Origin of the sequence: Methylobacterium sp. WCS2018Hpa-22, assembly GCF_031843785.1 — a bacterium.
In the GTDB taxonomy this organism is placed as follows: Bacteria; Pseudomonadota; Alphaproteobacteria; order Rhizobiales; family Beijerinckiaceae; genus Methylobacterium.
In genome coordinates this window covers 1-227,546 of sequence record NZ_JAVTJA010000004.1, presented here as the reverse complement: position 1 = coordinate 227,546, position 227,546 = coordinate 1, and the positions used below count along the sequence as shown (strand labels likewise).

The window sequence follows — 227,546 nt, the reverse complement described above, 5'->3', positions numbered from 1 at the left end:
GTATGTCCGATCCGGGGGCGGGGAGGCCTGCGCGCCGCGGCCTTCCTACGGAAGCATCTCGGCCTCGATGTCATCCTCACGGATCCCGAGGCACATGACCGGGCAGCCGCCTCGGTTCAGGGCCTGACGCATCTCATCGCCAAGGTCTTCGTCGAGATGGAGCCGCTCCCGACCCGGATGACGACGAAGAGCTTCGACCTGCTGATGCAGGCGGTGGGCATGGTCAGGAACGATGCCCCGGAAGTCTTCGACGCGATCGAGCGCGCGAACCCCTACGCGGCGGATGTGCGCCGCCGGTTCTTCGCGCATGCATCACGGCTGGAGCGTGAACTCTCGGAGCCTCGCTCCAACGCCATGGGGTGAACCGGCAATCGCGGCTTCGGCCATCCGCATACCGGGGGGAGGGAGGCGAGACGCAGACTTCCCCCGGTTGAGTGAACGTCTACTGCTCGCTAACGTCGTCGCCCTGACGGATACCGTAGCGGGTCTCCAGTCCGGGATTGGCGCGGGCGACCGGCCGCTCGGCCACGTCGCGCGTCATGTCCCGTGGAGCCTCCCGCGGCACGTCCCGAGGATTGCGGGCCAGGCCCTCACCCTGGGTCCGGACGCCGCGCTCGCCCGGATCGCGACCGACGCGGGGAATGAGGTGGACGAGGTCGACGAACTCGTCGGCCTGTCGGCGAAGGTCGTCGGCGATCATGGCCGGCTGTGTCTGGATCGTCGAGACGACGGTGACCCGGACCCCGCGGCGCTGCATCGCCTCCACCAGGGAGCGAAAATCGCCATCGCCCGAGAACAGGACCATATGATCGATGCGGGGCGCGAGTTCGAGGGCATCGATGGCGAGTTCGATGTCCATATTGCCTTTGATCTTGCGACGACCGGCGGAATCGGTGAATTCCTTAGCCGGTTTGGTCACAACCCGATAACCGTTATAATCGAGCCAATCGATCAGCGGGCGGATCGATGAATATTCCTGGTCTTCGACCATGGCTGTGTAGTAAAAAGCCCGGATCAAATTGTCGCGAGCTTGAAATTCCTTAAGCAGACGGCGATAATCGATATCGAAGCCAAGCGCCTTCGTTGCCGCGTAAAGATTCGCTCCGTCGATAAACAGAGCACTGCGCTGTTGTGCGCTCATTGAAAGATCCATTTTCTCATCAGAATTTTCAGACGTAAGATGTTGCAGTCCTAATAATTCGTCACATTTGACTGATCATTCGCCGCCCGATGCCTTGACAACCCAAGGTTGATAACGGACAGAACGTTAGAATTAATAATAAATTCTAAGAACCGGTCGAATGCCACAGGCAACGGCCAAGCCTCTCCTTTGTTATTGTCGGATTGACATACCTGTCAACCACGATTGGTATACAATCACCTGAAATTGAGGATAAAACCAGGTTCTGCCGAGAATATTTGACGGTCTACAACTGTTGCGCCCAATTGCGCATCAGTTCATCGACCACATTCAGTTTTAGCCTTGCTTAAGATTAGGCGGGAGGCATCACCCGGCTACCCGGCTTGACGGCAGGCAGCGCGGCAAGTTCCGGCGGCAAGGCATCGGCAGCATAAGCCGGAATGTCGAGAGTGACCAGGGTAACGAGCGGCAGGCCGATTTCGCCGCGCCCGCCCGAACGGTCGATGAGGCAGGCCGCGCCGATGACCTCCCCGGGCTCGCCTTGGAGCGATGCGAGGCATTCGCGGGCGGAAAGCCCCGTCGTCACGATATCCTCGACGATCACGGCGCGTTGGCCGGCCGGAATGCTGAAGCCGCGACGAAGGCTGAAGGGCCCGCCGGGATCACGTTCGACGAAGATGGCGCGTGCTCCGAGATGACGCGCCGTCTCGTATCCCGGAACGATCCCGCCGATCGCCGGGGACACGACGATGTCGATCGGGCCGAAGCGGGCGACGATGACCTCCGCCAGGGCCTTGCACAGGCGCTCGGTCCGGACCGGATCGGAGAAGATCGCCATCTTCTGCAGGAAGACGCCGGAATGGAGCCCGGAACTGAGCACGAAATGTCCTTCGAGCAGAGCCCCTGCATCGCGGAATTCCGCGAGCACCGCGTCTGGCGTCATGAGAAACGTGTTCCTTGGATAGCGAGTGAGGGCCGCGTTTGTGGCAGCGCGGGCCACCTGGCGCAAGGCGCGCGCCGACGACGCGCCCAGAGGGGTACGGACGCTCAGCCGTTGACGCGGTCGACCCTGCTCACGGTGCGCTTACCGCGCAGCTCGGCGACGATGGCGTTGAGGTGCTTCAGGTCCCAGACCGAAAGATCGATCACGATCTCGGTGAAGTCCTGGGTGCGTCGCTTCATCGAGACGTTGTCGATATTGCCGTCGTGGTCGGCGATGACCTGCGCGATCTGGGCCAGAACGCCGGGCTCGTTGATCGATTGCAGGGCGAGGCGCGCGGGAAAACGTTCGCTCCCCCCCGCCTCGACATCCCAGCGCACATCGAGCCAGCGTGCCGGTTCGTTGTCGAAATCCGCGAGCGCCGCCGACTGGATCGGATAGATCGTGACCCCGACACCGGGGGTGAGGATACCGACGATGCGGTCCCCCGGCACCGCGCCCCCGTTCGGCGCGAAGCTCACCGGCAGGTCGTTGTCGAGGCCGCGGATCGGGATGGCATCCGGCCGGCCCATATCGGCGGTGCCCTCGGGGAAGGTGAGGCGCATGGCCTGCCCCTTGGCGAGGCTGAGGCGACCGGCGCCCCCGTCCATTGGCTGCTGCAGGGCTGCCGGCGCCGTCCGGCGCTCGTCCTTGTGGTCGGGATAGACCGCGCGGACCACGTCGCCCGAGAACATCTCGCCCCGGCCCACCGCCGCGAACACGTCTTCGGTGCTCTGCCGGGCGAGGCGAGGAAGCGCCCCGCGCAGCTTGTCCTCGGAGAAGTTCTTGGCCGCCCGCTCGAAGGCACGATCGAGGATCTGGCGGCCGAGGCCGGCATATTGGCGGCGCACGGCCGAGCGGGTCGCGCGCCGGATCGCGGCGCGGGCCTTGCCGGTGACCACGAGGGATTCCCAGGCGGCCGGAGGCGATTGTCCATCGGCCCGGGCGATCTCGACCTCGTCGCCGTTGACGAGCTCGATCAGCAGCGGCGCCATGCGGCCGTTGATCTTGGCCCCCACCGCCGTGTTGCCCACGTCGGTATGGACCGCATAGGCGAAATCGATCGGCGTCGCGCCGCGTGGCAAGGCGATGAGGCGCCCCTTCGGCGTGAAGCAGAACACCTGGTCCTGGAACAGTTCGAGCTTGGTGTGTTCGAGGAATTCCTCCGGGCTGTCGCCCTCGGCCAGGAGTTCGATGGTCCGCCGCAGCCATTGATAGGCGCCGCTTTCCGTGGCGAGGCGCGGATGGACGCCGCCGATCTCGTCCTTTCCGCCGGATTCCTTGTAATGGGCATGCGCGGCGATGCCGTATTCGGCGATCTCGTCCATGGCCGCAGTGCGGATCTGCAGCTCGACGCGCTGGCTCTTCGGCCCGATCACGGTGGTGTGGATCGAGCGGTAATCGTTCTGTTTCGGGGTGGAGATGTAGTCCTTGTAGCGACCCGGCACCATCGGCCAGGTGGTGTGCACGACACCCAGCGCCCCGTAACATTCGGACAGGGATTCCACGATGATGCGGAATCCGAAGATGTCCGAGAGTTGCTCGAAGGCGACGGATTTACGCTCCATCTTGGCGGAAATGGAAAAGGGCCGCTTTTGCCGCCCGGTGACGACGGCGTTGATGCCCTGGGCCGCGAGCTTGGCGGTCAGGTCCCGTTCGATGCTCTCGACCAGCCGTTCGGATTTCACGGCGAGGTCGGCGAGCCGCTGGGTGATCGTCGCGTAGATCTCGGGCTTGAGGTTGCGCAGCGCGAGGTCTTCGAGCTCTTCGCGCAGTTCCTGCATACCCATGCGGCCGGCCAGCGGCGCATAGATATCCAGCGTCTCCTGGGCGATCCGCTCGCGCTTCTCCGGCTTCATGTGATGAAGCGTGCGCATGTTGTGCAGGCGGTCGGCGAGCTTGACCAGCAGCACGCGCACGTCCGCCGCGACGGCCAATAGCAGCTTGCGGAAGTTCTCGCCCTGCGCCGCACGTTTCGAGACGAGGTCCAGGCGCTTGAGCTTGGTCAGCCCGTCCACCAAGGCGCCGATCTCGGGGCTGAAGATCTCGCTGATCTCGTCGAGGGTGGCTGCCGTGTCCTCGACCGTATCGTGCAGCACGGCGGCGACGATGGTGGCGTCGTCGAGCCGGAGATCGGTGAGGATCGCGGCGACTTCCAGCGGATGGGCGAAGAACGGATCGCCCGAGGCCCGCTTCTGCGTCCCATGAGCCCGCATGGCATAGACATAGGCGCGGTTGAGAAGGGCCTCGTTGGTGGCGGGGTTGTAACGCCTCACCCGCTCGACGAGCTCGTACTGGCGCATCATCCGCCGCAACACCCTTCACTCATCGTCACTGCCCACCTCTGTCTCATGTTGTCCCGCATCGCGGCCGGGCACGCCAGACCCATGGCGCCGCATGACACCGGTTTCTCGCCCCGAAAAACGAAAAACCCGGCGCTGGGCCGGGTCTTCGCGGGATCGTCAGTAATAAACGTGTCGTCCGATCACTCGGCCTCTTCGTCCGTCTCGGTCGGAGGAGCGAGGTTCTCGAGACCGCGCAGAAGATCTTCTTCGCTCATCCGGTCGAACTGGACGGCGCCGTCATCGCTGGACGATTGCGGCGCGACGGCGGCGGCAGCCGGCGAGCTCGACAGCAGCGGCACCGTCTCGGCCTCGGGCTCATCCACCTCGACGTATTTCTGCATCGAATGGATCAGCTGTTCCTTAAGGTCGTCGGCGGTGATGGTCTCGTCGCCGATTTCGCGCAGGGCGCAGACGGGGTTCTTGTCGCGGTCGCGGTCGATCGTCAGCGGCGCCCCGGCGGCCAACAGGCGGGCACGGTGGCTCGCGAGCAGGACGAGCTCGAAGCGGTTCTCGACCTTGTCGATGCAGTCTTCAACGGTGACGCGAGCCATGCGCAGAGGCTCCTTCCATAGGACCGGGAATAGTATGATTGAACGCGCCTCTTACACCGCCTCGCGTGGCGCAACAAGCGCGACCGGCATATTGCCCCCGACGCCTCCACGGGCAGCACGTTCGGGACCGGCGTTCCATTCCCGCCCGAGGCCGCTGCTTATCGCCCGGGCGACAGCGCCCTGCCCCCCGGTTATGCGTGGCACGGTTAAGCTCGTGCGAGCCTTCGCATGGGAATTGAAGAGGGCCCAAACCTCATGACGAAGACGCTCAGCCGCCGCGGCCTGTTCAGCTGTGCCTGCCATCTCGGCGCAGCGGCCTTCGCCGCCACCGCCATGCCGAATCTCGGTCTGGCGGCCAGCCCGTCCACCAAGAAGACGGACCTGACGGCCGATCAGGCGCTGGAGCTAATGAAAGAGGGCAACCGGCTCTACAAGACCGACAGCCCCGTCCGCGCGGTGCAAGGGCGTGAGCGCCGGATCGAGATCGCCCTCGGGCAGACCCCGTTCTGCGTGCTGGTGAGCTGTTCCGATTCCCGCGTCTCCCCGGAGATCCTGTTCGGGCGGGGTCTCGGCGAACTCTTCATCGTCCGCAATGCCGGCAACACCGCCGACACCGCCGCCCTCGGATCGGTGGAATACGCCGTCTCCCAGCTCGGCGTGCCGCTCATCCTGGTCATGGGGCATAGCCGCTGCGGCGCTGTGCAGGCCGCGGCGGATGTGGTCGAGAACAACACCGTCTATCCGGGCTCCATCGGCCGGATGATTGAACCGATCGTTCCGGCGGTGCTCTCGGTGCGCGGCAAGCCCGGCGATTTCCTGGAGAATTGCGTACGCGCCAATGTCGACCGCGTGGTGAACCGCATGCGCACCGCCTCGGAGCCGGCGCTGCTCGACCCGTTGAAGGCGGGCAAGCTGCGCATCGTCGGGGCATCCTACAGCCTCGACACCGGCACGGTGGATTTCTTCAACGAGGCCTGAGACGGATTTATCGGAAACCGGCACGCGCCCATCATCGGACGCCCGCATTTCGGTGATGGGCGTCCGGCGATGGCGGCGCGAGAGAAAAAGCGCGGCTTTATTACCGACATCGCGGTCTCAACCCCGGTCGAGACCGGTATTCGTCCATCGCTTCGTCTCCGCTCGTGTTGACACCTGCTGCACACGGTGCGACTGCGCCGCCCTTTCCCGTGCGACGACGTGGCAAAGGATTTCGACGAACATGGCGCGCGCATTCCTCTTTCCCGGCCAGGGCAGCCAGGCCGTCGGCATGGGCCGGGCCCTGGCCGAATCCTTCCCCCAGGCGAAAGCCGTCTTCGATGAGGTGGACGAGGCCTTGGGCCAGTCCCTCTCGACGCTGATGTTCGAGGGACCGACGGAAGAACTGACCCTCACCGCCAACGCGCAGCCCGCCCTGATGGCGGCCAGCCTCGCGGTCGTGCGCGTGCTTCAGGCCGAGCGCGGGCTCGATCTCGTTCGCGACGTGGCGGCGGTGGCCGGCCACTCGCTCGGCGAATACACGGCGCTCGCCGCCGCCGGGACGTTCACGATCTCCGATACCGCCCGGCTCCTGCGCATTCGCGGCGAGGCCATGCAGGGCGCGGTCGCACCGGGGGCCGGGGCCATGGCCGCCCTGATCGGCGCCGATGCCGAGCTGGCCCTGTCCATCGCCTCGGAAGCCGCCGAAGGAGATGTCTGCGACGTCGCCAACGACAACGGCGCCGGGCAGGTGGTGCTCTCGGGCGGGAAGGCCGCGGTGGAGCGCGCGGTGGCGATTGCCCAGGCGCGCGGCATCAAGCGTGCGGTGATGCTCAACGTCTCCGCCCCGTTCCATTGCTCGATGATGTCGCCGGCCGCCGAGGCCATGCAGGATGCCTTGACCCGCGTGGCCATGAAGGCCCCCCTGGTCCCGGTCTATTCCAACGTGCTGGCCTCGCCGGTCGTCGAGCCCGCCGCCATCCGGCAGGCCCTCGTCGCGCAGGTGACCGGCACCGTGCGCTGGCGCGAATGCGTCGAGGCCATGGCGGCCGCCGGCATCGACCAGTTCTACGAAATCGGCAGCGGCAAGGTGCTCACCGGCCTCGTCAAGCGGATCGCTTCCGGCTCCACCGCGGCTCCCGTCGGCACGCCCGACGACGTCGCCGCCTTCCCGACGCTCAGCTGACAACAGGATTGCCCATGTTCGACCTGACCGGCCGCAAGGCTCTCGTCACCGGCGCGACCGGCGGCCTCGGCGGCGCCATCGCCAAGGCGCTCCACGCGCAGGGTGCCATCGTCGCCATTTCCGGCACCCGCCCCGAGGCGCTGGAAGCCCTGTCCGCCGAACTCGGCGGCGAGCGCGTCCACCTCGTGCCCGGCAACCTGTCGGACAAGGATGCCGTCGAGGCCCTGGTGCCGGCGGCCGAGGCCGCGATGGGCGGCCTCGACATCCTCGTCAACAATGCCGGCATCACCCGCGACAACCTCATGCTGCGGATGAAGGACGACGAGTGGGATGCGGTGATCGCCGTGAACCTCACCGCGGCGTTCCGGCTCTCTCGGGCGGCGGTGAAAGGCATGATGAAGCGGCGGAACGGCCGTATCATCAATGTGGGGTCCGTCGTGGGCGCCACCGGCAATCCCGGCCAGGTGAACTATGCCGCCGCCAAGGCCGGCCTCGTCGGCATGACCAAGGCCCTGGCCGCCGAGGTCGCCACCCGCAACCTCACCGTCAACTGCATCGCGCCGGGCTTCATCACCTCGCCGATGACGGATGTGCTCAACGAGAAGCAACGTGAGGGAATTCTCACCCGCGTGCCCATGAACCGCCTGGGCACCGGGGACGAGATCGGCGCGGCAGCCGTCTATCTCGCCTCCGCCGAGGCCGGCTACGTCACCGGCCAGACCTTGCACGTGAATGGCGGCATGGCGATGTATTGAGGCGTCTTTTATTGCCTTGACGCAGAGCGCTTTGCTGCACTGCACACGAAAAATAAGTGTTCCTTCGCTCGAAAAAGCCACAGCGATGAACGGTTTGTGAACCGCCCCTCGCCAGCACGAAAACCCTGTGCTACCACCCCGGCTGCCGTGCGAGGGGGGTTGACGGTTCTGCGTGTTGCGGGTTCTCAAGGCCACGCGCGATCGGACACCGGCCGCCTTCAAAATCCTCACAAGCGGGATGGCGGCCACGGCGCCTTCACCATCACGATCGAATAGCTAAGGACCAAGAACGATGAGCGATATCGCTGAGCGCGTGAAGAAGATCGTTGTCGAGCACCTCGGCGTTGAGCCGGAAAAGGTAGTCGAGGGCGCAAACTTCATCGATGATCTCGGCGCCGACAGCCTCGACACCGTCGAGCTCGTGATGGCGTTCGAGGAAGAGTTCAACGTCGAGATCCCCGACGATGCCGCCGAGACCATTCAGACGGTCGGCGACGCCGTGAAGTTCCTCGAGAAGAACTCCGCCTAAGCGCGAGGGGCAAAAGGCGCATCGACAAGCGGGGCTCGATCGCCCCGCGCGCCGTTTGGAATGATGATGACGGGACCGGTTCGGGATAACGCGATGCGTCGGGTTGTGGTGACGGGCTTAGGCATGGTGACGCCGCTGGGAAGCGACGTCGAGACCACCTGGAGCCGGTTGATCGCGGGAGATAGCGGAGCGTCGCAGGTGACAGCCTTCGACGTGTCCGATCTCGCCTGCCGCATCGCCTGTTCGGTCCCGTTCGGAGACGGCAGCGACGGCACCTTCAATCCCGACCGGTGGATGGAGGCGAAGGAGCAGCGCAAGGTCGATCCGTTCATCGTCTACGCCATGGCCGCCGCCGGCCAGGCGCTCGATGATGCCGGATGGCATCCGAAGTCCCACGAGGATCAATGCGCCACCGGCGTGATGATCGGCTCCGGCATCGGCGGGATCGGGGGTATCTACGACGCCTCCGTGACCCTGCACGACAAGGGGCCGCGGCGGATCTCGCCGTTTTTCATTCCCGGTCGCATCATCAACCTCGCCTCGGGCCAGGTTTCGATCGCGCACGGGCTCAAGGGGCCGAATCACGCGGTGGTTACCGCCTGTTCCACCGGCGCCCATGCCATCGGCGACGCGGCCCGGCTGATCCAGTTCGGCGATGCCGACGTCATGGTGGCGGGTGGTGCCGAATCTCCGGTGAACCGCCTCGCGCTCGCGGGCTTCGCCGCCTGCCGCGCCCTCTCCACAGGTTTCAACGACCAGCCAACCAAAGCTTCGCGCCCCTATGACAAGGACCGCGACGGCTTCGTCATGGGCGAAGGCGCCGGCGTGGTGGTGTTGGAGGAATACGAGCACGCCAAGGCGCGCGGCGCTCGGATCTATGCCGAGGTGGTCGGCTACGGCCTCACGGGCGACGCCTACCACATCACATCGCCGGCCCCGGACGGCGACGGCGCCTTCCGCTGCATGAGCGCCGCCGTGAAACGCGCCGGCATCTCGGCTGGCGACATCGACTACATCAACGCGCACGGCACCTCGACGCCAATGGGCGACGAGCTCGAGCTCAAGGCCGTCGAGCGCCTGCTCGGCGACAACGCGGCCAAGGCCGCCATGTCCTCCACCAAGTCGGCGGTGGGGCATCTCTTGGGCGCGGCCGGCGCCATCGAGGCGATCTTCTCGATCCTCACCATCCGCGATGGCGTGATGCCGCCGACGCTGAACCTCGACACACCGTCGGTGGAAACGGCCATCGACCTCGTGCCGCATGAAGCCAAGCGCAAGCAGGTGGATGTCGTGCTGTCGAATTCTTTTGGATTTGGCGGGACGAATGCGTCGCTGGTAATGCGGCGGGTCTGACGGCGGAAGGCTGTCACCGGCAAGATCGGGAAGAGGGACGGCGGACCCAGTAAGGGCCAACGCAGTTTGACCCGTTGGTCCCCAGCCGAAAGTCTTGTTTTCCATCGATAGCGACATTCGTCGGAAACGGACGGCAAAGCCGAAACCAGTCGCCCGTGGGCGAAAGTCTACTCCCGCATGGTAGCTTTCGTTATTGCGCGCGTCCTAGATCAGCGGTGATGCATCCTCCTCGCTCCACCTGCTCCCTAACCTCGTCATCTCGCTCACGGCGAAGATCCTGATCGCCCCGGCCTCGTATCGCCTGCTCGAGCGGCAGGCGGGGGCCTTCCTCGAACGCCTCGTGAGGTTCACGCAAAAGGGCTGTTGGCAACGGGGGCGGGGCCGTGACGATGGAGCGGTAATACGCCTTTTTGCCACAAAACCGGTTCACTCCGTCTCGTATAACCCGGCCGCCCGGGTGTAGTCAGGTTTGACGCACGGAACCTGTGGTCTCCATCCGGGAGGTCCACCCATGCACCGGCACCTCATTGCCTGAGACTCGTGGCACGCATGGCCCCCGGTCGGACATGACAACACGACGACCGCATCGTCGGGCCGAGAAGAGGTTGGCGAGAGGCGAGGCCCGAACAGGATGTCCATGTTCTTCCGCAAGCGCAAAAATCCGGACCCGGCGCCGTTTCCGGTCCCCTCCGAAGAGCCGGCACAGCTGAACCGCGCGTCCCCGCGCAGCCCCAGCGAGGCGATCAAGCCCACGGCCGCGCCGCCCCCGCCGGACCGTCCGGTGCGAGAGCGCGGCGGGTTGCTCAGCACGATCAGCGGCCTGCTCACCGCCGCCGTCATCCTGGCCATCGCGGCGATGATCGGCGTGACGCTGTTCGACCGGCAGATCCGCGAGCCCGGCCCGCTCGCCGCCGACAAGGTCGTGGTCATCCCGCCGCGCAGCGGCACCTCCGAGATCGCCGAGGCTCTGAGCCGGGAGGGCGTCATAAGCCACACCGCCCTGTTCGAATGGGCCTCCCGCTTCTCGGGCAAGGCGCTGAAGGCCGGCGAGTACACGTTCAAGGCTCATGCCAGCATCGGCGACACCATCGAAACCCTATCCACCGGCCGGCAGGTGCAGCACGCCATCACCTTCCCCGAGGGGCTGACCTCCGAACAGATCGTGGTGCGTCTCAACGAGAACGACATCCTCACCGGCGACATCAACGAGATCCCGCCCGAGGGCTCGCTCCTGCCCGATACCTACAAGTTCGAGCGCGGCGCCACCCGCCAGCAGATCGTCAACCTGATGCGCGCCAAGCAGCGCGAGGTGCTCAACCAGATCTGGCTGCGCCGCTCGGCCGAGATCCCGGTGAAGACCCCGGCCGAGATGGTGACCCTGGCCTCCATCGTCGAGAAGGAGACCGGCCGGGCCGATGAGCGCCCCCGCGTCGCAGGGGTGTTCGTGAACCGCCTCAACAAGCGCATGAAGCTGCAATCGGACCCCACCATCGTGTACGGTCTGGTAGGCGGACGCGGCACGCTCGGCCGTGGCATCCAGCGCTCGGAGATCGACCGGGCCACGCCCTACAACACCTACGTCATCGAAGGCCTGCCGCCGGGGCCGATCGCCAATCCGGGCCGCGCCGCGCTCGAGGCCGTCGCCAACCCGTCGCGCACCAAGGACCTCTATTTCGTCGCCGACGGCACCGGCGGCCACGCCTTCGCGGACAGCCTGGAAGGCCATTCGCGCAACGTCGCCCGCTGGCGCCAGGTGGAGCGCGCCCGCAAGGAGGTACCCACTGACGCCGCCCCCGTGGACAAGGCCGATCCTCCGACCGATCCGTCGAGCGTGCCGGGCCGAGCCTCCGCCTACGCGCCGGAGGGCACGAACTTCGCCGGCGGCGCCCCGGACCCGTCGGCCCCGCGGCCGAAAGCCTTCGACGCGTCGGAAGGCACCAAGCTCGACCCGCTTCGGAACAAGACCTTCGACCTCAACTCGGCCAAAAGCGTCCCGGCGCTGAAGCCGCAATGAGACGCACGCCCGCCGCGCGCATACCCTCTCCCCGCACGCGGGGAGAGGGCCGCGACGACCCCGTTGTCGGCGCGGCGAGGCGGCAGCCGAAGGTGAGGGGACGGAGCCGGAAGAGGCTCGTCCGGATGTACCCCCTCACCGCCGCTCCGGCTTCGCCTGCGCTTCCTGTCGGCACGACGAGGTGCCGACAGGCCTCTCCCCGCCCGGCGGGGAGAGGGGAAACTCGGCGACCGACCGCCTTTCTCGACCACGGCTCTCGACCATGATCCTCTCTAGCATGACGGGCTTTGCCCGCACCACCGGCACCACCGGCCCGGTGCAATGGGCCTGGGAGGTCCGCAGCGTGAACGGGCGCGGGCTCGACGTGCGCCTGCGCGTGCCCAACGGCCTGGAGGCGGTGGGCGAGGTTGCCCGTACCGCCCTGCAGAAGACCCTGACGCGGGGTCAGTGCCAGCTTTCGCTCAACCTCACCCGGCCCGAGACCAAGGCGCGGGTGCGGATCAACGAAACCCTGCTGGCCGAGCTCGCCGCCGCCACGGCGCGCGTGCCGCGCCCGGAAGGGCTCGCCCCGGCCTCCCTCGACGGATTGCTCGGCATCCGCGGCGTCATCGAATCCGACGAAGAGCCGGCGGTGGAATCGGACAGCCTCGCCCATGACCTCGCCGAGGGCGTGGTCCGGCTCGTGGCCGACCTCGTGGAAGCGCGCCGCGCCGAGGGGCGCCAGCTGCGCGCCATCATCGAGGGGCAGCTCGTCGCCATGTCCCGCCTCCGCCAGGCCGCCGAGGCCTGCCCCGGCCGCCAGCCCGAGGCGGTGAAGGCGCGCCTGTCCGCGAGCATCGCCGCCTTGATGGAGGCCGGCGGGCTCGATCCCGGCCGTCTGCACCAGGAGGCCGTCCTCATCGCCGCGAAAGCCGACGTGCGCGAAGAACTCGACCGTCTGAGCGCCCATCTCGACAGTGTCGGCGAGTTGCTGGCCAAGGGCGGCGCCATCGGCCGCAAGCTTGATTTCCTGGCCCAGGAGCTCGGCCGCGAGGCGAATACCCTCTGCGCGAAGGCCGGAGACATCGCGTTGTCGCGGATCGGACTCGACTTGAAGGCCGTGGTGGAGCAATTCCGCGAACAGGTTCAGAACGTCGAGTAGGTTTTTCGGACATGCAGGCCACGACGATCGGGCGGCGCGGGTTCATCCTCATCCTGTCCTCGCCTTCGGGAGCGGGGAAGACCACGCTGACCCGCGCGGTCGCCAGCGACCCGAAATGGGGGCTCGATCTCTCGATTTCGGTGACGACGCGACAGCGCCGGCCCTCCGAGATCGACGGCAAGCACTACAATTTCATCGACCGTGAGGCCTTCGACGCCCTGCGCGGCGCCGACAACCTGCTCGAATGGGCCGAGGTCCACGGCAATTTCTACGGCACGCCGCGCCGCCCGGTGGAGAAGGTGCTCGGCGCCGGCCGGGACATGATCTTCGACATCGATTACCAGGGCACGCGGCAGGTGAGGGCGAAGCTCGCGGACGACGTGGTGACGGTGTTCATACTACCGCCGAGCCTCGCCGAGTTGCGACACCGCCTCGAACGCCGAGCCGAGGATTCGCCCGAGACCATCGAGAAGCGCCTCGCCAATTCCCGCGTCGAGATCCAGCGCTGGAACGAGTACGATTACGTCCTCGTCAACGACGACCTGAACGACGCCTTCGCAAAGCTCCAGGGAATCCTCGTCGCCGAGCGCCTCAAGCGCGCCCGCAACACCGGCCTGTCGGATTTCGTCGACGGGCTTCTGGCCGAGCCCGACAGGATCGCCTAAGGAGCCGAGCCCGATGTCGACACCCGACCGGACCATCCGCTTCGACCAGACCTGCCCGATCCTGCGCATCTTCGACGAGGCGAAGGCGCGCGAGTTCTATGTCGACTTCCTCGGCTTGAGCGTCGATTGGGAGCATCGCTTCGACGCCGACTTTCCGCTCTACGCCCAGGTGTCGCGCGCCGGTCTCATCCTGCATCTCAGCGGCCATCACGGCGATGCGACGCCGGGCTCCACGACCTTCGTGCGGATGGCGGGCATTCACGCCTTCCAGGCGGAACTCAGCGCTCGGAACTACGTCCATGCCAAGCCGGGCATCGAGAACCTGCCCTGGGGGTTGGTGATGACGGTGACCGACCCTTTCGGCAACACCCTGCGTTTCTGCGAAGATCCTGCGGAGCCGTAGGTCACCGCGGTCGCCGGACGCTCGCCCGATCCGTCACAGTCGCGTAGCCCGGAACACCCCCGGCCCGGTCAGGGTTGGCCCGCACATGACCGGCCGGAGAACGTGTCGCCCCGGTCGGACCCACGCGGCCAGCGGAGCGAGCAATGGATTTCGGGATCGAGGGACAGGTCGCCGTCGTCACCGGGGGCGATTCCGGAATCGGCTACGCCACGGCCGAGCTGCTCCTGAAGGAGGGAGCAAAGGTCATCCTCAGCGATAAGGTCGCGGAGGCCTTGGAGAAAGCGGCCACCGCACTGTCCGGCCTCGGTACCATTGTGGCGGTGGTCGCTGATCTGGCACAGCGGGCCGATGTCGAAGCGCTGGCGATCAAGGCGCGCGAGGCCTTCGGTGCGGCCCCGACCATCCTGGTGAATGCCGCCGGCATCACCGGGGCTACGGGCGACTTCCTGGACCTGACCGACGAGGATTGGCTGGAGACGATCCAGACCGACCTGATGGCGGCGGTGCGGGTAACACGCGCTTTCATCCCCGGCATGCGCGAGGCCGGGTGGGGGCGGATCGTCCTGTTCGCTTCCGAAGACGCGGTGCAGCCCTATGTCGAGGAACTGCCCTATTGCGCGGCGAAGGCCGGAATCCTCAGCCTCGCCAAGGGTCTCTCCAAGGCCTATGGGCCGGATGGCGTCCTGGTGAACACCGTCTCCCCCGCCTTCATCGCCACACCAATGACCGACGCTATGATGAAGAAGCGCGCCGAGGAGAAGGGGACCTCCTTCGATGAGGCGATCGCGAGCTTCCTCGACGAGGAGCGCCCCGGCATGGTGGCCAAGCGCCGGGGACGGGCGGAGGAAGTAGCGTCGGCCGTGGCGTTCCTCTGCTCCGAACAAGCGAGCTTCGTCACCGGCGCCAATCTGCGCGTCGATGGCGGATCGGTGGCGACGATCTCGACCTGAGAAGGGTTCAGCCGCGCGGCGGCAGGATCGTGGCGCGGCGGGCCTCGAGGGTCTGCCACAGGATCAGGGACGGCAGGCCGAGCACCACGTCGGGCACGCGCTTGGCCAGCGATAGGGCGATGGCGGTTCCGGGATCGATGCCGAACAGGCCGCCCACGAGGACGAACCCGCCTTCCTGAACCCCTAATCCGCTGGGCACCGGGAAGGCCGCCGATTTGATGGCCTGGCTCAAGGCCTCGATGATGATGACTTCCGCGAGGCCCACGCCCTCCACGCCCATACAGGTCAGCGCGATCCAGATCTCAGTGGCACCGAGCATCCAGGCAAGAAGGTGCAGGACGACGCCTTGGAACAGCAGGAGCCAGCGCTTCGGGGCCCAGACCGTATCGAGAGCGCCATGAACGCCCGCATCGTCAGGCGCCGAGCCGGGGACGGCCTCTTCCCGGTCGCGCAGGAAGCGACGAGCGAGCTCCGCGATGCGGCGCTCGACACCCCGGATGAGCGGACTGCGCTGGAAGACGAAGAAGGCGGTGAGCACGATGGCGGTGACGCCGAGCGCCCGCAGGGCCCAGGCCGCGAGGGACGCGGCGGACTCGCCTTCCATCTGCATCAGTAGCGCGACGCCGATGAGCACGAAGAGGGCCTGCGTGCCGACCTGGATCAGCATGTCCACCAGGATCGAGGCCGCAGCGAGTTTGCCCGGGACTCCCCAGAAGGTGAGGAGACGCCCGCCGACGACGTCACCCCCGACGGAGGCCACAGGAAGGAGCACGTTGATCCCGTCCCGCACGAAACGGAGGATGAGGAACGCTCCCGCCTCGGCGGTGGCCGCGAGCCGGTGCAGCACCCGCTCCCAGGCGAGACCGCAGAGCGACAGGATGACGACGCGCATCAGCACGATGCCGGCGAGCCCGACGATCCCGATCCGCCCGAAGGCATCCGTCACCGAGGCGATATCGTGGGTCGCCACCAGCCAGATCGCCAGGACGAGGCCGAGTACCGTGCCCAGGACGGGCAGGTATCGCAGAACGTGCCTCACGGCGCCCGTACGGGCGGGAGGAGGCGCCACGACCCGGCGCGTCACCGGTACAGCCCTGTGGAATGGACGAGCGCCAAGGCCGACGATCCTCTTCTGCTCGGCGGGCACCGCATCCGGCGCAAAGCCTGCCACCCAAATTGATCCCGGATCCGCCCTAAAGCGGCATTGGGGCCGAAATCGGAGATCGCTTCATTCGGACCGGCGGGCGGGCGGATAGACCGTATCGAGGGCCTGCTCGGCATTGCCCTCGGGATCGATCAGCACGATGCGGTTGCGCGACAGGCTGAAGGAGGTCGCCACCGCCACGAACCGCTTCGGGCAGGGGCCGAGGCAGCCCGTCGAGACCACGCGGGTCATCCCGCCGAGGCCGCGCCTTTTCGCCTCCCGCTTGAGCCGCCCCCGGATCTCGTCCTTCTTCAGGCCGACGCGCTTGGTGCATTTCGCGCAGACCAGGACGATGTCGGAATAACCCGACTTCGCCGTCCGCACGGTCGTGTCCTTGTCGTGCTTTGCCAAATCCGGGTGCCCGTTCCACATCCGGCGCGCCGAGGGGAGTGGGCGCCGCCGCCGCCACACCTAACGATGGGGGGGAGGGGCGGCAACGGGGCGTGTCGCCTCGCCGGCTCCGCGCCGTTCAGCCGTAGGCCGCCACGGCCCGGACACTGCCGGGCTCGGCGACGCTAATGCCGGCATCGACATATTCGTTGAGCTTGTTGCGCAGGGTGCGGATCGAGATGCCGAGAATCTTGGCGGCATGGGTGCGGTTGCCGAGGCAATGGTCGAGCGTGTCGAGGATCAGCTCGCATTCCACTTGAGCCACCGTCCGCCCCACGAGACCGCGGGTGGCGGCCTCGGCGACCTGGGCGGCGCGTTCCACCGGCCCGGCGGAGCGGGCGAAGGATTCGCCCTCCGGGGTGGAGATCGCGTCGGCGTCGATCTCCGGGCCCGTCGCCAGCAGGACCGCCCTGTGGAGGGTGTTCTCGAGTTCGCGCACGTTCCCGCGCCACGGATTCTCACGAATGATCGCCTGCGCCTCGCGGCTCAGGACACGGACCGGCACGCCGTTCACCTCGGCGTATTTCTTGGCGAAGTGGGAGGCCAGCTCGAGGATGTCGGCCGGGCGCTCGCGCAGCGGCGGCAGGCGCAGGTGCACGACGTTGAGGCGGTAGAACAGATCCTCGCGGAACGTGCCCTTGCGGACCTCGTCGATGAGGTTGCGGTTGGAGGTGGCGAGCACCCGGATATCGACCTTCACGGGGGCCGTGCCGCCGACCCGATCGATCACCCGCTCCTGCAGCGCGCGCAGCAGTTTCGATTGCAGGCGGACATCCATCTCGGAGATTTCGTCGAGCAGCAGCGTGCCGCCATTGGCTTCCTCGAACCGGCCGATCCGGCGGGCGACGGCGCCGGTGAAGGCGCCCTTCTCGTGGCCGAACAGTTCGGATTCGAGCAGAGCTTCCGGGATCGCGGCGCAGTTGACCGAGACGAAGGGCCGGCTCGAACGGGCCGACTTCATATGGACGTGCCGGGCGAGCACCTCCTTACCGGTGCCGCTCTCGCCGGTGATCAGCACCGAGGCTTCCGACCGCGCGACCTGCTCGGCGAGCTTCACCACCCGCTCCATGGAGGCGTCGCGCCAGACGAAGGCGCGTCCGTCCTCGGAGACCGCCTGCAGCACGGCGGCGATCAATTCCGGATCGGGCGGCAGGGGGATGTATTCGCGGGCACCCGCCTGGATCGCGGCCACGGCCGCCTTGGCATCGGTGGCGACGCCGCAGGCGACCACCGGGGTGCGGATGCGCTCGTCGGCGAGCGCGGTCACGAGTTCGCGGATCGGCTGGCCCACATCGATCATGACGAGGTCGGCGCCCTTGGCGCGCAGCACGGCGAGACCCTGCGCCACCCCGTCCGCATGGGTCACGGCCGCGCCGCGACTCATGGCGATCTTCGAGGCGGTAACGAGTTCGCCGCTCAAGCGTCCGATGATGAGGAGCCGCATGGTCTAGTATCCTGTGTCGGTGGAGCCTCGCGCAGCAGCGCGGCGGGCGGGATCAGTGGTCGCTCTTGATGATCTCGGTCATCGTCACGCCGAGGCGCTCCTCCACGAGGACGACCTCTCCGCGCGCGACGAGGCGGTTGTTGACGAAGATGTCGATGGCCTCGCCGACCTTGCGGTCGAGTTCGAGCACCGCGCCGGGCTGCAGTCGCAGCAGGTCGCCGATGGGCATGCGGGACGACCCCAGAACGGCCGAGACCATGACCGGGACATCGAAGACCTGTTCGAGATCGGCGGCGCTCTTCGGGGTGGTGGGCGCCTCACGAATCGATTCGGAGCCGAGCCCGTCGAAGGACGCGTCGCCGCCATTGAGAAGCGGCAGGCTGAAATCGTCGGCCATCAGGATCTTTCAAAGTCGCGCGTTACAGGGGGGGTCGTCGACGGATCAGGATTCGAGAGGATGGCCGATGGCTTCGAGCACGGCGGCCTCGATACGGGCACGGTCACGCACCACCCCGCCATCGGCCCATTCCATGCGGGCATCGCCGGGGGCGAGGTCGGGCTCCCCGAGGACGATCAGACGCCCTTCGAAGCCGCGCTCGCGGGCGAGGCTCTTCACCAGCGCCTCGACTTCGTCCACCAGTCTGTCGTTCACGCGCACGACGAGATGCGGCACGCCGCGCAGGTGCTGCAGGGCGGCCCGCGCCGCGTCGCCGATCGCCGCCAGCGGATGGGCATCGAGGGCATCGCCGGCGATACGACGCGCCAGGGATACGGCGAAGGCCATGGCCTCCTCCTCGCGGGCCGCGTCCCGCGAATCCGCCTGGCCGATGAGGCCGGCGGCGGCGAGGCCGACGCGGGTGAGGGCATCCGCCATGCGAGCCTGGGCCTGGGCCTCGGCCTGGGCGCGCCCTTCCTGGACACCCCTCGCATGGGCCTGCGCCACGGCCTCGGCCAGGGCCGCCGCCTCCTTCGGCGAGACGGTCGCACCCTCGCGCGGCCGGAAATCGGTGTCGAACAGGAACCGGCGGGCGTTCAATAGACCAGCTCCTCTTCGCCACTGGACTTGGCGATCATGATCTCACCCTTCTCGGCCAGTTCCTTGGCGAGCTCAGTCATCTTGGCCTGCGCCTCATCGACGTCCTTGAGCCGAATCGGCCCCAGCGAGCCCATCTCGTCGTTGATGTTCTTGGCCGCGCGGGTTGACATGTTCTTGAGGAAGAAGTTGCGCACGCGCTCGTCGGCGCCCTTGAGCGCGCGGCACAGGGTATCGGTGTCGACCTTGCGCAACAGCGTCTGCACGCTGCCCGCATCGAGCTTCAGCAGATCCTCGAAGGTGAACATGAGCTGGCGGATCTTCTTGGCCGAGCCGCGATTGGCCTGGTCCAGGGCCGCGAGGAACCGGCCCTCGGTCTGGCGGTCGAAGGCGTTGAACACGTCCGCCATCAATTCGTGGGCGTCGCGCCGCGTGGTCTGCGCGATGGTCGAGACGAACTCGACGCGCAAGGTCTCCTCGATATGGCGCAGGGCCTCCTTCTGCACCGTCTCCATCCGCAGCATGCGGTTGAGGACGTCGATGGCGAAATCCTCGGGCAGGATCGTCAGGACCTTGGCGGCGTAATCCGGCCGCACCTTCGACAGCACGACGGACACCGTCTGCGGGTATTCGTTACGCAGGAACGAGGCGAGGATCTCGGGGTCGATCTGCGTCAGGCTCGCCCAGACCCGCTTGCCCGAAGCGCCCTTGATCTCCGCCATGATCGCCGAGACCTGCTCGGTGGGAAAGATCTTGAGAAGCAGCGATTCGGTGCGCTCGTAGTTCGAGGTGATGCCGCCGCCCGAGGAGAGCCGCGAGACGAAATCCACGATCAGCCTCTCGACGGTCTCCGCCTCCAATGATCCGAGCTGGACCATGGCGTGCGAGACCATCTTGACCTCTTCCTCGTCGAGCATCTGCCAAATCGGCGCGCCCTCCGTCTCGCCGAGGAGCAGGAGGAGCGCAGCCGCGCGCTGGGCGCCGGTCATGGCGTTCAAGCCCGCCTTGCCGAGTTCCTGATCCGGGATGACGCTCAACCCCGAGGACATGCCTCACTCCTCTTCACCGTTGTGGCTGCCGTTACGAAGACCATCGCCCACCCGCTCAACTGTCGTGGATCCAGTTGCGCAGGACCTCTACCGTCTCGCTCGGACTGCCGCGGACCATGTCCACCACCCGTTGGACGGTCTCCGCCTGGACCTTGCCGTTCAGCTGCGCGAAGTCGACGAGGCGGGCGGTGGGGTTGTCGCGTGCCACCAGGACCTGGTCGGGGCCCGGATCGCCGCCGGCCAGTGCCGGACCCGCCATCAGGATGGCCTGGGCGGGCTCCGAGGCGAGGACGCGGCGTAGAAGGGGACGGACCACGGCCATCAGCACGATCACGGTCAGGATCAGAAGCACGGAGAGTTCGACCATCCGCATGACGTCTTCCTTGGACGGCGCCAGGAACGACTGGATCAGCGACGGCTCGGTGAACTCGACGGGAGCGGGCGTCTCGGCGAAACGCAGGTTGACCACTTCGACCTGGTCACCCCGGTCCTTGTCGAATCCGATAGCGGTGCGGACCAGGGTGGCGATCCGCTCGATGTCGTTGGCGGGGCGCGGCTGATAGACGGGCCGTCCATCGGCCCCCGGCACGTAGGCGCCGTCGACGAGGACCGCCACGGACAGGCGCTTCAGACGTCCGCCTTCCTCGACCACCGTCTTGGTGACGCGGGAGATCTCGTAATTCGTGGTCTCCTCGTCCTTCTTCGTGGAATCCTTCGAGTTGGGATTCGGTGTCGGCTGGTTGGCGCCCGGCAGTTCGTTGCCGACCGTCACGGCGCCCTCTGTCCCACCGGTGAGCGCGCTTTCGCTGCGGGTCTGGGTCGAACGGATGACTTTGCTCTCCGGATCGAAGGTCTCCGAACGGCTCTCTATGCGGTTCCGGTCGAGCTCCGCGGTGACCTGCACCCGCGAGCGACCCGTGCCGACAATACCGGCCACGATCTCTTCGATCTGGGACCGCAGACGGCGCTCGAGGCCGACCTGCTTCTCCTCCATGCCGGCGCCGGTCTCGGCCTCAGCACCCCGTGCCCCGTCCGCCAGCAGGCGGCCGCGCTCGTCGACGATGGAGATCCGCTCGGGCTTCAGGCCTTCCACCGCCGAGGCGGCGAGGTGACGGATGGCGCGGACCTGGGACGGGTCCATGTCGCCGACGAGCTTGAGCACGATGGCGGCGCTCGGCAATTCGCGGTCGCGCTCGAACAGGCGGCGCTCCGGTATGACGAGGTGCACGCGCGCCGCCTGGACCCGGCCGATGGCCCGGATCGAGCGTGCGAGCTCGCCCTCGAGCGCGCGCAAATGATTGACGTTCTGAACGAAATTGGTCGACGAGAACGCATCGCCCTTGTCGAAGATCTCGTAGCCGACGCCGGAGGCGCTGGGCAGACCCTTGCCGGCAAGGTCCATCCGCAGGCGCGGCAGGTCGGCCCGAGGCGCCATGATGGTCTGGCCGGCATCGCCCCGTGTTTCGTATTTGATGCCGCGCGCATCGAGGTCGCGGATCACGGCGCCCGAATCCTGCATCGACAGGTCGGCGAAGAGGACACCCATATCGGGCTTCGAGACGCGCAGGATGACGAAGGCGAAGAAGCCGATCAACGTCAGCGTCACGGCCGCCATGGCCGCGAGCCGTGCCGGTCCCAACTTCGTCACCAGTTCGAGAACCGACTTCACGACGCGACGTACCCACCCGAACCGGAGCGACGGAAGGGCCGCGCTCACTCGGCAAAATTTGCCCAGGCCGTGGTTAGCGTTCGGTTAACGATTGTCTTAACGAATGAAAAAAGGGTGTGGCTCGGTCCTGCCGCGGCGGTCCCTGTAACGAAAGAACCGCGCCCTTGAGGGGGCGCGGTTCTTTCGTGGATCGACGGTGGTCCGAGGCATTGTCTCGGCATCCGGAGCGGACGCCGAACTCCATTGACCTCAGTGGCGGTAATGCTGGATGCGGGTTGTACGCAATCCGGCGAGACCGTGCTGGTCGATGGAGAACTGCCAGCTCAGGAATTCCTCGGTGGTGAGGGTATAGCGCTGGCAGGCTTCCTCGAGACTGAGAAGTCCGCCACGTACGGCTGCGACGACTTCCGCCTTCCGGCGGATAACCCACCGTCTGGTCGTGGTCGGCGGAAGATCGGCAATGGTCAACGGACTGCCATCTGGCCCGATGACGTATTTGACTCTCGGGCGGCTTGGTTCGGTCATGATACGCTCTACAACTCGACTGACCTGTCGAGCCAGGAAGGTACTTGCGCCCGCTTAAGATATGTTGAAGCGGATCGATTGCATCTGATTCGTTTTTTCCACGATCATGTGGACAACCCGGCTCCGATGTTCTGAACGCTCGATATCGGCAGCCGCGAATTGCCAATCAGCAGCACCGGTTCTGTACCGCTGAGATCGACGCCATCGACTTTTCCGGCAACCTGCGTATCGACGCTAACCTGTGCACCAGTGGCGTCGAAGGCATCGATCTTGATCGAGTAGCTGCCGTTTGCGGAGGTGAAACCCGAGGTGGATCGACCGTCCCAGGCGAAAGTCTGCGCACCCGCGGTCAGCGCCTTCGACTGTGTCGCCACCACGTTGCCCTTGGCATCGCTGATCGTCATCGTCGCCTGTTTGGCGGCCCGCGCCGGGGTCAGCGTCCAGACCGCCGAACCATCCTTCAGGTTGGCGACCCGCCCGTCCGCCGTCACGCTCTGACCGATGAAACCGGTCGCTGCGGCGGCGCTGGACGCCTTCGCATTGTTGAGGATCGAGTCCAACCGGTCGTTCGACTTCAGCTGTTGCTCGACGCCGGCATATTGCACGAGCTGCTGCGTGAACTGGTTGGTGTCCAGCGGGTCCATCGGATTCTGGTTCTTCAGCTGTGTCGTCAGCAGGGTCAGGAACTGCTGGAAATTACCGGCGATCTCCTGCGAAGCGCCGGTGGCGGTATTCGGGTTCGTGATGGAGGAGCTGCTCGAAGCTCCGGTGATGCCCGATGTCATGGCAGTGTCCTCAGATTCGGATGTCGAGACCGCCGAGACCGCGCAGCATTCGCAGCGGCACGGCGTCGTTGGGAAGGCGTTGTTCTTTCAGGTCGGAGCCGCCGTTGCCGGAACGGCCGTCACGGCTGCCCCCGCCATCCCGCTCGGCGCCGTTGCCCCCGGTGGAGCCGGTGTCGCTGCGCAGGGACAGATTGATGCCGACCTCACCCGCGTCGAAACCCGCCTGTGACAGGGCCTGTTGCAGGTTGCCGACATCGCGTTGCAGCAGGGCCAGGGTCTCCGGCCGATCGACCGTGAGATGCGCAGTGACCGTGCCGTTGTCCTTGTCGATGTCGAGATTCACGTCGATCCGTCCGAGATCCTTGGGATCGAGGCTGATTTCGAAACGGTTGGACCCGGCCAACGACCGCAGCCCGATGGTCATCGCCACCGCGCCGAGGGGCACCGGCACAGCCTGGGCCTGGGGGAGGATGCCGGCGGGATCGAGAGCGGACGCGGGAAGCGGGGCCGCCGGCGCAGGGCCGAACGGCGAGGCTGGGGCGGAAGCGAGATCACCGGAGGCCATTGCCGCACCGGAAGCGAACTCATCGAAAGCCTTGACCGATATGGTCTCGCGCTCGGAGGAGGCCGAGCGGTCGGTTCCGAGTGCGGGGAGGGCGGCAGGGCGACCGTCGGCGGCTTTCGCAGCGCCTATGCCGTGTGAAACGATTTCCCCGGTGTTCGGAGGGGGCGCGGCACCGGCCTGTGTCGCCATCGCGGGGGCGTTCGCCGCGGGCGGAAGCGCGACGGATTCGGGCGGAGCGAAGGCGAGAGTCATCATGCCGGTCGCATCGGGCACCATACCGTCCGCTGGGACCGCCACGTCCTCGCTCGGCTCATCCGCCGTCGTGATCGGGTTGGCCTCCGCAGGCTCAGAGACGATGGCCTGAACCGGAGCGGTCGCGGCCGCCTGTACCATTGTCGAGGGAGGCAAGGTCGAGGAAGGTAAGGCACTTCCGGTCTGAACCCGGGAGGCGGACAGACGACCGTTTCCCGCAATGGGCAGCAAGGCTTGACCCGGCGGAGCGTCCGGGACCTGCCCCTGACGAGCCTGCACGGGCGAAGGTTCGGCGCCGTAGATGATCGGCAAGCCTGCCTTGCCACCTTGCTGCGGCATTTGAGCTGGCTTGGCGACAACATTGGTCTGCTGCTCGCTCAGCCACGGGAAACCGCCAAGGCCGGCCTCGCTCGGCGGCGTCGCCGGATCCTCGTCCTCTCGGGCTCGCGGCAGTCCTGTCTCGGCCGCATCCGCCATCTGTCCTGCGGCACTGTCTGTCGAAGGCTGTGACGACGGGATCGTAGCCTTTGCCAACCGGACCAGATCCGAGATCGGCAAGGCGGATTGCGCGATCGCCGAACCCAGCGACGCCGTAGCGACAGGTTTGGCTGCAGCGACAGGTTTGGCTGCTGCACCGTCTCGGATCGCCGCCTTCGGCTCTGCCGCTCCGCTTGAGACCGGTATCGCGCCCGAGCTTGGCCCTTCGACCGGGATGCTGAAACGTTCGAGGCCATCGGAAGCGGCCGAAAGAGGCATGGCGGGACGCGCGGCGACCGCGCTCGCCAACCGCACGCCCTTTTCTCCGCTGATCGACGTGGTGGCCATGGGGCGTCATCTCCTCGCCCCCACCGCGCAAACTTCGAGCCACGGCCCACACGCCGCAACCCGTTGATTTAACAGCAACATTTTTCCAAGCCTTTTGAATCTTACCGACGCGACCCGCCGAAATCGTCCCCTTCCCGGCAGGATTTGCCGGGTTCAGTGCTCCGGTATGCGAGCCCCGCCTCGCGCGTGCCTGGAAGTTCGACCTCAGGATCGCTATAGACTCCGCATATGCGGGCGCTGCGGCCTGCCGGCGAACCCGTGACGTGATGAACTCCCTCGACCTCCCCAAGGCCCCGCACGAGACACGTGTCGTCGTCGCCATGTCCGGCGGCGTGGATTCCTCCGTGGTGGCAGGCCTGCTCAGCCAACAGGGCTACGATGTCGTTGGGATCACGCTGCAGCTCTACGACCATGGGGCGGCGGTCCATCGCAAGGGTGCCTGCTGCGCCGGCCAGGACATCCACGATGCGCGCCGGGTCGCCGAGACGCTCGGCATCCCGCACTACGTCCTCGATTACGAGGACCGCTTCCGGGAATCGGTGATCGACCGTTTCGCCGAGAGCTATCTGGCCGGCGAGACGCCGATCCCCTGCGTCGAGTGCAACCGCTCGATCAAGTTCCGCGATCTTCTGGCCACCGCCCGCGACCTCGATGCCGACGTGCTGGCGACCGGCCATTACGTGGCCAGTCGCCCCCTCGAAGCCGGCGGGCGCGGCCTCTACCGCGCCCTGGATCCGGCTCGCGACCAGAGCTACTTCCTTTACGCCACCACAGCCGAGCAGCTCGATTTCCTGCGTTTCCCCCTGGGCGAACTGCCGAAGGACGAGACCCGTCGCCTCGCCCGCGAACTCGGCCTCGCCATTGCCGAGAAGGCCGACAGCCAGGACATCTGCTTCGTGCCCCAGGGGCGCTACGCCGACGTCATCGCCAAGCTGCGGCCGGATGCGGCGCGCGCCGGCGACATCGTCGATCTCGAAGGCCGCGTGCTCGGCCAGCATGAGGGCATCATCCATTACACGATCGGGCAGCGGAAGGGCCTTCGCCTCGCCGTCGGAGAGCCGCTCTACGTGATCCGCCTGGAGCCGGGTTCCGCCCGCGTGGTGGTGGGTCCGCGTTCCGCCCTGGCCACCAGCCGCATCCGGCTCGACGACTTGAACTGGCTCGGCGGCATGCCCCCCGGCGGGGTCGTCGACATGCCGGTGGCCGTGCGGGTCCGCTCGACCCGGGAGCCACGCGCCGCGCATCTGACGGTCGATCAGGACAGGGCGGCCGCCGAGGTCGTTCTGGCCACACCGGAAGACGGCGTCTCCCCGGGCCAGGCCTGCGTCATTTATGCCGATGACAGCCCACGCTCACGTGTGCTCGGCGGCGGCACCATTCGTCGCATCGAGGCGTTGGCAGCCGGGGCGGCGCAAGCCGCCTGACGCCGACCCGCAGACCCGAGCCAAAACCTTCCCATCCGCAGGATCTAGAGACGATATGCTGAGCGAGCCGCAGGCCGGTCCGAGCACGGCCCTGATGCGCAAGGCCTATGCCCGTTGGGCACCGGTCTACGACGTCGTCTACGACAAGCTGACCGAGCCTGCCGCGCGCGATGCGGTGATGGCCGCCACCGCCTGCGGGCCGCGCATCCTGGAGGCCGGCGTCGGCACCGGCTTATCGCTCGGCTATTATCCGGCGGGCAGTTTCGTCTGCGGCGTCGATCTCTCCGAAGACATGTTGAAGCGCGCCCGCGCCAAGGTACTCCGCCGCCGGCTCACCCATGTCCGCGGCCTGCAGGTGATGGATGTGTGCCGCCTCGGCTATGCCGATGCCAGCTTCGATGCCGTGGTCGCGCAGTTCCTGATCACCCTGGTGCCCGACCCGGAGGCCGCCTTGTCGGAATTCCTCCGGGTGGTGCGACCGGGCGGAGAGATCGTGCTCGCCAACCATTTCGGCCAGACCAAGGGGGCCGTGGCCAAGGTCGAGGAGATCGTCGCGCCGCTCTGCACCAAGATCGGCTGGTCCTCGGCGTTCAAATCGACCCGGATCGAGGCCTGGGCTCAACGCAACGGCGTCGAGTTCATCGGCGTCTCGCCGACCTTTCCCGGTGGTTTCTTCAAGATCCTGAGGATGCGGAAGGCCGGCTGATCCGGCGCGGCGAAGCGGGGACATGACACGCAACTCGAGCGGCGCGCTCCGACGCTCCATGCGATGGCTACCCGTCCTCGCCCTGGTGGCCCTGTCGCTGGGTGTGCTCGTCTCCGGAGCGCCGCATCTCTTCAGCCTCGATCGCCTGCTGTCCTATCGCGCAGCGCTCATGGAGGCGGTGGCCGAGGACCGGTTGCGGTCGATCGGGATCGCCTGCCTCGTCTATATCGGCTGCGTGATCGTGTCCGTGCCGGCCTCGCTGGTGCTGACCATCCTGTCGGGCTTTCTATTCGGGACGACCACCGGGGCGGGGATCGCTCTCGTCTCGGCGACGACCGGGGCGGCCATCGTCTTCTCCATCGGCCGTGGTCCGATGTCCGAGTTTCTCGTCACCCGCGCCGGACCGCGCCTCGGACGTCTGGCCGCCGGCTTTCGCGACGACGCGTTCGGCTACATCCTCGTCCTGCGGCTCCTGCCGATCTTTCCGTTCTGGATGACCAACCTCGCCCCGGCGGCCTTCGGCGTATCCCTGCGTACCTTCGTGCTAGCCACCTTTCTCGGCCTGACCCCGGGCGCCTTCGTCTACGCGGCGGCCGGAGCGGCGATCGAGGACGTCATCGCGGCCAACGAAGCCGCCAAGGCGGCGTGCCTGGAGAGCGGCGCCGTCGCGTGCGACGAGGCCCTGTCCCTGCGTTCGCTGGTCACCGTCAAGACAGCCGCGGGCCTCGGCGGGATCGCCGCTTTCGCGCTTCTCTCCATCGTGCTGAGACGCCGCTTCGCCCGCAGACGCGCGGGTCCGTCCTAGCCCCTCACGCCAGATCCCCATTGCGGGGGTACTCGACGGGGCCGCGCCCGAAGCGTAACCGTCATGCAAACAGCAAGATCGACATGTGTCGTTCGACGCCGAGGGAACGGAATACCGGTGCTGGCCCGGTGCCGCGCCGGAGCAACCGGGACGAGCAAAGAAACCCGGGAGCAGGGATGATCGGGACCCCGTGATGGACGCGACGCCACGCGCCGACATGGAATCACCTGTCCCCGTCGCAGCGGAGGCTCGGGCGGGGATCGGCCGACATCTCGGCCTGTCGGGCCGGCTGTTCCTCGTGACCATCGCCTTCGTCGCCCTCGTCGAAATCCTGATCTACGTGCCCACCGTCGCGAATTACCGACGCATGTGGCTGTCGGACCGGATCGCCGCCGCGCAGATCGCCGCTCTGGTCCTCGATGCCTCGCCAGATCAGCATGTCTCGGATGAACTGGCCCGGCATCTTCTGAAGGGTGTCGGCGCCAGCGCCATCGCGGTTCGTGGCGACGGGACACGCCGCCTGCTCGCGGTAGACGCCGTGCCGTCGGAGGTCACCGGCCATGTCGATCTGCGCTCGCATGACTGGATCACCTCCATCGGGGGGGCATGGCGGACCGTCTTCTCCGAGAATCAGGGTCCGATCCGGGTCATTGGCCATGGGCGGGACGGGTTCGACCTCGTGGAGATCCTTCTCGACGAAGCGCCCCTGCGCGAGGCGCTGATCGACTTCGCCGATCGTCTGCTGCTCTCGTCGCTGGCGATCGCCGCCACGGTGGCCGGCCTCGTCTTCCTGATGCTGCAGCGGATCATCGTTCGCCCGGTTCGGCGCCTCGCCCGCAACATCACGGAATTCGCGGACGATCCCCAGGGGAGCGACCGCATCATCACGCCCTCGCGCAGGACCGACGAGATCGGCCACGCTGAGGTGGCCCTCGCCCGTATGGAGACGGCGCTCGCGGGCGAGCTACGCCAGAAGCGCCGCCTCGCCGAGCTTGGCCTGTCGGTGAGCAAGATCAACCACGAGCTGCGCAACCTCCTCACCACCGCCCAACTCCTCGGAGACCGTCTCGAGACGGTGTCCGACCCGGCGGTGGAGCGTATCGCCCCCCGCCTCCTCGCCACGCTCGGCCGGGCGATCCGTTTCTGCGAGGAGACCTTGGCCTATGGTCGGGCGACCGAGGCAATGCCGCAGCGGCGCACAATCCAGCTCGCACCGCTGCTGGCCGAACTGTCCGATCTGGCGAGGCTCGACGACGCGTCACGCGTGACGATCCGCGTCGTATGCGAGCCGGATATCGAGGTGGAGATCGATCCGGACCAGTTCTCGCGCGCGCTCACCAACATCGTGCGCAACGCCGTGCAGGCCATGGGCGCCGAGAAAGCCGGAGCGCCCGATCCGCTCATCGAGATCGAGGCCAGCCGCCACGGTAAGCCGGGTTCGGGAAACCTGACCGTTGTCGTCTCGGATAACGGACCCGGGCTTCCCGAACGGGCGCGAGCGAACCTGTTCGCGCCCTTCGAAGGGTCGATGCGCGCGGGGGGGACGGGGCTCGGCCTGCCGATCGCCGCCGAGTTGATCCAGCTTCAGGGCGGACGTCTCACCCTGGATCAAACGCAGGAGGGAGTGGGTGCGCGCTTCCGGATCGTGATCCCGGACCGCGCGCCGACTTCGCTCTGAGTTTATTCCGCCGCCGCCAGGGTCAGGCCCGGCACGGTGATGCCGATGTCGCGAAGCAGTTCCGCGTCGGCATCGGTCTCGTTATTGGCCGTGGTGAGGAGGCGCTCACCGTAGAAGATCGAGTTCGCGCCGGCGAGGAAGCACAGGATCTGCGCTTCGCGGGTGAGCCCCTTGCGGCCGGCGCTGAGACGCACACGCGCCTTCGGCATGACGATGCGGGCGGTGGCGCACATCCGGACGAGATCGAGCGGGTCCACGGGCGGACGGTCCTCGAGAGGTGTCCCCTCGACGGCCACCAGGGCGTTGATCGGAACGCTCTCGGGATGGGGGGCGTGGTTGGCGAGCACCTGGAGCATCGCCGCGCGGTCCTTCACGCCCTCGCCCATGCCGACGATGCCGCCGCAACAGACGCCGATCCCGGCATCGCGCACGTTCTGAAGGGTGTTGAGGCGATCCTCGTAGGTCCGAGTCGAGATGATGTCGCCGTAGAAATCCGGGCCGGTATCGAGGTTGTGGTTGTAGGAGGTCAGCCCGGCCTCGGCGAGGCGCCCGGCCTGGGATGGGGTGAGCATGCCGAGCGTGACGCAGGCTTCCATTCCGAGGCCGCGGACACCGCGCACCATGGAGAGGACCGCATCGAATTCCGGCCCGTCCTTGGGCTGGCGCCAGGCGGCACCCATGCAGAAACGATGGGCCCCGGCGGCTTTCGCGGCGGCGGCCTCCTTCAGCACCTTGTCCACCGCCATCAGTCGCTCACGCGGCAGGCCGGTGCCCTTGTGATGCGCCGATTGCGGGCAATAGGCGCAATCCTCGGGACAGGCGCCGGTCTTGATCGACAGCAGGGCGGCGCGCTGGATATCGGCCGGGTCGTTATGCGCGCGGTGGACCTGAGCCGCCCGGAACACGAGGTCGAGGAGCGGCAGGTCGTGGATCGTCTGGATCTCCGCCACGGTCCAATCGTGCCGGATCGCAGGGATCTCGGTGGCGGGGAAGGGGGCGAGGGGGGCCACGGTGTCAGTCATGGCCCCATGAGGCGAATCTTCGCCGGAAAATCAAGCCGGGCCGGCCGCATGCCCCGATGCATTTGGCTTCAGGCCGGCCAGGATAGCCCCCTCACGCCGTCTTGCCGCGCAACCCCGACAGGCCCGACCAGAGCGGCGCGATGAGGTAACTCGTGATCGGAATCAGCGCAGCCCCGACCACCAGACCGACGATGCCGGAGCCGATGGCGGTGACGATCCATTCGACGACGGGTCCGACCGGCGGCACCATCTTCGCGCTGCCGGCAGCGGCTTCGTGGATCACATGAGCGACCTGGGGCAGGCCGTAGCCTTCGAGACCATGCACGAGGATGCCGCCGCCGACCCAGATCATCGCGGCTGTACCGATGATGGCCAGAAGCTGCAGGAAGACCGGCATGCCCTTGACAAGGGCACGGCCGAAGCCGCGGATCGCGCTGCCGAACACGGACGCCGAATTGTTCTTCGCCATCGCGACCCCGGCATCGTCCGCCTTCACGATGAGCGCCACGCCGCCATAGACGAAGACCGTGATGCCGATGGCGACGACCGCGAGCACGATCGCCTTCGTCCAGATGCTGCCTTCGGGAAGAGAGGCCAGGGAGATCGCCATGATCTCGGCCGACAGGATGAAATCCGTCTTGATCGCGCTGGAGACCTTGCGCGCTTCCAGAGCCTGGCCGTCCCCGGCATCGGCGTCGAGCTTGGCCTCATGCGCATGGGCCTTGTGCGGGAACAGCGCCTCGTAGACCTTCTCGGTGCCCTCGTAGCAGAGGTAGGCCCCGCCGAGCATGAGCAGCGGGGTGATGGCCCAGGGGGCGAAGGCCTGCAGCAACAGGGCCGCCGGCAGCAGGAACAGCATTTTGTTGCGCAGCGAACCGATGGCGATCTTGCCCACGATCGGCAATTCGCGCTCGGCCGCGAAGCCCACGACGTAGCGCGGCGTCACGGCGGCGTCGTCGATGACGACCCCCGCCGCCTTCGCACCGGCCTTGGCGGCTTGCCCGGCGACGTCGTCGAGGGAAGCGGCCGCGACCTTGGCGAGCCCCGCGATGTCGTCGAGGAGGGCGATCAGTCCGATGCTCAAGGTTAGGTCCTTCCAACTGCCATGGGCCGGGCCGCGCGACGCAGGTTACCGGCCAAGCTGCCTCTAGCAGAGGAGACGAGCGAGCGGGGATTTCGATCCCCGCCCCGTTTCAATGAGTCGGTTCGCCGGCCGCGACCTTCGCGGTCCAATCGTCGAAGGCGACGATTTCCTGCCGCTGCTCACCGAGGCCGGTGATGCCGAGGGTCATCACGTCCCCGCTCTTGAGGAAACGCGGAGGCTTGCGCGCCATGCCGACGCCAGGGGGCGTTCCCGTGGTGATCACGTCGCCCGGCTCCAGCATCATGAAATGCGAGAGATAGGCGACGATCTGGGCGACGTCGAAGATCATCCTCGATGTCGACCCGGTCTGCATCCGCTCGCCATTCACGTCGAGCCAGATGTCGAGGGCCGCCGGGTCGGGGATCTCGTCCAGCGTCACCAGCCAGGGCCCGAGGGGGCCGAAAGTCGGGCAGCCCTTGCCCTTGCTCCATGTCCCGCCGCGATCGAACTGGTACTCCCGCTCGGAGACGTCGTTGCAGAGGCAGAGGCCGGTGACATAGGACAAAGCCTCGTTGGCATGGACATAGGATGCGCGGGCGCCGATGACGATGGCGAGCTCCACCTCCCAATCTGTCTTGGCCGACCCTTTCGGCAGAATGACCCGGTCGTTGGGACCGGAGATGCAGGACGGCGCCTTGTTGAAGACGATCGGCTCGGCCGGGATATCCGCGCCGATCTCCGCCGCGTGATCGGTGTAGTTCAGCCCGATGGCGATGAAGTTGCGCGTTCCGCCGACACAGGGACCGAGGCGTGTCTCCGGCGACAAGAGCGGCAAGGTTTCGGGATCGATGGACCGCAGCCGCTCCAGCGACGTCGTCGCGAGGGCGGAACCGGAAATATCGCGCAGGACACCGGACAGATCCCGCAATCCACCCTGAGCATCGATCAGACCCGGCTTCTCGTCGCCCACATCACCATGACGCACCAGTTTCATCGGCTCTCACTCCCCTTCGATCGATGGACTGGCACTGAGATCGGTCCCACTACCGTCCCTGGCAAGGTGTCGAGGCCGGACAGGCGCATGTTGCATAATTCATACACCGCTCGGGAAACCCATCAGAATACGCATTTTCTTGCATGAACGCCAATACGTAAATCCGACAGTTTAGATGTGAACCATCTACCGCGATGCTTTTCGGTGACACAAGCCGATGATGTCATCAGACGCATCCTCAAAGTAAATCACAGATTAGGAAACGATTAACACGTCAACTAACATGGATTGCATAGACCGGCCAAGAACGGCACTCTTCTGCTCAAGATGCGGGCCGGGGATCACTCCACGGTAAATCCGAGCATCGTAAGCAAGGGTCGGGAAGAGGACATGGCCATGACGATTCGCAACGCGGCTCTGGCGGGAATTTCTACCGCGCTCCTGACCCTGACGGCGGGGGGAGCCCTGGCCGGCGCGTTCGGTATCCGCGAACAGAGCACCCTTGCCCAAGGTCAGGCTTTCGCCGGTGCGGCATCCGGCTCCGGAGGCGTCTCGTCGATGTTCTGGAACCCGGCCACGATCACTATGAACCCCGGCTGGGTCAGCGAGCAGAATCTCAGCTTCATCAACCTCTCCTCCAAGATCACCCCGACCGACGGCACCTCGCCGTTATTCGCGCCACTGGGCGGCAGCGGCGATATCGGCCAGGGAGCCGTGATCCCGGCCGGCGCCACCTCCTATCAGCTGACCGACAGGCTCTGGATCGGTATCCATACCGGCGCTCCGTTCGGCCTCGTGACCAAGCCCCGCGATGACTGGGCCGGTGAAGTCTATGGACGGTCGAGCCGAATCTTCTCGCTCTCGTTCAACCCGACCATCGGCTTCAAGGTCAACGAGTGGCTCTCGATCGCCGCCGGGCCGAACATCGAGTATTTCCGGCTGACCCTTCGCCAAGCCTTCCCGCTCTCGTTCAGCCCGCTCATCGCCCCCAACGCGTCGCTCAAGGGAGAATCCTGGGGCGTCGGCTTCACGGCGGGCGTGCTCATCACCCCCTGGGCCGGGACGGCGTTGGGCGTTGGCTATCGCTCCTCCGTGCATCACGACATCGAAGGCGCCTTCATATTGCCGGGGCCGGCGGCCCTCCTGAGCCAGCAGGTGACCGCCAACCTCAACACCCCGGAAAAGCTGAGCGTCGGCCTGACCCAGGCCGTCAGCCCGGTCGCCCGTGTCAATCTCGGTTTCGAGTGGGACAATTGGTCGAGGCTCGGCGATGTCGGCATCGTCGGCCGCACCACCGGCGGCATCGCGACCACGCTGCCCCTGAACTACAAGGACGGCTACACCTATTCCGTCGGCGGCGAGTACGATTGGTCGCCGGCCCTGACCGTCCGGGGCGGTCTCGCCTATGAGCAATCGCCCATCGATTTCTCGAACCGCTCGGTGCGGCTGCCCGACAGCGACCGCTTCAACGTCTCACTCGGTGGCAGCTATCGCTGGAGCGAGAAGCTGACCCTGAACATCGCCTATTCCCACCTCTTCCTCGTGGGCGATTCGAAGCTCCTGGCCGGGCCGGGCCGCGACTACAACTTCCGCGACATCCCCTTCGCGGCCGATACCAGCGGCAGCGCGGACATCGTTTCGGTGGGCTTCCGCTACGTCTTCGGAACGCCTGCCGCTCCGATCGCTCCTGCGCCGCTGGTGCGGAAGTTCTGAGGGTCCTCGGCCGGAACACCGCGGCTTTGAGGAGATCTTCCCCCCTCGACCTCATCCTGAGGTGCAGCGATAGCCGCCCCGAAGGAGCCCTCCAGACACCGTTGCGCGAACTGGAGGGCTCCCTCGAAGCCTACGCTCCGTCACCTCAGAATGAGGTGACGGGAATTCGAAAAAAGGCAGTCGAACACCTGTCAGCCGGCCGCACGAGCCACCGACGGTCGCGTTCTCGACTCGGCCATTCGATCCGATCACGCCTTCATGCGGACATAGGTCCCGGGCGCCGGCCCGAGGGAGGCGAGGCCTCCTTCTCCCGGAATCCGGGCAGGCACGCGGGCGGGCGCCTGCTTTTCCAGCCATTCGAACCAATAGGGCCACCACGACCCCTTGTGCTCGGTCGCCGCCGAGATCCAATCCTCCAGGCGTCCCTTGGCCGCCCCGCCGGTCCAGTACCCGTATTTCGGCTTGGAAGGCGGGTTGACCACGCCGGCGATATGACCGGACCCGGCCAGGACGTAGTCGACCGGCCCGCCGAACTTCGACGACCCTTCGAACACCGAGATGGCGGGGGCGATGTGATCCTCGCGGGTGGCGAGGTTGAAGATCGGCACCTTCACCTTCTTCAGGTCGAGACGCACGTTCCCGAGGATCATGCGGCCTTGAGCGAGGGTGTTATCGAGGTAGCAATTGCGCAGGTAGAACGAATGGTTGGCCGCCGGCATCCGCGTGGCGTCCGCGTTCCAGTAGAGGAGGTCGAAGGCCGAGGGCGTCTGCCCCTTCACGTAGTTGTTGACCACGTAGGACCAGATCAGGTCGTTCGGGCGCAGCATGTTGAAGGCGGCCGCCATGCCGGAGCCTTCGAGGTAGCCGCGTTTCTTCATGCGGGCTTCGATGCCGCGAATCTGCTCCTCGTCGGCGAAGACCTTCAGATCGCCGGCATGTGTGAAATCCACCTGCGTCGTCAGGAAGGTGGCGCTCTTGATCCGCTTGTTGCCGGTGGCCGCCTGCATGGCCAGGGTCACCGCCAGCAGAGTGCCGCCGACGCAATATCCTGCCGCCGCGACCTCGCTCTCGCCGGTGGCGACACCGATCGCGTCGATGGCCGCCTCGATGCCCTCGCGCATGTAGCTCTCGAAATCCTTGTCGGCATGGCGCTCGTCGGGGTTCACCCACGAGATGCAGAAGACCGTGAGGCCCTGCGACACCATCCAGCCGATCAGGCTTTTCGACGGGTTGAGATCGAGGATGTAGAACTTGTTGATCCAGGGCGGCACGATCAGGAACGGGCGCTTCAGCACCGTCTCGGTGGTCGGCGAATACTGGATCAGTTCCATCAGGTCGTTGCGGAACACCACCTCGCCGGGGGACACGGCGACGTTGACGCCGACCTCGAACCCGGACGGATCGGTCTGGCGGACGCGCAGCTGACCTTTGCCAGCTTCGATATCCTCCGCGAGCATCTTCATGCCGCGCACGAGATTGGCGCCGTTCTCCTGCAGCGTGTGCCGAATCAGTTCGGGATTGGTCATCACGAAATTGGACGGCGAGAGCGCGCCGACGATCTGCCGGAGGTAGAACTGCGCCTTGTGCCGCGTATGCTCGTCGATCCCGTCGGCCTCGTCGACGAGTTCTTCCGCCCAGCGGGAGGTGATGAGGTAGCTCTGCTTGATGAAGTCGAAGATCGGGTTGGTGGACCATTCCGCATGTTTGAAGCGGTTGTCCTTCGCCTCGGGCAAAGCCACGGGCGGGGCTTCCTCGCCCTGGAGGCGATGCCAGGTCGAGCCCCACAGGGTGATGAACGCGTCGCTGAGCTTCTTCTGGGCTTCGAGGGACTTCTGCGGATCGACCATCCAACGCTCGGCGACGGTGCCGAGGGTCTTGACGACGTCGTTGACCTCTTCCGGGGGCTTGGCCAGTTCGGGGTCGAGCGGGTCGGCTTGGCTGATCGGCTTCATGTAGGCGCCGGCCGTCCGGGTGAACTCCTCGATCAGCAACGTCGCGTTGCGGGACAAGGCGTCGATATCGGGAAGCGGTGTCGTCCTGTCGGTCGTCACGCGTGAATTTCCCCTCTATTCCGTGGGACGGCCCGGCCGAACCGTCCTCGTTCTCGACAAATTAACGCGGCACCTCGACTTTCCGCCAGGGCGCGGCTTACGTTTCAGGTCATTATGTCAGAGCCTTCATCACGGAATCACAGGCGGTGCGGCTTTGCTCCGCGCTTCGCCCTCGTCCTCGGCGGACTTCTCGCCGCAGGAGGATGCTCCGGCGACCTCAACGCCATGCGCGGCGCCTATACGCTCGCCGGCGGAGGGCCGAAGGATGTGAAGGCGCCCGACTTCGTGGTGCAGTCCCGCAAGACCGACGCCGATTACCTGCCCGTCGGCGTCGCAGCACCCGCCAGACCCATCAGCGCCCGCACCGCCGAGGGGACCAAGAGTCTGGAGAACGATCTGATGGGCGCTCGTGGGCGTAACGAGGCCAAGGGCCGCGCCGCCGAGAGCGCCGCCCGCGCCACCGGCCAGATCCAGCCTGCACAATAACGGTCGGCTCCGGACCGCCGAAATGGTAGACAGGCCGACCACGTCAGAGTGATGACAGTTTTGAACGCGCGAATCATGCGATTCGCGCATCGGACCCCGTGAAGCCCATGACCGATTTTCACCGCATCAAGCGCCTGCCCCCCTACGTGTTCGAGCAGGTCAACCGGATCAAGGCCCAGGCGCGCGCCAATGGCGCCGACATCATCGATCTCGGCATGGGCAATCCCGATCTCGACGCCCCGCGTCATGTCATCGCCAAGCTGGTGGAGACAGCGGGCAGGCCGCGCACGGACCGCTACTCGTCCTCGAAGGGCATCGCCGGTCTGCGCCGCGCCCAGGCGAATTATTACAAGCGCCGCTTCGGCGTGAGCCTGAACCCCGACACGCAGGTGGTGGCGACGCTCGGCTCGAAGGAGGGCTTCGCCAACATGGCGCAGGCGATCACCGCGCCGGGCGACGTCGTGCTGGTGCCGAATCCGAGCTACCCGATCCACGCCTTCGGCTTCCTGATGGCGGGCGGCGTGATCCGCTCCGTGCCGGCCGAGCCGACCCCGGCCTTCTTCCCGGCTGTGGAAAAGGCCATGCAGCACTCGATCCCGAAGCCGGTGGCGATCGTGGTCTGCTACCCTTCGAACCCCACAGCCTACGTCGCGAGCCTCGATTTCTACCGGGACCTCGTCGCCTTCGCCAAGCGCCACGAAATCATCATCCTGTCGGACCTCGCCTATGCGGAGGTCTATTTCGACGGCGAGCCGCCGCCCTCCGTTCTGGAAGTGCCGGGCGCGATCGATTGCACGGTGGAGTTCACGTCGCTGTCGAAGACCTTCTCCATGGCCGGCTGGCGCATGGGCTTCGCTGTCGGCAACGAGCGCCTGCTTGCGGCGCTGACCCGCGTGAAATCCTACCTCGATTACGGCGCCTTCACGCCGATCCAGGTCGCGGCGACGGCCGCCCTGAACGGCCCGGAAGATTGCATCGTCGAGATGCGCGGGATCTACAAGAAGCGCCGGGACGCGCTGATCGAGTCGTTCGACAAGACCGGCTGGAAGATCCCGAGCCCGTCGGCCTCGATGTTCGCCTGGGTGCCGATTCCGGAAAAGTATCAGAGCCTCGGCAGCCTGGAATTCTCCAAGCTGCTTCTCGAGAAGTCGGACGTCGCGGTGGCGCCGGGTATTGGTTTCGGCGAACACGGCGACAATTACGTCCGTATCGCGCTGGTCGAGAACGAGCAGCGCATCCGTCAGGCGGCCCGCAATATTCGCCGTTTCTTCGAGACGTCCGACCGCACGCTGCACAACGTCGTGCCGCTGACCAAAGCGGGCTGACGCATCGGAGACGATGTTGCGGGGAGGAGACAGGTCGCGCCAAAGCGGCCGGTGACCCTCTCATGTGCTTGTCACATGCCGTCCCGGTGAGCAGGGTCGCGGAATGTCGCCTGCCACCGAGGATCGTATGCGCGGATTGACCCTGACCGTCGCGCTGCTGCTGGCCGGATCGGCCGGTGCTTGTGCGCCGAACCCGATCGTCGCGCGTGACCCCGTTCCCGCGCCCGAGCCGGGCCTGAGCTATGTCTGCGATTCCCGGCCCTTCGTCCTGAATGCGGTCGTCAGCAATTGCGAACCGGTTCATCGGGAGCCGCAGGTCGTGCTTCGTTCCAAGGGCTGATCCGCCCGGACGGAGCACCCTTTCATGAAAAAGGCCGGAGCATCGCTCCGGCCTTTTCTTTTCAAAGGGCGATCAGCCCTTTCCTACACCGGTCGAACCTTGCCTCAGCGGGCGGCCGGCGCCGGGCTCACGGGGCGCGGTGCCGTGCTCGGATCGTTGGTCGTCATACCGGGAGTGGCCGGCATGGCATTGCCCGGTGCCGTGCGGGCACCCGGTGCGGTCGCGGTTCCGGTGGTCGCCGGGCCGGCCTCGAGGCTGTCCCCCTTGCCCACGACACCCGACTTCGAACCGGCGGCGTTGGTGCCGTGGCTCTCGGGCATGCCGGTCTGTGCGAAGGCGGCACCGGACAGGGCAACGACCATTGCGGCAGCGGCGGCAGAAATCTTGATGGCGGTCACGTTGGGCTCCTTGTTGGATGCGCTTGAAGATCGCGCTTGGGAGGTCAACGCGGCGCGTCCGGCTCGGTTGCCCCAGGGATCGGACGCCCATCCCGAGCCCGGAGGGCGGACGTGAAAAAGTTGCGGCTTGGCGCGCCAATGACACGGACAGGCAACCTCTCCTGAGTCATGGTAAGAGCAAGAGCGGCCGCGGCCGCATGTGAACACCGCGACGGAGCGACCCGTGCAGCATCTCTCGACATTCGCCGCCGCCGGCCTGATCGGCCTCGGCCTGTCCGTCGCCACCGGCGCGGTCGCCCAGACCTCCTATACGGCCTCGCATGGCCCCTACATCCTGCCGACGGACCGGGCGACGGGCCGTCCCGTCCCTGACGATGCGCGCGCGATTCCCGTGCCGAGCGTCATGAATGGCGGAGGGTTCGGCCTCAGCGGCAACAGCTATTTCGAGGATTCACCGACGGAAGGTCCGCTGAGCGGACGCAAGCGGCCGCACGAATTCGTCCTGGCCCCGGCGCGCGTCGCGCCCCCCGCCTACGGGCGCTGACCTCTATTCCCCATCCGCCCGCGATCTGACCAGACGATCCACGAGGGCCGACGCGGCGAGGCCCGCCGCATAGGCGACGAGGTTCCAGAGCGAGAAGATCCGTCCGAGCAAAAGAGCACCGGCGAGCGTCAGCCTGAGAGCGTCGAGCGCTGGCGTATGGATGAGGCGGGAGAGTTCAACCAAGAGGGCGATCGTCCCGGCAACGATGAGAATGGCCCTCGTGCGCCGGCCCGGCAGCAGCACCGCGACCAGGCAATAGACCATAGCGCCCCATAGGGCCGAGCCGCCGTATTTCACGATTGCCAAGGGCAGTCCGACAGGGACGAAGCGGAGGGTCAATCCCGCGCCGATGATGGCCAGGCCAGCCGCGAGATAGAGCGCGCGTGTCCGCATGCGGGCGGTGGGTCTGGAAGCGATGTGTGGCGCCATGCGTTCGCAGCGTCTCGGATCGTGACGGATAAGGAAGACGGGCGCCGCCGTTTACACCGGGCAGGCGTCTCGGTATCACCCGCGCTCACACGCCGAGCCCCATACCTTCACCACGAGCCGAAACACCAGATGCGCGCCGAGATCGAACAACTCTCGGATGCCGCCAAGCAGTCGATCGGACTGCTGAGGAGGCATCTTTGACTGGGATACCGTCGAGAAACGACTCGCGGAGCTGAATGCGGCTTCCGAGAACCCCGACCTCTGGAACGATGCGGAGGCGGCGCAGAAGGTCATGCGTGAACGCGGCGCCCTCGAAGAGGCCGTGGCTGCGATCAGGAAACTCGCGCAGGATCTGGACGATGCCGTCACGCTGATCGAGCTCGGCGAGATGGAAGGCGACCAGGACACCATTCTCGAGGGCGAGAATGGCGTTCGCGCCGTCGAGAAGGAGGCTGCGCGCCGCCAAATCGAGACTCTCCTGTCCGGCGAAGCCGACGGGCTCGACACCTATGTCGAGGTCCATGCCGGAGCCGGTGGCACCGAGAGCCAGGACTGGGCGAACATGCTCCAGCGCATGTACGGCCGCTGGGCCGAGCGCCGGAAGTACAAGGTCGACATCGTCGAATGGTCGGATGGCGACGAGGCCGGGATCAAGGGCGCCACGCTCATGGTCAAAGGCCACAACGCCTATGGCTGGCTCAAGACGGAATCCGGCGTTCACCGCCTCGTTCGGATCTCGCCCTACGATTCCAGCGCGCGCCGGCATACTAGCTTCGCTAGCGTCCGGGTCTATCCGGTGATCGATGACCGCATCGTCATCGAGATCAAGGAATCGGATTGCCGCATCGACACTTATCGTTCGTCGGGCGCCGGTGGTCAGCACGTGAACACCACCGATTCGGCCGTGCGCATCACCCACAACCCGACCGGGATCGTGGTGGCGTGCCAGCAGGAGCGGTCCCAGCACAAGAACCGGGCCACCGCCTGGAACATGCTGCGCGCCCGGATGTACGAGGCCGAGCTCAAGAAGCGCGAAGAGAAGGCCAACGCCGAGAACGCGGCCAAGACCGATATCGGCTGGGGCCACCAGATCCGGTCCTACGTGCTGCAGCCGTATCAGCTGGTGAAAGACCTGCGCACAGGTACCCAGTCGACCGATCCCGATGAAGTGCTGGACGGTGCGCTCGATCCCTTCATGGAAGCGTCGCTGGCCCAGCGCGTCTACGGCGGAGCCGGCGAGGTCGAGGACATCGACTGATCCTCGCTTGCCTTCAGATGCGCGCTCCTAGCGGGCGGTGAGGAACTGCGCGTCAGATCCGCTGAGGACGCGCAGGAAACGCAGCGGGTCTACGGGCTCGCCGTCGATTCTCGTCTCATAATGCAGGTGGCTCCCCGTCGAGCGTCCGGTGGAGCCAACACGGCCGATGGCGGCTTCGGCCTCGACCCATTCTCCGGGCCCGACCGAGACCGACGAGAGATGGGCGTAGCGGGTGACGAGCCCGTTGCCGTGGTCGAGTTCGACCATGTTGCCGTAGCCGCCGCTGTAATCTGCGACCGTCACCCGGCCGGCCGCCGTCGCGCGCGCGCTTTCCCCGAACTCGGCCTTCATGTCGAGGCCGGTATGCAGGGCGAGCCCGCGCGTGAACGGATCGAGACGCGGTCCGAAACCGCTCGACAGGCTGTACTTGCCGGTCAGGGGCTGCCGGACGGGGAGGGCGGATGCGATGCGGCGCAGGCGGTCTTCCTCGCCGAGAACCCGCTGAACCTGTCCGACAGCGATGCCGAACGGATCGGCAGAGAGCGGCACGAGCGGCCCGCCGATCCCCGCCTCGCGCTGGCGCTCGAAGCGCTGCGGGTCGAGGCCGGCCCGGAACACGATGTCGCGCAGGCGCTGGGACCCACGGATCGCGCGCACGCCCAACCCGTCCAGGGTTCGGATCTGGTCCGCCCCCAGTCGATCGAGGCGCTGGTCGAGCGCCGCCAGAACCTGCTCGCTCTTCCGCAGGGATTGGCGGCCGGGCTGTCCATCAGTGTCGCGCGAGCGCAGTTCGAGTGCATCCGGAGTGGGAAACGGCTTCGGCACCGACTTGCGCAATGGCGCAGCAAACGACTTGGCAACGGGATCGGCCACCTGACCGGCATAGCCGAGGGCCCCGGTCTCGACTGGATCGTCGACGCCGATCTGGTCGGCGGCAATGATTGGGCGTTGCGCCTCGCCGGCGAGAAGTGCGAGCTGGGCCTGACGCTTCTCCAGCACGGCCTGACGTTGCGAGAGATCGGCGATGCGCGCGGCGATGCCCTCACGCGTCGCCAGATGCTCCATCGTCGCCCGGTCGAGCTGAAGCCTGAGGGCTCCGATCCGCTCCTCGTACCCGTATTGGAGGGCGGTCTGCTGGGACACGAACCGGGCCAGCACCTCGTCGTGGAACACCAAGTACCACGTGGCGCCCCCGGCCCAGAGCGTGGCGATCGCCAGCCCACAAGCCAAAGCCGGCACGAGGCGCCGCCTGGCTTTCGGCAAGCGCAACCCTCCGGCGATAGGTGACGACAGGCGCATACGGGCAACCCCAATCCAACTCGCGCCATTGGAGGGGATCAGGGTTAAAGAAGCGCAAAATCGCGCGTCAGGGGATTAGCCATGATGCCGGAGGCGGACAGCTTTCAGGCGAGGGCGCGCGCGGCCGCCAGGACCTCCTCGGCATGGCCGGGAACCTTCACCTTCGGCCAGATCCGGGCGATGCGGCCCTGCGCGTCGATCAGCACCGTGGTGCGCTCGACGCCCATATATTTACGGCCGTACATGCTCTTCTCGACCCACACCCCGTAGGCTTCGAGCATCGCCTTGCTCTCGTCTGAGGCGAGCGGGAAGGTCAGGTCGTATTTGGCCCGGAACTTGTCATGGCTCTTCACCGAATCGGGTGAAACGCCCACCACGACGGCACCGGCTTCTGCAAAGGCGTCGCCAAGAGCGTTGAACCCCTGCGCCTCTAGGGTGCATCCGCTGGTATCGTCCTTGGGGTAGAAATAGAGTACGACCTTGCGACCCAAGAGCGCATCGAGACTGATCTCCGCGCCGCCCGCTCCGGGCAACGTGAAGGCGGGAGCGTGATCTCCGGTGTCGAGAGGCATGATGCCTTCCTTTCGGCCGATTGATAGTGTGCCACAAGAGGCGTTGATCGGGGGGTGCACGTAACCCCTCGGCTGAGGACCGAAAGATTGCCGGGTCAAGGCAACCCCGAATCCCGGACACCCGCTCGATAGCGTGAGCGGCCCGTCCGATCCAGCGGCTCAAGGATCGATGAACCAGGACACGGCCACAGGTTTGCGACGGTGCAGGTCGCGCCGCCGGCGGCGCCCGCTGCTATGGTGCTCGGTCGTGCTCGTGGTCGCCCTGACGCTCGCCGTTACCGGCGCGTTCTGGCGTCTGACCAACGGTCCCCTGCGCATCGATGGCATGTCCGAACGCGTGGCCTCGGCCATCGCGGGCAGCATCGGCCCCGGCTGGCGGGTGGACCTGCGCGACAGCACCGTCGAGCTCGATTCCGAGAATTCCCTGGCGCTTCAGGTCGTCGGCCTCGACATCCACAACCCGGACGGCGCCCTTGTGCTACGCGCTCCCATGGCGGTGGTGAGCCTGGATACCTGGGGTCTGCTGCGCCTCGCCGTCCAGCCGAGGGCCATCGAGTTCCGCGATCTGCAGATGACGGCCCTGGTCCACCGCGACGGGTCCATCGCCTTTGCCGGTTCCGATCCGGCCCATGCCGCGGCGGAGCCTCATACACTGCCCAGCGTGGATAGTGCCCGGGGAACCTCGTCGCCGATCTCGGCCGCCATCGCTTCGATCTTCGGCATCGTCCTCGATCCCGCCGGCGTGGTCGGAGCCCTCGACCGGGCGCGGATCACCAATGGGCGCCTGACGCTGATCGACGACGACGCCCGCCAGCGCGGGGTGTTCGAGCATGTGAACGGTCTGTTCCGGCGCGACGCGGTGCGGGACTCCCGCGTGTTCGAGCTGCGCATCGACGGCCCTCACGGGGAATGGCGCTTCGGCGGTGACCTGCACGAGGGCGGCGAAGGAAAGCGCAACGGCATCATCACCCTGGACGATCTGCCGGTCACCGATCTCCTCCTCCTCTCGGGGCAATCGAAACTGCCGATCGAGACCGACCTGAAGGTCTCGGCCAAAGCGGAAGTAGGCCTCGACCAGGGCCGGATCGAAACCCTGAAAGCGACGGTGAAGACCAGCGATGGCAATTTCCTCATCGAGGAAAAGGACTTCAACCCGGTCACCATCGAGAGCCTGACCGCCTCGGTCAGTTGGGACGAGGCCAAGCGGGTCCTGAACCTCGACAGCATCGATTATCTCGGAGCCGGCAACGCGGTGCATCTCGCCGGCGTCTGGACCGCGAGCCCGGTGGGGGGCCCCACGGCCTGGACCCTGGCCCTCGCGGGCAAGGATGCGATCCTGCGCGGCGCCGCCAGGACCGACAAGCCGGTCAAGCTCGATGCCCTCTCGGCCCATGTCACGGGGCGGGATGGCGGCATGTCCATCGACGAGTTCACCGTGGCGGGAGCTGGTGGAGCCACCGGCCGGGTCACCGGTACGGTGGACACCAGCGCTGACGAGGGCGGCCTCACACTGAAGATCAATGCGGCCCACACCGATGGGCGCATGGCCCTGCGCCTGTGGCCGGAACATATCGCTCCGCCCGCCCGCGAATATCTGGTGGACAACCTCCAGGGCGGCCTCGTGGACAAGGTCGACATCACCGTGGACATGAGCGGCAGTGAGCTTGCCGCCGCGACGCGTGGCGAGCCGATGCCGGACAGCGCCATCCATATCGATTTCGCCGTCTCTAACGCCACGCTGGCGGTGAGCGAGGGCGCTCCCCCCCTGAGCCGCGGCCGTGTGACGGGGACCATCACCGGCCTGACCACGAACATCCGCGGCGTCACCGCCGACATCAAGATGCCGGACGACCGGACGCTCTACATCACGGACGGCTCGTTCGTGATCCCGAAGATCACGCCGGACACGGTCACCGCCCAGATCGGCCTCAAGCTCGGCGGCGGCGCGGACGCCCTCGTCGCCCTGCTCCAAACCAAGATGTTCAAAAACCTCACCGGGGTCGAGATCGACCCGGCTTCGGTCAAGGGCAATGCCGATCTGCGCATCGACTTCCCGCTCAACCTCAAGCGCATCCCCGAATTGCCGGACCTTCCCGTGAGCCTCACCGGAACCCTGAACGACCTCGCCGTCGAGAAGGCCTTCGGTAAGGAGAAGCTGGAGAACGGCCGCTTCGCCGTTACCTACGAACGGGGCGGTTTCACCCTGAAGGGCGACGGCCGGGTCCTCGGCTCGCCGCTCACCCTCGACCTGCGCCAACCGAAGGCGGGCGCACCGGGCGAGGTCAACGCGACGCTCCTCCTCGACGAAGCCCTGCGGGCGAGGCGAGGCCTGCCGGTGGCCCCGCAACTCGCCGGGCCGATCCCGCTAAAGATCAATCTCGCGATCGGAAAGGGGAGCCCGGCGCGCTCACCCATCCGCATGGAAGCGGATCTGTCCCGCGCCTCCATCGATGGCCTGATTCCGGGCTTCGTCAAACCGGCCGGCAAGCCGGGGCGCGTCAGCTTCGTCATGACAGAGGTCAGCCCGGGCGGGGCCATGGACCTGCGCGACATCGTCCTCGATGCCGGCAGCGCCAGCGCGCGCGGCACGGCCGCGATCAACGGCGACGGACAGTTCGACCGGGCCGACCTTTCGAGCTTCAAGCTCTCGCCTGGCGACGACATGCGCATTCAGATTGACCGCAGCGGCAACCTCTACAAGGTGAGCGTGAAAGGGGCCGTGGCCGATGCGCGGCCCTTCATGAAGTCGCTCGGAGGACCGGAGGGCAAGGCCGCGAAGGAAAGCGGCCGGGACCAGTCCAAGGAGATCGAGGCCGATATCAGCTTAGGCATCATCACCGGTTTCAACGGCGAGGCGCTGACCGGCGCCAGCGCGAAGCTCTCGATGAAGGGCAAGGATTTCCGCTCGGGCCGCGTGCAGGGCCGCTTCAACGGAGCCGGCTTCTCTGCGGTGGTGTCCCGCTCGGGCCGCAGCGATCCCTCGATCAACATCGAGACCACCGATGCCGGGGCGACCCTGCGTTTCGTCGATATCTACAAGCGCATGTATGGCGGGCGCCTCGTCCTCGGCAGCACCCTCGGAGACGGGCCGCAGACCGGCGTGGTCCAAATCCGCGATTTCATGCTGCGCAACGAGCCGGCCCTGTCGAGCATCATGGCCCAGGGTCCGGCGACGAGCGAAGTCGTCGATGCCAAGGGCCGCAAGCAGATCATCCAGAATGCCGGCAACGACGTGAATTTCGACCGCCTGCGGGCGAACTTCACCCGCACCGGCAGCCGCGTCGACTTTACTGACGCCGCCATCTCCAACGCCGCCATGGGCTTCACCATGAGCGGCTATCTCGACACCGCCAAGGAACGCGCCGACATCAACGGCACCTTCGTCCCGCTGTACGGGCTGAACAACGTCGTCTCGCGCCTGCCGCTGTTCGGACAGCTTCTCGGCGGCGGGAACAACGAGGGCCTGTTCGCCCTGAATTTCCGGGTCTCGGGCCGCCTGTCCAAGCCGGATGTGAGTGTGAACCCGCTTTCCGCCCTGGCTCCCGGCATCCTGCGCCGTCTGTTCAGCGCCGGAGGGAATGACGGCTTTCCCGGCGCGACCTCCGCCGGAGAGACCGAACGCTGAGGTAGCCGGCCACGTCCTCCCTCTTCGGGCTACGGGATTCATACAGCTGCTCTTTTAGGCAGGTCGCGTCCCTCTCCCCCTTGTGGGGAGAGGTTAGGAGTGGGGGTGGCTCCGCCAGCCTCCGCAGCAGCAGGAGGGGCACCCGACCACCCCGCCCCTACTCCTCCCCTAAGCTCGGCGGACCTCGGGCAGGCCCGAGATCCACTGGAAAGGAGGGCAGGGCTGCGCAGCCCGCAAAATCTGTGAATGCCGTAGCGCCGCCGGCTTGGGAGGGTGCCCGCCGAGCCGGCGGGAGAGGGGGCGATCTCTCCGAACAACGTGCTCCCCTCATCCGACCCGCTTCGCGGGCCACCTTCCCCCGCAGAGGGGGGAAGGAGATGCGCCACACTTTCGAAAGCCCCGATCGAGGTTCTACCCCCGTCGCCTCACTCGACCCGGAGAAGCACGTGCTTCTTGCGGCCGAAGGAGAGCTTCACCACGCCATCCTGACCGAGATCGGCCAGCGTGAGCACCGCCTTCTCGTCGGTAATCTGGATATCGTTGACACGCAGCCCGCCGCTCTTGATCTGGCGCCGCGCCTCGCTGGTGGAGGGGACGAGCTTAGCGTGGTCGGGACCGAAGGCCGAGAGCACGCCGAGACCGGCTTCCAGAACGGAGCGGGCGACGGTGACGCTCGGCAGGTCCTGCGCCACGGCGCCTTCCACGAAGGTCTTGCGGGCGGTCTCGGTGGCCGCGTCAGCCGCCTCGCGCCCGTGCATGAGCGCCGTCGCCTCGGTGGCCAGCACCTTCTTGGCCTCATTGATCTCGGCGCCCTGGAGGGCCTGAAGCCGGGCGATCTCGTCCATCGGCAGCAGGGTGAACAGCTTGAGGAACCGAGCCACGTCGGCATCCTCGGTGTTGCGCCAGAACTGCCAGTAATCGTAGGGGCTCAACATCCCGGCATCGAGCCAGACCGCTCCGGCCGCCGTCTTACCCATCTTCGCGCCGGACGCCGTGGTAAGCAGCGGACAGGTCAGGCCGTAGAGCTGCGGCGTGCCCATGCGGCGGCCGAGATCGATGCCGTTGACGATGTTCCCCCACTGGTCCGATCCGCCCATCTGCAGGATGCAGCCGTAGCGGCGGTTCAGCTCCACGAAATCGTAGGATTGCAGGATCATGTAGTTGAATTCGAGGAACGACAGTTCCTGATCGCGCTCCAGGCGCATCCGCACGCTGTCCATCGACATCATGCGGTTGACCGAGAAGTGACGCCCAATATCGCGCAGCATCTCGATGTAGTTGAGCTTGGTCAGCCACTCGGCGTTGTCGACCATGGTCGCGCCGTTGCCGCCGCCCCCGAAGGTCAGGAACCGCGAAAAGGTCTTCTGGATCCCGGCCTTGTTCTCCTCGATCTGCTCCAGCGTGAGGATTTTCCGCGACTCGTCCCGCCCGGACGGGTCGCCGACGCGGGTCGTGCCGCCGCCCATCAGGGTGATCGGCGTGCCTCCGGTCTTCTGCAGCCAGTGCAGCATCATGATCGACAGCAAATGCCCCACATGCAGCGAGGCGGCCGTGCAATCGTAGCCGACATAGGTCGTCAGGCGGCCTTCCAGGGCCGCCGCGTCGATCCCGGCGAGGTCCGATCCCTGGTGGATGTAGCCGCGCTCGGACAGAACCCGCAGGAAGTCGGATTTCGGCGCGAAGGTCTCAGGCTGGTTCGGCGTAGCGGTGGACATGCGGGGTTCCGGATTCAACGGGTCGCGGCGCGGGACAGAAGAAACGCCGGCGTGATAGCAGCAGGTCAAGTGATGCGCGGCTCTTAGCAGGGCTCACCGCGGAAGGCACGGGGCGTAAACGGCATGACCATGATGCGGGCGATCGGCCTGATGAGCGGCACCTCCCTCGACGGCGTCGACGTGGCGCTGATCGAGACCGACGGCGAGGACGTGAAGGTGGTCCGCAGCCATAACGGTTACCTCGAGCCGCTCGGCCCCACCGGCTATCGCGGCTATACCGACGAGGATCGTGAGCTGCTTCGCCGGGCGCTGTCGGATTCCGAAGCCGTGGTCGCGCGCGAAGACCGGCCCGGCTGCCTCGCGGAGGCGGAAGCCTTCGTCACTGCGGCCCATGCGGAGGCGGTGGAGGCCTTCCTCGCGGATAACGGCCTCAGCGCTGCGGATATCGACGTCATCGGCTTCCACGGCCAGACCGTAGTCCATCGGCCCGACCAGCGCATGAGCGTGCAGATTGGCGACGGGGCCGCACTCAGCCGCCGTCTCGGCATCCCGGTCGTGTCGGACCTGCGCCATGCCGATATCGCCGCGGGAGGGCAGGGGGCGCCGCTGGTGCCGGTCTTCCACAAGGCGCTCGCCAAGGCGGCGGGCTATGACGGCGCGCTCGGCATCCTCAACATCGGCGGGGTCGCCAATGCCACGCTCATCGCCTCTAACGGCGACGTCATCGCCTTCGATACCGGGCCCGGCAACGCGCTTATCGACGACTGGATGCGAGAGCGCACCGGCCGGCCCCTGGACGATGGCGGGCGCACGGCCGCGCGGGGACGGCCGGACGAGCCGCTCCTCGCCTGGCTCCTGACCCATCCGTTCTTCTTCCGCCGGCCGCCGAAATCGCTGGACCGCAACTGGTTCTCGCACAAGCTCGCCGGCCAGCTCTCCACGGAAGACGGCGCGGCGACGCTCACCGCCTTCACCGCCCGGTCCGTCGCCCGGGCCCTCGACCACGCGCCGGAAATCCCCACGCGCTGGATCGTCGCCGGCGGCGGCGCCCGCAACGGCGAGCTGGTGCGGCTCCTGAACTACCACCTGCGCGCCGAGATCACGACGGCGGACGCCATCGGCTGGTCTTCGGCCTATCTCGAAGCCCAGGCCTTCGCGCATCTCGCCGTGCGCTCGCTGAAGGGCCTGCCGATCACCTTCCCGTCGACCACCGGCGTGCGGGAGGCGATGACCGGCGGGGTGCTGGCGCGGCCGGAGGCATGATACCAAGTCTCGCTGAATACCAAGTCTCACTGAACCCGACCCATAGGTCGGGTTCAGTGAGGTCCGGCGGATGACCGCCGCCGCGCCGTCGCGCGGGCAGACCTCGATGAGTCAGGCTCAGCGAGGTCTGGCATGAGCCCGGCGCTTTGCTCTCGGCCACATCCCGCGCTAGAGCGTCTCCCACCATGTCGCACAACACTTTCGGCCATCTCTTCCGCGTGACCACCTTCGGCGAGAGCCACGGGGTGGCCCTCGGCTGCGTGGTGGACGGGTGCCCTCCGGGGATTCCCATCGAGGCGGCGGACATCCAGGCGGAGCTCGACCGGCGCAAGCCCGGCCAGTCGCGCTTCACGACCCAGCGCCGGGAGCCGGACCAGGTCCGCATTCTGTCGGGGGTGTTTGCCGACGACCGCACCGGCGGCCTCCAGTTGACCACCGGCACGCCGATCGCCCTGGAGATCGAGAACACCGACCAGCGCTCGAAGGATTACTCCGAGATCCGCGACAGCTATCGGCCGGGTCATGCCGATTACGCCTACGACGCCAAATACGGCATCCGCGATTATCGGGGAGGCGGGCGCTCCTCGGCTCGTGAGACCGCCGCCCGCGTGGCGGCCGGGGCCATCGCGCGACGGGTTCTGCCGGCCGACATCGTCATCCGGGCCGCCCTGGTGCAGATGGGACCGCATGCGGTCGATCGGTCGCGGTGGGATTGGGACGAGGTGGCGCGCAACCCGTTCTTCTGCCCCGATGCCGAGACGGCCAAATTCTACGAAGAGTATCTCGACGGTATCCGCAAGGACGGCTCGTCCATCGGCGCCGTCATCGAAGTCGTCGCCGAAGGCGTGCCGCCCGGCCTCGGCGCCCCGATCTACGGCAAGCTCGACGCGGATCTCGCCGCCGCGATGATGTCGATCAACGCGGTAAAGGGCGTCGAGATCGGCGACGGCTTCGCCTCGGCGGCTTTGCGCGGTGAGGAGAATGCCGACGAGATGCGCTCGGGTAATGCCGGCGCTCCGACCTTCCTCGCCAACCATGCCGGCGGCGTGCTCGGTGGCATCTCCACCGGCCAGCCGCTGATCTGCCGCTTCGCGGTCAAACCGACCTCCTCCATCCTGACGCCGCGCATGAGCGTGACAACCAACAACCGCGACGTCGATCTCGTCACCAAGGGGCGCCACGACCCCTGCGTCGGTATTCGCGCCGTCCCCGTCGCCGAGGCGATGATGGCGTGCGTACTGGCGGATCACTATCTGCGTCACCGGGGGCAGGTCGGGACGCGGGGGTGACCCGGCGCGCCGCAACCCATCCGCCCAGCGAATTCCAAGAGATATCCCGTGCCCCATACCCACGTCACGCAGGCCATCGAGGCCTATGCCCGCGGCGAGATCGTCGTCGTCACCGATGACGACGATCGTGAGAACGAGGGCGACCTCGTCGTCGCGGCCTCGCTCTGCACCCCGGAGAAGATGGCCTTCATCGTCCGCAACACCTGCGGCATCGTCTGCGCGCCTCTCACCCGCGCCGAAGCGCGGCGTCTGCGGCTCGACCCGATGGTGGCCTCCAACGATGCGCCCCTGGGCACCGCCTTCACCGTCACGGTGGATGTGAAGCACGGGCTGACCACTGGCATCTCGGCCGAGCAGCGCTGCAACACGGTGCGGGCGCTCGCCAACGGCAATATGGGCGAATCCGATTTCGTCCGCCCTGGCCACGTCTTCCCGCTCATCGCCAAGGATGGCGGCGTTCTCATGCGCTCCGGTCACACGGAGGCGGCGGTTGACCTGTGCAAGCTCGCCGGACTGCCGCCGGTGGGCGTCATCTGCGAACTGGCAAACGATGACGGCACGGTGATGAAGGGGCCGCAGATCACGGCCTTCTCGGAGTTGCACAACCTCAAGCGCGTCTCGGTGGCTGACCTCATCGCCTACCGGCAGGCGCGCGAGAAGCTGGTCGAGCGGGTCGGGACCTTCCCGGTGAAGTCGGAATTCGGCGAGCTCACCGGCTTCGCCTACACGACCCCGTTCGAGACGGTGCAGCAATTCGCCTTCGTCCAGGGCGATATCGGCGACGGGCGCGACGTGCTCGTCCGCCTGCATCGCTCCAACGTGGTGGCCGACGTGATCGGCGGCGGCAAGTCGATCGACTGCGTCCTACGCCGTTTCGCCAAGGAGGGACGCGGCGTCCTCGTCTATCTGCGCGACGGCACCGCCGGAGTGCCGCTCTCTTCCTATGCAGAAGAAGGAGCGGAAGCCCAGCGCGTGCGGCAATGGCGCGAGGTCGGTCTGGGCGCCCAGATCCTGCGCGATCTCGGCATCGTCTCGATCCGCAACCTCTCGACTTCGTCGCGCTCCTATGTCGGCCTGTCTGGCTTCGGCATCGATCTGCTGGGCGAGGTGCCGCTGGAAGGGTGAGTCCCCCTCACCGTCCCATCAGCGCATCCATATGGGCGGTAACGGACCGGGCGAGACCGTCCAGGCTGTAGCCGCCCTCCAGGACCGAGACGATCCGGCCGCCGGCATGCTTGTCGGCGATCTCCATGAGCTTCCGGGTGGCCCAGCCGAAATCGGCCTCGTCGAGTTCGACGCTGGCCAGCGGATCGAGGCGGTGGGCGTCGAAGCCTGCCGAGATCACGATCAGGTCGGGGGCGAAAGCAGAGAGGCGAGCGAGGACCCCCTTCTCGAACTTCTCGCGGAAAATCCAGCTGTCGTCGCCGGCCCGTAACGGCACGTTGACGATGGTGTCGTGGGTGCCGCGCTCGCCTACTGCGCCTGTTCCGGGGAACAGCGGCATCTCATGGGTCGAGGCGTACATCACCGCCGCATCGTCCCAGAAGATGTCCTGCGAGCCGTTGCCGTGATGGACATCCCAATCCACCAAGGCGACCCGGCTGGCTCCGTGCCGTTCCCGGGCGTGACGGACGGCAATGGCGGCGGAGTTGAACAGGCAGAAGCCCATCGCCTGCATGCGCTCGGCATGGTGGCCCGGCGGCCGCATGGCGACGAAGGCGTTCGAACAGGCCCCGCTCATCACCGCATCCACCGCATGGACGGCGCCGCCGACACCGCGAAGGGCCGCGTCGAGGGTGCCGGGCGACATCAGCGTATCCGAATCGATCTGGACATAGCCGGATCGCGGGGAGGCCGCGATGATCGCCTCCACATAGGGAACGGGATGGGCGAGGGCGACCGTCTCCGTCTCCGCGCGGGGCGCCGATTCGCGCAGCAGACCGGAGAACCGTTCCTTCTCCAGGGCCGCCTCCACGGCGCGGATCCGGTCCGATCGTTCCGGGTGCCCCTCTGGCATCTGGTGATCCAGCGCGGAGGGGTGGCTTACGTACAGGGTCGTCACGCTCATCCCTCCGAACGATCCTCGTCGTTCCACCCGACCCGACTGTGCTTTACGCACAACATACGATGCAAATGCGCCACGGTTCAGGGTAGCGAGATTACGCGCCGATCAGTCTGCGAGTTAGATGGCGACATAATCCATCAACCACATTCTTCGAAGCCCCCCGGCTTCGAGACAGGCTCACTCTCACATGTCGCCCATGACCCGGTCGCCCATCCCATCCCGTCACGGCGTCCTGCATCGCTCGCTCGGCGCCGCGACGATCCTGTCCGCCCTCGCTCTCGGCGCCTGCAACACGCAGACGGCGACAGCCCCGCTCAGCCCGCCCACCGCGCATACGGCCCTGGCCCAGCCCCCGGCGCTGACCGGTGAGGCCCGTGACAAGGAATGGCTGAAACAGGCGCCGCAGGGCAATGTCGATCCCAAGATCGCCCGCACCACCGTCGACTACAAGACGAGCGAGCCCGCGGGCACCGTCATCGTCGTGACGAAGGAGCGCCGCCTCTATTACGTGCTGCCGGACGGCAAGGCCGTGCGCTATCCCGTGGCCGTGGGCCATGCCGGCATGGCCTGGGCCGGGACCGCCAATGTCGACCGCAAGGGCGAGTGGCCGGATTGGAACCCGCCGCCCGAGATGATCGCCCGCCGCCCGGAACTGCCCAAGCGCCTCGAGGGCGGCCCCACCAGCCCCATCGGGGCCCGCGCGCTCTACCTCGCTGAGGGCAAGAAGGACACGCTGTTCCGCATCCACGGCACCAACGAGCCGGAGAAGATCGGCCAGGCCGTGTCGTCCGGCTGCATCCGCATGCTCAACGCGGACGTGGTTGATCTCTACGAGCGCGTTCCGATCGGCGCGAAGGTGGTGGTGCGCTGAGGCGAAGGTGGGAACCGGCTCCGTCGCCGAGGCGGCGGAGCCGGGCTCCAAAGATACGATTCGGAAAGGCTCATTCGTGAGCAGCCTTTAACCTGAACGTTGATTCAGATTTGGCCGTTAACTTCTTGAACGGGTGCCTCCTGCATAGTCATCGACATGCAGAAACACAGACCGGCGCAAATAAAGCCGGGGAGGCACCAACCAATGATCAACCATTCTCTTCAGCTCTTCTGTAACCGTGTCGTCGCCGCCGGCCGCATCACCGCCGCCGACGTTCAGGTCCTCGGTCGCGATATCCTCCCGGACGGCATCTCGCATGCGGACGAGGCCGACATGCTCATCGCCCTCGACCGGGCCGTGCCGCAGAGCGACGTGTCGTATGCCGATCTCGTGAGCGCCGCGGTGGTGAATTTCGCCGTCTGGGGCGAGCGTCCCACCGGCTACGTCGATGTCGAGATCGCCCGCTGGCTCGTCGGCTCCCTGCGCAGCGATGCCGGCCCTACACCACTTGCCGCCCGCATCGCTTTCGAGATCGTTCGCGAGGCCGAGACGAGCCACGAGATCCTCGTCGCCTTCGCCATCGGCTCCGCCCACCGTCGTCTGCATGTCGAGGAAGCGACCTCGGTATCGCCGGTCGAGCTGCTGGACGCGGCCTGAATCCGAGCGAGTTCGGATCGCGTTCGTCGGACTGGCCAGCGAACGATGGCAATTAGAGGGGGCCTGACGACACACTCAACCACTACCGGTCTTGATTCAAAATTTTAGGCTTTTTAGGAATCGCAAAAATTCGGACCTACGACAATCAATACACATAAATTGAAACTACGGCGCAATACCATTGATATCACGCCATTATGCCAATAAAATAACTAGTAATCTCAAGTATTTTTAAAAAAATATTTATTAAAACGCTCATATATGCGGATTTAGTTCGCCGAACACTTTCTGCAGCAGTTGAACAACGTCGATAAATCGTTGACCGAGAAGGCTTGAAGACACCCTGGTGTCGGTCACACCGGATTCACTGGCGCTTCCTCATCCGGGCCTCGGCGACGGGCAATGCGTCACGGTCAGCATCGGCCTGTCCCTCGACGTTAAAAATGGTGACGAGTCGGGCTTTTTCGCCCTGGTCCGGCAGGCCGATGATGCGCTTTACCGGGCCAAGGAAGAAGGGCGCAATCGCTACGCCGCCCCTTGGATACCATCGACCATGATTTTGAATACACAGCCGGTTTGGCGCAGCGTATGAACAATCCTTCATTGGTCCAGCTTTGCGAAGCCGCACAACTGCTTTAACGGGAACGAGCTTGAGCGCGACGGCGCTCGTGACCTTTCCCGCTTCACCCGAGTGCCTGGACAGATGTTCGAGAAAATCCTGATTGCGAACCGCGGCGAGATTGCGTGCCGCATCATCAAGACCGCTCGCAGGATGGGTATCAAGACGGTCGCCGTCTATTCCGATGCCGACCGGGACGCGGTTCATGTGGCGATGGCGGACGAGGCGGTGCATATCGGCCCCGCTCCGGCCGCGCAGTCCTACCTGATCATCGACAAGATCATCGAGGCCTGCAAACAGACGGGCGCCCAGGCGGTCCATCCGGGCTATGGCTTCCTGTCGGAGCGCGAGGCGTTCCCGCGCGCGCTGGCCGAGGCCGGAATCGTCTTCATCGGCCCCAATCCCGGCGCCATCGCCGCCATGGGCGACAAGATCGAATCGAAGAAGGCGGCCTCGGCTGCCAACGTCTCCACCGTGCCGGGCTTCCTCGGCGTCATCGAGAGCCCAGAACACGCCGTCACCATCGCGGACGAGATCGGCTATCCGGTGATGATCAAGGCCTCCGCCGGCGGTGGCGGCAAGGGCATGCGCATCGCCCATTCGTCGGACGAGGTCGCGGAGGGTTTCGCCCGCGCCAAGTCCGAAGCCGCCTCGTCCTTCGGCGACGACCGTGTGTTCGTGGAGAAGTTCATCACCGATCCGCGCCACATCGAGATCCAGGTGATCGGCGACAAGCACGGCAACGTCATCTATCTCGGCGAGCGTGAATGCTCGATCCAGCGCCGCAACCAGAAAGTCATCGAGGAGGCGCCGTCGCCGCTCCTCGACGAGGCGACCCGGAAGAAGATGGGCGAGCAGGCCGTGGCCTTGGCCAAGGCCGTCTCCTACGATTCGGCCGGTACCGTCGAGTTCGTCGCCGGCCAGGACAAGTCGTTCTATTTCCTCGAGATGAACACCCGTCTCCAGGTCGAGCATCCCGTCACCGAGATGATCACCGGCCTCGATCTCGTCGAGTTGATGATCCGTTCGGCCTATGGCGAGGCGCTGCCACTGAGCCAGGACCAGGTGAAGCTCAACGGCTGGGCCGTGGAGAGCCGCGTCTACGCCGAGGACCCGACCCGCAACTTCCTGCCCTCCATTGGCCGCCTCACCACCTACCAGCCGCCGGAGGAGGGCCCGTTCGGCAATGCCATAGTGCGTAACGATACCGGCGTGGAGGAGGGCGGCGAGATCGCGATCCACTACGATCCGATGATCGCCAAGCTGGTGACCTGGGCGCCGACTCGCGCCGAGGCCATCGAATCGCAGGGCCAGGCACTGGACGCCTTCGCCATCGACGGCATCCGCCACAACATCCCGTTCCTGTCGGCCCTCATGGCGCATCCGCGCTGGCGCTCGGGCAACATTTCCACCGGCTTCATCGCCGAGGAATTCCCAGAAGGCTTCGTCGCCCCCGAGCCCGAGGGCGAGGTCGCCCAACGCATGGCGGCCGCTGCCGCCGCCATTGACCACAAGCTCAACACCCGCAAGCGCGGCATCTCGGGCCAGATGCGCGACCCGGCCCTGCTCCATTTCGAGCGCGACCGCATCGTGATCCTGGCCGGCCAATCCTACCCGGTCACGGTGGACGATCTCGGCGAGCATCTCGTCGTCACCGCCGAAGACGGCCGGACCTGGACGGTGGAGAGCGACTGGCGTCCGGGTGAGCCGGTCTGGTCGGGAGAGATCAACGGCACTCGCGTGGCCATCCAAGTGCGCGCCCTTCTCAACGGCGTCGCGCTCCAGCATGCGGGCGCGGCGGCCGAGGCGCGGGTCTTCACCCGGCGCGAAGCCGAACTCGCCGCCCTGATGCCGATCAAGGAGAATGCCGGGTCCGGCAAGCAGGTGCTCTGCCCGATGCCCGGCCTGGTGAAGGCGATCCTGGTGAAGGAAGGCCAGGAAGTGAAGAACGGTGAACCCCTCGCCATCGTCGAGGCGATGAAGATGGAGAACGTGCTTCGCGCCGAGCGCGACGCCACCATCTCCAAGATCGAAGCGAAGGAAGGTGACAGCCTCGCAGTCGACGCGGTCATCATGGAATTCGCCTGATCGCATAGCGATTAAAGGTGCGGGGTAGCCGATCACGGCCGCCCCGCACCCTCGCTGAACGCCAGACGCAATCTCGAAGCGAGGGGATCGACAGCCCCCTCGTTCACCGGGACCCCGCGAATGGGCCCTCCTGGGCGGGTCCGACCGTCGAATCGGGCCCGGCAGGCGCTCGTCATCCCCTTCCGGCCAGCCGATCCATGCCCCTGTATTTCTCCTACGGTGCCAACATGGATGCCGCCGCGATGGCCATGCGCTGCCCCGGCTCGACCTCCCTCGGCACCGCCCGCCTGAACCGGCACCGCTTCATCATCATGCGAGAGGGCTATGCCTCGGTGGTGCGCGACCCGACATCCACCGTCTGGGGCGTCCTCTGGGATCTGGCCTTGGCCGACGTGCCGGCCCTCGACCGCTACGAGGGCGTCGCCGGGCGGCTCTACACCAAAGCCTACCAGCCGGTGACCACATCGACCGGCGTGAAACGGGCCTTGATCTATCTGGGCTGCAGCGCTGTTCCGGGGGTTCCGCGACCGGACTACCTGCAACCGGTCCTGGCCGCGGCCGAAGCCGCCTCCCTTCCGCCCGCCTACATCACGGAGATGCGCCGCTGGCTGCGGGCAGGACGCGGCTGAGGATCGCAGACAGGGTTGGACGCGAGGAGGTTTATTCTTGGCTACGATCAGAACCGTCGATGTCGTCATCCGTGGCCGGGTGCAGGGTGTCGGCTACCGGTACTGGACCTCGCGTGAAGCGGAACGTCGCGGCCTCGACGGCCATGTCCGCAACCGTTCGGATGGCGGTGTGGAAGCGACGTTTAGCGGTCCCGCCGATGCGGTCGCCGCCATGCTCGATGCGTGCAAGCTGGGGCCCGCCGGTGCCGTCGTGTCCTCGGTGGAGGCGGTGGACTCCGCCAATCCCCCCGATGCGGGATTTCGCATCCTGCGAACGTGATCTCTCCGTGCCGACGGGCACGATAACGGGTTTCTCTTATCCTTCACCGTCAGAGATTCGTTTCCCGCGGATCGGGCCGATGGCCTATGGTCCGCGCCGCAGGCGGAACGGCGCCGGGCCGGTGAGACCGGGTTCCGGTCGGCCATAGGCCGGGAAGCGATCAGAACCCATGCAGCAGCCGTTCACCCTCGCGGATTTCTCGCCGCTCGACATTGCCGGCCTTCTATATTTCGTCGCCGCCTGGGCTGGCTATGGGATAGCGGTGGCGCGGATGCGCGGGCGGCGCACGAGCCTGAGCCAGATCATGAACCGCCAGCGGGAGGAATGGTCGCGGCAGCTCATCGTCCGCGACAACAGGGTGGTCGACACCACGATCAACGCCTCCCTCCAGAACGGGACGGCTTTCTTCGCCTCCACGTCCCTCATCGCGCTCGGCGGGGTGCTGACCCTGTCCCGCTCCGGTGACGATGTACTGACCCTGTTCGGCGCGCTGCCCTTCGGCGCCATCGCCACGCGCGTCACCTGGGAGGTCAAGGTGGCGGGCCTCGCCGTCGTCTTCGTCTATGCGTTCTTCAAATTCGCCTGGGCCTACCGTCTGTTCAATTACGGTGCGATCCTCATCGGCGCGGTGCCGCCCAAGGGCGCTGGCGCCGCGCAACGCGACATGGACCGCGCCGCCCGCCGGGCCGCCGCCATGAACATCGCCGCCGGGACCCATTTCGCAAAGGGGCAGCGTGCCTTCCTGTTCGCGCTGGCCTATCTCGGCTGGTTCGTGAACGCCTGGTTTCTCATCCTCGCCACCACGGGCGTCATCTGTGTCATGTGGCGACGGCAATTCACCTCCGATATCCGCGCCATCCTCCTCAACGAGGACGACGAGGCCACCATGCAGGACACCGAGTCATGAGCACAGAGCGCAGATCCGTGAGCGAGGAGGAGATCGGCGAATCGATCCTCCGCCTCGTTTCAGAGCGGGGAGAAGGCAAGACCGTCTGCCCATCGGAAGTGGCGCGCCACCTCGGCGGGCCGCATCCGGACGGCTGGAGCCCGCTGATGCAGCCGATTCGCCGCATGGCCGTGCGCCTTACCAAGGAGGGCCACATCGCCATCATGCGCAAAGGGAAACCCGTCGCCGACCCCGACGATTTTCGCGGGATCTATCGTCTCGGAATGCCCGTCCCGGCTACCGGCGAAGCCTGAACCCTCGTTGACGCGAAAAGATCAGTCGGCCTTCGTCCGCGGCGCCGGCAGCATCGCGTCGGTATAGCCGGCGAGCCGGTAGACGACCAAGCCGATCCATTCCTTGACCACGAGGTCGAGGACCAGCAGCCCGTCGGAGGCGAAGCTCTTCAGCTTCCACGCGTCGCTCCATCCCACCGTGCGGTAATCGACCGGATAGGCCGTCACGTCGAAACCGGCCTGGCGAAAGCAGCCGATGGCGCGCGGCATGTGCCAGGCGGAGGTGACGAGCAGCCAGCGTTCACCCGCCACCGGCTTGACGAGATCGGCCGAGAAACGCGCGTTCTCGTGGGTGTTGCGCGAGCGGTCTTCCAGGATCAGCCGCGTGCGCGGCAGCCCGAGCGTGTCGGCGAAGCGGCTGACGATCTCGGCCTCCGACGTTCCATCGGTGCCGAGCAAGCCGCTGCCCCCGGAGAAAAGCAGCCGCGCCTCCGGGTAGCGGCGCGCGAGATCCGCGAAGGCGATCTGGCGCTCGCCGGCATCGTTCACCGAGAGCTGGCCGCGCGCCAACGTCGTCTGGGTCTCAACGGCGCCACCGAGCACGATCACGCCCTTGATCGGTGCGCCGTCCTCCGCGAAGCGCGGGAAACGGTTTTCGAGGGGCAGGGTGATCCAGGCGGAGAGGGGCAGGAGGCCGCCGAGGAAGAGCCCGGCGAAGCCGAGGAGGGCCAGACCGCGCCCGAGGCGCGGCGTCCAGCCGCCGAACATCAGGACGCAGCCGAGGAGCCCGATCAGGATGAAGAAGTTCGAGGGCGTGATGACGAAATAGATCAGTTTCGAGAGCGGAAAGAACATGTCTGGACCCTGAAGCCTCGTCTCAGTCGGGCGCTTCCGCGCGCGGGTCAGTCTCGGTCCGGCCTGTCAGCATCCGGCGGGTAGGGATGTTCCAGCCCGTGAGGGTCGGTGACCCGCCAGCCGGACCTGTCGCTTGCGAGATAGGACGGTCCCACCGGCACCTTGCCGTGGCCGCCGGGAATATCGAGCACGTAGAGCGGTTGGGCGAGGCCGGACAGGCGCCCGCGCAGGCGTTCCATGAGGTTGCGACCCGCCGCCAATCCGGTGCGCAGGTGCCCGGTGCCGGGCGCGAGATCGCCATGATGAAGATAGTAGGGCTTCACCCGGTTCTCGACGAAGCTTCGCATCAGGCTCGCGAGGGTCTCCGGGTCGTCGTTGACCCCGGCGAGCAGCACCGACTGGCTCACCATCGGGATGCCGGCATCGACGAGACGGACGATGGCGCCTTTCGCGGCCGGCGTGAATTCGCGCGGATGATTGGCGTGGAGCGCGACATAGACCGCACCGCCGAAGCGCTTCAGGGCAACGACGAGATCGTCGTCCACGCGGGCGGGCTCGACCACCGGCACACGGGTATGGATGCGCAGGACCTTGACGTGCGGGATGAGGCCAAGGGCCTCGGCGATCTGCCCGAGCCGGCGGGCCGAGAGCGCGAACGGGTCGCCGCCGGTGAGGATCACCTCCCAGATGTCGGGCCGGTCGGCGATGTAGGCGAAAGCGGCGGCGAGTTCGTCCTCGCTCAGGGTGCCGAGCCCGTCCGGCCCCACCATCTCGCGGCGGAAGCAGAAGCGGCAATAGACCGGGCAGACATGGAGCGGCTTCAGCAGCACCCGGTCGGGATAGCGGTGGACGAGGCCCGGAAGCGGCGAATGCGCCGCATCGCCGATCGGGTCCGAATCTTCCTCCGCACGTGTCACCAGTTCCTCCGCGCGGGGCAGGAACTGGCGGGCGATGGGGTCGGCGGGATCGGTCGGGTCGATCAGTTCGGCCATGTCGGGCGTCACCGAGACCGCGTATCGCGCCGCCACCGCTTCGAGCGCGGAAAGATCGGACGGAGCGACGAGCCCGGCTTCGACGAGCTGCGCGGGGTTGCGAAGGGAGCGGGGCAGGGGACGGGGAAGCGGCCTGTTCACGCGTTGCCATCCATCGCCGCCGACGTCTCCGCGACCGGCGTCCAGATCACGTCGTCGATGCGCGGCGCGCCGACCGCGAGCATGACCAGCCTGTCGAGGCCCAGTGCGATGCCGCTCGCCTCCGGCATGATGGCCAGTGCCGAGAGGAAATCCTCGTCGATCGGGTAGGTCTCGCCGTAGATGCGCGCCTTCTCCACCATCTCGATCTCGAAGCGCCGCCGCTGCTCGTGCGGGTCGGTGAGTTCGCCGAAGGCGTTGGCGAGTTCCACGCCGCATGCGTAGAGCTCGAACCTCTCCGCTACGCGGGGGTCGCGGGCGCTGGGACGGGCCAGGGCCGCCTCGCTCACGGGATATTCGTAGAGTAGGGTCGGCCGCCCGTCGCCGAGCTTCGGCTCGATCAGGGCGACGAGGACGCGGCTGAACAGGTCGGCCCAGGTATCGTCGGCCGCCACCCGCAGGCCGCATGCGACCACGCCGGCGGCGAGGCCGTCCCTGTCCGTGCGGCCGCCGGGCTCGACCGTCGCCAGGAGGTCGATGTCGGCATGGCGCTCGAACGCCTCGGCGAGGGTGAGGCGCTCGAAATCCGCGAAGGGATCGGATTCCCTTCCCCGAAAGCGGAGGGAGCGCGTCTTCGCCTCGTCGGCCGCCAGCGCCAGGATGTCGGCGCAGTCACGCATCAGCACCTCGTAATCCTGCCCCGCCCGGTACCATTCCAGCATGGTGAATTCCGGATGGTGCAGGGGACCGCGCTCACGGTTGCGGAAGACCCGCGCCAAGCTGAACAGGCGCGTCTCACCCGCGGCCAACAGCTTCTTGCAGGCGAATTCCGGCGAGGTGTGGAGATAGAGCGGGGAGGCGGCACCGTCATGGCCGATGGCGGAGGTGGCGAAGGCCGAGAGATGCGCCTCGTTGCCCGGCGAGACCTGGAGGGCGGCGGCTTCGACCTCGACGAAGTCGCGGGCCGCGAAATGCCCGCGCAGAGCAGCGACGATACGGTTTCGCGCGAGCAGGGCCGGGCGGCGATCGGCATGCCGATGCGGCGCCCACCACGGAGACGGTGAGCCGCTCACGCCGGTTCTCCCCCTAGCCGGCGCACCAATTGCGGGCACAGGCGCCGGGCTGCTGGCAACGCGACGCAGGATAGGATAGTGGCGGGGCACAGATGTCGCTCCCGTGGGCCGAATCCACGCCGGGGCGTCGCATATATTGTCTCGAACAGGATCTGACCCCGTGAAGGTGATCGCCTCTACGCTCCGCAAGGGCAACGTCGTCGACAAGGACGGTAAGCTCTACGTCATCTTGACGGTGGAGAACATCCATCCCGGCAAGGGCACCCCCGTCACGCAGCTCGACATGCGCCGCATCACGGATGGGGTGAAGGTGTCCGAGCGCTACCGCACCACCGAGTCGGTGGAGCGTGCCTTCGTGGAGGATCGCGAGCACACCTTCCTGTACGAGGATGGCGAGGGCTACCACTTCATGAACCCTGAGAACTACGATCAGGTCGCGGTTCCCAAGGACGTGATCGGCAGCGCGGCGCCCTACCTTCAGGAGGGCATGAAGGTGATGCTGGCCCTGCACAACGACGTGCCGCTCACGGTCGAACTGCCGCAGCGTGTCACCCTCGAGATCACCGAGACCGAACCGGCGATGAAGGGGCAGACGGCCTCGTCTTCCTACAAGCCGGCGATCCTGTCGAACGGCGTGCGCACCGCCGTCCCGCCGCATGTGGCGGTCGGCACCCGTGTGGTCATCCTGACGGAAGACGGTTCCTACGTGGAACGCGCCAAGGATTGAGACCCGCCGGTTCGAGGCTCGGACTTCGAGGCTCGGGCATCGATCTCCCACGGGAGACCGATGCCGGCCTGATCCGCCTCAGGGCGACGGCGCCGGCCCTTCGGCGGCGTCGTAACAGGACTGAGACAGAGCCTGGGCCTTCGCCCGCTCTTCGACGCTGAATCCCCGCCCCGTGATCGCCCAGAGATTCTCTCGCTGGAGGGCATCGGCGACACAGCGCGCCGCCACCCGGCATGTCTGCGCGGAACCTCCGGTCGTCTCGCACTGGACCCGGTAATCCTGACGGAACGCCGCGAGACCGGCCTTCGGATGAGGGCCGGTCACCGTCACGACGCCTGTGAGCAGGGCGAGCAGCACCGGCTGATGCACGAGATACACGGCGAGGCTGTGACGCCCGGCCAAAGCCAGCCCGCGCGAGGCGAGCGATCCCGGCCGCCACGTCGCCCATTTCGTGCGCAGGAAAGCCGGCAGACCGAGCCGCGCTGCTGCCAGCCCCAGGAGAACCAGGCCGAACCAGGGAAACAGCGGCACGTAATCGTTGGTCCGCGGCGGAACCATGCCGAGGCCGAGGAAACTCAGGATCGGGTCGTCGAAGACCGCGAGGTGATAATCCGGGTTCGCCATCACGGCCGGCGTCGCCAGAACGACGATCCCCACCACCAGTGCGACGGCTGGCGACACCCGCAGGAACGGCACGGCGAGCACGCTCGACACGGCGATGCAATGCAGGATGCCGAAGAAGATGAAACTGTCCGGAAACGCGTAGACCGTCGCGGCCGTGATGAGGAGGGCGGCGATGCCGATCCGCGCGACACGCAGGAGGAACGCGCGGGGCCGGAGGCCATCCCGGTTCATCAGGACGAGGCCGATCCCGACCAAAACGAGGAACGTACCCGCGATGAGGTGCGCCGCGACCTTGCCCAACGGGGCCAGAGCGTAGTTCTCGGGCGTGAGCGCAAGGTGCCCGAGGTCCCAGGTGGTGTGGTAGGCGGCCATCGCCAGCAGGGCGCCGCCCCGCGCGACATCGAGACTATCGAACCGCCGCGGCGTTCCACCGAGTTCTTTGGAGGCCGGCGATGCGGAGGACGCAGCGACAGGTCTCGCCGTGGAGGCACTCATGCGAACGGCCTCGCCGGCTTGAACCGTTCGGAGTGGCGCGACGAGCCCGCGCTGGGCGGACGTCCGATCTCGGACGATACGATCTGAGTCATGCGCGTTGGCTATCGCCGGTGGCGAGGCGGATGCAAGGGCCCAGCATTGCCCAGTGTGACCGGCGCTCCGCGTGAAGCGTCGAAAACCGTCCAAGTCACGAACGGGAAGCGGCGGGTCGCGGGCGGATAGGCCGTATCCGGATTTTGGACGGAAGCCGCTGAGTCACCGTTGCGGGCGAGGAAGGCGCCGCGCCGCCGGTTGCCCGGTTCCTTGTTGCTCTCATGCCAATATGATGAAGAATGTCTCAATCGCCGCAGTCGATGTCCGCCAAACGGGCTTCCGCCGAGTCATGACTTTGTTAATCTATGGTGCGGATCGCGTCGCGTGATTCGGTGTGGGTTGCTTACATGTCCGACGATTTCGAATCAGGCTCGCACGGCCAGCGCGCGATGGGTGAATCGACCGGTGGACGTGGCACCGACCTCGGCGACGGAGAAGTGCAGCGCCCCCTCGACCTCATCGAGGTTTCGGGGCGCATCAAATGGTTCGATGTGTCGAAGGGCTTCGGCTTCATCCTTCCCGATGACGGCTCGGCCGACGTCTTGGTTCACATCACGTGCCTGCGCCGCGACGGATTCTCGGCGGCCAGCGAGGGCGCGCGCATCGTGGTGGAAGCCACCGAGCGGCCACGCGGATGGCAGGCCTTCCGGGTGATATCCCTGGATCAGTCGACGGCGATCCACCCGTCCGAACTCCCGATGCCCCGCACCCATGTGAGCGTCACGGCGACGAGCGGGCTCGAGACGGCCGTGGTGAAGTGGTTCAACCGGTTGCGCGGGTTCGGCTTTCTCAGCCGGGGGGACGGCTCCCCCGACATCTTCGTCCATATGGAGACGTTGCGTCGCTACGGCATCGCCGAACTGAAGCCCGGCGAAACCGTTCTCGTGCGCTACGGCGACGGCTCGAAGGGCAAGATGGCAGCCGAGGTCCGGCTTCTGGACGGCGCGCTGCCCGCCTCCCATTGACGGAATGACCACGTGACACCAATCCAAGACGTTCGCAGGTCCGCGCCCTTGCGCGCGTTCCTGATCCTGATCACGATTCTCGCTGGTCTCGGCCTCGCCAATGCTCAGGATTCGGCCGCGCAGGAGCCCCTTGCGATCACGGGCAAGAGCGGCAGGCACAGCTTCTCCGTCGAGGTGATGCGCGACGACGAATCGCGCTCGCGCGGCCTGATGTTCCGCCGCGCGATGGCGCCTGAGCACGGGATGCTCTTCGACTTCCAGAAAGTCGAGCGCGTCGCGATGTGGATGAAGAACACCTACCTGCCCCTCGACATGCTGTTCATTCGCCCGGATGGAAGCATTGCTCGGATCGCGAGCAATACCGAGCCGCTTTCGACCAAGGTCATTCCGTCGGGAGAGCCAGTGGTCGCCGTTCTCGAACTCAATGCCGGTGTCACGGCTAAGCTCGGAATCAAGGCGGGTGACCAAGTCGACCACACGATGTTCCCATCGCGCTGACCATAGCGAAAGGAGGATCGTCGCGGCACCACCCCGCGAACACAGCGTGAACGAGCATCTTGACGGCCGCCTCGTTTCTCACCAATGTTCCCATATTGTTCCAAAGGCGAGCGAACCTGAGACAGCGGGTTCCTCGACGATGACAGGGGAACGCGATGCTCGACGTTCAAGCTTCCGGCGATGAAACGATCCTGTTCGAGAATGCCGATTGGCGCGTGATCGCGGACGGTCTCGAACATCGCGGGACCGGTTATTTCATCGCCCGCGAGAGCTTGGGCCGGCGCTCCGAGTCCGGCCTGTGGGAATGGCCGCTGCATCTGGCGGAGAAGAGCTGGTGTTCGCTGCGTCCGTTCCGCGACGCGTTTCAGGCGGCTGCCGATCTCTTCAACGTCGAGCGCGACGAGGCGTTGTCGCAATCCTTCGTCACCGGTTTTGGCCTCAGGATGGGGCAGGGCGGACAGGGCGGCACCGAAGGCTTCACGAAACTGGCGGAACTGGTACGTCCGAAATCCCTCGCTCGGCGGAGACCCACCGCATCCGAGGGCCGGCCCGTTCCCCACCGCAACGTCGCGGGGCGGAAGGAAGAGAAGGATACGGCGCGCGTCGCCCTGTCCTGACGTGACCTCCCTCCGCGACGCCCTAGTTTCCTGAAAGGCGTCGAGGGGCGCCGTGCAGGAGGTCAATCCATGGACGAGCGCGTGACGGACAAGGACGATCGGAGCAAGGGACTGGGCGGCCTCGATGGGCTCGTCGTTCCCCCCCTCTCGCGCCGGGGCTTCGTGATGACGAGCCTGATCGCCGGGTTCACCCTGGCCGAGGCGAATGCGCAGGCTCAGGCCGTTACGACCGATTCCAATGGTCTCGTCGCCGGCGAGGTGAAAATCCCCGCAACCGACGGGCCGATGCCGGGTTATCGGGCGATGCCCGAGGGAGCGGGCCCGTTTCCCCTCGTTCTCGTCATCGAAGAGATTTTCGGGGTCCACGAATATATCAAGGACGTGTGCCGCCGCCTGGCCAAGGCCGGCTATTGCGCCGTGGCGCCCGAGCTCTACGCAAGGCAGGGCGATCTCTCGACTATGACGGATCTGAAGGCGATCGTTCGCGACGTCATCCTGAAGACGCCCGATACCGAGTGGATCGCGGATCTCGATGCGGCAGCGTCCTGGGCCGTTGCCGATTCGAAGGCCGATCCCGAGCGGATCGGCACGATGGGATGGTGCCGGGGCGGTCGCGGGGCATGGCTCTACGCGGCGCATCGGCGCGATCTGAAAGCCGCGGTGGCCTGGTACGGCCCACTCGGTGGCGACCGTACGAGCCTGCAGCCGAAAACGGCAGGGGACGTCGCAGCGGACATCCGCGCACCGCTTCTGGCACTCTATGGCGGCGCCGATACCGGCATTCCCATCGCCAGCGTCGAGGAGGCCCGCGACCGGGCGAATGCTGCGGGGCGGAGTGTCGAGCTCGTCGTCTTCCCCGACGCACCGCACGGGTTCCATGCCGATTACCGGCCGAGCTATCGCAAGGACAGTGCGGAGCAGGGCTGGGCACGCGCGCTGGCGTTCCTCAAAAGCCACGGGGTCGGCTAAATCGTACCCTCATCGACCAACGCGACGATCGACCGAATCGGAGCGTTCGGGCACCTCCCACAGGAGCGTTCCCTCTGTTACAATGGAGAAACCGCCGCTCTGATCATGATTTCAGGGATGGATGCATGTCGGAAATTACGATCCGAGCGCCGGTTCGACACATTGACGGGTAGGACTACATAGCGTTGCTGGGATAACGGCTAGAGCGGCTGTCAAGCCTGAAGAGCGTTCCGGACCCATGAGTGCTGCGAATCCATCAGGCGAGAGACCCATCATCCTCGTCGTCGAGGACGAGCCGGATGAGCGCTACCTCGCGGCCGCACTCCTCGAAGAGACCGGGTTCAGCGTCATCGAGGCGGAAACCGCCGAACGCGCCCTCGCCATCCTGAACGAGAAGGACGGCGCTGTGAGCGTCGTCTTCTCCGATGTGCGAACCCCTGGCCCCATCGGCGGCTTCGAACTCGCGCGGATCATCGGAGTCACCTGGCCGCGGGTACGCGTGCTGCTCACATCCGGTGATGCGGGCGACCAGCCCAGTGACCTGCGGATTTCCGCGACTTTCATCCCGAAACCGTGGCGGGCATCCGACATCCTCGCTTGGGTCGAGGAAGCGGCGGGCCGTGCTCCCGCGCAAGGCGCGGGCATAGACGTGATCGGTGGCACCGCTCCCTGACGGGCCACCGGGCCGTTCTAAAAATATCATAGATCATAGGGAAACTTGACGGGCTCCAACCGTTGGTTGGTTCAGTCCCCCGTCGATCAGTGACGGGCCATGGGTTTCCAATGACCAGCGCCGCCAATACCAACATGGCCAATATCAGCCGCCCCGGGCATTCCTATACGGTCTTCTCCGAGGCGCGGATGATGCAGAAAGTCGGCGAGGATCTACGCTCCCTTTACGGTGATATGATCGATCGTTCCGCGCCCGACGAACTGCTTCGTCTGGCGGCGCTGATCGATGAAAGACGCAATGAAACCGAGGCCGGGCGCTAGCATCGTTCGCCCCTGCCGCGATCGGGACGACGTGATCGGTGCGGCCCGAATGACGCACGGCCGCTGAGACTTGGCGCAAGACTTGGATCGCCGCCCCATCGATGTCCTAAAACCTGATATGTCGAACGGACCCTTCCGGATCGATCTGACGAGCCCGTCATGCGTTTGAAAGCCTGCCTCGTTCTCGGCGCTTTGCTGGTCGCTGCGCCGTTATGCGAACCGGCCTTCGCCGCGACGCCCCCCAACCAGCCTGCCGACGGCCCCGGCGGTGTGGGAAACCGCTCCCTCTCGATCGTGAAGCGGGCGCTGGGACGGCCGAGTGCCGCGACCTTCGTCTTCTACTCAGCTGGTGCCGCGCCTACGGAGGGACGGCCCGTCGTGGTGTTCCTCCACGCCTGGGGGGCCCCGAACCCGCAGCCCTACGGGGCCTGGATCGATCACCTCGCCCGCGCCGGATATCTCGTGCTGTTTCCGCGCTTCCAGGAGGTCAACCGGACGCGGCCGGCTGACGCCACGGGCAATGCCGAGAAACTCGTGAAGGCCGCCCTCGCGGAACTCGAATCCGATCCCGACGCCAAACCGGATCCGAAGCGAGTCGCCCTGATCGGCCACCTCGCGGGGGCTCCGATCGCCGCCAACCTCGCCGCCGATGCCGACAGCACCGGCTTGCCCGTACCGCGCCTCGTCTTCGCCATCATGCCGGGGGGGATCGCCAGCGACGCCAAATCCAGGGGCGTCGTGCTGCGCGACCTGTCGAAGATCCCATCCGAGACACTCGTCATCACCGTCATCGGCGACCGCGATGCCCGCGCGGCGGATCTCGCCGCCAAGCGGCTCCTGCGAGAGGCGAGCAGTGTCGCGCCCGAGCGCAAGCTCTTCATCCGCGCGCTCTCCGACGACCACGGCTTTCCCTCGCTGACGGCGACCTTGACCTCGCCGGGTGCCGTGGACACGGCCTATGACGGTGGAGCCATCAAGCTTCCACCGGAGCCGCCGAAGGATCCGAAGCAGCCGCCGACACCGTTCAAATGGTCGGCCGACATGTCGCTGACCGGCGAACAGACGACACTGCTCGCGCAACTGAATAATTCCCGGGCAGATAGCCTCGATTACCTCGCCTATTGGAAGACGTTCGATCTGGCCGCCGCAGCGGCGTTTGGCCGCGACGCCACCACCCTCAAGGCCAATCCGCGGCTCAGCGACATGGAACGCTGGAGCGACGGCTGGCCGGTGAAGCGTCTGGTCGTGGAAACGCCCCGTGCTGCTCCGGCGGCCGCGCATGCGCCGGCTCCGACGCCTGCGGCGGCCACGCAACCCAAGCCCAAACCCGTGAGACGTCCCTGATTCATCATGCCCGAGATGAGTCAGGGTTCAGGCGCGGGGCACCGGGGCTTGTCATCCCGGTTGCTTTTCGCAAACAGCAGGCCGGCACGGTCTTGTGCTTGCGCAACGAGCTCTACAGGTCACGATGAAGCTGTTCCACTCGCACTTCTCTCCCTTCGCGCGGAAGGTCATGGCCTGTGCCCACGTGCTGGGCATCGTCGACCGTATCGAGCTGCTGCCGAGCGCGGCCCATCCGGTGAAGCGCGACGGCACCATCCTGACCCATCATCCGCTGGCACAGGTTCCGACCCTGCTTGACGACGAGGGCCACGCATTGGCCGACAGCAGGGTCATCTGCGAGTATCTCGACACCCAAGCCGGGGGAGGGCTGTTCCCCTCGGCCGGTCCCGCGAGATGGACGGCGCTCAACGACCAATCCATCGCCGACGGCATTCTCGATGCGGCCCTGCTGATCCGCTACGAACTCACGGCACGCGACGCCTCCGAACGCTCCAGCACCTGGATGGACGGTCAGGAGGCCAAGATCCGGAGTTCGCTCGCGTCCCTCGACGCAGGGGCGGAACGCCTCCTCGGCCGGGTCGATATCGGAACGATCAGCCTGGGCTGCGCCCTCGGATATCTCGACCTGCGCTTTGCCGAACTCGGCTGGACGCGGGACCATAGGGATTTGGCGGCGTGGTTCGCGGGCTTTGCCGAACATCCCGCGATGGTGGCAACGAAACCACCGGCGGCCTGAACCGGCACCGCTTCAGCCGCCAGACTGGCGCGCGCCTTGCAAAGTTCGCCTCCGGTTCTCCGGAGGTCGCGCCATGCCCGATTTCGTTGCCGCCTTGATCACCGCCGCGGTTTTCTGCGCGGGGCTGATCCTGCTCAATGCCCTGACGTGCTGGGCGATCCAGACACAGATCGCGCCGGCGGATCTCGCCGAGAACGGAATGCTGCAATACGGGCTCGCTCTCGCCCTCGCCGGATTCACGTGGCGGCGGGCGCTCGTCGCGCAGGCCGTCCCGGACGGGGGTGGCCACGCCCATATCGTCGGGTGAAACGGCGGCTCTGACAGGCGCTCGCCACCTCAGGCCGTGGTCTCTAGAACCAGGGCTGTGTGGTGAAACTGTAATTCACCTTCATGCCAAAGGTATATTGGTTCTGCGATCCGAACTGGCGGCGAACCAGCGGGCTCTCGGCGGATGAGCCGACGATCCGGTTATAGCCAACGTACCCCGTGGCGGCCCATCGCTCGTCGAACGTATAGGTCACGGCTCCCAATCCGCCGACGGTGACGTAGCTGTCGGGCTGGAACGGCGTCAGCGTCCCGTTGAGCGCTGCCTCGAACGGTTGAACGCCGAAATAGCGTCTGGCGAAGCTGGCATCGCCAAAGTTGAAGCGCGGGCCCACCGAGACCTGCCAGCGGTCGAAGGGCTGGATCACGTCGGCGCCGAGCGAGCCGACGAAGCCGTGATGCCCGAAGATTCCATGGCGCAGTTCGGCCCGGGCGCGCAGCCATTGCGTGGGGTAATACTCGACGAAGACACCCGGCTCGATGGCGAACTGGGCATCGCGGAGACCGAACAGGTCACGCCGGTTGTCGCCGTAATAGCGGCCGGGCACGTACTCTGCCGTCAGCCCGGCATTGAAGAGCGGCGAATCGTAGAGCGAGAAGCTGATCCCGTCATCCGGCGACGAGAACCGGCGTGGCGTACCGGCCTTGGCGATGCTGATCGATGGGTAGCCGATGGCGGTATACTCGTTCGACCCCGGAAAACTCGGCGTCGCCTGCACCGTCGCCGTCACCGTCACGACCCAGAGATTCTGGTCCAAGGCGAGGAACGTCGGCGGCCTCTGCAACTCCATGAGGTCCGCGGCTCCGGCGCCGCTCGCCGCGATGAGCGAGCCCGCGAGGGCCAGCGCCGGCATGGCGGCAAGGCTCGTCCTTTGGGCAGGGCGCGAGGATGGGTTGAGAAGCATCGTGTCCATGACGGAGGTCATAGACACAATTCCCTAACGCATCACGACAAAGCCGACGCGACGATAGACCTATGTTGGCACCGACAAAAAATCGCTTCGGCGCGACAAGCGCGCCGAAGCGATTCTCAGATTAGAAGTAGGACTTCAACGCACCGCGGCGACGCACGTCGAGGGTAGCGCAGTGGAACGAGCCACCGAAGGGCCCATAGGACAGGAACGGCGCCGGGATCGGATCGAAGCCCCAATCCTTCAGTGCCTTGATCAAGGTCGGCTGGCTTGCATCGACGACGATCTTCTTTTCGTCGATGGCCAGCACATTGATCGACGTCCAGGGCGAGCACATCGAAATCTTGCTCATGAAGCCCTCGACCGGGTCGGGGCGGGGCGCGATGAGCACCTCCCACTTCTTGAGCACGGCGGGCAGCTTCTCGACGTCGATATAGTCCGGGTTAACCAGCACCTTGCCCGGGGCCAGCGGCATGAAGGACGAGTCGATATGCATCGGCTGCGGGCAACGGCTCTCGATCTCATGGACGCGGAAGCCCGAGCCGAGGTGGCGGCGCAGCCACTCGATCCCCATCAGGTTCGTCACGTTGGAGCGGGTGACGAAGAGGTCGCGGCCGCAGCGGACGAAATCGGCTGCGTCGAAGACCGGCTCGAACTCGTTCACGGTGAACTGCATCGGCTCGCCGGCCTTCAGGTTCGGCACGCGGTAATCGTAATTGTAGAGTTCGTCCGTCAGCTGCGGCCGAGGCGCCGAGGTCCAGCGCGCACCGTTACGAAAATATTCCTTGAACAGCGAACGGTAAGCGTCGCCCTCGAAATAGCGCGACCGCCAGCACATCGGGCTCTCGATGATCTCGTCGCCGATGACCAGGTAGGGGTCGCGCGGGCAGGCGACGCAGAAGCCACGGGAGGACCAGCGCGGGGCGTTGTACTTGCGCGAGAAATCCACCGTGTCGGGCCGACGCACCTTCACACCCTCGCCGGCGAGAATCGAGATGAAGTTATCGAGCTCGGCCTGGGCGAGCTTCTTCATGAACTTCGGATACCGGAAGCCAGCGGCGAACCGGTAGAACGGCTGCGCTGCGCGCGGCAGGTTGAAGATCACCGTGAGGTGGTGGGACGGAATGGTCGCACCGTCGAGGCTGCCGACGATCACCTCTTCCAGAGGGTCCCACTCGTTCCATGCCATGACCGGCGATTTCGGGGCTGGCGTCCCGCGATAGGCTGCCGAATTGGCGTCGTAGGTATCGATCTGCGCGTCGGCGAGCACGGCATCCTGAGCCGTGGTGAAAGCTTCGCGGTCCATCATTCGTCCCTTGGTCGTGCCTTTGCGCGGCTGTTTCTTCGAGGCAGAAGCCTCAGCGCCGCTTTGGCTCGCACTGTGTCTATCGGGTGATAGACAACGAAATCCAAAGCTGCAACTTCCGATGAGGCCAACGTTTTCCGGAAGGCTTTTCGTCCGGGTCGTCGGTGAAATTCTCTAAAAAATCGTCCGCGCCGACGGTCGAAGGGGGATCATGAAGCGTCTGACGACATTGGCCCTCATCGTCGGCCTCTGCACAGTTGCAGGACTGTTCTTGTCATCGGGTCTCGATGACGTCGCCGCGGCAGTGGTGAGCGCCGGTTGGGGCGCTGCCATCGTCGTGCTGGCCCGCGCCGTCGCCGTCGGCTGGGCCGGTCTCGGCTGGTTCACGGTTTTCCCGCGGGACGACCGTCCGAGCCTGTGGAACTGCATTTCGCTGCGTTTCGTGCGGGAGGGCATCAACACGCTCCTCCCCGTGGCCACCGTCGGCGGCGACTTCGTCGGAGCGCGGCTGTTGACGCAGCGCGGCCTCTCCGGAGGGCTCGCCGGCGCCAGCATGTTCGTGGACCTGATGACCCAGGCGGTCACCCAGTTCCTCTTCACGGTCGGCGGCGTAGCCCTGCTCGCCTGGCTGCATGGCGATGGCCCCGTGGTGCGCACCGTCGCCGGCGGCCTCGCCATCGCGGCCCCGGCTCTCGGCGCCTTCTTCCTGATCCAGCGCCGCAGCGGGCACCGCATCATCCAGGCCCTGCTGAGCCGCTTTGCCGCCGCCCGTGAATGGCGCGCGCTCGGCGCGGTCGATGTTCTGTTCGACAGCCTGCGCCGACTTTATTCCTCGCCCAAGCGGGTCGTGGGCGCCATGGGCGTGCACATGATCGGCTGGATCATCGGCGCCGCCGAAGTTTATGTGGCGCTGCATTTCATGGGTTATCCGGTGACGGTCGCCGAGGCCATCGTCATCGAAAGCCTGGCCCAGGCGGTTCGCGGTGCCGCCTTCGCCGTGCCGGGGGCGCTCGGTGCCCAGGAAGGCGGCCTCATCGCCCTCTGCGCGATCTTCGACATCCCCGCCGAGGCCGCCCTCGCGCTCTCCCTGGTGAAGCGTCTGGCCGATCTCATGGTCGGTGTGCCCGGCCTCGTCGCGTGGCACTTCATGGAAGGCAAGACGGTCGCGACGGACGTGGAAGACCGGACGTTTCGGGACCAGAGGTCCGTGGAGCAGAACGCGCCGAAAGTCGGAGGCGACATTGCCCGGGCGGTGAGCCTGGATTCCATGCCCGTGTCGCGGGTGCCCGCCAATTCCGCGGGAAACCACATCGTGTCGCGCTCGATGGAGAGCGAGATGGAGACGCTGCGGAAATGCGCGTGAGCAGATTCGCATCGGGGCTGGTGGCCTCGACCCTTCTCGTAGCGACCCTCCTGTCGGTCGGGCCCGCCCGTGCGGCGGAGGATGCGGCGGTGCAGACCGTACGCGGCCTTTATTCCAGCTTCGAGGGCGCCCTCAAGGCGCCCGAAGCCGACGTGAAGAGCAGGGCCCTGGTCATCGGCCCGGTGCTCGACCAGAGCATGGATTTCGCCACCATGGCGCGGGTCGCCGTGGGCGCGAAATGGAAAGGCTTCACGCCCGAGCAGCAGGGCGCGCTGACGGAAGCCTTCAAACAGTATTTCACCGCGACCTATGCCACCCGCCTGTCGCAGGCCGCCGGCGGCAAGTTCGACATCAAGCCCGAGAGTGAAGCGCGCGGCCAGAACCGCGTGGTCCAGACCGAGGTCGCCAATGCGGAGGGCGACGCCTCGCAGGTCGACTACCTCGTGGGTTCGAGCAACCGCATCCAGGACGTCTATCTCAACGGCAATGTCAGCGAGATCGCCGCCATGCGCGGCAGCTTCGCCGATCCGCTGAAGGCGGGCGGGGCGGAAAGCCTTCTGAAATTCCTTCGTGATCGGACCGCGGCGATGCTCGCCGCCAAACCAAAGCCTTAGACGCAGGCCAGACGCCCCTCGTCGGGCCTGGCCGGACGAACCCGCCCGTGTCGCCTTCCAGACCTTGCGGCACCTTCAACCAAACCGTGACCGAGCTTCGCCCATCATGGACCTCACCTTGACGGATCTGCCTTCGGCGAACCTGAGCTGGCTCTCGCTCCTGTTCCAGTTCATGGCCCTGGCCGGCTGTGTCTACGGGCTGACGGCTGCCTTCCTGGCGAGCCGCTACGCACGCCGCCCCGTTCCCGTCCTGGCGGCGAACGCTGCGCGTCCCTCGGTGACCATCCTGAAGCCGCTCTGCGGCATGGAGCCCAATCTCTACGAGAACCTCGAGACCTTCTGTCGCCAGGACTACGCCGGCCCGATGCAGGTCGTCTTCGGCGTGCAGAACGCCACCGATCCAGCGATCGCCGTCGTGCGCCGCCTCGCCGAAACCTATCCCGACCTCAAGCTCGACCTCGTCATCGATGCGCGCCAGCACGGCTCGAACCGCAAGGTCTCCAACCTCATCAACATGTCGGCGCTGATCGCCCACGAGGTGATCGTGCTGGCGGACAGCGACATGGTGGCAAAGCCCGATTATCTGGAGCGGATCGTTGCCGAGCTGGCTCAGCCCGGCGTCAACGGCGTCACCTGCCTCTACCATGGCGTACCGGCGAATCGCGGCGTCTGGGCTCATCTCTCGGCGCTCGCCATCGACGTCCAGTTCCTGCCCAATGTCGTGATGGGCACCTCGCTCGGCCTGGCCAAGCCCTGCTTCGGCTCCACCATCGCCTTCACCACCAAGGCGCTCGCCGAGATGGGGGGCTTCGAAGCCTTCCGCGACGATCTCGCCGACGATTACGCGGTGGGCGAAGCCCTGCGCGCCAAGGGCGGTCTCGTGGCGATCCCGACCTTCACGATCGGGCATACCTGCGTCGACACCGATCTCGCCGGCCTGTGGAAGCACGAGTTGCGCTGGAACCGGACCATCCGCAACGTCGATCCGGCCGGGTATGCCGGCTCCATCGTCACCCATGCCTTCCCGCTGGCGCTCATTGGCGCCCTGATTCCGGGAGCCGACACGAGCGGACTCGTGGTGGCGGCCCTGGCGCTCGCCTGCCGCATCATCCTCTGCGTCCGCCTGGAGCGCGCCTTCGGTCTCGCTCCGCACCCCTACTGGCTGTTGCCGATTCGCGACATCCTCTCCTTCATGAACTTCTCCTGGAGCTTCGTGTCGGGGGCGGTGACATGGAAAGGTCACGATTATCGGGTGGTTGCGGACGGTACGCTGATCCCGGAGCGCAGCCTCGGCCACGATGCCGGCGCATCCCCGCTCTGACTCTCGCTTCGCTCTGAACCCGCCCCATTCCCGTCCCTCGCTGAGGCCTTGAACCCCATGCGCACGCTCTTCCTCCAGGCCCCCACCTTCGATGGTTTCGATGGCGGAGCGGGCTCCCGCTACCAGGCCAAGCGCGAGATCAAGTCGTTCTGGTACCCGACCTGGCTCGCCCAGCCGGCCGCCCTCGTGCCGAACTCGAAGCTGATCGACGCCCCCCCGCACAACATCAAGCTCGCCGAGATCGTGGCCCAGGCCAACGATTTCGACCTCGTGGTGCTGCACACCTCGGTGCCGTCCTTCAAGTCCGACGTGAAGACCGTCGAGGCTCTCAAGGCCGCCAACCCCAAGCTCATCGCCGGGCTCATCGGCGCCAAGGTCGCGGTCGACGCGGCGGGTGCCATGGCCCAGGCCCCGTGCATCGATTTCTGTGCCCGCAACGAGTTCGACTTCACCGTCAAGGAAGTCGCCGACGGCACGCCGATGTCCGAGATCAAGGGCCTGTCCTACCGGGACGCCAATGGAGTCGTGGTCCATAACGAGGACCGCGAAATCATGACGGACATGGACCAGTTGCCCTTCGTCACCTCGGTCTACAAGCGCGACCTCCAGATGGAGAAGTACTTCATCGGGTACCTCAAGCACCCCTACATCTCGTTCTATTCGGGCCGTGGCTGCAAGAGCCGCTGCACCTTCTGCCTCTGGCCGCAGACCGTGGGTGGCCACACCTACCGCACCCGTTCGGTCGCGCATGTGATCGAAGAGATCAAGTACTGCCTGAAGGAGTTCCCGCAGACGAAGGAGTTCTTCTTCGACGACGACACCTTCACCGACAATCTCCCGCGCGCCGAGGAGATCGCCCGCGAACTCGGCAAGCTCGGCGTGACCTGGTCGTGCAATGCCAAGGCGAACGTGCCCCGCGAGACCCTGAAGGTGCTCAAGGAGAACGGCCTTCGCCTGCTTCTCGTCGGCTACGAGTCCGGCAACCAGAAGATCTTGAACAACATCAAGAAGGGCATGCGCGTCGAGGTGGCCGAGAAGTTCACCAAGGATTGCCACGACCTCGGCATCGCCATCCACGGCACCTTCATCGTCGGCCTGCCGGGCGAAACCCGCGAGACGATCCAGGAGACGATCGCCTTCGCCAAGCGCATCAACCCGCACACGATCCAGGCCTCGCTGGCCGCCCCTTACCCGGGCACCTTCCTCTACAAGCAGGCCGTGGAGAACGGCTGGCTCGACGTGGAGAATGCCGAGCTCGTCGACGAGAACGGCGTACAGATCGCCCCGCTGCACTACCCGCACCTGTCGCATTCCGAGATCTTCGCGGCGGTCGAGGAATTCTACCGGAAGTTCTACTTCCGCGCCCCGAAGATCGCCTCCATCGTCTCCGAGATGGTGCGCTCGCCCGACATGATGAAGCGCCGCCTGCGCGAGGGTGTGGAATTCTACCGCTTCCTCAAGGAGCGTCAGACCGGCACGTCCAAAGCTGCCTGATCCTCAGGTCGCCCAACCTTCATCATACTTCTCCAGCAACGGCCGGGCTCAACGCCCGGCCGTTCTTGTTTCAAGCGCCCGCCGGGTGGTGGTCAGGGCTCGGAAAGCCGGTTCCAACCCCACTCCGCCTGCTCTAGATCCTTGGCGCGGCGCTCGTACGGGCGCGGTCAACGACGAAAGGGTTCGCCTTTCTGCTGTTTGGGCAGCCTCGAACGTTCTCCGGTTCCGACCTTCGGGCAGTCTGGATCGGGCTCTGCAGGCCACGGGCGTTCGCCCGTTCCCACTGCGACGGAGGCTGGCCGGCGGCGGGAGGGATACGTTGTCCGACCGGATGCCGAAGAGCACCCCTGAGCTCGTGGACCTGCGCCTCCTTCAAGCCCTCTCGGGCGGGAAAGGCGGCGCGACTCTGGACCACGGCCGCGATGCTTTCGCCGGCGCATCGCCCGAGCCCCCGAACGACGAGGACCATCGAGCATGACCAAGGCCGCCATGAAACGCCTGATCGTGACCGCCGACGATTTCGGCCTGAGCCGGGAAGTGAACGAGGCTGTCGAGCAGGCCCATCGCGAGGGCATCCTCACCGCTGCCAGCCTGATGGTCTCGGCACCGGCGGCGGCCGACGCGGTGGCCCGCGCCCGGCGCCTTCCCTCCCTTCGCGTCGGACTGCACCTCGTCATGGTCGAGGCCTGGCCGACGCTTCCCCCGGCCGAACTGCCCGACCTCGTGGATGCGGACGGGCTGATCCGACGCGACATGGGTCGCCTCGGCCTCGACCTCGCGGTGAAACCTTCGGCACGGCGGCAGCTTTCAGCGGAAATCACAGCGCAGTTCGAAGCTTACAGAGCCACTGGCCTACCCCTCGACCACGTCAACGCCCACAAGCATTTCCATGTGCATCCGCTCATCGCCGGGCGCGTCCTGGCCATCGGCCGGGGATACGGCATGCGGGCGATCCGGGTGCCGCGCGAGCCCCGCGCCGTGCTACGCGCCGCAGAGCCCGGTGCGACCCCGAAGCCCGCCCTCGATATCGCCCCCTGGGCCGGGCTCCTCGCGGTTCGCGCCCGCCAGGCCGGCCTGCTGATCCCCGACCGTACCCTGGGCTTGGCATGGTCCGGCGCGATGACTCCGCAGCGTGTGGCGGGGCTCCTGCGGCACCTGCCGGATGGGTTGACCGAGCTCTATACCCATCCCGCCACGCGCGGCGGCTTCCCCGGCGAGGCGCCGGGCTACGCCTATGCGGCAGAGCGCGACGCCCTGATCTCGCCGGAGGCAATCGACGCGATCAGGCAGGTCGGCGCGGACAGAGGCGGCTTCTCGGATTTCCTGTAGCCGTCCGATCGCAGGAACGGACACGAAAAAGGCCGCCGTCGCTTCAAGCGACGACGGCCTTTTCATTGGCGACCTGGAGAAATCCGAGATCGGCAGTCCTGGCCTATTTGGCCGAGACCGGCTCCGGCCTCGGGGCTTTCACGCCGGCCATGGCCTCGTCGCCTTCGGGACGGTTCGGGTCAGGCTGCTCCGGCGGGGGACCGAGGAAGGCGGGAACCACGAAGAAGGCGGCGACAAGGGTGAAGAACAGCGACAGGGCCAGGAGCTTGCCCATGCTCGCTGTGCCGGGATGGCTCGACAGGACGAGCGAACCGAAGGCCGTGCCGGTAGTGAGCGCCGAGAAGAAGATCGCGCGCGTCAGGCTGGAGGCCAGCATGTCGGTGACACCCGCCCTCCAGGCGATGACGTAGTAGATGTGGAAGGCGACACCCACCGCGAGCATTAGCGGCAGGGCGATGATGTTGGCGAAGTTCAGCGGCATGCCGACCACGTGCAGCGCCATCAGCGTCCACAAGGTCGCCAGCACCAGCGGCCCCAGCGTCATCGCCACGTCCCAGGGCTTACGCAGCGCCACCGACAGGATGATGAAGATGGCCACCAGAGCCGTCAGCGCCGCCTGAACGAAGGCGCCGAGGATGGTGTAGCTCGACGAGGTCGTGGCGACGGGAGCACCGGTGGCGTGGGGTGCGACCGACTGCACCTCCTTGGCGAAGCGGCGCAGAACCACGTTGTCGTTGGCATCCCCGCTCGGATGCACCTCGATCCGCGCCCGACCGTCCGAGGCGATCCACTCGGCCTTCAGCTTCGGCGGGATGTTGTCGAGGGTGACCTTCTCTGGAGCCAGCAGGCTCCGAAGTCGGACCAGCAGGGTCTTCAGGTCGGTGGTGACGGCGACGTTTGCCGCCTCCCGGATCTGCGGGGTCGCGGTCGAGAGTGCGTCGAGAGTGCCGGACAGGGAGCCCGCGGCCTTCGCGCCACCGGCATTGCCCGTCGCGATCCCCTTCAGGGCAGCGGCAGCCTCCTTCAACGCCTTGACCGTATCCGCATCAGTCGGCGGCGGCGGCTTGCGGACGGGATTGAGGATCGGTCCGAGGAGCTCGGCCGTCTCCGCGATGGTCGCGAGCTTCTGGTCCTGGTCCAGCGGCACGAAGGTATCGATGTCGATGACCTTCGCGACGGAGGGGAGGGCCTTCAGCTTGGCGGCGAGGTCGGGCACCGCCGCGACCGAAGGCGCGATCACGTCGATGAGGTTCGGGCTCGTCTCGGGATCCTTGATCAGGTCGAGATAGGTCGAGATCGATTCGACCTTGGTGCTGCGCAGGTGCATCGGGTTCGAGTCGAACGGCAGCTTGAACAGGAGCGGGATGCCCGCCACCGTGATCACGCCGACGATGATGAGCACCAGCTTGCGGTTCCGGATGATCCAGGGATCGACGCCCGACAGCCAGGTCGTCTCCACCGCCCGCGCTTCACCCTTGGGCTTGAAGACGGCGATGAGGGCAGGGAGCAGGGTCAGCGAGAACAGATACGCCACGATCATGCCGACGCCGGCGATGAGACCGAGCTCGGACACGCCTCGGAAAGCGGTTGGCAGGAAGGCGAAGAAGCCCGCCAGGAGCGAGATGGCAGCGAGGCTCAGAGACCAGCCGACCCCGCGCGCCGCGGCGCGGATCGCGCTCGACAGGTCGGGCTGCTCGAACCGGTCGGCCCTGTAGCGTACGGCGAACTGGATGCCGAAATCGATCCCCAACCCCACGAACAGGGCCGTGAACGCCACCGAGATCGGGTTCAGCTCGCCCACCATGAGGAGGCCGAGGGCGGTGGTGACGATGAGACCCGCGAAGGTGGTGATGATCACCGCCGTGACCAGGGACGGCGAGCGCAGGGCCAGCCACAGGAACAGCACGATCGCCGCGACGGTGACGCCGTTATTGAGGAGCGCGTCGTCCGAGAGCGTGGCGAACTCGTCATCCGCCACGGCCACCGGGCCGGTGAGGCGCATGCGCGGATTGTCGGCCGCATCGAGGCCGCCGAGGGTGTTGATCTTCAGGTCGGTGGCAAGGCCACGGATGAGCTTCGTCGCATCCGCGCCGGGCTGGAGCGCGGCATAATCCAGCTTCGGCTGGCTCATGATGAACTTGCGCAGCTCGGTACTCTGTGCCTTGCCGCCGGAGAGGAGCAATTGCCAGGACAGACGTGCGGGCTCGCCGGCCAGCACCTTACGCAGCACCTCGTCGATCCGCGTCATCGGACCGTCCAGGTCTTCGAGCTTGGCATCGCCGCTCTTGATGCCCTTGGCCCCGAGGCCGAGCACCCGCATGACGCCGCGCAGGGTCGGGTCGGCCGCGAGCGGACCGAGGAGCCCCTGCTGCTGGACAAGCTGCTCCATGGTCTTGGTCAGCTCCTCCTGCGGCATCAGCAGGAAGCCGTTCTTGTCGTAGAAGGGCCCGCCATCCGGGCGGTACACCGTCTCGATCTGTTCGGGATGGTCGAGCAACGCCTTGGCGAGGGAGGCGGCCGCCTCCTCGGCGACCTCGGGCGTCTTGCCGTCGATCACCGCCACGAGCGTTCCGGTCCGTTGGGGGAACGCCTTCTCGTAATTGATCTCGTCCTGCCGCCAGGGCACGTCCTTATCGATCAGACGCTCGACATCGGTGTTGATCCGGAACAGATGCGCGCCGAGCGCTGCGCTTCCGATGGTGAGAATCGCCACGAGAGTGATGACGAGCCAGCGCCTGTGGACGGAAAACGCGACGAGACGTTCGATCACAAGTATCCTGCCTGCCTAGCGACGCGGTCGCCCGAATGAGTCCGCCGGTCCCCGCGGATGCGTGGGACGGCCGGCACGTTCGACGTGGAACCGGTCTTGGTCCGGATGTCGGTTACCATCTGTCGGCGCGATCCACGAGTCCCTGGCCACGAGTCCCTGCCAAAGGCTCCTGACAAGGATCGTGACAGAAATTCCTTTGAGAACCGCCGCGACGCGCCGCTTCTCGCAGATGGGTCGTGCCGACGAGATATCCAATCTCGACCGCGCTCATACCAGTGGGAGCACCTCGCGGTCGACCGTTTCCGTAGTCATCCGCAGGTAGAAATGCAACGAGACAGGGTTATCGGGCCCGGTTCGACGGATGAGGTGCGTCCGCGCACTGCGGATGAGCTTCGCTGCGGCGCAAGGCGAAACCCCAGCTCGGACATGCCCGGGGCGCCGCATGGCAGAGTGATGCCGATGACGTGATCACGGCCCGGCGCAGTTCAGGCATACCCTGACCGACTAGGAAAAAGCACCGTGCTTTGGGATAAGGTCCGTCATCATGGCGCGGCGGACGTCATCCTGGACCAATGTGCCACGCTCTACCTGTGGCTGGCACGCTCTACCTGTGGCTGGATTGTCCCAGGATCGCTCAAACACGTCCCGTCCGCCCACCAAGGCGTCCCCATCGACCGTGGTTCTAACCTAGTTCGCTGGAATTCCGCCGCTTTTCACGGTAATGCACCCGATCATATCGGGGCCAAAAATAAGGAGCCGCGTCTTGGGTATTCCCCTCCGTTACGTCGCGAAGATTGGCGGCTACATTCTTAAGCAGCACCTCACCGGTCGCAAGCGCTACCCGCTCGTGATGATGATGGAGCCGCTGTTCCGCTGCAATCTCGCCTGCGCCGGCTGTGGAAAAATCGATTACCCGGACGAGATCCTGAACAAGCGCCTGCCCGTGGCCGACGCCCTGGAATCCGTGCGCGAGTGCGGCGCACCCATGGTCGTGATCGCCGGTGGCGAGCCGCTGCTCCACAAGGACCTGCCGCAGATCGTCGAGGGCATCATCGCGCAGAAGAAATTCGCGATCGTCTGCACGAACGCGCTGCTGCTCGAGAAGAAGATCAAGGACTACAAGCCCAGCCCGTACTTCACCTGGTCGATCCATCTCGATGGCGACAAGGAGATGCACGACCAGTCGGTGTGCCAGCGCGGCGTTTACGACAAGGCCGTCTCCGCCATCGCCAAGGCGAAGGAGATGGGCTTCCGCGTCACCATCAACTGCACCTTCTTCAACAATTCCTCGGCCGACAAGATCGCCGACTTCTTCGACACCGTGACGAAGCTCGGCATCGACGGCATCACCGTCTCGCCCGGCTATGCCTACGAGCGCGCGCCCGACCAGCAGCACTTCCTGAACCGCAAGGCCACGAAGGACCTGTTCCGCGGCGTGTTCCGGCACGGCAAGGAGAAGGGCCGCCAGAACTGGACCTTCCAGCAGTCGGGTCTGTTCCTCGACTTCCTGGCTGGTAACCAGACCTACCATTGCACCCCGTGGGGCAACCCGACCCGCACCGTGTTCGGCTGGCAGAAGCCCTGCTACCTGCTCGGCGAGGGCTACGCCGCCACCTTCAAGGAGCTGATGGAGGAGACGGACTGGGATTCCTACGGCACCGGCAATTACGAGAAGTGCGCCGATTGCATGGTCCATTCCGGATATGAGGCCTCCTCGGTGGTCGATTCCGTGAAGAAGCCCTGGAAGCCGCTGATCCACGCCATCCGTGGGATCAAGACCGAGGGCGAGATGGCTCCCGAGGTCAGCCTCGAGAACCAGCGCCCGGCCGAGTTCGTGTTCTCGCGCAACGTGGCGCAGAAGCTGTCCGAGATCAAAGCTTCGGGCGTCGACACCAAGCGTGAGGCCCGCAACCGCACGGCGGCCTGACGCCACGAGGAAGCCGTTCTTGCGTCAATAAAAAGCCCCGCGATGCAGCAGCATCGCGGGGCTTTTCGTTCATTGTACTGATTGGATACGGCGGGCAGCTACCGTGCGGCATCACCGGCAGAGCGTCGTGCGCCGGGCTCATCGAAGTCCGGCACGAGGCCAGGACGGCAGCAAGCCAGAGCGGCGAAGGCTCTTCCAGAATCCCTGGCCAGACGGATCAGAGCCGGCATATGGGTCGGGTTTCGACCGAGGGCGGTCAGAACGGCGATGATGTCGGGGTCGCCGTTCGGCTTCAGTGCCGTCGTGACGAAGGCGGGCAGAGCGCGCTCGGCCGGGTCACAGACCACGCGGATCGCGGCGAACGGGATGCCGTGGCGAGCCGCGAAATCCGCCGCCACATGGGATTCCATATCGACCGCCGCCGCCCCGGTAAGGGCATGCAGTTCGGCCTTCGCGGCCACGCTCACGACCGCTGCGTCGACCCCGGCGAGGTCCACCGAGTGCGTCGTCAGATCGGCTCTCGATAGGGCGGAGTGAATCGCGTCGCGCAGGGCGGCGTCGGTCTCGCGGCGTCCCGTTTCATCGGCAATGCCGGTGGCGATCACCACGTCGCCTGGGACCAGCGACGGATCGAGCCCTCCCGCGATGCCGAAGCTGATCACGGCACGGCATCCGGGCTCCCGACGAAGGGCGAGCAGCGCACGAAGGCGCTCCGGAGATCCACCCGCTCCCACGGCCTCGATTCCAGGGCCGGCGGCAAGCCGAGCCTCCTTGGAGAGTCCGGTGACGACGAGGATGGGGAGCATGGGATTTCCAGCCAGCACTCCCTCCCCCTCTGCGGGGGAGGGGGGCCCTCGCGTCAGCGAGGGTCGGGAGAGGGGAGCGACGTTTCCGGAGAGGCCCCCCTCCCGCATGCTTCGCAGGCACTCTCTCCCACAGAGGGGAGAGGGTCGAGGAGAGCCTACATCCCGTAGGCGACAGACCGCGTGTTGCTACGCTTGAGGTTGCGGTAGCGCGCCATGGCCCAGAGCGGGAAGAATTTCGGGTAGCCATGGTAGCGCAGGTAGAACACCCGCGGGAACCCGGTCGCCGTATAGCGCTCCTCCGACCAGAACCCGTCCGCGCCCTGCGTCCGTGTCAGGTAGTTGATGCCGCGCGTCACCGCCGGATCGTCGGCCTCGCCCGCCGCCATCAGGGCGAGGAGAGCCCAGGCGGTCTGGGACGCGGTGGAATAACCGGGCTCGAAGGCCGGATCGATCTTGTACGACGAGGCATCCTCGCCCCAGCCGCCATCGGGGTTCTGGATGCGGATCAACCAGGATACCGACTTGCGGATCTCCGGCGAGGCCGAATCGACGCCGGCGGCGTTGAGCGCGCAGAGCACCGACCAGGTGCCATAGATGAAGTTCATCCCCCAGCGCCCGTACCAGGAGCCATCCTCCTCCTGATCGTCGAGGAGGTATTTCACGCCGCGATCGAGCGCCTTCGAGGTCTCCCGGGTCTCGCCGAGCTGCGACAGCATCGAGACGACGCGGGCCGTGACGTCGGCGGTCGGCGGGTCGAGCAGGGCGCCGTGATCCGAGAACGGGATGTTGTTGAGGTAATGATGGTTGTTGTCGGCGTCGAACGCCGCCCAGCCGCCGTCGCTCGATTGCAGGCCCTCGACCCATTCCCGCGCACGGGCGATGGAGACGGCATAATCCGGTACGTCGGCGACGAGACCGTGCTGGCGCATCGCCCGGTCCATCGCCATCACTACCACGGCGGTGTCGTCGAGATCGGGGAAATGCGGGTTGGCGTATTGGAACGCCCAGCCGCCGGGGCGGACATTGGGACGGCCGGCCGCCCAGTCGCCCTTGATGTCGAGCACCTGGAGCGGACGCAGCCAATCGAGCCCGCGCCGGGCCTGGTGCTCGGCATCGGGGCCGCCGGCTTCGAGCAGGGCGTGACCGGCCAAGGCCGTATCCCAGACCGGCGAGAGGCAGGGCTGGACATAGGCCTCGTGCTCCTTGACGACGACCAGCTTCTCGACCGCCTCGCAGGCGATCAGCACCTGCGGGTGATCGGCCGGATAGCCGAGCACTTCGTACATGAGCACAGTGTTAACCATGGCCGGGAAGATGGCGCCGAGGCCGTCCTCGCCGTTGAGGCGCTCGCTCGTCCAGGCAACGGCCTTGTCGATGCCGCGCTGACGGCGCTTCTTCGGGAAGTAATCCTGCGTGACCTGCAGCAGCCGGTCGATGGCGCCGAAGATCGGCGTCCAGGGCCAGGTCGCATGCGGGCTGCCGGGCCAGGAGCGTACATGCTCCGGCGGCGTCACGAACAATTCGGGAATGCCGAGACCGAGCGGGTTCTTGGCGAGGGGCTTCTTCGCCTGCAGCACCAGCAGGGGCACGATCACGCAGCGTGCCCAATAGGAGATCTTGTCGAGGTGGAAGGGAAACCACTTCGGCAGATGCATGATCTCGACGGGCATCACCGGCACGGCGCGCCAGGGCACCTCGCCGAACAGAGCCAGCAGGAACCGGGTGAACACGTTGGAATTGGCGGCACCGCCACGCGAGAGGATCGCCTCGCGGGCGCGACGCATGTGGGGAGCCTCGATCGAGTCGCCGACGAATTTCAGCGCGTAATAGGCTTTCACACTGGCGCTCATATCGAACGGCCCGTCATGGACCAGCGACCACCCGCCATGCTTTCCTTGCGTCCGGCGCAGGTAATTGCCGATCTTGGCCATCAGGTCGGGCGGAATGGTCGTCGCCCGGAACTGATGGAACATGATGTATTCGGAGGGGATCGTGGCATCCGCTTCGAGTTCGAAACAGAGATGCCCGTCCGCATGGACGAGATTCGTCAGGGCCTGCGTCGCCCGCATGACTCCATGCTCGACGTCGTCCAGGGAAATCTCCTGGGTCTTGGGACGCTGGAGCGTCTCGACCTTCTTGAATGCCTCTCGCATCATCCTCGCCTCAGTGCCGCCTGACGCGGCCCCTTCCTCACGCCGCGCCGCGCGTCACAGCTTCACGGCGCGCAGGCGCGCCTTTAAGGAGCGCTTGCGCGGCCGTCGTTCCCGAACGGATCGCTCCCTCTATCGTCGATGGCAGGCCGGTCGCGGTCCAGTCGCCCGCCAGGACGAGATTGTCGTGGGCCGTCACGGCACTCGCGCGCCGCGCGGCCTCTTCGGGCGTCGCCGCGAAGGTCGCCCGTTTCTCCTTGACGATCTGCCAGCTTGGCAGTTCCGGTGCAAGTCCGGTCAAAGTCGAGATCTCAGCCCAGATCTGCTTCGCCAAGTCTTCCCGCGGCATATCCAGCAGGCGATCGGCACCGCTGATGGTGACCGACAGTCGATCCGGATAGGCGAATAACCATTCCGTCAAACCGTTCACCACACCGAGCAATAACGGCGAGCCCTGTGGAGGAAGGATCGCGAAATGAGCATTGACGATGGAGCGGTAGGATTGCGGAGCCGAAAGTCCTGGGATCAGGTCGGTCGCGACCCAGGGCGGCAGGGCCAGAACCACCGAATCATCGGGACCGAGCGTCACCGATTCGTCGTTGAACAACAGGGTATCGACCCGACCCGCATCGGCGCCGAGGCCGCGCAGGCGACGGCCGAAGCGCATCTCGGCGCCGTGCCTGGCCAGATACGACAAGGCGGGATCGACGAAGGCGACCGAAAGGCCGCCTACGGCGATGAGGGGCCGACAAGCGGCGCCGCCCGCGCCCAGGGTTTCGCGCAGGATCGTGGCGGCGAGCCCGACATCGCTTTCCTGCGGGTCGGTGTTCAGGGCGGCGAGCAGCACCGGATGCCAAAGGCGCTCGTAGAGCGGCCCGGAACATTCCATGCGTTCCCCGATCGTGCCCGCACGGCCGGGGGCCTTGCCCGAGGCGGCCCGGAGGATGCTCAGGGGCGCGAGATAATCCATCGCCCGGCTGCCCGGCACCCGCCGCGACGCCTGCAGCACCCACCACGGCACCCGCCCGGCATTCGGCCGAAGGGTCCAGCGCTCACCGGTCTTCAGGTCGGCGAAGGGGAATTCGGCCTCTTCCGGCCCGGTCAGGGCATCGGCGGGGGCGCCCACCAGCTTCAGGAAGTCGAGGGACGAACGGTTGCCCGACAGCAACAGGTGGTTGCCGTTGTCGATGGTCAGGCCGAGCGTCGAGTCATAGTAGGAGCGGCAGCGCCCGCCGGCCTGCTTGGCCGCTTCATGGACGACCACGCGCCGACCGCGCTCGGCGAGGGACACCGCCGCGGACAGGCCCGCGAGCCCGGCACCGACGACATGGACCGTTCCGGTCTGCATTTGCGTCATCATACAATCCCGTGGCGCAGCGCGACGCCGAGCAGGGCCAGCTTCGAGGGCTTCACGCGAGCGCGCGGCATGGTCCAGCCCCGCGTCAGCACCGCGTCGAGATAAAGGCGGTAGGCGGCCGCCATCAGGCGGGGAGCCTTGGTTTCCTTGCGCGGATTGCGGTCGATGATCGTCCAAGTGTCGCGGTAATGGGCTTCGGCCTCCCTGGCCACGGCGATGCAGACCTCGCCGATGCGCGGATGAGCGATGGCGGCCTGGGGCGTCGGATCGGTAAGGCCGATGGCGGCGAGCTTCTCGCGCGGCAGGTAAAGACGGCCGCGCTCCGCATCCTCGTCGATGTCGCGCAGGATGTTGGTGAGCTGCAGCGCGCGGCCCTCGTGATGGGCGAGGCGGATGCCATCGGCCTCGGGCAGGCCGAAGATGCGCACGGACAGCCGCCCGACCGCGCTGGCGACCCGGTCGCAATAGAGATCGAGGGTGGCCTCGTCGGGGGCGACGATATCCTCGAACGCATCCATCGCCATGCCGTCGATGACCGCCTGGAAATCCTCGCGGAGCAATCCGTAGCGGCGGATGGGTACCACGAGGTCGCGCACGCGCGGAGCCGGGTTTCCGGCATAAAGAGCATCGATATCGGCGCGCCAGCGGTCGAGTTCGGCCGCGCGGACGGGCGCCGGACCACCATCGTCGGCGACGTCGTCCACCGAACGGCAGAAGGCGTAGACCGCGTACATCGCCTCCCGGCGATCCTTCGGCAGCAGCCGCATGGCGGTGTAGAACGAAGACCCGGCGGCCGGCAGGGCGGCGTCCTGCGCCATCGCGGGTTCCTGGGCGGGTGATGCGGTGGCGCTCATGACTGCGCTCCCTGGCTCGCGACGCGCGTGGACTGTCGGCGCAGGATGCGCGAGCGGAACGGACGCCGCGCCAGGGTCGAGGCGATTCCGCCCAGAGCCGTCAGGGCAAAGCCTGCCTTGCCGTGATGGACCTTCTCGGAGAGCGGGTCGCGCGTGAGCAGCCCCTTCGTGAGCACCACGGCGAGACGGTGGATCGCCGCAATCTCGAGGCTCAGGCGCAGGTCGTCGATCAGATCGGGCAGCACCGCGCCCTCGTCGAGGAGGACCATGGTCCGCTCGGCGAGTTCACGGATGACCGCACGCAGGGCAGGGGAGGCCTTGTCGGCGGCGAGCGCTTCCACGGAGACGCCGTGGCGCTCCAGCACGTCCCGCGGCAGGTAGACCCGGTCGTTGCGGCGATAATCCTTCGCGCAATCCTGCAGGTGGTTGATGAGCTGGAGCGCGGCGCAGATCGCGTCCGACGGCCCCCAGACCACGGCCGGGTCCTCGCCATGCACGTCGAGGACGAAGCGGCCCACGGGCATGGCCGAGAGACGGCAATAGGCGATGAGGTCGTCCCAATCCTCATACCGGTTCTTCCGCGCGTCGAGGCGGAAGGCGTCGAGGAGTTCGAGGGCATGCGTCGCCGGAAGGCCGCGCGCGGCGAGTTCCCGCTTCAGCGGCTCAGCCTCACGGTCGGAGGGCCCCTTGCCGGTCAGCGCGTCGGCGAGGTTGTCGAGAAGCTCGACCTTGCGCTCGGGCGGCAGCTCGGCATGGTCGGCGACGTCGTCACCCGCACGCACGAAATCGTAGAAAGCCAGGATCGCGCCGCGATTCTTCGGGTGGATCAGGTGGGAGGCGACGGGAAAGTTCTCGTCCTTGTGCCCCTTGCCCGAACGCGCGTCCGTCGCGCTGTCGAGGGTTGCGGTCACTTCAGATACCCCGATTGGCGGAACCAGCCGAGGGCGTCCGACAGCCCCTCGCGGTAGGGCCGCGCGGAATAGCCGAGTTCGGCCCGTGCCTTGGCATCGGTGAAGAACATGCGGTAGCGCGACATCTTGATGCCGTCGATGGTCGCGAAGGGCGTCTTGCCGGTGATCCGGGCCATCTGTTCGGAGATGAACGCGATCGGGTAGACCACGGCGCGCGGCAGGTTGATGGTCGGCGCCTTGCGGCCGACCATGCCGGCGATGTCGGCGAGCATCTGCGACAGAAGCACGTTCTCGCCGCCCAGGATGTAGCGCTCGCCGGTGCGGCCATGGCGCAGGGCCAGGAGATGGCCGTAGGCCACGTCGTCCACATGAGCGAGGTTGAGGCCGGTATCGACGAAGGCGGGCATCCGCCCGAGGGCCGCCTCGACGATGATCCGCCCGGTGGGGGTCGGCTTGACGTCGCGGGGGCCGATGGGCGTCGACGGGTTGACGATGACCACGGGCAGGCCGTTACGCGCCGCCATCTCCTCGACCACGCGCTCGGAGACGACCTTGCTGCGCTTGTAGGCGCCGATGGCCGTGCCGGGGGTGAGAGGACGCGTTTCGTCGGCGGGAGTGCCGTCGTTATGCGGCTTGATGGTGGCGACGCTGGATGTGTAGACGATCCGCTCGATCCCCGCCCTCAGCGCCTCCTCCATGAGGATGATGGCGCCGTCGCGGTTGGTGCGGACGATCTCTTCCGGGTCTGGCGCCCAGAGCCGGTAATCGGCGGCGGCGTGGACGAGGTAGCGCTGGCCAGCGAGAGCGGCGGCGACCGACGCGCGATCGCGCATGTCGCCCTCGACGATCTCGACGTCGTTCCAGACGAGGTTGGTGCGCGGGGAGGAGGCCCGCACCATGATCCGCACGGAGAAGCCGGCCTTGCGGAACACGTCCACGAGGGCGGCACCGAGGAACCCACTCGCTCCGGTGATGAGAACCGGGCCGGCTTCGTAACGGTTCTCTTTGAACCTGCCGGAGGAGGTGGCCTCTGTCATTTCTCTCGTAGGGTCAGGGGATTGCACAGGAAGACGCGCCGGTGCGAACCGGCATTATGCCCGGTCTTTTCTCATCGATGGGCGAGGCGAACAAGCGCAGCGCGGCCACACACGGAGACTTCCGTGCGCGGCCACACGCCAGGGGCCGGAGGTCAGGCGAGACGCAGACGTCCGGCCTTCTGCTCGGGCAGGGTGGCCTGAACGGTGCGGACGATGCTGTCCGCGTCGAGGCCGGCCTCGGCATACATGGTGTCGGGGCTGTTGTGGTCCTGGTAGGTATCCGGCAGCGTCAGCGTCCGTACCCGTACCCGGCCCGCATCGAGCGCGCCCTTCTCCGACAGGAGATGCAGCACCATAGCCCCGAAACCGCCGACCGAGCCCTCTTCCAGGGTGATCAGAACCTCGTGGCTCGCCGCCAGATCGAGGATCATCGCCTCGTCGAGCGGCTTGGCGAAGCGCGCATCCGCCACCGTCACGGCGATCCCCGCCGTCTCGAGCAAGTCCGCCGCCTTCAAGGCTTCGCCCAGACGCGTGCCCAGGCTCAACAGCGCCACCCGTGCGCCCTCGGGACGCCGCACGATCCGGCCCTTGCCGATCGGCAGCGGCACGCCGCGCTCGGGCAGGTCGACACCGACCCCCTCGCCGCGCGGGTAGCGCAGCGCGATCGGGCCGCTGTCATGGGCATGCTGGGTCGCCACCATGTGGACCAGCTCGGCCTCGTCGGAGGCCGCCATCACCGTCATGTTCGGCAGGCAGCAGAGATAGGCGAGATCGAACGCGCCCGCATGGGTCGCCCCGTCCGCACCCACCAGACCCGCCCGGTCGAGGCAGAACCGCACGGGCAGGTTCTGCAAAGCCACATCGTGCACGACCTGATCGTAGGCCCGCTGCAGGAAGGTCGAGTAGATCGCCACGAACGGCTTGTAGCCCTCCGTCGCCAGACCGCCCGCGAACGTCACCGCATGCTGCTCGGCGATGCCCACATCGAAGGTCCGGTCCGGATGCGCCTTGCCGAACAGGTCGATCCCGGTGCCGCCCGGCATCGCGGCGGTGATCGCCACCACCTTGTCGTCGGCATCCGCCGCCTTGATCAGGCTCTCGCCGAAGACCCGCGTATAGGCCGGCGCGTTCGGCTTGGCCTTGGCCTGCACGCCCGACAGGACGTCGAACTTCACCACGCCATGATAGCGGTCGGCCGACGCCTCGGCCGGGGCGTAGCCCTTGCCCTTCTGGGTCACGACATGGAGCAGGATCGGGCCCTGGTCCGAATCGCGCACGTTCTTCAGGATCGGCAGGAGATGGTCGAGGTTGTGCCCGTCGACCGGGCCGACATAGTGGAAGCCCATCTCCTCGAACATCGTGCCGCCGCCCACCACCAGGGAGCGGGCGTATTCCTCCGCCGCCGCGGCGCGCTGGTAGATCGCCTTCGGCAGCAGCTTGCCTAGCTGCTTGGCCGTCTCGCGCAGGCCGCGATAGGTCCCGCCCGAGGCCAGGCGCGCGAAATAGGCCGACATCGCCCCCACCGGCGGGGCGATCGACATGTCGTTGTCGTTCAGGATCACGATCAGCCGCGAATGCAGCGCGCCGGCATTGTTCATCGCCTCGTAGGCCATGCCCGCCGACATCGAGCCGTCGCCGATCACCGCCACCATGTTGCGGCGCTTCGGAACGGGCTGGCCCTTGGCCTTGGCCGTCGCCTCGTCGAGGTCGCGGCCCACCGCCATGCCGAGCGCCGCCGAGATCGAGGTCGAGGAATGCGCCGCCCCGAACGGGTCGTAGACGCTCTCCGACCGCTTGGTGAAGCCCGACAACCCGCCCGGCTGGCGCAGCGTCCGGATCCGGTCGCGCCGCCCCGTCAGAATCTTGTGCGGGTAGGCCTGGTGCCCGACATCCCACACGATCCGGTCGTCGGGCGTGTCGAACACGTGATGCAGCGCCACCGTCAGCTCGACCACGCCGAGCCCCGACCCGAGGTGACCGCCCGTCACCGACACCGCGTCGATCATCTCTAGACGCACAGCGTCCGCCACCGCCTGAAGCTGGCTCTCAGGAAGCGCGCGAAGAGCAGACGTCTCGTCAAGCCCGTCGAGGATCGAGGTTTCTATCCGTGACAATGGCCCACTCACTTCTTTGAATCAGGTAACCGATCGACAGCGCGCCCCACCTGCCGCTATCGGCTTCGGGCGAGACATCCGTCGATCCTGGCTTTGGCGACTTTCATGCAGCGTGGCCGCCGTGACCAACGCGCATTATAACGCTACCGTCGGTCAATGCCACGCCGCCATATCGAGTCTTCTGGCCGTGCCCCACGCATTTGGTGCCTGGAACGGCCGAAGGAGGTAAGGATTTGTGGCTGATCGATCAATGTCGAAGATTGGCTTTTCGCACGGCGATGACTTCACGGCGAGCCCGAATGACCTGTTGTCGACCCCTGTCCGCGATGGTGCTCTTGGGCATTTCTGCCTGTGTGACGCTTTGTCCTGAACCATCGGTGGCGTCTCCCCGATCCCGCCAGAGCTTCTGGGACGGCGTCCCGGCGCCGGTCTTCGAATTCAGGCTCCCATGCGACAGACTCGATGGGTGCAGCCATCCCGGCGCGTCGCAGCAGCCCGACCGGCGGGTCCACCCCTTCGAGGGAACGCTCGGCCGGCCCTGTGGCTATCGCTGGCGTCCGACCCCCTCCGGCACGCGCAAGGTCCGGGTCTGCTATTGAGGGTCATCCTCCCGGAAGCCGCCTCGCCGAGGGTACGCCTCAGGCGGCTGCCACATGGGGCGGCGTTCCTGTTCGTCGGAATGTTGGTTTCGGCGGAGGAGAGCCGGGCGGGCGTCGCCTGCCCCTCCCTGTTCGCTCGCGGGCAGGTACCGGTGATCGTCAACCGCAAGCTCGCCGCGGAGACGACGAGCCTCTGCTACGAGGCTTTCGCGGTGCTGCATTCGGGCGTGTCGCGCACCCCCGTCTACGCCTCCGAACATCTGACGCGGGCGAGCGTCGCTGCGGCGCGCATCGTCGATCGGACCGATTCCTTCCACGAGGAAGACCGACTGCCGGTGGCTAGCCGCGCCCGGCTCGACGATTATGTCCGTAGTGGCTTCGACCGGGGCCATATGGCGCCTGCCGGGGACATGCCGAGCGAGTCGGCGCAAGCCGAATCCTTCACGCTGGCCAATGTGGTGCCCCAGGACCGTGCCCTGAACCGGGGCCTGTGGGCTGCGATCGAGGAGAGCGTCCGACGCCTCGCCGTGGCGCGGGGGCAGCTCTTCGTCGTCACCGGGACGATCTATGCGGGCACGAGCATCGACTCTCTCGACGGGCTTGTCCTGGTGCCGACGTCACTGTTCAAGGCAGTGTACGATCCGGCCCGCGGCGAGGCGGCGGCTTATCTCGTGCCGAACCGCGCCGATGCGGACTGGCGGTCGATCCCGCTCGGCGAGTTGACGACGCTCTCGGGGATCGACGTCTTTCCCGGGCTCGTCGCTTCCATGATGGACCTGCCCGAACCGCGCACCTATTCCCGGGGCGACACGGCGGGTGGGCGACCGAAAGGGCGCACGCGCGATGAGCCGAGCTTCGAGGAATGGGCCCTTGCAACCCTCGAGCGGATCGCGCGGCGTGTGCTTCGCGAGTTTCTGAAGTCGATCTTCTGAACGCTCGAACGAGACGAGAGGCGGATATGACGAAGCCGGATGAGACCGGAACGGCCACGATGAGGACGGAACCTGACGCCTTCACGCCCTTCGCGGATGACGCCACGGTCGAGACCATCGGCGGCCTCTCGGTGGAGAACGGCACCCTGGCGATCGCCCTTCACGGCAGCCTCGATCTCTCACGGGACAAAGCGGGGCTGGAACGGGCGCGCAGGCTCAGAACCATCGCAGAGGAGATCGTCGCCGTGCTCGAAACGGCCGACCTGCCGGACGAGGTGACGCGAACGGCCTCGAACACGCGAAAAGTCGAGAACCCTTTCGCGTGAGCCGCTTCGGCGTAGCTTCGACCCCGCGCAGAAAGGGCTCTTCCGCTCCCCTTGCGGACCATACCCGTTCTTGCCGCTGACCCGCCGCCCTGGTAGGTCCAACCATTGTCCGACGCGGTGCGGTTTCAAGGATGGCACGACGCCGTTCGATGCCACCGCACGTGGGACGGACCGGGCAGACCAGAGCAACGCGCGCCGCCCTCATGGCGCGCGACCTCGGCGGCGAGCCCCATTCACGCCATTTCCGGCGGCCGATCAAGCGCCCAAGCGCCGCGCCGCCCAGCAATAGTCAAGGATACCGGACGCTCATGGCGCGCGAATTCATCTACCACATGAAGGGTCTGACCAAGACCTATACCGGCGGCAAGAAGATCCTCGATAACGTCAACCTGTCGTTCTATCCGGACGCCAAGATCGGCGTGCTCGGCATCAACGGCTCGGGCAAGTCGACCCTGCTCAAGATCATGGCCGGCATCGACACCGAGTGGACCGGCGAGGGCTTCGTCGCCCAGGGCGCCCGCGTCGGCTACCTGCCACAGGAGCCGCAGCTCGATCCCAACAAGTCGGTGCGCGAGAACGTGATGGAGGGCGTCGCCGAGAAGCAGGCGCTGCTCGACCGCTACAACGAACTCGCGATGAACTATTCCGAGGAGACGGCGGACGAGATGACCGCCCTCCAGGACCAGATCGAAGCCAAGGATCTGTGGGAACTCGACTCGAAGGTCGATCAGGCCATGGAGGCCCTCGGCTGCCCCAGCGACGAGCAGCCGGTCGCCACCCTGTCGGGTGGCGAGCGCCGCCGCGTGGCGCTCTGCAAGCTGCTGCTCTGGGAGCCGGAACTGCTCCTCCTCGACGAGCCCACCAACCATCTCGACGCCGAGACGGTGAACTGGCTCGAAGGCCACCTGAAGCAATATCCCGGCGCGATCCTGATCGTGACCCACGATCGCTACTTCCTCGACAACGTCACCGGCTGGATCCTCGAACTCGACCGCACCCGCGGCTACCCCTACGAGGGCAACTACTCGGCCTGGCTGATTCAGAAGCAGAAGCGCCTTGCCCAGGAAGGCCGTGAGGACATGGCGCGCCAGCGCGCCATCAACCGCGAGCAGGAATGGATCTCGGCCTCGCCCAAGGCCCGCCAGTCGAAGTCGAAGGCCCGCATCACCCGCTACGAGGAGCTCGTGGCGAAGTCTCAGGACAAGATCGACGCTTCGGCCCAGATCGTCATTCCCATCGACGAGCGCCTCGGCAACAACGTCATCGAGTTCGAGCACCTCAACAAGGCGTTCGGCGACCGCCTGCTGATCGAGGACCTGTCGTTCAAATTGCCTCCCGGCGGCATCGTCGGCGTCATCGGGCCGAACGGCGCCGGCAAGACGACATTGTTCAAGATGATCACCGGCCAGGAGAAGCCCGATGGCGGCACTATCTCCGTCGGCGAGACCGTGCATCTCGGCTATGTCGACCAGTCGCGCGATGCCCTCGATCCCGGTGCCACGGTCTGGCAGGAAGTCTCGGGCGGCAACGACATCATTTATTTCAACAAGCGCGAAATCAATTCTCGCGCCTATTGCGCGGCCTTCGCCTTCAAGGGCTCCGACCAGCAGAAGAAGGTCGGCACACTGTCGGGCGGCGAGCGCAACCGCGTGCATCTGGCCCGCACGCTCAAGGGCGGCGCCAACGTGCTGCTGCTCGACGAGCCCACCAACGATCTCGACATGGAGACCCTGCGGGCGCTCGAAGAGGCGCTGGAGGATTATGCCGGCTGCGCCGTCATCATCAGCCACGATCGCTGGTTCCTGAACCGGATCGCCACCCACATCCTCGCCTTCGAAGGCGAGAGCCATGTGGAATGGTTCGAGGGCAACTTCTCGGATTACGAGGAGGACAAGAAGCGCCGTCTCGGCGCCGATTCCCTGATGCCGAAGAAGATCAAGTACAAGAAGTTCTCGCGCTGACGACGCGGCCCGGTCCAAGACCGGGCCGTTTTCGTATGGCCCGGCGGGAGACCAAGGCGACGATGCCGCACCTTGTCGATCGGGTAGCGGCATTGTTCTTGCCAAGCCCTGCAGAACTCACCCCGGTCTTCACCTAAGACCGGCACGATGTCGGCAGGAGGGTCAGCGTTGAAGCAAAGATGATCGAAACGTTACCGATCTCGATGTCTTCGGCTTTTCGCCCCGTCGAACGAAATTTCTAAGGGCGCCGCCTCCGTATCGATAGAGATCGGCCGACGACGCTCGTTTCTACGTTAGGGTGTGGCTCGCGGGTCATAGGCGAGCCGTGGGAGAGGGGCTAATTTGACCTGAAGGTCAGCCCCCACGGACATCCTCATCATGATCGCGAAGCTTCTTCTCGCCGGCACCGCCTCCGTTCTTCTGGCCGGCGCCGCTTCGGCCGCGGATCTTCCGCGCCGCGCCGCTCCCCCGCCGGTCTTCTCGCCCGTCCCGGTCTTCACCTGGACCGGCTTCTATCTCGGCACCCACAGCTCCTACGCCTGGAGCGACGATCAGACGATCCGCACCACCGGCAACAACGGCCCCGGCAGTGGGTTCACCAACACCCAGCTGAACGTCGCCCAGAACCGTCGTCCCGGGACCTTCCGTTCTGAGCAGGACGGCATCGGCAATGTCGGCGGTGGGATCGGCTACAACTACCAGCTCACCCCCGGTTCGGGTTTTGTGATCGGCTTGAACGCTGACGTGACCTGGACCGACATCAGCAAGAGCTACGCCTATTTCGGCCCGGCTCTAGCTGCCAATGCCGGCATCCCCGATCCCAGCAACCTGCGCCAGCGCCTCGACTACCTTGGAACCGTCCAGGGCCGTATCGGCTACGCCTTCGACACGGTCCTCGTCTACGGCACCGGCGGCTTCGCCTACGGCAACGTCAATTACGGCGCCAACTTCTTCAACGGCGCCGGCGCTCTGGCTTATGCCGGCCGCTACAACGACATGGAGACCGGCTACGCTTATGGCGGCGGCATCGAGTGGGCGATCCCCACCGACAGCTTCCTCAACCGTTTCAACTTCATCGGCAGCTTCATCGGCGCCAGCGCCATCACGCTGAAGGCCGAGTACCTGCATTACGACCTCGGCAGCCGTAACGTGCTGGTGAACGCCACCGGCCTCACCGCGGCAACCGGTTCCTACACCTCGCGCTTCAGCACCGAGGGCAACCTCATCAAGGCCGGCTTCAACTACAAGTTCGGCGGCCTCTGAGGTTCGACTCTGCCGGAGCGGTCTTCGCTTCGGCAGTAAAACGACAGCGAAAGCCCTCAAACGGCCCGGTCCTCAGGACTGGGCCGTTTGTTCATGACATCAATCCGGCTGCTCCAGCCGGTGCGCGCATTCAAGTCGTCGCGTGCACGCTCAACGCGGCTCGCAGATCGGCGCCATCGACGAGCTTTCGGTTCTGTCTCGCGAGACCCGCCAGCAGCGCCCGGTCCGGGAACGGGCAGTAGGGCAGGGCCTCCGCCACCATGCCGTCGCCTAGGATACCTGCGGCGAGATCGTCGAGCACCCCATCGAGGAGGACGCGCCCCCTCTCGTGCAGCAGGATCGCCGCGCGGGTGGCGGTGGTGCCGGACGGAAAGTCCGATGCTTCCTGGGCGAGGATCGCCCCCGCGTCGATTGCTGGCGTCAAGCGATGGATCGTGACGCCGAAGCCGGGAACCTCCTCTGCCAGCGCGTGGATCGTCGGCACCGGCCCACGATGGCGCGGCAGCAGGCCGGGATGGACGTTGATTCCTCCAAGCGGCGCCAATGCCAGGGTCGCGGCGAAAAAGATCTGGTCGAAATGGAACGCGACGATGAGGTCCGGCGCATGGGCGTCGAAGGCCTGGACCACATCCGATCCGTTGACGTCATCGATGCGGAGAGTCGGAATACCGAGCGTCCGGCACAATGCCTTGAGCGGCGTCGCCGTGGCCACATGTCCAGCCCCCGTCAAGCGCCGCAGCATTCCCGATGCCGGAGCCAGCAGATCGGGCAGGCCGAAATTCACCGCGAGATAGGGCAGGAATGCCGGGCCGGACCGGGCGAGGTGGCGCCGGACCTGGCCGGTGAGACCACCCGAGTTCGGACGCTCCGCATTCGACAGCCCGACAAAGGCGATGTCGCCGGCATGGTCCTGCACGAACTGGCGGGCGGCACGGGCATTCGGCAACGCTTCGAGCACGAACAATGCGATGCGCGGGCGCGTCATCGCTTGCTACGCCCGACCTTGAACCGGAAACCGCGCATGGAGCGGCGTCGCAGGCTCTCCGGCAGCAAGGCCGATCCGCGTGCCAGGGAGGCGAGGGGCTCTGGGAAGGCGATGATGTCGAGGTCGCGGGCGAGGCCGCGCGCGATGCGGACAGCCGCCTCCTCGGCACTCATCTCCATCGGACGCCAGCCCTCGTAATCCCCACCCATGGTGGTTTTCACGTAACCGGGAGTCACCACGTTCATCCGGACGCCACGCGGACCGAGCTTGGCGCGCAGCGCCAATCCGTGGGCGAGCAAAGCCGCCTTGGTGCCGCTATAGGCCGGTGCGTCGGGCAAGGGCGCGAAGGCCGCGAGAGACGAGATCAGGGCGATCTGGCCGCTCCCGCGCGCCAGCATCAGGGTCACGCAGGGGAGGGCGACATTCAGTGCGCCGTTGAGATTGACGTCGACGGTCTCGAACGCCATCGCCTCGGTCTCGATATCCCCACCGGGATGGCCGCCGTTGATGCCGGCATTGACGATGACGAGATCGAGGGGCGTCACCGCGTGCGTCTCGCGTAGCCATTCGCCCACGGCCTGCCTGTCGCGCACGTCGATGGACCGGGTCGCCACGGTTGCGCCGAGGTCGCGGCACGCGGCGGCGACGGTATTCAGCCTGTCGATGCCACGCGCATTCAGAACGAGATGCGTGCCGGGCGCAGCGTAATGCCGGGCGAGAGCCGCGCCGATACCGCTCGACGCACCGGTGATGAGAATGACGGGCATGAGGCCTGTTCTAGAGCATCACCCTGGCAAGCGGGAACCCGTTCTCGGACAAGATGATGCCGTGCCGATATGAAGGCGCACCGTCCCCGGAATGAGTCGAAGCCCGGCGGCGCTCGGTCAGTAGACCGGCGCGAGTTCCGGCGTCGTCGTCGTGCGCTCGCGAATCACCCTTGCGGCGGCCAGGGCCGGTGCAGGCAGACGGGCTTCGAGGCGCGAGACGCTCCCCGCCACGGCTCGGTCGATCGACGGACGGGAGAAGAATCCGCCATTCACCTGGGTCCGATGCAAGACGACCCGACGAAAATCCGCGACCAGCTGCATGTCGGGAGCTTCCGGCTTCGTCCAGAAGCTGTCGAGCCCACCCTGATGCGTGAGGCCGGGTATGTTGTAGATCGCATCACCCGCGGCGACCGTCGGACGGCCGAGCTCCAGGGACAGCATCCCCACCGTGCTGTTCACCAGGACGACGCCTCGGCTGCCGGCGATGAGGTTCGGCAGGTCGCCGCCATCGATGAAATCCAGCCGGTCTTCTACGCCATGACGCCGGGCGGAGTTCCTGGCGTGTTTGCGCCAATTGACCAGCCCGCTGTCGAGGGGGTGAAGCTTGATCAGTAGGCGCGCGGCGGTGCTGGCATGGGCGGCAAAGGACGCGATGGCCCGGTCCATGAACCCTTCGACCCCCAGAAAGGGCGAGTGGATGCGAATCTGGTAATCGCTGTCGAGCTGCAATGGCAGCAGGAAATACTCGTGCTTGCGCGCCAGATAGATTTCATTGAGTTCCCGCGCCTGGCGGCGTGTACTGGCCCGGCCGGCGAACTTCTTGATCCAACCGACATATTCCGCCGCGATATGAATCGGTCGGTGGCTGCGAAAATGTGGGAAGAAATAGGGAAAGCCGATATTGGCGACGTTGTAGGCCACATCCCACAGGCTGCGCCGGGCCATGTCACCGCTCGCCGGCATAGCGCGGCCGGCCAGCGGCAGGCGGCGGGCGATGGCGTGGATCTCGTCGGGACAGCGAGGCAGCGAGGAATGGCCGTTGACACCGCCGAGTTCGCACGTGACCCAGTTCGGCCGCAGATAGCCTTCCTCGAACACGTGGATACGGACGCCGAGGGGGCTTGCGGCCTCTCGCGCCGCGACATGATACGGCCGGCAATCGCCGAACAGCACGATATCGGTCACGCCGTGCTCGACGATATAGCCGGCGATATAGGCATCCCAGCCGTCGCGAGGGCCGCGATAATTGTCGGAGCCGAGGCGCCAGAACAGCCAGTCGCCCGATGAAAAGTTGATACGTCGAACCCGATGGCCGCGCTTGAGGAGCGCTTGGCCGAGATCCGCAAAGAAGGGCGACGCGATCCCCTGCAGAAACAGGAAGGTCGCTGGCCTCTCGCGTGTCGTGTCTACGCGTGTCGGCAACATGCGGAAGTGCTTGCTCCTGCGCCCTGCGAGGGCGTGTCGAATGGGCACGTGAGAGCCCTGATCGCACGGATGGTGCATTGCGGCAATTGGGTAGCACGGGGTCCTTAACGGAATTTCTGGCCGCGTGATGTGTCTGCAACATGACGCGCTGGCGACGCCTTTGAGATCCCGAACTCGAACGCTCCGATTGCCCGTTCTCCCACGAGATCGCATCGCGTGACGGCGCGGATCGTCGTATGCCTGCGGCCCCGCATAACCGGATCCGCCATAACCATTGCCCGAGCTTTCGCCACCTTTCCCCCCGGCCGCCTCGTCGGTGCCCCGGCCGCTGCTTGCCACGAGCCGGCCGATTCGGGCTCTGCGAGCCGAGATCGAATCCGTGACCGGTCGCGCCTTCGCTCAAGCCTGGGCTCCGGGCGCCATCGGGGTGATCTGGGGACGGCGCGGGCTTGCCGGGCGGTGCCTGCAAATGGCGGGTCGCCGGCTCCTCACCGTCGAACCGGGGCCTCTGCTCAGTCCCTACGATTCTCCCGAAAGGGGTCTGTCCAGCCTGCGCTTCACCCTTGACGGAGTTCCGTTCGGTGGCGAGGCCGGGATCCACGCGTTCGACCCTTGGACTCGGCAGCCGATCACCCTCGACGAATGCCGCGATCGGGTGGCCTGGCTGGAGCGCCGGTTCCGCGACAACGATAGCCTCACCGTCCTCGTCGGCATCTCGCGCTGGAAGCGGCCGGCCCTCGATGTCTTCGTCGGCGGACCGGCGGGTAAGCCCGTTTACGCCATGAATGCCGAGGAGGCGGTGGCGAAGGCGAGGAGCAGGGGACAAGCCGGAAAGGCCCGCATCCTCGCTTGGGCGACGCGGATGCCGGCACATTTGCCGTCGCTCTCCGCGGAGCACGGTATTCCCCTGGCCCGGATCGAGGACGGATTCCTGCGGTCGGTGGGGCTTGGAGCGAGCCTGCAGCCGGGCGCTTCTATCGTCGTGGATGACAGCGGCATCTATTACGACCCCCGCACCGAAAGCCGCCTCGCTCGCATCCTGAAGAACGAGGATTTCTCGCCCGAGCTCGTGGCCAGGGCCTCGCTCCTGCGCCGGCTCGTGGTGGAACGGCGCCTGACGAAATACAATGTCGGGCTCGCCGGAGATGCATCGGGTTGGCCCGAGGATCGGCGCATCGTGCTGGTGCCGGGGCAGGTCGAGGACGATGCCTCGGTGCGCCACGGCTCACCGCATGTCCGCTCGAATCTCGAACTCCTGCGCGCGGCCCGCAGCCGTAATCCGGGGGCATTCCTGCTCTATAAACCGCATCCTGACGTGGAGGCCGGCTTCCGGCCGGGCGCGATCCCGGAGGCCGAGGTTCTGGCCCTGGCCGACAGGATCGTGGCGGGGCTCTCCATCGTCGACCTCCTCGACCGGGCGCACCATGTGGAGACGATGACCTCGCTTGCCGGATTCGAGGCGCTGATCCGAGGCTTGAGCGTGGCTGTCCATGGCCAGCCCTTCTATGCCGGCTGGGGGCTCACCGAGGATCTCGCACCGGGCGCCGACAGGGGGCGGCGGCTCGCCCTCGACGAACTCGTCGCAGGAGCGCTTCTCGTCTACCCGCTCTATCTCGATCCCGTGGCGATGAAGCCGTGCACGCCCGAGCAACTCCTCGAGCGGCTGAGCCAGAGCCGAGAGGCCGCCGCCCCCTCGAAGCTCGCCCTCAGTCGCAGGGCACAGACCGTCATGCGCCTACGCTACGCTGTTCTGAACCCCATCGTCCGCCTGATCCGGGCGCGGCGGGGGATCGGGCGAGGCGGCGACAAGTGATGACTCTGTTCGCCGCTCTCACCTTGGCGTTGATCGGCTCCCTCGCCATCGAGGCGTGGGATGGTGCGGGCCGGCGGCCCATCGGCAGACGCCCCAGCGAGCTGGCCGTACGACTTGGCGGCTATGCCCTCCTGACGATATTCTGGTTCTGCTTCTCCTGGCGCCCCTGGCTCGCGGCCTTTTCCTGCCTGCTCACCGTCACGATCCTGGTCGTGGTCAGCCGGTTGAAGCAGGCGGTGATCGGCGAGCCGCTGGTCTTCAGCGATTTCGCCCTGTTGCGCCAGGTGCCTCGCCATCCGGACCTCTATTATACGAGACCGATCACCGACCCGCGCATGGCTATCCCCCTCGGGGCAAGCTTCGCCGTCGTCGCCCTGTGGTACTGGATCGAGCCCAGCGCGCTGCCTGAAGAGCCGAGCGTCGCCGTCGTCTCGCTTATCGCTCTGCCCTGCCTCCTAGTCGGATTGGCCTCCGGCCTCGCCACCGGAATGGCGGCGCCATGGCTCGCGACCCGGTTTCCCCGACCCGATCTCGACGCGGATTGCGCCCGCTACGGGCTGCCGGCCACGATCATCGCCTATACCCTGCGCTGGACGAGCGACGTGCCGGCTCCCGAACCGGACGATACCGCTGTGCCCGGACCGGCCGCTCCGGCACCGCTCATTGTCGTCGTCCAGCTCGAATCCTTCGTCGATCCGGCCCGGCTCGGCGGTCCGGATCTGCCATTGATGGAGACGATCCGCCACCGTGCCTCGCGCTATGGCCGGCTGACGGTCCCGGCCCACGGTGCCTACACGATGCGGACGGAGCACGCCCTCCTCACCGGACGAGAACCGGAAAGCCTCGGGTTCGGGCGCTACGATCCCTATCTCAGCGGCGGTGGCGACGAGCCGACGAGCCTTGCCCGGCTTGCATCGGGGGCAGGGTACGCCACCGTGTTCGTGCATCCCTTCCACCGCGACTTCTTCCAGCGCGCCGAGGTGATGCGGCGGTTCGGTTTCACCCGGCTGGTGATGGAGGATGATTTCATCGGGGCCGCGAGAATCGGGCCCTATATCGCCGATGAGGCCGTCGCGGCCCGCATCTTGGCGGAGGTCGATGGGGTGCAAGAGCCCGTTTTCGTTTTCGCCGTGACCATGGAGAACCATGGGCCGTGGAAACCCGGGCGGCTCGACGGCATCACCGAGCCGCTGGACCAGTATCTCCACCACGTGGCCCATACCGGCCGGGCCGTCGAGACCTTGATCGAAGGTCTGGAAAGGCGCGATGCGATCCTGTGCGTCTATGGCGATCACGCCCCATCCCTGCCGACCTGCACGCCCGGCTTCGGCGATACAGCTACCGATTACGCGATCTTCGGCTTCGGAGCGTTCAGGGAAACGCCGCAGCGCATCGATATGAGCGCCGACGGACTCGGTCGTTTCCTCCGATTCCGCATCGGGGAGCGCTCGGCAGACGAGGCCGGATCGGCTATCGCCTCACCATCGTACTGACACGAACGTGACCGACGCGAGACCGCGCATCGGTTCGACCATGCGATAGTAGAGCGATCGTTAAACGATCGAAGAGTTTTGGCGCTATGAAAGGTGGACCGTTCGAAAGGTCCGCTCTCGCACAGGCCCACGTGGCCAGCCAGCGAGACTGGAGATGACGGACGGTGCGTATCCGCCGACCCGACACGTGATCTGACAAGGCACTCGTCGCGGGGGCGGGTCTAGGAGAGTTCGATGTTTCCCAAAGCCACCCTGGCCATTGCCATCGCCGTCACGGTGTCCGGCTGCAACGCCTTCCTGCCCGCCGCCGGTCCGTCGACCTCGGCCGTGGTGGACGGTGCGGATCAGACGACGAGCGAAGGGACCTTCGCCCGCTACGAGTTCATCGATGTGAACGCCGCAGTGGTGGAGGCCCTGCGCGGACGCCCCCTCGACAGCCTGCTCTCCTCGTTCGGGGATGGACGCATGCCCTCGGAAGCGGTGATCGGCATTGGCGACGCCGTGGCCGTCTCGGTGTTCGAAGCCGGATCGGGTGGCCTCTATTCCGGACCGCTCACGGTCAACTCGATGTCCGCCGGCTCGAAGGCGGCGCAATTGCCCGAGCAGGTCGTCTCGCGCGATGGCGCGATCTCGGTCCCCTATGCCGGTCGGATCAAGGTTGCGGGGCGCCGCGCCCAGGACGTCCAGTCGCTGATCGAGACCGAGCTCGCCGGCAAGGCGATCCAGCCTCAGGTGATCGTCACCGTGAGCCGCCCGGTCTCGCAATCCGTCACGGTAGGCGGCGAGGCGGTGGGGGGTGCCCGCGTCCCGCTCGGCACCCAGGGCGATCGCATCCTCGACGTCATCGCCACCGCCGGTGGCGTAAGAGCCCCGGTCAGCGAAACCTTCGTGCGTCTGTCGCGCAACGGCAGGACAGCGACGGTGCCGCTGACGACCGTGGTGTCGAACCCCAAGGAAAACATCTACCTGCGCCCCAACGACAACCTCACTCTGGTGCGCGATCCCCAGACCTTCCTGGCCATCGGGGCCCTGGGCTCGTCGAATGAAATCCCGTTCCAGGCCGAGGGCATCACTTTGGCGCAGGCGCTGGCCAAGGCGCGCGGCCAGAGCGACGCCGATGCCGACCCCACCGGCACGTTCCTGTTCCGCTTCGAGCCGGCGCCGGTGGTCCGTCGCCTGAAGCCCGGAAGCCCGCTTCTCGGTACGCCGCTCGTCCCTGTGGTCTATCGGTTCGACATGCGCGACCCGAACAGCCTGTTCCTCACCCAGGCCTTCCGCATGCGCAACCGCGATATGGTCTACGTCTCGAACGCGCCGTTCACCGAGATCAAGAAGATCCTCTCCGTCTTCGCCGCGGCGGCCCAGCCGATCACGACCGGCGCACGCGTGGGCGGAGCGTTCTGAGACGGAGCGCAAGGGCTCCGGCAATCCCGTACGCCCATACCTATAGGAGACGGAGGCGTCCGGCGTGAGCTTCGGACGGCTTGGGCTCAGGGCCGCATGGCCATCAGCGTCATCTCATCGTCACGGCATCCCATCGGATGATGCCGTGACACGTGTCGGCCGAGCCGGTCGAATGGCGTCAGGGCTTGCCGCGCTTGGCCATCAGCTGCTCGATGAGGGAGCCGCCCTTCTCGATCTCCGCGAGTTCCTCGGCCACTGCCGTCACGGTCTCGCGGATCTGCTCCGGCGTGTGTTCGGAGGTGATGAAGAAGCGCAGGCGCGAAGAGCGCTCGGGCACCGCCGGGTGGATGATCGGCTGCACGTTGATGCCGCGCTTGTACAGGCGGTCCGACAAGGTGACCGATTTCAGCGAATCGCCAACGATGACGGGAATCACGGCGAGGCCGAGGCTCGTTCCGGTATCGAGCCCATGCTTCTTCGCGCATGACAGGAACAGGTGGCCGTTCTGGCGCAGTCGCTCGACCCGGTGCGGCTCGGCCTGCATCAGGGCAAGGGACGCCTCGGCGGCGGCGGCCAGCGGCGGGGACAGGCCGACGCTGTAGATGAAGCCCCCGGCGGTGCATTTGAGGTACTCGATCAGGGCCGCCGGGCCGGCGATGTAGCCGCCGCAGGACGACAGGGTCTTCGAGAGCGTGCCCATCCAGATATCGACGAGGTGCGAATCGACGTCGCAATGCTCAGCGAGCCCGGTTCCCGTACGGCCGAGGACGCCGAGCCCGTGGGCATCGTCCACCATCAGCCAGGCATCGTAGCGCTGTTTCAGGGCGACGAGGCCGGCGAGGTCCGGCGCATCCCCGTCCATGCTGTAGAGGCCTTCGACCACGATCAGTGCGCGGCGATGCTCGTGGCGCGTGGCGCCGAGCAGGGTCTCCAGGGCGTTGAGATCGTTATGGGCGAAGGAGCGACGCTGGGCTCCCGAGAGCTGGGCCCCGGTGACGATGCTGTTATGGCTCAGCGCATCGTGGAAGATCACGTCGCCGGGTTCCAGCAAGGCGCCGATCGTGGTGACGTTGGTGGCGTGGCCGCTCACCATCACGACGCAGGCTTCGGTCTCGTAATGATCGGCCAGCGCCTGTTCGAGGCGGATATGACCGGGGCGCTCGCCGGCGACGATCCGGCTCGCGGAGGCCGAGGTACCGAATTCGTCGATGGCCCTGCGCGCCGCCTCGCTGACGTCGGGATGTCCGTTGAGCCCGAGATAATCGTAGGACGAGAAATTGACGAAGCCCTTGCCGGCGATACGCGTCGTGGCGCCCGCCCTGGTCTCGTGGACCCGAAAGAACGGGTTGCCGAGGCCGATCAGGTCGGCGGCCGAGCGCTGCAGCCGCAATTCGCGGTAGCCCGGCAGGGTCTCGAATTTCTGTACCGATGCGTCCGTGGCCTTCGCCTCGGGGCGGGGCGGGGCCTGCCGGTTGGCATTGCGGCCGAGCCGGTTGGTGACGAAGCCCGCGAGCGCCGCGCGGCCGCCGTCGGGGCGGGCTGGATTACTCATGCGTGTTGAATCTTCCGATTGACCGATGCCGCCGAACGCGACCGGCCTTTCGGCCGGCCGCGCGGATCATGGCAGAATTTCTTTGATCTGGAGACTGTTCTGCTCGACGAGCTCGTGGAACGGCTCGAGCGTGCGGACATCCACGCCTTCGCTGGCATGGCGCTGGGCGAGGCTCATCACCGCCGCCGAGGCCTCGTCGACCGGCGCCGCCACGGACTGGATCAGCGTTTCTGCCAGTTCGACGACGGTCAGGCCCGAGGAGATACCCGAAGGCGGCGCGTCGAGGGCGAAGCGCTCCTGCAGGCTGGCGCCCAGTTCCACACCCATCAGCGAGTCGAGGCCGATCTCGGAAAGGTGGCGGACACGGCTGATATCGTCCTTGGGCAGACGCAGGATGCGGGCAATGTCCTCAACGATGGCATCGGACACGGTCTTGCGCACCGCATCGAGGTCCAGGCTCTTGAGCAAACCACCGATATCGATGGCGGTCACGGTGCCGGATTCCGCCTGCTGGTCGGAACCGAGATCGCCGTAGCTCGGCGAGCGCATGGTCGCGAGACGTTCGCGCGCCTTGCCCCAATGCATCGAGGCAATGGCCAGGACGGCATCGTCGGGTGACGAGCCTTGCCCTTCCAGGGCCTCGGCCATGAGGTCGAGGGAGCGGCGGGCATCCATCGGCGTCACCCCGACGCGGCCGGCCAGGGTCTCCATCACCGCGCGGTTGCGCGCCAGTACGCCGACATCGCCGATCGCGCCCCAGGCGACCGCGAGGGCGGGCAGTCCCAGCGCCTTGCGACGGCGGGCAAGCCCCTCCATGAAACCGTTGGCCGCGACGTAGGCGCCCTGTCCCGGATTGCCGATGAAGGTCGTGGCCGAGGAGAACAGCACGAAGTAGTCGAGCTGCCGCTCGCGGGTGGCTGCATCCAGATGCTCCGCGCCGACGACCTTCGGGCGGATGACCGCGTCGAGGGCAGCCGCGTCGAGATTGGCGATGAGGCCATCCTGCAGCACCATCGCCCCATGGATCACGCCGGCGAGCCTGCGGCCGTCGCCCTCGACCTCGGCAAGGAGATCGTCCACCGCCTCGCGACTGGTGATGTCGCAGGCCATCGCCGCGACGCTGACGCCACGGACCGCCAGATCGGCCACCACCTGCTTGGCTTCAGGGCTCGAGGCGCCCTTTCGGCCGACCAGAACCAAGTGACGGGCTCCCCGGTCGGCGAGCCACCGGGCTGCCTCGATGCCGAAGCCGCCGAGCCCCCCGGTGATGAGATGGACGCCCTCCGACGAGACCCGGAAGTCGGACTTGCGCTCGACCACGATGCTGCCCGGCTTCGGCGGGGCGATGACGATCTTCCCCACATGCCCGGATTGCTGCATCAGCCGGAACGCGTCCGAGACCTCGTCGGCGGTGAAGGGCTGGAACGGCAGGGGCTTGAGACCGCCTTCCGTGAACAGGGCCATCACCTCTCGGAACAGACGCGCCCCGTCCTCACCCTGGTGCTGGAGCACCTGATCGAGATCGACGCCGAAATAGGAGAGGTTCCGGCGGAACGGGCGCAGGCCGATATGGGTGTTGGCGACATAGTCGCGCTTGCCCAGCTCGATGAAGCGACCGAACGGCTTCAGGCAGTTCAGGCTGCGTTCCATCGCTTCGCCGAACAGGCTGTTCACCACGATGCCGACCCCGTCGCCCGTGATCCGGCGGACCTCGTCGACGAAGGCGAGGGAGCGGGAATCGAGGACGTGCTCGGCCCCGAGAGCCTTCACCAGCGCACGCTTCTCGCGCGACCCGGCGGTGGCGATGACGCGGGCTCCCTTCAGCTTGGCGATCTGCAGGGCGGCGAGCCCGACGCCACCGGCACCACCATGGACCAGCACCCATTCGCCGCGCCGCAGCCGGGCGCAGCTGACGAGGCTGTAATAAGCGGTGAGGAAGGCCACCGGCACGGTGGCCGCCGCCTGCGGGTCGAGGCCGGGTGGGCTCGGCGCCACCACGAGCTCGGGCACCACGATATGGGTCGAGAAGCCCGATTGCGCGAAGGCGACGACAGGGTCGCCCACCTTGAAGGCGGCGACACCCTTGCCGACCGAGACGACGCGACCGGCGACTTCGAGGCCTAGACGCGGACCGGCGAAGCCATCCTCCAGGATCTCCTCCGGGAGCATCGACAGGGCCCAGAGCACGTCGCGGAAGTTGAGGCCCGTGGCCTCCACGGCGATCTCGACCTCGCCGCGTCCGGGCGTGCGCCGCTCGGCCGGTCCCCAACGCATGTCGTTGAGGCCGCCGGTGACGCTGCGCTCGAGCTGCGCGGCTGGAGCCGCTACGGCATCGGAGGCGGGACGGCGTGAAAGCTGCCCCGGCGCGAACCGGATCACGCGGGTGGCGTCCGCGTCGAGGATGATCTCCGTCTCGGTGGTGCCGGACAGGATCACGTCACGCAGGCGCTCAGATGCCTGCTTGCTCGGCATCGCCGCGGTGAGATCGATGCGGCGAATGTCGAGGGTGGCGACCTCGTTGGCGAGGGTGCGGGTGAAGGCCCAGAGGCCCGCTTCCACCGCTCCGTCGGCGTCTCCGTCATGACGCGTCGCGCCCGGACAGATGACCCAGAGGCGGGTCTGACGGGTCCCGAGATGTTCGACGCAGCGCTTGAGACCGAGGCAGCGTTCGCGCAACCGGTCGGCGGCGTCGCCCTTGGTGTCGAAGGCTCCGGCGAGGAACACCACCGTATCGGGGGTCTCGCGTTCGAGTTCGAGCAGCGATTGCTCGGAATCGAGGATGATCGAGACATGGACACCGGCGGCGACGAGGAGCGTCGCCAGCGACGAGGCGGTTTCCGCCGCGAAGGAATCCTGCGACCCGATGATGAAGGTGAAGGTCTGGCCGGTGGAGGCCTTTGCCCGTACCGGTGCCTCGGCGAGGAAGAGAAGATCGTCGCCATTGGCCGAGACCGCCCGGTCGACGGCGACGCGGACGAGACCGGTATCGCTGAGCGAACGTTGCCAGCCGGTGATGTCGTCGAGGCGTCCCAGGGGCATCCCGTCCAGACTCTCGAACCAATCCGGCAGCAGACCGAAAACGAGATCGCGGAAGAGCGAAGCGCCCGGCTCCACCGCCAGCAGGAACCCACCCGTGGCGAGGGCGTCGGCGATCTTGCCGAGAAGGCCGCGCTCGGTCCGGTGCAGGACGTTGCTTGCCAGGATCGCGTCGAAGCCGCCTTCCGTCAGGTCGGCTTCGTCCTCGATCACGGTGACGCCGCGCGGCAGGGCGAGGCGGGCTCGCTCGGCGAGGCGGCGATCGGTCTCGAACACCGTAAGGTGCGCGGCGATTCCATCGGCGATGGCGGCCGCCTGGGCCGAGAGCGGCCCGAACCCGAGCTGAAGCAGGCGCAGGGACCGGTCCGTCGGAAGGTCGGTGTGGGCGCCGTCGAGAATACCGGCGATCACATCCGAGGATGCGCGTGCGCTGGCGCTACGCAGGACGAAGGCGTCGAGAGCGTTCTGCGACAGGGTGGGCTGGCTCGCGAGATCACCGTCGAGGAGGCGGGAGACGACGGCGCCGAGATCCGCCGTGAGCACCAGTTCGGCGGACAGTTCGGGATGGTCAGCCGCGATCCAACGCATGATCTCGTCGGGGGCGGGCAGGGTCACGTCCTTGCGCAGGGTCCAGCGCGTTCCGTCGAGGGTGGCGAGCCCGCTGCTCTCGAGGGCGTAGAGGGCGTTCAGGAGCCAGGGCCGCATCGATTCCGGCACACGATCGTCGATGGCGACGGCGCCTGAGCGCTGCAGCCCTTCGGCCATGCGGTAGGCGAGGGAGGTGGCCCAGCCTTCGAGGAGAAGATGGCCCGGCGAGAGTGCAGCATCGGCGGGCGCGAGAGCCGCCTTGATGCCCGGACGGACCGCATCGGCGATGCGGGCGCGGCGATCGAGGGGGATCGCGGTCGGCTCCGTGGCGAGTTCCGACCTCTGCGCGATGGCGTAGGCGGCGAGATCCTGGCCGGACTTGGCGCGCAAGGCCTGGAACCGGCCTTCCCGCAGGGTTGCGATGACGTCGCCGGCCTCATCCACCAAGGTGAAGTCAGCGAGAATGCTGCGCTCGTTGCAACGCCGCGTACGGATCATGGCCCGGGCGATGACGGCACCGGGCCGAATCAGCCGAATCTCGCCGAAACGCACCGGCACATAGGCCTTGGTCGATCCCTCGCCCAACAGGTCGGCGAAGAGCAGGATCAGGCCGTGGAAACAGGCATCGAGCCGCGCCGGCACGAGGCCGAAGCGCGTATCCGGCTCCGCCGGCTTGAGTTCGGAGACGATCACGGTCTCGTCCACACGGGCGCTGAGGGCCACTTGGCGGAAGCTCGGCCCGAAATCGAGACCTGAGGCGGCGGCGAGACGATACAGCCCCTCTCCCTCGACGGCGTTCTCGGCCGGGATGATGATGTCCTGCCGGGGACGCGCCGCGAAGGTGCCGTCCACGATCTTGGCGGAGGCGTGCAACTGCCAGCCCGCCTGGGTCAGCCGAGGCCGGCTGAGGATCTGGATCTGGTTGCCGCTGCCCGAGAGCCGCACGGCGACTTCGCGGAGGGCATCCTCACCGAAGACCATCGGCGACTGGATTTCGAACTCGGCGAGGACGACGTCGTCGCTGCGCATCGCCTCGCGGGCGACGCCCAAAGCCATTTCGATGAAGGCCGCACCGGGCAGGATCGCTTGGCCGTCGATACGGTGGTCATCGAGTTCCGGCACCGTAGCGATGTCGAGATGGCCGTTCCACTCGAGTCCGTCGGCCGAAAGGCGCGATCCGTAGAGCGGATGATAGGCGCGGGCCGTCGCGGCGCCCACGCCTTCCGAGGTCTCCGACAGCCGGAACGGCCGACGCTGCCAGGGATAGGTCGGAAGCGCGACATCGCCCTTCGGGTTCTCGCCGAAGACCGCCGCCTCGTCGACGGCGGCACCGTGGACGAGGGCCGAGGCCAGGGCGCGGGCGAAGGGGTCACTGCCAACGGGTTTGTTGGTGAGGACGCCGACCGTGGCATTCTCGATGCCGAGGGGCTCGATGCAATCGCCGATATGCGGCAGCAGGGTCGCCCTTGGGCCGACCTCGACGAAGATGCGGGCGCCCTTGCGGGTCGCTTCCTGGACAGCCTCGCAGAAGCGCACCGGCTCGCGGATGTTGCGCCACCAATAGCCGGCGTCGAACTCCCCGCCCTGCAGCACGGCCCCGGTCACGGTGGAGACCATGGGAATCGTGCCGGGATGCGGCTTCAATCCTGCGAGATCGCGCAGCAGCGGCTTCTCGGTCGGGTTCATCAGCCGGCCGTGGAAGGGGTAGGCGAGGTCGAGCTTGCGACCACGGCGGCGCTTGCGCGCCAGCGCCTTCATGGCCGCGTCGATATCGGCGACCGGGCCCGCCACGGTGACGGCTTTCGGGCTGTTATAGGCGGCGATGTCGAGGCTGGGATAATCCTCGAGGAAAATCTCGATTTCTTCCACAGGCGCCAGCAGCACCGCCATGGTTCCGAGGCCGCGCGTCGTCTCCTGATGCTGGCTGCGGTAGAAGATGACCTTCACCGCCTGTTCCAGGCTCAGGATGCCGGCTCCCTCGGCCGCCGCGATCTCACCCACGCTGTGGCCGAGCACGTAGGACGGGACGAGACCGGCCGCCTTCAGGGCCGTGGTCGAAGCGCTGGAAATGGCGAAGATCAGCGGCTGCGAGACCCGCGTGAGGACCATGCGCTCGGCCAGATCCTCGGCGAACAGGGCTTCCTTCAGCGACCAGCCCGAGATCTCGGCGAACAGGACGTCGATCCGGTCGAAGGCAGACCGGTAGATGGCGTTGCGGTCATAGGCCTCCCGGCCCATCCCCACCCATTGGCTGCCATTGCCGGAATAGACGAACGCGATCTCGGCGCTACGGTCGACGGCGGTGCCGACCCGGGCGATGTCGGTCTCCTCGGCATCGGCGACCGCGCGCAACGTGGCGGGCAGGTCTGCGTCCATGGGCATGGCGAGGCGGGTCGACAGTCGCTCGCGGCGATGAGCGGCGGCGGCGGCGATCCGCACGGTCTCGGTGGAATCTGCGCGTTCGAACCGATCGGCGTAGTCGAGAGCGAGTTCGTTCAGCGCGGCGCGGCTCTGGGCAGAGAGGAGTAGTAATTCTGGCCCGCGCCCGGCATCGCCCGCGGCGGAGGCCGGCGCGCCGTCGGTGAGGACGATGTGGGCGTTTGTGCCGCCGAAGCCGAAGGAGTTGACGCCGGCGAAACGCTCACCCCGGCCACGCGGGATCGCCAGCGGCGCGGTGACCACCGAGAGATTGAGCTTGGTGAAGGGAATGTCGGGATTGAGAACGGTCGCATGCAGCGAGGGCGGCAGCAGATCGTGCTCGAGGGCGAGACTTGCCTTCAGAAGACCGGCGAGGCCCGAGACCGGCTCGGTATGTCCGATATTGCTCTTGATCGAGCCGATCGGCAGCGGCTCCTTGCGGGGCCGGCCGATCTTCCCACCGATGGCGCCGGCCTCGATCGGGTCGCCCACCGCCGTGCCGGTGCCGTGCGCTTCAACGAACGCGACCGCATCGAAATCGATCTCGGCCTCGCGATAGACCTGTTCGAGCAGCGCACCCTGTGCGTAGCCGGAAGGCAGGGAGATGCCGGTGGTCCGGCCGTCGGAATTCACGCCGCTCGCCGCAATGACGCCACGCACGGTATCGCCGTCGCGCGAAGCGGCCCGCGCCGATTTCAGGACGAGAACGACGCCGCCCTCGGAACGGACATAGCCATCGGCATTGGCCGAGAAGGCTTGGCACAGCCCGGTCCGCGACAGCATCTGCGCGTTGGAAAAGCAGATGAAGTTGAAGGGGCTGGCGAGCAGGTTCACGCCCGCCACGACCGCAGTGTCGATCCGGCCACTGGCGATCGCCGCGACGGCGGCATCGAGCGCTACGAGCGAAGAGGAGCAAGCCGTATCGACGGTGAAGCTCGGCCCTTTCAGGTCGTAAATGTAGGAGATCCGGTTGGACAGGATCGAGAGCGTGTTGCCGGTCGCCGCATAGGCATCACCCGAAGAGGTATCGAGGACGCGCAGGTTTCCGTAGTCGAGGGACGAGGCGCCGACGAACACCCCGATCTGCGACCCCGCCACGGCGGAGGGACGCAGACCCGCATCCTCCAGGGCCTCCCAGGTCAGTTCGAGGAGGAGCCGCTGCTGCGGGTCCATCTGCTCGGCTTCGCGGGGCGAAATGCCGAAGACGCCGGGATCGAACGACCAGATGTCGTCCAAGACGCCCGCCGACCATGTGTAGCTCTTGCCGCGCTCCTGCGCGCGTGGATGGCCGAACCGCTCCAACGACCAGCGATCGTCAGGGATACGCCCGACGGCGCAGCGGCCCTCGCTCAGAAGCTGCCACAGGCCATCGACGCTTGCAGCGCCGGGCAACCGGCACGAACGGCCGACGATCGCTATGTCTGTACGCTTGATCACGTTCGGTTCGCACACGCTCTTGATCGAGGACATCGCCGTCTCGCACCTGCAGCGGACAACCGACGTGAGGATGCATAATATGCAGCCGGAACCGTGTCCAACCCATGGCAGCTTTGCTGCAGCAGAGAGGCCGGAGGGATTTCAAGATACGGATAGTTTCACGGGCTGATAAAAATCACACAGTCATGATTACGGCAGCATTCAATATAGGCCGCTACTTCAACCGCACGTCTGAAACTGTACAAACTTATCCCGCATCGGCATAATATCAAACATTATTAACGCACCGCGCCATCGGTTTTCAGAATTATTATTGTATTACTACAATAAAAAATCGACACTTAGTAACAAACGTGACTTAATTTGCATAACTCAACAATCTATGCATCAGAAAATCCCCAATGCTAATGCGCCTGTCATATTTGTGATAGTATAGTAAAATGTGATTTATAGCATATTCTTCGACTATCATGAAGGTGTCGATTTTTCCATTTTCCTTATTGATAATGCCTGGAGTAAAAATCCACTTACGCTCCTTCACGATATTCATTCAAGCACCTCTATGCTGCGCCGCAACATAAATGCCTCACTTAGAGCTCGATGGGATAGGGTGGTCCCATCGAAGAAAACGCGGCCCGGATCGAAGGAACGCCTGCTTTCCGCGAAAAGGCCCTTGACGCCCGTTCCAGCCGAAAGCTATACGCCGCTCCTCGCTGCAGCGGAAACGCTTCAGCCGGGGCGCGTAGCTCAGCGGGAGAGCACTACCTTGACATGGTAGGGGTCACAGGTTCGATCCCTGTCGCGCCCACCATTTCCCTTCGGGCGAGATGGACGAGAGAACAAAAGCCCCGGAAACGGGGCTTTTTCTCGTTCTGGCAGCCCCTCCGTCGTGAACGCACGACTTGCTCGTACGTCGAGGCTTCCGCGTCCATCGCGCCCCAGGCAGCGAATGGCAGTTGTCTCATGCCAGCCACTGTCACGCTTGCGTGAGCCGCCGTCCCGGTCACAGAACCGCCTCAGACAAAGAGTGTAAGGCGAGCGCTTTCATTCGGTGCCGGGCATCTCGGCCACCGTGCCGGATGCCGGAGATAATGATGAGCCGAAACTTGGCATTCTCGAATGCGGTCGGACGGTTCGGCCTCGGATGCAGCGCCATCGATCTGCGCGCCCTCGACGATCCGCGCGGCTACGTTCGCGCTCAGCTCGACATGTCGGTGACGGCGCCCGAAGCCAAACTGATGTCAACGACCGATCAGCTGCAGGCAATGATGCATCGTCGTCAGCTCGCGAAGCAGCGCCGCGAAGCGATGGCGGATGCGGACGGTGCCAAGGTCAAGCTAGGCAGCAATATGGAAGATGGTGCCATGGCGATGGCACCCGGCGCAGAGCCATCAATGGGTGGCGGCATGATGGAGAACGACTCCGAGGCCAAGGCCACTCAGGGGTCGATCACGAAGAACGCCGATGAGCTGATCACCTGGCTCAGACTGGCGGCGGCGACCAAGGCACCTCTGCACGAGCGGCTGTTTCTACACTGGACCAATCACTTCACCATCGGGGCTGGGAAGGGGAAATCCAGCCTTACGGCGGGTTCGTTCCAGCGCGAAGCCATTCGGCCATTCATTCTCGGCCGCTTTCACGACATGGCCAAGGCGGCGATCCTGCACGCCTCCATGCTCTATTATCTCGACAACGCATCCTCGATCGGCCCCGATTCTAAAGTCGGGCGCATCAAGAAATCCGGCCTCAACGAGAATCTCGGACGCGAGGTGCTCGAACTCCACACACTCGGCGTCGACGGGGGCTACAGTCAGGCCGACGTCACGGCATTGGCCTCCGTCCTCACGGGCTGGACCGTGGATCTCAACCCAAAATCCGAGACTTTCGGCGAGGTGGTGTTCCGTGAACGGCTGCATCAACCAGGGCCGAAGACCATCCTCGGTAAGCGTTACGCGGAAGCGGGAGCAGAGGAGTTTCCCGCGGTCCTAGCCGACCTCGTCCGCCACCCATCCACGGCACGCTACGTGACGCGACGGATGGCGCGTGCGTTCGTATCGGAAAAGGCGTCGGACTCTCTTCAGAAGAATCTCGCCAAAGCCTTTCAGGACAGCGACGGCGACCTGAAGGCCGTGACCGCCGCGCTGATCCAAAACGACGAGGCCTGGACCGCCGCTCCCGTGAAGCTCCGCTCGCCGATCGAGTTCCTCGCCGCGACCGGTCGCCTCCTCGGACAAGCGCCGGTTAGGCCATCGCCGAAAGCCTCGCTTCTCGCGATGGGCCAGCCGTTCCTGGCCGCCCCGTCACCCAAAGGATGGGCCGAGGAAGACGATGCCTGGGCGACCTCGGATGGCATCAAGAGCCGGATCGACTGGGCACAGCAATGCGCGACGTTCAACGCGAACTATGTCGATATCCGCAAACTCGTGGACGACCGGATCGGCGGCTATTTCTCGGATGAGACCCGGCGCGTGATCAGGCAGGGCGAAAGCCCCGAACAGGCATTGGCCCTGCTGATGCTCAGTCCGGAATTCCAGCGGCGCTAGCCGGTCGAGAGGCGATGACCCCATGAATCCTCAGGAACACGCCCACCTGCCGACGCGCCGCAACCTGCTGCTCGGCGCCGGCGCCCTCTTCGCCTGGCCCTATGTGCCGAAGGTCTGGGCCGCGTCCGGCCGCGACCCGCGCTTCCTCGTGGTGGTGCTGCGCGGTGGGCTCGACGGCCTGTCGGCGGTGATGCCGGTGGGCGATCCTCAATTCGCTTCGATCCGCTCCGGCTTCAAGCTGTCCCCGACGCACACGCCCTTCCGGCTCGATCCGCTGTTCTCGCTCAATCCGGCCATGCCGAACCTGGCCGACCTCTATGCCAAGCGCGAGGCCACGCTGTTCCATGCCGTCGCTACCCCCTACCGCGCCCGCTCGCATTTCGACGCGCAGGAGGTCCTCGAGAACGGGATGACGCGCTCCAGTTCCGGCGTCGATACCGGCTGGCTCAATCGCGCGCTGTCCCTCATTCCCAAGGCCAAGGGCATCGAGCTGCGGCCGGCCAAGGCTCTCTCCGTCAGCGCGACGACACCGCTGATCCTGCGTGGTCCGGCCCAGGTCGAGACATGGCAGCCGCAGACTCTTCCCTACGCCTCGGCCGATACGCTGATGCGGCTTCAGGCGCTCTACGACGACAAGGACCAGGCCCTGGCAAATGCCCTGCGCGAGGGTGTGCAGGTCGACGATTTCATCGCCTCGGATCCGAGCATGGCGGCCATGGGCAAGCAGCCGTTGAGGGGCCCCAACAGCTTCGCCTCGGCCGCCCGCGCTGCGGCCTCGCTCATGGCGCCCGTCACCGGCCCCCGCATCGCCGTGATGAACTTCGACGGTTGGGACACACACTCGTCCCAGGGCCCCTATGAGGGGCGTCTCGCCAGGAACCTGGCCTCCCTCGATGCCGGCATAGCGGCGATCAAGGAGGGACTCGGCGCCTCATGGGCACAGACCTCCGTTCTGATCGTCACGGAATTCGGCCGCACCGTGCATGTGAACGGCTCCTCCGGCACCGATCACGGAACGGCGACGGTGGCCTTCCTCGTCGGAGGCGCGGTGGCAGGGGGACGGGTAATCGCCGATTGGCCGAGCCTGAAGGAAAGCGCCCTGTTCGAAGGTCGCGACCTCGCGCCGACGACGGATCTGCGCGCCGTGATGAAGGGCCTGCTGATCGATCAGTTCGGGTTCGAGGAGAAGGTCCTGTCGGAAAAGATCTTCCCCGGCAGCGAGAAGGCCCCCGGTATGAGGGATCTGCTTCGGGCCTGACCTGCGCGAGGCGCAGAGGCTACGCCATCGACCCTCGTCAAAAGATGGAGGGGGTCCGTCTGCGCGAAGGGATGCCGACGCCGCCCGGTTCGTCGGTGTTTGGGGGCGCCTCTACGGCGATCTCCACGGCCGGGGGCAGCTGCGCGACCTGTTTGGCGCGAGACGGCGCCACCTTCCCGACGCGCTCGATCCGGACGCCGACATAGTCGCCCCGCCTCCAGGCGAGCTTCACCATGCAGACGAAGTCACGGCCGATGATGCGGAGCAGAAAGGAAGGCGGCAAAGCTTGGTAGGACGGGATGCCGAGCTTGGCACCGGATTTGGAGACGTCCTTCACGGTGCAAGGGATTTCGCTACCGTCCGGAAGGCGGATATTCGCGATCCAGTTGGTTGAGTTCCGGTCCTCGCGCCGCGGCACCGGATCCTGCGACTCGCCCGTCTCTTTGTCCGACCGCACTGAAGACGCTCCGGCGTTTCGCCATTACTCACATCGGCATAAGCCGAGAACGTTTACGGACATCTACTGGCAATCGGAATTTCTCGCGGTGCTTGGCGGCCGATACACGAGGTCGCGCGATCCGAAGCATAAGGCATCGCGGACTTCATCGTCGCCGGATCGGCCCAGATGCGAGGGGACTTCGCCAGTCAAAAGATGCACCTGATCACCCCCACAAAGGCTGGATTGGACCATCAGAGGCGCTGCTGGAGAAGCGCCCGCCGGAAGCAGGCGGTCATAATCCAACCGCACGGGCATGTTTTCGAGTTCTCGAATTCACACTTTTCTTCTAAGAGGAAGAGAGTGTCCGACCGCCGTTCGCAAACGGTATCGCAGACTTTCCTACGAACTAAGCTTGACAATCGAACGTGACGGCGGGGGCGGCAGTGGCTAAGGGGCGGGAATCGGCCGAGATCATTTCGGCGTTGGCAAGTTGCCGGACAGCGTTCATCGGCGTCGCGGTGATGAGCGGTTTGGTCAACATTTTATATCTGACCGGATCGTTCTTCATGCTCGAAGTCTACGACCGCGTCATTCCGAGCCGCAGCGTGCCGACACTGGTCGGCCTGGTGATCCTCGCCCTCGTCCTCTATGGATTTCAGGGCATTCTGGAGACGATCCGCTCGCGTATCCTTGCACGCGTCGGCGCGTCTCTGGACGAAGCCCTCAGCGCGCGGGTGTTCGACATCGTCGTACGGGCTCCCCTGAAGGGTGCCACCCCGGGCGACGGGCTGCTGCCCCTGCGCGATCTCGACCAGTTGCGTGCCTTCCTCGGCGGCACGGGCCCCTCGGCCTTCTTCGATCTGCCGTGGATGCCGATCTACGTCTTCATCTGCTTCCTCTTCCACCCCCTCATCGGCGTCGCCGCGCTCGTGGGCGCGGCGGTCCTGGCCGTCCTCGCCTTGACCACGGATCGCTCGACGCGTGGGCCCTCGCAGACCGCCACCGCCCACGGCATGCGCCGCAACGGATTGGCGGAAGCCGGTCGCCGCAATGCCGAGGTGCTCGCCGCCATGGGAATGCAGGGACGTTTCGCCGATCGCTGGGGTGGTGCCAACCGCGACTACATGCAGTCGCAGATGAACGTCTCGGACGTCGCCAGCGGTTTCGGTGCGGGCTCGAAAGTGTTCCGCATGGCGCTGCAATCGGGTGTGCTCGCCCTCGGCGCATGGCTCGTCATCAACAATCTGGCTTCGGCCGGCGTCATCATCGCCTCGTCGATCCTCGTCGCCCGTGCCCTGGCTCCGGCGGAACTCGCCATTGCCAATTGGAAGGGATTCGTTCAGGCGCGCCAGAGCTGGGCGCGGCTCTCGGAGCTGTTCGCGCGCCTGCCCGCCGCCGAACAGCCCCACGCGCTGCCCGCTCCGTCGCAGGGTCTCGTCGCCGAGAACGTCACCCTCGCACCGCCCGGAACCCAGCGCATCGTCGTCCAGGATGTCAGCCTTTCGCTGCAGCGCGGACAGGGGCTCGGAATCATCGGCCCGAGCGCGTCGGGCAAGTCCAGCCTCGTCCGCGCCATCGTCGGCGTCTGGCCTCCCGTTCGCGGCAAAGTCAGGATCGACGGCGCGGCCATCGACCAATGGTCCAGCGCCGATCTCGGACCGCATATCGGCTTCCTGCCGCAGGAAGTGGAGCTGTTCGCGGGCACCATCGCCGAGAACATCGCCCGGTTCGATCCCAACGCCCAATCGGGCGCCGTCATCGCGGCGGCCAAATCGGCGGGCATCCACGAGATGATCCTGCGCCTCTCGGAAGGCTACGACACGCGGATCGGGGAGGGCGGCGCCGGCCTGTCGGCGGGTCAGCGCCAGCGTGTCGGCCTGGCGAGGGCGCTTTATGGCGACCCCTTCCTCGTAGTGCTGGATGAACCCAACTCAAATCTCGACGGGGAGGGCGAGAACGCCCTGACCCAGGCCATCGTCGGTGTGCGGCAGCGCGGCGGCATCTGCATTGTCGTGGCGCACCGCCCCAGCGCCCTGGCGGCCGTCGACATGATCCTGATGATGGCCGACGGGCGGGCCCAGGCCTTCGGCCCTAAGGACGAGGTGCTCAAGCGCGTCCTTCGGTCGACCCCGGCTCCCGCTGCCGAGCCCGTCGCCGCACAACGAACCGGCGCGAACGTCGCCACCCTGCAGGAGAGCGCGTGATGGCCATCGCACTGTCGCCCGTCGGACTTCCCACCGCCCAGGTCCGCCCCACGGCCAACGGGTCCATCCGCCGCCACCTTGCCGTCGCCATCGGTGTCGGCGCCGTTCTCGTCGTCGGCATCGGGGGCTGGGCCACCTTCACGATGATCTCGGGAGCGGTGATCGCTCCGGGGCAGCTCATGGTCGAATCGGATGTGAAAAAGGTCCAGCATCCCACCGGCGGCGTCGTCGGCGAGTTGCGGGTGAAGGAGGGCGCACGGGTCAAGGCCGGCGACATCCTGATCCGCCTCGACGAGACCCAGACCCGCGCCAATCTCGACATCATCCTGAAGGCGCTCGACGAATTCGCGGCCCGTCGCGCCCGCGACGAGGCGGAGCGTGACGGCGCATCCGAGATCACCTTCCCGGCGGATCTCCTGGCCCGCAAGGCCAAGGATCCGTCCGTCGCGCATCTGGTGGACAGCGAAACCCGCCTGTTCCACGCCAGGGTCGCCGGCCGCGAGGGCCAGAAGGCGCAGTTGCGCGAGCGCGTCTCCCAGCTCGGCGAAGAGATCAAGGGCCTCACCGAACAGGCCGCCGCCAAGGAGCGGGAAACGGCGCTGATCGGGACCGAGCTGAAGGGTGTGCGCGAGCTCTATGGCAAGAACCTCGTGCCGCTCTCGCGCGTCACGGCGCTCGAACGCGACGGCGCCCGGCTGCAGGGCGAGCGCGGGCAGCTCATCGCCTCCACCGCATCGGCGAAGGGAAAGATCACCGAGATCGAACTGCAGATCTTCCAGATCGATCAGGACATGCGCACCGAGACCGGAAAGGAACTCGCGGAGATTCGCGGCCGCTGGTCGGAATATGTCGAGAAGCGCATCGCCGCGGAGGATCAGCTCAAGCGCATCGACATGCGCTCGCCTCAGAACGGCACGGTCCACCAACTGACCGTGCACACGATCGGCGGTCTCGTGGTTCCCAGCGAGCCGGCGATGCTGATCGTGCCCGACGCCGACAAGCTCATCGTCGAAGTAAAGATTCAGCCGCAGGACATCGACAACGTGCGTGTGGATCAGCGCGCGGTCCTGCGCTTCCCGGCCTTCAACCAGCGGGTGACGCCCGAGATCGACGGGATCGTGAGCCGGGTTTCGGCCGACGTCTCGCAGGACCCGAAGAGCGGCATGACCTACTACACCGCGCGCATCCGCATGACGGAGGATCAGGTGGAGCGCCTCGGCAAGGTCCAGCTCGTGCCCGGCATGCCTGTGGAAGCGTTCATGCAACTCGGGGACCGCTCGGTCATCTCCTACCTGACGAAGCCTCTGACGGACCAGATCGCCAAGGCTTGGCGCGAGCGTTGACGGCTCCGAGAGGAGAAGAATGGAGACCCCGACCATGCGTCGGGGCGAGAGTTTGAAGAATCCGCATCATGGGCAGGTCGGTTGCATCTTGCCTTCAGGCGCTCAAGCCTGATATGGCAACCGCCTTTCCGCGATGCGTGAACTGCCATCGCCGAGGACGCCTTACCGAGGTGCCTCGTTCCCGAGACCCTATGGACAGGCGGCGGGCTCAAACCCGGCCGACGTGAGACCGATGAAGATTCGCAACTCCCTCAAGTCCCTCCGTGGCCGTCACCGCGACAACCAGCTCGTGCGCCGTAAGGGCCGCGTCTACGTCATCAACAAGACGCAGAAGCGCTTCAAGGCCCGCCAAGGCTGAGGCTGCGGGCTGCCCGGCAATTCGGGGCAGCCGCGTCAAGCCTGCCTGTTGACGGCGGCGTGAAGGGCGAGGAAGCTCGCTCTCATGACGCTGTCCCGGCACCTCGGCATTCTTTTCAACGCTGCGCTCCTGAGCGCCGCGTTTTTTTCGTTCGGGGCATCGTCCGCCGACGCTCTGCCTCAAGCGAGTCAGGGCCGGGAGACCGGACAGGTCAAGGAAACCGAGAAGGATGCACCCAGGAAGGTGCAGGCGCCGAGCCTCGAAGATCTCTATGCGAGGCTGAAGGCGTCCGAGGACGATGCCGAGGCCAAGGGTATCTCCCGCCTGATCGAGCAGCGTCTCGGGCGCTCCGGCAGCGCCACTGCGGATCTCCTCACCGAACGTGCCCGCCAAGCGATGTCGGGCCGCGACTATGCCCTCGCCGTCGAGTTGATGGACCGCGCCACCACCCTCGAGCCGCAATGGGCGGAGGGCTGGAACCGGCGGGCCACGGTGTTCTGGCTGCTCACCGACCAGACCAATGCCGTGGCCGATCTGCAGCGGACGCTGGTGCTGGAACCACGACATTACGAGGCCTGGGCGGCACTGGGCCGGATCTACCTATCGATGGATGACAAGCGCCGTGCCCTCGACGCTTTCCGACGCGCCTCCGCCATCTATCCGCGCATGGAGAAGCTCCAGAGCGCCATCGACCGGCTTGTCCCCGAGATCGACGGACGGGACCTGTAACCGGACATGGTTCTTCTGCACTGGCTCGGCCTGATCGCGGGCGCGATGCTCGGATTGATCGTCAGCGTGCTTGCGGCCGGCGCTCTCGTGACCTTGATCGTCACCCTGCGGGTCGGCACCAAGTTCCCGCCGCTCGGCCCCTCCGTGGAAGTGGCGGGCGGACGGCTCGCGACGATCCAGGCCGGTCCGAATCCTTCCTCCAGGGGAACCATCGTGCTCCTGCACGGGGCTTCGGCCAATGCGGCCGATCCGATGGAAGGTGTCGGCCGCAGGCTCGCGGAGAGCGGTTTTCGCGTCATCGCTTTCGACAGGCCGGGATACGGCTGGAGCGACCGCCTCGGCGACCGCGATATGGCGAGTCCGGCGGCACAGGGACACGCCATCGCGCAGGCTATCGAAGGTATCGGGACCGGCCGCGTGATCCTGATGGGGCATTCCTGGGCCGGTGCGCTGGCCACCGCCATTGCCCTCGACCATCCGGAGGTCGTGTCCGGCCTCGTGCTGGTGGCGCCGATGGCGATGCCGTTTCCCGCCATGGCGCCTCTGCCATGGTATTACCGCCTCGCGTTGAAGCCCCCGGTCGCTTGGCTGCTCAGCCGCACCGTCACGACACCGCTCGGCCTCTATTATCTCGAACGCGCGGGGCGTGCGGCCTTCCGGCCGCAGGAACTTCCCGGAGATTATCTCGACCGTAGCCGCTCAGCCCTGGTATTGCGCCCCGCGACGATGTTGGCGAATCTCGAAGACCTGATCGGCCTACCCGCAGCCTTGGCGGCCCAGGCTCCGCGATACGGTAAGATCGCCGTGCCGACGGTGATCGTCTCCGGCGATGCGGATGCCGCCGTTCCGGCGACGCGCCATGCGGAGCCTTTGGCCAGGACTATCCCCGGCGCACGCCTCGTTCTGCTGCCGGGCATCGGCCACATGGTGCCCTATATGGCGACGGATGCGCTCGTGGATGCCATTGAGCGCCTCGCCGCCGAGATCGGCGCGACGGAAACTGAACCCGTCGCGCCCTGACAGTCGATCAGGCTCTCGCGGCGTGATCGCGGGTGACGAAGGCGATCCGCACCAGGTTGGTAGCGCCCGGCGTCCCGAACGGCACGCCCGCCACGACGATGACCCGGTCGCCGATCTCGGCGAAGCGTTCGCGAACGGCGAATTTCGCCGCGCGGAAGGCCATGTCGTCCACGTCGCTCGCATCGTTGGTGACGATCGGGTGCGTGCCCCAGCACATGGCCAGCCGCCGGGCGGTCTCGCGCTTCGGCGTGAGGGCGATGATCGTGGCGTTGGGCCGCGAGCGGGCGAGACGCAGGGCCGTCGATCCCGAATGCGTCCAGGCCATGATGGCGGTGAGGCCGAGAGCACCGACCATCTGATGCGCGGCCGCCGCGATGGCGTCCGACGCGGTGGCATCGGGCTCGGAGCGCTGCGCCGTCAGGATCGTCCAGTAGAGCGCGTCGCGCTCCACCTGCTCGGCGATACGGCTCATCATCGAGATCGCCTCGATCGGGAAAGCGCCGGAGGCGCTCTCCGCCGACAGCATCACCGCATCCGCGCCCTCGTAGACTGCCGTCGCCACGTCCGAGACCTCGGCGCGGGTGGGGACCGGCGCGGTGATCATCGATTCCAGCATCTGGGTCGCGACCACGACGGGCTTGCCCAGACGCCGCGCACCACGCGTGATCCGCTTCTGCACGCCGGGCACCTGCTCGAGCGGCATCTCCACGCCGAGATCGCCGCGCGCCACCATGATGCCGTCGGAGATCTCGATGATTTCGTCGAGACGGGTCAGCGCCTGCGGCTTCTCGATCTTGGCCATGACCAGCGCGCGGCCGGCGGCGACCTTCTTCACCTCGGCCACGTCCTCGGGGCGCTGGACGAAGGAGACCGCGATCCAGTCCGCGCCGGCATTGAGGCCGGCCTCGAGATCGCCGCGATCCTTTTCGGTCATCGCCGCAACCGGGATCACTGTGTCGGGCAAGGACACGCCCTTGCGGTTGGAAATCCTGCCGCCGATGACGACCTCGGTCACCGCGCGTCCCTCGGAGACTTCGGTCACGACGAGGCGCAGCTTTCCGTCATCGATGATGACGACGTGGCCGGGCTCGAGCGCGGACAGAATCTCGGGGTGAGGAAGGTAGACGCGATGGATGTCGCCCGGCGTCGGATCCGAATCGAGCACGAAGGAGGCCCCGTTCTCAAGGATCGCGCTGCCCTCGGCGAAGGCGGCGACCCGCAGCTTCGGGCCCTGGAGATCCACCAGGACGGCGATGGGCCGGCGCAACTCGCGCTCGATGGTGCGGATCACCTCGATCTTCTCGGGCAATTTCTCGCGCGGAAGGTGGCTCATGTTGAGCCGGAACACATCCGCACCGGCGCGGAACAGTTTCTCGATCATCTCCGGCGTATCGGAAGCCGGACCGAGGGTGGCGATGATCTTCGTGCGGCGCGAGCGTTTCACTCCGGTCTCCCGTTTTCTTATGATTCCGCCTGTCGTGACCGACCGGACGAATGGAGGGCGAGCGGTCAGAAGCACCGGGGCGGGTCAGGCGTCAAGGTGAGGGGCGCCAGCCAGGAGTGATTGGCCCCCGCCCATCGCCCGGAGTGGCCACCCTAGACGCCGGACTTCGCAGGCACGATAAGCTCGCGCCATCAAGTCGACGAGCCGCCTGGGGAGACGAAGCGTGACGGACAAGGAAAAGGCCGACAAGGATAAGCTGGTCTCCCGGTTGTTTACAACGCTGATCAGGAACGGCGACAGGGAGGGATTTGAAAAGCTTGCAGTGGATCTGAGCGCCGAGTCGGCTCAGGAATGGGGGCCGCTGCTCGATTCCAACCGCGCACTTCTCGCGTTCGAGGACATGGCGGCGCAAGCCGGCCTCGCAGAGCAGTATCGTCCGAAAATCTGGTGGATGCGCAGCCCCTATCCGGGCAATTTCGGCGATATCCTCACCCCTTACGTGTTGTGGCACGCTTTCGGCGTGATGCCGCGCTGGGTTTCCAGCAAGGAGGCCGAGGGCCTCTGCATCGGCAGCATTGCGAAATTTGCCAGACCGGGTATGCGCCTGTGGGGGACAGGTATGCCACGCGCCACCGATCCGCTTTGCCCCACGGCAATTTATGCCGCGGTTCGCGGCCCGCTCTCCCGCAGTGCCGTCCTGGCGGCGGGCGCGGAATGCCCTGAAATTTATGGCGACGCCGCGGTGCTTCTGCCTGAACTCTACGCTCCCGACGTTGCCAAGACTCACAAAATCGGCGTCATTTCGCACGTCCTGCAGGATGCAGAGATCCGGGAGGCGGTCCGCAAGGTTGGGCTCGATCACATCAAAGTGATCTCCCTCCACTCTGTGTCTTTTGAGGATATCGAACGTGTCATCAGAGATATTCTCAGTTGCGAAGAGATAGTCACGACCTCATTGCATGGCCTTATCGTGTCTCATGCTTATGGTGTGCCTGCCCAATACATGAACCTCAATGGAAACACCAACTCCTTCAAAGTCGAAGATTACAAGCTTTCGGTGGGACTTACGGATCCTGCCCTCCAGGGACGGCGCGAGTTTACCAACGTGGATTGGCTCGAAGCTCGCAGCTGCGTACTGCCCCCGTCGCAGATTGATACGGTGGCGCTCCGCGCCGCCTTCCCCTTCCCAGTGCGGAACTCGAGCGAGGCACACTCTCCGAGGACGTGAGCTACACGCAACGAACCTTCGTTTATCATCTCCGCGTCAGATGCAGCTCGACGCAAGCGAACAGCTTAATCAAGCATCCCCTCCACCGTGCCCTTGGTAAGAACACTCCTATTCGAGCACAAGCGAGCTGGCGGGACATCCTATAGGTGCCCCGAGGTTGAGTGCGTTGGAACTGGAGTACATTGAACCGGAACATGTTCGCATCGGCACGGAACCGTTTCCCAATCAATTCCTGCGTATCTGAATCTGGATCGAGGCCGGCGCCAATCTTCGGGCGGCGCGAGCATTTCAATACGGTTTACATTTGATTAGACGATGCACTTCGAATTCAAACTGCCAATTGGGGCGCCCCTCCCGAGCACCGCAACGAAAGACGCGCCAAGCTACAAATCCTCGTTCTCCACGGCACCACACGAGAGTTGTTGACCAAATTTGGAGCCAGCGTGCACGGAAGACGACCCCCTAAGCCCGCCAATCTCCGCGACCACGCACTCGAACGATTGGCCCATCAATCAGACCTTACAATGCCAAATTTACCTACTAGGAAAAGGCCTTCGGGTTTACAGCATCACCCGACATGCGGTACCTCACACGGGAGAGATCTCACGTCCGGCAAGTTTGCGCCAGAATTCGACAGGAGTGAATTTAGTGAACGAACAGCATACCCCTCCTCGCTCCGAAAAAGCCGAAATGAAGCGCCAGGCTCGCATTAAGGCGCGCAAAGACGCAAATATTGAGACGCGGAAAGCAGAGCGGAAGCAAAAGCGCGCTGCTCTTCGCGCATCAGATTCTACGAAATCTTGATTTACTGCTTAAAACACAACTAATAGCAGGTCATTGTCCAGTGCAACCCAGCGAATCTTCAACAATCGCTAGTCATGCACAAGAAGCAGTAAGGCTTTGCCGCGACGAAGCGGCAGCCAATCGCTGGGATCGAGTAATCGCGATTACCGACAACTCCAATCTGATCACGCAACAACCACAGTTGCTGCTTCAACGGTTGCAGGGTGCTTTCATCCTGTCCGATGACAATATTATCAACTGTATTTTAAAGGATCTTCCCGAAGCCGCGCTTCCGCATGAAATCAAATTTGCAACTGTACGGCAACTTTCGATGAACAAGCGCGCACATTTGGCAGCTCAACTGCTTCTAGACACGCCATCTCTTCATGAGACGACGCGCTTCCTTAAATCGACCGGCCTCGTTTTCAAACACCTTCGTGACGCTAATCTCAAACGCGCGCTTCTCGATCTGGTCGCGAAAGTGAGCCGCGGTGGATCATTGATCAAACCTACCGCTACTTCACTAACCTTTGCCGATCAGCCCGCACAAGATTCCTTCGGTAGTGTGAAGATCGTTGCTTCATCTAAAACGGACAAGCATCATCTCAAGGGCCTAAAGCGCGAGGTCGCGGTCTTCAATCGGCTTATGGCACGCCCGCTGAAACCTGTCATCTCCGAGTACGAGAACGTTTTCACTCATCCGTCTGGGCAAATTTGGACCGAAAATAAGGAAATCGTTGTATCGAAGGGGTTCCCCCTCGATGTCACAGATAGAACGCAAGTGCAAAATATTTCGCTTGCGTTTGGAGCCAATCGCGGAAGCAGCGGAATCTATCACTGGCTCATCGATTATCTTCCAAGACTTGCCTGGATCCATAGCAGCGGCCTGATTGAGAATAAAGGATGCCGGATCCTTCTTAACGCTGCACGGTCCAGTTTCGAGCAAGAAACACTGAATATGCTTGATCTTGGAAATGCTGTTCAGAAGCTGAACAGCACGGTCTTCGTTGAACGCCTACTGGTCGCGCGGGTAGGTTTCCGCGGTATGTTGGGATGGCGTCATCTAGACGGCATCTACGAAGAGCTCGGAGAACGTGCGAGCGCCTTAGCAGCAAACAACAACGTAGAATTGCCAGACCGTGTCTATGTCACGCGACGTGATGCTGTCCGGCGTGTGATGAAGAACGAGGCTGATGTAGAAGCCGTAGCGAGGAAGCTTGGATTCACCGTTATGGAGTTTTCCAAGATTCCCCTCTGGCATCAATTTGCGATCGCCCGAAAAGCTTCCGTCATTATGTCTCCTCACGGCGCTGGACTATCTCACATTGTCGTCTCGAAGCCTGGACTTCGCGTAATCGAAATCCTTCCGATCATGGATGGAACGTATCAGCTACGTTTCAACTATGCTCGCCTTTCAATTGTTAAAGGTCATCAATACTCCGCATGGCTCGAGCCGCAGTATCCCGGCTTCGATGCATGGACGGTCGATCTACCGGCCTTCACGATCTTTTTGAAGAAGGCCCTCAGGGAGTCGGCGCCGCCGGCTGGCTCGGATCCGTGAGCTGGATCGTCCAGCTTTTCTGCTCGCCGGTATCGACCTCATAGAAGCCGTTGCGATCGAACCCGCGGGCGAGGCAATCCTCGACGCCGTGGATCGTGAACTCGGCGTCCTTGGTGCACATCAACGAGCGACCGTTCCATTCTCCGCCGCGAGTATAGTCCACGGCGAACACGTAATAGAATCTCGAGGCGAGTGCCCCGCGCAGCAGGGTCTCGCAGCCCTTGGGGGCCACGTCCCACCAGCCTTCCGTCACCCACCCCTGGCCGTCGCGATATCCAAGTGCGATGCCGACCTTGCTCCCGGTTTGGTTGCACATACGGAGGTCCGCTTGGGCCGGCAAGGGCCGAGCGACGAGGCAGGCAAGAACGAGGCCGGCCAAGACCGCCCCCCGCCCGTAAATGGGAGAGGGGCGGCGACAGCTCACGTCGTCAACCGACGAGAATGATACGGCAATCATTGACATTGGTGCGTGTGGGACCCGGTTGGACGAGGTCGCCGATCGTGGCGAAGAACTTCGTCGAATCATTGTCCGCCAGCATGGCAGCCGGGTCGAGGCCGGCGGCGCGGGCGCGCTCCAGCGTGGTCGGGTCGACAAGCCCGCCGGCTGGATCGGTGGCCGCGCCACGTCCGCCATCGGTCCCGTCGGTATCGGCGGCGATGCCGAGGATGCCGGATTCGCCATCGAGGCCGATCGCGAGGGCGAGGGCGTATTCCTGGTTCGGGCCGCCATGGCCCTCACCGACGATGGTCACGGTGAGTTCGCCGCCGGAGATGATCGCCACCTTGCGGCCGGCCGCCTTCATCTCCTTGGCGAGGGCGGCGTGTTCCGCCGCGACCTCACGGGCTTCCCCCTCCACATCGGGGCCGAGCATCACGACCTCGTAGCCGGCGCGCTTCGCGGCCTCCGCCGCCGCATCCAGGGCGTTGATGGGACGGGCGATGATGCGGTATTCGGCGCGGGCGAAGGAAGGGTCGCCCGCCTTCGGCGTCTCGTTGGCCGGGTCGTTGAGGAGCGCCTTGGCGGTCTCCGGCAGGGGAATGTTGCGGCGCTCGCAGATCTCGCGCGCGTCGGCGAGCGTCGAGGGGTCGGGCACGGTCGGGCCCGAGGCGATCACCGCCGGATCGTCATGCGGCACGTCGGAAATCGCCAGCGTCAGGATCGAGCGCGCGTTGCGGGCCATCATGGCCAGCCGGCCGCCCTTGATCCGGGACAGGTGCTTGCGCACCGCGTTGATCTCGTTGATCGGCGCGCCGGAGCGCAGCAACGCCTTGGTGATCGCCTGTTTCTCGCCGAGGGTGAGATCGCCGGCCGGCGCGATCCAATTCGCCGATCCGCCACCCGAAAGCAGCACCAGCACATCGTCTTCCGGACCGGCATCGGCGGCGATCTTCAGGGCGTCGATAGTGGCGTCGATGCCGGCCTGGTCCGGTACCGGGTGTCCGGCCTCGACCATGCGGATCATCGGGGCTTCTTCGCCGTAGCCGTGGCGGGCCACCGCCAGACCGACGATGCGGCTCTCGTCGACGCCGTGCTGCTCCCGGTAGAACCGGCTCGCGACCGCGGCCATGCTTCCGCCGGCCTTGCCGGCACCGAGGATGATCAGCCGACCCGTGCCGGGGGCGGGCAGATGCGGCACCAGGCAGCGGGAGGGATGCGCGGCGGCGATCGCCTCGTCGAGGAAGCCGAGAAGCAGGCCGCGAGCGGCGTCGTGGGAGGAAGGGGAGGGAGCGGGCGAAGTGTGTGAAGGCGCGGTCATGGCGTGTCCGTGTCTCATCAAGGTCCGATCGCGCGGGCCGGATTGCTTGTCCGCCGGATTATTGCCGTGGCGGCGCGATCGCCTATACGTGCTGTGCCCGAGCCCTGCCGCCTCGGCAAGCGTGCGATGACCCGACCGGCGGCGTGTTTCATGCCTGAAGAGGGGGATTTCCTCCCGATCGGCCCCGAAGGACCGTGCCCGCCTCATGTTTCCGCCGCATCCCGTCGAGACGATTCCCGGCGATCCCGCCTCGGGACTCCTCCTTATCTGCGAGCATGCCTCGAATCACGTTCCGGAGGATCTGGCGCAGCTCGGGGTGCCCGAGCGGGAATTCGCGCGCCACATCGCCTACGATATCGGCGCGGCCGAGGTCACCCGGCGGCTTGCGTCCCATCTCGGCGCTCCGGCCATCCTCACGCGGTTCTCACGCCTGATCATCGACCCCAACCGGGGACGCGAGGACCCGACGCTGGTCATGCGTCTGTCGGACGGCGCCGTGGTGCCGGGCAATGCCAGGATCGACGAAGCCGGAAAGGAGGAGCGCATCCGCCGCTTCTATGTGCCCTTCGACGAAGCAGTGGATACGGCCGTCGCGCAGGCCAGGGAGGCAGGCGTGCCGCCCTCCATCGTCACGATGCACAGTTTCACGGCCTCGTGGCGCGGCTATATGCGGCCCTGGCATGTGGGCATCCTGTGGGACAGGGACGACCGTATGAGCGCGCCCCTCATCGCCGGGCTCCGCACCGACCCGGCCGGGCTGACGGTGGGCGATAACGAGCCTTATGGCGGCGGCCTGCCGGGTGACACGATCGATCGCCACGCCATCGCACGCGGCCTTCCCAACGCCCTCGTGGAGATCCGGCAGGATCTCATCGCCCTGGAGCCGGGCCAGATCGAATGGGCGGCGCGTTTCGCCAAGCTCCTCCGACCGCTGATGCCGAAAGCCGGCTGACTTTCATTCCGCGATGAACAGACAGCACATACGAAAGCGGCGGGGCTCAGGCCCCGCCGTTTCCGTCATTCCCTCAGCCTCTGTTTAGCGGGGGCCGCCCGAGGTGCGGCCGTACTGCCAGACCGGGAAGCTGTTCTGCTCGGCGTTGCCTTCCTGGGCGGAATCGACGCTGCGGCGGCTGACGACCGACCCGGTGGTCAAGTCGTCATCGGCGAGGACCTGACGGCCTGCACTTCCGGGAGCCGCATAGGCCGAGATACCGGCGGGCGCATTATAGCTCTGAGCGAGAGCAGGCGAAGCAACGATGCCGAGGCTCAAAGCAACAGCGGCGACGGCGGAAGCGAGACGAGTGTTCATGACTATGTCCTATTGAATGTCGCGGTCTCCGTCAGAGGGCGGTGGGCCGTGAGTTCTTGTGTAGCCCCGATGTAGGACGAACCCTGCCGCAACGTCGTGCGGTTTGGCACCTGCATGCGCGAGACGCCGGGCGAGCGCTGATTTGAGGCCTTGCGATGCGTCAGGCGCAAGGGAGCGAAGAGAAATGTCCGGCGCCTCCCGCATTCTCGCGGGAGGTCATGCGCGCGCAGGAACGCCGGGAAAGCCATGCGTCCGAAAGCCATGCGCCCGAGAACGGGACCGCGCGTCAGCGATGGTATATCCTCGCGCGAAAGCGGTGACCGCCCGCGAGCCGAAGGATGAGGAAACTGCCATGACCGAGATCGACACCGCCACGCAGACCGAATTGGAAGCCGCGGTGTTCCGCCGCCTCGTGGTGCATCTGCAGACGCGCAGCGACGTCCAGAATATCGACCTCATGAACATGGCCGGCTTCTGCCGCAACTGCCTGTCGAACTGGATGAAGGACGCCGCCGACGAGCGCGGCCTGGGCCTCAGCAAGGACGAGACTCGCGAGCGCGTCTACGGAATGCCCTACGAGGAATGGAAGCGGCTGAACCAGGCCGAGGCCACGCCCGAGCAACAGTCGGCCTTCTCGAAGGCGCAAGCCGAGCCGCACTAAGCTTCCGGTAAGCGTGATCGCTTAACCAGCCTCCTCCGGCGCATCCCACCCGATGCGCCTCAGATCAGGAATTGAGACGCTCATGGCCGCTTCCGCCGCACCCGCCGTCGATGCCTCCTCGGTTGCCGCCGACCAGCTCAAGAGCTTCATCGAGCGCATCGAGCGCCTGGAGGAGGAAAAGGCCGGCCTCGCCGGCGATATCAAGGACGTCTATGCCGAAGCCAAAGGCACCGGCTTCGACGTGAAGGCCCTGCGCAAGATCATCTCCCTGCGCAAGAAGGACCATGCCGAGCGGCAGGAGGAAGAAGCCATCCTGGAGCTCTACATGCAGGCCCTCGGCATGGTGTAGCCCGACATCGCGCGGCGCTCCATCGAGGCCGAAGGCGGCCGTCTTCCCCTGACCGACTGGGCGGAAGACGGGTCGAGCTGATGCTGACCGTGCTCACGCCACGTCGCACTGAGCCCGGCGGGCTCGCCTCCGCGCGGCGGCACGGACAGGCATGCGACACGGCAGACCTCCTTCCTCACGACAAGAAATGAGGACCGGGCGGGAGGTGCTCGGTGCCTCCCGCCGCTTCAGAGCCGCGTCCGTTCGCCGCGCAGGGTGGCCCCGGCCTCGACGGCACCACCCTTGGAGACGGCGATGCGCTGCGACAGGTAGATGCCGCGATGGCCCGAACAGGCATAGGCGGTGAAGCAAGCGACCGCGATGGCGACGCCGTGTGTCGCCCCGAACAGTTCGATCCCCATCAGCGTACAGGCAAGGGGGGTGTTAGCCGCTCCCGCGAAAACCGCCACGAAACCGAGAGCCGCCATCAGGTCGAGGGGTGCCCCCATCAGGCCACCCAGCGCATTGCCGAGGGCGGCGCCGATGAAGAAGAGTGGTGTGACTTCCCCACCCTTGAAGCCCGAGGCCAGAGTGACGACGGTGAAGAGGATCTTCCAGGCCCAGGACCAGGGATGGATCTCCGGCCCGAAGAAGCTCGCGATGCTCAGGCCTCCCGGATCCGGCGCCGTGACGCCGAGGCCGAGATAGTCACGGGTGCCCAGCGCATAGACGAGGCCGATCACGGCCATTCCACCCAGGACGGGGCGCAGGGGTCCGTAGGGAATCAAGCGCTTCAGCCAGCCGCCGAGGAGGTGGTTGGCTTCCGCGAAGACGAGCGCCACGAGCCCGAAGGCGATGCCGGCGACCGCCGCCTTGGCCAGCAGGCTTGGATCGAGGGCGATCGGGCCGGTCACGTCCGCCAGATAGGCGATTCGAAAGAGCGAATGATGGATGCCCCAGGCCTGGCATGCCCAATCGCCGATGACAGACGCCAGTAGGCAGGGAATGAGCGCGCCATATTCCACCCGGCCGATCGCCAGGACTTCGAGAGCGAAGACGGCTCCGGCGATAGGGGTGCCGAACACCGCCCCGAACCCTGCGGCCACGCCTGCCATCAGCACGATGCGGGTGGCCGCCGGATCGAGCTTCGCCAGCCGCCCGATGCCGCTGGCGAGGCTGCCGCCGAGTTGCACCGCCGTACCTTCCCGCCCGGCCGAGCCGCCGAAGAGGTGTGTGACCACGGTGCCGAGAAAGATCAGCGGTGCCATGCGCAGCGGAACGCCGCCCCCGGGCTCATGGATCTGATCGACGATGAGGTTGTTGCCGCCCTCCACGCTGCGCCCGACACGGTGGTAGAGCAGGCCGATGGCGAAGCCCCCGACAGGCAGCAGGAACAGCAGCCACGGATGCGAGAACCGGGCTTTCGTCGCGACGTCGAGACTCCAGAGAAACGCTGCGCAAAGCGTGCCGACGACGGCCGCCAGCGGCACGAGGATCACCGCCCAGCGCGCGAACGCCACCACCCAAGCCGCGCATCGCCTCGTGGCGCGCTTGAGCCCGGCAAACCGATCTTTGAGGAAGGCGAGCATGGCTCCACCGTCTTGCTGAATGGCAAAAGGGTAGGAATCATCAGCCCTTGTGGCGGTTCGGCTTACGCCCGGCAGAATCCATTGCCAGGGCCTTCGTGTCCCGTGGCCGGCAGCGCGTCAAGCCGGGGCGGCTCCCCGTACCCAACGATGCGCAGCCCATCACCGCCGCCCCGGTTTCGGCATCGACGCTGGTGGGCGACCCTCGCCGTCGCGACGTTCAGCGACCGGCAGCCACAGCGCGGGTGGACGATCCGGTGAAGCGCGCGGCGGTGAGGTCGTCGCCGGGGCTACGTCCCGAGAAACGGCTGCGCACGCCGCTTTCCGCCTGAGCGACGAAGCCGGCCGGCGCGGCATCGGTGCGAGCACGCGACGGGGCGACATGAACGGGCGAGGCGCGGCTAGCCGGCGCGGTCGAAGCTGCGGCCACCTCGAACAGGGCGCGCAACTGCGTCTTCGCGTCGGCATCGGCCGGCACGGGCCGGGCCAGGCGGGCGGGTGCGGTAGGAACGGTCGGGGTCGCGGCCATCCCGGTGGGGCCGAGGCTCGCCACCTGGATGGAAGGCCGCGGCGGCGGCAGAGGCATGGTGAGCGCAGCGGTGACGGCGGCGAGTTCCGAGGGCCGGCGTGGCGGCAGCGGCACGTCGATCAGGCTCGATTCTGCATCGGCGGCAGCGGTCGGTTTGGCGACCTCCTGGGTGAGGAGGCTCTGCGCATCGCGTTCGTCACGGCGCAGGAGAGCACCTTTGAGGGCATCGGACGCGGCCGGGGCGGCGTAAGCCAGGGCCTCGCGGGTGCCGGACTGGTCGTCAGGATCGGCACTGGCTACGAGAACGGTGGGCTTTGCCCGAGCCCTGGCCGGAGCTTCGGGCGGCGGCGCAGGGGTCTTGGAGCCGCCGCCGAAGAGGCTGGCGAAGAAGCCCTTGATGCTCGGGCCGTCATCCTCCTCCACCGTCGCGACCTGGGTCACACCGAGCACGGTGCCGCCACGGGCGAGCACTTCGGCACGGGCAAGCTCGTAACCCGGCAGGGGCCGGTTGTCGGCGGGCAGGTGCACGGTCTTGCCGTCGGGGAACAGGCGCGCCAGCTGGTCATGGCTCATGCGCGGCCAGGAACGGACCGACCCGACATCGAGATGGACGAAGGGCGAGCCGGCATGGGGATACCAGCCGACGCCGCCGCGCTGCATCCGCATACCCACCGCACGAAGCTGGTCGATGGAGACATCCGGCAGGTAGAAATCCATCGCCTTGCCGAGCATGTGTTGGCTGAACTCGGCCACGGCGCGCGACCGGCGGCGCAGCATGGCGTTGGTGCCCGGTGACCGATAGGCCGAGACCACGGTGATCGGCTCCTGCGAGCCCACCGACCGGTAGGCCTCCCACACCGTGTCGAACAGGCGCGGGTCCATCTTGGTTGGCTCGTCCATGCGCCAGTCGCGCAGCATCCAGTTGAGCTGTTCCAGCGCGGCCCGGTCGTAGCGACCGTCACGTTTGAACGTGATCGTGGCGCTCTCTTTCGTATGGGTATGGTAGATCGAGAGGGTGCGGGTATCGCCATTGGCGACCGCATCCTGCGTCCCCCGCGTGCCCGCGCCGAGCGCCAGGGCGATGCCCGACGCCACGATGATCGAGCGGCGTAGGCGAGGATGGGAACAGGCGTTGCGGAGATAGACGAGCAGGCGCGAGGCAGGCTGGGTGGATCGATCGGCCGGCTGGGCCTCTTCTCGTAGCGAACTGCCCACGATCGTCCTCACCTCTGCCAGACCGCGCGTTGTCGCGCGGATCATGGTGAACGCAAGGTTGCCGAAAACCGTAAATGGACGGTTATCGGGTCCTCAGCCATTCGCCGGTCTACAAAACGGCTAGGTTTGAACCGTGGCGAAATCGTGCCGGCGCGCCGGCACGATCAAGACGCCGCAAGAGCGGCATCACACATTCTGGGTCGCGTGACATTCACGCAACAAGAGGAGGCGCGCTACCACCAGCCGCGGGAGACCGGGGCCGGGGCAGGGGCTGGGGGGGCTCCCCATGGATCGACGCCTGCGGCTTCGGCGGACCGGGAGGCGCGGACGGGAGCGGCTCCGGCTGACACGGCAGGGCGCGACACCGTACGACGAGCCTCTGTCGACGGAGCATTCGCACCCGGTGCAGATGGCGCCGGTCGCACCGCGACCTTGGCCGGAGGCTTTGCGGGTGCCTTGGTCGGAGCTTTGGCGACGAGCAGGCTTCCCGGCGCGAGGCCGAGCGCGATCTTCATACGCGCGTCGTGGCCGTAGAGATCGGAATAGGTGCGCAAAGCCCCGTGATCGTCCGCCGCGAGGGTGAAATACGCGAGATGGACCGGCAGCTTCTCCGGCAGGCGGATGGTGCGCTCGCCCTTGCCGATGAGCTTCTTCAAGCGCTCGCTCGACCAGGCTTCGGGAAGCACCGAATCGGCGAAACGGAAGGGATCGTCCACGCGCACGCAGCCATGGCTCATCGCCCGCTGAGAGGCGGAGAACAGCGAGCGGTTGGGGGTGTCGTGCAGGTAGACGGCATGGTTGTTGGGAAACAGGAACTTGATGAAGCCGAGCGCATTCCGCTCGCCCGGCGGCTGGCGCACCGAGATGTTGCCGTTGCGATAGACGACCTCGTAGCCGCGACGAGCCGCGTAATTCGGGTCGCGGGCCAGAGCGGGCAGGAACTCGTTCTTCAGGATCGAGGGCGGCACGTTCCAGGATGGGTTGACGACGGCGTATTCCATCATCCCCGAAAAGACCGGCGTCGGCGTCTCGGTCTTACCGACGATGACGCGGGTCTCGTCGCGCACCGACCCATTGCGGATCACGCGCAGGCGAAATTCGGGAATGTTGACCAGAACGTAGTCGCGTCCGAGATCGCTCGGCAGCCAGCGCCAGCGCTCCATGTTGACGAGGACCGTCGATTCCTCGTCGCTCGCGCGTGCCGACGGCTCGGACCGGCCGAGGGCGGCGACGGTCTGTGGCGTGAGCGTACCGGTGGCCGGCAGACCACGGCCCCGCTGAAACTTCGCCACCGCGGCGGACACGGCCCCGTCGAACGCATCCGGCTCGCCCGACGCGGCGTCGAGGGTACCGGCGGTGCGGGTCGGCAGACCGAAATGCCTGCGCAGGGCAGGGACACGGGGATCGTGCATCCCAACCTTCAGGACTGGTCCGGCGGGAATCGACACGGGCGACGTCGCCATGGGCGCGCCGTGAAGATTGCGCAGGCTGGCGAGCCGGGCTTTCAGGGCGAGGTAGCCGGCCTGCGCCGGGTTGTAGCCCTGCAGCGCGGCACCGGCCTGCGGGCCGGCGCTGGCGACGCGCGCCAGAACCGCATCCGCTCCGGGAATGTCGAGGGTGGGCGTGATCAGGCGCGAGACGGCGGCCAGATTGACGCGCGCGCCGCGCGCATCCTTGGCGTAGAGCACGATGGCGGCCGAGAGTTTCAGCTCGATCTCGGCGGTCTGGGCCTCGGTCAATCCCTGCGTGCCGATGACCGGTACCGGATAGGCCTGAACGTTGAGACCATCCTCGGCCGCGAGGGCGAGCCGCGACGCGGCGGCCTTGGCGGCAGCCGTGAAGGCTCCATCGACCACCCAGACCGGCTTGAAGGCACCGAGCCCGTAGAAGGCCTGCATCGCCTCCCGGTCCTTCGTGCTCAGGCGGGCGAGAAGGGGGGCCGGATCGGCGAGACGAGCGGCCAGGGCCGCCCCCATCGGATCGGTCGGCACCGGAGCGGCGGCCACCGCGGCGGCGGGCTCGGAGCCCGTTTCAGCCTTCGAGGGTGAATCCTCGACGCTTCTGGTCTCCGACGCGCCTTCCCGGGGGGCATCGGATGGAACCTGCGCGGAATCCCCCGCCACGGCGGGCTCTGCCGGGTTGGGGGAGGGAGATACGGGCGAGGAGATCGCCCCGGTCGCCGCCGTATCGCCCTGTCCCTGATCGGATGAGACCGAGGGCGTGGCGGCGCTCTGCACAACGGACGGAGTCTGGTCGAGCCGAGGCTCGGCCCTTGCCGCGTAGCCGACACAACCGACCATGAGGGCGGCCAGTGCGACGGAGGCGGAGCGCGAAGCGCCCATGATGAAACTCCCGGGACCGGCCGTATCGGCCGTGTTTGCGGTCAAACAATCGCTGCTTGCGCAACCGCTTGCAACGGCGCGCGGGCAACAGTGGAGGCTTGCCGGGATCTCCCGGCCCGAAACGCAGTGCCTTGACGCACATCCCGGCCAGACGGGCCGCGACGGAAACGCTGCCCCAGTCTCAGGCGGCGGCTTCGTCGCTCTTCTCGTCGTCGTCGAGACCGAGATCCTTCAGCTTGCGATAGAGCGTCGACCGGCCGATGCCGAGGCGCCTCGACACTTCCGACATGCGGCCCCGGTAATATTGCAGGGCGTAGCGGATGATCTCCGCCTCCAGCTCGTCCATCGGCTTCATCTCGCCGGTCTCCTCGGTGACGAGGGTCATCGCATGGGGGTCGCGGACTTCGACGCGGACGATTTCGCGCACCGGCTCGGGCATGCCGGCCTGAACCATGGGCTGGACCGGGGCGGCCGGAATGCGCACGTCGAACCCTTCCACCTGCGCGGCGATCTGCGGGAACTCGGACACGGTGAGCTCGTCGCTATCGGCGAGCACCACGGCGCGGAACAGGGCGTTCTCGAGCTGGCGGACATTGCCGGGCCACCCGTAGCGGCAGAGCAGCGACATGGCCTCCGGCGTGATCGCACGGACGCGCTTTCCTTCCTCGGCCGCGAAGCGCGCACAGAACGAGCGCACCAAGTCCGGGATGTCCTCGCGGCGCGCCCGGAGCGGGGGCAGGGTCATCGGGAAAACGTTGAGGCGGTAATACAGGTCCTCGCGGAAACGACCCTGCTTGACGAGGTCGAGGAGCGAACGGTTCGTGGCCGAGATCAGCCGGATGTCGATCCGAACGCTGCGCTTGGCGCCCACCGGATCGACTTCGCCCTCCTGCAGCGCGCGCAGGAGCTTCACCTGGGCATCGAGCGGCAACTCGCCGATCTCGTCGAGGAACAGCGTTCCGCCCGAGGCTTCGACGAACTTGCCCATATGACGCTCGGTTGCGCCCGTGAACGCGCCCTTCTCATGCCCGAACAAGGTCGATTCCACGAGATTGTCGGGGATCGCCCCGCAATTGACCGTGACGAAAGCCTTGCCGCGCCGATCGCCCGACCCCTGGATCGCACGGGCCAGAACTTCCTTGCCGACGCCGGACTCGCCCTCGATGAGGACCGGGATGTTGGACTTAGCCGAACGCTCGGCCAGCCGGATCACACGCTCCATGTCGGGACTGCGCGAGGACAGGTCCTTGAAGGTGAGCGAGCCGGAGGCGCGCCGCCGCATGCGACGCACCTCTTCTTCCAGCTGATCGACCTTGAGCGCGTTCTTGATCGACACCTGAAGCCGCTCGGCACCGGCCGGCTTCACCACGAAATCGGTGGCGCCGGCCCGCATGGCGTTGACGACGGCGTCGATGGAGCCGTTGGACGTCTGGACGATGACGGGCGTGTCGAGGCCCGATTGGCGCATCTGGGCCATGACGGCGAGACCGTCGAGCCCGCCTGGCATCACCAGATCGAGGAGCACGACGTCGATAGGCTCGCCGGACCGCAACACGGACAGCCCGTCCTCACCGCTCTCGGCGACCTTCACTTCGAAACCGAGGCGACGCACCATCGCTTCGGCGAGCCGGCGCTGGACGGGATCGTCGTCGACGATGAGGACCGTTGTCGACATGCGGAAAGCCTCGACCGTGTGCTGTGAAAGGTGATCGCCCCCAGGATATCGCCCTGCGAACCAGCCACCGGTGTTTCGTTTCGATCCGTAGGGTGAGCGAAGAGCGTAAAGCTGTGCTTAACGACGATCCCACTTTCTTTCCTGATGGTCCACTCCCCGGGCGGGTTGGGCCGGCGGAGGCTCTGCCGGAGATTCGTTGCGGCGGAATGCACCGACTCGGTTGATCACGCGGCCCTGGCGCTCGATATCAACCCCGACGGCGCGGGAACGCCGCTTCAGGATCAAAGTCACCATGTCGAGCCGAGCCGTCGTTCATGCCAGCCTGCCCAGCGCCGCCCGGATGCCGGCCGGCCAACGATCGGAAGGGACCAACGTCGCGAGGGCTGCCGCTCTTGCTCTCGACCTCGGCTCGCTTCCCGAATGGGATCTGAGCGACCTCTATTCCGGAATCGATTCGCCGGACTTCCGTAGCGACATCGCGCGGGCGGAGCGCGAATGCAGCGACTTCTCGGAGCGCTGGAGCGGCGTCATCGCCGAGATCGCTGAGGGGCCCGATGCGTCCTCGCGACTCGCCGAGGCGGTAGCCGCCTATGAGGCGATCGAGGACCGCCTCGGCCGCCTGATGTCATTCGCCGGCCTCGTCTATTCGGGCGACACCACGGACGAGCGGCGCCAGAAGTTCTACGGTGACACCCAAGAACGCCTGACCACGGCCTCCGGTCACCTCCTGTTCTTCGCCCTGGAGATCAACCGGGTCGACGACGCCCTGATGGACGCCGCCATGGCGGAAGGCCCCCTGGCGCATTACCGCCCCTGGGTCGAGGATCTGCGCCGCGAGAAGCCGTTCCAACTCGACGACCGCACCGAGAAACTGTTTCTCGAGAAGTCGGTGACCGGACGTTCCGCCTGGAACCGGCTGTTCGATGGCACGATCGCCTCACTGCGCTTCCCCCTCCAGGGCGAGATGTTCACCCTGGAGCCGACGCTCAACAAGCTGCAGGACCCGGACGGGGCGGTGCGGAAGGAGGCGGCCGGAGCCCTGGGCGACGTGTTCCGCGCCAATCTGCGGACCTTCGCCCTCATCACCAACACCCTGGCCAAGGACAAGGAGATTTCCGACCGCTGGCGCGGGTTCAAGGATGTGGCCGACGACCGCCACCTGTCGAACCGGGTCGAACCCGAGGTGGTGGCGGCCATGGTAGACGCCGTGCAGGCGGCCTATCCACGCCTCTCGCACCGCTATTACAAGCTGAAGGCGAAGTGGTTCGGCGTCGACGTCCTGCCCTATTGGGACCGCAACGCACCGCTGCCGCGAGTGGAGCAGCGCACGATTCCCTGGGCCGAAGCGCGCGACATGGTGCTCGACGCCTACGGGGCCTTCTCACCGCGCATGGCAGACATCGCCAAGACCTTCTTCGACCGCCGCTGGATCGATGCGCCGACACGTCCGGGCAAGGCACCGGGCGCGTTCGCTCATCCCACAGTGCCCTCGGCGCATCCCTATGTGCTGGTGAATTACCAGGGCAAGCCGCGGGACGTGATGACCCTCGCGCACGAACTCGGCCACGGGGTGCATCAGGTTCTGGCCTCGCGCAACGGGGCGCTGATGGCACCGACGCCGCTGACGCTGGCCGAGACCGCGAGCGTGTTCGGCGAGATGCTGACGTTCCGGCGCCTGCTCGCCTCCACGACCGACACGGTCCAGCGCAGGGCCATGCTGGCGGCCAAGGTCGAGGACATGATCAACACGGTCGTGCGCCAGATCGCGTTCTATCTCTTCGAGCGGAAGGTCCATCTCGCCCGCGCCGAGGGAGAACTCACGGCCGAGCAGATCAACGGCCTCTGGATGTCGGTGCAGGCCGAGAGCTTCGGCCCGGCGATCTCACTCGATGCGGGCTACGAGCCGTTCTGGGCGTATATTCCACACTTCATCCACTCGCCGTTCTACGTCTACGCCTACGCGTTCGGCGATTGCCTCGTGAACTCGCTCTACGGCGTCTACGCCAATGCGGAGGAAGGCTTCGTCGACCGCTACTTCGCGCTGCTCTCTGCCGGTGGGTCGAAGCCCTACGGTGAGCTCCTGGCCCCCTTCGGCCTCAACGCCAGCGACCCCGCCTTCTGGCAGATCGGCCTCAACATGATCGAGGGGATGATCGTGGAGTTGGAAGCGATGGAGGGATAGGGGCCTTTGCGCTGCGGTCTTTCCGTTGTACAGAACGTACAACGGAAAGATGAATTGCCATGAAGCTCGAAGTAAAAAAGATCGGAAATTCCACTGGGCTCATCCTGCCACGGGAATTGATCACCAAGCTCAATCTGCGGCAGGGCCAGTGGCTCCACATCACCGAGATGCCCGATGGTGGAGTGCGGCTGACCCCTTACGATCCTGATTTCGACAAGGCGATGGCGATCGTCGACGACATCATGGAGGAGTATAAGGATACCTTGCGGGCGCTGGCGCAGTGACCGAGCCCCGTTGGTTGACCTCTGAAGAGGTCAAAGTCGCCCACGAGCGCCAGCTCGTCCGGTTTGGTGGTCCTCCTGGTCTCAGAGACGAGAACGCACTCGAATCCGCTTTGGCGCGGCCTGTGAATCGCTGGCGGTACGAAGACGGCGATTTAGCGATACTGGCTGCGGCCTATGCATTCGGTCTCGCGCGCAATCATGCCTTCATCGATGGCAACAAGCGCATCGCCTTCGTGGCGATGACATTGTTCCTACGGCTCAACCACGTTGCTTTCCGCCCGGATCAGGCCGAGGCGACTCGAATGATTTTCGGTCTCGCCGCGAGCGAGATCGACGAGGACGGCCTCATGCGCTGGATCCGCGACAACTGGCCAACGGCGTAGCCCCTTCCGCGACGCAAGTTCCGCGACCCATGGGCCCATGGCCCTGGTACCCTTCGGGAAGGAGCCTATCTCGTGGTGACACTCTTTCGTCGCGCAGAATGGATTCGATGGCCGATCACGACAACGAAGCCAACCGCTTCTCGGCGCGCGCCAGCCGCTATGCCCGGGTGGGTGCGAATGTGGGCGGCGTCGCCGCGCGCATGGCCGGCGCCAAGTTCTTCGGTAAGGGCGAGACCCCGACCAACGCGGCGGCGTTGGCGCAGGCCCTCGGCGGGCTGAAGGGTCCAATCATGAAGGTGGCGCAGCTGCTCGCCACCGTGCCGGATCTGCTGCCACCGGAATACGCGACCGAGCTACAGAAACTGCAATCCGACGCGCCGCCCATGGGAGCGGCCTTCGTCAAGCGCCGGATGATGGCCGAGCTCGGACCCGATTGGCAGAAAAGGTTCGGCTCCTTCGATCTCAGGCCCGCCGCCGCCGCCTCCCTCGGCCAGGTCCATCGCGCGACCGGCCTGGATGGGACACCCTTCGCCTGCAAGCTTCAGTATCCCGACATGCAATCGGCCGTGGAGGCCGATCTGAAGCAGTTGGAAATCGCCTTTGCCCTCCATCGCCGCCTCAGCTCGTGGCTCGATACCCGCGAGATTGCCAAGGAGATCGGCGCCCGAGTTAGGGAGGAACTCGATTACGAGCGCGAGGCGAAACATGCCGCCCTCTACGGGGCGGTATTGCAGGACATCGCGGATGTGAGGGTGCCGGCGATCCACACGGATCTGTCGACGAAGCGCCTCCTCACCCTGGGCTGGCTCGAGGGGGACAGGATCCTCGACTTCACCGAGGAGCCGATCGAGATCCGCAACCGCCTCGCGCAGGCGATGTTCAAGGCGTGGTGGCACCCTTTCAGCCGAGCCGCCGTCATCCATGGCGACCCGCATCTCGGCAATTATACCGTGTTCTCAGAGGACGGTGAGGCGCGCGGCATCAATCTTCTGGATTACGGCTGCGTTCGCATCTTCCACCCCCGCTTCGTCGGCGGGGTGGTCGATCTCTATCGCGGCCTCCTCGAAGACGACAATGCCCGGATCGTCCACGCCTACGAGGTCTGGGGGTTCAAGAACCTCACCAAGGAGCTGATCGAGATCCTCAACATCTGGGCGCGGTTCATCTATGGCCCAATCCTGGAGGACCGCACGAGGACCGTGGCCGATGGGGTCAAGCCCGGAGAATACGGGCGGCGGCAGGCCTTCGAGGTGCATCAGGCCCTGAAGCAGCGCGGCCCCGTGACGGTGCCACAGGAATTCGTCTTCATGGACCGGGCGGCGGTGGGGCTCGGCGCGGTGTTCCTGCACCTGCGTTCGGAGCTGAATTACCATCGGCTGTTCGAGGCCGAGATCGAGCGCTTCTCTCTCGAGACCCTGACCGAGCGGCAGGGCACAGCCCTGATGGCGGCAGGCCTTCCGCTTCCGGTCTAGGTAGATCGCGAAGCGGCTTTCAGCGAACCCGCCTTCGAACACCGGCGATCCGTCGAAGACCGGGCGGGTCCGCTTCGGCCCGTTCCCACGAGTCTTGTTCGCCACCGGGAAGCACCGTAGGGCGGGCACGACCGCCTGCGGGTAAGCTCGCCCATGACAGGCGGGGATGAACTGTCATTCCATTGGATAAATCCCGCTTCCCATATTTTCGCCAGTCGGTATCTCGATTGCGAGCGATCGAGGCTTGCGCTAAATCCGCTTGGAACCAATCAAGATGATGACCAAGGGGACGAGCGCAAGATGGCTGATGCGAAGAGCGTGACCGGCGTGCATTACAGCCCGGCGATGGACGAGAAGACCCACGAACAGACCTATCGCGGCTTTGTCCGGTTTGTGGAAATCGGCACGGGCGTGGTGATCTGCTGGGTGCTCGCCCTGGCCGTGGGCGGTATTCACGAGGCCTGGCTCACCGCCATCTTCGGTGTTCTCCTGTCGGGAGCCGCCGGCGCCGTGGGTGCATTCGTACCCAGCATCGGCTGGAAGGCACCGTTCGCGGTGGCGCTCCTGCTGGCGCTGTACCTCTTCTTCGCGTGACGTAGCCCAGGATCGCTGGTATACCAGCGATCCGCGGCTCTATATTCCTGCTAAGCCGCGGCAATCGAGCATGATTGCCGAAGGAGGTCTTTGAATGCGCATCGCTGTCCTGACAGAGTCGGATCCCGCTGAGCCGCGGGTGGCGGCGGTGCCCGATACGATCAAGAAATTCAGAGGACTCGGCGTCGACGTCACGGTCCAGTCCGGCGCGGGCCTGAAGGCCGGTGTTCCGGACGCGGAATACGAGGCGGTGGGCGCCAGCATCGCCGCCACGGCCGAGGAGACGGCGAAGGACGCCGATCTCGTCCTCAAGGTCAGGCGTCCCAACGAGGACGAGCTGAAGCTTCTGAAGAGCGGCGCCACCGTCGTCGCCATCATGGATCCCTACGGGAACGAGACCGCGCTGCAGGCCATGGCGGATGCCGGCATCAGCGCTTTCTCGATGGAGCTGATGCCCCGCATCACCCGCGCCCAGGTGATGGACGTCTTGTCCTCCCAAGCCAATCTCGCGGGCTACCGCGCCGTGGTCGATGGCGCCGCCGAGTACGGGCGCGCCATGCCGATGATGATGACCGCCGCCGGCACCGTGCCGGCCGCCCGCGTCTTCGTCATGGGTGTCGGTGTCGCCGGTCTCCAGGCCATCGCCACTGCAAGGCGCATGGGAGCGGTAGTGACGGCCACGGATGTGCGGCCCGCCACCAAGGAACAGGTCGAATCCCTCGGGGCCAAGTTCGTGGCCGTGGAGGACGACGAGTTCAAGCAGGCCGAGACGTCCGGTGGCTATGCCAAGGAAATGTCTGCCGAATACCAGAAGAAGCAGGCCGAGCTCGTGGCGACGCATATCGCCAAGCAGGACATCGTCATCACCACGGCGCTGATCCCCGGTCGGCCGGCCCCGAAGCTCGTGTCGGAATCCATGGTCGCGTCCATGAAGCCGGGTTCGGTGCTCATCGACCTCGCCGTCGAGCGCGGCGGCAACGTCGCCGGTGCCGAGGCGGGCGAGATCGTCACCACGGAGAACGGCGTCAAGATCGTCGGCCACGTGAACGTCGCCGGCCGCCTCGCGGCCACGGCGTCCAGCCTCTACGCCAGAAACCTGTTCGCGTTCGTCGAGACACTGATCGACAAGGAAGCCAAGGCCCTCGCCATCAAATGGGATGACGAGCTCGTGAAGGCGACGAACCTCACCCGGGACGGACAGGTAGTCCACCCCGCCTTCCAGCCCAAAGCAGCCTGACCCCGGCGGAGAGACAGATGGCCACCCTTCCCCCCGAACAGGCCGCCGAGCAGGCGCGCGCCGCCGCTGCCGCCGCCCGCGCCTCCGCCGACCAGGCGCAGAGCATCGCCGACAGCCTCAGCCAAGGCCTCAGCCATGGCATCTCCGTCGTCACCCATGGCGCGGTCGATCCCACCGTCTTCCAGCTCGCGATCTTCGTGCTCGCGATCTTCGTCGGCTACTACGTGGTGTGGTCGGTGACCCCGGCGCTCCACACCCCCCTGATGTCGGTCACCAACGCGATTTCCTCTGTCATCATCGTCGGCGCGCTGCTGGCGGCGGGCGTACCGTTGATCGAGAAGGGAACCGGCTGGGCTCGCTTCTTCGGCTTCGTGGGCATCGTGCTCGCCAGCGTCAACATCTTCGGCGGGTTCCTCGTCACACAGCGCATGCTCGCCATGTACAAGAAGAAGGCTTGAGACGATGTCCCAGAACGTCTCCGCCCTTCTCTACATCGTCTCCGGCGTCCTGTTCATCATGGCGCTGCGGGGGCTCTCGCACCCGACTACGTCGCGGCAGGGTAACCTGTACGGCATGGTCGGCATGGGCCTCGCGGTCCTGACCACCCTGGTCGGCCATCCGCCGGCCGGGTTCGGCGCCTGGATCATCGTCCTCCTCGGCCTCGCCATCGGCGGCGGCGCGGGCGCGGTGATCGCCAAGCGGGTGCCGATGACCGCCATGCCGCAGCTCGTGGCCGCGTTCCACTCCCTCGTGGGTCTCGCCGCCGTGGCGGGTGCGGCCGGCACGCTCTATGCCCCGCAGGCGGTGGGCATCCTCGAGAACGGCCATATCCATAAGGAATCGCTGTTCGAGATGGCGCTCGGCGTCGCCATCGGGGCGATCACCTTCACCGGTTCGGTCATCGCCTTCGCCAAGCTCGACGGACGCATGTCCGGCAAGCCGATCATGCTGCCGCAGCGGCACGCGATCAACATCGCCCTGGGCATCGCCCTGGTCGGCCTGATCGCCGTGTTCATCGGCACCGAGAGCAAGGCGATCTTCTGGCTGATCGTGGTGCTGTCCTTCGTGCTCGGCGGACTGCTGATCATCCCGATCGGCGGCGCGGACATGCCCGTCGTCGTGTCGATGCTCAATTCCTATTCGGGTTGGGCGGCGGCCGGCATCGGCTTCACCCTGGGCAACCTCGCGCTCATCATCACCGGCGCCCTCGTCGGCTCCTCCGGTGCGATCCTGTCCTACATCATGTGCAAGGCGATGAACCGCTCGTTCATCTCCGTGATCCTCGGCGGCTTCGGCGGCGACGCCGCTGCGGCCGGTGCGGGTGGGGCTGTCGAGACGCGCCCCGTGAAGCAGGGATCGGCCGACGATGCGGCCTACATCATGAAGAATGCCGAGCGCGTCATCATCGTCCCCGGCTACGGCATGGCGGTGGCGCAGGCCCAACACTCGCTCCGCGAGATGGTGGACCTGCTTAAGAAGGAAGGCGTCGACGTGAAATACGCCATCCACCCCGTCGCCGGCCGCATGCCCGGGCACATGAACGTGCTGCTGGCGGAAGCCAATGTGCCCTACGACGAGGTCCACGAGCTCGAGGACATCAACGGCGACTTCCCGCAGGCGGACGTGGCCTTCGTCATCGGCGCCAACGACGTCACCAACCCGGCCGCCAAGACCGACAAGACCTCGCCGATCTACGGCATGCCGATCCTCGACGTGGAGAAGGCCAAGACGGTCCTCTTCATCAAGCGCGGAATGGGCTCTGGCTATGCCGGCGTGGAGAACGAGGTCTTCTTCCGCGACAACACCATGATGCTCTTCGGCGATGCCAAGAAGGTCGTGGACTCGATCGTCAAGAACCTCTGAGCGACGCGGGGCGGCCTTCCGCCCCGTCAGTCTCGACTGCGAAGGGTCGGCGCCATGCGCCGGCCCTTTTCTTGTCTGGGTAAGAGCGAGTTCCGGTCTTGCCCCACGCGTCACCGCGAAGCCGGCAGCGCAGTAGCGCCGGGTAGTCCCGGCCGGGTAGACTAATTGCGTGTCAGCCGCCTCAGCCCTCGCCCCAACCCGCGCCTTCCTCGGCGTCACCCGCTCCATCATGGGGCGGCCCTGGCGTGACCGCTGCGGCGAGGCGGCCGCCCAGGCCTATGCCGCGACGATGGTTCAGGCCCATGGCCTGCCCGACCTTCTCGCCCGTGTCCTCGCCTCCCGTGGCGTCCGGCCTGACGAAGCGGAGGCCTATCTCCAGCCGCGACTACGCGACCTGATGCCGGACCCGTCCCGCCTGGTGGACATGGAGGGCGCGGCCGAACGGCTCGCCCGTGCGGTCGAGAGCCACGAGCATGTGGCGGTGTTCGGCGATTACGACGTCGATGGCGCGGCGAGCGCGGCGCTGATCGCCGGCTACCTACGTTCTCTCGGCCTGACGGTGGACATCCACATTCCGGACCGGATCACGGAAGGGTACGGCCCCAACGTGGCAGCGGTCACGTCGCTGGCGGAGGGCGGGGCAAAGCTCCTCGTCTGCGTCGATTGCGGCACGAGCGGCCACGAGCCCCTCGCAGCCGCGGCCGAGCTCGGCCTCGATGTGATCGTCCTCGATCATCACGGCGCACCGGAGGTCCTGCCCTCGGTGCACGCCTTGGTGAATCCCAACCGTCTCGACGATGTGTCTGGCCTCGGCCATCTCTGCGCGGCGGGGATCGTCTTCCTCACTCTCGTGGCTCTCAACCGCCGCCTGAGGCGAGGAGGGAGGGAGGATCTGCCCGATCTCGCCGAATCCCTGGATCTGGTGGCGCTGGCGACGGTGGCCGACGTGGTGCCACTGACCGGCCTCAACCGCGCCTTCGTCGTCCAGGGACTGAAAGTAATGCGCGGCCGGGGTCGGATCGGCCTCGCCGCCCTGTTCGACGCGGCATCCTTGAGCGAGCCGCCGGAATCCTGGCACCTCGGCTATCTCCTCGGTCCGCGCATCAATGCCGGCGGGCGCATCGGCCATGCGGGGCTCGGTGCAGCCCTTCTCACCAGCACCGATCCGGTCGAGGCGAACCGCATCGCCACCGAACTCGATCTCCTCAACCGCGAACGCCAGGGCATCGAGGCGCAGGCCGTTCTCGAAGCCGAGGCCGAGATGGATCGCGCCCTGACCCTGGATCCGGACAAGCCGGTCCTGGTGACCGCCTCCGCCACTTGGCATCCCGGCGTGGTCGGCCTCGTGGCGGCCCGCCTGAAGGAACGGTTCGGCCGACCGGCTTTCGCGTTCGCCCTACGGCCGGACGGGACGGCGACGGGGTCGGGCCGCTCCGTAGCCGGGGTCGATCTCGGATTTGCGGTGCGGGAGGCGGTGAATGCGGGCCTTCTCGTCAAGGGCGGCGGGCACGCCATGGCGGCTGGCGCAACGCTGCCGGGCCACGATCCCAGGCTCTTCGGCGAGTTTCTCGCCACCGCCCTCGCAGCAGCGGTGGCGGTGGCGAGGGCGGTGGAAGCGCTCCTCATTGACGGTACGGTGAGCGCGGGCGGTGCGACGGCGGAGGTGGTTCGCCTCGTCCAGCGCGCCGGGCCGTTCGGTGCCGGGGCGCCGGAGCCCGTCTTCGCCCTGTCGCATCACCGGCTCGTCGATGCGGGCATCGTCGGCAACGGCCATGTGCGCGCGCGCTTCAGGAGCCGGGATGGCCAGGCCATCGGCGCCATCGCCTTTCGTTCCGCGCAGGGGCCGTTGGGGCAGGCGCTCCTCGGCGGGATCGGGCAGGAGTTCCACGTGGCCGGCACCCTCGCCATCGATACCTGGCGCGGCGGCGAGCGGGTGCAATTGCGCATCGGTGATCTCGCCACACCCTGAACTTTGCGCGCCCGCATGCGCAGGATGTGTTGACACCCGCGCAAGCCCTCACCATAAGGGCCCGCGCGCTGCCGAAAGGCGGTGGTTTGGGGGAATGTCCCGAGCGGCAAAGGGGGCGGACTGTAAATCCGCTGCGTAAGCTTCGTAGGTTCGAGTCCTACTTCCCCCACCAATCCATACCGACACGCTGGCAGCACGGCCGATGAAGGGATCACCTTCTCAAGACCGCGTCTCCATGCTATCGGGCGCCATATGCGGGTGTAGCTCAATGGTAGAGCAGCAGCCTTCCAAGCTGAATACCCGGGTTCGATTCCCGGTACCCGCTCCACTCCCCCCTTCCCGAAAAGACTAGCAACCTCAGCCCGATAGGGCAGGGGCGCGGTATCCAGTGGCTGTTTGCCTGGGCGGTGGATACCGCATGGATACCGCAGACGAATCGGTATCGGGCGCAAGTTTCCTTGTCGAACTCGGACCCGCTCGCACGAATGATGGTGATCGAAAGAGATCGCCATGCCCCGCTGCACCCACACCCCGGCCCGCCTCTACGACCGCCACCCTGATCCGGTTCACGACCTCATCGCCGTTGGCAGCCTTTCCCGGTTCGTGCGCTGCACGGATTGTGGTGCCAGGGGCATCGTCCGGCGCGGCCGCGTGGGATGGACGCCCCGTAGCGCCGGTGATCCGGTCCGCCCGGAGGTCGAGCGGTGGAACGCCCTGGTGGCCGAGGCTCGTGCAGCGCTCCTGCCTTGATCGAAGAACCCGGGCCCTTTCGCTTTGGGCCGCCCCGAACGTGTAAAACGATTCCACAAACGCGATTTGGGAATCGTTTTACACGTTCGGGGCGGGCCATCAGTTCAGGGTCCCGATCTCGCCGTCGTACCCATCGAGCACCCGGACCTCGCCCCCGGCCGGGTGGAGCGAGACGGCATCGCATCGCGGGCAGTGCAGGCCGCCCGCCGCCATCCGGACCTCCCCCCACCGGAACTTCGCGGAGCACGTGAGGCAGCACCAGGTCTGCTGCATGACTTCGTCAGACTCGGTCATCCCAGCCTCCGCGAATAGCTGCCATCGGGATGGAAGGTGACCTCCTCGGTGTAGGTGGTCACCTCCACGTCATGGCTGCCAGAGATGGAAACTTTCGCGACTGGCTCGCCAAGGTTCACGCCCCAGTCGTCATCGAGGTCCATCTCCTCGCCCAGGGTGAGGTGAACCCTGATGCCGCCGGCGAGCGTGAAGGTGCCTCCCTCGCGGATGGCGCGCTGCCAGTCCTCCTCGGTCGCGAAGTGCTTGCGGGTGAGGGTGATGGTCGGGTTCATCATGCGCTCGATCATGCCCTGTCTCCTTCCGGCGGCCGCCCGTGCCGAGTGGTGCCGTCCGGCCAGTCCCAGCGATGTTCGCAATCAGGTTCGAACTCGATACCGACGATGGTGGCCTTGAGGCGGTAGAGTTTGTCCCGGAGTTCGTTGACGCCGTTCCGTTCCAGACCGATGCACCCGGCCAGGTGGCCGGTGATGGCGTAGATCTGGCGCGCCGCCTCCTTCAGACGGTCGGCCTCGGACATGGTCGTCGGGTCCGGCTCGGGCGAGTGAACCTCCTCAAGCTTCGCCAGCCGGACTATCAGGGCGCTCATGGCGAACCCGACCGATCCCTCCTTGCCCGTGACCTTCCAGTGCCCGGCGGTCTCCCGACCGGCATCTTCCCCAACGCCCTCGGTATAGATCGTGATGACGTCGCCGACGGCGTGGCGGTCGAAAGGTGCCCTGATCAGGACGACGGTCCCCTGTCCGGGCATGCGGCGCCAGTCGGTTGCCTTGACCCGGTAGCTCTGCATGCCCCGACCGTTCACTGCGGCCTCCTCAGGCAATCGGGGCGCCCGTCCGGTCCCACGAGCGGCTGCATGCCAGTCTCGGCTTGGGTGTACCGGCACCCGGTCGCCGGGTCCGTCCAGACCCGGACGCCGCCTTGGTTGGACCACGCGGGATCCGCTGCCTGCGAGAGGGCCTGCAGGATCGTGAGCAGGACGGCCGCGGCGATGGCAATGCCGATGAACAGGAACCAGAGGTCGAACCCGTCGCGAGGCGAGGAGGTCCTGATCATGAGGACCTCCTCGAAACACGGCGCCGGTCATTCCTGACCTCGCGGAGGACGGCGTGCCTGATCCAGTCCGCGAACATGACCTGCACCTTGGCCTGCCGCTGGGGGGCCCCGCCGGGGTGCTCCTCTGCGATGATCCGCTCGACCCCACGAGCAGCCCCGAGGGCGATCTCGTCGATTGTGGACCGCCTCATGACTGGGCCCCCCGAAATGGAGCGGGGTTCGGGGTGCAGCCCGAGTGGTCCTCGCCGGTCAGGAAATCGAGGACCCGATACAGGTCATGGCGGATCCCGGGGACGCCGTAGAGATGATGCCCTGCGGTCGCGAGATCGAACTCCTTGATGACGGTCTTCACACGCGAGACGGCCTCGTGGAGATCTCGCCGGCGGATGAACCCGGCATACTGCAGGACCTGCAGGGCGGGCGCCGGGTCGAAGTCGGCGTCGCTGTAAGCGTTGACGGTCTGCTCGACGACGTCGGCATCGCTCATTGCCCGGAGGGCGTCACGGCGCTCCTGTGCCGCGACCGCTCGCTGCGCAATCTCCTCGGCCATCTCCAGCCGGTACTTGGCGACCCACGTTTCATGGGCCGCCACTTGCTCGGGTGTCATGCCGGCATACAGCCGGGCGAACTCTCGGATCTCGATCTCTGTGGGCATGCTGGTCCGGGTCCCTGTCTCGCGTTCGCGAGATCGCTTCAGAGACGATCGAAGCAGCTCCCGCAGATTCGCCTAGAGGGAAACCGGACGGGCCGTCCGGATGGCCCATCGAGAACGCCATCGCGGTTTACGACGCGCGACACGGCCTCATCGGGCGTAAAGAATTCTCTCGTGGAGGCCTTGCGACTACCGCAAATTGCGGTACATTTAGATCACCGGCGCAAGCCGAGGCCTCCCGGGGCGATCCGGGCCGATGATGGAGCCACCCGATGACCACCACCAAAATCGACCGTTCCGCCCTCCTGAGGAATGCTTGGCGGATCGCCCGCGAAGCCGCGGCCTCCGCCGGCACCGCCGTCCGTGCCGCGCTCGGCGCCGCGTTCCGGCAGGCTTGGGCCGAGGCCCGCATGGTCGCCCAGCCCGTCCAGCAGCAGCAGGCCCAGGCCGTCGCGCCGGCCGACCTCACCACCACCGAGGGCCTCGCCAAGGCCCTCGTCGGCAAGACCGCCTCCCTTGCGCTTGCGGGTGGTGAGGCCCTCTACACCATCGTCTCCGTCGAGCGCTGGACCTCGCCCGACGGCGCGCAGGTCCGCGACTACATCAAGATGGAGACGAGCGGCATGTGGTCTGACGACCGCAAGGGTCCAATCAAACTCTTCATCCTGCGCAAGGGAACCGGACACGGCACGTACACCGAGACGGATGCCGGCGAGGCCTTCTGGGCGTACGGCGGGTTCTGCAACAGCGGCAACAAGCGCTGCAACGCCAACGACATGGTCAAAGACATCCTGGAGAGTATCCGCTCATGACCTGGATGGTCCGACTACGCGCACACGATGGCGGCGAGCTTCTGGAGAGGGCGAGCTACGGCTCGCCCGACGCAGCCATTGACGCCTATCGCCTCCTGCTCGGGCGCGAGGACCTCATCGGGCAACCGGTCGCCGCGGTGTTCAAGCCTCCCCGGGATGCGACCGGCGACGGGAACGCCGCGACGTGGTTCTCGCGGTTCGACAAGCCTCTCGGGGCGGGCCGCATCGGTCCCGACGACCCCCGGCTTGACCCTTGGGCTAACGCATACGATGCGAAAAGCGCAGTGTACTCCCCCGCGCCGGCGTCCAAGCCCAAGGCCGCACCGGACTGGGAAAAGGACGCCCGCCCCCTGTCGGAGTGTCTAAAGGCATGGGCCAAGACACGCGGCGGGCGCGACGCCGCGGCCGACGCCCTGCAGGTCTCACGGTCTACCTTCGACGGCTGGTGCGACGGCCGTGGCGCGGCCCAGGACAGGATGATCCGCAGACTCATGACGCTCACCGACACTACTAGCCGTTGACGACGCGCTACCCTTGAAGAGTAATGATTGTCAGTATAGATAGGACAATACCAGAAGCGGCTTGCCCACAAGCTGCCCGGTACAGCAGGGAACCCCACATGTTGATTATCGACCGAATGGTGGCGATGGTGCGCGCCGGCCCCGGCCCCTCGCCGGAGGAACGGGCTGCGGCCGCTGCCCAGTACCAGGCTGAGGAGAAAGCCAGGCAGGTCCGCCAGGCCGAGGAGCGCCAGGCATTCCTCACGGCCGCCCCCCGGTATGTCCTCCCCGACGGCTCCGCGTGGCGCTCGGCACAGATGCTCGGACGCCTGAGCAACGGCGGTGAGCGCGACCGCGGCCGCCTGTACCATATCGTCTCCGAGGACGGCTGCGGCCCGATGGGCGGGGCCGGGAGCGCGCTGTGCGGTGCCACGCCGGGCCGGCGTTCCGTCGGATGGGGCGACGTCGAAGGCGTCCCTGCGACCTGCCCGCGTTGCCTGAAGCGGGTGGCGTCATGAGGGGCACCACCATCATCATCAGGGGGTACACATGGGGGCAGCGCCTTGGCATGTGGCCCGTCGCGAATGACCATCCCGGCCGGTTCTGCGTTGACGTGATCTACCTGGCCGGCCCCACCCAGGACCTTCTCCCGTGCGCATAACGCTCTACCCCGTCCCGGCTGGGACCCCCGCCGTTGGGCACGCCGTCGGGTACGTCTCGGGCTCGCCGCTCTCCAACCTCGCGGGGGCCGCCCCCCCGGCGGGGCCTTTGCTGTCCTACGATGGCCGGCAGGCCCTGATCGATGGCCAGCCGGTGGATCATGCGGAGATCTCGGAGGCCCTCCACGCCGAGATCGAGCGAGTGGCCAAAAGGGTCTTCGGACCTGATTTCGTGGGGCCCCTGAGCCTGGCCTCGGGCCTAAACGTGCGCTCCCTGGCACGCGGCCGCCTCATCTCCCATGGTCTCCCGGCGCCCCTCCTGGACATGCTCGGCCGGGCGGCCGCAACCGCACACCCGAGGGCCACCGGGTATATGCTCCAAGCAGTCGCGTACCTTTGGGACGAGCACGTCATCTCCCATGGAATGGGCGAGACCGGCCCAGGGCCGCTCTCCGCCCAGGGTCGCGAGGCCCTCGGGCAGCGCTGTGAGGAGATCCTCGACCGTGCGCTCGGGATGGTCGCCACGATGCAGGGGGAGACGGCCGCGGCCCGGGCCCGGACGGCCGCGCTCAAGGCAACGCTCCGTTAACGATTCGTGTGTATGGCTGGCACCCTGAAGCCCTGTCTCTGACAGGGCGTCTGGAGAAACCCGGCCATGACGAAGACCCCCCCTCGGGGTGCGCGCCCCCGTGCGCCTGCCAGCGATCCGTTCGCACCCAATCATCCCCCGTCCGTAGACTGGCTCGATCAGGGCCTGGATTTCCTCGACTGCGACCCGCTCGCGGATACGATCCACTGGTCGACCGGCATCCTGCTCGACCTGCCGGACCTGCCCCCCCCCGTGCGTGCCGCGCTTGAGAAGCTGTCGTCGTGCCGCGTGTCGCTCTCGTCGCTCTCGCATGCTGAGAGCGTGTGCGACGATGCCTCGGAGGACCTCAAGCTGGGGCAGAACGACCGCGACACGTATGCCGATTGGTCGACGAGGTGCGTCTATTACCAAGCTTTTTTGGGCGACCACGTCTGTGCCCTGCGGTGTGCCGTCAGGGTCTGGCAGATCGCCATGGCGGGCGGGCATACCGACCTACGACTGGGAAATCTCCTCCGAACGCATGCCGAGATGATGAGCATCGCCGCGTACTGCGATGGAGAGCAGTGGGCACCCAGGCGCGAGCCCCGGTCGGCCCGCCGCCAGGGGGACGGTTTGACCGCCTTACAGATCATTGCCCGGTCGGTCGTGAAGGTAGAGTGGCCCAACAACGTCAAGCGCGGCCCCGTCCGGGACGACACCGGCTTCGATCCCCGCGATCAAGACGAGGACGATCTGCCGGAGGCAGCGGGCGCCGGGCTCCTCGTCGTGCGCAGCGTCGAGCACCTGCCGGGGTCCGCGAAGGACGGCGCACGTAGCAGCGGCGGGACCACGCCCCGCGCGGAGTGGGCGCCTATCGCGGGGGTGACTCTCCCGTGCCGGCCGGTGCCCGATCTCGCGGCCGCGCGTCGGGATCTCGTCGATCAGTACCCGCACGCGGCATCGCTCATCGAGCGCATCCTGAACCAACTCGTCGGTAGGTCATTCGCCCGGCTTCCACCCATCCTGCTCGTCGGGCCCCCGGGCTCCGGCAAGACGCGACTGGCCACCAGCCTGGCCACCGCGCTGGGCCTCCCAAGCACGGTCTACTCGTGCTCGGGTGTGGCGGACGCCTCGTTCATCGGGACCTCCCGGCAGTGGTCATCCGGCAGGGCCTCGGTGCCGCTTCAGACGATCCGGCAAGAGAGCCTCGCGACGGTGGCGGTGGTCCTCGACGAGATCGAGAAGGCCGGCACCAGCATGACGAACGGCAATCTCCTCGACGGGCTCCTGCCCATGCTGGATCATGCCGAGGACTACAGGGACCCCTACCTGGAGTGCGCGACCGATCTCTCGGGCATCACGTTCCTGGCGACGGCTAACGGGACTAGGGGCATGCCCCGGCCCCTGCTGGACCGCTTCCGAGTTTTCCAGATGCCCGAGCCCACGCTTGCCGACCTACCTGCCCTCGCACGGGGGATCGTGGGGGACGCCCGGCGCGAGAGGGGGACGGATGCGTCGTGGCTCCCGGACCTCGACGGCGACGAGCTCGGGCTCATCGCGGAGCACTGGAGTGGGGGTAGCGTCCGACGTCTCCAGCGTCTCGTCGACACCGTCCTCGCCGGTCGCGAGACCCTCGCGGCCCGGCATTGAAGAGGGTGACGATGACCACGCACGCCCCCGTCTGGGACTACCTCCGCTCGTCCATCCGAGCCCATCGCCTCGCCGGCACGGTCGATCACCGCGTCGGGGTCGTGCTTGATGAGTACGTCGGACATATGGCCCGCTGTGTCGCGACACGCCAGGTCACCTTGTCTGAGGGCCTCGCCGCCGCCAACGCGGCCGTCGTGGCATGCGGCCGCCTCATCCCGATCCCTGAGGATCGCCTTGAAGCGCGATGACAGACGTCTACCGGAATCTGACCCGCGGCTGCTGGTCCGTCCGTGAACGCGGCCGCGTCGTCGCCCACGCCCAAACCGTAACCCTGGCCGACGCCGTGATGGTCGTCCGGCCAGGGTCGCGGGCCCGGGTTATCCCCACCGGCAATCGCGAGGTTCACGCGTGGATCAAGGGCACCCTCGTCCCGCATGCAGGCGTCCCCGCGAGGGCCGTCAGATTCTATTACCGGCCGTTCCTTGCCGGTCATTTCACTGACGAATGCGGTCGGCCCGTCGTGGCGGCCGCCTCAATTTTCTTCGACGAGGACGGCAGGGCATGGCACAGCGAAACCGGTACCCAGGCAGCCGCTTCGACCTGACTGAGCTCGGCGACCGTCCCCTGTTTCACGACTGGATCATACAGCCCGACAACCGGTCCGCGGATGGCACCGTGCTCACCGGGACGGTCTACGGGCATGACAAGTTCCCCGACGGGACGGGCCTAACGACGTCGACCGTCCAGGCTTTCGATGCGGCGGCGGGATGGGCGTACTGCTACTCGACTGGGCTGGTCCGCCTCGGCCGGTGCCAGGACCCGGAGGGATGCGCGAACGTGGACCTTATGTAGCCCAAGCGTTAACGGCCCGGCCGGGGCGGTGGTGGCAAAACGCCTGTCGGGAGGCGGGCGGGCGGCAAAACGCCTGGGCGGACGGCAAATTACCTATTCCGAGGGTCGCTGGCGGCAAAATGCCTGGGCGCCCCCGGGTCGACAGGCCGTTTGGGTCACCTTGATACAGCCCCCCCCCCGCGCCTCCCGGTTAACGCAAGGCCCGTATCCCGTTCGGGAATTTTTTAGGTCCGGAATGCCGTGACCTGACCGTTATTTTGGACCGAGCCGACTGAGAGGCTACTGTGGCCTGTCCTGGGATCCGTCGAGGGGGCTGGTCAAGGAATGTAATGGGCGACCTCAACAACGAGCCCATGTCTGAACCTGGTTCGCTCATCTGAATGCCCCCTTGCGTTGCAGACCACCCGCGTCCGGCCCACCCGGTAATCGGAGGCATAATGGACATGACCGTGGACCCAGACGTCCGGTCCTTGGTCCAGGATGACGTCAGTCAGGTCGGAAGCATCGCACCACCGTAGGTCCGCGTCGCTCCGTGGAAGGCTCGCCGGGTGCGGGGCGTGATGGGTCACCACCACCGTGGGACCGGGGTGGCTGACGGCCAGGGTGTTCTCGATAAAGCCACGGGTGACCCGGTGCATCGCAAGCACCTCCTCGGGCTTGATGCGATTGCGCGACCTCGGACCCGTGCGGATCCGGCGGTAATCGACCATCCCACCACGCCCCTGGGCGGTCCGGATACCGTGGTTCAGGTTGAACGACCCCAGGCGGAAGTCCGTCCATAGGGTACCGCCGGCGAACCGAACGCCGTCGATGATGACCGCGTCGTCGAGCAGGAGATGGATGCCGAGCGCGTCCGCCCGCTCACGCCCCCGGGTCAACTGGTCGTGAATCGTGTAGCGTTCCTCACCCCGGTCCCACCAAAAATCGTGATTGCCTGGCACGTAGACCACCGGCACGCCGGACAAGTGGTCGCCGAGCCAGTCCAGCGCCCGAACCAGGGGCATGTGCACGTCACCGGCCACGACGGCCACGTCGAAACCACCCGCCGGCGCATGCGCGGCAGGGTCCCAAGCATTCTCCTTCCAGTCCTGATGCAGGTCCGAGAACACCCATAGGCGAAGGCCAGGGGCAGTCATGACCCCGCTCCGTTCGTCGCCAAGCGCGCCAGGATCCGGTCCAACGTCACCGGGGCCCAGTCCCAGCAATCCACGCCGACATCGGCACGCGTCGCCGTGCCCGGGACCGAACCATGGGAATGCCCATGCAGGTGAAGGCCACCCCGGTGGGAGCGAGGGTAGCTCACATGAGGGTAATGGCTCAGCCATATGGAGCGCATCACGCCCGCCGGGTCCGGCAGGGCGATCATCGCCACGTCCCGGACGGGCTCGGCCCAGGGGAGGCGTTCACCGATCCGCTCGTGGTTGCCACGGATCAGGAGCTTGCGACCGTTAAGGCGTAGGAAAATCGCGAGCGCATAAGTCTCGGTGCACCGGTATGCGAAGTCGCCCAGGTGCCAGACCGTGTCATCCGGGTGGACGACGGCGTTCCAACGTTCGACCAGGGTCTCGTCGTGCTCGTGAAGCGAAGCGAACGGTCGCTGGGTCTGCATCCTCGGGCTGAGGATGAGAGCTTGATGGCCAACGTGGCTGTCGGCCGTAAAATGTACCTTTGGCATTTTAGCCTCTCGCAATTGCGGAGGCTTCGCGCGCGGCATCGCTCTCCGGGATTAGTCGGTCGGGGGCGGCGCCATGCGTTTCATCGTTACTATCCTTGAAGCTTCCGCGTGATCGCCTGGCCGGTCCCCGAACGCAAGGGGCGTGAGAAGCTTGTCAGGCCGCGGCGACTATCGGAATCTCGTCGAGGCGGGTCGTGTAACGGGGCGACCGCATCTTGAACTTGGTCGACCATTCGCGGTTCGGGGCGAACCCGGCGGCGCCCGGGACGACGGCGCCTCGTCCGAAGCGGCGATTGCAGGCGTCGAGCGCCTCCATCAGGGCGGCTCCCATCTCGCGGTCGAGTTGGCCCAAGCCCGGCATCGCACGCTGCGATGCGGCCAGCGGCATCAGGTCGGTGGTGACCACCCCGGCCTTGGAATAGCGGAACCCGTCCCGCCTGGTCTTCCGGACGCCGTGGGTGGCGGCCTTCACCAGGGCGAGAGTGTCGCTGGTCGCCTCGGGGAGCGTCACGACGGTCGAGACCGAGCGTTGAGGCCGGTCGCGGTCATGCTCCGAGGTGTGGAAGAAGACCGTCACGTGGTTGGTCGCCAACCCCTCGCGGCGGAGCTTCTCGCCGAGTCTGGAGGCATGGGTGGCGACGGCCTGCTCCATGGTGGCGCGATCCTCGACGCGCTCGGAGAACGACCGGGTGACGGCGCATCCCTTACGGGTGGCGGCTACCGTCTCCAGGTCTAGGCAGGCCATACCCCGCAGCTCGTGGACGAGGCGCTCGCCCACGACTGTCATGGCCTTGCGGGCGACGCGTGGGTCGAAGTCGCGGACATCGGCGGCGCTGTCGCATCCCAGGGCTTCCAGGCGCCGGGCGTTTGCCGGCCCCACACCCCAGATGTCGCCCACCGGGATGCGGATGATCCAGTGGTCGTACTGCTCCGGGTCGGTCAGGTCGCAGACCCCTTCGAGCTCGGGTACCTTCTTGGCGATGTGGTTGGCGAGCTTGGCCAACGTCTTGGTCGACCCGATGCCGACGCAGGTGGGGATGCCCGTCCAGGCCCGTACGGTCGCCCGCATGTCCCTGCATAAGGACGCCCGGTCCTGGTTGCGCACGTCGGAGATGTCGAGAAAACTCTCGTCGATGGAGTAAATCTCGATGCGGGGCGAGAAGTCCCGGTAGACCGCGTTCACCCGGGCCGACATGTCTCCATAAAGGGCGTAGTTCGAGGAGTAGACTTGGACACCCTGCTGCCGGCACATGTCCCGGATCTTGAACCAGGGCTCGCCCATCCGGATGCCGAGCGCCTTGGCCTCGTTGGTCCGGGCAATCGCGCAGCCATCGTTGTTGGACAGCACGATCACCGGCACCTTCGCCAGCCGAGCATCGAAGACCCGCTCGCACGAGCAGTAGAACGAGTTGCCGTCGGAGAGCGCGTAGGCCCGGGCGCTCATTCGCAGCGGCGCTTCGCACAGACGGACCCGGAGACGACGCCCCAGACCTCAATGACAGCGTCGGGGGAGAGTTGGAACTCGGGGAAGCGAGGGTTGGCGAAGTGCAGCGAGATGCGCGGCCCTTGGCGCTTCCAGACCTTGAAGGATCGCTCGCCGTCGATGTCGACAACGACGATGTCGCCGTTGCGCGGGGTGAGCGAGCGGTCGACGACGGCGAGGTCGCCGTCGAACAGGCGGGCTAGGATCATGCTGTCGCCGGCGACCCGGACCAGGAAGGTGGCCGGGCGGTTGACGATCAGTAGGCGCTGGAGGTCGATCTCTTCCTCGATGAAGTCGTCGGCCGGACTCGGGAAGCCGGCCTGGACAGGCTTGGCGAGAAGGGACACCGGCATGGAAAAGCCGATGTTTATGCCAGTGATCTGCATGGTGCTCCTCCAAGAGTCCAGGAACAAAAGCAGAACACGTTTGGCCGGTTCCGTATAGCGGCTACGCTTGGGTGCGAAGCCACAATTCGATGAGGTCCCGCCGATGGTGGAGTGGGGAAAACCCGTCTCCCGCGATAGAGGCGGTTCATGCACCCGCCGTCCGCGAAGGGATGCCACGGACGGTAGGGGTGGACTACGTAGGCAGGGCGCCGTTGATCGCCCGGATCACCTTCTCCGCATTGTCCAGGGTGGCCTCGATGGCGGGGGTCTTTTCGTCCAGAACGGCGGGATTGCGAATAAGCCAGTCCGCCGGCGTGAAGTGATCGAACTCTGGCGTGTCGGGAGGCAGCAGCTTGAAGGCCGCCTCCACCCGCTTGACCAGTCGCACAATACCCCCCGCCTCCTTGTCGAGCTTGGCGGTCGTCAGCACACCGCGGCCCTTCAGGCCGTAGGCTCCGTTGACAATGGCGAGGTAGACTTCCGGGTCGAAGATGTCCTCGACATCCCCCTCTGGCAGGCCGAGCACGTCGGGGTAGTTCATGATGCGGTTCTCGGGGATCGCACCTGCGGCCCGGAGTTGCTCCAGCTTGCGCTTGTCGCCCTGAGCCCTGTCGGACATCACCGCGATGTGCAGCTTCGCGCCCTTGAACAGCGAGACGAACGACTGGATCTTGTCGAGGCCGCCGGCCGGGCAGATCGTCCAGCGCGGATCGAGCGCGATACGCTTGCGGCGCTTCAACTGGGCCGAGAGCGCATTGAGGAAGACGAGGTCGCCGGGCCCCTCGACCAGCAAGGTGTGCTTGCCGATAAACAGGGCCTGGGTCACGTCGTAGCCCAGCGCCGCCTGGAGCGGGAACAGCGTGTCCGGATCGGTCGCCAGGACGTCATCGCGCACCTTGGTGCCCTTCGTCGTCGGGAAGCCGTTCGGCCGCTGTTCGATCTGGTCCTCGACGATGCGCGAGAGCGTCAGGTCGTCGGGTGGAATCATGAACGGCGAATGGGTCGAGAACACCACCTGGTGGTGGGGCACCAGCTTGTCGCCGAAGTACCTCAACAGGTCGGCCTGGGCCTTTCCGTGAAGGGTCAGCCCTGGCTCGTCGAGCAGGAGCACCAGGCTGCCGCCCTGCTTGCTGACCTGGGCGAACTTCACCAGGAACGAGAAGAACCAGATGAAACCGGCGCTCCGCTCCGAGAAGGGGACCGAGACGCGATGCAGGATGTTTTTGACGCGGGCGCGCGCGATCACGCCCTCGTCAAACGGCGCGGGGTCGTTCGGCTCCGCCTTTGTGACCCTGACCTCGATCTCCAGGAACGGGTTCTGGGTCCAGTATTCCCGCAGTTGGTCGGTGATCGCGTTCGACGCGGATTCGCATTTCGCGTTCAGCGACTCGTAGGTCTTCGACTCGCGGATCTCCTCGACCGAGGTCCCGGCGAACTCCAGGAAATCGAGGAAAACCAGCTCGGGGACTTCGAGAGGCTCGCTCGACCTATGCGGGCGGCGACCAAATCGATGGACGCCGCCATCCTCGTCCCTCTCGATGTCGTCGACGCGGATCTGGCCGGCCATGCGGTCGTAGTGCGAGAAGTACATGAAGCTTGGGCAGGCCGAGCGAACGTGGCTCGCAATAGCGTTGAGCACCGATTTGCCTGGCAAGGCTTCCAGGGCATCCAGTAGCGCCTGTTGGGCTGCGGATATTTCCTCCAGGCCCTCCAGGGCCTTCCGGACCGCTGCCGCCGAACCGGAGGCCGCAAAGGCGCGTCGCTCATCCTCGGTTAGCCCATGCCTGTCGGTGAGGAAGGCCATGCAGGCGGCCTCGTCGAGGTGCACGGTCACTCCGATCCCGCCACCGTAGCGCCGGCTGAGGGTCACCTGGGACGACGCGAGGCAGCCGGGCCCGAAAGATGCGGCGAGGTCGTTCATCTCGGCGTCGGACAAGGTCCACCGGGTCGCGATGACCATGGCGTCGTCGTCCGCGTGACGCCTCTCGTATTCGTTCAGGTAACGCCGCGGGTAGTCCCGCTCACGGTCGAACGTGATAGGCGTCGACGCATGAGGTTTCAGGCCGGCGAGCGCGTGAAGCAGTGCCGTCTTGCCTGCCTCGTTCTTGCCGACGAGGCAGGCCATGTCGCCGAGGGTGATCTCGCCGGAATCCTCGACGCTGCGAAAATTCGTGACCCTGAAACTGTCGAGCTTCATCCGAGACCTCGTTGTCCGGTCGGCCTCGGCGGAGGCCTGCATGTGAAAGGATGATGGTTAGGGCGTGCCCGGAGCCGAAGCCTGCGCGGGTGCAGGGGCGGCCGGAGATCCGTCGTTGAAATCCCCGTGGGTGGCCAGCGCCTCCGGTCGGTAGGGGCCCCTGCCGGTGCATTGCGTCACCTCGGCCAACCGGAAGCGCCGGTAGACGGTCTCATGGACAGGCGCCCCGGGCGGCACGTAGCGTGGCTTCACCGCCCAGCCCAGCCTGCCGGCCAATGGCAGGAGCCAGCCGGGGACGATGCCCGCGATGGTGTCGCGCATCCCGGCGACCTCGCAGTGCTGCATGCCGTCGAAGGCCGGGTGCAGGTGCAATCGCCCGGTACCCGTCTTGCCCGGTTCCATCCCGTCGACCAGGAGCGGATACGGAATGGTCGTGGCCTCCTCGACCATCCAGTCCAGCGCGATGTCGGAGAGCCGGCTTTCGACCTCGGGATAACTCCCGCCCACGTCGGAATGGTTGCCTGCGAACCACATCTGGATCAGCGGATCGGGCTCGTCGCCGACCCTTTGGCGAATGGCGTCCTTCTTCGCCCATTCGACACGGGGGAAGTCGGCGCGGGTCTCGTCGATTGCCAGGGCGTGCCGACCGTAGCCGACGTGGCCGCTGAGGAACCTGTCGTAGTTCCCGGACCGCCATTGCGCGAGGTTGAAGCGCGTCTTGCCGTTGACGGGGGAGTTCACGATGAACTTGATGGTGGTAGGAAGCCAGCGCCACAGGACGAAAGCCGCGCCGAGGATCGCGACGACCGCGAACGGCTTCCAGAACCCCGTATGGAATGCAAGGTCGAGCACGACCGACGGCCCGGCGGCGAGCACGGCGGCCAGCGCGAACAGCCCTGCCGCGAGGCCCCAACGCCGTACGCCGACCGATCCGAGGGATGCGACGGTGTCGAACACGCCTACGAAATGAGGAGCCACGTTCGACCTCAGGTCGTCGCCTGACCCGTATCGGTGCCGGAACCGACGCGCCAGCTCCTGGCGCTCCCGGTCGTAGTCGCCCCGAGGGGACCCGGCGCCATACTCGTAGACTCCCATCACCGCCTCGTTGGCGATGTCGCGGGTCGTCTTCCGAAACCGTGGAAGGTAACTGCCGGGGGGTAGTGCCTCGGCCGGCGGCGGGAGCGCGTGCTTCCGGCCTGGAAGCTTCTCCTTCATCCATTGGCCAACCGCCGCCCAAAGGCTTGGGGCCTTGCACTCGCCCCCGGGCGCAATCGTCGGGACGCCACACAGGAAGAGCACGTTTGCCACGCAACGGGCCGTGTAGGCTCCTCGGCTGAAGCCCACGAGGAAGATACGGTCGCCCGGCTCGTAGTGGTCGATGATGAAGGCGTAGCAGTCGGCGATGTTCTTCGTGATGCCGAGGCCCGTCACCGAGGACAGGAGCTTCTGCAGCCTTCGGTAGGCGCTCAGCAACCCGGTGGCTGAGCCGTCGGTCCCCAACCCGGGGTCGTAGAACGCCACCTGATCCTTCGGGTCGATGCCGCTGTCCGGGCCAACCCGGCAGACGCGATAGAGTTTGTAGACGTTGCTGAGGCGCTGCTCCTCGCGCAGCCCGCCCTCCTGGCCGGTCCCGTCCGAAAAGACGACAATGTTCTTCGGCATGCCCATTCCGACCCCACGGGCCGCCCCCCGAATTATATGGTTCAACCGGAAACCCGACTTCGCGTCGGCGGACCGTCCTTGGTCCGCTTCGGGCCCGTGGCCCCCTTCATCCGTCGAGCGCCGGCGGTCTTGGCGTTCCCTGTGGATGCCTTGCTCCTGGCCGCCCTGGCAGGCCTCGCTTTGGCATCCTCGGCCAGCGAGGCGCGCACCGTCCTGACCGCCCCGCGGATGCCCTGGGTCACGTCGTGAAAAGCCTCGTCCGCGGTTCGCCAGTTGCTCACCACCCGGCCGTCTCGCGGCAACACCTTTAGCGCCGAAGCGCCGGTATCCTTCCAGTCGCAATGGCGGAGCACGACGACCACCACACGCATTGCGCCCCTGGCCCGGCGGCCCATCGCACGGCGGTACTCCAGTTGGCACCAGTGGCTGTGGATGTACTCGGGGCTCATCAACGCCACGAAGACGTGGGCCTCCCGAAGCTTACGGGAGATCTTGCTGTTCAGTGCGTCACCGGCTTCCATGTCGCCATCGAACCAGGTCTCGACCTCGTCGCGCTTCAGTTGCGCCAGGTGGACCTGCAGCTTTGCCTGCTGTGCTGAGTTCGCGTGGCTGTAGGACACGAAGATCCGAACCGTTGGCTTCTTCGTCTTCGCCTTTGGTGCGCTCGGCTTTGGCGGACTGGAGGCGCACGCGACCGCCGCCCCTTTCGTCTTGGGTGGTGTAGCCTTCCTGGCCCCTGGCCCGGATTTCGTGCGCAATGAGCCCCCCAGGCGGCGGCCAAGTTCAGGAATAATGTCGTCTGAACACGTTTTGTTCCAGTCGTCCTGCGCTCATCCTGCGCTGTGGATCTCTCCCGCTCCGAGCTTGCGGGATTTGGGCCCGCGATGCGATCACCGCCGCCTCAAGAAGCGCTCACACGATGAAAATCAGGGACCGCCACCCTCGACTCTGACCCCTGGAGCGCCGCGAAAAGCGATATCGAACGCATACTCGTCGAAACCCACCAGGAGTTCGGTACCCGCCAACTCGAAGCTAACGTGGGCTACATAGACCGGGCGATTGGCATGGTCGCCGACGCATCAGATACACCTTCGTCGAAAGCCAGGCCCAACCTCGGTCCCGAAACGCGTTCCCTCCACGTTGCACTCGCGACCGGACGGAAGGGAGGGCCGTCCCATGTCCTGTACTATCGGGTGCAGGGGGACGGGCATGGGCACGCTGAGGTCGTCATCCTCCGAGTGCTGCCCGACAGAATGGAGCCGCGTCTCAGGCTGGCCGTCGATCTCGACCTGACCGATGATGAGGACGACACACCCCAACCGGGGATGTGACGGCCGGAGGCAGCGAGATCATCCGCCGATCTTGCCTTCGGATGCCATCCTGAACCGAATATCGCTGTGACGTCGAAGGGCTGTCTAACGCAACTCGCGGCCACTCGGCTTTGATCCAACACCCCACGGGCAGTGGTTCAGCGCTTGACGAACCCGATGTCGACGGCGACGGCCTTGAGGCGCTCAGGCTCTCGCTCTTTCCGTTCGGAGTAGCGGTCAACGAGATAGGAGGAGCGCTCGCGGGTCAGGAGCGTGAACCTGACCAATTCCTCGCAGACGTCGACCACCCGATCGTAGAGCGGCCCAGGCCTCATCCGGCCGGCCTCGTCAAATTCCTTATAGGCCATCGGGACCGAAGACTGGTTCGGGATGGTGATCATCCGCATCCAGCGCCCGAGCACACGCAGGCCGTTGACCGCGTTGAAGGACTGCGAGCCGCCCGAGACCTGCATCACGGCCAGGGTCCGGCCCTGCGTCGGGCGCACCGACCCTTCCGACAGGGGGAGCCAGTCGATCTGGCTCTTGATCACCCCGGTCATGGCGCCGTGGCGCTCGGGGCTGACCCAGACGTGGCCCTCGGACCAGATCGAGAGGTTCCGGAGTTCCTCGACCTTGGGGTGATCGGCCGTGGCGTCGTCGGGCAGCGGCAGGCCGTGCGCGTCGTAGATCCGCACCTCGCCTCCCATCGCCTCCAGGAGACGCGCGGCCTCGTAGGCCAGGAAGCGGCTGAAGGAACGCTCCCGGAGCGAGCCGTACAGGATCAGGAAGCGTGGGGCGTGGGTGAACGGTGCCTGCACCTGAAGGTCGGTCGCCGCCGGGACCACGAAGTGCTCCTCGCTGAGGTTGGGCAATCCATCGGCGAAAGGCTGTTGGGGCTTGTCCAAGACGCTTCGTTCCTTTACGTTTCAACGATGGTTGAGATATTGACATCATGATGGACGAACGGCAAGCCGTCGCCGCCTTCGCGGCCCTTGGGCAGGAGCATCGCCTACGCATCGTGCGCCAGCTCGTCACCGCCGGCCCTGAAGGCATGGCGGCCGGCATGCTGGCCGAGGCGGTCGGCGTCTCGGGCACCAACCTGTCATTTCACCTGAAGGAGCTCAGCCATGCCGGGCTGGTCACCTCGCGGCGCGAGGGACGCTCGATCATCTACAGCGCCGCCTACCCGGACCTGTCCGAGCTCATCCAATTTCTGATGCGCGATTGCTGCCAAGGGCGACCCGAGGTCTGCGCCCCCGCCGTCGCCGCGCTCGCCGCCTGCTGCCTGCCCACCGGAGACACCGCTCATGCCTGACCGCGTCTACAACGTCCTGTTCCTCTGCACCGGTAACTCCGCTCGCTCGATCCTGGCGGAGGCCATGCTCAACAAGGAGGGCCAGGGTCGTTTCCGGGCCTTTTCCGCCGGCAGCCAGCCGAAGGCGGACGTGAACCCGCTCGCCGTTCAGGTTCTGCGCGAGACGGAGTACCCGACCGAGGGGCTGCGCTCGAAGTCGTGGGACGCGTTCGCCGGCCCCGACGCGCCGGTCATGGATTTCGTCTTCACGGTCTGTGACAACGCCGCCGGCGAGGCTTGCCCCTACTGGCCCGGCCAGCCGGTGACGGCGCACTGGGGCATCGAGGACCCTGCAGCCGTCGAAGGCAGCGACATGCAGCGCAAGGCGGCGTTCATCACCGCCCAACGCTACCTGAAGAACCGGATCGGAGCCTTCGTCGCTCTGCCGCTCGACAGCCTTAGTGGCGTGGCGCTCTCGTCCAAGGTGCGCGAGATCGGCCAGCGGGCCGGCGCCACCTCGCCCCGCCCGGAGGTCGCGTGATGGACGTCGTCATCTACCACAACCCGGATTGCGGCACGTCCCGCAACACCCTGGCCCTGATCCGCAACGCCGGCATCGAGCCGCATGTGGTCGAGTACCTCAAGACGCCACCGAACCGGATCCTGGTGCGCCAACTCGCCGACAGGGCTGGCGTCACCGTCCGCGCTCTGCTCCGCGAGAAGGTCACGCCCTACGCCGAACTCGGGCTCTCGGACCCGAGCCTGACGGACGACCAGCTTCTCGACGCCATCGCCGAGCACCCGATCCTGCTGAACCGCCCCCTGGTGGTGAGCCCGAAGGGCGTTGCCCTGTGCCGGCCCTCCGAGGCGGTCCTCGACCTCCTCCCGGCCCAGCAGGGCGAGTTCGTGAAGGAAGACGGCGAGCGCGTCGTCGACGAGCACGGGCGCCGCGTCGCCACCGCCTGATCCGCTCCACGTACACAAGAACAAGAAACGGTCCCGATGCTCGCCCTTGCCATCTTCGTGGTCACCCTCGTCTTCGTCATCTGGCAGCCGAAGGGGCTCGGCATCGGGTGGAGCGCCCTCATCGGGGCCGCCGTGGCGCTGGCCACCGGGGTCATCAGCCCCGGCGACATCCCGGTGGTCTGGCACATCGTCTGGGACGCGACCTTCACCTTCGTGGCGCTGATCATCATCTCGCTGCTCCTCGACGAAGCCGGCTTCTTCCATTGGGCGGCGCTCCACATCGCCCGCTGGGGCGGCGGCCGGGGACGCCTGCTCTTCCCGCTGCTCATCCTCCTGGGTGCAGCCATCGCGGCGGTGTTCGCCAATGACGGGGCGGCCCTCCTGCTCACCCCCATTGTGCTCGCCATCCTGCTCCGGCTGAACTTCAAGCCGGCGGCCGCGCTGGCCTTCATTGTTGCCTGCGGGTTCGTGGCAGACTCGACGAGCCTGCCGCTGGTGATCTCGAACCTCGTCAACATCGTCTCGGCGAACTTCTTCGACATCTCCTTTAGCCGCTACGCGGCCGTGATGGTGCCGGTGAACCTGGTCTCGTTGGCAGCGACCCTGGTGGTGCTGTGGCTGTTCTACCGGCGCGACCTTCCGGCCACGTACCCGGTAGCCGAGCTCGAAGCGCCGCGCCACGCGATCAAGGACCCGCTGGTCTTCCGGGCGGCCTTCCCGCTCCTCGGTCTGCTTCTGGTCGCCTACTTTGTGACCGCACCGTTCGGCGTGCCGGTCTCGGTGGTCACCTGTGCCGGCGCACTGATCCTCCTGGCGCTGGCCAACCGCAGCCGCGTCATCCCCATTCGCAAGGTCCTGACCGGCGCCCCCTGGCAGATCGTGCTGTTCAGCCTCGGCATGTACCTCGTGGTCTACGGCCTGAAGAATGCCGGGCTGACCGGCTACCTGGCGCAGGGGCTCGTATGGCTCTCGGGCTTTGGCCCGTTCGTCGCCACCATCGGGACCGGGTTCGCCGCCGCCATCCTGTCCTCGGTCATGAACAACATGCCGAGCGTGCTGGTGGGTGCACTCTCAATCCAGCAGGCCCCAAATCTCTCACCCCTGACGCGCGAGCTCATGATCTACGCCAACGTCATCGGCTGCGACCTCGGCCCGAAATTCACCCCCATCGGGAGCCTGGCGACCCTGCTCTGGCTCCACGTCCTCGACACCAAGGGCCAGCACATCACGTGGGGCCAGTACATGCGGGTGGGTCTGGTCATCACGCCGCCGGTGCTCCTCGTCACCCTGGCGGCCCTTACAGTGTGGCTACCCGTTCTTGGGGCGCGGTAGCGAACCGATGACCCCGGCGCGCCGCTGGCCCGTGATCTCGGCCCTGGGCGTGATCCAGATCCTGACCTGGGGCTCCTCGTTTTATCTCCTGTCGGTTCTGGCCGCGCCGATGTCGAAGGATACGGGATGGCCCCTCGGCTGGGTCATCGGAGGGCTGTCGGCAGGCCTTCTCGTCGCGGGCCTCGTCTCGCCGCGGGTGGGAGCCTTCATCGGGGAGCATGGCGGCCGGCCGGTGCTGGCCTTCGCCGCCATCACCCTGGCGCTGGGCCTCGCGGGCCTTGCCCTGGCCCCGAACCTCACGGCTTACCTGGCGGCCTGGCTCCTTATCGGCCTCGGCATGGGCACCGGACTGTACGACCCCGCCTTCGCCACCCTCGGGCGTCTCTACGGTGCCGAGGCCAGGCCAGCCATCACCACGCTAACCCTGTGGGGCGGTTTCGCCAGCACGGTATGCTGGCCTCTCTCGGCGTTCCTGATCGAGCAGGTGGGCTGGCGGGGGACCTGTCTCGCCTATGCAGGCCTGCACCTCTCGGTCACGTTGCCCCTCGTCCTGCTCGTGATCCCCAAGCCGCCCATACGTATCGTCACACGATTGGAAGGCGCGATCCCTACCATCCAGCTTGAGGGACGAGAGCGTCGTGCATTCCTCCTCATGGCAGGGGTGCTGACCCTCGGGGGCACGGTGATGGCCATGGTCTCGGTGCACCTCATCACCCTGCTTCAAGCCCGTGGCGTGGCTCTCACCTCGGCCGTTGCATACGGGGCAATAATCGGACCGGCACAGGTGGGGGCCCGCATCGTCGAGATGGCCGGAAGGGGTCGGCACCATCCCCTCTGGACCCTCACCGCGGCCATGGTCCTGGTGGCCCTGGGGGTCGCGATGCTAACCACCGGCCTACCCTTGGTTGGGCTGGCGCTGATCCTCTACGGGGCTGGAAACGGGATCTACTCGATCGCACGGGGTACGGTCCCCCTGGCCTTGTTCGGTCCCGAGCGCTACGCCGCGCTCGTCGGCCGGCTCGCCCGTCCGGGGCTGGTGGCGCAGGCGCTTGCCCCCTCCGTCGGGGCCGTGGTCCTCGCCCAAGGTGGCGCGAACGCCACCTACGCCCTGCTCAGCGTCCTCGCCGTGGCGAACGTCGCGCTTGCCTTATCCCTCTGGCGTGTCCGGCCGCAAAGCTAGCAAGCCGGCGGTTGCCGCGATCCAGCCTCGATCTGACCTTGCCCTCGACCCCCTGCCAGCCTACTGACGCTTAAACGGTTCCATAACGGTTTAAGTGTCGTGCAAGAGAAACAAGCACTCGACGGCTTCGCGGCCATTGCGCAGGAGACCCGCCTTCGCATCATCCGCCTCCTTGTCACGGCCGGCGCGAAGGGCTTGGCGGCCGGCGCCATCACCGAGGCGATCGCCGGGGCCTCCGCGCCGCGCATCTCGTTCCACCTCAACCACCTTGAGAATGCCGGCCTTGTCGAGAGCCGCCGCGAGGGGCGCTCGATCATCTACAGCGCGATCTTCCCAGCCCTATCCGACCTCGTCGCCTTCCTGATGCGCGATTGCTGCGAGGGCCACTGCGAGGTCTGCGACCGCGCCATCGACCTGTTCGCCAAATGCACCGGGAGGCCGCAACGTGTCGGGCCATCCCCAACGATCGCCTGCGAGGAAGCATGACCACGCTGCGCGACACCCTCGAAGGCCATCAGATCGCGATCTACTTCGCTGCAATCGGCATCGCCATCATCGTGGCGCTAACGGTTCCCGGCACCACTGCGCTTGAGCCTGGGATCAACCCTGCCCTTGGGCTGATGCTGTTCGTTACCTTCCTCCAGGTGCCGTTGGCCGAACTCGGGCGGTCCTTCGCACGCGTCCGCTTCCTCGCGGCATTGCTCGTCACGAACTTCGTCGTCTTGCCGGTGCTGGTCGCAGGCCTGATCCAATTCCTGCCCGCCAATCCCATGCTGCGCCTGGGCGTCCTAATGGTGCTTCTCACGCCGTGCATCGATTACGTCGTGACCTTCGCCCATCTCGGACGGGCCGACGCCAAGGTGTTACTGGCCTCCACCCCGGCGTTGCTGATCGCGCAGATGCTGCTGCTGCCGGTCTACCTGAACGTCTTCCTTGGCGAGGACGCCGCTAGGTTCGTCCAGGTCGGACCGTTCGTGCATGCGTTCGTCTGGCTCATCGCGGTCCCGCTCGGGCTTGCCGCGGCGGTGCAGCTCTGGGCCGGACGCCGCCCGGCCGGGCAACGGGTGACCAGGGGCCTCGGGCTCCTGCCGGTGCCGGCGACGGCGCTGGTCCTGTTCGTGGTGATCGCGTCCGTCCTTCCCCAACTCGGGCCCGCGCTCGACGATGCCCTGCGGGTGGTCCCCGTGTACGTCGCCTTCGCCGTGGCGGCCCCCTTGCTGGGCTGGGCGGTTGGGCGCGCGTTCCGCCTCGACGCCCCCACGGTGCGGACGTTGGCCTTCAGCGCCGCCACCCGCAACTCCCTGGTGGTTCTGCCGCTGGCCTTCGCCATTCCGGGCGCCGTCCCGCTCCTGCCCGCCGTCATCGTCACCCAGACACTGATTGAGCTCCTGAGCGAACTCGCTTACGTCCGCCTCATGCCCAGGCTCGGCCCAACGGCGGCGTCGCCAGTCCCGGCCGTCTAGGTCGACCCCGATGAGACGGCAAAGCGTACCCGTGATCCCGCATCGCCACCGTCTCGTGGTGATCTCGGCCCTTGGCTCGATCCAAATCCTGACCTGGGGGGCTCGTTCTACCTGCTGTCCGTGCTCGACAACCTGATATCGGAGGACACGGGGTGGCCTCTGTGATGGGTCATCGGGGGCCTGTCCCTCGGCTTCCTCGTCGCGGGTTTGGTCTCTCCGCCGGTGGGGCTTTCATCAGGCAGTCCCTGTCCCTTCCGCGCCGACACTCGATGTGGCATCGTCCGTTCGTGACCTTCTGGCTCGCCCTTCGGCGGCTGCTCCCGCTCCTGGCGGCGCTCAGCCTCGCCCTTGCGCCGGTGACCGCATCTGCGGCCGCTGCGGGCATGCACGCACCGACGGCCGTTCAGGGGCACGCCATGGCGATGCTCGACGAGGCCATGGATGACATGACCGGGATGGCCATGGATGACATGCCGTGCTGTCCCAAGAATCAGCCGGACCTTCCCGACTGCTCGAAGGGCTGTCCGTTGATGGCGCTTTGCCTGGCGAAGGTGGCGACCGGCCTCCCCTGCGGCGTGCGGATGCCTGTCCGCCGCGCCGTCGTCGAGGGAACTATTTGGGCCGTCACGGCCTCCTTCGACAGCCTCTCGCAAGGGCCACCCTCCGAGCCTCCCCGAGCCTGAACCCGATGCCGCCGGCGGCTGCGCCGGCCGATCCCGCGCGCCTAAAACGCCCGGGTCCCATCGTTTTCAGGAGATCATCGACCGTGTCCAAGACATTTTTTTCGCGCGCCTTCACGGCTGCGCTGCTCGGCCTCGCCCTGACCGCCGCGGCCCGGGCCGATACCAAGGACTACGAGTTCCAACTCGTGAAAGACGAGGCCAAGCAGGGCGAGGCCATCCTCGACGTCCGCCTCGTCGACAAGCGCACGTCCAAGCCCGTGCCGAACGCCGTCATCTTCGCCAAGCGCATCGACATGGCGCCCGACAGCATGGAGGAGATGACCTCGAAGATCGAACAGGTGCCGTCGCCGGAGCCGGGCATCTACCGCTTCAAGGCGAAGCTGACGATGGCCGGCGGCTGGCGCCTCTCGCTCGGGGCCAAGGTGCAGGGCGAGACCGGCACCGTCGAGAACAGGCTGGTGTTCAAGGCCACCAAGTGAGCCGGACGGCTTGGACAGCCGGGACCCTCGCCGCGCTCGCGGCGGGGGTTTTGGGGTATGGCGCGGGGCATGAGGGCAGCCCCGTGCCGGCATTCGTCCAGCAGGCGCGGATTGGGTTCGCCCATTGGCTGCCGGGCGCCCGGCAGGCATCCCCGGTGCCCGCTCGGGTCCCGGCCAAGGCGACGGGACCAGTCGTCTACTACCAGGACCCGGACGGGAAGCCGGACTACGCCGCGGAGCGCAAGCGCACGGCGGACGGTCGCGACTATCGCGCCGTCCACGCCAGCGAGGACGTCCGCTTCGACGAACCCGATGAGGCGGAGGCGATGCCCGACGCCGGGCACGGCGACATGGCCATGGGTCAGGCCACAATGCCTGGGAGCGCCCGCAAAGTGCGCTTCTACCGCAACCCGATGGGCCTGCCGGACACCTCGCCGATTCCGAAAAAGGACTCGATGGGGATGGACTACCTCCCCGTCTACGAGGGCGAGGACACTGACGACGGCACCGTGAAAATCTCGCCCGGCAAGCTCCAGCGCACCGGGGTTCGGACGGCGGTAGCCGAGCGACAAGTCCTGTCGATGCCGGTGCGCGCGCCCGGCGCCATCGAGGAGGACGAGCGCCGGATCTCGGTCATCGCGATGCGCACCGACGCCTTCATCGAGAAGGTCGAGGCCGTCACCACCGGCGACCACGTCCGCAAGGGGCAGCCGCTCCTGCGGCTGTTCTCGCCGGAGATGAACGCGGCCGCCGCGCAGTACCTCACCGGCATCGGCTACGAGGGCGCCCGGCGCCGCCTGGAGAACCTCGGCATTCCGCCCGAGGTCATCGACGAGATCGAGCGATCCCGAAAAGTGCCTTCCACCATCACGTGGTCGGCGCCCCGCGACGGCGTCGTGGTCGAGCGCAACGTCTCGGACGGCATGCGCGCCAAGTCCGGCGACACACTGTTCAAGCTCGTCGACCATTCCAGGGTCTGGGTCCTGGCCGACGTGACCGAACGCGACCTCGCGGCGGTGGCCGAAGGCCAGACGGCGACCGTGCGCGCCCGGACCTTTCCGGATCGCGTCTTCACCGGCGCGGTGACCCGGATCTACCCGCACCTTGCCATGGGGACCCGGACCGCCCGCCTGCGCATCGAATTGCCCAACCCGAACGGCGACCTGCGCCCGGGCATGTTCGCCGACGTCGCCATCGCCACCGGCAGCGACAGTCCGGTGGTCGCGGTGCCCGACGACGCGGTCATCGACACCGGCACCAGGCAGGTCGTTCTGCTGGACAAGGGCGAAGGCCGCTTCGAACCGCGGCCTGTCAGGCTCGGCACCCGGGGCGACGGCTACGTCGAGATCCGCGACGGCATCGCCGCGGGCGACCGCGTAGTAACCTCGGCCAACTTCCTCATCGACGCCGAGAGCAACCTGAAGGCGGCCCTCCAAGGTCTTTCCGAACCCAAGCCCGATCCCGGCACGCAGGCCGCGGCCGAAGGGAAGGCGCCATGATTGCCCGCCTCATCGCCTGGTCGGCCCGGAATCTGGTGCTGGTCCTGATCGGGACCATTTTTGCGGTGGGAGCCGGGCTCTACGCCCTCAAAACCCTGCCGCTCGACGCGATCCCGGACCTCTCGGACGTCCAGACCATCGTCTACACCGAATACCCCGGGCAGGCGCCCCAGGTCATCGAGGACCAGGTTACCTACCCGCTGACCACCGCCATGCTGACGGTGCCCCGGTCGAAGGTCGTGCGCGGGTTCTCGTTCTTCGGCGTCTCGTTCGTCTACGTGATCTTCGAGGACGGCACGGACCCGTACTGGGCTCGCAGCCGGGTGCTCGAATACCTGAACACCGTGGCCAAGCGCCTGCCGGCCGGCGTCACCCCGACGCTGGGACCGGACGCGACCGGCGTGGGCTGGGTCTACCAGTACGTCGTGGTCGCCAAGGAACGGACGCTGGCCGAGCTCCGCTCGCTCCAGGACTGGGTCGTCCGCTTCGGGGCGTCCCGCGCCGAAGGCGTGGCGGAGGTCGCGGGGGTCGGCGGCTTCGTCAAGCAGTACAACGTGGTGGTCGATCCGAACCGCCTACGGGCGCAGGGCATCACCCTGTCCAAGCTGAGGGAGGCGATCCGGGCGAGCAACGCCGACGTCGGCGGCCGCACCGTCGAACTCTCCGAGTTCGAGTTCGTGGTTCGGGGCCGCGGCTACCTGAAGAGCGTCGCCGACATCGAGAGCATCGTCTTGAAGACCGAGGCGGGCACCCCGTTGCGGGTGAAGGACGTGGCGCGGGTCGAGCTTGGCCCCGACGAGCGGCGAGGCATCACCGAGATGAACGGCGAGGGCGAGGTCGCCGGCGGGATCATCCTGCAACGGTTCGGTGCCAACGCCCTGAACGTGATCGAGAACGTGAAGGCCCGGCTTTCCGAGGTCGCCGCCAACCTGCCCAAGGGCACGGAGATCCTTCCGGTCTATGACCGCTCGCACCTGATCGAGGCGGCCATCGAGACCCTCAAGGGCACGCTGATCGAGGAGAGTGCCATCGTCGCCCTCGTCTGCGTCGTGTTCCTGCTCCACGTCCGCAGCGCGCTGGTCGCGATCCTGATGCTGCCGGTCGGCATCCTGATGGCGTTCGCGGGCATGAAGGCCTTGGGGCTCGGGGCCAACATCATGAGCCTGGGCGGCATCGCCATCGCGGTGGGTGCCATGATCGACGCCGCCATCGTGATGATCGAGAACGCCCACAAGCACCTGGAACGGGCAGACCCAGGCAAGCGTCGCGTCGAGATCCTCATCGAGGCCGCAAGCGAGGTTGGGCCGTCGCTGTTCTTCTCGCTCCTCATCATCACCGTGAGCTTCCTGCCGATCTTCACCTTGGAGAGCCAGGAAGGGCGCCTGTTCGGGCCCCTGGCCTTCACCAAGACGTTCGCGATGGCGGCGGCAGCGGTGCTGTCCCTGACCCTCGTGCCGGCCCTGATGATCCTCTTCGTCCGTGGCCGGATCATCCCCGAGCATCGTAACCCGGTGAACAGACTCCTGATCTGGATCTACCGACCGCTCATCGCGGGCGTCCTGCGGGCGCGGGTGCTTACCATCCTGCTGGCCCTCGTCGTCCTGGCGGCGACGGCGTGGCCGGCGAGCCGACTCGGCTCGGAATTCATGCCCGATCTCGACGAGGGCACCCTGATGTACATGCCCACCACCCTGCCGGGCATCTCGGTGACCAAGGCCGGGGACCTGCTGGCGACCCAGGACAGGATCATCAAGTCGTTCCCCGAGGTCGCCTCGGTCTACGGCAAGGCCGGACGGGCCAACACCGCGACGGACCCGGCGCCGTCCGAAATGTTCGAGACCATCGTCAACCTGAAGCCGAAGGCGGAGTGGCGACCCGGGGTCACGATGGCGAGCCTCAAGTCCGAGATGGACGCCGCGCTCCAGTTCCCCGGGGTCTCGAATGCCTGGACCCAGCCGATCCGTGCCCGGATCGACATGCTCTCGACCGGCATCCGCACGCCCGTCGGGATCAAGGTATTGGGGACGGACCTCACCGAGATGGAAAAGGTCGCCCGCCAGGTCGAGGCCGTGGCGAAGGCGGTCCCGGGTACGTCGAGCGCCTATGCCGAGCGCGTCCAGGGCGGCTACTTCCTCGACATCACCCCCGACCGCGAGGTGCTGGGCCGGTACGGGCTGACGATCGGCGACGTGCAGGACGTCATCGCCATGGCGCTCGGCGGCGAGAGCGTCACCAACACCGTCGAGGGCCGCGAGCGCTACACCGTCAACGTGCGCTACCCGCGCGCCTTCCGCTCCGACCCGCGATCCATCGCCTCCGAGGTCCAGGTGCCGATCCCTGGCGGGGGGACGGTACCGCTCGGCGAGGTCGCCAAGGTCGCCCTCACGCGCGGTCCGACCCAGATCCGGACCGAGAACGGCCAGCTCGCGGTATTCATCTACGTCGACGTCGCCGGTCGCGACCTCGGAGGCTACGTCGCCGAGGCCAGGGCGGCGGTGGCCAACGAGGTCAGCCTGCCGCAGGGTACCCTCGTGCAGTGGAGCGGGCAGGTCGAGTATCTTGACCGGGCGACGGCCCGGCTCAAGGTCGTGGTCCCGCTGACGCTGCTGATCGTGTTCCTGCTCCTCTACCTCAATTTCCGCCGCATGACCGAGACCCTCATCGTGATGCTGTCGCTGCCCTTCGCCCTCGTCGGCGGCATCTGGCTGATGTGGTGGATGGGCTTCAACATGTCGGTGGCGGTGGCGGTCGGCTTCATCGCGCTCGCCGGCGTGGCGGCCGAGACCGGGGTGATCATGCTGGTCTACCTCGACCATGCCCTCGACGAGGTCCGGGCCGCGTGTAACCGCGATGGGCGGCCCCTCGCCCGTGAGGATCTGCGGCGGGCCATCATGGTCGGCGCGGTCGAGAGGGTTCGCCCGAAGATGATGACGGTCGTCGCCATCATGGCCGGGCTAGTGCCAATCCTGTGGAGCACCGGATCGGGCTCGGAGGTCATGCAGCGGATCGCGGTCCCCATGATCGGCGGCATGGTGTCGTCGACCGTCCTGACCTTGGTCGTGATCCCGGCGGTCTACGGGCTGGTAAAGGGATGGGGACTGCCGAAATCCGATATGCGACCGGTATCCGTCGAAGAGCCCACGATGCCCTTGGCCGTTGAATGAGAGGAAAAGACCAGATGATGAACGAGACGACGAGACCGACGCGACGCGCCCTGGTGCTGGGCCTGGCGGCGTCGGTCACCCTTGGCCATCACGCCCTGGCGCAGGCCCTGCCCACCGTGGCCGTGACGAAGGACCCGAGCTGCGGCTGCTGCGAGAAGTGGGTCGCCCACCTGCGGGAGCAAGGTTTCGCGGTAACCGTGACGGAGGGCCCGGTGAACCCGCTGAAGGTGCGCCTCGGGGTGCCACGGGACCTCGCTTCCTGCCACACCGCCCAGGTCGGCGGCTACGTGGTGGAGGGGCACGTGCCGGCCGGGGCGATCAGGCGGCTCCTGGCCGAGAAGCCCGAGGGCACGGGGCTGGCCGTCCCCGGCATGCCCGCCGGCTCCCCCGGCATGGAGGTCGAGGGCATGGAACCCGACACCTACGACGTCGTCCTGTTCGGACCGGCAGGCCGCGAAACATTCGCGCGATACCGCGGAGGCGTGGTGGCTTGAACCGCGTCAAGAAGAGGGACCCCCTCAACTCACCGCGCCCAGCATGTCGAGGACCGGGCATGCGGGAACCGGCTCACCCGTGCATCGATGGACGGTCTCATCGAGGACGCGCTCAAGTGCCATCAGGCGGGTGAGCTTATCCCGCACCGCCGCCAGGTGCACGCTCGCGATGTCCCGCACCTCGGCACAGGAACGATGGCCCGGTTCCGAGAGCCTCAGCAAGGCCCGGATATCCTCGATGCCGAAACCGAGTTCCCGGGCATGGCGGATGAAGGCCAGACGCCGGACATGGGTATTGTCGTAGACGCGATGGCCTCCGGCGGTCCTTGGCGGCGGGGGCATGAGCCCGATGCGCTCGTAGTACCGGATGGTCTCAAGGTTGACGCCAGCCGCCTCGGCCAGCCGTCCGATGGTGATGCCTTGCGGTGATGCGACCACTTTGTGCTTGAACCCGTAGCGGCTACGGGGTGCAAGGTGCCACGCGATCATCGGGAGCACCACACATGAGCGTTCGAGCCTTGGCCGAACCAATCGCGAGCGCGGACCCGCCCGCACTTTCGCCCGGCGTGCTCGCGAGCCTGGGTACCGTGGCCGGAATGGGGGCTCTCGCGGCGTCCTCGTGCTGTGCCCTGCCGGTCGCCCTAGCAGGCCTCGGTGCGACGGGGGCAGTGTTCGGTGGCTTGCATCTCCTGGTGGAACTGCGCCCGTTCCTGCTGGGCGGCGCCACCCTCGCGCTGCTCATCGGCTGGGGCGTGATGTTCCGGCACCGTGCGCGCGCATGCGCGCCGTCAGGTCCGTGTGCGGGGAAACGGGGCCGATGGCGGACGGCGACCCTGCTCGGGTCCGGCAGCATCCTCGTCGGCCTGGCGGCGATATGGGAGCCATATATCGAGCCGGTCGTCCTGCGGGCGATGCGAGGCTGACGATGCAGCTTCAATCGACGCTCACCTGCCCGCACTGCGGTCGGCAGGCCTTGGAAACGATGCCCACCGACGCTTGCCGGTTCTTCTATGACTGCACCGGGTGCGGGACCCTTCTCCAACCCAAGACCGGGGATTGCTGCGTGTTCTGCTCCTACGGCGACGTGCCGTGCCCCCCGATCCAGGAGGCCATACGGAGCGGGACCCCTTCGGCCTGCTGCGATGGAAACTGATGCGACCCAAAAGTTCAACCGATCCGGCAAAGCGGCTCCCGTCGCCCAAATGACCGATGGACCTTGACCTTCCCACGGTGGGAAGCACCATCTGGGTGTGACGTCACCCGAACGGAGAGTCGTCATGTTCGAAATCAAGGTCACCAGGATGAACTGCGCCGGCTGCGCCAAGTCAGTCACCCGCGCGATCCACGACGTGGATGCCGGCGCCACGGTCTCGGTCGATCTCCCGACCGGCAAGGTCGCCATCACGAGCCTCGCCGGGACCCCGGCCGGACGGTTCGTCGACGCGGTCCGTGCCGCCGGCTATGGCGCGGACGCCGTAGCCCTTGCGGCCTGAACCGACAAAGATCTGAAACCGAAGGCGCGGTTCGAGGATTGCTTCCTTCGAACTGGCCATTCCTCCCAGCTCTCATTTGGTGTACGCGGGTATCATGAACCTCGACCGGCAACTCGCGCGCTTGATGGCGGCGATGATCGTGATGATCGTCGCCTACGTCTCGCCGTCTGCCGTCCAGGCTCACGAGGGCCATGCCCACCATGGTCACCGCCAGGCCGCCTCGGTGGATGTGGCACCTTCGCCGCCGGTCGTTCAAGTGGCCCCGGTGGCGGTGACGAAGGTTGCCTTGGCCGTCATTCCAGCCGCCACCTTCGAGACCATCGTTGGCTCCGCCACCCCCGGTTCGATCCAATCCGACGAACAGGGTCGCGGATGCTGCCCCGGCCCGTGCAAGGGCGCCTGCTGCGGGACGATGTCCTGCTGCGTGCCCGGCATCCTGGGCGGTTCCGTGTCCCTGCCGACGCTCGCCTTCGGGCATGTCGCGCTGATCGCGCACGACGTCGACGGCCTTACCGGCATCGGCCCCGAGGCCCTGCCCAGGCCCCCAAGAACCCTCGCGTAACGAACGGCGCGCCCGAGGCGCGCAACGGTCGGATTCCGTCTGGTTTTTCCAGGTGTGCGTCCGGTGTTCGAACGTGAGGATGCCCTTCCATGTCTTTTCGCATTGCCGCCGCCCTTGGTGCGGCGTGGCTGGCCGTCTCTTTGCCGGCGGGTCCCGCACGTGCCCATGAGGGGCACGACCACGGTGCGCCGACCCCGCCGGTCTCGAAGTCCGTCGCCCCGCGTGGCGAGGCCGCGTCCGACGCTTTCGAGCTGACCGCCATCCCGCGGGACGGGAAGGTGATGTTCTACCTCGACCGCTTCCGGACGAACGAGCCAGTCCATGGCGCCGTCCTGGAGGTGGAGACGCCCGAGGGCCAGATGACGGCGACCGAGACCGATGAGGCAGCCTACGTGCTCGCCGCGCCCTGGCTCGCGAAGGCGGGGTCGCACGACCTGCTGGTGACCGTCACCGCCGGGGACGCGGTCGACGTCCTTACCGTCCCACTGTCGATTCCGGAAACGGTAGCGTCTGGGGCCACTCCGGCGACGGTGCCGAGCGTGACAGCCATGGGGAAGGTGTCCGATGCGGTCGCGGACCTGAAGGCGCGTCTCGCCGCCAAGGACCCGGTCCTGATGCTGACCGCGGCGGCCGCCTTCCTCCTCGGCATGCTGATCACCGTGCTCACGCGGGGGCGGCGCAGCCTGCCGGCCGTGGCCGTCATGGCCGTAGTCGTCACCTTGGCACTTGGGACGGCCGCCTTCGCGCACGGCGACGAGGACCACGGCGCCGCAACCAAGGATGCGCCCGTACAAGGCGCGGCCCTGCTCGACCCTGCTCAGCCCTCCTCAGACCTGGCCCAGCGTCTGCCCGACGGCTCGGTGTTCGTGCCCAAGCCCACCCAGCGCCTGCTCGTCCTGCGCACCACGATGACGGAGCAGGCGACGTTCCACCGGACGGTCGAATTGCCGGGGCGCGTGATCCCTGACCCGAACGCCAGTGGCGTCGTGCAATCCTCCGTGGGCGGCCGCCTCTCGCCGCCAGCCTCGGGCCTGTTTCCCAGGCTTGGCACGACGGTCAAGAAGGGTGACGTGCTCGCTTACGTCACCCCGCCGGTCCAGGCCATCGACGTCTCCGACATGCGCCAGCGCCAGGGCGAGCTCGACCAGCAGATCGATGTCGTCGAGCGCCGGGTCGAGCGCTATCGCAAGCTCGCGGTCACCGGTGCCGTCGCCCAGACCCAGCTCGACGACGCCCTGTCAGAGTTGAAGGGCCTGCAGGACCGCCGCACGGCCCTCGACAAGGCGCGCCAGCAGCCGGAGGCCCTCGTGGCACCCGTCGACGGCGTGATCGCGCAAGCGACCGCCGTGGCGGGCCAGATGGCGGCTGCCGGCGGTATGGTGTTCCAGATCGTCGACCCGACCCGGCTATGGGTCGAGGCCCTGAGCTTCGATGCCCTTACGCCAGCCGAAAATGCCACGGCCCGCTTCGCCGATGGGCGCACCCTGTCCCTCGTGTACCAGGGCGCCGGGCTCGCCGATCGCAACCAGGCCATTCCGGTCCAGTTCGCGGTGAAAGGCAACACCAGCGGCCTGCGGGTCGGGCAGTTCGTCACGGTGCTCGCCGGCACGGACGCCGAACAGTCCGGCCTCGCCCTGCCGCGCGCGGCCGTGGTCCGCTCCGGCAATGGGCAGGCCATCGTCTACGAGCACGTCGCCGCCGAACGCTTCGAGGCGCGGCAGGTCCGGGTCGAGCCCCTCGATGGGACCAACGTGCTCGTCGCCGAGGGCGTCGGTGCCGGCAAGCGCATCGTCACCGAGGGCGCTGAGCTCCTCGATCAGGTCCGGTGAGGAAGCAAGCCTATGTTCAATTTCCTCGTCACGCAGTCCCTGCGCAACCGGCTGATCGTGCTCGCGGTCGCCGCCGTCCTGATCCTGTACGGCGCCTTCACGGCGACCAAGCTCCCGGTCGACGTGTTCCCAGACCTCAACAAGCCGACGGTCACCATCATGACCGAGGCCGAGGGGCTCGCCCCGCCCGAGGTGGAGCAACTCGTCACCTATCCCATCGAAACCCGGATGAACGGCCTGCCCAGCGTCAGCCGGGTGCGCTCGGTCTCCGGCGTCGGGCTTTCCATCGTCTACGTCGAGTTCGACTGGGGCACCGACATCTACCGGAATCGGCAGCAGATCGCCGAGCGCCTGACCCTTGTCCGTGACCAGCTCCCCGCGAACGTCACACCTCAGATGGGTCCGATCTCGTCGATCATGGGCCAGATCCTGCTGGTGGCGGTCACCGGAGACAATGCCACTCCGATGGAGATCCGCGAGGCTGCCGACTTCATCCTGCGGCCGCGCCTCCTGACCATTCCCGGCGTCGCTCAGGTGATCCCCATCGGCGGCGAGGTGCGTCAGTTTCGGGTCAGCCCGAACGTGGCGGCCATGCGAGCGCTTGGCGTCACCAACGCACAGCTTGAGGCGTCCCTTACCCAGTTCGGCACCAACGCCGGCGGTGGGTTCACTGACCAGTACGCCCGCGAGTACCTCATCCGGAACATCGGCCGGACCATGAGCCTCGACGACCTGCGCAGTGTCGTGGTTGCCAACGTCGGCGACGCGCCAGTCTACCTGCGCCAGGTGGCGGACGTCTCGTTCGCCCCAAGGGTGAAGCGGGGCGACGGCGGCTTCATGGGCAAGCCGGCGGTCATCGTCTCGGTCGAGAAGCAACCCGACGTCGACACCGTGAAGCTCACCCGCGAGATCGAGGCGGCTCTGAAGGAGGTCACCGCGACCCTTCCGAATGGGATCAAGGCCGACCAGGTCCTGTTCCGCCAGGCGAACTTCATCGAGACCTCCATTGCTAACGTCGAGCGTGTCCTCGTCGAGGCCATCGTAGTGGTGGCCATCGTGCTGTTCGCGTTCCTCCTGAACGTGCGCACCACGGTGATCTCGCTCACCGCCATCCCGGTCTCGATCCTAGCGACCGCAATCGCCTTCCACCTCGCCGGCCTGTCCATCAACACGATGACCCTGGGCGGCCTTGCCATCGCTATCGGTGAGCTCGTCGACGACGCGGTGGTCGACGTCGAGAACATCTTCCGCAGGCTCGGCGAGAACCGGGCGGCTGGCTCGCCGCGCTCGACCTTCGACGTGGTGGTTTCGGCCTCATCCGAGGTCCGCTCGGGCATCGTCTACGCGACGATGATCATCGTCCTCGTATTCGTACCACTGTTTGCCCTGTCCGGCATCGAGGGGCGTCTCTTCGCGCCCTTGGGGCAGGCTTACATCATCTCGATCCTGGCGAGCCTGCTCGTATCGGTGACCTTGACGCCGGTGCTGGCGTACTACCTGCTGCCCGGCCTCAAGAGCCTGGCCGAGCACGACAGCGCTCTTTTGCGTTGGCTCAAGCGCGGCAACGCTCGCCTGCTCGGGGTCGCATTCCGGCACCAGCGGGTGCTCGTCGCCACAGTGGCGATCGCAGTCGTGGCAGCCGGCATCGCCGCCTGGAACCTGCCGCGGGCCTTCCTGCCGCCGTTCAACGAGGGCTCGTTCACCGTCAACACGACCTTCAACCCAGGCATCTCCCTCTCAGAGAGCAACCGCGTCGGTCTTATCGCCGAGCGCCTGCTACTCGACATCCCCGAGGTCGCCGCGGTCGGCCGCCGTACCGGACGCGCCGAGCTCGACGAACACGCCGAGGGCGTCCACTCCTCCGAGATCGAGGTTGAGCTCAAGGGCGCCGGGCGGGGGAAGGATGCGGTGGTCGCCGACATCCGCCAGCGTCTCTCTGCCCTACCCCTGTCGGTCAACGTCGGCCAGCCAATCTCGCACCGGCTCGACCACATGCTCTCCGGGGTTCGGGCGGAACTCGCCCTGAAGATCTTTGGTGAGGACCTCGACGCGCTTCGGAGCGTGGCCAACGACATGCGGGACCGCATGGCGAAAATCCCTGGCTTGGCCGACCTCCAGGTCGAGAAGCAGGTCCGCATCCCCCAGCTTGAGATCCGGGTCGACTACACAAGGGCTGCCCTCTACGGGGTGCAGCCTTCGGCGGTGGTCGAGCAGCTCAGCCGCCTCTCGAACGGGCGTGTCGTCTCGACCGTGGCCGACGGCTACAAGCGCTTCGACGTGGTCCTACGCCTGCCCGAGCGGCAGCGCACGACGCAGGGGTTAAAGGACCTGTTGATCGAGACCCCTTCCGGATGGGTGCCCGCTCGCCAGGTCGCGGACATCCGCGAGACCGACGGGCCGAACCAGATCCTTCGGGAGAACAGCCGGCGACGCCTGGTTGTCCAGGCCAACACCAACGGCCAGAGCGACATGGCCACCATCGTGGCGGCCATCCGGCAGCAGGTGTCGGACGCCAAGCTCCCGCCCGGCTTCTTCGCCAGCCTGGAGGGGACCTTCCAGGCGCAGGAGGAAGCGAGCCGGACCATCGCGGCCCTGTCCGGGCTCTCCCTCGCCCTGGTCTTCGCCATCCTCTACAGCCGCTACCGCTCGGCCGTCCTGGCGCTGATCATCATGGGCAACGTGCCGCTCGCCCTCATCGGCAGCGTGATCGCGCTCTGGCTGGTCGGGCAGCCGCTCTCGGTGGCGTCGATGATTGGGTTCATCACCCTGACCGGCATCAGCGCCCGCAACGGCATCCTTAAGATCAGCCACTACCTGAACCTGTCGCTGCACGAAGGCATGCCATTCGGACGCGACCTCGTGGTGCGGGGCAGCTTGGAGCGGCTGACCCCGGTGCTGATGACGGCGCTGTCGGCCGGCGTCGCCCTGGTACCGCTGCTCTACGACGCCGCGAACCCGGGCAAGGAGATCCTACACCCGGTCGCGGTGACCATCTTCGGCGGCCTGATCAGCGCGACCCTGCTCGACACGGTCCTGACGCCGGTCCTGTTCCTGCGCTTCGGCAAGGCCCCACTGGAGCGCCTGCGCGCGACACAGGCTGAGACCTCCGACACCCCTCGTCCCGACGGCGCCAAGCCGCGTCCGGCCGAGGCGTTCTGAGCCGACCGATCCCAAAAAGGAGAAGCCTGATGATTCCCTGGAGAATGGCCCTGGCCGCCGGCATGCTGCTCGCCCTGCCGGTCCATGCGCACGAGGTGTCCGGCCAGCACGGCGGCCGTGTGACGGACGCCGGAAAGTATCACGTCGAGCTCGTCGCCAAGGGCGAGACCATCGACGTGTTCCTCACGGACGGCAGCCAGAAGCCGGTGCCGGCGACCGGCTTCAAGGGCACCGCCATCCTCGTCGTCGGCGGCAAGCCCGCCCGTGTGCCGCTCGAACCGACCGACGGCAACCGCCTCTCGGGCAAAGCCGCCGTCAGCGTCGGCGAGAGCCCGAAGGGCGCCGTCCAGCTAACCGCCCCCGACGGCGCGACGACCAGCGGCAAGTTCAACTGATCAACGGCCCTCCGGCCCCGAACGCGGGCCGGAGGGGACCGACCGATCCCACGCAGGGATGCAGGGGAGACCGCTCAGTGGCTCGTCCCTCCTGTCCAAGTCACCGACCCGGAAGCAGACGCTTGCCGGCCTGTCCATCTCGACGAACCAAGGAGATCGAACCCATGAAGATCACGACCATCACCGCCCTGCTGATTGCCCTCTCGGCGGCTGCCCCGGCCCTTGCCGACGACCAGGGCAACGCCAACGCCGAGCAGCAGACCCAGCCGACGCCGAACCGCGGCGGCACCTCGGGCGGTCCGGCCCACGACGTCCGTCCTGGCGAGGCCGGAACGGTGCGCTCCGGCGAGCGCACGGGCCATGACGGCCGGCATTCCACGGAAACGGCCCCGCAGAACGCTCGCGGCCGCTGAAGCGGCCGAGGGGGCAGTCGCCCACCTACGCAGGCATCCATCGACATCACGCCAGGAAGGCAACCATGAAAAACGTCAGCAAGATCGCCCTCGCCGCCGCCCTCGGTCTCGGACTGGCCGGCCCGGCCCTCGCCCAGGCCACGCACGATCACGGCGCGATGCCCGGCAAGGACATGGGTTCGATGGAGTCCATGAAGCCGGACCCGAAGGACAACGCCTCGACCAAGGACTTCAAGGCCGCCGACATGGCCATGATGAAGGACATGGACGTCGCCTACACGGGCAACCCTGACGTCGACTTCCGCACCCACATGATCCCCCACCACAAGGGTGCTGTGGCGATGGCCAAGGTCGCCCTGAAGCATGCCAAGGACCCGGCGACCAAGGAGATGGCTCAGAAGATCATCGACGACCAGGAAAAGGAGGTCGGTGAGATGGAGGCTTGGCTGAAGAAGAACGCGAAGTAGGCCACTCGGCGGAAGGCCTGGAGGTCGGTACGGGACCGGCTTCCAGGCCCGCGATGATGGGACAGTCCGGGCGCTCGTCGCCGTCGCAGGCGCGGCTGAGGCCCCGTAGGACGTCCGCCATCTCCTGCAGGTGGAGGGCCTTCCCTTCGAGCTCCTTGATATGGGTCAAGGCGAGGGCCTTCACCTCAGAGCTACTGCGACCGGGGTCGCTCCAAAGCCCGAGGAGCGCCCGGATGCGTTCCAGGGAGAAGCCGAGGTCCCGGGCCCGTCGGACGAAGCGGAGCCGGTGGACATCCTCCGGGTCGTAGTCGCGGTAGCCGCTGTCCCGACGGTCGGCACGGGGCACCAAGCCGATGCTCTCGTAGTGCCGGATCATCTTAGCCGAGACGCCCGACGCCTCCGCTGCTTGCCCGATGTTCATGGCTACCCTCACTGTTGACCTTCCCATGATGGGAAGCCGCATACCGATAGGCAACACCGACAGACGGGAACACGATCATGGTCCACGGCACCGCAGCGAACGACCACGGCGAGCATGCCGGGCATGACCACGCGCACGGCCACCACGCCGCGCCACCTCCCGAAGACGGGTCGGTCAAGGACCCCGTCTGCGGGATGACGGTCGATCCGCACACTGCGAAACACCGTGCGGAGCATGGCGGCCGCCCGTACTATTTCTGCTCCAACGGCTGCCGGACCAAGTTCGAGGCGGAGCCCTTCCGCTACCTTGACCCGGCAGGCGCGGTGGCGAAGGCCGAGACCGCCCCGGAGGGTGCCGTCTACACCTGTCCCATGCACCCTCAGATCCGTCAGGTCGGCCCCGGGTCCTGTCCGATCTGCGGCATGGCCCTGGAGCCGGCGACGGTCAGCCTGGACGACGGCCCGAACGAGGAGCTCGTCGACATGACCCGGCGGTTCTGGGTCGGGCTCGTCCTAACGCTGCCGGTGTTCGCCCTGGAGATGGGCGGTCATCTGACGGGCCTGACGGAACGGATCGGGCAGCAGAACTCCAACTGGATCCAGTTCGCGCTCGCCACGCCCGTGGTGCTCTGGGGCGGGTGGCCGTTCTTCGTGCGCGGCTACCAGTCGGTGGTTTCGCGCTCGCTCAACATGTTCACCCTGATCGCCATCGGCACGGGGGTGGCGTGGGCCTACTCGGTGGTGGCCACCCTCGCGCCGAGCCTCTTTCCGGACGCGCTGCGTGGACATGGCGGGGCCGTGCCCGCCTACTTCGAGGCGGCCGCCGTCATCACCGTTCTCGTCCTCCTCGGGCAGGTCCTGGAGCTCAGGGCGCGCGAGAGCACCGGGGGAGCGTTGCGTACGCTCCTCGACCTGGCGCCGAAGACCGCACGCCGGCTCCACGAGGACGGCACGGACGACGAGGTTCGGCTTGAGGACATCGCGGTCGGCGACCGCCTGCGCGTGCGTCCCGGGGAGAAGGTGCCGGTCGACGGTGCCGTGGTGGAGGGGCGGAGCTCGGTGGACGAGTCCCTGATCACGGGGGAGTCGATGCCGGTGACCAAAGAGGCCGGCGCGAGCGTCGTCGGCGGCAGCATCAACCAGTCCGGGTCGCTCGTGATCGAGGCCCGCAAGGTCGGCCGCGACACCATGCTGGCCCGCATCGTCCAGATGGTGGCCGAGGCCCAGCGCAGCCGCGCCCCGATCCAGCGCCTCGCCGACCGGGTCGCGGGCTGGTTCGTTCCCGTCGTCATCGGGGTGTCGGTCCTCGCCTTCGCCGCCTGGATGGCCTTGGGTCCGGAGCCCCGGTTCACCTATGCGCTGGTGGCCGCGGTCGCGGTCCTCATCATCGCCTGTCCCTGCGCCCTGGGGTTGGCCACCCCGATGTCGATCATGGTCGGCGTCGGTCGCGGGGCGGGGGTCGGGGTGCTCATCAAGAGCGCTGAGGCCCTGGAGCGCATGGAGAAGGTCACGACCCTCGTCGTCGACAAGACCGGCACCCTCACAGAGGGCAAGCCGACTGTGACCCGCATCGTCCCGGCGGAGGGCTTTTCGGAGGAGGAGATCCTGCGGCTGTCGGCCGGCGTCGAGCGGTCGAGCGAGCATCCGCTCGCCCTCGCCATCGTGGCGGCGGCGGAAAGACGCGGCATCACGATTCCGGAGGTCACCGAGTTCGACTCCCCCACCGGCAAGGGTGCCCTCGGTACTGTCGAGGGACAGCGCATCCTCCTCGGCAACGCGAACTTCCTCGCCGGCGAGAACGTCGTGACGGCGGAACTCGACGCGGCGGCGGACGGGCTGCGCCGAGACGGGGCCACCGCGATCTATGCCGCTGTCGACGGGCGGCTGGCGGGTGTCATCGCCATCGCGGACCCGGTCAAGGCGACGACCGCCGAAGCCCTGGCCGGCCTGAAGGAAGAAGGCATCCGCGTCGTGATGCTGACTGGGGACAACCGCACCACGGCCGAGGCCGTCGCCCGGCAGCTTGGGATCGACGAGGTCGAGGCCGATGTCCTACCGGACCGCAAGGCAGCCGTCGTCGAGCGCCACAAGGCGGCGGGTCAGGTGGTCGCCATGGCCGGGGACGGGGTCAACGACGCGCCGGCCCTCGCCTCCGCGGATGTGGGCATTGCCATGGGAACCGGCACGGACGTGGCCATCGAAAGCGCCGGCATCACGCTGCTCAAGGGGGACCTGATGGGGATCGTGCGGGCCCGGCGGTTGTCGCGCGCGGTGATGGGCAACATCCGGCAGAACCTGTTCTTCGCCTTCGCCTACAACGCCGCCGGCATCCCGATCGCCGCCGGGGTACTCTACCCGACCTTCGGGCTGCTCCTCTCCCCCATCATCGCGGCGGCGGCGATGTCGCTATCGTCCGTCAGCGTGATCGGGAATGCGTTGCGACTGCGTGCGGTGCGCCTTTAGAGCATGCGGTTTCCAAGTCCATGCCTAGATTGGCGAGGCGCAGCGCGAAAAGCGTTCCGCGTCTCCCCGCCGGTCGGCCCCAGATCGTCGCGACCCGGGGCGGCGGAATGCTACATGCGGTGACCGCGGTGATGGCCCATCATGTGGCCGCGACGATGACCGTGACCCATCATGCGATGACCATGGCCGTGACGCATCATGCGATGGCCGCGATGGTGCCCGTGGCCCATCATGCGATGGCCGTGCATGCCATCCATCCGGACCTCGGTCACGGCGGTCGGGGCATCGACGGCGCCGACCATGCCCGGAGCGGCGGAGGCAGGGGCGGCGATGCCGATGGCACCGAGCGCTGCCAGGGCAGCGACGGCGAACAGGGACTTCCTCATGGGGGCTTCCTCTTTGGTTGTTGGTGGCTCGCATCGGCACCGTGTCGATCTAGAATCGAATGGCCATATGGGAGTGGTGAGGAACGGCTCCGCTTTGAATAGGGTTCCGGGGATGTTCAGTCTCCCGGTCGCCATGGATAAGGAAGGCTTATCCCGCTGAGCATGATGTCAGCGGTGCTCGTCCGCGAAAAGGTCCCGCGTTCGGGAGGAGTCGCCATGCGACTGCGACCGTGTTACCTATTGGGTAACGGAGTGCGGAGCATTACCTTGCGGGTAACGGATTGGTGCGATGCAGATCCGTTTCCGGTCTAGGCGCCTGGGGAAGGCGCTGTCGGACCTGAAACAGATGGCGAAGGCCTACGGGGACAGGGCGAAACCGATACGGAGGCGGCTGGACATCCTGGGGCAGGCGGCCTGCCTCTCGGACGTCCCGACCGGGCCACCCGATCACCGGCATCAACTCGGCGGTAACCGGGAAGGCCAACTCTCGGTCACGATCAAGGACAACTGGCGTATCGTCTTCGTGCCCGACCACGACCCGGTGCCATGCCTGCCTGACGGCGGGCTCGACACGGGTCAGGTCACGGCGGTCGAGATCATCGAAATCGTCGACTACCACGGCAACTGAACGGCGGAGACCAAGGGGATGACGACGCAGGAAGCCTGGACCCCGCAATGGGCGACCCATCCCGGCGAACACCTCGAAGAGTACATTCAAGAGCGTGGTTGGTCCCAGGCCGAGTTCGCCCGCATCGCCGACATGACGCCCAAGCTGGTCAGCACGATCATCAACGGCTCAAACCCGGTCACGCCCGAGACGGCACTCAAGCTGGAGCATGTGCTCGGCCTCAAGGCCTACATCTGGACCGGCCTCCAGGCGAACTGGGACTTGTTCCAGGCCCGGCGGCGCGAGCAGGAGGCAGCCGGGCGCGAGGCCGAATGGCTCAAGGGGCTCCCCGTCCGGGAATTGAAGGCCTGCGGGCGCCTTCCACAGACCAATGACCCCGGCAGGATCATGGATGGGCTGCTCGGCCTCCTGGGGATCGGGGGACCTCACGCCTATGATGCGAAGCTGGGGTCCCTGGCCGTGCATCACCGCAAGGCCAGAACCGGCACCACCTCGCCCCACCATATGCTTTGCTGGCTGATGCTGGGCGAGGAGAAGGCGCGCCAACTCAGCCTGCCGGCCTACGATCCCCGACGGTTCAAGCAGGGATGCGCCGAGATCCGTTCGCTCACCGTGCACCGCGCCGAGTTCTTCGAGCCGCGCCTGAGGGAGATCTGCCACGCGTCCGGCGTCGCCCTAGTGTTCCAGAAGCCGTTGAGCAAGACCTGCGTCTTCGGCTCGGCGCGGTGGCTGAACGACGAGCGCCCCCTGATCCAGATGTCGCTGCGCATGAAGACCAACGACCATTTCTGGTGGACCTTCTTCCACGAGGCGGCGCACATCACCCTGCATCGCGGAAAGAACTTCGTGGACGACCACAACGGCGAGGGCGACGACATCGAAGCCGAGGCGGATGCCTGGGCCGAGGAGATGCTGGTCGGACGTGAGCGGATTGCCGCCTTCGCCACCACGTGCCCCAGGACCAAGCAGGAGGTCGTGGCATTCGCCGACGAAGTCGGGCTTCATCCGGGCATCGTGCTCGGGATGCTGCAGCATCGTCGCGTCGTCCCCTTCAGCCACATGAACGACCTCAAGGCGCGTTTGGGATGGGCGGACGAGGTCGCAGCGGCCTGATGGACGCGGGGCATCGGTGAGCCCTTTCGGACATTCCGCCGCCCTCCCCCGACAATCGTGTCACTTCCGCCCGTCCCCCGCCGCGGCGAAGGTCTCAAGGAGACGCCGGCGCTCCGCCTCGGTCACGCCTGTCGCCGGCGGTTTGGTCGCAACCTTGCTCCGTACCGACCCATGCCCTCCGATGGGCGCGACCGGCCCCGGAGCCGGCATCGCGACCTCGCGCGGCCCTGACGCCAGGGCTTCGGGTCGGCTCACCTCTCCGAGCCCGCCGCTGGCCGCCATCATGGTCTCGCGGAACGCCCGGTGCTGGCCGCCGTCGTCGTACACCAGGCGGATGGCCGGCGTTCCGTTCGCCACGAGGGCGGCGACCTGCCGATCGTCGTCCGCCTGTTTCCGGGCAACCTCATCGGCCGTGGAGGCGTCGGCGCCCGCGTCGAACACGTAGTGCCCGCCCGCCACGTCGACGACCGGTTCGGCCTTCGTGACCTCGAATCGGTCGGCCCCTTCCTTGATGTTCTTCCAGAAGGCAAGGTTCGGGTCCTGGCGGTGTCGGGCCAGGTTCTCCGGGGTCATGCGGAACGGGTAGGACTGGAACTGGACGGCACGCTGCCCGCCGGCGAACGCCTTGCGGACCACGGCATAGAGCTCTGAGATCGCCTCGTCGGTCATCGCGAAGCAGCCCTGGGACGAGCAGGAGCCGTGGACCATCAGGTGCGTACCCGTGCGCCCGAGGGAGCGGTCGTACGCGTTCGGGAACCCGAGGTCGAACGAGAGATAGAGGCTGGAGTTCGGGTTCATGGATGCGGGCGAGATCGCGTAGAAGCCCTCGGGGGCCTGGCGGTCGCCCTCCCGGGTCTTAGGCCCGAGTTGCCCTGACCAGCGGCACATTGGATACGTCTTCAGCAAGGCGTACCTACCGTCCACCCCGCGCTTCCAGAGCTCGATCTCGGCTTCCTTCTTGTAGGCCCGCATCAGGATCGGGTCGCCGGGAGACACCCCCTTGGTCGACATCAGGGCCAGGGTCGCCGGCGGGATGGGCGCGAGGTGGCGGGTTGAGGCCGCGTACCTTCCGTCCTGGCATGCGGATAGCGCCAGGACGAGTGTTAGGCCGAGCGTGATCTTCTTCAGCATGCCGGCCTCGCTGGTGGCGATGTTCGAGCCTGGGCTTGAACGGGGGATAACGGGTTGTCGTGGCCACGATTCGACAGGATAGGGGCCATCATGGGATCGGATCCCCGGTTCCCGAATGCCCCGCGGCCGGGATCCCGGTCCCGGTGGCATGCGCCCTGGCAAGGTTTGCGGCCGTGGTTAATGCGGTTCCGATGCCGGTCGCCGCGTCGTCGAGGCCCTGTCACCCAAGGGCGACCCGTTCTCGATGTGGGGCGATCCCACCGGCATCAGGTGGAAATGGGTCTCCCCGCCGATGCGACAGAGGCAGTACAGCAGGTAGACGCACGCCGGGACGCCCAGCATCACGAGCCAGAACGTATGCCCGGACGCTTTCCGGACATGCGCCCTCACGTGACGTCTGCGACGCCCGCCCTTAGCGCCCCAGTGGGCCGTGGCTCGGCCCAGCTTCTTGCTCATCCGGCCCTCCTACTCGGCGGCCCGGAGGTGCGGTTGGACCGGTGAGGGCCCATCCTTCCATACGACGACCTTCCCCGCGAACCTGGCGTAGAGGGCCGGCAGGACGACGAGGGTCAGCAGGGTCGCCGAGATAAGGCCACCGATGACGACGGTCGCCAGCGGACGCTGGATCTCGGCACCGGTCTCGGTCGCGAGTGCCATTGGCACGAACCCAAGGGACGCCACCAGGGCGGTCATGGCGACCGGACGTAGCCGGGTCATTGCGCCTTCCAGGATGGCCTCGCGCCGAGGTCGCCCTTCGGCGATGAGCTGCTTAATGTAGGTCAGCATCACAAGTCCGTTGAGCACCGCCACCCCGGACAGGGCGATGAACCCCACGGCCGCCGGCACCGAGAACGGCATGCCCCGCAGCCACAAGGCGGCGATGCCTCCGGTGAGCGCAAGAGGGACGGCGCTGAAGACCAGGAGGGCGTCGCGGGCCGAGTTCAGGGCCGAGAACAGCAGCAGGAAGATCAGGAAGAAGCAGACGGGAACGACCACCATCAGGCGCTGTCGTGCGGAGGCCAGGTTCTCGAACTGCCCGCCCCATGTCACGTAGTACCCGGCCGGGAGCGATACGTCTGACGTCACCTTGGCCTGAGCCTCGGCCACGAGCGATCCGATATCCCGGCCACGGACGTTGGCGGTGACCACCACCCGGCGCCGGCCGTTCTCTCGCGAGATCTGGTTCGGGCCCTCCGTGACCGAGAAGCTGGCGACCTGCTTTAAGAGCACCGAAGAAGCCCGTCCGTTGAGCCCGGGTGGTAGTGGGACCGGGATGTTCTCCAGGGCCTCGCGATCCTCTCGAACCTTATCGTTGAGGCGCACCACGATGGGGAAACGCCGGTCGCCCTCGAACACCATTCCAGCCTCGCGACCGCCGATGGCCGCGCCGATGACGTCCTGGATCGCGGACGTGCTTAGGCCGAGGCGCGCGGCCTCGGTCTTGTTGATCTTGATCTCCAGGAAAGGCAGGCCGGCGGTCTGCTCGACCTTGACGTCGTCGGCGCCCTCGGTCCCGCGCAGGATAGTGGCGACCTGGTTGGCTGCCTTGAGCATGGGCTCGAACTCCTCGCCGAACACCTTCACGGCCAGGTCACCACGGGTGCCGGCCAGCAGCTCGTTGAAGCGAAGCTGGATGGGCTGGGAGAACTCGTAGACGTTGCCCGCGAGGGACCCGAGCGCCTTCTCGATCTGCTCCTGCAGGTCGGCCTTTGAGAGGCTCGCGTCGGGCCATTCTTCTTGCGACTTGAGGATGACGAAGGTGTCGGACGAGCTCGGCGGCATCGGGTCGGAGGCCACCTCCGCGGTGCCGGTCTTGGAGAAGACGTAGGCGACCTGGGGGAAGCGGCTGATCGCCTGCTCGACCTTGAGCTGCATCGCCTGCGACTGGGTCAGGGAGGTCGACGGGATGCGCTGCGCGTTGAGCGCGATGCTCTTCTCGTCGAGCTGGGGGATGAACTCCTGCCCGAGCTTGGTGAACAGGAACCCGGCGCCTATGAGCAGCGCCAGCGCGACCGCGACGAAGGTCATCGGGATGCGAAGGGCGGCGCCGAGGACCGGGCGGTAGGCGGCCTTGATCCCGCGGATGATGAAATTGTCCTTCTCCGTGACCTTGCCGGTGATGACGATGGCGATCATCGCCGGCACGAAGGTGAGGGACAGGACGAAGGCCGAGACGAGGGCGATGATGACGGTGAGCGCCATCGGCTCGAACATCTTGCCCTCGACCCCCGTGAAGGTGAGGAGCGGCACGTAGACGAGGATGATGATGGCCTGCCCGTAGAGCGACGGCTTGATCATCTCCTCGGCGGAGGCCCGCACGGTGACGAGGCGCTCCTCAAGTTCGAGCTTGCGCCCGAGCTCGGTTTGCCGCTCGGCGAGATGGCGCAGGGCGTTCTCGGTGATGATCACGGCGCCGTCGACGATGAGGCCGAAGTCGAGCGCTCCAAGGCTCATCAGGTTGGCGCTAATGCGGCCCTGGACCATGCCGGTCGTGGTCATCAGCATCGCCACCGGGATGACGAGGGCCGTGACGATGGCTGCGCGGATGTTGCCGAGCAGCAGGAACAGCACGACGATGACGAGGGCAGCGCCCTCGGCCAGGTTCTTGGCCACCGTTCGGATGGTGGCCTCGACGAGGACCGTGCGGTTGAGGACCGTCTGGACCTCGACGCCCGGCGGGAGCGTGCGTCGGATTTCGGTCATGCGGGCGTCGACCGCGGCGGAGACGGTGCGGCTGTTCTCTCCGATGAGCATCAGGGCGGTCCCGATGACGACCTCGCGCCCGTCCTCGCTGCCCGACCCGGTGCGTAGGTCGCGCCCGATCCGGACCTCGGCGATGTCGGAGATGCGCACCGGCACGCCCCCGCGGGTGGTAACCACGACGGAGCCGATGTCCTCCATGGTCTCCAGGCGGCCGGCGGCGCGCACGACGTAGCCCTCGCCGTTGTCCTCCAGGTAGCGCGCGCCCTGGTTGGCGTTGTTGGCCTCCAGCGCCCGGCCGATGTCGGCGAACGACAGGTCGAGGGCGGTGAGCTTCATCGGGTCGGGCTGGACGTGGTACTGCTTGTCGAAGCCGCCGATGCTGTCGACGCCGGCCACTCCCTGAACGGTCTTCACCTGCGGGCGGATGATCCAGTCCTGGACCGTGCGCAGGTAGGCCGTGCGTTCAAGTTCCGTCGTGAGCCGCTGGGCCTCTGGGGTTAGGTAGCTCCCGTCCGATTGCCACCCGGCCTTTCCATCCGGCGAGACCTTGCGCTCCTCGGGCTTCGCGTAGTGGATCGACCACATGTAGATCTCGCCGAGGCCCGTTGAGATCGGGCCCATGTGCGGCTCGGCCCCCGGCGGAAGGGTCGACTTCGCCTCGCCGATGCGTTCGGCGACCTGCTGGCGGGCAAAGTAGATGTCGAGCTTTTCCGAGAAAACGGCCGTAACCTGGGAGAAGCCGTTTCGCGACAGCGAGCGGGTGTATTCCAGGCCCTTGATCCCGGCGAGCGCGGTCTCGACCGGGTAGGTCACCTGCTTCTCGACGTCGACCGGGGAGAGGGACGGCGCCGTGGTGTTGATCTGCACTTGGTTGTTGGTGATGTCCGGTACCGCGTCGATGGGCAGCTTCGTCAGCGAGAACACGCCGAAGCCGGCCGCCAGCAGCGACAGGAGGACGACCAACCAGCGCTGGTGGACGGAGAAGTCGAGTATCTTCGAGATCATGATGGCCGCCCTCAGTGCGCGTGGTCGGCTTCGGCCTTGCCGAGCTCGGCCTTCAGGACAAAGGAGTTGGCCACAGCGACCTCTTCCCCGGGATTGAGGCCGGTAAGGATCTCGAAGGCGTCATCGTCGGCCCTGCCGAGAGTCACGTCCCGGCGCTCGAAGCCCTCCGGGGTCCGCACGAAGGCGACCTTCTCGCCGCCGATGGTCTGGATGGCGGACTTGGGCAGCCGCACCTTGACCTTGTCCTGGGCGATCTCGACCTCGGTGGTGACGAAGGTGCCGGGCCGCCAGGCCATGTCCTTGTTCGGCAGGGCGACGATGACCCGAGCCGAGCGCGTCTCCGGGTTGAGGATGGGACTGACGAACACCACCTTGCCCTCGCCGCGGGCGGCGGCGTCGCCGACGATGGTCACCTTGGCACCCTCGCGGACCTTCGAGAGTTCGGTGGTCGGAACCGCGAGCTCGATCCACACCGAGGACAGGTCGGCGACCGTGTAGACGTCGGCCGGGTCGCCTTCCTTGCCCACGGCGGTGCCGACGTCGACCTTGCGCTCGACCACCCGCCCGGCGAGGGGTGACTTCAATTCGTAGCGGCGTAGGCTCGACAGGTTCGGCGTGGTCTCGTCCTTCCTGGCGGACGTCGCCACCTCGGCGGCGTTCAGGCCAAGGGCCGACAGCTTCTGGCGCGCGAGATCGACCCTGAGCGTCGCCTCCGAGTAGGCGGCCTTCGCGTTCAGGAATGCCGATTCCGCGGAGATCCGCTTGTCCCAGAGGGCCTGCTGGCGGTCGAAGTTCGTCTTCTCCAGGTCAGCCTTGACCGTCGCGGTGAGGAAGTCGCTCTTGGCCTCGGCGACCTCGCGGCTGTCGAGTACGGCCACGACCTCGCCCTTGGCGACCTCCTCGCCGAGGCGCTTGCGCATTTCGGACACGGTGCCGACGACCCGCACGGGAACGCGTGCGATCCGGTCGGCGTCCTGCGCGATGGTGCCGGGCACCAGCAAATGGCGCGAGAGAATCCCGCCCTCGACCATCGCCAGCTCGATGTCCTGCTCGGCGGCCTGCTCGGCCGTCATCTTGATCTTGCCCTCGCCCTCCTCGTCGTGGCCGTTCGCCTCGCCCTCGGCGTGCTTGTGGCCACCGGCTTCGGGCTTGGCCTCTCCCTCGGAGTGCTTGTGCTCGCCGGAAGGCTTGGGCTCGCCGTCGGCATGCTCGTGGCCATGGTCGCCGTGACCGTGCCCATCGTCGGCTGCGGGTGTCACCGGCCTGGTAACGGCCGCATTGGTTGGGGGCGTCGCCCGGGCGTTCGTGAGGCCGGCGGCCGCGAGGGCGCCCTGCACGACCTCGGACACACGGGGGAAGGCACCGCCGATGACGATGCCGATGGCCAGGAAAGCCACGGAAAGGAATGCACGCATGGGAATGGGCCGGGTTCCGACCGGGACGTCGCACGGCCGCTTAGGCGGCGGGAAACGGTCCCGTACTGGGTATTTCGCGAATTAGAGGCAGCCGTGACCCGTGTGGGGCCGGCCGGGACGCGCCACGGACGTGGCGGCGTCGCCTCAGGCGCGAGGCGGCCTGGGTTGGCGGTCGGGCGAGACCGATCCGATGGGTGTGGTCACGGTCGCGTAGGAGGCACGCCCCGTCCCGCGGGGCGGTAGGGCCGGCGTCCCGTCGACGCTGAGTGCCTGATGGCAGCCGCAGGTGGCATGGCAGGCGGGGCAGGCATCGGAGTGATCGACGGCGGCTGCCAGGGTTGGTGCGGACACGGACAGTTCGTGACCAACGGACCGGTGGGCCTCGGCGGAATGGATCGCGCCCGGGACGACGAGCGCCAGGACCAAGACGAGCGAGAGCACTCGCACGGTGGTCGCCCACCAGCCGCGCATCGTCTCGTAGGCCCTGATCCGAGGTCCCGTGGTCATGGTCGCCTTATGAACGATTCAGGGCCACCCGTACATGCCGGATGGCCCTTTGGCAGGGTCGAACCTTAATAGTCGTCGTGGTGATGGTGGTGGTGCCGGCGCTCGCCGTAGTACCGACGTTCCCCATAGAACGCCCGGTCGCCGTAATCCCGATGCGGACGGTGGATGACGACATCATCGTGGTCGCCATGATGGTAGCGGTCGACGTGGACGTCCCCGCCGCGCCGGTCGAAGTCGCCGCCATAGTATTGGGCGGACGCGGCGGCCGGGGCCAGGATCAGGCCGACGGCGACCAAGGCTGGAATGCGAACTCGCATGGCTCGTTCCTCAAAGGGGTATGCCTCAAGATGGGCGCGCCGAGTTGAACGAAGCCTGAAACAGCCGTTCATGGAAGCGTGGATGAAGATATCCGGGACGCCGTGAAACAGGTTCACGAGATCCCGGATCGGCAGAACTCAGTGACGCTCGATGATCGTCGTGCGACGCTCGCCGCCGTGATGGTCATCGTGGTGGTCGTCATGGTGGTGATGCTCGCGCACGACCTCGCGGTGTTCATGGCGGTCCCCGTGATGCCCCTCGCCGTGGCGCTCACCATGACCGTCGCCATGGACCCTGACGCCGCCCGGGCCGACATCGATGTGCTGCGCAAGGGCCGCGACCGGCGAAAAGGCCAGGGTCACGATGGCGGCGATGGCTCCGAACTTGGTCTTCATGTTGAGGCTCCCTCTCTCGAATACTGCGCAGGAACGTACGGATCGAGAAAACCGATCCGAATGCTCCCGGTGAAATTCGGGAATATTTGGCAAGGGAGTTCGTGCGACGCGGGATCGTGTGCGCGAAACGACGATCCTGCAGGGCGGCACCCACGCGGGTTACGGCATGGAAGCGCAACAGCTCTTCGTGGTCGGGCGGAGACTGGAAGGACCACGGGAGGGGTGCCCGCCCCGGCACGAGGCCGAGGCGGGCGGTTCACGGTACCGAGGAGGGCACTACCGTACCGTGAAGCCGTCGGGCGGGAGCGGACCGGTCATCCCCCGCCAAGGGCGTAGCCTATGCCGACGGCAAGGAAGGCGAAGACGACCAGGAGGGGAAGCGTACGCATCGGTGCATCCTCCCGGCCTTCCGAGGTCAGCGTCGTCCGCTCACTTCTTGCCGTGGGAGTGACCGTGGGCGTGCCCATCCTTGTCGGAATGGACGGGCTTGCCGTCCTTGCCGACCTCGCGGGCCTCGCTCTCGCGCGGGTCGTCGCGATGGGCCGGGCCACCGGCCACGCCGCCGGTGTTCGGCACGGAGCGCTCGGGATTGTTCGCGTTCCCATGCCCGTCCTCGGCGGCGTAGGCGGGAGCCGAGAGGCCTGCTAGTAGGCCGAGGGTGAGAAGGGCGGCGATGGTACGCTTCATAATTCTGATCCCTGGGGTTCGGCAGCCGGTGCGGCCGCTTCGAGACCTGAGATAGCGACCCTGTTTTACACCCGGACGCCTGGTTCGTGACGAAGTGTGTCAGCGACCGGCGCGCGGCAGGGAGATCCGGACCCGAAGGCCGCCTCCCGACCGATTGGATAGGGCGATGCCGCCTCCCTCCGCCTCGACGATCCGGCGCGCGATGGTCAGGCCGAGGCCGGTGCCGCCGGTGTTGCGGTTCCGCGACGCTTCGAGGCGGGTGAACGGCTCGAAGGCGCGGGCGACCTCTTCAGGCGGGATGCCTGGACCATCGTCCTCGACGGTGAGCACCAGCTCTTCCGGCTCCACGTCGAGCGAAATAAAGGCGCGGGTCCCGTAACGCACGGCGTTGTCGACGACGTTGTCGAGCGCGCGTCGCAGCGCAACTGGGCGCACCGTCGCGAGTGCGCGGCCAGGGCCCGCATAGGCGACCTCGCGGCCAGCGTCCGAGGACGTGTCGGCGATGCTCATGAGGACGCTCGCGACGTTGGCAACCTGGCGCGGCTCCGGGTCCGCGTCGCCCCGAAGGTACGCCAGGGTCGAATCGACCATCGCCTGCATGTCGTCGAGGTCCGAGCCCATCGCCCGGATCTCGCCGCCCTCGGGCAGCCCGTCGAGGCGGAGGCGAAGCCGCGCGATGGGGGTGCGCAGGTCGTGGGAGACGGCCGCCAGGGCCTGGGTCCGTTCCGTCACCAGCCGATGGATGCGGTCCTGCATCGCGTTGAGGGCCCGGGCGATATCGCGGGTCTCGTCGGGGCCGGCTTCCCTCACGGGGACCACCTTTCCGTGCCCGATTTCGGCCGTAGCGCGGGTGAGGTCGCGCAACGGTCCCGCGATCCGGTGCATCAGAACGACGGCGGCGACACCGACGAGGATGGCCATCGCCGTCGCGAGGTAGGCCCACGATCCGAGCCGTGCGAGGCCGGGTGCATGGGCCGAGCGGAAGGTCAAAAAACTCCCGTCCGCCAGGGCGAGCGCACCGCCCAGGTCCTCCTGATGAAGGGCCTCGTGGCCACTGTCCATCGCGAGTGCGAGACCGGGTTCGAGGCTCGGCTCCGACGCGATCATCCGGGACCTGAGCGACCACATCGCCGGGTCGCCGGCCCTGTCAGGGAGCAGGGTCGAGGTCGGCGACCATCCCAGCTCGAAATGCGCGGACGACAGGGCCTTCGCCTCGGCGTCGCGTTCGGTCTGTGGGCGGCGGAGCACCGCCTCGCGCGCCAGGGTAAGCTGGTTGGCGACCTGCCGCGCGAACGCATCGTCCGCCGCGGCGGTCGCGGATTGCCGATAGAGAAGCAGTGCCCCGCCGTGGACGGCGAGGATGGCCAGGAGCAGGACTGCGACCGTTCGGGCTTCCAGGCTGCGGGCCAAGGGTGCCAGGCGTCTCAAGCGCGCTCAACCTTCGAGGCGAGCATGTAGCCGGCCCCGCGCACGGTCTTGATGACCGGAGGCAGGCCCTCGGGCGGTTCGAGCTTGCGCCGCAGGCGGCTCACCAGGGTGTCGACGCTGCGATCCGTGGGGGACCCGAGCCTGGCACGGGACAGTTCGAGGATCATCTCCCGGCCCAGCACGCGCCCCGGGTGTTCGAGGAAGACGAGGAGGAGGTCGTACTCGGCGCCGGAGAGGTCGACGGCCGCCCCCTCGGGATCGACGAGCGAGCGGCTGCGCATGTCGAGCCTCCAGCCTGAGAAGGAGAGCACCTCGGATACCGGGGACGAGGGCGACGAGGGTGCCATGGAGGCGCGGCGCAAGACGGCACGGACACGGGCCAGGAGCTCGGGCCGGCCGAAGGGCTTGGCCACGTAGTCGTCGGCCCCAAGTTCCAACCCAAGCACCCGGTCGGCCTCCTCGTTGCGGGCGCTGACCATGATCACCGGCACCGTGCTCCTCGCGCGCAACGCCCGGAGCAGGTCAAGGCCCGAGGCCCCGGGCAGCATCACGTCAAGCAGGACGAGGTCGACGCCACCGGCAGGCAGGAGGCGCCAGAATTCAATGGCGCTTCTGCAACCGGTGACACGATAGCCCGCCTCGCGGAGAAGGCGGGTGACCAGCAGACGCAGGCCGTCGTCATCCTCGACGAGGAGGACGTGTTCCGAACCATCGGAACCCGCGTTGCCCCCGTTTTCGTGGATCAACGATTCCTCCGTCCTGCAATGGGCGTCACCGTTCCGTCCGCGGGGGCATTCATACACCCGATGCCGGTCAAACGACGTGGGCGGGTGCGAGGATGCAGGCGGTGTCGCTGCTGGTCTCCACCTGCAGGGTGGTGTGGCCGATGCCGAACCGTTCCTTGATGCCGACGGCCGTTTTCATGAGGAACTCGTCGTCGGGCCGGCCGCCAGGCATTAGGAGATGGGCGGTAAGGCATGTCTCCGTGGTGCTCATCGCCCAGATATGCAGGTCGTGGAGTGACGCGACCCCCGGAAGTCCTTCGAGGTGGCTGCGGACGGCGTCGGGGTCGATGCCCGGCGGGACGGCGGCGAGGGATAGCGTGAGGCTGTCGCGCAGGAGGCCCCAGGTGCTCCAGACGATAATGAAGACGATGGCGAGGCTGACGACGGGATCGAGCCAGGTCCATCCGGTGTAGAGGATCACGAGGCCGGCAATGACCACCCCGGCCGAGACGGCGGCGTCGGCGACCATGTGCAGGAACGCGCCCTTGATGTTGATGTCCCCCTTGGCACCAGAGGCGAACAGCCAGGCGGTGATGCCGTTCACCAGGATGCCGACCGCCGCGACGATCATCACGGTCTTGCCGGCGACCGGGGCGGGCTCGCCGAAGCGCTGGATCGCCTCCCAGGCGATGGCGCCAACGGCCACCAGCAGGAACACCGCGTTGAACAGGGCCGCCAGGATCGAGGAGCCCTTCATCCCGTAGGTGTACCGCGCGCTCGGGGCGCGCTTGGCCAGCACCGTCGCGATCCACGCCACGACGAGACCGAGCACGTCCGAGAGGTTGTGTCCGGCATCGGCCAGCAGGGCCATCGAGTTCGCCAGCACCCCATAAGTGGCCTCGATGGCGACGAAGCCCACATTGAGGGCGATGCCAATTGCGAACGCCTTCCCGAAGCTCGCCGGGGCGTGGGAATGCCCGGGATGGTCATGGGTCGCATGGGCCTCATGGTCATGCGACCCGTGGTCGTGACCGGCGTGTGCGTCGTTCGTCGTCATGGTCGTCCTGTAGCGGTCTTCGACATTCAACGGGTTTGACCGGGGCTCACTTGGCCGGTGCGGGGAGCGTCGCGACGGCGTCTCTCTGGTGCTCGGTCCAGGCCTGCTGAAGAATTTGGATTGAGGAAGTCACGAAGATCTCGGCCATCACCGCCGCCACGATCAGGTCGGGCCACGCCATGACGGCACCCTTTAACCTTAGAGCCGCGACGACGATCATGAGTAAAGGTCCGCCCTCCGCTAGGTAGGCTTGCACTCGATTTGCGCGCCGTGAATTTTGGGGAGGCTCCTACGTGGCGGGCAGGAGGCTCGTTTTTGGAACGTCGGTCGCATCGCCGCAGCCGGCAGTTGGTGATGATGGTGAAGGGGGACGGCGACCGAGGTCTGTAAGTCGTCTGGATGTGCCCGCACGAATGGCGGAAGGGTATGGTGCTGCATCCTCGGCGGGGGCGGTTAAGGGCCAGTTTCAAAGAGCCGTGTGCCCACACTATGGAATCGTCAGAACCGCCTGTCGACGCCAACATACACCCTTTATTGACGTCGGCGGCTGACCTGGGCGCATACTGATGTAGCCAGGGTCATCGATCTCAGCCGCTTGTTCTACCAGATCGTCCCGAGCCACTGTTTCTAGCAGCCGTCGATAAAATCAGATGTCACAGGGTTCGATCACTGGCTGGATGAAGCGCAAACCTGCGGTGTCTGCATGGCGGAGAGCGTCGCTGCCGGCATCACTTAGCACGGAGACGCCATTCTGTCCGCGCTGATACCGCTTTGGAGCAGCAGGCAGGTTGAAGGCACATCACCTTTCTCACCTGAAGGGATTCGAGATCAACCGCCCTACCGAGCAAGCCAACCGACACCGCCTATATCGAGTTGTTCAACGGCCGCCCACGGGGAGAATGTCTGAACGCCTAGTGGTTCCTGTCGTTGACGGATTAGCGCGAAAGCATCGACGAATGGTGGCGCCAATATAACAAAAATCAACCTCACACGACCTCAGATAGCTTAACGCCAAATAATTCGGTGTCAATCATTTACATCTCGATTAATTTTATCCAGATCAGAAGAGGAACAGAGCTAATCTAAAGTTATGTCGGTCTATAGTTGCACTTTTTCCACCATATTGAGACAAGCCGTTCTAACCCTTGTTTGCCAACCTAACTACGTGCCCCCACCAGGACGCCGCCGCCTGCGACTAGATGACAAGGTTAGCACCTCATAAAGAAAACAATAGATTTTTACACGTTACCTGACATAAGCTCTTTAGATGCATCTGATACATAGGGCGAAGTTTCATCCAGGTCATGGAGGCGCCGGAAAAGCATAACTAGGCCCAAATTCGGGCCAGGAGGACCCCTGGGCATGGGAAGTGAGCCCGCAGTGCAACGGCCGCGCGACCGCTTTACCGACGACCTGTTCAACCCCGACGGGCTAAGTTACGCCAATGTCGAAGAACAGATCAAAGCCGAGAAAGAGGCAGCCCGGCAGGCCGCAAAGGCTAGGAAGCTTGAGCGTGCACGCGAAGTCTACGCGCGCAATCGTCTGATCCGCCTCGCGGCGGCGGCGGCGGCCGACTGAAAAGAGCAAGCCCGGCAAGCTGTAAAGCTCGCCGGGCTTTTTCCATGCCTGCAGGGCGGCGGCATCGCCTGTCTTGTCACGACTTAGCGACCATCGAACGCTTCAACGGCCGGTTTATGAGCTGTCGAAATCCCCCCCCCCTTGGGGTCCCTTCCTTGGGCGGCTTGCTCGATTCGTATTTCCCCGATGGTGTTCATGGGTAAGCCGTGGAGATTGATGGACCTCCCATGGGAGCCCTCAAGGATCATGGCATCATCCCATATTTATTTGCATACCCCGCCAAGGCTCCTGGATGACCGCCAGGGCATACCCGAACACCCTGGGTCTCAGAGTGAAGGCAGACTGAAACTCATGGGCGTGTCATGGGAGAAAACGGACTTCGTATGGGCAAGACATGGGAGGAGGTAGGGTAAGTCTCGCGTTAACCTCAGGCGTTAAGGCTAGGCCCCTGTGAACACTGGTTAAATGCCTAAGCTGGGGGCACGTTTCGAATGTGCGGGCTCGCAGAGGTGCCGGGCCGCGCACGGTCGACACCATGCGGATAAAATGCCCCCCCGAACCAATCGCCCCCCCCAGGGGCATGACTTCCCCTTGGACTTCCATTGGAGGACCAAGCCTGCCTTCATCGCCGCCGCCGGCGTCAGCCTGATAGGCCACCCCCGGGCCCTTGAGGCCCGGAACTCTATAATGACGAGCCTCGTCCGCGCCGCCCTCGCGGGCCAGGGCGGCTGGGTCTCATACTCGCGGTCAAAAAGGTTCTACGAGCCCCTGTCCCGGTACGAAGGGACCGCGTACACGTACGACCGGGTCAAGGCGGCGGTGCAGGAGCTCCTGGACCTCGGCTTGATCGAAGAAGAGCGTGCGCTCCCCGGGCCCGCCTCGCACGGCTGGCAGTCACGCATGCGGGCTACCGACCGGCTCATCGCCGCCTTCAACGACTGCCCTTTCGAGCATGTCGGGCCAAGGGAGGTCATCGAGCTCCGGGACGTCGACGGCGAGCGCATGGCGTACACTGACACGGACAACACCCGGCGCCTGCGCAAGGTCATGGAAGCCCGCAACGAGGCCGCCAGCGCCATCCGCATCGAGATGCCCGAGGGCGACGGATGGCTCCACACGCCGGGGCACGTCCGCGCCCGGTCCGAGAAGACCGGCGGCTGGGTTGGCCTTCGCCCCACGCCAGCGCCCATCATGGTCCGGATCTACGGCCGCGGCCGGTGGGACATGCACGGGCGCCTGTACGGCTGGTGGCAGCAGCTCCCCCAGGCCCGACGCATCGAGCTCCTCATCAATGGCGAGGTGGCGTTCGAGGAAGACTGGAGCGCCTGTCACCCTAGGCTCCTCTACGCCATGGCCGGGAAAGTCCCCGTCGGCGAGATCTACGACGTGGACGGGTACGACCCGAGGCACGTCAAAGCGGCGCTCCTCACCGTCATGAACACGAGGACGACCTACGGCGGCATCCTGTCTCTCATGAAGCGGGAAGAGGACAGCCCAGGCGAGTGGCCGCACTCCCTCGACTACACGAAGGGCTTGATGAAAGCGGTCACGCACCGGCACGAGCCCATCGCCCATTTCCTCGGGGCCGACATGGGGGTCCGCCTGATGCACATCGAGAGCGAGATGTGCGTCGAGGTCCTCAAGAAGTCCGAGAAGGAGAACATACCGGCACTGCCGGTGCACGATTCTTTCGTGACGCAGGCCTCGAAGGGGCCCCGAGTGACCGCCATCATGGCCGACGTCATGGATGCGACGTGCGCCGAGATAAACCCCTGTCAGACCTCAAGAAAGAGGGGATTCACCCCACATATGGGAGCGCGGGGTGCGCGGGCGGTTGGTTCCGGGTGTTGCGTGGGTTCTTCCGCCTCCGCGTCTCCTGAGGTCGTCAAGACTGAGGCGGTCTCCGTTCCTGTCTCGCCCGTGGCTTCTCCTACCCCTCGGCCCTTGCGCTGGGACCCGGCGGAGAGGCTTGAGGCGATGATCGCGTACCAGATCAAGACCGAGAGGATCTTGATGTCTGAGGAGCGGTGTGAGGGGATTTTCGAGGCATGGGAGCGGCGAGAGGCTAACGCTCGTGCAATCGCGAAATCGGTATGTGCGTACGAGAACGAAGCCGGAATTCGTGCCTTCCCGACGCACATCGTCCCCGACCGTATCGGTCCCAAGACAGCCTCCCTCAAGCGGGGGCGTAGCCCGAGGAAAGCTGGTTCCACGGTCAGGGGCCGGAGGCCTCGGGGATGCCTCAGTGAGGTCAGGGCGTAGCCTTCAGGATAGCCTCAGGGATAGGGGCCGGAGGCCTTAGGAGAGCCTCGTAGGATAGGGGCGTAGCCTCTAGGGTCACCCTATACCTTGCGGGGGCCGGAGGCCTCAGGAGAGCTTCCCAAGCTGTCAGGGGGGTAGCCAACCGAGATGACATTTTCCTTGTCAGGACCGTAGGTTACGTCGCTTCTCCCCTTGTACAATTCGTCTGAATTCGCTATCTTTTAACTGTCTCCGCATGGGACGGGCGTTGCACCTCAACCCCCGAAACCCCGTCCCCCGCACCACGGAGGACGGGGTTTCTCGTTGTGGCTTGCCAGGGTCGAGCGCACCCTATGAGCATGTCCGCCGGCATCCCCTTGAACCCATCCCTCCCTGCCTCGAAGGCGACCCGTCGTGATGCGGACCGGGCGAGGAAACGCGCCGCCCGTCAGGCCCTTCGCGAGGCAGGCGCGCCTGACCCTCGCCAACTCGATGCGGCTATCGTCGACGCCCTTCGGGACGTTCTCCTGGCCTGCGCCAACTCGGTCGGGAACCGACCGGGGGAGCCCCTGGTGGCTAGCGTCGTGGATGCCAGGGAGGTCCTCCGCCTCGCCCTACGGGGTCTCCGGGGACGCGATAGCGGTGGCGTGCCCCTTCAGACGGAGGCGATACGTGCGGCCTTGGTGGCTCGTCTCGCGCCCCCTCAAGACGGGTCAGGGGCGTAGCCCAAGGGCATCCCTATGCCCAAGGGATGATCCGCACTCCGTCCCTCACCCCTGCACGATTTCATGCAGGGGCATGCCCGTTGGCGGTTTCGATGCCCTGCGTACCCGGAGGCCTCGGAGGGCCTGGGATCGTCCGTTGCACGGCCCCGGGGCAGGATCCCTCCCGTGCGCTGGTCCGTACTGCGTCGCCCTCCCTGACCCCTCCTAGGGGGGCGACGGGAGGGCATCCCCTTCCCGGACAGCCGGTGACAAAGGGCGAGATAGGGGGGGTGGAGTGGGTCCCTCCTGGGGGGGAGGCGAAAGCAGGAGTCGCGGGTCCGTAGGCTGGCCCGGCATACACCGGAAATTTTTGGGTACGCACCCCGCGTACCGCCTGGATGATCAGAGGGTTACGGGTGCGCACCGACGTCCGTCTTAGGTACGCAGAGATCCAGTCCGCACCCGTGCGTACCTTGCGCGGCTACGACCGCAACGCGCGTACGCACTCGGACAGTCAGATCTCCCAGATCGGAGCCGCAATCGAGCGCTTCGGTTTCACGCAGCCTCTCCTTGTGGACGAGCACGACGTGGTCATCCTCACGGACGGCAGCCAGGACGTCCGGACGCTCATATACCTGGCGCACGACAATCTGTTGGGCATCCCGAATTCCAACAACGCGCTCTATCTGTTCGTGGCCACGCGCGACGAGGGCGAGACGTGGTTCTCGACGTCGGTCAATAATGGGGCCGGGACAGGCCCCCCAGTCAACGTTCAGATGTCCTCTTGGGCGGGGATGCACCCCCTTTTCCCGACCTAGCTCCCCAGTCCATCGAGGCGACGCGAGACGATCCCGGGGGCCCCGGACAGGGCCTCCTCCACGAGGTCGTAGAATGGCAACCGCGGCTTGTACCGGGCCTCCTCGACTATGAGCGCCAGGATCTGCGTCTTGCCGTTGCGCCGTCGGATAAGGGCCGGGGGCTTGTCCGGCCGGAGCTTCACCCATCTCACGCCGGGCTGCTGCATGACGCGCTGGACGTATCCGCGGGGCAGGTTTCCGTACGCATTCCGGGGAGCGTCTTTCCCGGGGATCAACGGTCCGAGCTTGGTCGTCGCGTAATCGCCGGCTTTCCGGACCCCACCGAATATCTCAAGGGCGAGGTACCGCGCCTGAAGCGGGAGGACGTCAACCTCGGCCTCGACGTCCCGGCCCCCCGGGCGGGCCTTCCTCACCCCGATCGCTTTCATCGTGAATGGGGTTGGCTTGTCGAGGTGGATGGGCAGTGCTTCGGTCACGTGAAGCCGGGCGGCCTCCGCCAGGGCGTTCACGCTGTCCACGAGCGCCGCTCGGATGTCCGCCGGACCGAGCTCGTCGCGTTCTGGGGGGTCGATTTTGATGGTTACCTGCAGCATGCCGGCATGCTCGGACCGCCGCGTGAAACCGACGAGCCTGCCGCGAAACCGGGTGCCCGCGTCCACTTGGATTTTCGATGCATTGCCTAGGAGTAACGGGTACGTCGCCCCCCTATTGCCTGAGCAATCCTCGGACACGTCCCAGGCAACCAACGCCCAGGGAAACGGTAACCCTGGCGTGACGATCGTCTTGCCAGGGCGATCTGGAGCTGAATCTATGGGTTCCTGGGCGGACGGGGAGACCACGATGAGCAGGCAGACCGACAACTTCCACAACGGCATGCACAGCGGCATGATGGCGGTCGGCGTGGCTCTCGTCGCGGGCCAGCGTGCGCGTCGTGAGGCGCAGGCTTGGGCGCAGGCAGACGCAGATGCGGAGAGCGCCGTCCACCGCCTGGGCCAGGCCCTCATGGCATCCCGTCGTCGGGAAGCGGAACTCGCACGTGATCTCGCCGCGGCTCAAGCGGAAATCCGCGCCCTGCGTCTCGCCCGCCGTCAGTGAGAAATATTCCGTGGGGGGGGTTGTGCCTTTCCCCTGCGGGCCAGATTCGGCCTATTTGCGGACCATTTGCGGACCACGAAAAAAGGGCCCGCCGGGATGACCGGCGGGCCCTTCGCATTGAGGGGGCAGGGGTCAGGCCACCTTGCGGCGGCGGTCCCTCTCCATCGCGAGATTTACGAGCTCGGCGATGGCGACGTCTTCCGGGTCGTCCGAGAGCGGACGCGTCCACGTCCATTCTGCGGATGTGTCCGCAGCCGGTGCGGATGTATCCGCATTCGCGGCCGGGGCCACTTCACGGGGGGCGGGTCCCGTGAGGGACGGCAGGCCGTCGATCAGGGTGCCCGACACGTGGGCCTCAGCCTCGTGCGGCAGCGATGCCGCGAGCGTCACGAGCTCGGCATGAGACAGGCCCCGGGCCCAGGCCAGGACGGGCTCGGGGAGGGTGGACGTGTCCGCGGCCGGCCCCCCAGCGACGAGGTGCCGGGCGTAGGAAACGAGAGGCACGCCAACCTGGTGGCGGGGAGCGGGGCCCTGATAGGGAGCCGGTGCAACCGCAGGGGCAGGCGCATCGAGGTACGCCGCGGCCGCGTCCGTAGCGGGCAGGACGGGGGTCGTGACACCCGTCGCGGACCGGACCGCACGGAGGACCCAGCGGCCACTCTCGAAGATGAGGGCGAAGACGGTGGCGATGGCGGCTGCGGCGAGGGCGGCGATACGGGCGAGGAAGCTCATGGGCGGTGGTCCTGTGCTGGGGGGTGACGATCTCGATTGTCCGGGTCGCCTCGCAATCGACAAATCAGACCGTGGCGAAGATGCTCTCGACCATCGTCCGGGGCAGTTGCTTGTAATGCACACGGAGCAGCCGGAGCGCGTGACTCGCCTGAGCGACGTCGAGCTCCGGCAGTGCGTCGAGGACGTGCCCGTCGATTGTTGTCGATTTCGACCATCCAATATCGTTGCGCGTCGTCGCCCAGTCCGCGTCCTCTCGGGTAATGAGACGGACCCCTTCAAGAGCCAGGGACCTCACTTCGGGACGCTCGGCCAGGGCCCGCTCCCCCTCGTGCACGGTTGCTAACTTGACCTCGGACCGCGCGACGTTCTTGCCCGCGCGTTCGACGAGGGACAGCAGTCGCATCGCGTCGGCGACGTCCAGGTCCGGGCGCTGGAGGAGGCCCTGAGCCTCATCGACGTCGACCCGGCGGGCCCAAGACCACCTTCGATCTTTTAGGGACCGCGTCGCCTCGTCCCGTGCCCGGTCGATAAGGTCAGCGATCCTCTGCCGTTCCGCGGCCGCCGCTGCGGCCCGGGTCGCCTCCCTGGCGGCGACCCGGGCCGGGATGCCGTCGATTGCGATTTGGACGGCGTCCAGGTCGTGATCGGGCGCCTGCCAGAACAAAAGGTCACGCCCCTCACACGTGAGGCCGAGAGCTGAGAAATCAGTCACGCCCGCGGCCATCGCCTCCTGGCACTCGGGCGTCCGGACGGCTCGGCTGCGGTACCGCATGCCGCCACGCGTGTAGTGCAGCTGCCCGGACTGCCACTCCAGTCCCCACCAAGCGGGCGGCTGCACATAGGGGTGGGGCGGCGTCGTGTGGGGCATGAGCGATCCTCGAATCTGCGGATCTGAGTAATGTAGCAATCGTATTTCGGATCGCAACAGAAACCGTCGAGGCTCTTTCGACAACACCGCACGACGATTTCGACAACGATTTGAACAACACGGTGTTGTTGAAACTGTTGTTCAAATGGCATCTAGCCTAAAGCTATCGCCCAGGTTGTATAACATCAAAGGCATAATTTACGTGGACCTGGAAATTCTCGTATGGGTTGCGATATAATGTTCTCGGCGGATTCGCGGAGGACAAAATGGATGGTGGAATTAACGGAAGCGGAGGTCAGGCTGTTGCTTCGCGGGGCATGCCGCCGGGCGGGGTCGCAGGACGCCTGGGCACGCCAGACGGGGCTGTCCCCGCAGCACGTTTCGGACGTCCTGCTCGGACGGAGGGAGCCGGCCGGTCAGGTCCTGAGAGCGCTGGGGCTCTCGCGCAGGGTCCGGTACGTCGAGACGGCCGCCGGGGACCCAAGCGCTACTGCAGGATCCCCCGAGCCCGGTGCGAGGAGTACCTCAACGACGGTCTGACCTATCGCGAGATCGCCCGCGTCGAGGGGTGGGACGAGAAGACGATTGCGGTGCACTGCAGGGGGCTCGGGCTCACATCCCAGCCACGCCAGCCAGTTGTCACGCTCTTAGACGTCGAGAGCGCGCGTGAGGGACGGGAGACTGTCCGAGAAGTCGCGGACCGCCTGGGCGTCACGATCCAGGCCGTGCACATCTGCGCGTACCGGAACGGCACCAGGATCCCGCGGCGTCCCTCACGTCTCGACTACGAGACAATGAGAAGGGTAATCCTCGCGCACGCCCCGCTCTCGCAAGCCGCCCTGGAATTGGGCGTCACTCCCGAGACGCTCTACCGGCGCGCCGGCCAACTTGGTCTGCCCGGCGACCGCCGCGGCCGGACGCTGCTCCGCCGCCGGGAGGGGGGGGTCTGATGTGCGATCTCATCGAGAACCTGCAGAACCTCGGGATCGCCCAGGTCCGGGCCCGCCTGACCCAGGCACGGGCCGCCGCGCAGGCCCTGATCGACGACCCGGCGCTCCCGGAGATCCGGCGCGAGCATCTCGCGGTTGCGCTGGATGACGCAGATGCCCGCCTGCTCGACATGGCCCGCAACATCCTGTTCCACCTCGCCGGCGAGATCGAGGCCGCGGGCGAGCCCGTCGAGGAACGCGTTGACCTGGACGCAAACAGGTCACCCGAGGAGCGTGCGGTGGTCGTGGGGATCCTCGACGATCTCCTTGCCGAGGATGGCCCGTCCCCCGATCCGGTCGCGTCCGGGATGCCTCGGCCTCTGCCGCCGCCGCCGCTTCCGCCGGGAGCCCGGGGCGCACCCACCAGAATCTAGACGCCGCATTTCGAGGCCTGGGCGCCCGGCTAGGGGCGCATTTCCCGCAGCCCTTTCACCGACAGGACCACGCATCATGCGTATCAAGACCTTCGACCACCGGCCCGTGCAGGCCATCATTCGCGGCTCGCTCGACCGCTGCTTCGACAACCGCTCGAACGAGTACCGGGCCGCCGTCATCATGGAAGGCTTGTTTGAAGCCGGCTTCGAGATCGTCCCGAAAGCCAGGCCTGCGGCCGCTGCGTTCAATTCTCTTGGGGCGATGCCCGTGAAGGTGGTCGTATTCGAGGAGCCCGACGACGTTTCTGAGGCCCCAACCCTTGCCCCCAGGGATGTCCACACCCTGCCGGGCGGCCGCAAGGCCTCTGTCATGACGCTCAACGAGAAGCGCATCCTCCAGGCTATTGCCCAGGAGAGCTGGGCAAGGCTCTCGACCCGCGAGTTCGAGACGTACAAGCAGTGCCTCAGTGATTGGTCGGAGGGCGAAGCATCGGGTCCCCGCAGCGGCTACCACGAGGCGCTCGCTCTCATCCGTGCCGGTGAGACGTCCGCGGTCGCCATCGCTGCGGCCCTGGGGGGTGACGGGCGGACGGGTGAGGAGGGGGACGTTTGGGCACTCTACGATGCCCGTCACCGCACCCGGGCACGCTACGATTACAAGGCCGACCCCGACCTGCAGCGGCCCATCAACGCCGCCCAGGGTTAGTCATCTATGACCCTGGGCGCTCGCATTTGAGCGCCCAGGGAGCCGCCTTGGTTCAGAGCTTGATCGTAAAACTGGCATGCTCTGAAGCGGAACGCAAACGCACATGCCCAAGACTAATATGTATCCGTATGTTTACGACCCGAGTTACACAAAATACATTTCCAGATATTGGACGCCACCAAGGGTTCAGAAGAAAGCGGAGTGGCAAAACGCTTGCCGAAACGCGTTCTCGGGCCTCGATATCGCGGACCGCGAGTTCGTCCGTGCATCTGCTTTTATATTATCTGATAAAGACGATTCTTGGACCAAGGGTCGCCTGAGACATCGATTCAATCGTCTGCGAGTACGTATAACTACATTGAGAAGTGAATTTGTACGTTTGTATCCTATGACATTCTACCATGGTATACAGAACTGTCCATGGCGGGAGCGGCATTCACTGACACGCCCGCTGGAAGGGCCGGAGCGGCGCCTGAATTTAATTTGCAGGCTCGCACTCCCCGGTTTGTCGAGATGGCTCGGCCGGCCTCTGCGGTACGTCATTGAAAGCGGCAGGCATCACATGCCCGGCGACGCGTGTGTGTGGCCCGACATCATTTGCATCGTCCCCGGCCCGGGGTTCCTTACCGTCATTGTCCGCCGGGGCCTGCATCACCCCCCGCCGTCGAGCACGATCTATCCGATGTCGGCCGTCGGTCCCCAGGAGGGCAGTGACGGCGTATGGCTCGCAAGGGGTTCCTGGATCTCGAAACGACATCGCGACCGGCCGCCGACGGAGGGCTGGTTTGCCTGGTCATACGTGCCCGGTCCGAGCGGTGAAATCGAATTTCTCGTGCAGGGCGGCAGTGCGAAAGTGGCGCTCCGTCGATTTTGGGCGATCTACGATGCGACTGTGGTCGTGCCCACCTGGCATGGCAAGACGCCAGCGGACAGGCACCTGGCCTGGCTCCCTCCCGAGCCAGCCCCCCTCGACCTGACCGCCGAGGACGAGGAGGCCCTGGAGGGGCTAGAGGGCATCTGTGTGTAGCTGTCACCGTGTGAGGACGCGTTCCTCCGGCTGCGTGTCACTCGCGGCCATGCGTTCGAGGATCTGGCTGAGGGTCACCGGGCGGTACGACCACACGTCGACCCCGACATCCTGTGACTGGGTCGTGCCGGGCAAGAGCCCATGCGTGTGCCCGAAGAGGTGGAGCGACCCCCGATAGGCACGCGGCCACGAACGCATGGGGTAGTGGCAGAGCACGACGTGGCGGTCCTCGACGGAGATCTCCCTGATCCCGTCGTGCTGCTCCGCCCAACCGAGCTTGCGATTCTTGCGGTCATGATTCCCGGCGATGAGGATCTTGCGGCCGTTCAATCTCCGGAAAATCTTGCCGGCATACTCGGGCGTCGAGAGCGCGAAATCGCCGAGATGGTAGACCGTGTCCCCGGGCTGGACGGTCGAGTTCCAGGCCTCGATGAGCATCGCATCGTGCTCCTCTATACTGGCGAACCCAGGGCGCAGACCATGAAGAATTGAGGCATGCCCGAAATGGGTGTCCGCAGTGATGAAGTTGGCCATGACGGCCTCCATAAAATGGAGGCCGGCGCGCGCGCTCAGGTCCTCCTCAGGTGACGGGAAGGGGGGCGAATGCCCGGGTTTTTCGCGACATGGGGGAGGCCTCGGGGGCGGGGTGAATCTGGACGATCGCAGCTCGCCGAGAGGTGGGCAAGCGCGACGTTTGCGCAGGGTAAAGAAATCCCTGGCCTCAATTTGGGATCGACTCCCGGCCTCGTTTGTTCTTCATTCGTTCTCATGAGCGAATCGATGGAGACAGTCGTGGACGAGATGGAACGCGCCTATCTGGATGCCTGCGACGGTGACGCGCGGGATGCCCTGCGCCGGGCCCTGGGCGATGCCCTCCAGGAGCTCGCGGCCGTGGACCGACAGGTCAGCCGGGGTTTCGTGCGGGCGGGCAAGCCAGCGGATCTCGCCCGCAAGCTGGGACCTGAACGACGCGCCCGGCAGGGTCAGGGGGCGGTTGGCTGAGCCCTCCCGGGGCCTCGCTTCGTGCGTTCCCTCGTGACCGGTGCCGGCAGCGCGGCCAGCGCGGCCCGCTCGTTCTCGTAGGCCTCCAGCACCGCATCGACCCACAGGGCCATGCCCTCCGACTTGAGGGGTATCCGTTGGCTCCGGTCGTAGTGAAGGCGCGTGACGGCGGAGCGGCGGTCGCGCTCGTCCTCGGTCACTCCGGCCTCGTGGTCCAGGATCGCGGACGCGGCCCCGCCCAGGCGATGGTCCGAGAGGAACGTCGTGATCGCCCGGCGGACGTCATGCAGCGTCCAAGGCCGGATGCCGTGGATCCCGAAATAATCGACCAGCGGCCGCGCGGTGACCGTCGACCCCGTCACCTTCTTCCCCCGCAGCCGGTAGAGGAGCGCGTTCAGGGCACCCTGGCCGACATGGCCGTCCCCCCGGATCGACGGGAAAAGCCAGCGATTCGTCTCACGGTCGGGATCCTCGGCAAGCACCCGGTCGATCACGTACCAGGCGCCCGGGGGGAGGGGGAGCACAAACGGGCGATCTTCCTTCATGACCCCGGCGCTCCATGTCACGGCGCGCCAACCCGGTCCCGGCACGCCGGCGTCCTCGGGGATGGGGGCAACGTCCAACCGTGCGGTCTCCGCGACGGCGCCCGTGCGCTGGCCCGTGAGGACAGTGAACCACAGCATCGCTAGAGTGCCCGGCGCGGTCGCGTGTTCCGTCTGACCGAGTGTCCGGTATCTCTCCGCGACGGCCAGGGTCCGGGCGAGCTCGTCGATCTCGGGCGCGTGCCTGCGCTTGCCCGGCTTGTATCGGATCGTCCACTGGTCTCGCCAGAGCGGCCACTTCTCAGTCGCCTTCGCCATGCCGGACACGCCGCTATGGTTCGACCAGGCCCAGTCGAGCATCTCCCGTCCCTGGCGTACGGCCCGGGCGGCCGCGCTGCGCGAGTTCGCGGCGATGATCTCGTTCCGGATACCCTGCAGGTCGGTGGCCGTGACCTCACGGACGGGGCGGCGGGCGATCCGGTCGAATGCCTTGTGGCGCAGGTACGAAGCGTATGCGGGGAAGTACCCAGGGTCGAGGTCCGGCCGCTTCTCCTCAAGGAACAGATCGACGAGGTCCCGCCATTCCCACGGGCCGTGCCGCCGCCGGTCCTCGTCGCTCTGCCGTTCTACCTCCACCGGCCAAGCCGCGTCCGCCGAGGTCTCGTGGTCGCCGCCGGTCGTGACCATGGCATGCGCGTAGACGGCGACGTCCTGCCGGGGGTCCCGCCCATCCTTCACGTCCAGCCGGGCCCGGGCGGCCGCCTCACGCGCCGCGGCGACCGAGACGGAAGCCATGTCCCCGAGGCGGAGGGTCGACATGCGGAGCTTGAGGATCCAGTTGCCGGCCGCCGGCGTCACGCGGAGCACGAGCCCCGGGAAGGCGTCGTCGCAGAAGTCGATCCCGCGGCCGGGGACGGTCCCGCTATCGATCATCCGGCGCGCCTTCTTCAGGTGCTCCGCCGTCAGCCGCGCCCGCTCCCGTGCGTATGTCCCCCGCGATGCCGCCATGTCCGTCTCCGTGGATACCGCATGGATACCGCACGTCCGAAACGCGGCCGCAAGAGTCCCCGGGAACGGTCCACCGGGAAAAGCCATGCAGGATTAACGGTTTGCGCGGGAAGCGCCGGGGAGGTGGCGAGGCGGAAAGCCCGGGGGATCGTCCTTCCAAGCTGAATACCCGGGTTCGATTCCCGGTACCCGCTCCACTTTTTTCCCCGACCGATGCGAACGACGTTGCCGGGTGAGGCCGTCCTTCCCTCTCGGTGAACGTGCAGGTGACGCCCCCGGCGCGGCGCCCCTCTTCCTCCTCGACCAGCATGAATAAGCAGCGCCTCCGGCCGGTCGAGCAGGCGGGCCCCACTGTCTGCCCTCATCAATCCGCCGCGACCGTTTCCGAGTTTGTTGTGCGCCCGGCCTATCCGGGAGAGTCGGGGGCGTAATGTCCGGCTGCGATCATGCGTTTGACCGTGGACCGCGCGGCATCGATGGCGATGGCGGCGGCCGAGAGGGTCTTCGCCTCAGTCGGACGCTCCAGGGCGTGCTTGGCGATATCCCCGGCGAGATCGTCGATCTCACGGGCGAGGCCTTCGAGGCGCGTCGGGTCGGCGATGCCCTGCGCCTCCTGTCGGATCTGCAGGAGGCGGTCGGTGGCCTCCTCGATCCGTTCCCGGCGCAACCGCGACAGACGCTGTCCGATCCAGGCCAATGCCGAGCCGATACCGCCACCGAGGAAGGCGACGAGATAGATCCAGGTCTCGTAGCGTTCGATGAAGCCCTGCTGTTCGCGCTCGTAGAAATCGACGGCGCCCGGGTGGATCGGTAGCCGCGCGCTCGTCGCGCCGGCCGTGCTGTCATAGCTCGGCGCCTGCATGTAGTCGGCGGCAGCGGTGACGTTGGCCATGCCGCTGCGCAGCTCGAACAAATGCTGGGTCACGTCTGCCGCGACAGGGCGGGACAGGCCGGCCCGCGCCATCAGGCGATAGGACGCTCCAACCGTGTGGACATCCTCGGCCGGAACTTTGGGACTGCCGCCGAACGTCTCGGCCGGCATGGTGACCGATTGCAGCCGCGGCATCCGCGCGACGATGGCGTCGGCGTTCTCGACGGTCACGAAAGCGACCTTTCGCGTCTTGCTGGCCGCCTGAACGATGCCGACGATCCGCTGTGCCGTGGGCGCGGTCGGGGAAATGACCGAAACCACGGCATCGACCCGCTTTTTGGCGAATGCCGCCGGAAGCTCGGCTTCGGTCATCTCCACGAGGGCAACGTGGCGCGGCGGCAGCGGTCCGTCCGGGTCCTTGTCGAGCAGCGTCAGGCCGTAATGCCCGACCATCGCCTTGATTAGTGCTTGGTCGGCGTCGCGATGCGCGAGGATCGCGAGACGCTTTCGGTCGAGTTCTGGGAAACTCGTCAATCCGGATGGCTCGGGAGACGCGATGATCATGGCCTGATCGCGGAGGATCGCCAGGGTCAGAGCATTATCCGGCAGATCGACATCGGGGCGGACCACGGCGAGATCGGCGCGCCCCTCCTGTAGGGCGGCGGCACTGTCCCTGACGTCGTCGAGGGCGATGACCTTGAGGCGGATCTCCTTGTGCCGCCGGGCAAGAGCATCGGCATAGGCCTGGATCAGCGCCGGCTCGGTCCCGTCCTTCGGCGCGACCGCGATGGTGAGGACGGTCGCCCGAGAGATCCAGTAGGCCGTGGCGGCTCCCAGGCCGAGCAGCACGGCCAGGAGGAGGAAGACGAATTCACGGCGAATGATGCGGCCGGCGAATTTCATGTCTCGGCACTCCGCTCGCCGCTTTGCCGGACGGCACGCTGCATCATGCCACGCCGGAGGGCAGGGCGTGGGGATCGTGCCGGCGAGATCACACGAGACCGAGGGGGAGCGATGTCAACGGGGCCGACGCGGCTGCGTCGTGGCCCGGCCGCTGAGACGGCGGGTGATATAGGCGATGATCTTCGGAAGCACGAAAACGGTCAGGAGTTTACGGAGCATCGAGACTTTCCGGAATGAGGGAGATCGGCGCTCGAGACCGGCAGCAAACCTGGTGTGAGACCGAGGGGCTGGTGACCGCTGCCTGCACGGAGGACCGACGAGACACGTTCTTTGACAGTGCGGCAGGCGGCGCGAACCCAATCGGCTCCGCCGAAATATCCGCATGCGCGTGGAGGCAGAGCGGCGCCCTGCCTCCATACCGCTTCAGCGCTTGCCGGTAACCGTGTCGACCACCGAGGCGACGCCATCCTTGGCCTCGCCGACGGTGCGCTGGGCCTCGCCCTTGAGTTCCTGGGCCTTGCCCTCGGCGACCAGCTTGTCGTTGCCCGTGACCTTGCCGGCGGCCTGCTTGACGTTGCCGGCGGCTTCGTTGGCGAGGCCCTTCAGCTTGTCCGTGGTGCTGCTCATGGGGATGCTCCTTCGGTTCGAGAATGAGATCGCAGGGGGAGGTCCGGCCGGTCGCGGGTGACCGGCCGGGGATCGGCTCAGGCGCGGCGGGCGCCGTAGCTGTCGGCGAGGGTGTGGAGCTTCGGGGCGCCGAGGCGGCCGCCGAAGAAGCCGGCGAGCGCGCCGAGGATCAGGGCAAGCGCACCGTAGAAGGCGCCCTGGGTGGCGGCGGACTTGGCGGCCACGGCTGCGGCCTCGGCCTTCTGCTTGGCGGTGGCGACGGTCTCTTCGTACTGCTTGCGGTAGTCCTGGATCTGCGTCTTGGCCTGGTCGACCGGGATGCCCTGGGCCTTGGCCAGCGCGTCGGCGGCACGGTTCTCGGCCTGGGCCTTCTGGCTCGGATCACCCGTGAACAGGGCGCGGATCGCGGCGACGGCGGCGTCCTTGGCGGCCTGCGGGTCCTGGCCAGCGGCCTGGTTGCGGACGCTCTGCTCGATGCCGTCGAGCGGGTTGGTGATCTTCGACAGCGACGGAGCAGCGGCCTGGGCCGCGGTCTGCACGGTACCGCCGACCAGCGAGCCGGCTCCGCCCAGCGTGCTGGTCACGCCGGAGAAGGCTCCGCCGATGAGGCCGCCCGCAGCGGAGGTGAGAAGATATAGGACGACGAGGGTGGTCACCGCCCAGGAGACGAGGCCGTGCAGGCCGGCGGCGCCCGTGACGGGCTTGCCCGATAGACGCCCGGCGATGAAGCCGCCCGCCAGGGCGGCCACGATGCCCGAGACGATGAACCAGATGCCGGCGCTGAGCGACAGGGTCGAGGCGGCCGGGTTGTCGGCGGCCACCGGTCCGACGCTGGACAGGCCGATGCCGACGCCGACCATGTTGAGGATAACCTGGGTCACCAGGGCGGTGACGGCGCCGGCGAAGATCGCGCCCCACGACACCTGGTTCAGCAGGACGGTGCGGGTGTCGGCGGCGGCGATCGGCGATGCCGGAATGTTGGCGGAAGAAGACACGTGACAAAGCTCCGAGGTCGTCGGCAAACCGAAGGATTCGGTCGTCCGAGCGGGGAAGGACGAAGGGGAAAGTCTAGGGATGGCGGGAACTTAGTTGCGCCCGTGGACGAGGAGGCCGATTCCGTAGCCGAGGAGGCCGGCGGCCAGCAGGGCGGCGACGGGATGTTCGGCAACCCGATAGGTCATCTCCCGACCACCCCGGCGCAGGTTGTTGCCAAGGTTGTGGTAGGCATCTTCGGCGTCATCGTAGGTCTCGCGTGCGGCATTGCGCACGGTGCGTTCGGCACGCTCATAGGTTTCGCCGGCGGCGTCCTGAGCCTCACGCACACGGGCCTTGATCTCACGCCCGTCTTGACCGGCAACGTCGTCGATGGCGTTGCGGGTGGTACTGGCAGCCTCGACGATCGCGTCTTTGGCTTGGCCGTAAAGGTTCTCGGCCTCGCCTTGGACTTCGCGTGCACGGCCCTCGACGGAATTTCGGTTCGAACCGGTCAGATCGCCGACAGCCCCCTGGATCTTCCCACCGAGTTCCTCGGCGGCTCCAGTGATCCGATTGGTATCGACCATGGTATTCCCCCTGTTCACGCACTCATTCAATAGAATCGCGATGGTATTACCCAGAATACGCCAGACCGACGATTTCGCTTCGGACAACCATCCAGATCAGAGAAGTTTCCGCCGATTTTTTATTAGACGGCGATCTTTACAGCACCGAACATTTCGATGACGACGTATTTGATCGAGGCCTTTGTCGTCTGCGCCACTGCTGCAGATTTAGTCTCGTTCAGATATCCATTGGATGTTCTTGGCGCGCACACCTGCATGCCTTGCAGTTCGACATCTTAACTGGCGCGCATCACCCGCCAATCAATGGTTCATTTGTACTGGTAGAGGGATTTTATTTAACCGGTTGATCCGGCCGGAAACCCATTGTTCCGTCCCCAGACGATGGCTTCGGAACGCTTGTGCACGCCGAGCTTGCGGTAGAGGGCGGCGGCGTGGTTGCGCACGGTGTTTCGGGACAGGGTCAGGCGCTTGGCGATGGCATCGTCACCGAGCCCGGAGCAGATGAGATCGAGAATCTGCCGCTCGCGCACCGTCATGTTCGGCGCGATCGCATCCATGTGATCGCCTCCCGGACCGCGCAGGTTGGCGAGCTTGTCGATGAGCCCGCGACTGAACCAGGACGTATCGGCCATGACGGTCTCGATGGCCTCGAACAGGTCGCGCTCGCCGCGCTTGCGCTCCGTGATGTCCTGCAGGACGAGGAGTGCGTAGACATCGTCCCCGATCTCGACCCGTTCGGCCGAGACGAGGCAATCGAGGCTGGTTCCGTCCTGGTGGCAGAGGCAGACTTCAAGGCCGATGACGTAGCCGGTCAGAGCCACCGCGCTCTCGAATTTCTCGCGGGCTGCATCGTGAACCCAGAGCCCGAGCTCCGCGGGCGAACGCCCGGCGACCGTATCGCTGGCATGGCCGAAGACCCGGCTGAAGGCCTCGTTCACCCCCGTGATCGTGAAACCGTCCGCCCGTGCCAGCACGGTTGGCACGGGGGTCAGGCGGAATGCCTTGGCGAAACGCTCCTCGCTTTGGCGCAAAGCCATCTCGGCCTTCCGGCGCAACTCGAGATCGGCGAAGGTGAAGAGCATGCAGGCCTCTTCGCCGAGCTCCATGGGCTGGCCGGCGACGATGACGTGACGCTCGCCCCCGTCGGGCAGTTCGAGACAGGCCTCCATCTGCGGGATGGTGCCACCCTCGTTCAGGCGCGAGATGGCCAGGTCCCGGTTGCGGGCGCCCGCCAGCACATCGACCTCGTAGACGCTGCGGCCGATGACGGCATCCCGGGTATAGCCCGTCATCTCGAGGAACCCGAGATTGACCTTCACGTGGCGCAGGTCGGAGAGCCGGCAGATCACGGCCGGGGCCGGATTCGCGTTGAAGGTCTTCTCGAAGCGATCCTCGGCCTCGAACTGGTCCGAGACGTCCTTCAGGATGAGGGCGAGGCAACTCGGATTGCCCTCCCGATCCGTGGCCACGAGACTGCGGAGGGAATGGACGAAGGTCACGTCCGGCTTGTCGGTCCGGGTCACCTCGACGATCACGTCGTGGAACGTCTCGCCGGATACGACGCGCTCGATCGGATATTGATTGGGGGTGCGATTGTTGCGGTAGCGCAGGGCGAAACGCTCGCGATAGGCATCGACCGTTTCCCCGAGCACGTCCATGGATTCCACGCCATGCATCGCCAGGGCAGCCTCGTTGGCATAGGCGATGGTCTGGTCCGGCTCGACCAGGATCACCCCCTCGCTGAGGCCGGCGATGATCTGCCGGAGTTCGTACCTGTCGACGCCAAGTGTCACCGTCGCTCCCACCGCTCCCCGATCCGGGCCACAGCCCCGCCTTCAACAGATGCATGCGTAAGCAGTTCCAGGGTAAAGCGTCGAAACACTGGTATATCTCGCTGAACTCAGCCCTCTTGATTTCGGTGCGCCCATTCATGATGACGATTGGCGAACTTAAATATTCATTATCTGCTGAAACAGGACCCGTTCTTTACCTTGATAAGTTACGCCCTGAACATCGAGACAAATCAATTTACAAATAAAGAGTCGACCTAAAAAGAAACCGACGAAACAACGCGCCCTATTCACTCATCGCTCGAAAGTTTTTGGTGTGGGCACGCGGAGGCAAGAGGCGGAAAGTCCCGCGTTCCAACGGGGGTCGCGTCGTCACGGAGCGAGCCTGTGCGCCCCCGGCCCGCGACTATTGCTGCCCCTGACGTAACCGGGAGCGTGTGATCGCCGAAATCCGTCTCAGAGCCGCCGTCGACCCTGAGTTGCGATAAGGGGACCGTTCCACATGAGCACGCTTGCCCGCGCTCCAGCCGTCGCGGCGGAATGCCGTTGCCGCGATTTCGATGGCGGAGGACGGTGTGGCCAAGACCCCGGCAGCGACTTAGAGTCTTTGCGATGAGCCTGGCGCAGGCGGCATATTCGGGCCGCTTTTCCGTCCTACCGGCTCGGTCCGAAGCCCCCGGAAGCATCGCGTCCATGCCCGCCCGATCGACGCCATCGTCCGGCGAGGCGTCACTCGCAGCTGCGATGCAGGCGGCTCAGAACGGCGATGCCGTCGCCTATCGCCAATTCCTGCGAGACTGCGTGCCCGTCATCTCCGCGATGGCGAGGGCCAAGGGCGTGCAGGGGCGGAGCCTCGACGATGTGGTCCAGGACACTCTGCTGACGATCCACCGGGCGCGGGCCAGCTACGACCCGTCCAGGCCCTTTCTCCCGTGGCTCCGCGCGATCGCCCATCGGCGCGCCATCGACGCCATGCGCCATGACAGCCGTCGGCCACGAGAGGTTCACGATCCTATCGCCTACGAGACACGCGCCGATGATGGGCCCCCGCCCGGGCACGATCTTGAAATCCGAGCCCGGCGTCGGGCCGTGACCGAGGCCGTCGCCCATCTTCCCCCGGGGCAGCGCGAGGCGATCGAACACATCGCCCTGCGCGAGTTATCCCTCGAGGAGGCGTCCGTTCTCACCGGGCGGACCAAGACGGCGCTGAAAGTCAATTTCCATCGGGCTCTGAAAGCCCTGCGTGCCGCTCTCTCATCCAGCAAGGAGGGCTCGGATGTCTGATCCCGCCAGCCACGAACGTCTCGTCGAGGAGCTGGCCCGGTCGCTCGCGCCGGTCCGCCCGCTGCCGGGGCCGGGATGGCGGGCCGTCGCCTGGTTCTCCGCCGTGCTCGCCCTGGCCATCCTCCTGCTGCCCCTGTCCGACGCCGCCAGCCTGCAATTGCGCCTCGGCGTTCCGGATCTTCGCTATGCCGCGCTCGGGGCAATGTTGACCAGCATGGCCGCAGCCTTCGCGGCCTTCCAGAGCAGCGTGCCGGGCCGCAGCCGGGCCTGGGCTCTTCTACCGATTCCGCCTCTGGTTGTATGGCTCGGCGTCAGCGGGCTCGGTTGCCTGCGGGCCTGGCTCGCTCCGGCTTCGAACCTCGCCGAAACTGGAGAGATGCGCGGCTGCTTCGTCTTCCTGATGGGCGTCTCTCTGCCGCTTTCAATCCTGCTCGTCACGATGTTGCGCCGGGCCTGCCCGTTGAACCCGAGCCTCACGGCGGCTCTCGGAGGCTTGGCCGTCGCGGCGGCGGCAGCGGCGCTTCTGGTGCCGTTCCATCCACACGACGCCACCGTGACGGATCTGGCGGTTCACCTCGTGGCCGTTTTCATCGTGGTCGGCCTCAACGGACTCCTCGGCGGGCGCATCCTCGAAGGCGCGCCCCGCCGACGCCCGGCCGCCACGGCGTCGCAGGCCGATCCGTAGGCGGGCAGGGGCGGCGCGTCCGAGAGAGCGGGGCCCCGCGGCGGCCGGTGAGATGGCCTAGATCATGCCGCGCTAACGTCCTTCGTCCGGCCCTTCCGTCCGCCGACGACACGCATGACCGTGCCATCTCCCTCGGCGCATATCTTCACGCCGACCGACGGTCTCGTCGTTCCCATCTTAAACGAGGAGGCCGTGCGGCCGGTGCCATCGTTCGAGGATGGGACACCCGACCCGACGCGGGCCGTCTGCGTCTCCCTTCACGTTCCCGTCGCCGAACGTTCCGGCGAGGATGGGTCCGGAATGTCGGAGCGCGGATCGGTCGGCGGCCGCTCGGCGCGCAGTTCCCCGCTTGCGGAACGGTATGACTCCGCATCCGAGGTGGAGGCCGGACAGCGAATGGACGACCAAGCCGCAGGTTCGATTCGGCCTCCACAGTCATCATCCCTTGATCATCTGACGCCAAGCCTCTATCCGGGCGGCGTCTTTCGCCCGGCTCGACACCTCGAGCGCCGCCCTGGGCGACCGCTCATGTGACTTTGTCTTAGGAATGTGACGATGGCCAAAGAGAAATTTGCCCGCACCAAGCCGCACTGCAACATTGGCACGATTGGTCACGTCGACCACGGCAAGACGTCGCTGACGGCTGCGATCACGAAGGTCCTGGCGGAGTCGGGTGGCGCGACGTTCACGGCCTACGACCAGATCGACAAGGCCCCCGAGGAGAAGGCGCGCGGCATCACGATCTCGACGGCTCACGTCGAGTACGAGACGGCCAACCGTCACTACGCCCACGTCGATTGCCCCGGCCACGCCGATTACGTGAAGAACATGATCACGGGTGCGGCGCAGATGGACGGCGCGATCCTGGTCGTGTCGGCCGCCGACGGCCCGATGCCCCAGACCCGCGAGCACATCCTGCTCGCCCGTCAGGTCGGCGTGCCGGCGCTGGTGGTGTTCCTCAACAAGGTCGACCTCGTCGACGACGAGGAGCTCCTCGAGCTCGTCGAGATGGAGGTGCGCGAGCTCCTCTCCAAGTACGACTTCCCCGGCGACGACATCCCGATCACCAAGGGCTCGGCCAAGGTCGCGCTCGACAACGGCGACAAGGCCGTCGGCCACGACGCCGTGCTGGCCCTGATGGCGAGCGTGGATGCCTACATCCCGCAGCCGGAGCGTCCGATCGACAAGCCGTTCCTGATGCCGATCG

The 227,546-nt window shown here is 66.4% G+C and carries 211 protein-coding genes, 3 tRNA genes, 1 pseudogene and 1 riboswitch (1 of these 216 running past the window's edge); of the genes and pseudogenes, 125 read left to right on the top strand and 90 right to left on the bottom strand.

Translation table 11 applies throughout. The features are described from left to right. Positions 1–363: the end of a prephenate dehydrogenase/arogenate dehydrogenase family protein gene (locus RQI43_RS07475; RefSeq protein ID WP_405030576.1), read on the top strand. The gene continues 444 nt to the left of window position 1, outside the view; only the last 363 of its 807 coding nucleotides appear in the window; the start codon falls outside the window, past its left edge; it ends in the stop codon at positions 361–363. A gap of 79 nt (positions 364–442) precedes the next feature. On the opposite strand, the gene RQI43_RS07470 is transcribed toward RQI43_RS07475, so the two are convergent. From RQI43_RS07470 to rpoZ, 4 genes are all read right to left on the bottom strand, one after another. Beyond that, positions 443–1,141, bottom strand: a complete 699-nt coding sequence (locus RQI43_RS07470) for an NYN domain-containing protein (RefSeq protein WP_056423758.1) — start codon at positions 1,139–1,141, stop codon at positions 443–445. A gap of 352 nt (positions 1,142–1,493) precedes the next feature. Further along, complete coding sequence (gene pyrE, locus RQI43_RS07465; RefSeq protein WP_311274716.1) at positions 1,494–2,084, bottom strand: orotate phosphoribosyltransferase; 591 nt, start codon at positions 2,082–2,084, stop codon at positions 1,494–1,496. A gap of 104 nt (positions 2,085–2,188) precedes the next feature. Then, positions 2,189–4,426, bottom strand: coding sequence for a bifunctional (p)ppGpp synthetase/guanosine-3',5'-bis(diphosphate) 3'-pyrophosphohydrolase (locus RQI43_RS07460; RefSeq protein WP_056423761.1), 2,238 nt, complete (start codon positions 4,424–4,426; stop codon positions 2,189–2,191). A 179-nt stretch (positions 4,427–4,605) separates the two neighbouring features. Beyond that, positions 4,606–5,016, bottom strand: coding sequence for a DNA-directed RNA polymerase subunit omega (gene rpoZ / locus RQI43_RS07455; RefSeq protein WP_019904660.1), 411 nt, complete (start codon positions 5,014–5,016; stop codon positions 4,606–4,608). A gap of 255 nt (positions 5,017–5,271) precedes the next feature. On the opposite strand from rpoZ, the gene RQI43_RS07450 reads away from it, so the two are divergent. The 10 genes from RQI43_RS07450 to RQI43_RS07405 all read left to right on the top strand — a co-directional run bounded on the left by RQI43_RS07450 (position 5,272) and on the right by RQI43_RS07405 (position 14,987). After that, positions 5,272–5,994: a carbonic anhydrase gene (locus RQI43_RS07450; RefSeq protein ID WP_207410526.1), complete on the top strand. Its 723-nt coding sequence runs from the start codon at positions 5,272–5,274 to the stop codon at positions 5,992–5,994. Positions 5,995–6,235: 241 nt separating this feature from the next. Continuing rightward, the gene (gene fabD / locus RQI43_RS07445; RefSeq protein ID WP_311274715.1) at positions 6,236–7,177 is read left to right on the top strand and encodes an ACP S-malonyltransferase; all 942 of its coding nucleotides are present in this window, start codon (positions 6,236–6,238) and stop codon (positions 7,175–7,177) included. 14 nt (positions 7,178–7,191) lie between these two features. Next, positions 7,192–7,932 carry a 3-oxoacyl-[acyl-carrier-protein] reductase gene (gene fabG / locus RQI43_RS07440; protein ID WP_056423767.1) on the top strand — a complete coding sequence of 247 codons (741 nt, stop codon included), beginning with the start codon at positions 7,192–7,194 and terminating at the stop codon, positions 7,930–7,932. Positions 7,933–8,224: 292 nt separating this feature from the next. Then, entirely contained in the window at positions 8,225–8,461 is a 237-nt protein-coding gene (locus RQI43_RS07435) for an acyl carrier protein (RefSeq protein WP_018044468.1), read from the top strand. Between the two features lie 93 nt (positions 8,462–8,554). Further along, complete coding sequence (gene fabF / locus RQI43_RS07430; RefSeq protein ID WP_056424431.1) at positions 8,555–9,814, top strand: beta-ketoacyl-ACP synthase II; 1,260 nt, start codon at positions 8,555–8,557, stop codon at positions 9,812–9,814. Between the two features lie 637 nt (positions 9,815–10,451). Next, positions 10,452–11,828 carry an endolytic transglycosylase MltG gene (gene mltG, locus RQI43_RS07425; protein ID WP_056424433.1) on the top strand — a complete coding sequence of 459 codons (1,377 nt, stop codon included), beginning with the start codon at positions 10,452–10,454 and terminating at the stop codon, positions 11,826–11,828. Positions 11,829–12,090: 262 nt separating this feature from the next. Beyond that, positions 12,091–12,969 (top strand): YicC/YloC family endoribonuclease, encoded by an 879-nt coding sequence (locus tag RQI43_RS07420; RefSeq protein ID WP_311274714.1) that lies wholly within the window; start codon positions 12,091–12,093, stop codon positions 12,967–12,969. A gap of 11 nt (positions 12,970–12,980) precedes the next feature. After that, positions 12,981–13,634 carry a guanylate kinase gene (gene gmk, locus RQI43_RS07415; RefSeq protein ID WP_056423771.1) on the top strand — a complete coding sequence of 218 codons (654 nt, stop codon included), beginning with the start codon at positions 12,981–12,983 and terminating at the stop codon, positions 13,632–13,634. Between the two features lie 13 nt (positions 13,635–13,647). Beyond that, positions 13,648–14,037: a glyoxalase superfamily protein gene (locus RQI43_RS07410; RefSeq protein WP_311274713.1), complete on the top strand. Its 390-nt coding sequence runs from the start codon at positions 13,648–13,650 to the stop codon at positions 14,035–14,037. Positions 14,038–14,180: 143 nt separating this feature from the next. Then, on the top strand, positions 14,181–14,987 hold the full coding sequence (locus tag RQI43_RS07405; RefSeq protein WP_311274712.1) for an SDR family oxidoreductase: 807 nt from the start codon (positions 14,181–14,183) through the stop codon (positions 14,985–14,987). Between the two features lie 7 nt (positions 14,988–14,994). Here RQI43_RS07405 and RQI43_RS07400 read toward each other — a convergent pair whose 3' ends face one another. From RQI43_RS07400 to RQI43_RS07355, 10 genes are all read right to left on the bottom strand, one after another. Continuing rightward, a complete protein-coding gene (locus RQI43_RS07400) occupies positions 14,995–16,071 on the bottom strand; it encodes a lysylphosphatidylglycerol synthase domain-containing protein (RefSeq protein WP_311274770.1) in 1,077 nt (358 codons plus the stop codon). A gap of 144 nt (positions 16,072–16,215) precedes the next feature. Next, positions 16,216–16,542, bottom strand: a complete 327-nt coding sequence (locus RQI43_RS07395; protein WP_056423776.1) for a (2Fe-2S) ferredoxin domain-containing protein — start codon at positions 16,540–16,542, stop codon at positions 16,216–16,218. Between the two features lie 118 nt (positions 16,543–16,660). Then, on the bottom strand, positions 16,661–18,025 hold the full coding sequence (locus RQI43_RS07390) for a sigma-54 dependent transcriptional regulator (protein ID WP_311274711.1): 1,365 nt from the start codon (positions 18,023–18,025) through the stop codon (positions 16,661–16,663). A 52-nt stretch (positions 18,026–18,077) separates the two neighbouring features. After that, positions 18,078–18,422, bottom strand: a complete 345-nt coding sequence (gene fliN / locus RQI43_RS07385) for a flagellar motor switch protein FliN (RefSeq protein ID WP_056423780.1) — start codon at positions 18,420–18,422, stop codon at positions 18,078–18,080. 45 nt (positions 18,423–18,467) lie between these two features. Beyond that, positions 18,468–19,061: a FliH/SctL family protein gene (locus RQI43_RS07380; RefSeq protein WP_056423783.1), complete on the bottom strand. Its 594-nt coding sequence runs from the start codon at positions 19,059–19,061 to the stop codon at positions 18,468–18,470. Continuing rightward, entirely contained in the window at positions 19,058–20,107 is a 1,050-nt protein-coding gene (gene fliG, locus RQI43_RS07375; protein ID WP_056423785.1) for a flagellar motor switch protein FliG, read from the bottom strand. The genes RQI43_RS07380 and fliG overlap by 4 nt, the downstream gene beginning before the upstream one ends. A 55-nt stretch (positions 20,108–20,162) precedes the next feature. Beyond that, positions 20,163–21,776: a flagellar basal-body MS-ring/collar protein FliF gene (fliF, locus tag RQI43_RS07370; RefSeq protein ID WP_311274710.1), complete on the bottom strand. Its 1,614-nt coding sequence runs from the start codon at positions 21,774–21,776 to the stop codon at positions 20,163–20,165. Positions 21,777–22,025: 249 nt separating this feature from the next. Continuing rightward, entirely contained in the window at positions 22,026–22,301 is a 276-nt protein-coding gene (locus RQI43_RS07365; protein WP_018044452.1) for a DUF1153 domain-containing protein, read from the bottom strand. A 104-nt stretch (positions 22,302–22,405) separates the two neighbouring features. Next, complete coding sequence (locus RQI43_RS07360) at positions 22,406–23,086, bottom strand: flagellar hook assembly protein FlgD (RefSeq protein ID WP_056423787.1); 681 nt, start codon at positions 23,084–23,086, stop codon at positions 22,406–22,408. Between the two features lie 10 nt (positions 23,087–23,096). Beyond that, complete coding sequence (locus RQI43_RS07355; protein WP_311274709.1) at positions 23,097–24,728, bottom strand: flagellar hook-length control protein FliK; 1,632 nt, start codon at positions 24,726–24,728, stop codon at positions 23,097–23,099. A 266-nt stretch (positions 24,729–24,994) separates the two neighbouring features. Between RQI43_RS07355 and mnmA the strand changes: the two genes are divergently transcribed. From mnmA to RQI43_RS07335, 4 genes are all read left to right on the top strand, one after another. Then, a complete protein-coding gene (mnmA, locus tag RQI43_RS07350; RefSeq protein WP_311274708.1) occupies positions 24,995–26,152 on the top strand; it encodes a tRNA 2-thiouridine(34) synthase MnmA in 1,158 nt (385 codons plus the stop codon). A gap of 55 nt (positions 26,153–26,207) precedes the next feature. Continuing rightward, the gene (locus RQI43_RS07345) at positions 26,208–26,858 is read left to right on the top strand and encodes a class I SAM-dependent methyltransferase (protein WP_207410505.1); all 651 of its coding nucleotides are present in this window, start codon (positions 26,208–26,210) and stop codon (positions 26,856–26,858) included. A 22-nt stretch (positions 26,859–26,880) separates the two neighbouring features. Continuing rightward, on the top strand, positions 26,881–27,663 hold the full coding sequence (locus RQI43_RS07340; protein ID WP_311274707.1) for a VTT domain-containing protein: 783 nt from the start codon (positions 26,881–26,883) through the stop codon (positions 27,661–27,663). Positions 27,664–27,856: 193 nt separating this feature from the next. After that, positions 27,857–29,341: a sensor histidine kinase gene (locus RQI43_RS07335; RefSeq protein ID WP_405030571.1), complete on the top strand. Its 1,485-nt coding sequence runs from the start codon at positions 27,857–27,859 to the stop codon at positions 29,339–29,341. A 2-nt stretch (positions 29,342–29,343) separates the two neighbouring features. On the opposite strand, the gene bioB is transcribed toward RQI43_RS07335, so the two are convergent. The 3 genes from bioB to RQI43_RS07320 form a co-directional block, all read right to left on the bottom strand. After that, positions 29,344–30,363 carry a biotin synthase BioB gene (gene bioB, locus RQI43_RS07330; RefSeq protein WP_056423798.1) on the bottom strand — a complete coding sequence of 340 codons (1,020 nt, stop codon included), beginning with the start codon at positions 30,361–30,363 and terminating at the stop codon, positions 29,344–29,346. A gap of 91 nt (positions 30,364–30,454) precedes the next feature. Next, positions 30,455–31,447 carry a DUF808 domain-containing protein gene (locus RQI43_RS07325; RefSeq protein WP_311274706.1) on the bottom strand — a complete coding sequence of 331 codons (993 nt, stop codon included), beginning with the start codon at positions 31,445–31,447 and terminating at the stop codon, positions 30,455–30,457. A 109-nt stretch (positions 31,448–31,556) separates the two neighbouring features. Next, positions 31,557–32,441 (bottom strand): fumarylacetoacetate hydrolase family protein, encoded by an 885-nt coding sequence (locus RQI43_RS07320; RefSeq protein ID WP_311274705.1) that lies wholly within the window; start codon positions 32,439–32,441, stop codon positions 31,557–31,559. Between the two features lie 390 nt (positions 32,442–32,831). Between RQI43_RS07320 and RQI43_RS07315 the strand changes: the two genes are divergently transcribed. Further along, positions 32,832–34,154 (top strand): OmpP1/FadL family transporter, encoded by a 1,323-nt coding sequence (locus RQI43_RS07315; protein ID WP_405030570.1) that lies wholly within the window; start codon positions 32,832–32,834, stop codon positions 34,152–34,154. A gap of 248 nt (positions 34,155–34,402) precedes the next feature. On the opposite strand, the gene RQI43_RS07310 is transcribed toward RQI43_RS07315, so the two are convergent. Further along, on the bottom strand, positions 34,403–36,205 hold the full coding sequence (locus tag RQI43_RS07310; protein WP_056423804.1) for an alpha/beta hydrolase: 1,803 nt from the start codon (positions 36,203–36,205) through the stop codon (positions 34,403–34,405). A gap of 114 nt (positions 36,206–36,319) precedes the next feature. On the opposite strand from RQI43_RS07310, the gene RQI43_RS07305 reads away from it, so the two are divergent. The 3 genes from RQI43_RS07305 (at position 36,320) to RQI43_RS07295 (ending at position 38,356) form a co-directional block, all read left to right on the top strand. Further along, positions 36,320–36,691: a hypothetical protein gene (locus tag RQI43_RS07305; protein WP_056423807.1), complete on the top strand. Its 372-nt coding sequence runs from the start codon at positions 36,320–36,322 to the stop codon at positions 36,689–36,691. A 107-nt stretch (positions 36,692–36,798) separates the two neighbouring features. Further along, positions 36,799–38,016, top strand: coding sequence for an LL-diaminopimelate aminotransferase (locus tag RQI43_RS07300; RefSeq protein WP_311274703.1), 1,218 nt, complete (start codon positions 36,799–36,801; stop codon positions 38,014–38,016). Positions 38,017–38,143: 127 nt separating this feature from the next. After that, a complete protein-coding gene (locus RQI43_RS07295) occupies positions 38,144–38,356 on the top strand; it encodes a hypothetical protein (protein WP_056423810.1) in 213 nt (70 codons plus the stop codon). Between the two features lie 104 nt (positions 38,357–38,460). Here RQI43_RS07295 and RQI43_RS07290 read toward each other — a convergent pair whose 3' ends face one another. Then, complete coding sequence (locus RQI43_RS07290) at positions 38,461–38,754, bottom strand: hypothetical protein (RefSeq protein WP_311274702.1); 294 nt, start codon at positions 38,752–38,754, stop codon at positions 38,461–38,463. Positions 38,755–38,977: 223 nt separating this feature from the next. Here RQI43_RS07290 and RQI43_RS07285 point away from each other — a divergent pair, with 223 nt between their 5' ends. Further along, positions 38,978–39,298 carry a hypothetical protein gene (locus RQI43_RS07285; RefSeq protein WP_244478135.1) on the top strand — a complete coding sequence of 107 codons (321 nt, stop codon included), beginning with the start codon at positions 38,978–38,980 and terminating at the stop codon, positions 39,296–39,298. Positions 39,299–39,301: 3 nt separating this feature from the next. Here the strand turns inward: RQI43_RS07285 and RQI43_RS07280 are convergent, their stop codons facing one another. Next, entirely contained in the window at positions 39,302–39,727 is a 426-nt protein-coding gene (locus tag RQI43_RS07280; RefSeq protein ID WP_311274701.1) for a DUF2809 domain-containing protein, read from the bottom strand. Between the two features lie 129 nt (positions 39,728–39,856). Between RQI43_RS07280 and prfB the strand changes: the two genes are divergently transcribed. Further along, a protein-coding gene (gene prfB / locus RQI43_RS07275; RefSeq protein ID WP_156467674.1) for a peptide chain release factor 2 occupies positions 39,857–40,985 on the top strand; the annotation gives its coding sequence in 2 pieces (ribosomal slippage) (positions 39,857–39,925 and positions 39,927–40,985; 1,128 coding nt in all). A 27-nt stretch (positions 40,986–41,012) separates the two neighbouring features. Here prfB and RQI43_RS07270 read toward each other — a convergent pair. Together RQI43_RS07270 and RQI43_RS07265 are read right to left on the bottom strand one after the other, a co-directional pair. Further along, positions 41,013–42,284: a M23 family metallopeptidase gene (locus RQI43_RS07270; RefSeq protein WP_311274700.1), complete on the bottom strand. Its 1,272-nt coding sequence runs from the start codon at positions 42,282–42,284 to the stop codon at positions 41,013–41,015. Positions 42,285–42,388: 104 nt separating this feature from the next. Further along, positions 42,389–42,856, bottom strand: a complete 468-nt coding sequence (locus RQI43_RS07265) for a peroxiredoxin (RefSeq protein WP_056423820.1) — start codon at positions 42,854–42,856, stop codon at positions 42,389–42,391. A 169-nt stretch (positions 42,857–43,025) separates the two neighbouring features. Between RQI43_RS07265 and RQI43_RS07260 the strand changes: the two genes are divergently transcribed. After that, positions 43,026–46,481 (top strand): DUF3971 domain-containing protein, encoded by a 3,456-nt coding sequence (locus RQI43_RS07260; protein ID WP_311274699.1) that lies wholly within the window; start codon positions 43,026–43,028, stop codon positions 46,479–46,481. A gap of 425 nt (positions 46,482–46,906) precedes the next feature. On the opposite strand, the gene tyrS is transcribed toward RQI43_RS07260, so the two are convergent. After that, positions 46,907–48,196, bottom strand: a complete 1,290-nt coding sequence (tyrS, locus tag RQI43_RS07255) for a tyrosine--tRNA ligase (protein ID WP_056423823.1) — start codon at positions 48,194–48,196, stop codon at positions 46,907–46,909. A gap of 123 nt (positions 48,197–48,319) precedes the next feature. Between tyrS and RQI43_RS07250 the strand changes: the two genes are divergently transcribed. From RQI43_RS07250 to ribB, 3 genes are all read left to right on the top strand, one after another. Then, on the top strand, positions 48,320–49,459 hold the full coding sequence (locus RQI43_RS07250; protein WP_311274698.1) for an anhydro-N-acetylmuramic acid kinase: 1,140 nt from the start codon (positions 48,320–48,322) through the stop codon (positions 49,457–49,459). A 185-nt stretch (positions 49,460–49,644) separates the two neighbouring features. Further along, positions 49,645–50,748 (top strand): chorismate synthase, encoded by a 1,104-nt coding sequence (aroC, locus tag RQI43_RS07245; RefSeq protein WP_311274697.1) that lies wholly within the window; start codon positions 49,645–49,647, stop codon positions 50,746–50,748. A gap of 48 nt (positions 50,749–50,796) precedes the next feature. Beyond that, positions 50,797–51,873 (top strand): 3,4-dihydroxy-2-butanone-4-phosphate synthase, encoded by a 1,077-nt coding sequence (gene ribB / locus RQI43_RS07240; protein ID WP_311274696.1) that lies wholly within the window; start codon positions 50,797–50,799, stop codon positions 51,871–51,873. 7 nt (positions 51,874–51,880) lie between these two features. On the opposite strand, the gene RQI43_RS07235 is transcribed toward ribB, so the two are convergent. Continuing rightward, complete coding sequence (locus RQI43_RS07235) at positions 51,881–52,816, bottom strand: histone deacetylase family protein (protein WP_311274695.1); 936 nt, start codon at positions 52,814–52,816, stop codon at positions 51,881–51,883. A gap of 184 nt (positions 52,817–53,000) precedes the next feature. Here RQI43_RS07235 and RQI43_RS07230 point away from each other — a divergent pair, with 184 nt between their 5' ends. The 8 genes from RQI43_RS07230 (at position 53,001) to RQI43_RS07195 (ending at position 59,196) form a co-directional block, all read left to right on the top strand. Continuing rightward, positions 53,001–53,684, top strand: a complete 684-nt coding sequence (locus RQI43_RS07230; protein WP_311274694.1) for a L,D-transpeptidase — start codon at positions 53,001–53,003, stop codon at positions 53,682–53,684. 204 nt (positions 53,685–53,888) lie between these two features. Further along, positions 53,889–54,341, top strand: a complete 453-nt coding sequence (locus tag RQI43_RS07225; RefSeq protein WP_056423833.1) for a hypothetical protein — start codon at positions 53,889–53,891, stop codon at positions 54,339–54,341. A gap of 346 nt (positions 54,342–54,687) precedes the next feature. Further along, positions 54,688–54,933 carry a diguanylate cyclase domain-containing protein gene (locus RQI43_RS24545; RefSeq protein ID WP_405030569.1) on the top strand — a complete coding sequence of 82 codons (246 nt, stop codon included), beginning with the start codon at positions 54,688–54,690 and terminating at the stop codon, positions 54,931–54,933. Positions 54,934–55,044: 111 nt separating this feature from the next. Then, entirely contained in the window at positions 55,045–57,048 is a 2,004-nt protein-coding gene (locus tag RQI43_RS07215) for an acetyl-CoA carboxylase biotin carboxylase subunit (protein ID WP_405030568.1), read from the top strand. A 197-nt stretch (positions 57,049–57,245) separates the two neighbouring features. Further along, complete coding sequence (locus tag RQI43_RS07210) at positions 57,246–57,677, top strand: gamma-glutamylcyclotransferase (protein WP_311274693.1); 432 nt, start codon at positions 57,246–57,248, stop codon at positions 57,675–57,677. A 37-nt stretch (positions 57,678–57,714) separates the two neighbouring features. Next, positions 57,715–57,996, top strand: a complete 282-nt coding sequence (locus RQI43_RS07205) for an acylphosphatase (RefSeq protein WP_311274692.1) — start codon at positions 57,715–57,717, stop codon at positions 57,994–57,996. Positions 57,997–58,165: 169 nt separating this feature from the next. Further along, positions 58,166–58,903, top strand: a complete 738-nt coding sequence (locus RQI43_RS07200; RefSeq protein ID WP_311274691.1) for a DUF599 domain-containing protein — start codon at positions 58,166–58,168, stop codon at positions 58,901–58,903. Then, positions 58,900–59,196, top strand: a complete 297-nt coding sequence (locus RQI43_RS07195; protein ID WP_056423843.1) for a DUF3253 domain-containing protein — start codon at positions 58,900–58,902, stop codon at positions 59,194–59,196. The genes RQI43_RS07200 and RQI43_RS07195 overlap by 4 nt, the downstream gene beginning before the upstream one ends. A gap of 21 nt (positions 59,197–59,217) precedes the next feature. Here the strand turns inward: RQI43_RS07195 and RQI43_RS07190 are convergent, their stop codons facing one another. The 3 genes from RQI43_RS07190 to epmA are packed head-to-tail and all read right to left on the bottom strand — an operon-like array spanning position 59,218 to position 62,233. Beyond that, the gene (locus RQI43_RS07190) at positions 59,218–60,030 is read right to left on the bottom strand and encodes a YdcF family protein (RefSeq protein WP_311274690.1); all 813 of its coding nucleotides are present in this window, start codon (positions 60,028–60,030) and stop codon (positions 59,218–59,220) included. A 47-nt stretch (positions 60,031–60,077) separates the two neighbouring features. Next, a complete protein-coding gene (locus tag RQI43_RS07185; protein WP_311274767.1) occupies positions 60,078–61,139 on the bottom strand; it encodes a lysine-2,3-aminomutase-like protein in 1,062 nt (353 codons plus the stop codon). A gap of 20 nt (positions 61,140–61,159) precedes the next feature. Continuing rightward, positions 61,160–62,233, bottom strand: a complete 1,074-nt coding sequence (epmA, locus tag RQI43_RS07180; RefSeq protein ID WP_311274689.1) for an EF-P lysine aminoacylase EpmA — start codon at positions 62,231–62,233, stop codon at positions 61,160–61,162. Between the two features lie 160 nt (positions 62,234–62,393). Here epmA and efp point away from each other — a divergent pair, with 160 nt between their 5' ends. Further along, entirely contained in the window at positions 62,394–62,960 is a 567-nt protein-coding gene (gene efp / locus RQI43_RS07175) for an elongation factor P (protein ID WP_056423850.1), read from the top strand. Positions 62,961–63,038: 78 nt separating this feature from the next. Here the strand turns inward: efp and RQI43_RS07170 are convergent, their stop codons facing one another. Then, positions 63,039–64,079, bottom strand: coding sequence for a heparan-alpha-glucosaminide N-acetyltransferase (locus RQI43_RS07170; RefSeq protein ID WP_311274688.1), 1,041 nt, complete (start codon positions 64,077–64,079; stop codon positions 63,039–63,041). Positions 64,080–64,561: 482 nt separating this feature from the next. Between RQI43_RS07170 and RQI43_RS07165 the strand changes: the two genes are divergently transcribed. The 9 genes from RQI43_RS07165 (at position 64,562) to RQI43_RS07125 (ending at position 70,601) form a co-directional block, all read left to right on the top strand. After that, complete coding sequence (locus RQI43_RS07165; protein ID WP_244478141.1) at positions 64,562–65,137, top strand: cold-shock protein; 576 nt, start codon at positions 64,562–64,564, stop codon at positions 65,135–65,137. A gap of 12 nt (positions 65,138–65,149) precedes the next feature. Then, positions 65,150–65,635 carry a DUF192 domain-containing protein gene (locus RQI43_RS07160; RefSeq protein WP_405030567.1) on the top strand — a complete coding sequence of 162 codons (486 nt, stop codon included), beginning with the start codon at positions 65,150–65,152 and terminating at the stop codon, positions 65,633–65,635. 155 nt (positions 65,636–65,790) lie between these two features. Continuing rightward, a complete protein-coding gene (locus RQI43_RS07155) occupies positions 65,791–66,252 on the top strand; it encodes a hypothetical protein (RefSeq protein ID WP_311274687.1) in 462 nt (153 codons plus the stop codon). Between the two features lie 69 nt (positions 66,253–66,321). Further along, on the top strand, positions 66,322–67,221 hold the full coding sequence (locus RQI43_RS07150; RefSeq protein ID WP_311274686.1) for a dienelactone hydrolase family protein: 900 nt from the start codon (positions 66,322–66,324) through the stop codon (positions 67,219–67,221). 238 nt (positions 67,222–67,459) lie between these two features. Then, positions 67,460–67,894: a response regulator gene (locus RQI43_RS07145; protein ID WP_056423856.1), complete on the top strand. Its 435-nt coding sequence runs from the start codon at positions 67,460–67,462 to the stop codon at positions 67,892–67,894. A gap of 110 nt (positions 67,895–68,004) precedes the next feature. Further along, positions 68,005–68,214, top strand: a complete 210-nt coding sequence (locus tag RQI43_RS07140; RefSeq protein ID WP_207410452.1) for a hypothetical protein — start codon at positions 68,005–68,007, stop codon at positions 68,212–68,214. 159 nt (positions 68,215–68,373) lie between these two features. Further along, a complete protein-coding gene (locus tag RQI43_RS07135; RefSeq protein ID WP_311274685.1) occupies positions 68,374–69,558 on the top strand; it encodes a chlorophyllase/cutinase-like alpha/beta fold protein in 1,185 nt (394 codons plus the stop codon). Positions 69,559–69,682: 124 nt separating this feature from the next. Then, positions 69,683–70,294 carry a glutathione S-transferase family protein gene (locus RQI43_RS07130; protein ID WP_311274684.1) on the top strand — a complete coding sequence of 204 codons (612 nt, stop codon included), beginning with the start codon at positions 69,683–69,685 and terminating at the stop codon, positions 70,292–70,294. Between the two features lie 73 nt (positions 70,295–70,367). Then, positions 70,368–70,601, top strand: coding sequence for a hypothetical protein (locus RQI43_RS07125; RefSeq protein WP_311274683.1), 234 nt, complete (start codon positions 70,368–70,370; stop codon positions 70,599–70,601). 43 nt (positions 70,602–70,644) lie between these two features. On the opposite strand, the gene RQI43_RS07120 is transcribed toward RQI43_RS07125, so the two are convergent. Both RQI43_RS07120 and RQI43_RS07115 read right to left on the bottom strand, forming a co-directional pair. Beyond that, positions 70,645–71,544, bottom strand: coding sequence for a MipA/OmpV family protein (locus tag RQI43_RS07120; protein WP_311274682.1), 900 nt, complete (start codon positions 71,542–71,544; stop codon positions 70,645–70,647). Positions 71,545–71,653: 109 nt separating this feature from the next. After that, positions 71,654–72,835: an amidinotransferase gene (locus RQI43_RS07115; protein ID WP_311274765.1), complete on the bottom strand. Its 1,182-nt coding sequence runs from the start codon at positions 72,833–72,835 to the stop codon at positions 71,654–71,656. 211 nt (positions 72,836–73,046) lie between these two features. On the opposite strand from RQI43_RS07115, the gene RQI43_RS07110 reads away from it, so the two are divergent. The 5 genes from RQI43_RS07110 (at position 73,047) to hpnK (ending at position 78,956) form a co-directional block, all read left to right on the top strand. Then, positions 73,047–74,198 carry an HpnL family protein gene (locus tag RQI43_RS07110; RefSeq protein WP_311274681.1) on the top strand — a complete coding sequence of 384 codons (1,152 nt, stop codon included), beginning with the start codon at positions 73,047–73,049 and terminating at the stop codon, positions 74,196–74,198. Continuing rightward, entirely contained in the window at positions 74,189–74,812 is a 624-nt protein-coding gene (locus RQI43_RS07105) for an ABC transporter substrate-binding protein (protein WP_311274680.1), read from the top strand. Before RQI43_RS07110 ends, RQI43_RS07105 begins: the two co-directional genes overlap by 10 nt. Positions 74,813–74,918: 106 nt before the next feature. Then, entirely contained in the window at positions 74,919–76,133 is a 1,215-nt protein-coding gene (gene hpnI, locus RQI43_RS07100) for a bacteriohopanetetrol glucosamine biosynthesis glycosyltransferase HpnI (protein ID WP_311274679.1), read from the top strand. A gap of 57 nt (positions 76,134–76,190) precedes the next feature. Continuing rightward, positions 76,191–77,627, top strand: a complete 1,437-nt coding sequence (gene hpnJ, locus RQI43_RS07095; protein WP_056423872.1) for a hopanoid biosynthesis associated radical SAM protein HpnJ — start codon at positions 76,191–76,193, stop codon at positions 77,625–77,627. Positions 77,628–78,116: 489 nt separating this feature from the next. Next, positions 78,117–78,956 carry a hopanoid biosynthesis-associated protein HpnK gene (gene hpnK, locus RQI43_RS07090; protein ID WP_311274764.1) on the top strand — a complete coding sequence of 280 codons (840 nt, stop codon included), beginning with the start codon at positions 78,117–78,119 and terminating at the stop codon, positions 78,954–78,956. 103 nt (positions 78,957–79,059) lie between these two features. Here the strand turns inward: hpnK and RQI43_RS07085 are convergent, their stop codons facing one another. Beyond that, positions 79,060–81,726: an MMPL family transporter gene (locus tag RQI43_RS07085; RefSeq protein ID WP_311274678.1), complete on the bottom strand. Its 2,667-nt coding sequence runs from the start codon at positions 81,724–81,726 to the stop codon at positions 79,060–79,062. 763 nt (positions 81,727–82,489) lie between these two features. Between RQI43_RS07085 and hpnH the strand changes: the two genes are divergently transcribed. Then, on the top strand, positions 82,490–83,653 hold the full coding sequence (gene hpnH, locus RQI43_RS07080; protein WP_018044393.1) for an adenosyl-hopene transferase HpnH: 1,164 nt from the start codon (positions 82,490–82,492) through the stop codon (positions 83,651–83,653). A gap of 98 nt (positions 83,654–83,751) precedes the next feature. Here hpnH and RQI43_RS07075 read toward each other — a convergent pair whose 3' ends face one another. The 7 genes from RQI43_RS07075 to dxs all read right to left on the bottom strand — a co-directional run bounded on the left by RQI43_RS07075 (position 83,752) and on the right by dxs (position 92,882). Next, on the bottom strand, positions 83,752–84,459 hold the full coding sequence (locus RQI43_RS07075; protein ID WP_311274677.1) for a phosphorylase: 708 nt from the start codon (positions 84,457–84,459) through the stop codon (positions 83,752–83,754). Between the two features lie 155 nt (positions 84,460–84,614). After that, a complete protein-coding gene (shc, locus tag RQI43_RS07070; protein ID WP_207410755.1) occupies positions 84,615–86,612 on the bottom strand; it encodes a squalene--hopene cyclase in 1,998 nt (665 codons plus the stop codon). 37 nt (positions 86,613–86,649) lie between these two features. Continuing rightward, positions 86,650–87,966, bottom strand: a complete 1,317-nt coding sequence (gene hpnE, locus RQI43_RS07065; protein WP_311274763.1) for a hydroxysqualene dehydroxylase HpnE — start codon at positions 87,964–87,966, stop codon at positions 86,650–86,652. Beyond that, entirely contained in the window at positions 87,966–88,820 is an 855-nt protein-coding gene (hpnD, locus tag RQI43_RS07060) for a presqualene diphosphate synthase HpnD (RefSeq protein ID WP_311274676.1), read from the bottom strand. Before hpnD ends, hpnE begins: the two co-directional genes overlap by 1 nt. Then, positions 88,817–89,731, bottom strand: a complete 915-nt coding sequence (hpnC, locus tag RQI43_RS07055) for a squalene synthase HpnC (protein ID WP_311274675.1) — start codon at positions 89,729–89,731, stop codon at positions 88,817–88,819. The genes hpnD and hpnC overlap by 4 nt, the downstream gene beginning before the upstream one ends. Then, the gene (gene hpnA / locus RQI43_RS07050; protein WP_311274674.1) at positions 89,728–90,768 is read right to left on the bottom strand and encodes a hopanoid-associated sugar epimerase; all 1,041 of its coding nucleotides are present in this window, start codon (positions 90,766–90,768) and stop codon (positions 89,728–89,730) included. The genes hpnC and hpnA overlap by 4 nt, the downstream gene beginning before the upstream one ends. A 152-nt stretch (positions 90,769–90,920) precedes the next feature. Beyond that, on the bottom strand, positions 90,921–92,882 hold the full coding sequence (gene dxs, locus RQI43_RS07045; RefSeq protein WP_311274673.1) for a 1-deoxy-D-xylulose-5-phosphate synthase: 1,962 nt from the start codon (positions 92,880–92,882) through the stop codon (positions 90,921–90,923). Positions 92,883–93,561: 679 nt separating this feature from the next. Here dxs and RQI43_RS07040 point away from each other — a divergent pair. From RQI43_RS07040 to RQI43_RS07025, 4 genes are all read left to right on the top strand, one after another. Next, complete coding sequence (locus RQI43_RS07040) at positions 93,562–94,413, top strand: DNA/RNA non-specific endonuclease (protein ID WP_311274762.1); 852 nt, start codon at positions 93,562–93,564, stop codon at positions 94,411–94,413. A gap of 59 nt (positions 94,414–94,472) precedes the next feature. Continuing rightward, positions 94,473–94,739: a hypothetical protein gene (locus tag RQI43_RS07035; RefSeq protein ID WP_056429228.1), complete on the top strand. Its 267-nt coding sequence runs from the start codon at positions 94,473–94,475 to the stop codon at positions 94,737–94,739. 308 nt (positions 94,740–95,047) lie between these two features. Beyond that, positions 95,048–96,700, top strand: a complete 1,653-nt coding sequence (ettA, locus tag RQI43_RS07030; RefSeq protein ID WP_056429151.1) for an energy-dependent translational throttle protein EttA — start codon at positions 95,048–95,050, stop codon at positions 96,698–96,700. Positions 96,701–97,078: 378 nt separating this feature from the next. Next, on the top strand, positions 97,079–97,963 hold the full coding sequence (locus RQI43_RS07025) for a porin family protein (RefSeq protein ID WP_311274672.1): 885 nt from the start codon (positions 97,079–97,081) through the stop codon (positions 97,961–97,963). A gap of 130 nt (positions 97,964–98,093) precedes the next feature. Here RQI43_RS07025 and RQI43_RS07020 read toward each other — a convergent pair whose 3' ends face one another. The 3 genes from RQI43_RS07020 to RQI43_RS07010 all read right to left on the bottom strand — a co-directional run bounded on the left by RQI43_RS07020 (position 98,094) and on the right by RQI43_RS07010 (position 101,140). Next, the gene (locus tag RQI43_RS07020; RefSeq protein ID WP_311274671.1) at positions 98,094–98,948 is read right to left on the bottom strand and encodes a formyltransferase family protein; all 855 of its coding nucleotides are present in this window, start codon (positions 98,946–98,948) and stop codon (positions 98,094–98,096) included. Then, the gene (locus RQI43_RS07015; RefSeq protein WP_311274670.1) at positions 98,945–99,715 is read right to left on the bottom strand and encodes an SDR family NAD(P)-dependent oxidoreductase; all 771 of its coding nucleotides are present in this window, start codon (positions 99,713–99,715) and stop codon (positions 98,945–98,947) included. The genes RQI43_RS07020 and RQI43_RS07015 overlap by 4 nt, the downstream gene beginning before the upstream one ends. A 117-nt stretch (positions 99,716–99,832) precedes the next feature. Further along, complete coding sequence (locus RQI43_RS07010) at positions 99,833–101,140, bottom strand: capsular biosynthesis protein (protein ID WP_311274669.1); 1,308 nt, start codon at positions 101,138–101,140, stop codon at positions 99,833–99,835. A gap of 274 nt (positions 101,141–101,414) precedes the next feature. Here RQI43_RS07010 and RQI43_RS07005 point away from each other — a divergent pair, with 274 nt between their 5' ends. The 3 genes from RQI43_RS07005 (at position 101,415) to RQI43_RS06995 (ending at position 105,850) form a co-directional block, all read left to right on the top strand. Beyond that, on the top strand, positions 101,415–102,953 hold the full coding sequence (locus RQI43_RS07005; RefSeq protein WP_405030566.1) for a capsular biosynthesis protein: 1,539 nt from the start codon (positions 101,415–101,417) through the stop codon (positions 102,951–102,953). Continuing rightward, entirely contained in the window at positions 102,953–104,446 is a 1,494-nt protein-coding gene (locus tag RQI43_RS07000) for a sulfatase-like hydrolase/transferase (RefSeq protein WP_311274667.1), read from the top strand. Before RQI43_RS07005 ends, RQI43_RS07000 begins: the two co-directional genes overlap by 1 nt. Positions 104,447–104,680: 234 nt before the next feature. Further along, positions 104,681–105,850 (top strand): polysaccharide biosynthesis/export family protein, encoded by a 1,170-nt coding sequence (locus RQI43_RS06995; protein WP_311274666.1) that lies wholly within the window; start codon positions 104,681–104,683, stop codon positions 105,848–105,850. Positions 105,851–106,028: 178 nt separating this feature from the next. Here the strand turns inward: RQI43_RS06995 and RQI43_RS06990 are convergent, their stop codons facing one another. Further along, complete coding sequence (locus tag RQI43_RS06990; RefSeq protein ID WP_311274665.1) at positions 106,029–107,402, bottom strand: aminotransferase class I/II-fold pyridoxal phosphate-dependent enzyme; 1,374 nt, start codon at positions 107,400–107,402, stop codon at positions 106,029–106,031. A 66-nt stretch (positions 107,403–107,468) separates the two neighbouring features. Next, a complete protein-coding gene (locus RQI43_RS06985; RefSeq protein WP_311274664.1) occupies positions 107,469–114,881 on the bottom strand; it encodes an SDR family NAD(P)-dependent oxidoreductase in 7,413 nt (2,470 codons plus the stop codon). A 736-nt stretch (positions 114,882–115,617) separates the two neighbouring features. Between RQI43_RS06985 and RQI43_RS06980 the strand changes: the two genes are divergently transcribed. The 3 genes from RQI43_RS06980 to RQI43_RS06970 all read left to right on the top strand — a co-directional run bounded on the left by RQI43_RS06980 (position 115,618) and on the right by RQI43_RS06970 (position 118,682). Further along, positions 115,618–115,692: transfer RNA gene (locus tag RQI43_RS06980), tRNA-Val, on the top strand. A 295-nt stretch (positions 115,693–115,987) separates the two neighbouring features. Beyond that, entirely contained in the window at positions 115,988–117,424 is a 1,437-nt protein-coding gene (locus RQI43_RS06975) for a DUF1800 family protein (RefSeq protein ID WP_311274663.1), read from the top strand. Between the two features lie 22 nt (positions 117,425–117,446). Beyond that, positions 117,447–118,682: a DUF1501 domain-containing protein gene (locus RQI43_RS06970; protein ID WP_311274662.1), complete on the top strand. Its 1,236-nt coding sequence runs from the start codon at positions 117,447–117,449 to the stop codon at positions 118,680–118,682. A 37-nt stretch (positions 118,683–118,719) separates the two neighbouring features. On the opposite strand, the gene RQI43_RS06965 is transcribed toward RQI43_RS06970, so the two are convergent. Next, positions 118,720–119,139 (bottom strand): PilZ domain-containing protein, encoded by a 420-nt coding sequence (locus RQI43_RS06965; RefSeq protein ID WP_311274661.1) that lies wholly within the window; start codon positions 119,137–119,139, stop codon positions 118,720–118,722. A 503-nt stretch (positions 119,140–119,642) separates the two neighbouring features. On the opposite strand from RQI43_RS06965, the gene RQI43_RS06960 reads away from it, so the two are divergent. The 5 genes from RQI43_RS06960 (at position 119,643) to RQI43_RS06940 (ending at position 124,775) form a co-directional block, all read left to right on the top strand. Continuing rightward, on the top strand, positions 119,643–121,325 hold the full coding sequence (locus RQI43_RS06960) for a type I secretion system permease/ATPase (protein ID WP_405030565.1): 1,683 nt from the start codon (positions 119,643–119,645) through the stop codon (positions 121,323–121,325). Then, the gene (locus RQI43_RS06955) at positions 121,325–122,668 is read left to right on the top strand and encodes an HlyD family type I secretion periplasmic adaptor subunit (protein WP_311274660.1); all 1,344 of its coding nucleotides are present in this window, start codon (positions 121,325–121,327) and stop codon (positions 122,666–122,668) included. The genes RQI43_RS06960 and RQI43_RS06955 overlap by 1 nt, the downstream gene beginning before the upstream one ends. Positions 122,669–122,900: 232 nt before the next feature. Further along, a complete protein-coding gene (ykgO, locus tag RQI43_RS06950; RefSeq protein ID WP_003601867.1) occupies positions 122,901–123,026 on the top strand; it encodes a type B 50S ribosomal protein L36 in 126 nt (41 codons plus the stop codon). Positions 123,027–123,110: 84 nt separating this feature from the next. Then, complete coding sequence (locus RQI43_RS06945) at positions 123,111–123,755, top strand: hypothetical protein (protein WP_311274659.1); 645 nt, start codon at positions 123,111–123,113, stop codon at positions 123,753–123,755. Positions 123,756–123,761: 6 nt separating this feature from the next. Beyond that, the gene (locus RQI43_RS06940; RefSeq protein ID WP_311274658.1) at positions 123,762–124,775 is read left to right on the top strand and encodes an alpha/beta hydrolase; all 1,014 of its coding nucleotides are present in this window, start codon (positions 123,762–123,764) and stop codon (positions 124,773–124,775) included. Positions 124,776–124,782: 7 nt separating this feature from the next. Here the strand turns inward: RQI43_RS06940 and pyk are convergent, their stop codons facing one another. Further along, entirely contained in the window at positions 124,783–126,219 is a 1,437-nt protein-coding gene (gene pyk, locus RQI43_RS06935; protein ID WP_056429184.1) for a pyruvate kinase, read from the bottom strand. Positions 126,220–126,442: 223 nt separating this feature from the next. On the opposite strand from pyk, the gene RQI43_RS06930 reads away from it, so the two are divergent. Beyond that, positions 126,443–127,447: a polysaccharide pyruvyl transferase family protein gene (locus RQI43_RS06930; RefSeq protein WP_311274657.1), complete on the top strand. Its 1,005-nt coding sequence runs from the start codon at positions 126,443–126,445 to the stop codon at positions 127,445–127,447. An 844-nt stretch (positions 127,448–128,291) separates the two neighbouring features. Then, entirely contained in the window at positions 128,292–129,791 is a 1,500-nt protein-coding gene (locus tag RQI43_RS06925) for a glycosyltransferase family 61 protein (RefSeq protein ID WP_311274656.1), read from the top strand. On the opposite strand, the gene RQI43_RS06920 is transcribed toward RQI43_RS06925, so the two are convergent. Both RQI43_RS06920 and RQI43_RS06915 read right to left on the bottom strand, forming a co-directional pair. Beyond that, positions 129,754–130,248, bottom strand: coding sequence for a DUF1036 domain-containing protein (locus tag RQI43_RS06920; protein ID WP_405030564.1), 495 nt, complete (start codon positions 130,246–130,248; stop codon positions 129,754–129,756). The genes RQI43_RS06925 and RQI43_RS06920 overlap by 38 nt on opposite strands. Further along, positions 130,220–131,548 carry a glycerate kinase gene (locus tag RQI43_RS06915; protein WP_311274654.1) on the bottom strand — a complete coding sequence of 443 codons (1,329 nt, stop codon included), beginning with the start codon at positions 131,546–131,548 and terminating at the stop codon, positions 130,220–130,222. Before RQI43_RS06915 ends, RQI43_RS06920 begins: the two co-directional genes overlap by 29 nt. Before the next feature lie 205 nt (positions 131,549–131,753). On the opposite strand from RQI43_RS06915, the gene RQI43_RS06910 reads away from it, so the two are divergent. Continuing rightward, entirely contained in the window at positions 131,754–132,500 is a 747-nt protein-coding gene (locus RQI43_RS06910; RefSeq protein WP_311274653.1) for an N-formylglutamate amidohydrolase, read from the top strand. A gap of 84 nt (positions 132,501–132,584) precedes the next feature. Here the strand turns inward: RQI43_RS06910 and RQI43_RS06905 are convergent, their stop codons facing one another. After that, on the bottom strand, positions 132,585–132,857 hold the full coding sequence (locus tag RQI43_RS06905) for a hypothetical protein (protein ID WP_311274652.1): 273 nt from the start codon (positions 132,855–132,857) through the stop codon (positions 132,585–132,587). Positions 132,858–133,209: 352 nt separating this feature from the next. Between RQI43_RS06905 and RQI43_RS06900 the strand changes: the two genes are divergently transcribed. Together RQI43_RS06900 and RQI43_RS06895 are read left to right on the top strand one after the other, a co-directional pair. Then, on the top strand, positions 133,210–133,518 hold the full coding sequence (locus tag RQI43_RS06900; protein ID WP_311274651.1) for a DUF1244 domain-containing protein: 309 nt from the start codon (positions 133,210–133,212) through the stop codon (positions 133,516–133,518). Positions 133,519–133,600: 82 nt separating this feature from the next. Next, positions 133,601–133,867 carry a DUF2312 domain-containing protein gene (locus RQI43_RS06895; RefSeq protein ID WP_018044356.1) on the top strand — a complete coding sequence of 89 codons (267 nt, stop codon included), beginning with the start codon at positions 133,601–133,603 and terminating at the stop codon, positions 133,865–133,867. A 227-nt stretch (positions 133,868–134,094) separates the two neighbouring features. Here the strand turns inward: RQI43_RS06895 and RQI43_RS06890 are convergent, their stop codons facing one another. The 4 genes from RQI43_RS06890 to RQI43_RS06875 all read right to left on the bottom strand — a co-directional run bounded on the left by RQI43_RS06890 (position 134,095) and on the right by RQI43_RS06875 (position 141,193). Further along, positions 134,095–135,435 carry a voltage-gated chloride channel family protein gene (locus RQI43_RS06890; protein ID WP_311274650.1) on the bottom strand — a complete coding sequence of 447 codons (1,341 nt, stop codon included), beginning with the start codon at positions 135,433–135,435 and terminating at the stop codon, positions 134,095–134,097. Positions 135,436–135,459: 24 nt separating this feature from the next. Then, a riboswitch (Fluoride riboswitch) is annotated at positions 135,460–135,530 on the bottom strand. Between the two features lie 122 nt (positions 135,531–135,652). Next, entirely contained in the window at positions 135,653–137,188 is a 1,536-nt protein-coding gene (locus tag RQI43_RS06885) for a DUF882 domain-containing protein (protein ID WP_311274760.1), read from the bottom strand. Positions 137,189–137,409: 221 nt separating this feature from the next. Next, positions 137,410–139,518, bottom strand: a complete 2,109-nt coding sequence (locus tag RQI43_RS06880; protein WP_311274649.1) for a L,D-transpeptidase family protein — start codon at positions 139,516–139,518, stop codon at positions 137,410–137,412. A 181-nt stretch (positions 139,519–139,699) separates the two neighbouring features. Beyond that, complete coding sequence (locus RQI43_RS06875; RefSeq protein WP_056429202.1) at positions 139,700–141,193, bottom strand: sigma-54 dependent transcriptional regulator; 1,494 nt, start codon at positions 141,191–141,193, stop codon at positions 139,700–139,702. A gap of 340 nt (positions 141,194–141,533) precedes the next feature. Between RQI43_RS06875 and RQI43_RS06870 the strand changes: the two genes are divergently transcribed. From RQI43_RS06870 to RQI43_RS06815, 12 genes are all read left to right on the top strand, one after another. After that, on the top strand, positions 141,534–143,375 hold the full coding sequence (locus RQI43_RS06870; RefSeq protein ID WP_311274759.1) for a M3 family oligoendopeptidase: 1,842 nt from the start codon (positions 141,534–141,536) through the stop codon (positions 143,373–143,375). A gap of 59 nt (positions 143,376–143,434) precedes the next feature. Then, positions 143,435–143,659, top strand: a complete 225-nt coding sequence (locus tag RQI43_RS06865; protein ID WP_056429206.1) for an AbrB/MazE/SpoVT family DNA-binding domain-containing protein — start codon at positions 143,435–143,437, stop codon at positions 143,657–143,659. After that, on the top strand, positions 143,656–144,042 hold the full coding sequence (locus RQI43_RS06860; protein ID WP_311274648.1) for a type II toxin-antitoxin system death-on-curing family toxin: 387 nt from the start codon (positions 143,656–143,658) through the stop codon (positions 144,040–144,042). Before RQI43_RS06865 ends, RQI43_RS06860 begins: the two co-directional genes overlap by 4 nt. A gap of 107 nt (positions 144,043–144,149) precedes the next feature. Next, positions 144,150–145,514 (top strand): AarF/ABC1/UbiB kinase family protein, encoded by a 1,365-nt coding sequence (locus RQI43_RS06855; protein WP_207412113.1) that lies wholly within the window; start codon positions 144,150–144,152, stop codon positions 145,512–145,514. A 300-nt stretch (positions 145,515–145,814) separates the two neighbouring features. Continuing rightward, complete coding sequence (locus RQI43_RS06850; RefSeq protein WP_056429210.1) at positions 145,815–146,108, top strand: aa3-type cytochrome c oxidase subunit IV; 294 nt, start codon at positions 145,815–145,817, stop codon at positions 146,106–146,108. Positions 146,109–146,202: 94 nt separating this feature from the next. Then, the gene (locus RQI43_RS06845; protein WP_056429212.1) at positions 146,203–147,345 is read left to right on the top strand and encodes a Re/Si-specific NAD(P)(+) transhydrogenase subunit alpha; all 1,143 of its coding nucleotides are present in this window, start codon (positions 146,203–146,205) and stop codon (positions 147,343–147,345) included. A 17-nt stretch (positions 147,346–147,362) separates the two neighbouring features. Next, a complete protein-coding gene (locus RQI43_RS06840) occupies positions 147,363–147,803 on the top strand; it encodes a proton-translocating transhydrogenase family protein (protein WP_056429213.1) in 441 nt (146 codons plus the stop codon). A gap of 4 nt (positions 147,804–147,807) precedes the next feature. Continuing rightward, on the top strand, positions 147,808–149,208 hold the full coding sequence (locus tag RQI43_RS06835; protein WP_056429217.1) for an NAD(P)(+) transhydrogenase (Re/Si-specific) subunit beta: 1,401 nt from the start codon (positions 147,808–147,810) through the stop codon (positions 149,206–149,208). Between the two features lie 229 nt (positions 149,209–149,437). After that, positions 149,438–151,177, top strand: a complete 1,740-nt coding sequence (gene recJ / locus RQI43_RS06830) for a single-stranded-DNA-specific exonuclease RecJ (RefSeq protein WP_311274758.1) — start codon at positions 149,438–149,440, stop codon at positions 151,175–151,177. 88 nt (positions 151,178–151,265) lie between these two features. Then, a tRNA-Tyr gene (locus RQI43_RS06825) sits at positions 151,266–151,349 on the top strand. Positions 151,350–151,431: 82 nt separating this feature from the next. Beyond that, positions 151,432–151,505: transfer RNA gene (locus RQI43_RS06820), tRNA-Gly, on the top strand. Positions 151,506–151,687: 182 nt separating this feature from the next. After that, positions 151,688–151,927 (top strand): hypothetical protein, encoded by a 240-nt coding sequence (locus RQI43_RS06815; RefSeq protein ID WP_018044339.1) that lies wholly within the window; start codon positions 151,688–151,690, stop codon positions 151,925–151,927. A gap of 99 nt (positions 151,928–152,026) precedes the next feature. Here the strand turns inward: RQI43_RS06815 and RQI43_RS06810 are convergent, their stop codons facing one another. The 5 genes from RQI43_RS06810 to RQI43_RS06790 form a co-directional block, all read right to left on the bottom strand. Further along, positions 152,027–152,221, bottom strand: coding sequence for a hypothetical protein (locus RQI43_RS06810; protein ID WP_018044338.1), 195 nt, complete (start codon positions 152,219–152,221; stop codon positions 152,027–152,029). Beyond that, the gene (locus RQI43_RS06805) at positions 152,218–152,508 is read right to left on the bottom strand and encodes a hypothetical protein (RefSeq protein ID WP_018044337.1); all 291 of its coding nucleotides are present in this window, start codon (positions 152,506–152,508) and stop codon (positions 152,218–152,220) included. Before RQI43_RS06805 ends, RQI43_RS06810 begins: the two co-directional genes overlap by 4 nt. After that, positions 152,505–153,023 (bottom strand): hypothetical protein, encoded by a 519-nt coding sequence (locus tag RQI43_RS06800; RefSeq protein ID WP_238206015.1) that lies wholly within the window; start codon positions 153,021–153,023, stop codon positions 152,505–152,507. Before RQI43_RS06800 ends, RQI43_RS06805 begins: the two co-directional genes overlap by 4 nt. Next, a complete protein-coding gene (locus RQI43_RS06795; RefSeq protein WP_018044335.1) occupies positions 153,020–153,274 on the bottom strand; it encodes a hypothetical protein in 255 nt (84 codons plus the stop codon). The genes RQI43_RS06800 and RQI43_RS06795 overlap by 4 nt, the downstream gene beginning before the upstream one ends. A gap of 187 nt (positions 153,275–153,461) precedes the next feature. Continuing rightward, positions 153,462–153,929, bottom strand: coding sequence for a hypothetical protein (locus tag RQI43_RS06790; RefSeq protein ID WP_018044333.1), 468 nt, complete (start codon positions 153,927–153,929; stop codon positions 153,462–153,464). Positions 153,930–154,198: 269 nt separating this feature from the next. On the opposite strand from RQI43_RS06790, the gene RQI43_RS06785 reads away from it, so the two are divergent. The 7 genes from RQI43_RS06785 to RQI43_RS06755 all read left to right on the top strand — a co-directional run bounded on the left by RQI43_RS06785 (position 154,199) and on the right by RQI43_RS06755 (position 158,967). Beyond that, on the top strand, positions 154,199–154,738 hold the full coding sequence (locus RQI43_RS06785; protein ID WP_018044332.1) for a hypothetical protein: 540 nt from the start codon (positions 154,199–154,201) through the stop codon (positions 154,736–154,738). After that, the gene (locus tag RQI43_RS06780; protein WP_018044331.1) at positions 154,735–155,259 is read left to right on the top strand and encodes a hypothetical protein; all 525 of its coding nucleotides are present in this window, start codon (positions 154,735–154,737) and stop codon (positions 155,257–155,259) included. The genes RQI43_RS06785 and RQI43_RS06780 overlap by 4 nt, the downstream gene beginning before the upstream one ends. Positions 155,260–155,357: 98 nt before the next feature. Beyond that, complete coding sequence (locus RQI43_RS06775; protein WP_018044330.1) at positions 155,358–155,756, top strand: hypothetical protein; 399 nt, start codon at positions 155,358–155,360, stop codon at positions 155,754–155,756. Positions 155,757–155,889: 133 nt separating this feature from the next. Beyond that, a complete protein-coding gene (locus tag RQI43_RS06770) occupies positions 155,890–156,486 on the top strand; it encodes a hypothetical protein (protein ID WP_018044328.1) in 597 nt (198 codons plus the stop codon). 66 nt (positions 156,487–156,552) lie between these two features. After that, complete coding sequence (locus tag RQI43_RS06765; protein ID WP_311274647.1) at positions 156,553–158,115, top strand: AAA family ATPase; 1,563 nt, start codon at positions 156,553–156,555, stop codon at positions 158,113–158,115. Between the two features lie 11 nt (positions 158,116–158,126). After that, the gene (locus RQI43_RS06760; RefSeq protein ID WP_238206018.1) at positions 158,127–158,363 is read left to right on the top strand and encodes a hypothetical protein; all 237 of its coding nucleotides are present in this window, start codon (positions 158,127–158,129) and stop codon (positions 158,361–158,363) included. Between the two features lie 313 nt (positions 158,364–158,676). Further along, a complete protein-coding gene (locus RQI43_RS06755) occupies positions 158,677–158,967 on the top strand; it encodes a hypothetical protein (protein WP_018044325.1) in 291 nt (96 codons plus the stop codon). A 317-nt stretch (positions 158,968–159,284) separates the two neighbouring features. On the opposite strand, the gene RQI43_RS06750 is transcribed toward RQI43_RS06755, so the two are convergent. The 7 genes from RQI43_RS06750 to RQI43_RS06720 form a co-directional block, all read right to left on the bottom strand. Further along, the gene (locus RQI43_RS06750) at positions 159,285–160,103 is read right to left on the bottom strand and encodes a metallophosphoesterase (RefSeq protein ID WP_018044324.1); all 819 of its coding nucleotides are present in this window, start codon (positions 160,101–160,103) and stop codon (positions 159,285–159,287) included. Further along, complete coding sequence (locus RQI43_RS06745; protein WP_018044323.1) at positions 160,100–160,642, bottom strand: metallophosphoesterase; 543 nt, start codon at positions 160,640–160,642, stop codon at positions 160,100–160,102. Before RQI43_RS06745 ends, RQI43_RS06750 begins: the two co-directional genes overlap by 4 nt. 154 nt (positions 160,643–160,796) lie before the next feature. Next, positions 160,797–162,086: a Y-family DNA polymerase gene (locus RQI43_RS06740; RefSeq protein ID WP_018044322.1), complete on the bottom strand. Its 1,290-nt coding sequence runs from the start codon at positions 162,084–162,086 to the stop codon at positions 160,797–160,799. After that, positions 162,083–162,511, bottom strand: coding sequence for a LexA family transcriptional regulator (locus RQI43_RS06735; protein ID WP_018044321.1), 429 nt, complete (start codon positions 162,509–162,511; stop codon positions 162,083–162,085). The genes RQI43_RS06740 and RQI43_RS06735 overlap by 4 nt, the downstream gene beginning before the upstream one ends. A 193-nt stretch (positions 162,512–162,704) precedes the next feature. Beyond that, positions 162,705–164,708: an AAA family ATPase gene (locus RQI43_RS06730; protein WP_311274646.1), complete on the bottom strand. Its 2,004-nt coding sequence runs from the start codon at positions 164,706–164,708 to the stop codon at positions 162,705–162,707. Between the two features lie 57 nt (positions 164,709–164,765). Next, entirely contained in the window at positions 164,766–166,370 is a 1,605-nt protein-coding gene (locus RQI43_RS06725; protein ID WP_026176012.1) for a DUF2235 domain-containing protein, read from the bottom strand. Between the two features lie 41 nt (positions 166,371–166,411). Next, positions 166,412–166,990, bottom strand: a complete 579-nt coding sequence (locus tag RQI43_RS06720) for a toll/interleukin-1 receptor domain-containing protein (RefSeq protein ID WP_018044318.1) — start codon at positions 166,988–166,990, stop codon at positions 166,412–166,414. 354 nt (positions 166,991–167,344) lie between these two features. On the opposite strand from RQI43_RS06720, the pseudogene RQI43_RS24540 reads away from it, so the two are divergent. Next, a pseudogene (locus RQI43_RS24540) lies at positions 167,345–167,701 on the top strand (hypothetical protein); the annotation flags it as partial. 137 nt (positions 167,702–167,838) lie between these two features. Here RQI43_RS24540 and arsH read toward each other — a convergent pair. Continuing rightward, positions 167,839–168,585, bottom strand: a complete 747-nt coding sequence (gene arsH / locus RQI43_RS06715; RefSeq protein WP_018044316.1) for an arsenical resistance protein ArsH — start codon at positions 168,583–168,585, stop codon at positions 167,839–167,841. 50 nt (positions 168,586–168,635) lie between these two features. On the opposite strand from arsH, the gene RQI43_RS06710 reads away from it, so the two are divergent. The 12 genes from RQI43_RS06710 (at position 168,636) to RQI43_RS06655 (ending at position 180,234) form a co-directional block, all read left to right on the top strand. Further along, positions 168,636–168,995, top strand: coding sequence for a helix-turn-helix transcriptional regulator (locus RQI43_RS06710; protein ID WP_026176011.1), 360 nt, complete (start codon positions 168,636–168,638; stop codon positions 168,993–168,995). Continuing rightward, the gene (locus RQI43_RS06705) at positions 168,988–169,515 is read left to right on the top strand and encodes an arsenate reductase ArsC (RefSeq protein WP_018044314.1); all 528 of its coding nucleotides are present in this window, start codon (positions 168,988–168,990) and stop codon (positions 169,513–169,515) included. Before RQI43_RS06710 ends, RQI43_RS06705 begins: the two co-directional genes overlap by 8 nt. After that, entirely contained in the window at positions 169,515–169,940 is a 426-nt protein-coding gene (gene arsC, locus RQI43_RS06700) for an arsenate reductase (glutaredoxin) (RefSeq protein WP_018044313.1), read from the top strand. The genes RQI43_RS06705 and arsC overlap by 1 nt, the downstream gene beginning before the upstream one ends. 36 nt (positions 169,941–169,976) lie before the next feature. Further along, a complete protein-coding gene (locus RQI43_RS06695) occupies positions 169,977–171,272 on the top strand; it encodes an arsenic transporter (protein ID WP_018044312.1) in 1,296 nt (431 codons plus the stop codon). A 7-nt stretch (positions 171,273–171,279) separates the two neighbouring features. Beyond that, entirely contained in the window at positions 171,280–172,452 is a 1,173-nt protein-coding gene (locus RQI43_RS06690) for an MFS transporter (protein ID WP_311274645.1), read from the top strand. 99 nt (positions 172,453–172,551) lie between these two features. Further along, a complete protein-coding gene (locus tag RQI43_RS06685; protein WP_311274644.1) occupies positions 172,552–172,938 on the top strand; it encodes a metalloregulator ArsR/SmtB family transcription factor in 387 nt (128 codons plus the stop codon). After that, the gene (locus RQI43_RS06680) at positions 172,935–173,915 is read left to right on the top strand and encodes an arsenic resistance protein (protein ID WP_311274643.1); all 981 of its coding nucleotides are present in this window, start codon (positions 172,935–172,937) and stop codon (positions 173,913–173,915) included. The genes RQI43_RS06685 and RQI43_RS06680 overlap by 4 nt, the downstream gene beginning before the upstream one ends. Positions 173,916–174,202: 287 nt before the next feature. Continuing rightward, positions 174,203–174,598: a hypothetical protein gene (locus tag RQI43_RS06675; RefSeq protein ID WP_311274757.1), complete on the top strand. Its 396-nt coding sequence runs from the start codon at positions 174,203–174,205 to the stop codon at positions 174,596–174,598. Positions 174,599–174,681: 83 nt separating this feature from the next. Next, positions 174,682–175,077, top strand: a complete 396-nt coding sequence (locus RQI43_RS06670; RefSeq protein WP_311274642.1) for a FixH family protein — start codon at positions 174,682–174,684, stop codon at positions 175,075–175,077. Then, complete coding sequence (locus tag RQI43_RS06665) at positions 175,074–176,576, top strand: efflux RND transporter periplasmic adaptor subunit (RefSeq protein ID WP_311274641.1); 1,503 nt, start codon at positions 175,074–175,076, stop codon at positions 176,574–176,576. The genes RQI43_RS06670 and RQI43_RS06665 overlap by 4 nt, the downstream gene beginning before the upstream one ends. After that, the gene (locus RQI43_RS06660) at positions 176,573–179,740 is read left to right on the top strand and encodes a CusA/CzcA family heavy metal efflux RND transporter (RefSeq protein WP_311274640.1); all 3,168 of its coding nucleotides are present in this window, start codon (positions 176,573–176,575) and stop codon (positions 179,738–179,740) included. Before RQI43_RS06665 ends, RQI43_RS06660 begins: the two co-directional genes overlap by 4 nt. 17 nt (positions 179,741–179,757) lie before the next feature. Next, entirely contained in the window at positions 179,758–180,234 is a 477-nt protein-coding gene (locus tag RQI43_RS06655; protein WP_311274756.1) for a DUF411 domain-containing protein, read from the top strand. Positions 180,235–180,258: 24 nt separating this feature from the next. Here RQI43_RS06655 and RQI43_RS06650 read toward each other — a convergent pair whose 3' ends face one another. Next, positions 180,259–180,723 carry a helix-turn-helix domain-containing protein gene (locus tag RQI43_RS06650; RefSeq protein WP_311274639.1) on the bottom strand — a complete coding sequence of 155 codons (465 nt, stop codon included), beginning with the start codon at positions 180,721–180,723 and terminating at the stop codon, positions 180,259–180,261. Between the two features lie 14 nt (positions 180,724–180,737). Here RQI43_RS06650 and RQI43_RS06645 point away from each other — a divergent pair, with 14 nt between their 5' ends. The 9 genes from RQI43_RS06645 to RQI43_RS06605 all read left to right on the top strand — a co-directional run bounded on the left by RQI43_RS06645 (position 180,738) and on the right by RQI43_RS06605 (position 188,552). Further along, on the top strand, positions 180,738–181,157 hold the full coding sequence (locus RQI43_RS06645; RefSeq protein WP_311274638.1) for a mercuric transporter MerT family protein: 420 nt from the start codon (positions 180,738–180,740) through the stop codon (positions 181,155–181,157). Positions 181,158–181,159: 2 nt separating this feature from the next. Further along, on the top strand, positions 181,160–181,387 hold the full coding sequence (locus RQI43_RS06640) for a GDCCVxC domain-containing (seleno)protein (protein WP_311274637.1): 228 nt from the start codon (positions 181,160–181,162) through the stop codon (positions 181,385–181,387). Between the two features lie 124 nt (positions 181,388–181,511). Continuing rightward, positions 181,512–181,727, top strand: coding sequence for a heavy-metal-associated domain-containing protein (locus RQI43_RS06635; RefSeq protein WP_311274636.1), 216 nt, complete (start codon positions 181,512–181,514; stop codon positions 181,725–181,727). Positions 181,728–181,821: 94 nt separating this feature from the next. Further along, positions 181,822–182,289: a hypothetical protein gene (locus RQI43_RS06630; RefSeq protein WP_311274635.1), complete on the top strand. Its 468-nt coding sequence runs from the start codon at positions 181,822–181,824 to the stop codon at positions 182,287–182,289. 89 nt (positions 182,290–182,378) lie between these two features. Continuing rightward, on the top strand, positions 182,379–184,118 hold the full coding sequence (locus tag RQI43_RS06625) for an efflux RND transporter periplasmic adaptor subunit (protein WP_311274634.1): 1,740 nt from the start codon (positions 182,379–182,381) through the stop codon (positions 184,116–184,118). A gap of 12 nt (positions 184,119–184,130) precedes the next feature. Then, positions 184,131–187,277 carry an efflux RND transporter permease subunit gene (locus tag RQI43_RS06620; RefSeq protein ID WP_311274633.1) on the top strand — a complete coding sequence of 1,049 codons (3,147 nt, stop codon included), beginning with the start codon at positions 184,131–184,133 and terminating at the stop codon, positions 187,275–187,277. Positions 187,278–187,306: 29 nt separating this feature from the next. Continuing rightward, on the top strand, positions 187,307–187,672 hold the full coding sequence (locus RQI43_RS06615) for a hypothetical protein (RefSeq protein ID WP_311274632.1): 366 nt from the start codon (positions 187,307–187,309) through the stop codon (positions 187,670–187,672). A gap of 164 nt (positions 187,673–187,836) precedes the next feature. Then, positions 187,837–188,085 carry a hypothetical protein gene (locus RQI43_RS06610; RefSeq protein ID WP_311274631.1) on the top strand — a complete coding sequence of 83 codons (249 nt, stop codon included), beginning with the start codon at positions 187,837–187,839 and terminating at the stop codon, positions 188,083–188,085. Positions 188,086–188,150: 65 nt separating this feature from the next. Beyond that, the gene (locus RQI43_RS06605) at positions 188,151–188,552 is read left to right on the top strand and encodes a DUF305 domain-containing protein (RefSeq protein WP_311274630.1); all 402 of its coding nucleotides are present in this window, start codon (positions 188,151–188,153) and stop codon (positions 188,550–188,552) included. Here RQI43_RS06605 and cueR read toward each other — a convergent pair. Further along, positions 188,488–188,973: a Cu(I)-responsive transcriptional regulator gene (gene cueR / locus RQI43_RS06600; protein ID WP_311274629.1), complete on the bottom strand. Its 486-nt coding sequence runs from the start codon at positions 188,971–188,973 to the stop codon at positions 188,488–188,490. The two genes, RQI43_RS06605 and cueR, sit on opposite strands and share 65 nt — an antisense overlap. A gap of 77 nt (positions 188,974–189,050) precedes the next feature. Here cueR and RQI43_RS06595 point away from each other — a divergent pair, with 77 nt between their 5' ends. Continuing rightward, a complete protein-coding gene (locus RQI43_RS06595; protein ID WP_405030563.1) occupies positions 189,051–191,435 on the top strand; it encodes a heavy metal translocating P-type ATPase in 2,385 nt (794 codons plus the stop codon). 110 nt (positions 191,436–191,545) lie between these two features. Here RQI43_RS06595 and RQI43_RS06590 read toward each other — a convergent pair whose 3' ends face one another. Further along, positions 191,546–191,821: a hypothetical protein gene (locus RQI43_RS06590; RefSeq protein WP_311274628.1), complete on the bottom strand. Its 276-nt coding sequence runs from the start codon at positions 191,819–191,821 to the stop codon at positions 191,546–191,548. A 346-nt stretch (positions 191,822–192,167) separates the two neighbouring features. On the opposite strand from RQI43_RS06590, the gene RQI43_RS06585 reads away from it, so the two are divergent. Next, positions 192,168–192,449, top strand: a complete 282-nt coding sequence (locus RQI43_RS06585; protein ID WP_311274627.1) for a system killer suppression protein — start codon at positions 192,168–192,170, stop codon at positions 192,447–192,449. An 18-nt stretch (positions 192,450–192,467) separates the two neighbouring features. Beyond that, entirely contained in the window at positions 192,468–193,562 is a 1,095-nt protein-coding gene (locus tag RQI43_RS06580) for a HigA family addiction module antitoxin (protein ID WP_311274626.1), read from the top strand. 60 nt (positions 193,563–193,622) lie between these two features. Here RQI43_RS06580 and RQI43_RS06575 read toward each other — a convergent pair whose 3' ends face one another. The 12 genes from RQI43_RS06575 to RQI43_RS06520 all read right to left on the bottom strand — a co-directional run bounded on the left by RQI43_RS06575 (position 193,623) and on the right by RQI43_RS06520 (position 205,153). Further along, on the bottom strand, positions 193,623–194,693 hold the full coding sequence (locus RQI43_RS06575) for a murein L,D-transpeptidase family protein (protein WP_311274625.1): 1,071 nt from the start codon (positions 194,691–194,693) through the stop codon (positions 193,623–193,625). Positions 194,694–194,870: 177 nt separating this feature from the next. Next, positions 194,871–195,149 carry a hypothetical protein gene (locus RQI43_RS06570; RefSeq protein WP_311274624.1) on the bottom strand — a complete coding sequence of 93 codons (279 nt, stop codon included), beginning with the start codon at positions 195,147–195,149 and terminating at the stop codon, positions 194,871–194,873. A gap of 9 nt (positions 195,150–195,158) precedes the next feature. Further along, positions 195,159–198,401, bottom strand: coding sequence for a CusA/CzcA family heavy metal efflux RND transporter (locus tag RQI43_RS06565; RefSeq protein ID WP_311274623.1), 3,243 nt, complete (start codon positions 198,399–198,401; stop codon positions 195,159–195,161). 11 nt (positions 198,402–198,412) lie between these two features. Then, positions 198,413–199,816, bottom strand: coding sequence for an efflux RND transporter periplasmic adaptor subunit (locus RQI43_RS06560; protein WP_018044286.1), 1,404 nt, complete (start codon positions 199,814–199,816; stop codon positions 198,413–198,415). Between the two features lie 144 nt (positions 199,817–199,960). Further along, on the bottom strand, positions 199,961–200,323 hold the full coding sequence (locus tag RQI43_RS06555) for a hypothetical protein (protein ID WP_238254234.1): 363 nt from the start codon (positions 200,321–200,323) through the stop codon (positions 199,961–199,963). A 65-nt stretch (positions 200,324–200,388) separates the two neighbouring features. Then, positions 200,389–200,640, bottom strand: a complete 252-nt coding sequence (locus RQI43_RS06550) for a hypothetical protein (protein WP_192216543.1) — start codon at positions 200,638–200,640, stop codon at positions 200,389–200,391. A 138-nt stretch (positions 200,641–200,778) separates the two neighbouring features. After that, positions 200,779–201,036, bottom strand: a complete 258-nt coding sequence (locus RQI43_RS06545; RefSeq protein WP_018044283.1) for a hypothetical protein — start codon at positions 201,034–201,036, stop codon at positions 200,779–200,781. A gap of 429 nt (positions 201,037–201,465) precedes the next feature. Further along, positions 201,466–201,723: a hypothetical protein gene (locus RQI43_RS06540; protein ID WP_018044282.1), complete on the bottom strand. Its 258-nt coding sequence runs from the start codon at positions 201,721–201,723 to the stop codon at positions 201,466–201,468. 99 nt (positions 201,724–201,822) lie between these two features. Continuing rightward, on the bottom strand, positions 201,823–203,151 hold the full coding sequence (locus tag RQI43_RS06535) for an ATP-binding protein (RefSeq protein ID WP_026176008.1): 1,329 nt from the start codon (positions 203,149–203,151) through the stop codon (positions 201,823–201,825). Next, positions 203,148–203,897 (bottom strand): response regulator transcription factor, encoded by a 750-nt coding sequence (locus tag RQI43_RS06530; RefSeq protein ID WP_018044280.1) that lies wholly within the window; start codon positions 203,895–203,897, stop codon positions 203,148–203,150. Before RQI43_RS06530 ends, RQI43_RS06535 begins: the two co-directional genes overlap by 4 nt. 67 nt (positions 203,898–203,964) lie before the next feature. Continuing rightward, a complete protein-coding gene (locus RQI43_RS06525) occupies positions 203,965–204,933 on the bottom strand; it encodes a cation diffusion facilitator family transporter (protein WP_018044279.1) in 969 nt (322 codons plus the stop codon). 46 nt (positions 204,934–204,979) lie between these two features. Beyond that, complete coding sequence (locus tag RQI43_RS06520; protein WP_018044278.1) at positions 204,980–205,153, bottom strand: hypothetical protein; 174 nt, start codon at positions 205,151–205,153, stop codon at positions 204,980–204,982. 1,142 nt (positions 205,154–206,295) lie between these two features. Between RQI43_RS06520 and RQI43_RS06515 the strand changes: the two genes are divergently transcribed. From RQI43_RS06515 to RQI43_RS06505, 3 genes are all read left to right on the top strand, one after another. Further along, positions 206,296–206,511 (top strand): hypothetical protein, encoded by a 216-nt coding sequence (locus RQI43_RS06515; protein ID WP_082479311.1) that lies wholly within the window; start codon positions 206,296–206,298, stop codon positions 206,509–206,511. 687 nt (positions 206,512–207,198) lie between these two features. Beyond that, entirely contained in the window at positions 207,199–208,773 is a 1,575-nt protein-coding gene (locus RQI43_RS06510; protein ID WP_238206020.1) for a hypothetical protein, read from the top strand. Positions 208,774–209,872: 1,099 nt separating this feature from the next. Beyond that, positions 209,873–210,274, top strand: a complete 402-nt coding sequence (locus RQI43_RS06505) for a hypothetical protein (RefSeq protein ID WP_155911983.1) — start codon at positions 209,873–209,875, stop codon at positions 210,272–210,274. On the opposite strand, the gene RQI43_RS06500 is transcribed toward RQI43_RS06505, so the two are convergent. After that, complete coding sequence (locus RQI43_RS06500) at positions 210,271–210,867, bottom strand: hypothetical protein (protein ID WP_155911982.1); 597 nt, start codon at positions 210,865–210,867, stop codon at positions 210,271–210,273. The genes RQI43_RS06505 and RQI43_RS06500 overlap by 4 nt on opposite strands. A gap of 247 nt (positions 210,868–211,114) precedes the next feature. Between RQI43_RS06500 and RQI43_RS06495 the strand changes: the two genes are divergently transcribed. Next, positions 211,115–211,369 (top strand): hypothetical protein, encoded by a 255-nt coding sequence (locus tag RQI43_RS06495; RefSeq protein ID WP_238254267.1) that lies wholly within the window; start codon positions 211,115–211,117, stop codon positions 211,367–211,369. Between the two features lie 132 nt (positions 211,370–211,501). On the opposite strand, the gene RQI43_RS06490 is transcribed toward RQI43_RS06495, so the two are convergent. Continuing rightward, positions 211,502–212,101, bottom strand: coding sequence for a hypothetical protein (locus RQI43_RS06490; protein ID WP_019904513.1), 600 nt, complete (start codon positions 212,099–212,101; stop codon positions 211,502–211,504). 64 nt (positions 212,102–212,165) lie between these two features. Further along, the gene (locus RQI43_RS06485; RefSeq protein ID WP_311274622.1) at positions 212,166–212,825 is read right to left on the bottom strand and encodes a hypothetical protein; all 660 of its coding nucleotides are present in this window, start codon (positions 212,823–212,825) and stop codon (positions 212,166–212,168) included. Between the two features lie 938 nt (positions 212,826–213,763). Between RQI43_RS06485 and RQI43_RS06480 the strand changes: the two genes are divergently transcribed. The 4 genes from RQI43_RS06480 (at position 213,764) to RQI43_RS06465 (ending at position 216,065) form a co-directional block, all read left to right on the top strand. Next, on the top strand, positions 213,764–213,919 hold the full coding sequence (locus RQI43_RS06480; RefSeq protein ID WP_192216327.1) for a hypothetical protein: 156 nt from the start codon (positions 213,764–213,766) through the stop codon (positions 213,917–213,919). Beyond that, positions 213,919–214,332 carry a hypothetical protein gene (locus RQI43_RS06475; protein ID WP_018044274.1) on the top strand — a complete coding sequence of 138 codons (414 nt, stop codon included), beginning with the start codon at positions 213,919–213,921 and terminating at the stop codon, positions 214,330–214,332. Before RQI43_RS06480 ends, RQI43_RS06475 begins: the two co-directional genes overlap by 1 nt. Positions 214,333–214,408: 76 nt before the next feature. After that, positions 214,409–215,038: a hypothetical protein gene (locus RQI43_RS06470; protein WP_018044273.1), complete on the top strand. Its 630-nt coding sequence runs from the start codon at positions 214,409–214,411 to the stop codon at positions 215,036–215,038. Positions 215,039–215,600: 562 nt separating this feature from the next. Beyond that, entirely contained in the window at positions 215,601–216,065 is a 465-nt protein-coding gene (locus tag RQI43_RS06465; protein WP_018044272.1) for a hypothetical protein, read from the top strand. Between the two features lie 3 nt (positions 216,066–216,068). Here RQI43_RS06465 and RQI43_RS06460 read toward each other — a convergent pair whose 3' ends face one another. Further along, a complete protein-coding gene (locus RQI43_RS06460; protein WP_018044271.1) occupies positions 216,069–216,611 on the bottom strand; it encodes a metallophosphoesterase family protein in 543 nt (180 codons plus the stop codon). A gap of 234 nt (positions 216,612–216,845) precedes the next feature. On the opposite strand from RQI43_RS06460, the gene RQI43_RS06455 reads away from it, so the two are divergent. Continuing rightward, positions 216,846–217,067, top strand: coding sequence for a hypothetical protein (locus tag RQI43_RS06455; protein WP_238206022.1), 222 nt, complete (start codon positions 216,846–216,848; stop codon positions 217,065–217,067). Here RQI43_RS06455 and RQI43_RS06450 read toward each other — a convergent pair. The 6 genes from RQI43_RS06450 to RQI43_RS06425 form a co-directional block, all read right to left on the bottom strand. Then, a complete protein-coding gene (locus RQI43_RS06450; RefSeq protein ID WP_056306583.1) occupies positions 217,049–218,617 on the bottom strand; it encodes an integrase arm-type DNA-binding domain-containing protein in 1,569 nt (522 codons plus the stop codon). The genes RQI43_RS06455 and RQI43_RS06450 overlap by 19 nt on opposite strands. A gap of 406 nt (positions 218,618–219,023) precedes the next feature. Then, positions 219,024–220,391 carry a TAXI family TRAP transporter solute-binding subunit gene (locus tag RQI43_RS06445; RefSeq protein ID WP_311274621.1) on the bottom strand — a complete coding sequence of 456 codons (1,368 nt, stop codon included), beginning with the start codon at positions 220,389–220,391 and terminating at the stop codon, positions 219,024–219,026. A gap of 423 nt (positions 220,392–220,814) precedes the next feature. After that, positions 220,815–221,018: a CsbD family protein gene (locus RQI43_RS06440; protein WP_311274620.1), complete on the bottom strand. Its 204-nt coding sequence runs from the start codon at positions 221,016–221,018 to the stop codon at positions 220,815–220,817. A 77-nt stretch (positions 221,019–221,095) separates the two neighbouring features. Further along, positions 221,096–222,013 carry a PhnA-like protein gene (locus RQI43_RS06435; RefSeq protein WP_311274619.1) on the bottom strand — a complete coding sequence of 306 codons (918 nt, stop codon included), beginning with the start codon at positions 222,011–222,013 and terminating at the stop codon, positions 221,096–221,098. A 90-nt stretch (positions 222,014–222,103) separates the two neighbouring features. Beyond that, on the bottom strand, positions 222,104–222,580 hold the full coding sequence (locus RQI43_RS06430) for a CsbD family protein (RefSeq protein WP_311274754.1): 477 nt from the start codon (positions 222,578–222,580) through the stop codon (positions 222,104–222,106). Positions 222,581–222,915: 335 nt separating this feature from the next. Beyond that, positions 222,916–224,373: a helix-turn-helix transcriptional regulator gene (locus RQI43_RS06425; protein ID WP_311274618.1), complete on the bottom strand. Its 1,458-nt coding sequence runs from the start codon at positions 224,371–224,373 to the stop codon at positions 222,916–222,918. Between the two features lie 690 nt (positions 224,374–225,063). Here RQI43_RS06425 and RQI43_RS06420 point away from each other — a divergent pair. The 3 genes from RQI43_RS06420 to RQI43_RS06410 all read left to right on the top strand — a co-directional run. After that, the gene (locus tag RQI43_RS06420) at positions 225,064–225,654 is read left to right on the top strand and encodes a sigma-70 family RNA polymerase sigma factor (protein ID WP_311274617.1); all 591 of its coding nucleotides are present in this window, start codon (positions 225,064–225,066) and stop codon (positions 225,652–225,654) included. Then, positions 225,647–226,339 (top strand): NrsF family protein, encoded by a 693-nt coding sequence (locus RQI43_RS06415; protein ID WP_311274616.1) that lies wholly within the window; start codon positions 225,647–225,649, stop codon positions 226,337–226,339. Before RQI43_RS06420 ends, RQI43_RS06415 begins: the two co-directional genes overlap by 8 nt. Positions 226,340–226,894: 555 nt before the next feature. After that, positions 226,895–227,546: GTP-binding protein (locus RQI43_RS06410; RefSeq protein WP_311274615.1), on the top strand; the 652-nt coding region annotated here is incomplete at its 3' end.

What these genes read in the sequence shown, in the direction of transcription:
- RQI43_RS07250 (WP_311274698.1), top strand. Translation starts at nt 48,320, where the DNA reads ATGACCATGATGCGGGCGATCGGCCTGATGAGCGGCACCTCCCTCGAC.
- hpnA (WP_311274674.1), bottom strand. Translation starts at nt 90,768, where the DNA reads ATGACAGAGGCCACCTCCTCCGGCAGGTTCAAAGAGAACCGTTACGAA.
- RQI43_RS06765 (WP_311274647.1), top strand. Translation starts at nt 156,553, where the DNA reads ATGACGAAGACCCCCCCTCGGGGTGCGCGCCCCCGTGCGCCTGCCAGC.
- RQI43_RS06735 (WP_018044321.1), bottom strand. Translation starts at nt 162,511, where the DNA reads ATGCAGATCACTGGCATAAACATCGGCTTTTCCATGCCGGTGTCCCTT.
- RQI43_RS06565 (WP_311274623.1), bottom strand. Translation starts at nt 198,401, where the DNA reads ATGATCTCGAAGATACTCGACTTCTCCGTCCACCAGCGCTGGTTGGTC.
- RQI43_RS06895 (WP_018044356.1), top strand. Translation starts at nt 133,601, where the DNA reads ATGGCCGCTTCCGCCGCACCCGCCGTCGATGCCTCCTCGGTTGCCGCC.
- RQI43_RS06690 (WP_311274645.1), top strand. Translation starts at nt 171,280, where the DNA reads ATGACCCCGGCGCGCCGCTGGCCCGTGATCTCGGCCCTGGGCGTGATC.
- RQI43_RS06580 (WP_311274626.1), top strand. Translation starts at nt 192,468, where the DNA reads ATGACGACGCAGGAAGCCTGGACCCCGCAATGGGCGACCCATCCCGGC.
- rpoZ (WP_019904660.1), bottom strand. Translation starts at nt 5,016, where the DNA reads ATGGCTCGCGTCACCGTTGAAGACTGCATCGACAAGGTCGAGAACCGC.
- RQI43_RS07365 (WP_018044452.1), bottom strand. Translation starts at nt 22,301, where the DNA reads ATGACCGAACCAAGCCGCCCGAGAGTCAAATACGTCATCGGGCCAGAT.
- RQI43_RS06655 (WP_311274756.1), top strand. Translation starts at nt 179,758, where the DNA reads ATGAACGAGACGACGAGACCGACGCGACGCGCCCTGGTGCTGGGCCTG.
- RQI43_RS06740 (WP_018044322.1), bottom strand. Translation starts at nt 162,086, where the DNA reads ATGAGCGCCCGGGCCTACGCGCTCTCCGACGGCAACTCGTTCTACTGC.
- RQI43_RS06625 (WP_311274634.1), top strand. Translation starts at nt 182,379, where the DNA reads ATGTCTTTTCGCATTGCCGCCGCCCTTGGTGCGGCGTGGCTGGCCGTC.
- RQI43_RS06480 (WP_192216327.1), top strand. Translation starts at nt 213,764, where the DNA reads ATGAGAAGGGTAATCCTCGCGCACGCCCCGCTCTCGCAAGCCGCCCTG.
- RQI43_RS06835 (WP_056429217.1), top strand. Translation starts at nt 147,808, where the DNA reads ATGTCCCAGAACGTCTCCGCCCTTCTCTACATCGTCTCCGGCGTCCTG.
- RQI43_RS06695 (WP_018044312.1), top strand. Translation starts at nt 169,977, where the DNA reads ATGCTCGCCCTTGCCATCTTCGTGGTCACCCTCGTCTTCGTCATCTGG.
- RQI43_RS07200 (WP_311274691.1), top strand. Translation starts at nt 58,166, where the DNA reads ATGCAGCAGCCGTTCACCCTCGCGGATTTCTCGCCGCTCGACATTGCC.
- RQI43_RS07460 (WP_056423761.1), bottom strand. Translation starts at nt 4,426, where the DNA reads ATGATGCGCCAGTACGAGCTCGTCGAGCGGGTGAGGCGTTACAACCCC.
- RQI43_RS06755 (WP_018044325.1), top strand. Translation starts at nt 158,677, where the DNA reads ATGGCACAGCGAAACCGGTACCCAGGCAGCCGCTTCGACCTGACTGAG.
- RQI43_RS06940 (WP_311274658.1), top strand. Translation starts at nt 123,762, where the DNA reads ATGGTTCTTCTGCACTGGCTCGGCCTGATCGCGGGCGCGATGCTCGGA.
- RQI43_RS07345 (WP_207410505.1), top strand. Translation starts at nt 26,208, where the DNA reads ATGCTGAGCGAGCCGCAGGCCGGTCCGAGCACGGCCCTGATGCGCAAG.
- RQI43_RS06730 (WP_311274646.1), bottom strand. Translation starts at nt 164,708, where the DNA reads ATGAAGCTCGACAGTTTCAGGGTCACGAATTTTCGCAGCGTCGAGGAT.
- RQI43_RS07300 (WP_311274703.1), top strand. Translation starts at nt 36,799, where the DNA reads ATGACCGATTTTCACCGCATCAAGCGCCTGCCCCCCTACGTGTTCGAG.
- RQI43_RS07320 (WP_311274705.1), bottom strand. Translation starts at nt 32,441, where the DNA reads ATGAAACTGGTGCGTCATGGTGATGTGGGCGACGAGAAGCCGGGTCTG.
- RQI43_RS06915 (WP_311274654.1), bottom strand. Translation starts at nt 131,548, where the DNA reads ATGACCGCGCCTTCACACACTTCGCCCGCTCCCTCCCCTTCCTCCCAC.
- RQI43_RS06785 (WP_018044332.1), top strand. Translation starts at nt 154,199, where the DNA reads ATGACCACCACCAAAATCGACCGTTCCGCCCTCCTGAGGAATGCTTGG.
- hpnD (WP_311274676.1), bottom strand. Translation starts at nt 88,820, where the DNA reads ATGAGCGCCACCGCATCACCCGCCCAGGAACCCGCGATGGCGCAGGAC.
- hpnJ (WP_056423872.1), top strand. Translation starts at nt 76,191, where the DNA reads ATGCGCACGCTCTTCCTCCAGGCCCCCACCTTCGATGGTTTCGATGGC.
- RQI43_RS06680 (WP_311274643.1), top strand. Translation starts at nt 172,935, where the DNA reads ATGACCACGCTGCGCGACACCCTCGAAGGCCATCAGATCGCGATCTAC.
- RQI43_RS06970 (WP_311274662.1), top strand. Translation starts at nt 117,447, where the DNA reads ATGAATCCTCAGGAACACGCCCACCTGCCGACGCGCCGCAACCTGCTG.
- RQI43_RS06465 (WP_018044272.1), top strand. Translation starts at nt 215,601, where the DNA reads ATGCCCGGCGACGCGTGTGTGTGGCCCGACATCATTTGCATCGTCCCC.
- RQI43_RS07010 (WP_311274669.1), bottom strand. Translation starts at nt 101,140, where the DNA reads ATGTTGCCGACACGCGTAGACACGACACGCGAGAGGCCAGCGACCTTC.
- RQI43_RS07260 (WP_311274699.1), top strand. Translation starts at nt 43,026, where the DNA reads ATGAACCAGGACACGGCCACAGGTTTGCGACGGTGCAGGTCGCGCCGC.
- mnmA (WP_311274708.1), top strand. Translation starts at nt 24,995, where the DNA reads ATGAACTCCCTCGACCTCCCCAAGGCCCCGCACGAGACACGTGTCGTC.
- recJ (WP_311274758.1), top strand. Translation starts at nt 149,438, where the DNA reads ATGGGGCGGCCCTGGCGTGACCGCTGCGGCGAGGCGGCCGCCCAGGCC.
- shc (WP_207410755.1), bottom strand. Translation starts at nt 86,612, where the DNA reads ATGCGAGAGGCATTCAAGAAGGTCGAGACGCTCCAGCGTCCCAAGACC.
- RQI43_RS07150 (WP_311274686.1), top strand. Translation starts at nt 66,322, where the DNA reads ATGGACGAGCGCGTGACGGACAAGGACGATCGGAGCAAGGGACTGGGC.
- RQI43_RS07405 (WP_311274712.1), top strand. Translation starts at nt 14,181, where the DNA reads ATGGATTTCGGGATCGAGGGACAGGTCGCCGTCGTCACCGGGGGCGAT.
- RQI43_RS06560 (WP_018044286.1), bottom strand. Translation starts at nt 199,816, where the DNA reads ATGCGTGCATTCCTTTCCGTGGCTTTCCTGGCCATCGGCATCGTCATC.
- RQI43_RS06805 (WP_018044337.1), bottom strand. Translation starts at nt 152,508, where the DNA reads ATGATCGAGCGCATGATGAACCCGACCATCACCCTCACCCGCAAGCAC.
- RQI43_RS07335 (WP_405030571.1), top strand. Translation starts at nt 27,857, where the DNA reads ATGGACGCGACGCCACGCGCCGACATGGAATCACCTGTCCCCGTCGCA.
- RQI43_RS07130 (WP_311274684.1), top strand. Translation starts at nt 69,683, where the DNA reads ATGAAGCTGTTCCACTCGCACTTCTCTCCCTTCGCGCGGAAGGTCATG.
- arsC (WP_018044313.1), top strand. Translation starts at nt 169,515, where the DNA reads ATGGACGTCGTCATCTACCACAACCCGGATTGCGGCACGTCCCGCAAC.
- RQI43_RS07125 (WP_311274683.1), top strand. Translation starts at nt 70,368, where the DNA reads ATGCCCGATTTCGTTGCCGCCTTGATCACCGCCGCGGTTTTCTGCGCG.
- ykgO (WP_003601867.1), top strand. Translation starts at nt 122,901, where the DNA reads ATGAAGATTCGCAACTCCCTCAAGTCCCTCCGTGGCCGTCACCGCGAC.
- RQI43_RS06750 (WP_018044324.1), bottom strand. Translation starts at nt 160,103, where the DNA reads ATGACTGCCCCTGGCCTTCGCCTATGGGTGTTCTCGGACCTGCATCAG.
- RQI43_RS06495 (WP_238254267.1), top strand. Translation starts at nt 211,115, where the DNA reads ATGAGCAGGCAGACCGACAACTTCCACAACGGCATGCACAGCGGCATG.
- RQI43_RS06890 (WP_311274650.1), bottom strand. Translation starts at nt 135,435, where the DNA reads ATGCTCGCCTTCCTCAAAGATCGGTTTGCCGGGCTCAAGCGCGCCACG.
- RQI43_RS06920 (WP_405030564.1), bottom strand. Translation starts at nt 130,248, where the DNA reads ATGATTGCCGTATCATTCTCGTCGGTTGACGACGTGAGCTGTCGCCGC.
- RQI43_RS06710 (WP_026176011.1), top strand. Translation starts at nt 168,636, where the DNA reads ATGGACGAACGGCAAGCCGTCGCCGCCTTCGCGGCCCTTGGGCAGGAG.
- RQI43_RS06845 (WP_056429212.1), top strand. Translation starts at nt 146,203, where the DNA reads ATGCGCATCGCTGTCCTGACAGAGTCGGATCCCGCTGAGCCGCGGGTG.
- RQI43_RS07145 (WP_056423856.1), top strand. Translation starts at nt 67,460, where the DNA reads ATGAGTGCTGCGAATCCATCAGGCGAGAGACCCATCATCCTCGTCGTC.
- RQI43_RS06640 (WP_311274637.1), top strand. Translation starts at nt 181,160, where the DNA reads ATGCAGCTTCAATCGACGCTCACCTGCCCGCACTGCGGTCGGCAGGCC.
- RQI43_RS06795 (WP_018044335.1), bottom strand. Translation starts at nt 153,274, where the DNA reads ATGATCAGGACCTCCTCGCCTCGCGACGGGTTCGACCTCTGGTTCCTG.
- RQI43_RS06875 (WP_056429202.1), bottom strand. Translation starts at nt 141,193, where the DNA reads ATGTCGACAACGGTCCTCATCGTCGACGACGATCCCGTCCAGCGCCGG.
- RQI43_RS06440 (WP_311274620.1), bottom strand. Translation starts at nt 221,018, where the DNA reads ATGAGCAGCACCACGGACAAGCTGAAGGGCCTCGCCAACGAAGCCGCC.
- RQI43_RS07420 (WP_311274714.1), top strand. Translation starts at nt 12,091, where the DNA reads ATGATCCTCTCTAGCATGACGGGCTTTGCCCGCACCACCGGCACCACC.
- RQI43_RS06445 (WP_311274621.1), bottom strand. Translation starts at nt 220,391, where the DNA reads ATGAAATTCGCCGGCCGCATCATTCGCCGTGAATTCGTCTTCCTCCTC.
- RQI43_RS07265 (WP_056423820.1), bottom strand. Translation starts at nt 42,856, where the DNA reads ATGCCTCTCGACACCGGAGATCACGCTCCCGCCTTCACGTTGCCCGGA.
- RQI43_RS06485 (WP_311274622.1), bottom strand. Translation starts at nt 212,825, where the DNA reads ATGGCCGCGGGCGTGACTGATTTCTCAGCTCTCGGCCTCACGTGTGAG.
- RQI43_RS07230 (WP_311274694.1), top strand. Translation starts at nt 53,001, where the DNA reads ATGTCGCCCATGACCCGGTCGCCCATCCCATCCCGTCACGGCGTCCTG.
- RQI43_RS06905 (WP_311274652.1), bottom strand. Translation starts at nt 132,857, where the DNA reads ATGAACACTCGTCTCGCTTCCGCCGTCGCCGCTGTTGCTTTGAGCCTC.
- RQI43_RS06880 (WP_311274649.1), bottom strand. Translation starts at nt 139,518, where the DNA reads ATGGGCGCTTCGCGCTCCGCCTCCGTCGCACTGGCCGCCCTCATGGTC.
- fabF (WP_056424431.1), top strand. Translation starts at nt 8,555, where the DNA reads ATGCGTCGGGTTGTGGTGACGGGCTTAGGCATGGTGACGCCGCTGGGA.
- hpnE (WP_311274763.1), bottom strand. Translation starts at nt 87,966, where the DNA reads ATGACGCAAATGCAGACCGGAACGGTCCATGTCGTCGGTGCCGGGCTC.
- RQI43_RS07120 (WP_311274682.1), bottom strand. Translation starts at nt 71,544, where the DNA reads ATGACCTCCGTCATGGACACGATGCTTCTCAACCCATCCTCGCGCCCT.
- RQI43_RS06620 (WP_311274633.1), top strand. Translation starts at nt 184,131, where the DNA reads ATGTTCAATTTCCTCGTCACGCAGTCCCTGCGCAACCGGCTGATCGTG.
- fliG (WP_056423785.1), bottom strand. Translation starts at nt 20,107, where the DNA reads ATGTCCTCGGGGTTGAGCGTCATCCCGGATCAGGAACTCGGCAAGGCG.
- RQI43_RS07225 (WP_056423833.1), top strand. Translation starts at nt 53,889, where the DNA reads ATGATCAACCATTCTCTTCAGCTCTTCTGTAACCGTGTCGTCGCCGCC.
- RQI43_RS06575 (WP_311274625.1), bottom strand. Translation starts at nt 194,693, where the DNA reads ATGCTGAAGAAGATCACGCTCGGCCTAACACTCGTCCTGGCGCTATCC.
- RQI43_RS06525 (WP_018044279.1), bottom strand. Translation starts at nt 204,933, where the DNA reads ATGACGACGAACGACGCACACGCCGGTCACGACCACGGGTCGCATGAC.
- RQI43_RS06660 (WP_311274640.1), top strand. Translation starts at nt 176,573, where the DNA reads ATGATTGCCCGCCTCATCGCCTGGTCGGCCCGGAATCTGGTGCTGGTC.
- RQI43_RS06760 (WP_238206018.1), top strand. Translation starts at nt 158,127, where the DNA reads ATGACCACGCACGCCCCCGTCTGGGACTACCTCCGCTCGTCCATCCGA.
- RQI43_RS06590 (WP_311274628.1), bottom strand. Translation starts at nt 191,821, where the DNA reads ATGAGGAAGTCCCTGTTCGCCGTCGCTGCCCTGGCAGCGCTCGGTGCC.
- RQI43_RS06420 (WP_311274617.1), top strand. Translation starts at nt 225,064, where the DNA reads ATGCCCGCCCGATCGACGCCATCGTCCGGCGAGGCGTCACTCGCAGCT.
- RQI43_RS07140 (WP_207410452.1), top strand. Translation starts at nt 68,005, where the DNA reads ATGACCAGCGCCGCCAATACCAACATGGCCAATATCAGCCGCCCCGGG.
- RQI43_RS06490 (WP_019904513.1), bottom strand. Translation starts at nt 212,101, where the DNA reads ATGAGCTTCCTCGCCCGTATCGCCGCCCTCGCCGCAGCCGCCATCGCC.
- RQI43_RS07360 (WP_056423787.1), bottom strand. Translation starts at nt 23,086, where the DNA reads ATGACATCGGGCATCACCGGAGCTTCGAGCAGCTCCTCCATCACGAAC.
- RQI43_RS06705 (WP_018044314.1), top strand. Translation starts at nt 168,988, where the DNA reads ATGCCTGACCGCGTCTACAACGTCCTGTTCCTCTGCACCGGTAACTCC.
- cueR (WP_311274629.1), bottom strand. Translation starts at nt 188,973, where the DNA reads ATGAACATCGGGCAAGCAGCGGAGGCGTCGGGCGTCTCGGCTAAGATG.
- RQI43_RS07280 (WP_311274701.1), bottom strand. Translation starts at nt 39,727, where the DNA reads ATGGCGCCACACATCGCTTCCAGACCCACCGCCCGCATGCGGACACGC.
- tyrS (WP_056423823.1), bottom strand. Translation starts at nt 48,196, where the DNA reads ATGTCCACCGCTACGCCGAACCAGCCTGAGACCTTCGCGCCGAAATCC.
- RQI43_RS07390 (WP_311274711.1), bottom strand. Translation starts at nt 18,025, where the DNA reads ATGCGGCTCCTCATCATCGGACGCTTGAGCGGCGAACTCGTTACCGCC.
- RQI43_RS06545 (WP_018044283.1), bottom strand. Translation starts at nt 201,036, where the DNA reads ATGAAGACCAAGTTCGGAGCCATCGCCGCCATCGTGACCCTGGCCTTT.
- RQI43_RS07410 (WP_311274713.1), top strand. Translation starts at nt 13,648, where the DNA reads ATGTCGACACCCGACCGGACCATCCGCTTCGACCAGACCTGCCCGATC.
- RQI43_RS07295 (WP_056423810.1), top strand. Translation starts at nt 38,144, where the DNA reads ATGCGCGGATTGACCCTGACCGTCGCGCTGCTGCTGGCCGGATCGGCC.
- RQI43_RS07000 (WP_311274667.1), top strand. Translation starts at nt 102,953, where the DNA reads ATGACTCTGTTCGCCGCTCTCACCTTGGCGTTGATCGGCTCCCTCGCC.
- RQI43_RS07235 (WP_311274695.1), bottom strand. Translation starts at nt 52,816, where the DNA reads ATGAGCGTGACGACCCTGTACGTAAGCCACCCCTCCGCGCTGGATCAC.
- RQI43_RS07155 (WP_311274687.1), top strand. Translation starts at nt 65,791, where the DNA reads ATGCTCGACGTTCAAGCTTCCGGCGATGAAACGATCCTGTTCGAGAAT.
- RQI43_RS06605 (WP_311274630.1), top strand. Translation starts at nt 188,151, where the DNA reads ATGAAAAACGTCAGCAAGATCGCCCTCGCCGCCGCCCTCGGTCTCGGA.
- RQI43_RS06550 (WP_192216543.1), bottom strand. Translation starts at nt 200,640, where the DNA reads ATGCGAGTTCGCATTCCAGCCTTGGTCGCCGTCGGCCTGATCCTGGCC.
- RQI43_RS06990 (WP_311274665.1), bottom strand. Translation starts at nt 107,402, where the DNA reads ATGAGTAATCCAGCCCGCCCCGACGGCGGCCGCGCGGCGCTCGCGGGC.
- RQI43_RS07025 (WP_311274672.1), top strand. Translation starts at nt 97,079, where the DNA reads ATGATCGCGAAGCTTCTTCTCGCCGGCACCGCCTCCGTTCTTCTGGCC.
- RQI43_RS06630 (WP_311274635.1), top strand. Translation starts at nt 181,822, where the DNA reads ATGAACCTCGACCGGCAACTCGCGCGCTTGATGGCGGCGATGATCGTG.
- RQI43_RS07355 (WP_311274709.1), bottom strand. Translation starts at nt 24,728, where the DNA reads ATGGCCACCACGTCGATCAGCGGAGAAAAGGGCGTGCGGTTGGCGAGC.
- RQI43_RS06865 (WP_056429206.1), top strand. Translation starts at nt 143,435, where the DNA reads ATGAAGCTCGAAGTAAAAAAGATCGGAAATTCCACTGGGCTCATCCTG.
- RQI43_RS07170 (WP_311274688.1), bottom strand. Translation starts at nt 64,079, where the DNA reads ATGAGTGCCTCCACGGCGAGACCTGTCGCTGCGTCCTCCGCATCGCCG.
- RQI43_RS07135 (WP_311274685.1), top strand. Translation starts at nt 68,374, where the DNA reads ATGCGTTTGAAAGCCTGCCTCGTTCTCGGCGCTTTGCTGGTCGCTGCG.
- fabG (WP_056423767.1), top strand. Translation starts at nt 7,192, where the DNA reads ATGTTCGACCTGACCGGCCGCAAGGCTCTCGTCACCGGCGCGACCGGC.
- RQI43_RS07340 (WP_311274707.1), top strand. Translation starts at nt 26,881, where the DNA reads ATGACACGCAACTCGAGCGGCGCGCTCCGACGCTCCATGCGATGGCTA.
- RQI43_RS07210 (WP_311274693.1), top strand. Translation starts at nt 57,246, where the DNA reads ATGCCCCTGTATTTCTCCTACGGTGCCAACATGGATGCCGCCGCGATG.
- RQI43_RS07035 (WP_056429228.1), top strand. Translation starts at nt 94,473, where the DNA reads ATGAGGACGGAACCTGACGCCTTCACGCCCTTCGCGGATGACGCCACG.
- RQI43_RS06955 (WP_311274660.1), top strand. Translation starts at nt 121,325, where the DNA reads ATGGCCATCGCACTGTCGCCCGTCGGACTTCCCACCGCCCAGGTCCGC.
- RQI43_RS06840 (WP_056429213.1), top strand. Translation starts at nt 147,363, where the DNA reads ATGGCCACCCTTCCCCCCGAACAGGCCGCCGAGCAGGCGCGCGCCGCC.
- RQI43_RS07470 (WP_056423758.1), bottom strand. Translation starts at nt 1,141, where the DNA reads ATGAGCGCACAACAGCGCAGTGCTCTGTTTATCGACGGAGCGAATCTT.
- RQI43_RS07020 (WP_311274671.1), bottom strand. Translation starts at nt 98,948, where the DNA reads ATGACGCGCCCGCGCATCGCATTGTTCGTGCTCGAAGCGTTGCCGAAT.
- RQI43_RS07450 (WP_207410526.1), top strand. Translation starts at nt 5,272, where the DNA reads ATGACGAAGACGCTCAGCCGCCGCGGCCTGTTCAGCTGTGCCTGCCAT.
- fabD (WP_311274715.1), top strand. Translation starts at nt 6,236, where the DNA reads ATGGCGCGCGCATTCCTCTTTCCCGGCCAGGGCAGCCAGGCCGTCGGC.
- RQI43_RS07195 (WP_056423843.1), top strand. Translation starts at nt 58,900, where the DNA reads ATGAGCACAGAGCGCAGATCCGTGAGCGAGGAGGAGATCGGCGAATCG.
- RQI43_RS06500 (WP_155911982.1), bottom strand. Translation starts at nt 210,867, where the DNA reads ATGCTGCAGGTAACCATCAAAATCGACCCCCCAGAACGCGACGAGCTC.
- RQI43_RS07165 (WP_244478141.1), top strand. Translation starts at nt 64,562, where the DNA reads ATGGGTGAATCGACCGGTGGACGTGGCACCGACCTCGGCGACGGAGAA.
- RQI43_RS07105 (WP_311274680.1), top strand. Translation starts at nt 74,189, where the DNA reads ATGCGCGTGAGCAGATTCGCATCGGGGCTGGTGGCCTCGACCCTTCTC.
- RQI43_RS07015 (WP_311274670.1), bottom strand. Translation starts at nt 99,715, where the DNA reads ATGCCCGTCATTCTCATCACCGGTGCGTCGAGCGGTATCGGCGCGGCT.
- RQI43_RS07110 (WP_311274681.1), top strand. Translation starts at nt 73,047, where the DNA reads ATGAAGCGTCTGACGACATTGGCCCTCATCGTCGGCCTCTGCACAGTT.
- bioB (WP_056423798.1), bottom strand. Translation starts at nt 30,363, where the DNA reads ATGACTGACACCGTGGCCCCCCTCGCCCCCTTCCCCGCCACCGAGATC.
- RQI43_RS07435 (WP_018044468.1), top strand. Translation starts at nt 8,225, where the DNA reads ATGAGCGATATCGCTGAGCGCGTGAAGAAGATCGTTGTCGAGCACCTC.
- RQI43_RS07270 (WP_311274700.1), bottom strand. Translation starts at nt 42,284, where the DNA reads ATGCGCCTGTCGTCACCTATCGCCGGAGGGTTGCGCTTGCCGAAAGCC.
- RQI43_RS06645 (WP_311274638.1), top strand. Translation starts at nt 180,738, where the DNA reads ATGAGCGTTCGAGCCTTGGCCGAACCAATCGCGAGCGCGGACCCGCCC.
- RQI43_RS06810 (WP_018044338.1), bottom strand. Translation starts at nt 152,221, where the DNA reads ATGACCGAGTCTGACGAAGTCATGCAGCAGACCTGGTGCTGCCTCACG.
- RQI43_RS06910 (WP_311274653.1), top strand. Translation starts at nt 131,754, where the DNA reads ATGTTTCCGCCGCATCCCGTCGAGACGATTCCCGGCGATCCCGCCTCG.
- RQI43_RS06610 (WP_311274631.1), top strand. Translation starts at nt 187,837, where the DNA reads ATGAAGATCACGACCATCACCGCCCTGCTGATTGCCCTCTCGGCGGCT.
- RQI43_RS06615 (WP_311274632.1), top strand. Translation starts at nt 187,307, where the DNA reads ATGATTCCCTGGAGAATGGCCCTGGCCGCCGGCATGCTGCTCGCCCTG.
- RQI43_RS06850 (WP_056429210.1), top strand. Translation starts at nt 145,815, where the DNA reads ATGGCTGATGCGAAGAGCGTGACCGGCGTGCATTACAGCCCGGCGATG.
- RQI43_RS06515 (WP_082479311.1), top strand. Translation starts at nt 206,296, where the DNA reads ATGGGAAGTGAGCCCGCAGTGCAACGGCCGCGCGACCGCTTTACCGAC.
- RQI43_RS06430 (WP_311274754.1), bottom strand. Translation starts at nt 222,580, where the DNA reads ATGGTCGATACCAATCGGATCACTGGAGCCGCCGAGGAACTCGGTGGG.
- RQI43_RS06725 (WP_026176012.1), bottom strand. Translation starts at nt 166,370, where the DNA reads ATGCCGAAGAACATTGTCGTCTTTTCGGACGGGACCGGCCAGGAGGGC.
- fliN (WP_056423780.1), bottom strand. Translation starts at nt 18,422, where the DNA reads ATGGCCGACGATTTCAGCCTGCCGCTTCTCAATGGCGGCGACGCGTCC.
- RQI43_RS06510 (WP_238206020.1), top strand. Translation starts at nt 207,199, where the DNA reads ATGACGAGCCTCGTCCGCGCCGCCCTCGCGGGCCAGGGCGGCTGGGTC.
- RQI43_RS07215 (WP_405030568.1), top strand. Translation starts at nt 55,045, where the DNA reads ATGTTCGAGAAAATCCTGATTGCGAACCGCGGCGAGATTGCGTGCCGC.
- RQI43_RS06945 (WP_311274659.1), top strand. Translation starts at nt 123,111, where the DNA reads ATGACGCTGTCCCGGCACCTCGGCATTCTTTTCAACGCTGCGCTCCTG.
- RQI43_RS06475 (WP_018044274.1), top strand. Translation starts at nt 213,919, where the DNA reads ATGTGCGATCTCATCGAGAACCTGCAGAACCTCGGGATCGCCCAGGTC.
- RQI43_RS06460 (WP_018044271.1), bottom strand. Translation starts at nt 216,611, where the DNA reads ATGGAGGCCGTCATGGCCAACTTCATCACTGCGGACACCCATTTCGGG.
- mltG (WP_056424433.1), top strand. Translation starts at nt 10,452, where the DNA reads ATGTTCTTCCGCAAGCGCAAAAATCCGGACCCGGCGCCGTTTCCGGTC.
- RQI43_RS06855 (WP_207412113.1), top strand. Translation starts at nt 144,150, where the DNA reads ATGGCCGATCACGACAACGAAGCCAACCGCTTCTCGGCGCGCGCCAGC.
- RQI43_RS07040 (WP_311274762.1), top strand. Translation starts at nt 93,562, where the DNA reads ATGTTGGTTTCGGCGGAGGAGAGCCGGGCGGGCGTCGCCTGCCCCTCC.
- RQI43_RS06450 (WP_056306583.1), bottom strand. Translation starts at nt 218,617, where the DNA reads ATGGCGGCATCGCGGGGGACATACGCACGGGAGCGGGCGCGGCTGACG.
- pyrE (WP_311274716.1), bottom strand. Translation starts at nt 2,084, where the DNA reads ATGACGCCAGACGCGGTGCTCGCGGAATTCCGCGATGCAGGGGCTCTG.
- hpnI (WP_311274679.1), top strand. Translation starts at nt 74,919, where the DNA reads ATGGACCTCACCTTGACGGATCTGCCTTCGGCGAACCTGAGCTGGCTC.
- RQI43_RS06570 (WP_311274624.1), bottom strand. Translation starts at nt 195,149, where the DNA reads ATGAGCAAGAAGCTGGGCCGAGCCACGGCCCACTGGGGCGCTAAGGGC.
- RQI43_RS06775 (WP_018044330.1), top strand. Translation starts at nt 155,358, where the DNA reads ATGTTGATTATCGACCGAATGGTGGCGATGGTGCGCGCCGGCCCCGGC.
- gmk (WP_056423771.1), top strand. Translation starts at nt 12,981, where the DNA reads ATGCAGGCCACGACGATCGGGCGGCGCGGGTTCATCCTCATCCTGTCC.
- RQI43_RS06815 (WP_018044339.1), top strand. Translation starts at nt 151,688, where the DNA reads ATGCCCCGCTGCACCCACACCCCGGCCCGCCTCTACGACCGCCACCCT.
- aroC (WP_311274697.1), top strand. Translation starts at nt 49,645, where the DNA reads ATGTCGCACAACACTTTCGGCCATCTCTTCCGCGTGACCACCTTCGGC.
- RQI43_RS06790 (WP_018044333.1), bottom strand. Translation starts at nt 153,929, where the DNA reads ATGCCCACAGAGATCGAGATCCGAGAGTTCGCCCGGCTGTATGCCGGC.
- RQI43_RS06650 (WP_311274639.1), bottom strand. Translation starts at nt 180,723, where the DNA reads ATGATCGCGTGGCACCTTGCACCCCGTAGCCGCTACGGGTTCAAGCAC.
- RQI43_RS06995 (WP_311274666.1), top strand. Translation starts at nt 104,681, where the DNA reads ATGTTTCCCAAAGCCACCCTGGCCATTGCCATCGCCGTCACGGTGTCC.
- RQI43_RS06520 (WP_018044278.1), bottom strand. Translation starts at nt 205,153, where the DNA reads ATGATCGTCGTCGCGGCTCTAAGGTTAAAGGGTGCCGTCATGGCGTGG.
- RQI43_RS06595 (WP_405030563.1), top strand. Translation starts at nt 189,051, where the DNA reads ATGGTCCACGGCACCGCAGCGAACGACCACGGCGAGCATGCCGGGCAT.
- RQI43_RS06960 (WP_405030565.1), top strand. Translation starts at nt 119,643, where the DNA reads ATGAGCGGTTTGGTCAACATTTTATATCTGACCGGATCGTTCTTCATG.
- RQI43_RS06635 (WP_311274636.1), top strand. Translation starts at nt 181,512, where the DNA reads ATGTTCGAAATCAAGGTCACCAGGATGAACTGCGCCGGCTGCGCCAAG.
- RQI43_RS06585 (WP_311274627.1), top strand. Translation starts at nt 192,168, where the DNA reads ATGGCGAAGGCCTACGGGGACAGGGCGAAACCGATACGGAGGCGGCTG.
- RQI43_RS06415 (WP_311274616.1), top strand. Translation starts at nt 225,647, where the DNA reads ATGTCTGATCCCGCCAGCCACGAACGTCTCGTCGAGGAGCTGGCCCGG.
- ettA (WP_056429151.1), top strand. Translation starts at nt 95,048, where the DNA reads ATGGCGCGCGAATTCATCTACCACATGAAGGGTCTGACCAAGACCTAT.
- RQI43_RS07075 (WP_311274677.1), bottom strand. Translation starts at nt 84,459, where the DNA reads ATGCTCCCCATCCTCGTCGTCACCGGACTCTCCAAGGAGGCTCGGCTT.
- RQI43_RS06745 (WP_018044323.1), bottom strand. Translation starts at nt 160,642, where the DNA reads ATGCCAAAGGTACATTTTACGGCCGACAGCCACGTTGGCCATCAAGCT.
- RQI43_RS06455 (WP_238206022.1), top strand. Translation starts at nt 216,846, where the DNA reads ATGGAGACAGTCGTGGACGAGATGGAACGCGCCTATCTGGATGCCTGC.
- RQI43_RS06780 (WP_018044331.1), top strand. Translation starts at nt 154,735, where the DNA reads ATGACCTGGATGGTCCGACTACGCGCACACGATGGCGGCGAGCTTCTG.
- hpnK (WP_311274764.1), top strand. Translation starts at nt 78,117, where the DNA reads ATGAAACGCCTGATCGTGACCGCCGACGATTTCGGCCTGAGCCGGGAA.
- RQI43_RS06470 (WP_018044273.1), top strand. Translation starts at nt 214,409, where the DNA reads ATGCGTATCAAGACCTTCGACCACCGGCCCGTGCAGGCCATCATTCGC.
- RQI43_RS07190 (WP_311274690.1), bottom strand. Translation starts at nt 60,030, where the DNA reads ATGTTCTTTCCGCTCTCGAAACTGATCTATTTCGTCATCACGCCCTCG.
- RQI43_RS06555 (WP_238254234.1), bottom strand. Translation starts at nt 200,323, where the DNA reads ATGACCACGGGACCTCGGATCAGGGCCTACGAGACGATGCGCGGCTGG.
- RQI43_RS07315 (WP_405030570.1), top strand. Translation starts at nt 32,832, where the DNA reads ATGGCCATGACGATTCGCAACGCGGCTCTGGCGGGAATTTCTACCGCG.
- RQI43_RS07305 (WP_056423807.1), top strand. Translation starts at nt 36,320, where the DNA reads ATGTCAGAGCCTTCATCACGGAATCACAGGCGGTGCGGCTTTGCTCCG.
- RQI43_RS07115 (WP_311274765.1), bottom strand. Translation starts at nt 72,835, where the DNA reads ATGGACCGCGAAGCTTTCACCACGGCTCAGGATGCCGTGCTCGCCGAC.
- RQI43_RS06540 (WP_018044282.1), bottom strand. Translation starts at nt 201,723, where the DNA reads ATGAAGCGTACCATCGCCGCCCTTCTCACCCTCGGCCTACTAGCAGGC.
- RQI43_RS06900 (WP_311274651.1), top strand. Translation starts at nt 133,210, where the DNA reads ATGACCGAGATCGACACCGCCACGCAGACCGAATTGGAAGCCGCGGTG.
- RQI43_RS06870 (WP_311274759.1), top strand. Translation starts at nt 141,534, where the DNA reads ATGCCGGCCGGCCAACGATCGGAAGGGACCAACGTCGCGAGGGCTGCC.